216 protein-coding genes, 1 tRNA gene and 1 pseudogene (1 of these 218 running past the window's edge) are annotated in these 224,614 nt (G+C 61.5%); 91 read left to right on the forward strand and 127 right to left on the reverse strand.

All coding sequences use genetic code 11. The annotated features are described in order from the left end of the window. Positions 1–90: 90 nt before the first annotated feature. From AC245Y_RS05425 to AC245Y_RS05470, 10 genes are all read left to right on the forward strand, one after another. Positions 91–513, forward strand: coding sequence for an RT0821/Lpp0805 family surface protein (locus AC245Y_RS05425; protein ID WP_012756713.1), 423 nt, complete (start codon positions 91–93; stop codon positions 511–513). Between the two features lie 182 nt (positions 514–695). After that, the gene (gene ccmI, locus AC245Y_RS05430; RefSeq protein WP_432431642.1) at positions 696–1,874 is read left to right on the forward strand and encodes a c-type cytochrome biogenesis protein CcmI; all 1,179 of its coding nucleotides are present in this window, start codon (positions 696–698) and stop codon (positions 1,872–1,874) included. Then, the gene (gene ccmE / locus AC245Y_RS05435; protein WP_012756715.1) at positions 1,871–2,368 is read left to right on the forward strand and encodes a cytochrome c maturation protein CcmE; all 498 of its coding nucleotides are present in this window, start codon (positions 1,871–1,873) and stop codon (positions 2,366–2,368) included. Before ccmI ends, ccmE begins: the two co-directional genes overlap by 4 nt. After that, positions 2,365–4,362, forward strand: coding sequence for a heme lyase CcmF/NrfE family subunit (locus tag AC245Y_RS05440; RefSeq protein WP_017993452.1), 1,998 nt, complete (start codon positions 2,365–2,367; stop codon positions 4,360–4,362). The genes ccmE and AC245Y_RS05440 overlap by 4 nt, the downstream gene beginning before the upstream one ends. Then, on the forward strand, positions 4,359–4,814 hold the full coding sequence (locus AC245Y_RS05445; RefSeq protein ID WP_012756717.1) for a cytochrome c-type biogenesis protein: 456 nt from the start codon (positions 4,359–4,361) through the stop codon (positions 4,812–4,814). Before AC245Y_RS05440 ends, AC245Y_RS05445 begins: the two co-directional genes overlap by 4 nt. A gap of 215 nt (positions 4,815–5,029) precedes the next feature. Further along, positions 5,030–6,625 carry a Do family serine endopeptidase gene (locus tag AC245Y_RS05450; protein ID WP_017993453.1) on the forward strand — a complete coding sequence of 532 codons (1,596 nt, stop codon included), beginning with the start codon at positions 5,030–5,032 and terminating at the stop codon, positions 6,623–6,625. A 66-nt stretch (positions 6,626–6,691) separates the two neighbouring features. After that, positions 6,692–7,447 (forward strand): response regulator transcription factor, encoded by a 756-nt coding sequence (locus AC245Y_RS05455; RefSeq protein WP_017993454.1) that lies wholly within the window; start codon positions 6,692–6,694, stop codon positions 7,445–7,447. After that, positions 7,444–8,853, forward strand: a complete 1,410-nt coding sequence (locus tag AC245Y_RS05460) for a sensor histidine kinase (RefSeq protein WP_017993455.1) — start codon at positions 7,444–7,446, stop codon at positions 8,851–8,853. Before AC245Y_RS05455 ends, AC245Y_RS05460 begins: the two co-directional genes overlap by 4 nt. A gap of 235 nt (positions 8,854–9,088) precedes the next feature. Then, entirely contained in the window at positions 9,089–12,046 is a 2,958-nt protein-coding gene (locus AC245Y_RS05465) for a bifunctional [glutamine synthetase] adenylyltransferase/[glutamine synthetase]-adenylyl-L-tyrosine phosphorylase (protein WP_017993456.1), read from the forward strand. Positions 12,047–12,146: 100 nt separating this feature from the next. Continuing rightward, positions 12,147–12,797, forward strand: coding sequence for a glutathione S-transferase family protein (locus tag AC245Y_RS05470; RefSeq protein ID WP_017993457.1), 651 nt, complete (start codon positions 12,147–12,149; stop codon positions 12,795–12,797). 12 nt (positions 12,798–12,809) lie between these two features. On the opposite strand, the gene AC245Y_RS05475 is transcribed toward AC245Y_RS05470, so the two are convergent. The 3 genes from AC245Y_RS05475 to AC245Y_RS05485 all read right to left on the reverse strand — a co-directional run bounded on the left by AC245Y_RS05475 (position 12,810) and on the right by AC245Y_RS05485 (position 19,255). After that, entirely contained in the window at positions 12,810–15,119 is a 2,310-nt protein-coding gene (locus AC245Y_RS05475) for a PAS domain-containing sensor histidine kinase (RefSeq protein ID WP_012756722.1), read from the reverse strand. Between the two features lie 192 nt (positions 15,120–15,311). Then, positions 15,312–17,960, reverse strand: a complete 2,649-nt coding sequence (gene pepN / locus AC245Y_RS05480) for an aminopeptidase N (protein WP_017993458.1) — start codon at positions 17,958–17,960, stop codon at positions 15,312–15,314. A gap of 188 nt (positions 17,961–18,148) precedes the next feature. Next, entirely contained in the window at positions 18,149–19,255 is a 1,107-nt protein-coding gene (locus AC245Y_RS05485) for a methyl-accepting chemotaxis protein (RefSeq protein WP_032996269.1), read from the reverse strand. A gap of 347 nt (positions 19,256–19,602) precedes the next feature. Between AC245Y_RS05485 and AC245Y_RS05490 the strand changes: the two genes are divergently transcribed. After that, positions 19,603–20,541, forward strand: coding sequence for a DMT family transporter (locus AC245Y_RS05490; RefSeq protein ID WP_012756725.1), 939 nt, complete (start codon positions 19,603–19,605; stop codon positions 20,539–20,541). 245 nt (positions 20,542–20,786) lie between these two features. Continuing rightward, the gene (locus AC245Y_RS05495; RefSeq protein ID WP_012756726.1) at positions 20,787–21,659 is read left to right on the forward strand and encodes a hypothetical protein; all 873 of its coding nucleotides are present in this window, start codon (positions 20,787–20,789) and stop codon (positions 21,657–21,659) included. Here AC245Y_RS05495 and AC245Y_RS05500 read toward each other — a convergent pair whose 3' ends face one another. From AC245Y_RS05500 to AC245Y_RS05525, 6 genes are all read right to left on the reverse strand, one after another. Further along, entirely contained in the window at positions 21,660–21,815 is a 156-nt protein-coding gene (locus AC245Y_RS05500) for a hypothetical protein (RefSeq protein WP_012756727.1), read from the reverse strand. Between the two features lie 44 nt (positions 21,816–21,859). Beyond that, positions 21,860–22,051, reverse strand: coding sequence for a hypothetical protein (locus AC245Y_RS05505; protein WP_003546802.1), 192 nt, complete (start codon positions 22,049–22,051; stop codon positions 21,860–21,862). A 131-nt stretch (positions 22,052–22,182) separates the two neighbouring features. Then, positions 22,183–23,082, reverse strand: a complete 900-nt coding sequence (locus AC245Y_RS05510; protein WP_017993460.1) for a uracil-DNA glycosylase — start codon at positions 23,080–23,082, stop codon at positions 22,183–22,185. Between the two features lie 70 nt (positions 23,083–23,152). Next, positions 23,153–24,445 (reverse strand): Hsp70 family protein, encoded by a 1,293-nt coding sequence (locus tag AC245Y_RS05515; RefSeq protein ID WP_017993461.1) that lies wholly within the window; start codon positions 24,443–24,445, stop codon positions 23,153–23,155. A gap of 219 nt (positions 24,446–24,664) precedes the next feature. Continuing rightward, entirely contained in the window at positions 24,665–27,781 is a 3,117-nt protein-coding gene (locus tag AC245Y_RS05520) for an efflux RND transporter permease subunit (protein WP_012756730.1), read from the reverse strand. Beyond that, positions 27,778–29,073, reverse strand: coding sequence for an efflux RND transporter periplasmic adaptor subunit (locus tag AC245Y_RS05525; RefSeq protein WP_017993462.1), 1,296 nt, complete (start codon positions 29,071–29,073; stop codon positions 27,778–27,780). The genes AC245Y_RS05520 and AC245Y_RS05525 overlap by 4 nt, the downstream gene beginning before the upstream one ends. A 295-nt stretch (positions 29,074–29,368) precedes the next feature. On the opposite strand from AC245Y_RS05525, the gene AC245Y_RS05530 reads away from it, so the two are divergent. Next, positions 29,369–30,247 (forward strand): phosphotransferase family protein, encoded by an 879-nt coding sequence (locus tag AC245Y_RS05530; RefSeq protein ID WP_017993463.1) that lies wholly within the window; start codon positions 29,369–29,371, stop codon positions 30,245–30,247. A 10-nt stretch (positions 30,248–30,257) separates the two neighbouring features. Here AC245Y_RS05530 and AC245Y_RS05535 read toward each other — a convergent pair whose 3' ends face one another. Continuing rightward, positions 30,258–31,046, reverse strand: a complete 789-nt coding sequence (locus tag AC245Y_RS05535; protein WP_003557979.1) for an SDR family oxidoreductase — start codon at positions 31,044–31,046, stop codon at positions 30,258–30,260. 252 nt (positions 31,047–31,298) lie between these two features. Here AC245Y_RS05535 and AC245Y_RS05540 point away from each other — a divergent pair, with 252 nt between their 5' ends. Further along, positions 31,299–32,963, forward strand: a complete 1,665-nt coding sequence (locus AC245Y_RS05540; protein WP_017993464.1) for an electron transfer flavoprotein-ubiquinone oxidoreductase — start codon at positions 31,299–31,301, stop codon at positions 32,961–32,963. Positions 32,964–33,098: 135 nt separating this feature from the next. After that, on the forward strand, positions 33,099–33,713 hold the full coding sequence (locus AC245Y_RS05545) for a L,D-transpeptidase (RefSeq protein ID WP_012756735.1): 615 nt from the start codon (positions 33,099–33,101) through the stop codon (positions 33,711–33,713). A 98-nt stretch (positions 33,714–33,811) separates the two neighbouring features. Here the strand turns inward: AC245Y_RS05545 and AC245Y_RS05550 are convergent, their stop codons facing one another. Beyond that, the gene (locus tag AC245Y_RS05550; protein ID WP_012756736.1) at positions 33,812–34,717 is read right to left on the reverse strand and encodes a DMT family transporter; all 906 of its coding nucleotides are present in this window, start codon (positions 34,715–34,717) and stop codon (positions 33,812–33,814) included. A 96-nt stretch (positions 34,718–34,813) separates the two neighbouring features. Between AC245Y_RS05550 and AC245Y_RS05555 the strand changes: the two genes are divergently transcribed. Next, positions 34,814–35,335, forward strand: coding sequence for an Lrp/AsnC family transcriptional regulator (locus AC245Y_RS05555; RefSeq protein WP_017993465.1), 522 nt, complete (start codon positions 34,814–34,816; stop codon positions 35,333–35,335). A gap of 23 nt (positions 35,336–35,358) precedes the next feature. Here the strand turns inward: AC245Y_RS05555 and mgtE are convergent, their stop codons facing one another. Next, positions 35,359–36,732: a magnesium transporter gene (gene mgtE / locus AC245Y_RS05560; protein ID WP_012756737.1), complete on the reverse strand. Its 1,374-nt coding sequence runs from the start codon at positions 36,730–36,732 to the stop codon at positions 35,359–35,361. 314 nt (positions 36,733–37,046) lie between these two features. Further along, positions 37,047–38,060, reverse strand: coding sequence for a zinc-binding alcohol dehydrogenase family protein (locus AC245Y_RS05565; RefSeq protein ID WP_017993466.1), 1,014 nt, complete (start codon positions 38,058–38,060; stop codon positions 37,047–37,049). Positions 38,061–38,163: 103 nt separating this feature from the next. Here AC245Y_RS05565 and AC245Y_RS05570 point away from each other — a divergent pair, with 103 nt between their 5' ends. After that, positions 38,164–38,568, forward strand: a complete 405-nt coding sequence (locus AC245Y_RS05570) for a winged helix-turn-helix transcriptional regulator (protein WP_017993467.1) — start codon at positions 38,164–38,166, stop codon at positions 38,566–38,568. Here AC245Y_RS05570 and AC245Y_RS05575 read toward each other — a convergent pair. Then, on the reverse strand, positions 38,527–39,771 hold the full coding sequence (locus AC245Y_RS05575; protein ID WP_017993468.1) for an MFS transporter: 1,245 nt from the start codon (positions 39,769–39,771) through the stop codon (positions 38,527–38,529). The genes AC245Y_RS05570 and AC245Y_RS05575 overlap by 42 nt on opposite strands. 299 nt (positions 39,772–40,070) lie before the next feature. Here AC245Y_RS05575 and AC245Y_RS05580 point away from each other — a divergent pair, with 299 nt between their 5' ends. After that, on the forward strand, positions 40,071–41,015 hold the full coding sequence (locus AC245Y_RS05580) for a diacylglycerol/lipid kinase family protein (RefSeq protein WP_012756741.1): 945 nt from the start codon (positions 40,071–40,073) through the stop codon (positions 41,013–41,015). A gap of 18 nt (positions 41,016–41,033) precedes the next feature. Here AC245Y_RS05580 and AC245Y_RS05585 read toward each other — a convergent pair whose 3' ends face one another. Beyond that, entirely contained in the window at positions 41,034–42,386 is a 1,353-nt protein-coding gene (locus AC245Y_RS05585; protein WP_032996272.1) for a glutamine synthetase family protein, read from the reverse strand. Between the two features lie 81 nt (positions 42,387–42,467). Here AC245Y_RS05585 and AC245Y_RS05590 point away from each other — a divergent pair, with 81 nt between their 5' ends. Next, positions 42,468–43,835, forward strand: coding sequence for an aspartate aminotransferase family protein (locus tag AC245Y_RS05590; RefSeq protein WP_012756743.1), 1,368 nt, complete (start codon positions 42,468–42,470; stop codon positions 43,833–43,835). Between the two features lie 25 nt (positions 43,836–43,860). Here AC245Y_RS05590 and AC245Y_RS05595 read toward each other — a convergent pair whose 3' ends face one another. From AC245Y_RS05595 to AC245Y_RS05620, 6 genes are all read right to left on the reverse strand, one after another. Beyond that, positions 43,861–44,163 carry a type II toxin-antitoxin system RelE/ParE family toxin gene (locus tag AC245Y_RS05595; RefSeq protein WP_080518538.1) on the reverse strand — a complete coding sequence of 101 codons (303 nt, stop codon included), beginning with the start codon at positions 44,161–44,163 and terminating at the stop codon, positions 43,861–43,863. Positions 44,164–44,167: 4 nt separating this feature from the next. Continuing rightward, a complete protein-coding gene (locus tag AC245Y_RS05600; RefSeq protein WP_017993470.1) occupies positions 44,168–44,419 on the reverse strand; it encodes a ribbon-helix-helix domain-containing protein in 252 nt (83 codons plus the stop codon). Positions 44,420–44,597: 178 nt separating this feature from the next. Beyond that, a complete protein-coding gene (locus AC245Y_RS05605; RefSeq protein ID WP_017993471.1) occupies positions 44,598–46,085 on the reverse strand; it encodes an ArnT family glycosyltransferase in 1,488 nt (495 codons plus the stop codon). A 1-nt stretch (position 46,086) separates the two neighbouring features. After that, positions 46,087–47,586, reverse strand: coding sequence for an ArnT family glycosyltransferase (locus tag AC245Y_RS05610; protein ID WP_017993472.1), 1,500 nt, complete (start codon positions 47,584–47,586; stop codon positions 46,087–46,089). Between the two features lie 12 nt (positions 47,587–47,598). After that, positions 47,599–48,615 (reverse strand): glycosyltransferase family 2 protein, encoded by a 1,017-nt coding sequence (locus tag AC245Y_RS05615; RefSeq protein WP_017993473.1) that lies wholly within the window; start codon positions 48,613–48,615, stop codon positions 47,599–47,601. 137 nt (positions 48,616–48,752) lie between these two features. Next, the gene (locus AC245Y_RS05620) at positions 48,753–50,246 is read right to left on the reverse strand and encodes an ArnT family glycosyltransferase (protein ID WP_017993474.1); all 1,494 of its coding nucleotides are present in this window, start codon (positions 50,244–50,246) and stop codon (positions 48,753–48,755) included. A gap of 173 nt (positions 50,247–50,419) precedes the next feature. Here AC245Y_RS05620 and AC245Y_RS05625 point away from each other — a divergent pair, with 173 nt between their 5' ends. Then, a complete protein-coding gene (locus AC245Y_RS05625; RefSeq protein WP_017993475.1) occupies positions 50,420–51,382 on the forward strand; it encodes a lysylphosphatidylglycerol synthase domain-containing protein in 963 nt (320 codons plus the stop codon). Here AC245Y_RS05625 and AC245Y_RS05630 read toward each other — a convergent pair. From AC245Y_RS05630 to AC245Y_RS05645, 4 genes are read right to left on the reverse strand one after another with little or no spacing between them, the layout of a single operon-like run. After that, on the reverse strand, positions 51,350–52,591 hold the full coding sequence (locus AC245Y_RS05630; RefSeq protein WP_017993476.1) for an RNA polymerase sigma factor: 1,242 nt from the start codon (positions 52,589–52,591) through the stop codon (positions 51,350–51,352). The genes AC245Y_RS05625 and AC245Y_RS05630 overlap by 33 nt on opposite strands. A 9-nt stretch (positions 52,592–52,600) precedes the next feature. After that, positions 52,601–52,960, reverse strand: coding sequence for a YciI family protein (locus AC245Y_RS05635; protein ID WP_012756751.1), 360 nt, complete (start codon positions 52,958–52,960; stop codon positions 52,601–52,603). 2 nt (positions 52,961–52,962) lie between these two features. Continuing rightward, positions 52,963–53,322: a YciI family protein gene (locus AC245Y_RS05640; RefSeq protein WP_012756752.1), complete on the reverse strand. Its 360-nt coding sequence runs from the start codon at positions 53,320–53,322 to the stop codon at positions 52,963–52,965. A gap of 10 nt (positions 53,323–53,332) precedes the next feature. Then, a complete protein-coding gene (locus tag AC245Y_RS05645) occupies positions 53,333–53,689 on the reverse strand; it encodes a YciI family protein (RefSeq protein ID WP_012756753.1) in 357 nt (118 codons plus the stop codon). Between the two features lie 154 nt (positions 53,690–53,843). Between AC245Y_RS05645 and AC245Y_RS05650 the strand changes: the two genes are divergently transcribed. Next, entirely contained in the window at positions 53,844–54,059 is a 216-nt protein-coding gene (locus AC245Y_RS05650) for a hypothetical protein (protein WP_012756754.1), read from the forward strand. A gap of 9 nt (positions 54,060–54,068) precedes the next feature. On the opposite strand, the gene AC245Y_RS05655 is transcribed toward AC245Y_RS05650, so the two are convergent. The 5 genes from AC245Y_RS05655 to AC245Y_RS05675 all read right to left on the reverse strand — a co-directional run bounded on the left by AC245Y_RS05655 (position 54,069) and on the right by AC245Y_RS05675 (position 57,119). Continuing rightward, positions 54,069–55,571, reverse strand: coding sequence for an AMP nucleosidase (locus tag AC245Y_RS05655; RefSeq protein ID WP_012756755.1), 1,503 nt, complete (start codon positions 55,569–55,571; stop codon positions 54,069–54,071). A gap of 184 nt (positions 55,572–55,755) precedes the next feature. Next, the gene (locus AC245Y_RS05660; protein WP_012756756.1) at positions 55,756–55,935 is read right to left on the reverse strand and encodes a hypothetical protein; all 180 of its coding nucleotides are present in this window, start codon (positions 55,933–55,935) and stop codon (positions 55,756–55,758) included. Positions 55,936–56,145: 210 nt separating this feature from the next. Then, positions 56,146–56,442 carry a type II toxin-antitoxin system RelE/ParE family toxin gene (locus AC245Y_RS05665; RefSeq protein ID WP_012756757.1) on the reverse strand — a complete coding sequence of 99 codons (297 nt, stop codon included), beginning with the start codon at positions 56,440–56,442 and terminating at the stop codon, positions 56,146–56,148. Then, positions 56,439–56,708, reverse strand: a complete 270-nt coding sequence (locus AC245Y_RS05670) for a CopG family ribbon-helix-helix protein (protein ID WP_012756758.1) — start codon at positions 56,706–56,708, stop codon at positions 56,439–56,441. The genes AC245Y_RS05665 and AC245Y_RS05670 overlap by 4 nt, the downstream gene beginning before the upstream one ends. Before the next feature lie 72 nt (positions 56,709–56,780). Next, a complete protein-coding gene (locus tag AC245Y_RS05675; RefSeq protein WP_020486943.1) occupies positions 56,781–57,119 on the reverse strand; it encodes a DUF2147 domain-containing protein in 339 nt (112 codons plus the stop codon). 443 nt (positions 57,120–57,562) lie between these two features. Here AC245Y_RS05675 and AC245Y_RS05680 point away from each other — a divergent pair, with 443 nt between their 5' ends. Further along, positions 57,563–57,832: a sel1 repeat family protein gene (locus AC245Y_RS05680; protein WP_003546876.1), complete on the forward strand. Its 270-nt coding sequence runs from the start codon at positions 57,563–57,565 to the stop codon at positions 57,830–57,832. Positions 57,833–57,970: 138 nt separating this feature from the next. Here the strand turns inward: AC245Y_RS05680 and AC245Y_RS05685 are convergent, their stop codons facing one another. The 3 genes from AC245Y_RS05685 to AC245Y_RS05695 form a co-directional block, all read right to left on the reverse strand. Then, positions 57,971–59,086, reverse strand: a complete 1,116-nt coding sequence (locus AC245Y_RS05685; RefSeq protein WP_017993479.1) for a pyridoxal phosphate-dependent aminotransferase — start codon at positions 59,084–59,086, stop codon at positions 57,971–57,973. Positions 59,087–59,183: 97 nt separating this feature from the next. Continuing rightward, complete coding sequence (locus AC245Y_RS05690; RefSeq protein ID WP_003558031.1) at positions 59,184–59,585, reverse strand: pilus protein PilZ; 402 nt, start codon at positions 59,583–59,585, stop codon at positions 59,184–59,186. A gap of 176 nt (positions 59,586–59,761) precedes the next feature. Then, positions 59,762–60,163: a DUF2177 family protein gene (locus AC245Y_RS05695; protein ID WP_012756762.1), complete on the reverse strand. Its 402-nt coding sequence runs from the start codon at positions 60,161–60,163 to the stop codon at positions 59,762–59,764. Positions 60,164–60,324: 161 nt separating this feature from the next. Between AC245Y_RS05695 and AC245Y_RS05700 the strand changes: the two genes are divergently transcribed. Further along, positions 60,325–60,771, forward strand: a complete 447-nt coding sequence (locus AC245Y_RS05700) for a baeRF12 domain-containing protein (protein ID WP_012756763.1) — start codon at positions 60,325–60,327, stop codon at positions 60,769–60,771. A gap of 47 nt (positions 60,772–60,818) precedes the next feature. Here AC245Y_RS05700 and AC245Y_RS05705 read toward each other — a convergent pair whose 3' ends face one another. Next, entirely contained in the window at positions 60,819–61,685 is an 867-nt protein-coding gene (locus AC245Y_RS05705; RefSeq protein ID WP_012756764.1) for a LysR family transcriptional regulator, read from the reverse strand. Between the two features lie 90 nt (positions 61,686–61,775). Between AC245Y_RS05705 and AC245Y_RS05710 the strand changes: the two genes are divergently transcribed. Next, on the forward strand, positions 61,776–62,051 hold the full coding sequence (locus tag AC245Y_RS05710) for a hypothetical protein (protein WP_017993480.1): 276 nt from the start codon (positions 61,776–61,778) through the stop codon (positions 62,049–62,051). Here the strand turns inward: AC245Y_RS05710 and AC245Y_RS05715 are convergent. Then, positions 62,002–62,334: a hypothetical protein gene (locus tag AC245Y_RS05715; RefSeq protein ID WP_003558042.1), complete on the reverse strand. Its 333-nt coding sequence runs from the start codon at positions 62,332–62,334 to the stop codon at positions 62,002–62,004. The two genes, AC245Y_RS05710 and AC245Y_RS05715, sit on opposite strands and share 50 nt — an antisense overlap. 355 nt (positions 62,335–62,689) lie before the next feature. On the opposite strand from AC245Y_RS05715, the gene AC245Y_RS05720 reads away from it, so the two are divergent. After that, positions 62,690–63,130: a glyoxalase superfamily protein gene (locus AC245Y_RS05720; protein WP_012756767.1), complete on the forward strand. Its 441-nt coding sequence runs from the start codon at positions 62,690–62,692 to the stop codon at positions 63,128–63,130. A gap of 81 nt (positions 63,131–63,211) precedes the next feature. Beyond that, a complete protein-coding gene (locus AC245Y_RS05725) occupies positions 63,212–64,579 on the forward strand; it encodes an MATE family efflux transporter (RefSeq protein ID WP_017993481.1) in 1,368 nt (455 codons plus the stop codon). A 104-nt stretch (positions 64,580–64,683) separates the two neighbouring features. On the opposite strand, the gene AC245Y_RS05730 is transcribed toward AC245Y_RS05725, so the two are convergent. The 8 genes from AC245Y_RS05730 to AC245Y_RS05765 all read right to left on the reverse strand — a co-directional run bounded on the left by AC245Y_RS05730 (position 64,684) and on the right by AC245Y_RS05765 (position 73,174). Further along, positions 64,684–64,845, reverse strand: a complete 162-nt coding sequence (locus AC245Y_RS05730) for a hypothetical protein (RefSeq protein ID WP_012756769.1) — start codon at positions 64,843–64,845, stop codon at positions 64,684–64,686. 202 nt (positions 64,846–65,047) lie between these two features. Then, positions 65,048–65,881, reverse strand: a complete 834-nt coding sequence (locus AC245Y_RS05735; RefSeq protein ID WP_012756770.1) for a helix-turn-helix transcriptional regulator — start codon at positions 65,879–65,881, stop codon at positions 65,048–65,050. Positions 65,882–65,947: 66 nt separating this feature from the next. Continuing rightward, positions 65,948–66,157, reverse strand: a complete 210-nt coding sequence (locus tag AC245Y_RS05740) for a DUF1127 domain-containing protein (protein WP_012756771.1) — start codon at positions 66,155–66,157, stop codon at positions 65,948–65,950. Between the two features lie 89 nt (positions 66,158–66,246). Next, complete coding sequence (iolB, locus tag AC245Y_RS05745) at positions 66,247–67,044, reverse strand: 5-deoxy-glucuronate isomerase (protein ID WP_012756772.1); 798 nt, start codon at positions 67,042–67,044, stop codon at positions 66,247–66,249. Between the two features lie 197 nt (positions 67,045–67,241). After that, entirely contained in the window at positions 67,242–68,159 is a 918-nt protein-coding gene (iolE, locus tag AC245Y_RS05750) for a myo-inosose-2 dehydratase (RefSeq protein ID WP_026157298.1), read from the reverse strand. A 63-nt stretch (positions 68,160–68,222) separates the two neighbouring features. Beyond that, positions 68,223–70,073 carry a 3D-(3,5/4)-trihydroxycyclohexane-1,2-dione acylhydrolase (decyclizing) gene (gene iolD / locus AC245Y_RS05755; protein WP_026157299.1) on the reverse strand — a complete coding sequence of 617 codons (1,851 nt, stop codon included), beginning with the start codon at positions 70,071–70,073 and terminating at the stop codon, positions 68,223–68,225. Between the two features lie 198 nt (positions 70,074–70,271). Then, on the reverse strand, positions 70,272–72,206 hold the full coding sequence (locus AC245Y_RS05760) for a bifunctional 5-dehydro-2-deoxygluconokinase/5-dehydro-2-deoxyphosphogluconate aldolase (protein WP_017993484.1): 1,935 nt from the start codon (positions 72,204–72,206) through the stop codon (positions 70,272–70,274). A gap of 92 nt (positions 72,207–72,298) precedes the next feature. Further along, complete coding sequence (locus AC245Y_RS05765) at positions 72,299–73,174, reverse strand: MurR/RpiR family transcriptional regulator (protein ID WP_012756776.1); 876 nt, start codon at positions 73,172–73,174, stop codon at positions 72,299–72,301. Between the two features lie 207 nt (positions 73,175–73,381). Here AC245Y_RS05765 and AC245Y_RS05770 point away from each other — a divergent pair, with 207 nt between their 5' ends. From AC245Y_RS05770 to AC245Y_RS05785, 4 genes are all read left to right on the forward strand, one after another. Continuing rightward, a complete protein-coding gene (locus AC245Y_RS05770; protein WP_012756777.1) occupies positions 73,382–74,497 on the forward strand; it encodes a Gfo/Idh/MocA family protein in 1,116 nt (371 codons plus the stop codon). 186 nt (positions 74,498–74,683) lie between these two features. Next, the gene (locus AC245Y_RS05775; RefSeq protein WP_026157300.1) at positions 74,684–75,901 is read left to right on the forward strand and encodes an NAD(P)/FAD-dependent oxidoreductase; all 1,218 of its coding nucleotides are present in this window, start codon (positions 74,684–74,686) and stop codon (positions 75,899–75,901) included. A gap of 169 nt (positions 75,902–76,070) precedes the next feature. Beyond that, positions 76,071–76,161: transfer RNA gene (locus AC245Y_RS05780), tRNA-Ser, on the forward strand. Positions 76,162–76,717: 556 nt separating this feature from the next. Continuing rightward, positions 76,718–77,725, forward strand: a complete 1,008-nt coding sequence (locus AC245Y_RS05785; RefSeq protein WP_012756779.1) for a porin — start codon at positions 76,718–76,720, stop codon at positions 77,723–77,725. A gap of 102 nt (positions 77,726–77,827) precedes the next feature. Here the strand turns inward: AC245Y_RS05785 and AC245Y_RS05790 are convergent, their stop codons facing one another. Together AC245Y_RS05790 and AC245Y_RS05795 are read right to left on the reverse strand one after the other, a co-directional pair. Further along, the gene (locus AC245Y_RS05790) at positions 77,828–78,724 is read right to left on the reverse strand and encodes an alpha/beta fold hydrolase (protein ID WP_012756780.1); all 897 of its coding nucleotides are present in this window, start codon (positions 78,722–78,724) and stop codon (positions 77,828–77,830) included. A gap of 65 nt (positions 78,725–78,789) precedes the next feature. Beyond that, the gene (locus tag AC245Y_RS05795) at positions 78,790–80,865 is read right to left on the reverse strand and encodes a lytic transglycosylase domain-containing protein (RefSeq protein ID WP_017993486.1); all 2,076 of its coding nucleotides are present in this window, start codon (positions 80,863–80,865) and stop codon (positions 78,790–78,792) included. A 214-nt stretch (positions 80,866–81,079) separates the two neighbouring features. Here AC245Y_RS05795 and dapA point away from each other — a divergent pair, with 214 nt between their 5' ends. Then, on the forward strand, positions 81,080–81,964 hold the full coding sequence (gene dapA / locus AC245Y_RS05800) for a 4-hydroxy-tetrahydrodipicolinate synthase (RefSeq protein ID WP_017993487.1): 885 nt from the start codon (positions 81,080–81,082) through the stop codon (positions 81,962–81,964). 102 nt (positions 81,965–82,066) lie between these two features. After that, positions 82,067–82,546: an SsrA-binding protein SmpB gene (smpB, locus tag AC245Y_RS05805; protein WP_003558077.1), complete on the forward strand. Its 480-nt coding sequence runs from the start codon at positions 82,067–82,069 to the stop codon at positions 82,544–82,546. 68 nt (positions 82,547–82,614) lie between these two features. Here smpB and AC245Y_RS05810 read toward each other — a convergent pair whose 3' ends face one another. Beyond that, entirely contained in the window at positions 82,615–83,196 is a 582-nt protein-coding gene (locus AC245Y_RS05810) for a LabA-like NYN domain-containing protein (RefSeq protein WP_012756783.1), read from the reverse strand. Positions 83,197–83,493: 297 nt separating this feature from the next. Here AC245Y_RS05810 and rpoZ point away from each other — a divergent pair, with 297 nt between their 5' ends. From rpoZ to AC245Y_RS05870, 12 genes are all read left to right on the forward strand, one after another. After that, positions 83,494–83,898: a DNA-directed RNA polymerase subunit omega gene (gene rpoZ, locus AC245Y_RS05815; RefSeq protein WP_003558080.1), complete on the forward strand. Its 405-nt coding sequence runs from the start codon at positions 83,494–83,496 to the stop codon at positions 83,896–83,898. Between the two features lie 204 nt (positions 83,899–84,102). Further along, positions 84,103–86,337, forward strand: a complete 2,235-nt coding sequence (locus AC245Y_RS05820; protein WP_012756784.1) for a RelA/SpoT family protein — start codon at positions 84,103–84,105, stop codon at positions 86,335–86,337. A gap of 193 nt (positions 86,338–86,530) precedes the next feature. Beyond that, positions 86,531–86,680, forward strand: coding sequence for a DUF3563 family protein (locus tag AC245Y_RS05825; protein ID WP_012756785.1), 150 nt, complete (start codon positions 86,531–86,533; stop codon positions 86,678–86,680). A gap of 160 nt (positions 86,681–86,840) precedes the next feature. Continuing rightward, positions 86,841–87,431, forward strand: a complete 591-nt coding sequence (locus AC245Y_RS05830) for a DUF2062 domain-containing protein (RefSeq protein WP_017993490.1) — start codon at positions 86,841–86,843, stop codon at positions 87,429–87,431. Positions 87,432–87,469: 38 nt separating this feature from the next. After that, a complete protein-coding gene (gene acpS / locus AC245Y_RS05835) occupies positions 87,470–87,874 on the forward strand; it encodes a holo-ACP synthase (RefSeq protein ID WP_012756787.1) in 405 nt (134 codons plus the stop codon). 157 nt (positions 87,875–88,031) lie between these two features. Further along, positions 88,032–88,775, forward strand: coding sequence for a signal peptidase I (gene lepB, locus AC245Y_RS05840; protein ID WP_012756788.1), 744 nt, complete (start codon positions 88,032–88,034; stop codon positions 88,773–88,775). After that, the gene (gene rnc / locus AC245Y_RS05845) at positions 88,772–89,491 is read left to right on the forward strand and encodes a ribonuclease III (RefSeq protein WP_003546941.1); all 720 of its coding nucleotides are present in this window, start codon (positions 88,772–88,774) and stop codon (positions 89,489–89,491) included. The genes lepB and rnc overlap by 4 nt, the downstream gene beginning before the upstream one ends. A gap of 7 nt (positions 89,492–89,498) precedes the next feature. Next, complete coding sequence (era, locus tag AC245Y_RS05850) at positions 89,499–90,440, forward strand: GTPase Era (RefSeq protein ID WP_012756789.1); 942 nt, start codon at positions 89,499–89,501, stop codon at positions 90,438–90,440. Between the two features lie 150 nt (positions 90,441–90,590). After that, complete coding sequence (locus tag AC245Y_RS05855) at positions 90,591–91,343, forward strand: Crp/Fnr family transcriptional regulator (RefSeq protein WP_012756790.1); 753 nt, start codon at positions 90,591–90,593, stop codon at positions 91,341–91,343. Between the two features lie 208 nt (positions 91,344–91,551). Beyond that, the gene (locus AC245Y_RS05860) at positions 91,552–92,037 is read left to right on the forward strand and encodes a response regulator (protein ID WP_012756791.1); all 486 of its coding nucleotides are present in this window, start codon (positions 91,552–91,554) and stop codon (positions 92,035–92,037) included. Between the two features lie 121 nt (positions 92,038–92,158). Next, complete coding sequence (recO, locus tag AC245Y_RS05865) at positions 92,159–92,929, forward strand: DNA repair protein RecO (RefSeq protein WP_012756792.1); 771 nt, start codon at positions 92,159–92,161, stop codon at positions 92,927–92,929. Between the two features lie 102 nt (positions 92,930–93,031). Next, positions 93,032–94,027: an aldo/keto reductase gene (locus tag AC245Y_RS05870; protein ID WP_012756793.1), complete on the forward strand. Its 996-nt coding sequence runs from the start codon at positions 93,032–93,034 to the stop codon at positions 94,025–94,027. A 67-nt stretch (positions 94,028–94,094) separates the two neighbouring features. Here the strand turns inward: AC245Y_RS05870 and AC245Y_RS05875 are convergent, their stop codons facing one another. The 3 genes from AC245Y_RS05875 to AC245Y_RS05885 form a co-directional block, all read right to left on the reverse strand. Further along, the gene (locus tag AC245Y_RS05875; protein WP_012756794.1) at positions 94,095–94,952 is read right to left on the reverse strand and encodes an MOSC domain-containing protein; all 858 of its coding nucleotides are present in this window, start codon (positions 94,950–94,952) and stop codon (positions 94,095–94,097) included. Positions 94,953–94,961: 9 nt separating this feature from the next. Beyond that, entirely contained in the window at positions 94,962–95,621 is a 660-nt protein-coding gene (locus AC245Y_RS05880; protein ID WP_017993492.1) for an HD domain-containing protein, read from the reverse strand. A 137-nt stretch (positions 95,622–95,758) separates the two neighbouring features. Further along, positions 95,759–97,663 carry a putative bifunctional diguanylate cyclase/phosphodiesterase gene (locus AC245Y_RS05885; protein ID WP_017993493.1) on the reverse strand — a complete coding sequence of 635 codons (1,905 nt, stop codon included), beginning with the start codon at positions 97,661–97,663 and terminating at the stop codon, positions 95,759–95,761. A gap of 425 nt (positions 97,664–98,088) precedes the next feature. Here AC245Y_RS05885 and AC245Y_RS05890 point away from each other — a divergent pair, with 425 nt between their 5' ends. Both AC245Y_RS05890 and AC245Y_RS05895 read left to right on the forward strand, forming a co-directional pair. Continuing rightward, positions 98,089–98,442 carry a hypothetical protein gene (locus tag AC245Y_RS05890; protein WP_020486944.1) on the forward strand — a complete coding sequence of 118 codons (354 nt, stop codon included), beginning with the start codon at positions 98,089–98,091 and terminating at the stop codon, positions 98,440–98,442. A gap of 139 nt (positions 98,443–98,581) precedes the next feature. After that, positions 98,582–99,097 (forward strand): superoxide dismutase family protein, encoded by a 516-nt coding sequence (locus AC245Y_RS05895; RefSeq protein WP_017993496.1) that lies wholly within the window; start codon positions 98,582–98,584, stop codon positions 99,095–99,097. 100 nt (positions 99,098–99,197) lie between these two features. Here AC245Y_RS05895 and AC245Y_RS05900 read toward each other — a convergent pair whose 3' ends face one another. From AC245Y_RS05900 to AC245Y_RS05935, 8 genes are all read right to left on the reverse strand, one after another. Continuing rightward, positions 99,198–100,082, reverse strand: coding sequence for a mechanosensitive ion channel family protein (locus tag AC245Y_RS05900; RefSeq protein WP_017993497.1), 885 nt, complete (start codon positions 100,080–100,082; stop codon positions 99,198–99,200). A 58-nt stretch (positions 100,083–100,140) separates the two neighbouring features. Further along, on the reverse strand, positions 100,141–100,671 hold the full coding sequence (locus AC245Y_RS05905) for a tyrosine phosphatase family protein (protein WP_017993498.1): 531 nt from the start codon (positions 100,669–100,671) through the stop codon (positions 100,141–100,143). Continuing rightward, entirely contained in the window at positions 100,668–101,276 is a 609-nt protein-coding gene (locus AC245Y_RS05910; protein ID WP_017993499.1) for an HD domain-containing protein, read from the reverse strand. Before AC245Y_RS05910 ends, AC245Y_RS05905 begins: the two co-directional genes overlap by 4 nt. After that, complete coding sequence (gene ygfZ / locus AC245Y_RS05915) at positions 101,273–102,127, reverse strand: CAF17-like 4Fe-4S cluster assembly/insertion protein YgfZ (protein WP_026157301.1); 855 nt, start codon at positions 102,125–102,127, stop codon at positions 101,273–101,275. Before ygfZ ends, AC245Y_RS05910 begins: the two co-directional genes overlap by 4 nt. Before the next feature lie 98 nt (positions 102,128–102,225). Beyond that, entirely contained in the window at positions 102,226–102,978 is a 753-nt protein-coding gene (locus AC245Y_RS05920) for a hypothetical protein (protein ID WP_026157302.1), read from the reverse strand. Between the two features lie 18 nt (positions 102,979–102,996). Next, positions 102,997–103,254 (reverse strand): hypothetical protein, encoded by a 258-nt coding sequence (locus tag AC245Y_RS05925; RefSeq protein WP_003546972.1) that lies wholly within the window; start codon positions 103,252–103,254, stop codon positions 102,997–102,999. Positions 103,255–103,357: 103 nt separating this feature from the next. Further along, on the reverse strand, positions 103,358–103,801 hold the full coding sequence (locus AC245Y_RS05930; RefSeq protein ID WP_017993502.1) for a TIGR02301 family protein: 444 nt from the start codon (positions 103,799–103,801) through the stop codon (positions 103,358–103,360). A gap of 34 nt (positions 103,802–103,835) precedes the next feature. Next, a complete protein-coding gene (locus AC245Y_RS05935; protein ID WP_017993503.1) occupies positions 103,836–104,252 on the reverse strand; it encodes an NUDIX hydrolase in 417 nt (138 codons plus the stop codon). 72 nt (positions 104,253–104,324) lie between these two features. Here AC245Y_RS05935 and AC245Y_RS05940 point away from each other — a divergent pair, with 72 nt between their 5' ends. Both AC245Y_RS05940 and AC245Y_RS05945 read left to right on the forward strand, forming a co-directional pair. Beyond that, on the forward strand, positions 104,325–104,645 hold the full coding sequence (locus AC245Y_RS05940; RefSeq protein ID WP_017993504.1) for a YnfA family protein: 321 nt from the start codon (positions 104,325–104,327) through the stop codon (positions 104,643–104,645). A 41-nt stretch (positions 104,646–104,686) separates the two neighbouring features. Then, positions 104,687–105,451, forward strand: coding sequence for an SOS response-associated peptidase (locus AC245Y_RS05945; RefSeq protein ID WP_017993505.1), 765 nt, complete (start codon positions 104,687–104,689; stop codon positions 105,449–105,451). Between the two features lie 217 nt (positions 105,452–105,668). On the opposite strand, the gene AC245Y_RS05950 is transcribed toward AC245Y_RS05945, so the two are convergent. The 5 genes from AC245Y_RS05950 to AC245Y_RS05970 all read right to left on the reverse strand — a co-directional run bounded on the left by AC245Y_RS05950 (position 105,669) and on the right by AC245Y_RS05970 (position 112,002). After that, positions 105,669–105,815: a hypothetical protein gene (locus tag AC245Y_RS05950; RefSeq protein ID WP_003558132.1), complete on the reverse strand. Its 147-nt coding sequence runs from the start codon at positions 105,813–105,815 to the stop codon at positions 105,669–105,671. A 310-nt stretch (positions 105,816–106,125) separates the two neighbouring features. Further along, entirely contained in the window at positions 106,126–106,971 is an 846-nt protein-coding gene (pssA, locus tag AC245Y_RS05955) for a CDP-diacylglycerol--serine O-phosphatidyltransferase (RefSeq protein WP_012756808.1), read from the reverse strand. Positions 106,972–107,050: 79 nt separating this feature from the next. Further along, positions 107,051–107,749, reverse strand: coding sequence for a phosphatidylserine decarboxylase (locus tag AC245Y_RS05960; RefSeq protein WP_017963685.1), 699 nt, complete (start codon positions 107,747–107,749; stop codon positions 107,051–107,053). 133 nt (positions 107,750–107,882) lie between these two features. Beyond that, positions 107,883–109,760 (reverse strand): ABCB family ABC transporter ATP-binding protein/permease, encoded by a 1,878-nt coding sequence (locus AC245Y_RS05965; protein ID WP_017993508.1) that lies wholly within the window; start codon positions 109,758–109,760, stop codon positions 107,883–107,885. Between the two features lie 211 nt (positions 109,761–109,971). Continuing rightward, positions 109,972–112,002: a LysM peptidoglycan-binding domain-containing protein gene (locus AC245Y_RS05970; RefSeq protein ID WP_017993509.1), complete on the reverse strand. Its 2,031-nt coding sequence runs from the start codon at positions 112,000–112,002 to the stop codon at positions 109,972–109,974. 155 nt (positions 112,003–112,157) lie between these two features. Here AC245Y_RS05970 and AC245Y_RS05975 point away from each other — a divergent pair, with 155 nt between their 5' ends. Next, positions 112,158–112,781 (forward strand): LOG family protein, encoded by a 624-nt coding sequence (locus tag AC245Y_RS05975; RefSeq protein WP_003558142.1) that lies wholly within the window; start codon positions 112,158–112,160, stop codon positions 112,779–112,781. Between the two features lie 115 nt (positions 112,782–112,896). Here the strand turns inward: AC245Y_RS05975 and rarD are convergent, their stop codons facing one another. From rarD to cysS, 7 genes are all read right to left on the reverse strand, one after another. Next, positions 112,897–113,811, reverse strand: a complete 915-nt coding sequence (gene rarD / locus AC245Y_RS05980) for an EamA family transporter RarD (protein WP_003558146.1) — start codon at positions 113,809–113,811, stop codon at positions 112,897–112,899. 217 nt (positions 113,812–114,028) lie between these two features. Next, positions 114,029–115,642 carry a citramalate synthase gene (gene cimA, locus AC245Y_RS05985; protein ID WP_017993511.1) on the reverse strand — a complete coding sequence of 538 codons (1,614 nt, stop codon included), beginning with the start codon at positions 115,640–115,642 and terminating at the stop codon, positions 114,029–114,031. 182 nt (positions 115,643–115,824) lie between these two features. Beyond that, a complete protein-coding gene (gene pip, locus AC245Y_RS05990) occupies positions 115,825–116,787 on the reverse strand; it encodes a prolyl aminopeptidase (protein ID WP_017993512.1) in 963 nt (320 codons plus the stop codon). Beyond that, the gene (locus tag AC245Y_RS05995) at positions 116,784–117,260 is read right to left on the reverse strand and encodes a GFA family protein (protein ID WP_017993513.1); all 477 of its coding nucleotides are present in this window, start codon (positions 117,258–117,260) and stop codon (positions 116,784–116,786) included. The genes pip and AC245Y_RS05995 overlap by 4 nt, the downstream gene beginning before the upstream one ends. After that, positions 117,257–117,745: a GFA family protein gene (locus AC245Y_RS06000; protein ID WP_017993514.1), complete on the reverse strand. Its 489-nt coding sequence runs from the start codon at positions 117,743–117,745 to the stop codon at positions 117,257–117,259. The genes AC245Y_RS05995 and AC245Y_RS06000 overlap by 4 nt, the downstream gene beginning before the upstream one ends. After that, positions 117,742–118,218, reverse strand: coding sequence for a GFA family protein (locus AC245Y_RS06005; protein ID WP_017993515.1), 477 nt, complete (start codon positions 118,216–118,218; stop codon positions 117,742–117,744). Before AC245Y_RS06005 ends, AC245Y_RS06000 begins: the two co-directional genes overlap by 4 nt. After that, positions 118,215–119,606 (reverse strand): cysteine--tRNA ligase, encoded by a 1,392-nt coding sequence (gene cysS, locus AC245Y_RS06010; RefSeq protein ID WP_017993516.1) that lies wholly within the window; start codon positions 119,604–119,606, stop codon positions 118,215–118,217. The genes AC245Y_RS06005 and cysS overlap by 4 nt, the downstream gene beginning before the upstream one ends. 354 nt (positions 119,607–119,960) lie before the next feature. On the opposite strand from cysS, the gene AC245Y_RS06015 reads away from it, so the two are divergent. Continuing rightward, positions 119,961–120,710 carry a glycoside hydrolase family 25 protein gene (locus tag AC245Y_RS06015; RefSeq protein WP_017993517.1) on the forward strand — a complete coding sequence of 250 codons (750 nt, stop codon included), beginning with the start codon at positions 119,961–119,963 and terminating at the stop codon, positions 120,708–120,710. Positions 120,711–120,720: 10 nt separating this feature from the next. Here AC245Y_RS06015 and AC245Y_RS06020 read toward each other — a convergent pair whose 3' ends face one another. The 4 genes from AC245Y_RS06020 to radA form a co-directional block, all read right to left on the reverse strand. Beyond that, on the reverse strand, positions 120,721–121,461 hold the full coding sequence (locus AC245Y_RS06020) for an SDR family NAD(P)-dependent oxidoreductase (protein ID WP_017993518.1): 741 nt from the start codon (positions 121,459–121,461) through the stop codon (positions 120,721–120,723). Positions 121,462–121,541: 80 nt separating this feature from the next. Then, positions 121,542–123,032 (reverse strand): amidophosphoribosyltransferase, encoded by a 1,491-nt coding sequence (purF, locus tag AC245Y_RS06025; protein WP_017993519.1) that lies wholly within the window; start codon positions 123,030–123,032, stop codon positions 121,542–121,544. Positions 123,033–123,180: 148 nt separating this feature from the next. Continuing rightward, the gene (locus tag AC245Y_RS06030) at positions 123,181–123,807 is read right to left on the reverse strand and encodes a CvpA family protein (RefSeq protein WP_012756822.1); all 627 of its coding nucleotides are present in this window, start codon (positions 123,805–123,807) and stop codon (positions 123,181–123,183) included. Positions 123,808–123,896: 89 nt separating this feature from the next. Next, the gene (radA, locus tag AC245Y_RS06035; protein ID WP_026157303.1) at positions 123,897–125,297 is read right to left on the reverse strand and encodes a DNA repair protein RadA; all 1,401 of its coding nucleotides are present in this window, start codon (positions 125,295–125,297) and stop codon (positions 123,897–123,899) included. Positions 125,298–125,457: 160 nt separating this feature from the next. Here radA and AC245Y_RS06040 point away from each other — a divergent pair, with 160 nt between their 5' ends. Further along, positions 125,458–126,093, forward strand: a complete 636-nt coding sequence (locus tag AC245Y_RS06040) for a LysE family translocator (protein ID WP_017993521.1) — start codon at positions 125,458–125,460, stop codon at positions 126,091–126,093. A 9-nt stretch (positions 126,094–126,102) separates the two neighbouring features. Here AC245Y_RS06040 and alr read toward each other — a convergent pair whose 3' ends face one another. The 7 genes from alr to AC245Y_RS06075 all read right to left on the reverse strand — a co-directional run bounded on the left by alr (position 126,103) and on the right by AC245Y_RS06075 (position 133,063). Further along, positions 126,103–127,272 carry an alanine racemase gene (gene alr / locus AC245Y_RS06045; RefSeq protein WP_017993522.1) on the reverse strand — a complete coding sequence of 390 codons (1,170 nt, stop codon included), beginning with the start codon at positions 127,270–127,272 and terminating at the stop codon, positions 126,103–126,105. An 89-nt stretch (positions 127,273–127,361) separates the two neighbouring features. After that, a complete protein-coding gene (locus AC245Y_RS06050; RefSeq protein WP_012756827.1) occupies positions 127,362–128,858 on the reverse strand; it encodes a replicative DNA helicase in 1,497 nt (498 codons plus the stop codon). A gap of 372 nt (positions 128,859–129,230) precedes the next feature. Then, on the reverse strand, positions 129,231–129,809 hold the full coding sequence (rplI, locus tag AC245Y_RS06055; protein ID WP_012756828.1) for a 50S ribosomal protein L9: 579 nt from the start codon (positions 129,807–129,809) through the stop codon (positions 129,231–129,233). 22 nt (positions 129,810–129,831) lie between these two features. After that, on the reverse strand, positions 129,832–130,818 hold the full coding sequence (locus AC245Y_RS06060; protein WP_017993524.1) for a hypothetical protein: 987 nt from the start codon (positions 130,816–130,818) through the stop codon (positions 129,832–129,834). A gap of 155 nt (positions 130,819–130,973) precedes the next feature. Beyond that, positions 130,974–131,222: a 30S ribosomal protein S18 gene (rpsR, locus tag AC245Y_RS06065; RefSeq protein ID WP_003547038.1), complete on the reverse strand. Its 249-nt coding sequence runs from the start codon at positions 131,220–131,222 to the stop codon at positions 130,974–130,976. Between the two features lie 14 nt (positions 131,223–131,236). After that, complete coding sequence (gene rpsF, locus AC245Y_RS06070) at positions 131,237–131,704, reverse strand: 30S ribosomal protein S6 (RefSeq protein ID WP_003547040.1); 468 nt, start codon at positions 131,702–131,704, stop codon at positions 131,237–131,239. Between the two features lie 315 nt (positions 131,705–132,019). Then, entirely contained in the window at positions 132,020–133,063 is a 1,044-nt protein-coding gene (locus AC245Y_RS06075; protein ID WP_017993525.1) for an aldo/keto reductase, read from the reverse strand. A gap of 215 nt (positions 133,064–133,278) precedes the next feature. Here AC245Y_RS06075 and fabD point away from each other — a divergent pair, with 215 nt between their 5' ends. The 7 genes from fabD to gmk all read left to right on the forward strand — a co-directional run bounded on the left by fabD (position 133,279) and on the right by gmk (position 139,864). Continuing rightward, a complete protein-coding gene (gene fabD / locus AC245Y_RS06080) occupies positions 133,279–134,223 on the forward strand; it encodes an ACP S-malonyltransferase (protein WP_017993526.1) in 945 nt (314 codons plus the stop codon). A gap of 51 nt (positions 134,224–134,274) precedes the next feature. Beyond that, positions 134,275–135,012, forward strand: coding sequence for a 3-oxoacyl-[acyl-carrier-protein] reductase (gene fabG / locus AC245Y_RS06085; RefSeq protein WP_003547046.1), 738 nt, complete (start codon positions 134,275–134,277; stop codon positions 135,010–135,012). 286 nt (positions 135,013–135,298) lie between these two features. Then, positions 135,299–135,535 carry an acyl carrier protein gene (locus AC245Y_RS06090; RefSeq protein WP_003547058.1) on the forward strand — a complete coding sequence of 79 codons (237 nt, stop codon included), beginning with the start codon at positions 135,299–135,301 and terminating at the stop codon, positions 135,533–135,535. A 93-nt stretch (positions 135,536–135,628) separates the two neighbouring features. Then, positions 135,629–136,891 (forward strand): beta-ketoacyl-ACP synthase II, encoded by a 1,263-nt coding sequence (gene fabF, locus AC245Y_RS06095; protein WP_003558188.1) that lies wholly within the window; start codon positions 135,629–135,631, stop codon positions 136,889–136,891. Between the two features lie 183 nt (positions 136,892–137,074). Continuing rightward, positions 137,075–138,292 carry an endolytic transglycosylase MltG gene (gene mltG, locus AC245Y_RS06100; RefSeq protein WP_020486945.1) on the forward strand — a complete coding sequence of 406 codons (1,218 nt, stop codon included), beginning with the start codon at positions 137,075–137,077 and terminating at the stop codon, positions 138,290–138,292. A gap of 18 nt (positions 138,293–138,310) precedes the next feature. Next, complete coding sequence (locus tag AC245Y_RS06105) at positions 138,311–139,198, forward strand: YicC/YloC family endoribonuclease (RefSeq protein ID WP_017993528.1); 888 nt, start codon at positions 138,311–138,313, stop codon at positions 139,196–139,198. Positions 139,199–139,201: 3 nt separating this feature from the next. Next, positions 139,202–139,864, forward strand: a complete 663-nt coding sequence (gene gmk, locus AC245Y_RS06110) for a guanylate kinase (protein WP_017993529.1) — start codon at positions 139,202–139,204, stop codon at positions 139,862–139,864. A gap of 43 nt (positions 139,865–139,907) precedes the next feature. Here gmk and rsmA read toward each other — a convergent pair whose 3' ends face one another. The 7 genes from rsmA to AC245Y_RS06145 all read right to left on the reverse strand — a co-directional run bounded on the left by rsmA (position 139,908) and on the right by AC245Y_RS06145 (position 148,369). Continuing rightward, positions 139,908–140,735 (reverse strand): 16S rRNA (adenine(1518)-N(6)/adenine(1519)-N(6))-dimethyltransferase RsmA, encoded by an 828-nt coding sequence (gene rsmA, locus AC245Y_RS06115; protein WP_017993530.1) that lies wholly within the window; start codon positions 140,733–140,735, stop codon positions 139,908–139,910. Further along, positions 140,735–141,763, reverse strand: a complete 1,029-nt coding sequence (gene pdxA, locus AC245Y_RS06120; RefSeq protein WP_017993531.1) for a 4-hydroxythreonine-4-phosphate dehydrogenase PdxA — start codon at positions 141,761–141,763, stop codon at positions 140,735–140,737. Before pdxA ends, rsmA begins: the two co-directional genes overlap by 1 nt. Positions 141,764–141,769: 6 nt before the next feature. Then, positions 141,770–142,714: a SurA N-terminal domain-containing protein gene (locus tag AC245Y_RS06125; protein ID WP_017993532.1), complete on the reverse strand. Its 945-nt coding sequence runs from the start codon at positions 142,712–142,714 to the stop codon at positions 141,770–141,772. A 184-nt stretch (positions 142,715–142,898) separates the two neighbouring features. Then, entirely contained in the window at positions 142,899–145,229 is a 2,331-nt protein-coding gene (locus AC245Y_RS06130) for an LPS-assembly protein LptD (RefSeq protein WP_017993533.1), read from the reverse strand. Continuing rightward, positions 145,229–146,317, reverse strand: coding sequence for an LPS export ABC transporter permease LptG (lptG, locus tag AC245Y_RS06135; protein ID WP_012756838.1), 1,089 nt, complete (start codon positions 146,315–146,317; stop codon positions 145,229–145,231). Before lptG ends, AC245Y_RS06130 begins: the two co-directional genes overlap by 1 nt. Then, positions 146,314–147,495 carry an LPS export ABC transporter permease LptF gene (gene lptF, locus AC245Y_RS06140; protein WP_012756839.1) on the reverse strand — a complete coding sequence of 394 codons (1,182 nt, stop codon included), beginning with the start codon at positions 147,493–147,495 and terminating at the stop codon, positions 146,314–146,316. Before lptF ends, lptG begins: the two co-directional genes overlap by 4 nt. A 100-nt stretch (positions 147,496–147,595) precedes the next feature. Then, positions 147,596–148,369, reverse strand: a complete 774-nt coding sequence (locus AC245Y_RS06145; protein WP_017993535.1) for a phosphatase PAP2 family protein — start codon at positions 148,367–148,369, stop codon at positions 147,596–147,598. Positions 148,370–148,513: 144 nt separating this feature from the next. Between AC245Y_RS06145 and AC245Y_RS06150 the strand changes: the two genes are divergently transcribed. Beyond that, positions 148,514–150,004, forward strand: coding sequence for a leucyl aminopeptidase (locus AC245Y_RS06150; RefSeq protein WP_012756841.1), 1,491 nt, complete (start codon positions 148,514–148,516; stop codon positions 150,002–150,004). Then, the gene (locus AC245Y_RS06155) at positions 150,004–150,453 is read left to right on the forward strand and encodes a DNA polymerase III subunit chi (protein WP_012756842.1); all 450 of its coding nucleotides are present in this window, start codon (positions 150,004–150,006) and stop codon (positions 150,451–150,453) included. Before AC245Y_RS06150 ends, AC245Y_RS06155 begins: the two co-directional genes overlap by 1 nt. Before the next feature lie 115 nt (positions 150,454–150,568). Here AC245Y_RS06155 and AC245Y_RS06160 read toward each other — a convergent pair whose 3' ends face one another. From AC245Y_RS06160 to AC245Y_RS06190, 7 genes are all read right to left on the reverse strand, one after another. Next, complete coding sequence (locus AC245Y_RS06160) at positions 150,569–151,072, reverse strand: hypothetical protein (protein WP_017993536.1); 504 nt, start codon at positions 151,070–151,072, stop codon at positions 150,569–150,571. A 72-nt stretch (positions 151,073–151,144) separates the two neighbouring features. Beyond that, complete coding sequence (locus AC245Y_RS06165; RefSeq protein ID WP_017993537.1) at positions 151,145–152,071, reverse strand: Gfo/Idh/MocA family protein; 927 nt, start codon at positions 152,069–152,071, stop codon at positions 151,145–151,147. A gap of 86 nt (positions 152,072–152,157) precedes the next feature. Next, positions 152,158–154,200 (reverse strand): prolyl oligopeptidase family serine peptidase, encoded by a 2,043-nt coding sequence (locus tag AC245Y_RS06170; protein WP_017993538.1) that lies wholly within the window; start codon positions 154,198–154,200, stop codon positions 152,158–152,160. 68 nt (positions 154,201–154,268) lie between these two features. Continuing rightward, positions 154,269–155,114, reverse strand: coding sequence for a polysaccharide deacetylase family protein (locus tag AC245Y_RS06175; protein ID WP_017993539.1), 846 nt, complete (start codon positions 155,112–155,114; stop codon positions 154,269–154,271). 241 nt (positions 155,115–155,355) lie between these two features. Next, positions 155,356–157,239: an ABC-F family ATP-binding cassette domain-containing protein gene (locus AC245Y_RS06180; RefSeq protein WP_012756847.1), complete on the reverse strand. Its 1,884-nt coding sequence runs from the start codon at positions 157,237–157,239 to the stop codon at positions 155,356–155,358. Between the two features lie 102 nt (positions 157,240–157,341). Beyond that, entirely contained in the window at positions 157,342–158,391 is a 1,050-nt protein-coding gene (locus tag AC245Y_RS06185) for a GGDEF domain-containing protein (RefSeq protein ID WP_017993541.1), read from the reverse strand. A gap of 143 nt (positions 158,392–158,534) precedes the next feature. Continuing rightward, positions 158,535–159,044: a DinB family protein gene (locus tag AC245Y_RS06190; RefSeq protein WP_017993542.1), complete on the reverse strand. Its 510-nt coding sequence runs from the start codon at positions 159,042–159,044 to the stop codon at positions 158,535–158,537. Positions 159,045–159,183: 139 nt separating this feature from the next. On the opposite strand from AC245Y_RS06190, the gene AC245Y_RS06195 reads away from it, so the two are divergent. Both AC245Y_RS06195 and ndk read left to right on the forward strand, forming a co-directional pair. Next, a complete protein-coding gene (locus AC245Y_RS06195) occupies positions 159,184–159,873 on the forward strand; it encodes a glutathione S-transferase family protein (protein WP_017993543.1) in 690 nt (229 codons plus the stop codon). An 81-nt stretch (positions 159,874–159,954) separates the two neighbouring features. Next, positions 159,955–160,377 (forward strand): nucleoside-diphosphate kinase, encoded by a 423-nt coding sequence (ndk, locus tag AC245Y_RS06200; protein WP_003547097.1) that lies wholly within the window; start codon positions 159,955–159,957, stop codon positions 160,375–160,377. A gap of 84 nt (positions 160,378–160,461) precedes the next feature. Here ndk and AC245Y_RS06205 read toward each other — a convergent pair whose 3' ends face one another. Both AC245Y_RS06205 and AC245Y_RS06210 read right to left on the reverse strand, forming a co-directional pair. Continuing rightward, the gene (locus tag AC245Y_RS06205) at positions 160,462–160,965 is read right to left on the reverse strand and encodes a hypothetical protein (protein WP_012756851.1); all 504 of its coding nucleotides are present in this window, start codon (positions 160,963–160,965) and stop codon (positions 160,462–160,464) included. Beyond that, on the reverse strand, positions 160,962–161,507 hold the full coding sequence (locus AC245Y_RS06210; RefSeq protein ID WP_017993544.1) for a CGNR zinc finger domain-containing protein: 546 nt from the start codon (positions 161,505–161,507) through the stop codon (positions 160,962–160,964). The genes AC245Y_RS06205 and AC245Y_RS06210 overlap by 4 nt, the downstream gene beginning before the upstream one ends. Before the next feature lie 66 nt (positions 161,508–161,573). Between AC245Y_RS06210 and AC245Y_RS06215 the strand changes: the two genes are divergently transcribed. Then, positions 161,574–162,470: a branched-chain amino acid ABC transporter permease gene (locus tag AC245Y_RS06215; RefSeq protein WP_012756853.1), complete on the forward strand. Its 897-nt coding sequence runs from the start codon at positions 161,574–161,576 to the stop codon at positions 162,468–162,470. Here AC245Y_RS06215 and AC245Y_RS06220 read toward each other — a convergent pair whose 3' ends face one another. The 5 genes from AC245Y_RS06220 to AC245Y_RS06240 form a co-directional block, all read right to left on the reverse strand. Beyond that, positions 162,471–162,932, reverse strand: a complete 462-nt coding sequence (locus AC245Y_RS06220; RefSeq protein WP_026157305.1) for a molybdenum cofactor biosynthesis protein MoaE — start codon at positions 162,930–162,932, stop codon at positions 162,471–162,473. 246 nt (positions 162,933–163,178) lie between these two features. Further along, complete coding sequence (gene moaD / locus AC245Y_RS06225; protein WP_012756855.1) at positions 163,179–163,433, reverse strand: molybdopterin converting factor subunit 1; 255 nt, start codon at positions 163,431–163,433, stop codon at positions 163,179–163,181. After that, complete coding sequence (pgsA, locus tag AC245Y_RS06230) at positions 163,430–164,020, reverse strand: CDP-diacylglycerol--glycerol-3-phosphate 3-phosphatidyltransferase (RefSeq protein ID WP_003547103.1); 591 nt, start codon at positions 164,018–164,020, stop codon at positions 163,430–163,432. The genes moaD and pgsA overlap by 4 nt, the downstream gene beginning before the upstream one ends. A gap of 215 nt (positions 164,021–164,235) precedes the next feature. Continuing rightward, entirely contained in the window at positions 164,236–166,272 is a 2,037-nt protein-coding gene (gene uvrC, locus AC245Y_RS06235; protein WP_017993545.1) for an excinuclease ABC subunit UvrC, read from the reverse strand. Then, entirely contained in the window at positions 166,269–167,036 is a 768-nt protein-coding gene (locus AC245Y_RS06240) for an SDR family oxidoreductase (RefSeq protein ID WP_012756857.1), read from the reverse strand. The genes uvrC and AC245Y_RS06240 overlap by 4 nt, the downstream gene beginning before the upstream one ends. 365 nt (positions 167,037–167,401) lie before the next feature. Between AC245Y_RS06240 and AC245Y_RS06245 the strand changes: the two genes are divergently transcribed. Beyond that, positions 167,402–168,037: an outer membrane protein gene (locus AC245Y_RS06245; protein WP_012756858.1), complete on the forward strand. Its 636-nt coding sequence runs from the start codon at positions 167,402–167,404 to the stop codon at positions 168,035–168,037. An 85-nt stretch (positions 168,038–168,122) separates the two neighbouring features. Here the strand turns inward: AC245Y_RS06245 and AC245Y_RS06250 are convergent, their stop codons facing one another. Further along, positions 168,123–168,719 (reverse strand): glutathione S-transferase family protein, encoded by a 597-nt coding sequence (locus AC245Y_RS06250; protein ID WP_017993546.1) that lies wholly within the window; start codon positions 168,717–168,719, stop codon positions 168,123–168,125. A gap of 163 nt (positions 168,720–168,882) precedes the next feature. Further along, the gene (locus AC245Y_RS06255) at positions 168,883–169,752 is read right to left on the reverse strand and encodes a 23S rRNA (adenine(2030)-N(6))-methyltransferase RlmJ (RefSeq protein WP_017993547.1); all 870 of its coding nucleotides are present in this window, start codon (positions 169,750–169,752) and stop codon (positions 168,883–168,885) included. 16 nt (positions 169,753–169,768) lie between these two features. Between AC245Y_RS06255 and AC245Y_RS06260 the strand changes: the two genes are divergently transcribed. The 3 genes from AC245Y_RS06260 to AC245Y_RS06270 all read left to right on the forward strand — a co-directional run bounded on the left by AC245Y_RS06260 (position 169,769) and on the right by AC245Y_RS06270 (position 173,877). Beyond that, entirely contained in the window at positions 169,769–171,973 is a 2,205-nt protein-coding gene (locus tag AC245Y_RS06260; protein ID WP_017993548.1) for a molybdopterin-containing oxidoreductase family protein, read from the forward strand. After that, positions 171,970–172,563 carry an NUDIX domain-containing protein gene (locus tag AC245Y_RS06265; protein ID WP_017993549.1) on the forward strand — a complete coding sequence of 198 codons (594 nt, stop codon included), beginning with the start codon at positions 171,970–171,972 and terminating at the stop codon, positions 172,561–172,563. Before AC245Y_RS06260 ends, AC245Y_RS06265 begins: the two co-directional genes overlap by 4 nt. Before the next feature lie 144 nt (positions 172,564–172,707). Further along, on the forward strand, positions 172,708–173,877 hold the full coding sequence (locus AC245Y_RS06270; protein WP_017993550.1) for an alpha-D-ribose 1-methylphosphonate 5-triphosphate diphosphatase: 1,170 nt from the start codon (positions 172,708–172,710) through the stop codon (positions 173,875–173,877). Here the strand turns inward: AC245Y_RS06270 and purN are convergent. Both purN and purM read right to left on the reverse strand, forming a co-directional pair. Continuing rightward, the gene (gene purN / locus AC245Y_RS06275; RefSeq protein ID WP_012756862.1) at positions 173,874–174,545 is read right to left on the reverse strand and encodes a phosphoribosylglycinamide formyltransferase; all 672 of its coding nucleotides are present in this window, start codon (positions 174,543–174,545) and stop codon (positions 173,874–173,876) included. The two genes, AC245Y_RS06270 and purN, sit on opposite strands and share 4 nt — an antisense overlap. Continuing rightward, entirely contained in the window at positions 174,542–175,615 is a 1,074-nt protein-coding gene (gene purM, locus AC245Y_RS06280) for a phosphoribosylformylglycinamidine cyclo-ligase (RefSeq protein WP_017993551.1), read from the reverse strand. The genes purN and purM overlap by 4 nt, the downstream gene beginning before the upstream one ends. Positions 175,616–175,861: 246 nt before the next feature. Here purM and AC245Y_RS06285 point away from each other — a divergent pair, with 246 nt between their 5' ends. From AC245Y_RS06285 to AC245Y_RS06305, 5 genes are all read left to right on the forward strand, one after another. Then, positions 175,862–176,986, forward strand: coding sequence for an AI-2E family transporter (locus AC245Y_RS06285; RefSeq protein ID WP_012756864.1), 1,125 nt, complete (start codon positions 175,862–175,864; stop codon positions 176,984–176,986). After that, positions 176,979–177,692, forward strand: a complete 714-nt coding sequence (gene hdaA, locus AC245Y_RS06290; RefSeq protein WP_012756865.1) for a DnaA regulatory inactivator HdaA — start codon at positions 176,979–176,981, stop codon at positions 177,690–177,692. The genes AC245Y_RS06285 and hdaA overlap by 8 nt, the downstream gene beginning before the upstream one ends. Positions 177,693–177,757: 65 nt before the next feature. After that, complete coding sequence (locus tag AC245Y_RS06295) at positions 177,758–179,962, forward strand: RNA degradosome polyphosphate kinase (RefSeq protein ID WP_017993553.1); 2,205 nt, start codon at positions 177,758–177,760, stop codon at positions 179,960–179,962. 12 nt (positions 179,963–179,974) lie between these two features. Further along, positions 179,975–181,495 carry an exopolyphosphatase gene (gene ppx / locus AC245Y_RS06300; protein WP_012756867.1) on the forward strand — a complete coding sequence of 507 codons (1,521 nt, stop codon included), beginning with the start codon at positions 179,975–179,977 and terminating at the stop codon, positions 181,493–181,495. Between the two features lie 270 nt (positions 181,496–181,765). Further along, positions 181,766–182,974, forward strand: a complete 1,209-nt coding sequence (locus AC245Y_RS06305) for a helix-turn-helix domain-containing protein (protein ID WP_012757661.1) — start codon at positions 181,766–181,768, stop codon at positions 182,972–182,974. Between the two features lie 134 nt (positions 182,975–183,108). Here the strand turns inward: AC245Y_RS06305 and AC245Y_RS06310 are convergent, their stop codons facing one another. The 4 genes from AC245Y_RS06310 to AC245Y_RS06325 form a co-directional block, all read right to left on the reverse strand. After that, positions 183,109–184,467, reverse strand: coding sequence for an esterase-like activity of phytase family protein (locus tag AC245Y_RS06310; protein ID WP_017993555.1), 1,359 nt, complete (start codon positions 184,465–184,467; stop codon positions 183,109–183,111). 105 nt (positions 184,468–184,572) lie between these two features. Next, positions 184,573–185,634 (reverse strand): adenylate/guanylate cyclase domain-containing protein, encoded by a 1,062-nt coding sequence (locus AC245Y_RS06315; protein ID WP_012756870.1) that lies wholly within the window; start codon positions 185,632–185,634, stop codon positions 184,573–184,575. A gap of 177 nt (positions 185,635–185,811) precedes the next feature. Then, positions 185,812–186,957, reverse strand: coding sequence for a ribonuclease D (gene rnd / locus AC245Y_RS06320; protein ID WP_017993556.1), 1,146 nt, complete (start codon positions 186,955–186,957; stop codon positions 185,812–185,814). Between the two features lie 164 nt (positions 186,958–187,121). Further along, positions 187,122–188,513: a multicopper oxidase family protein gene (locus AC245Y_RS06325; protein WP_017993557.1), complete on the reverse strand. Its 1,392-nt coding sequence runs from the start codon at positions 188,511–188,513 to the stop codon at positions 187,122–187,124. A gap of 253 nt (positions 188,514–188,766) precedes the next feature. Between AC245Y_RS06325 and aspS the strand changes: the two genes are divergently transcribed. Then, the gene (aspS, locus tag AC245Y_RS06330) at positions 188,767–190,557 is read left to right on the forward strand and encodes an aspartate--tRNA ligase (protein WP_017993558.1); all 1,791 of its coding nucleotides are present in this window, start codon (positions 188,767–188,769) and stop codon (positions 190,555–190,557) included. 63 nt (positions 190,558–190,620) lie between these two features. On the opposite strand, the gene AC245Y_RS06335 is transcribed toward aspS, so the two are convergent. Continuing rightward, positions 190,621–191,787: a serine hydrolase domain-containing protein gene (locus tag AC245Y_RS06335; protein WP_017993559.1), complete on the reverse strand. Its 1,167-nt coding sequence runs from the start codon at positions 191,785–191,787 to the stop codon at positions 190,621–190,623. Between the two features lie 66 nt (positions 191,788–191,853). Between AC245Y_RS06335 and AC245Y_RS06340 the strand changes: the two genes are divergently transcribed. Further along, a complete protein-coding gene (locus tag AC245Y_RS06340; protein WP_017993560.1) occupies positions 191,854–192,495 on the forward strand; it encodes a TetR/AcrR family transcriptional regulator in 642 nt (213 codons plus the stop codon). A gap of 58 nt (positions 192,496–192,553) precedes the next feature. Here AC245Y_RS06340 and AC245Y_RS06345 read toward each other — a convergent pair whose 3' ends face one another. Beyond that, positions 192,554–193,741 carry a YdgA family protein gene (locus AC245Y_RS06345; protein WP_017993561.1) on the reverse strand — a complete coding sequence of 396 codons (1,188 nt, stop codon included), beginning with the start codon at positions 193,739–193,741 and terminating at the stop codon, positions 192,554–192,556. Between the two features lie 235 nt (positions 193,742–193,976). On the opposite strand from AC245Y_RS06345, the gene parC reads away from it, so the two are divergent. Together parC and AC245Y_RS06355 are read left to right on the forward strand one after the other, a co-directional pair. Continuing rightward, positions 193,977–196,232, forward strand: coding sequence for a DNA topoisomerase IV subunit A (gene parC, locus AC245Y_RS06350; protein WP_003558286.1), 2,256 nt, complete (start codon positions 193,977–193,979; stop codon positions 196,230–196,232). Between the two features lie 258 nt (positions 196,233–196,490). Further along, positions 196,491–196,949 carry an SRPBCC family protein gene (locus AC245Y_RS06355; protein WP_012756877.1) on the forward strand — a complete coding sequence of 153 codons (459 nt, stop codon included), beginning with the start codon at positions 196,491–196,493 and terminating at the stop codon, positions 196,947–196,949. Here AC245Y_RS06355 and AC245Y_RS06360 read toward each other — a convergent pair. The 6 genes from AC245Y_RS06360 to hemB all read right to left on the reverse strand — a co-directional run bounded on the left by AC245Y_RS06360 (position 196,939) and on the right by hemB (position 201,052). Then, positions 196,939–197,331 (reverse strand): type II toxin-antitoxin system death-on-curing family toxin, encoded by a 393-nt coding sequence (locus AC245Y_RS06360; protein WP_017993562.1) that lies wholly within the window; start codon positions 197,329–197,331, stop codon positions 196,939–196,941. The two genes, AC245Y_RS06355 and AC245Y_RS06360, sit on opposite strands and share 11 nt — an antisense overlap. Next, positions 197,328–197,549 (reverse strand): AbrB/MazE/SpoVT family DNA-binding domain-containing protein, encoded by a 222-nt coding sequence (locus AC245Y_RS06365; protein WP_012756879.1) that lies wholly within the window; start codon positions 197,547–197,549, stop codon positions 197,328–197,330. Before AC245Y_RS06365 ends, AC245Y_RS06360 begins: the two co-directional genes overlap by 4 nt. A gap of 59 nt (positions 197,550–197,608) precedes the next feature. Further along, positions 197,609–198,496, reverse strand: coding sequence for a DMT family transporter (locus tag AC245Y_RS06370; protein WP_017993563.1), 888 nt, complete (start codon positions 198,494–198,496; stop codon positions 197,609–197,611). Then, a complete protein-coding gene (locus AC245Y_RS06375) occupies positions 198,497–199,273 on the reverse strand; it encodes an arginyltransferase (protein WP_003558295.1) in 777 nt (258 codons plus the stop codon). A gap of 206 nt (positions 199,274–199,479) precedes the next feature. Next, positions 199,480–199,938, reverse strand: a complete 459-nt coding sequence (locus AC245Y_RS06380; protein ID WP_003547150.1) for an RDD family protein — start codon at positions 199,936–199,938, stop codon at positions 199,480–199,482. A gap of 100 nt (positions 199,939–200,038) precedes the next feature. Then, positions 200,039–201,052, reverse strand: a complete 1,014-nt coding sequence (gene hemB, locus AC245Y_RS06385) for a porphobilinogen synthase (RefSeq protein WP_012756882.1) — start codon at positions 201,050–201,052, stop codon at positions 200,039–200,041. 229 nt (positions 201,053–201,281) lie between these two features. On the opposite strand from hemB, the gene AC245Y_RS06390 reads away from it, so the two are divergent. From AC245Y_RS06390 to AC245Y_RS06420, 7 genes are all read left to right on the forward strand, one after another. Further along, positions 201,282–201,719 (forward strand): DUF6163 family protein, encoded by a 438-nt coding sequence (locus AC245Y_RS06390; RefSeq protein ID WP_026157306.1) that lies wholly within the window; start codon positions 201,282–201,284, stop codon positions 201,717–201,719. Positions 201,720–201,847: 128 nt separating this feature from the next. Then, the gene (ldtR, locus tag AC245Y_RS06395) at positions 201,848–202,363 is read left to right on the forward strand and encodes a transcriptional regulator LdtR (protein ID WP_003547156.1); all 516 of its coding nucleotides are present in this window, start codon (positions 201,848–201,850) and stop codon (positions 202,361–202,363) included. 445 nt (positions 202,364–202,808) lie between these two features. Next, positions 202,809–204,110, forward strand: coding sequence for a L,D-transpeptidase family protein (locus tag AC245Y_RS06400; protein WP_012756884.1), 1,302 nt, complete (start codon positions 202,809–202,811; stop codon positions 204,108–204,110). Between the two features lie 215 nt (positions 204,111–204,325). Continuing rightward, a complete protein-coding gene (glyA, locus tag AC245Y_RS06405; protein ID WP_017993564.1) occupies positions 204,326–205,624 on the forward strand; it encodes a serine hydroxymethyltransferase in 1,299 nt (432 codons plus the stop codon). A 9-nt stretch (positions 205,625–205,633) separates the two neighbouring features. Continuing rightward, a complete protein-coding gene (gene nrdR / locus AC245Y_RS06410) occupies positions 205,634–206,110 on the forward strand; it encodes a transcriptional regulator NrdR (protein WP_003547190.1) in 477 nt (158 codons plus the stop codon). 3 nt (positions 206,111–206,113) lie between these two features. After that, positions 206,114–207,430, forward strand: coding sequence for a bifunctional diaminohydroxyphosphoribosylaminopyrimidine deaminase/5-amino-6-(5-phosphoribosylamino)uracil reductase RibD (gene ribD, locus AC245Y_RS06415; protein ID WP_017993565.1), 1,317 nt, complete (start codon positions 206,114–206,116; stop codon positions 207,428–207,430). Then, positions 207,430–208,041, forward strand: a complete 612-nt coding sequence (locus AC245Y_RS06420) for a riboflavin synthase (RefSeq protein WP_026157307.1) — start codon at positions 207,430–207,432, stop codon at positions 208,039–208,041. Before ribD ends, AC245Y_RS06420 begins: the two co-directional genes overlap by 1 nt. A gap of 121 nt (positions 208,042–208,162) precedes the next feature. Here AC245Y_RS06420 and rfbA read toward each other — a convergent pair whose 3' ends face one another. The 9 genes and pseudogenes from rfbA to AC245Y_RS06465 all read right to left on the reverse strand — a co-directional run bounded on the left by rfbA (position 208,163) and on the right by AC245Y_RS06465 (position 216,551). After that, positions 208,163–209,032, reverse strand: a complete 870-nt coding sequence (gene rfbA / locus AC245Y_RS06425) for a glucose-1-phosphate thymidylyltransferase RfbA (protein WP_026157308.1) — start codon at positions 209,030–209,032, stop codon at positions 208,163–208,165. Between the two features lie 10 nt (positions 209,033–209,042). Next, the gene (rfbD, locus tag AC245Y_RS06430) at positions 209,043–209,930 is read right to left on the reverse strand and encodes a dTDP-4-dehydrorhamnose reductase (RefSeq protein WP_017993568.1); all 888 of its coding nucleotides are present in this window, start codon (positions 209,928–209,930) and stop codon (positions 209,043–209,045) included. Between the two features lie 3 nt (positions 209,931–209,933). Next, positions 209,934–210,989, reverse strand: coding sequence for a dTDP-glucose 4,6-dehydratase (gene rfbB / locus AC245Y_RS06435; protein WP_017993569.1), 1,056 nt, complete (start codon positions 210,987–210,989; stop codon positions 209,934–209,936). 6 nt (positions 210,990–210,995) lie between these two features. Beyond that, positions 210,996–211,574 carry a dTDP-4-dehydrorhamnose 3,5-epimerase gene (gene rfbC, locus AC245Y_RS06440; protein WP_012756891.1) on the reverse strand — a complete coding sequence of 193 codons (579 nt, stop codon included), beginning with the start codon at positions 211,572–211,574 and terminating at the stop codon, positions 210,996–210,998. Positions 211,575–211,597: 23 nt separating this feature from the next. After that, positions 211,598–213,574 (reverse strand): hypothetical protein, encoded by a 1,977-nt coding sequence (locus tag AC245Y_RS06445; RefSeq protein ID WP_017993570.1) that lies wholly within the window; start codon positions 213,572–213,574, stop codon positions 211,598–211,600. Between the two features lie 250 nt (positions 213,575–213,824). Then, the gene (locus tag AC245Y_RS06450; protein WP_012756893.1) at positions 213,825–214,631 is read right to left on the reverse strand and encodes a hypothetical protein; all 807 of its coding nucleotides are present in this window, start codon (positions 214,629–214,631) and stop codon (positions 213,825–213,827) included. Positions 214,632–214,947: 316 nt separating this feature from the next. Then, positions 214,948–215,463, reverse strand: a complete 516-nt coding sequence (locus tag AC245Y_RS06455) for a GNAT family N-acetyltransferase (RefSeq protein ID WP_017993571.1) — start codon at positions 215,461–215,463, stop codon at positions 214,948–214,950. 10 nt (positions 215,464–215,473) lie between these two features. Continuing rightward, positions 215,474–215,976: pseudogene (locus AC245Y_RS06460) on the reverse strand (cupin domain-containing protein). A gap of 215 nt (positions 215,977–216,191) precedes the next feature. After that, positions 216,192–216,551, reverse strand: a complete 360-nt coding sequence (locus AC245Y_RS06465) for a hypothetical protein (RefSeq protein WP_012756896.1) — start codon at positions 216,549–216,551, stop codon at positions 216,192–216,194. Between the two features lie 346 nt (positions 216,552–216,897). Between AC245Y_RS06465 and ribH the strand changes: the two genes are divergently transcribed. The 3 genes from ribH (at position 216,898) to AC245Y_RS06480 (ending at position 220,176) form a co-directional block, all read left to right on the forward strand. Next, positions 216,898–217,353, forward strand: coding sequence for a 6,7-dimethyl-8-ribityllumazine synthase (gene ribH / locus AC245Y_RS06470; protein WP_017993572.1), 456 nt, complete (start codon positions 216,898–216,900; stop codon positions 217,351–217,353). Positions 217,354–217,356: 3 nt separating this feature from the next. After that, positions 217,357–217,839: a transcription antitermination factor NusB gene (gene nusB / locus AC245Y_RS06475; RefSeq protein WP_012756897.1), complete on the forward strand. Its 483-nt coding sequence runs from the start codon at positions 217,357–217,359 to the stop codon at positions 217,837–217,839. A 198-nt stretch (positions 217,840–218,037) separates the two neighbouring features. Beyond that, a complete protein-coding gene (locus AC245Y_RS06480) occupies positions 218,038–220,176 on the forward strand; it encodes a sodium-translocating pyrophosphatase (RefSeq protein ID WP_026157309.1) in 2,139 nt (712 codons plus the stop codon). A 96-nt stretch (positions 220,177–220,272) separates the two neighbouring features. On the opposite strand, the gene AC245Y_RS06485 is transcribed toward AC245Y_RS06480, so the two are convergent. Continuing rightward, positions 220,273–220,806, reverse strand: coding sequence for an outer membrane protein assembly factor BamE (locus tag AC245Y_RS06485; RefSeq protein WP_012756899.1), 534 nt, complete (start codon positions 220,804–220,806; stop codon positions 220,273–220,275). 138 nt (positions 220,807–220,944) lie between these two features. Between AC245Y_RS06485 and AC245Y_RS06490 the strand changes: the two genes are divergently transcribed. From AC245Y_RS06490 to AC245Y_RS06510, 5 genes are all read left to right on the forward strand, one after another. Further along, on the forward strand, positions 220,945–221,586 hold the full coding sequence (locus AC245Y_RS06490; protein WP_017993574.1) for a ubiquinol-cytochrome C chaperone family protein: 642 nt from the start codon (positions 220,945–220,947) through the stop codon (positions 221,584–221,586). Between the two features lie 11 nt (positions 221,587–221,597). Then, positions 221,598–222,152 carry a YceD family protein gene (locus AC245Y_RS06495; protein ID WP_012756901.1) on the forward strand — a complete coding sequence of 185 codons (555 nt, stop codon included), beginning with the start codon at positions 221,598–221,600 and terminating at the stop codon, positions 222,150–222,152. Between the two features lie 98 nt (positions 222,153–222,250). Then, a complete protein-coding gene (gene plsX, locus AC245Y_RS06500; RefSeq protein ID WP_012756902.1) occupies positions 222,251–223,297 on the forward strand; it encodes a phosphate acyltransferase PlsX in 1,047 nt (348 codons plus the stop codon). Positions 223,298–223,317: 20 nt separating this feature from the next. Next, positions 223,318–224,289, forward strand: coding sequence for a beta-ketoacyl-ACP synthase III (locus AC245Y_RS06505; RefSeq protein ID WP_026157310.1), 972 nt, complete (start codon positions 223,318–223,320; stop codon positions 224,287–224,289). A gap of 105 nt (positions 224,290–224,394) precedes the next feature. Next, positions 224,395–224,614, forward strand: the 5' portion of a protein-coding gene (locus AC245Y_RS06510) for an integration host factor subunit alpha (protein ID WP_003558352.1). It continues 119 nt past the right edge of the window; 220 of the gene's 339 nt are visible here — the first part of the coding sequence; it begins with the start codon at positions 224,395–224,397; its stop codon lies beyond the right edge, outside the window.

Here is a 224,614-nt window from a genome sequence, read left to right on the forward strand (position 1 = left end):
GCAAATGTATAGCATGCTTTGCCTTAATGCTGACACGGGGACGCTGCACTTCGATCGGCTGAAATTGACCCCTGATCGTGGTTCGACGCAATGATTTTACGCTCGCAAGGCATGATCGCTTCCGCTCTTCTCGTCGCCGTCGCGCTGTCCGGCTGCACGACGACGAAGAGTGCCGCTTCGCGCGGCATTTTTTCGAGCAAGCCCTCGGCATCGGCCGCCTTCATCACCGCGCTGCAGGGCGGCATCGTCGGCCGCAGCGGCGTGACGCTGAACGACAGCGACAAGCAGCGCGCGCTCGAGGCTGAATATCGGGCCCTGGAAGGGGCCGCCGTCGGCCAGCCGGTGCTCTGGACCGGCAAGGACGTGACCGGCAAGGTGGTCGCGGCTGCACCCTATCAGGTCGGTTCGCAGAACTGCCGGCAATATACCCACACGCTGACCGTCGACGGCAAGGACACGGTGACGCGGGGCGCTGCCTGCCGCAATGACGACGGCAGCTGGTCGCCGCTCTGAATTGCGGCCAATAGAGCGCCGCGCGTCCGACAGGACACGCTAAGGACGCTCTATCACTTTAAATGGCGCATAATCCTTTCCGAAAATCGATTCCGATTCTCGGGGTTATGCGCTAGCCTCAAATCTTCGTCATTCCGGCTTTGGCAGTTGGAATGAAGGCGCGCTTCACGTATTTGGGCGACATGCTGTTCTGGATTCTCGTTGCCGCTTTGACGGCAGCCCTCGTCGTTATCCTGCTCTACCCCCTTCTGCGCGGAGCGAAGGCGGCGGATAATATCCGTGCGGGCGAGGCGGCGGTCTATCGCGACCAGTTGCGCGAACTCGACCGGGATCTCGATGGCGGGCTGATCACCCGGGAGGAGGCTGATTATGCGAGGGCGGAAATCGGCCGGCGGCTGATCGCCGTCTCTGCCGACGAGCCGGCGCAAACGCCGAAACCCACCCGGCATCACCGTTTCACCGAAGCCTTCGTTCTCCTGGTCCTGCCGGCTCTCGGGCTCTGTCTTTATTTGACGACGGGCAGGCCGGACCTGCCCTCGCAGCCGCTCGAAGCGCGGCTGGAAAATCCTGGCAACGACGTGGCGGTGCTGATCGCCAAGGCGGAACGGCACCTGGCTGAGAAGCCCGATGACGGCAAGGGCTGGGACGTGCTGGCGCCGATCTATTTCCGCACGATGCGCGTCAACGATGCGCAACTGGCCTATCGCAATGCCATCCGGCTTCTCGGCCCGAGCCCGGTCCGGCTCGATGGCCTTGCCGAGACGCTGATGGCGGTCTCCGACGGCGTGGTGACGGAGGAGGCGCGGCAGGTGCTGGAACAATCGCTGACGCTCGAACCTGACAATCCGCGTGCCCGCTTCTACATCGCCCTCAGCGTGGAGCAGGCGGGACGGCCGAACGAGGCGCGCCAGGCCTTCGAGGCGCTGGCAAAACAATCGCCATCAGATGCGCCCTGGCTGCCGCTGGTCAACCAGCATATCGCCATGAACGGCGGCGCGCCGGCCGGGACCGATCCGGCTGCCCCGGGCGCCGATCCGGCTGCCCCGGGCGCCGGTCCGGCTGCCCCCGGCAATCCCACGCAGCAAGATGTGGCGGCGGCCGAGACTATGAGCGCCGGCAACCAGCAGCAGATGATCCGCGGCATGGTCGAGAGCCTCGACGCCAAGCTCAGCGAGGATCCGAACAATTTCGAGGGATGGATGCGGCTCGTCCGCTCTTACGCCGTATTAAACGACAAAGATCGCGCCGCCGGCGCCTTGAAGCGTGGGCTTGCGGCCTTTCCGCCGCCCGGCGAACAGGGCAGGCAATTGCTGGCGCTTGCTAGGGAACTCGGCATAGCCACGGAGGGAGCGACGCAATGACACGCAAGCAGAAGCGCCTGGCGGTGATTGCGGGCGGCATGGGCTTCATCCTCGCCGCCGTGCTGCTGGTGATGTTCGCCTTCAGCCAGTCGGTCGCCTATTTCTACATGCCGGCCGATCTCGCCAAGACGCCGGTGGCGCCGGAAACCCGCATCCGCCTCGGCGGCCTGGTCGGTGAGGGCAGTGTCGTGCGCGGCACCGGTTCGACGGTGGAGTTTGCCGTCACCGACGGCAGCACCAATGCCGTGAAGGTCAAATATACCGGCATCCTTCCCGATCTCTTCCGCGAGGGCCAGGGCGTCGTCACCGAAGGCATGTTTGCCGCTGGAACGAACGTCTTCGTCGCCGACACCGTGCTTGCCAAGCATGACGAGACCTACATGCCGAAGGATGTGGCCGACAGGCTCAAATCCCAGGGACTGTGGAAGGAAGGCCAAGGCCAGGAAGCTCAAGGGAAAGAAGCTCAGGGCCAGGAAGTGAAGGCGACGCCATGATCATCGAGATCGGCCATTACGCGCTGGTGCTGGCGCTGGCCACGGCGCTCATCCTCTCCATCGTGCCGGTGATCGGAGCCCGCCGTCACGACCGGGCGATGATGGATGTGGCGACGATCGGCTCGCTGGCGATGTTTGCGCTCGTGGCCTTCTCCTTCGGTGTGTTGACTTATGCCCATGTCGTCTCGGATTTCTCGGTCGAGAACGTCTGGGAGAATTCGCATTCGCTGGTGCCGCTGCTCTATAAATATTCCGGCGTCTGGGGCAATCACGAGGGATCGATGATGCTCTGGCTGTTGATCCTGACGCTGTTCAGCGCGCTGGTCGCCATCTTCGGCCGCAATCTGCCGGAGACGCTGAAAGCCAACGTATTGGCCGTGCAAGCCTGGATTTCGGTCGCCTTCACGCTGTTCATCCTGCTGACCTCCAATCCCTTCCTCCGTCTCGATCCGGCGCCGGCCGAGGGCCGCGATCTCAACCCGGTTCTTCAGGATGTCGGCCTCGCGATCCATCCGCCGCTGCTCTATCTCGGTTATGTCGGCTTCTCCGTCTGCTTTTCCTTTGCGGTTGCGGCCCTGCTGGAAGGGCGCATCGACGCCGCCTGGGCACGCTGGGTGCGGCCCTGGACGCTGGCCGCCTGGACCTTTCTGACGCTTGGCATCGCCATGGGCTCCTACTGGGCCTATTACGAGCTCGGCTGGGGCGGCTGGTGGTTCTGGGACCCGGTGGAAAATGCCTCCTTCATGCCGTGGCTAGCGGGCACCGCACTGCTGCATTCGGCGCTTGTCATGGAGAAGCGCGAGGCGCTGAAGATCTGGACGGTGCTGCTCGCCATCCTCACCTTCTCGCTGTCGCTGATGGGCACCTTCCTGGTGCGCTCCGGCGTGCTGACCTCGGTGCATGCCTTTGCCAGCGATCCCTCCCGCGGCGTCTTCATTCTCTGCATCCTGCTGATCTTCATCGGCGGGGCGCTGTCGCTCTTCGCCTTCCGCGCGCCGAAGCTGTCGGCCGGCGGGCTGTTTGCGCCGATTTCGCGCGAGGGCGCGCTCGTCGTCAACAATCTCATCCTGACGGTCGCCTGCGGCACGGTGCTCACAGGTACGCTCTATCCGCTGCTGCTGGAAACGCTGACCCGCGACAAGATTTCCGTCGGGGCGCCCTTCTTCAACCTGACCTTCGGCCTGCTGATGGCGCCGCTGGTCGTCATCGTGCCCTTCGGGCCGATGCTTGCCTGGAAGCGCGGCGATCTGCTTGGCGCCCTGCAGCGGCTCTATGTCGTCGCAGGTCTGGCCTTCCTTGCCGCGGTGGTCTTCTTCTACATTCAACATGGCGGGCCGGTGCTTTCGGTGCTCGGCCTCGCTGCCGGGCTGTTCCTGATCCTCGGTGCTATCGCCGATCTCTGGTACCGCGCCGGCATCGGCAAGGTCGCAGGCCGTCTCGCCTGGCGCCGGCTTTCCGGCCTGCCGCGGTCGGCCTTCGGCACGGCCCTTGCCCATGCCGGGCTCGGCGTCACCGTGCTCGGCATCGTTGCGGTGACGACGTTCGAGAGCGAGTATGTCATCGAGATGAAGCCCGGTGAGGTGACCGAGGCCGGCGGTTACAGTCTGCATTTCGACGGCATGCAGCCGGCGACCGGGCCGAACTATACCGAGGACCGCGGCCACTTCACCGTCCGGCGCGCCGGTGTCGCGGTTGCCGATACCTGGTCGGCCAAGCGCCTCTACACTGCTCGGCAGATGCCGACGACGGAGGCGGGCATCCTGACCTTCGGGCTCAGCCAGCTCTATGTTTCCCTGGGTGACGCAACCAAGGACGGCGGCATTGTCGTGCGCATCTGGTGGAAGCCGTTTATTCTCTGCATCTGGGGCGGAGCGGTGTTTATGGCCTTCGGCGGCCTGGTCTCGCTCAGCGACCGCCGCCTGCGTGTCGGCGCGCCGCGCCGCAAGGCGAAGCCGGCAAGGCCGGCAGCTCCCAAAATGGAGCCGGCGGAATGATGCGGCGTCTGCTCCTGGCTTTTGCTTTGCTGCTGATGGCGGCCCCCGCCTTCGCCGTCAATCCGGACGAGGTGCTGGCCGATCCGGCGCTCGAGGCGCGGGCCCGCACACTTTCGGCGGAACTGCGCTGCATGGTCTGCCAGAACCAGTCGATCGACGATTCCAACGCCGATCTGGCCAAGGACCTGCGCCTGCTGGTGCGCGAGCGCATCACCGATGGCGACAGCGACGAGGCGGTGCTGAACTATATCGTCTCGCGCTACGGCGAGTTCGTGCTCTTGAAGCCGCGTGTCAGCATGAAGACGGTGCTGCTCTGGGGCGCACCGGTACTGCTGGTGCTCGCCGGCGGGCTGTCGCTGCTGGTCTTTGCGCGCAAGAGGGCGGGCAAGCCGACCGGCAGCAAGCTGACGGCAGACGAGCAGGCGCGGCTGAGCGAGCTGCTGAAGAAATAACCGACCGGGCTGAGCCGGTAGACGAGCATTTCCGACCGCGTCCAGGCCGCCCAGAGAAGCCCGCGGCACGTTCGGCCGTTTGCCAAACCTTGCAAACATTACCAACTTTTCATTGGCCGGACAGTTCGCAGTAAGGTGCGGCGTCCTATATCTTTACTCATCGACTGATCCGGCATCGCCGGCTCTGAGAACTAAGAACAAGAGAAGGTGCTCCAATGCTCAAGAATTTCAACGGACGTCCGTCCCTCGCCACTGTGCTCAAGGCTTCTACCGTTGCCGGTATCGCAGCCGCTGTGCTCGCAACCGGCGTTCCGCTCGAAATCACCCGGTCTTATGCCGAAGCTGTCAAGGTTCAGGCGCCCGCCGTTCCGAGCTTCGCCAATGTCGTCGACGCCGTTTCGCCGGCCGTCGTTTCCGTCCGGGTCGAAAATCGCGTCAATCCCGTCTCCGACAACAACAATGACGGCTTCTCCTTCGATTTCAACGGCCGCGGCTTCGACGACCTACCCGACGATCATCCGCTGAAGCGGTTCTTCAAGCAGTTCGGCCAGGATCCGAATGATCAGCAGGGCCATTCCAGGCGCTTCGGCCAGAACGGACCGAATGGTGGCCCGAATGGTCCGGGCGGCAAGGGTCGCCTCCGCCCCGTCGCCCAGGGCTCCGGCTTCTTCATCTCTGAGGACGGCTACATCGTCACCAACAATCACGTCGTTTCCGATGGTCAGGCCTTCGTCGCCGTCATGAAAGACGGCACCGAACTCGATGCCAAGCTGATCGGCAAGGATCCGCGCACGGATCTCGCTGTGCTGAAGGTCGACGGCAAGGGCAAGAAGTTCACCTACGTCAACTGGGCCGACGACAACAATGTCCGCGTCGGTGACTGGGTCGTTGCCGTCGGCAATCCCTTCGGTCTCGGCGGCACGGTTACAGCCGGCATCGTCTCAGCTCGCGGCCGCGATATCGGTTCCGGTCCTTATGACGATTATCTGCAGGTGGATGCCGCCGTGAACCGCGGCAACTCCGGCGGTCCGACCTTCAACCTCAGCGGCGAAGTCGTCGGCATCAATACCGCGATCTTCTCGCCGTCGGGCGGCAGCGTCGGCATCGCCTTCGCCATTCCCGCCTCGACCGCCAAGGACGTCGTCGCCGATCTGATGAAGGACGGCCAGGTTTCGCGCGGCTGGCTGGGTGTCCAGATCCAGCCGGTAACCAAGGACATCGCCGAATCCATCGGCCTTTCCGAGCCGAGCGGCGCCCTGGTCGTTGCCCCGCAGGCCGGGTCGCCGGGTGACAAGGCCGGCATGAAGGCCGGCGACGTCGTCACCGCGCTGAATGGGGAGACGATCAAGGATGCCCGTGATCTCAGCCGCCGTATCGGTGCGATGCAGCCGGGCAGCAAGGTTGAGCTTTCGGTCTGGCGCGCCGGCAAGGCCCAGCCTCTCACCGTCGAACTCGGCACGTTGCCGATCGACCAGAAGGATGCGTCTGCCGATGACAACAGCCAGCCGCAGCAGCCTGAGGCACCGGCTTCCGAGAAGGCGCTTGCCGATCTCGGCCTGACGGTCGGCCCGTCTGACGACGGCAAGGGCCTGGCGATAACAGACATCGACCCGAACTCCGATGCCGCCGACAAGGGCATTAAGGAAGGTGAGAAGATCACCTCGGTCAACAACCAGGAGGTCTCCAGCGCCGACGACATCGTCAAGGTGCTGAACCAAGCCAAGAAGGACGGGCGCACCCGCGCTCTCTTCCAGATCCAGTCCAGTGAGGGGAGCCGCTTCGTAGCGCTTCCGATCAACGGCCAGGGCTGATCTTCAAGAAAACTGGAGCCGTGCGGACGAGAGTCCGCGCGGCTGGATTCTTCTGACCTTTGAAGGATGATCGCGATGAGCGCCGCCCCGCAGGAAGATGCTTTGAGCCTTGCCGAAACGCAGCCGGTGGGTAATGTCGGCCGCATGAAGATTCTCATCATCGAAGATGATCTCGAAGCCGCGGTCTACCTCACGAAAGCCTTTCGCGAGGCGGGCATCGTCGCCGATCACGCCAGCGACGGCGAGAGCGGCCTGTTCATGGGGTCGGAAAATACCTACGACGTCATCGTCATCGACCGCATGCTGCCGCGCCGGGACGGGCTCTCGGTCATCAGCGAATTGCGCCGCAAGGCGATCCATACGCCGGTCCTCATCCTCTCCGCGCTCGGCCAGGTCGATGACCGCGTCACCGGGCTTCGTGCCGGCGGCGACGATTATCTGCCGAAGCCTTATGCCTTCAGCGAATTGCTGGCGCGCGTCGAGGTGCTCGGCCGCCGCAAGGGCACGCCGGATCAGGACGTCGTTTATCGCGTCGGCGATCTCGAACTCGACCGGCTCTCCCATGAGGTGCGCCGCGGCGGCAAGGAGATCCCGCTGCAGCCGCGCGAATTCCGCCTGCTCGAATATCTGATGAAGAATGCCGGCCAGGTGGTGACCCGCACCATGCTGCTCGAAAATGTCTGGGACTATCACTTCGACCCGCAGACCAACGTCATCGACGTCCATGTCTCGCGCCTGCGCTCGAAGATCGAGAAGGACTACAGCCAGCCGCTCCTGAAGACCATTCGCGGCGCGGGGTATATGATCAAGGATGAGGGATGAGCCGTTTCAAGGTTCTCTTCAAGTCCACCGCAGTCCGCCTTTCGGCACTCTACATCCTGCTTTTCGCCATCTGCGCCGCGACGCTCGTCTTCTATGTGACGGCAATGTCGGAACGGCTGCTGACGGGCCAGATCCGCGATGCCGTCAGGCAGGAGGTGGAACAGGTGCAACGCGCCTATGACACCGGCGGCATGAACCTTCTCCTGCGCACGATGGAGCGGCGTGCCCGCCAGCCGGGCGCCAACCTCTACATCATCGCCGGTCCTTCGGGCGATATTCTCGCCGGCAACGTCGCGTCGGTGCAGCCGGGTGTCTTCGAGGAGATCGGCTGGACCTCCGCGCCCTTCGGCTACCAGCGTTATACCGACAGCGGCGTCGAGCGCCGCCACAAGGCGATTGCCAATATCTTCGTGCTCGACAATGGCCTCAGAATCCTGATCGGCCGCGACCTCGGCGACCCCGAGCGTTTCCGTCTGCTGGTGCGCCAGGCGCTGATGGTGGCCTTGGCGATCATGGGGCTCGGCGCCATCATCATCTGGTTCGGCATCGGCCGCAACGCGCTGAAACGCATCGACCGCATGTCGGATGCCAGCAAGAAGATCATGGCCGGCGACCTGTCGCAGCGCCTGCCGGTGGGCGGATCCGGCGATGAATTCGACCGCTTGTCGATGTCTTTGAATACCATGCTGGAGCGCATCGAGAAGCTGAACGAGGGCCTGCGGCAGGTCTCCGACAACATCGCTCACGATCTCAAGACGCCGTTGACGCGGTTGCGCAACAAGGCGGCCGATGCGCTCGATATCGCCGATGGCGAGACGCGGCGCACCGCGCTCGAAGGCATCATTTCCGAATCCGACCAACTGATCCGCACCTTCAACGCGCTGTTGATGATCTCCCGCGTCGAGGCCGGATCGGTCGCCGCCGAGATGTCGCCGGTGGAGCTTTCGGCCATCGTCTCCGATAGCGCCGAGCTTTACGAACCGGCGGCGGAGGAGGCGGGGCTTGGCTTGAGCTCCAGCATCGAACCCGATGTCGAGGTGCAGGGCAATCGCGAGCTGATCGGCCAGGCGATCTTCAACCTGCTCGACAATGCCATCAAATATTCTTCCGATACGGAAGGGGCGGGCAAGGTAACGCTGAAGCTCGCCCGCCGCCCGGATGGCATCTGCCTTTCGGTCGCCGACCACGGGCCGGGCGTTCCGGCCGACAGGCGCGACGACGTGGTGAAGCGCTTCGTCCGCCTCGATGAAAGCCGGTCGAAGCCGGGAACGGGGCTCGGGCTTTCGCTGGTGGAAGCGGTGATGGAGCTGCACAATGGCCGGTTGGAACTCTCCGACACCGATCCCGACAAACCCGAAAAGCGCGGATTGACGGTCAGCATGATCTTCCCCGCCAAGGCTGCCTGATTGCCGAGATCGATGATCGGCTGAATCGCGTATTGGCGGTTTTCCACCAAGACCCTAGTTTAATGCCGATCGAAGGAGGCGTTCCCGAGATTCTGCGTGGTCGTTTCCCTCGAGCATGTCGCGCAAAACTGTGCAGCGGTTTTGCGATAACGGCATGCGTAAAACAAAGGCTGAAAGCGCAAGGAGCGAATCCGAAAGATCGTGATGCGCTTTAGGTGCTAAAGCAGGAGAGCGCATGCTGACGAAATCGACGCATGGTCTGAAGGATGTGGCCGAAGGGCTGCTGCGTCCGCTGAACCAGACGGAGTTGAAGCTGGCGCTGGCCGACCTTCAGGAGGCCGGCGGGAGCGAGCCTTCCGTGGCTGCGATGCTGAAGACGGAAGGGCCGCTTCGCGATTTCATCGCGGCCGTGCTGACGCTGTCGCCTTATCTGCGCGAAATCGTCAATCTCGATCCCGCCATCCTCGCTGGTGCCATCACCCAACCGCTGGAGCCGCAGATCGAGGCGCTGGTCGCCGAGGCGCGGCGCTGCTGGCAACCGGACGGCGAGGGGGCAGCGCCCGCGGAATCCGTGGTAATGAGCAGGCTGCGCATCATCAAGCGCAAGGTGGCCTTCCTGGTCGCGCTCGCCGATCTTGCACGCATCTTCGACGGCCGGGCGACGACGGCCTGGCTGAGCGAGCTTGCCGAAGCTTCGGTTGCCGCCGCGATCGACCATTTGCTGCTTTCGGCGCATGAGGGCGGAAAGCTGCGGCTGCGGGGTGTGGCGGCGCCGAGCGACGGCTCCGGGCTGATCGTGCTCGGCATGGGCAAACTCGGCGCGTCCGAACTCAACTATTCCTCCGATATCGACCTCGTCGTCGTGTTCGACGAACAGGCGGGAATCGTCCCCGACCCGGATGACGCGATCGAGATCTTCCCCAGGATGATGCGGCGGCTGGTGCGCATCCTGCAGGAGCGGACAGCCGACGGCTACGTCTTCCGCACCGATCTCAGATTGCGCCCTGATCCGGGTTCGACGCCGCTGGCGATCCCGGTCGATGCGGCGATGATTTATTACGAGGGCAGGGGTCAGAACTGGGAACGGGCGGCTTTCATCAAGGCGCGCGCCGTTGCCGGCGACTTGACCGCGGGCAGTGATTTCCTGCGCGGGCTCGCCCCTTTCGTCTTCCGCAAATATCTCGATTACGCGGCGATTGCCGATATCCATTCGATCAAGCGGCAGATCCACGCGCATAAGGGCCACGGTGCGATCGCCGTCAAAGGCCACAACGTCAAGCTCGGCCGCGGCGGTATTCGCGAGATCGAATTCTTCGTCCAGACGCAGCAGCTGATCGCCGGCGGCCGCATGCCGGCCTTGCGTGGCCGGGCGACGGAGGAGACGCTCGGTGAACTCACCAAAGCGAAATGGATCGACGCTGAAACCCGCGACGAGCTGATCGAGGCCTACTGGTTCCTGCGCGATGTCGAGCATCGCATCCAGATGGTGCGCGACGAGCAAACTCACCTGCTGCCGGAGACGGATGCCGATTTGAAGCGCATCGCCTTCATGATGGGCTTTTCCGACACGCCGAGCTTCTCCGAACGGCTGGTCGGCGTGCTGAAGACGGTCGAGCGGCGTTATGCCCACCTCTTCGAACAGGAGAGCAGGCTTTCCACAGACACCGGAAATCTCGTCTTCACCGGCCAGGGCGACGACCCGGATACGCTGGAGACGCTGAAGAAACTCGGTTTTACCAGGCCGTCGGATATTTCGCGCATCATCCGCACCTGGCACTATGGCCGCTACCGGGCGACGCAATCGGTCGAGGCGCGTGAAAGGCTGACGGAGCTGGCGCCTCAGCTCCTGCGGGTCTTCGGCGAAAGCAAGCGCGCCGACGAGGCGCTGTTGCGCTTCGACAGCTTCATCTCGGGCCTTCCCTCCGGCATCCAGCTGTTCTCGCTGCTCGGCAGCAACCCGGCGCTGCTGTCGCTGATCGTCAACATCATGTCCTCGGCACCCCGGCTTGCCGAGGTGATCGCCGCCAAGCCGCATGTCTTCGACGGCATGCTCGATCCCGGCCTGATGGCCGAGCTGCCGACGCGCGATTATCTCGGCGAGCGGCTGAAGGGCTCGCTTGCCCAGGCGCGCCACTATGAAGAGGTGCTCGACCGGCTGCGCATCTTCGCCGCCGAGCAGCGCTTCCTGATCGGCATCCGCCTGCTCACCGGCGCGATCAACGGCGTGATGGCTGCACGCGCCTTCACCCATCTCGCCGACCTCATCATTGCGGCGGCACTCGATGCCGTGGTCGGCGAGATGCGGGCAGCACACGGCGACTATCCCGGCGGGCGCATCGCGGTCGCCGGCATGGGCAAGCTCGGCAGTTTCGAGCTGACGGCCGGTTCCGACATCGATCTGATCCTGCTCTATGATTATGACGATTCGGCTTCCGAATCCGACGGGCCGAAGCCGCTCGACGCGACGCGTTACTTCACCCGCATCACCCAGAGACTGATGGCCGCCTTGTCGGCGCCGACCGCCGAAGGTGTGCTCTACGAGGTCGACATGCGGCTGCGCCCATCCGGCAACAAGGGGCCCGTCGCCACCCGCATCAATGCCTTCGGCAAGTATCAGCGCGCTGAGGCATGGACCTGGGAACATATGGCGCTCAGCCGCGCCCGGCTGATCTGCGGCAATGAGAGCCTGATCGCCGAGGCGGAACTGATCGTTCGCGAGGTGCTGTCGGCCGATCGCGATATTGCTAAGGTGGCGCATGATGTCACCGAGATGCGCGGACTGATCGACAAGGAAAAGCCGCCCTCCGGTCCGTGGGACCTGAAGCTCATTCCCGGCGGCGTCATCGATCTCGAATTCATCGCCCAGTATCTTGCACTGATCGCACCGACCAAGGGCGTCGGCATTGCCGTCAATGGGGTGAGCACTGGCGAGGCCCTGAAAGTGCTTGGTGACCGGCTGATGGCAACGTCCGATCTCGACATATGTCTCGAGGCCTTCACGCTTTATACCGGCCTTTCGCAACTGATCCGCCTCTGCATTGATGGCCTGTTCGATCCGAAGGAGGCGCCGGCGGGTCTCGTCGAACTCGTCTGCCGCGCTGGCGACTGCCCTGACATCAGGACGCTGGAAGCGGAGATGAAGCGGCTTTCGAAAGCGGTTCGGAAAATATTCCTGACTGTCGTGAAAGCCTGATCTCACACCAGATGGAACGACCGTGAGGATTATCTCGAGCATCGCCTGTCGGATTCTCGGTTAGCCAGTCGTCTTCAGGGCAAAGCTATGGAGAACACGAATGACGATTACCATTACCGCCTTTGAACGGTCGCCCGATCGCGGCAGGGGCCTGGCCCGTGACATGCGCGTTCGCTGGGCGCTCGAAGAAGTGGGCCAACCTTACGACGTTCGTCTTGTTTCGTTCAAAGAGATGAAGGAGCCCGCGCATCTGGCGCTGCAGCCATTCGGGCAGATCCCGACCTATGAGGAAGGCGATCTCACTTTGTTCGAGTCCGGCGCCATCGTCTTCCATATCGGCGAGCGCCATGCGGGCCTGCTGCCGGACGATGTGAATGCCCGGGCGCGCGCGCTCACATGGATGTTTGCCGCGCTCAACACGGTGGAACCACCGATCTTCGACCGCGCTCTCGTCATGATCCTCGAGCGCGACAAGCCTTGGTACGATCACCGCCTTTCTGCCCTCGAGGACAGCATCCGCAAACGGCTGATCGGCCTCTCCCACCGTCTTGGCGATGCCGACTGGCTCGATGGTGCGTTCAGCGCCGGCGACCTGCTGATGGTGTCGGTGCTGCTCAGGTTGAAAGGATCTGCCATACTGGAGGAATATTCGAACCTCTCCGCCTATGTCGCCCGGGCCGAGGCGCGGCCGGCATATAAGCGTGCTTTCGCCGCTCAGCTGGCGGTTTTCACCGCCGCATCGGCCGGCTAAATGAGGTCGGCTCTAGATATCATCCGGAATGCGCAGCGAGATCACGGTGCCGACCGCTTCGCGTGAGCGGATCTTCATGCGGCCGCCATGCAGCGAGGTCAGGGAGCGCGAGATGGCGAGCCCGAGGCCTGAGCCGCCCTTGCTTTTGGCATACTGGCTCTGCACCTGCTCGAAGGGCTGGCCGATCTTCGACAGCGCCGAGCGTGGAATGCCGATGCCGGTGTCGGCGATGGTGACGACGACGGCGCCGTCGACGCGGCGGGTGCGCACCGCGATGCGGCCGCCATTGTCGGTGAACTTCACCGCATTGGAGAGCAGGTTGAGCAGCACCTGTTTCATCGCCCGGCGGTCGGCCATCAGCGTCAGGCCGGAGCAGATGCGCTGTTCGATGACGATGTTCTTTTCAGCAGCGGGCATGGCGGTGAAGCGCAGGCTTTCCTCGATCAGCGGCACAAGATCGATGCGCTCGCAATGCAGCCTGACATGGCCGGCTTCGATCTTCGACATGTCGAGAATGTCGTTGATGACGTTGAGCAGATGTTTGCCGCTGTCATGGATATCGCGGGCATATTCGTCGTATTTCAGCGAGCCGAGCGGACCGAACATCTGGTTCTGCAGGATTTCCGAGAAGCCGAGGATGGCGTTGAGCGGCGTGCGCAGCTCATGCGACATGTTGGCCAGGAATTCCGATTTCGCCTTGTTGGCGGCCTCGGCGCGTTCTTTCTCCGCCTGGTAGTTGGAGTTGGCCGTCGAAAGCTCGGATTTCTGGATCTCCAGCGTCTGGCGCGAGGCGGACAGATCGCCGATCGTCGCCATCAGCCGGCGCTCGGATTCGCGCAGCCGCTCCTGGTGGCGTTTCATCAGTGTGATGTCGGTTCCGACCGAAACCCTGCCGCCGTCGCGGGTGCGCCGCTCGTTGATCTGCAGCCAGCGCTCGTCGGCAAGCTGCACCTCCGTCGTGCGCGAATAGCCGGAGCCGTCGGCATCGGAAATCCGCCGCTCGATGACAGGCCGGGCGGCGGCGGCATTGACGGTCGAACGCTCGGTGCCGGGCACGAGCACGCTGTCCGGCAGGCCATAGGCCTGCTGGAAATGCGTGTTGCACATGACCAGCCGATCGTTCTTGTCCCAGAGCACGAAGGCTTCCGAGGTGCATTCGATGGCGTCGGCCAGGCGCTGGTCGGCTTCTGCGTAGCGCTGGGCGAGCCGATGCTGTTCGGTCACGTCCATGGCGATGCCGATCAGGTGCATACGGCCGGAATTGCTGCGGATCACCTGGGCACGCGCCCGCATCCAGACATAGTGGCCGCCGGCATGGCGCATGCGGAAGATCTGATCGACCTGGCCGGAAGCGCCCTTGCCGATGGCGCGCGCGATCTCGTAGAGCCCGCCGTCATCGGGATGCATCAGTCGGGCGGCTTCGCCGAAACCCATCGTCTTGTCGGAACCCGGCAGGCCGAGCATGTCGTACATCGAGCGCGACCAGAAGAATTCGCGGTTCTCGAAATCGAAGTCCCAGAGGCCGCAACGGCCGCGCGACAGCGCCGTCTCGACGCGCAGGTTCGATTCCAGGAAGATGTCGTCGGCGTCGCGAGCGCGCTTCACCTGCGTATAATAGGCATAGAGGATGACGAGCAGGATAGAGGAGATGCCGGCAAACAGCGTCACGTTGAGCGCCAGTTCCTCACGCCAGAGCCGGCCGATCTCGTCGAGCGAGGTGGCGGCGACGATATAACCGCCGGCATTGCCCATCAGCGTGATCTCGGCATAGTGCGGCACGCCGCCGATCGTCGTTTCGATGACGCCGGCGCGATCGCCGAAGCGGCGGATCGCCGAGACCTCGGGGAAGAAGTCGCCGACATTGCTGCCAACATGCGAAAGCCCGGCGGTGGTCGCGGCAAAAACCTTGCCGCTTGCCTGCACGAGCAGCACGAAAGCGCCGCTGTCCAGCCGGTCCTGCGGCAGGTATTTGGCGAGGCGGGCCTGCGCCCCGGTGATATCGCCGCTGTCAAAGATGTCGGACGCATCGGCAAACACCGCAGAGGCGGTCGCCGCCGAAAGTGCGGTGGCATGGCGCGCCGAGGCCTCCAGCCGCCCATATTCGCTCATCATGCCGAAGAAATGCGAGGCGGCGACGACGGAGAGGAAGGCGACGATCAGCGCCGGGATGGCCCGCTTCAAGACCAGCTCGGCCTTCGGCAGATAACGCAGAAGTGGTTCCGATGTCGCATGGCCCGAAAGGCTGTCGCGCCAGGCATTGAGCCCGTCAAAATCGACACGCAGCCGTCCTCCGGCCACGGTTGCCCGCCGCACGTCCATCATCTCTTCGCCTTGTCCCTCATGTGATTCGCGCGCCGCTCGCTCGAACCTGACCTAGAGAATCATGGGTGATTCGCCTTGTCCAGAGGCAAAGGTAAAAATCCGTTAACTATTTATAATTTCGGGTTTTTCCAGATGATTCGAGGTGCTGGGCGACCGGCCGCCGAATTTCTCCTGATGGCCGGTCGAATCAAATTACCCCTTAAGCGTGCGCTCGACGATGTCGCGCACGTCGGTCGAAAGATCGGTGGCTCGCTCGATCTCGATCAGCGCCGAGCGGGCGTGATCGGCACGCACGGGTTCGAGCGAGCGCCAGGAGCGCATCGAGGTGAGAATGCGGGCGGCAAGCTGCGGGTTGCGCCCGTCGATATCGAGAATCTGATCCGAGAGGAAGTGATAGCCTTCGCCATCGGCGCGGCCGAATCCGGTGGGGTTGGCAAAGGCGAAGGTGCCGACCAGCGACCGCATCCGGTTCGGATTGGTGTGCTTGAAGAGCGGATCGTCCATCAGCGCGCGGACCCGTCCCAGGGTTTTTGCGCCCGGAATGCCGGCCTGGATCGCGAACCATTTGTCGATGACGAGCGCATTTTCCGCGAAGCGGTCACGGAAGGTGGCGAGCGCCTCGCTCGTCTCCGCGCTGTCGGGAAAACGATGGGCGAGGATGGTCAGCGCATGGCTGAGATCGGTCATATTGTTGGCCGCATCGAAGGCGGCCTTGGCGCGGGTCGGCGTCTCTTCGGCATGCGAGAGGTAGGTGAGGGCGCTATTGCGCAGCGCCCGCAGGCCGGCGCTCTTCGCATCCGGGTTGAAATCGCCTGATGTCGTCATCGCTGCGTAGAGGCCGGCAAAGACATCCTTTCCGGCATCGGCGATCTGTTTCAGGACCGCCTGCCGGCCGGCATGGATGGCATCGGGGTCATTGTTGCCGCCGAGTTCACGGGCGATATCGGATTCGCTCGGCAGAGCCAGCGCCTGGGCGCGGAAGGCGGGCTCGAGGCTCTCGTCGGCAGCGGCGGCAATCAGCGTCTCGACGAAGGTCGTCTCGCAGATCACAGGCTTGCCCTCGCGGGCGTCGCGTGCCGCTTTCAGCAGGTTCGGCAGCGCCAGATCGGTCAATGCCTGCCAGCGGGCAAAATGATCGGTCTCATGGCGGGCGAGATGGGCAAGATCGGCCGGGCTCTGATCGAAATGCAGGTTGATCGGCGCCGAGAAGCTGCGGTTGATCGAAACGACCGGCCGCGAGCCAACGCCATGGAACACGGCCGTCTGCGTGCGGCCGGTGAGATGCAGCACCTCGCCGGCATATTCCGCGCCGTCGACCGAGGTCGGCTCGATCTTGCCGCCGTTTTCGCCAAACAGCGCGAGGCTGAGCGGAATATGCATCGGCTCCTTGCTCGGCTGGCCGGGCGTTGCAGGGATCATCTGTTCGAGCGACAGGGTGAAGCTGCCGGCTGCCGCATCATAGCTGCCCGATGCGGTGACGAGCGGCGTGCCGGCCTGATGGTACCAGAGCGAAAATTGCGCGAGGTCGCGCCCGCTTGCATCCTCGAAGCATTTGACGAAATCCTCGATCGTCACGGCCTCACCGTCATGGCGGTCGAAATAGAGGTCCATGCCCTTCTTGAAGCCGTCCTTGCCGAGCAACGTCGCGATCATGCGCGTGACTTCGCTGCCCTTTTCGTAGACGGTCGTCGTGTAGAAATTGTTGATCTCGCGATATGTCGTCGGCCGCACCGGATGGGCGAGCGGGCCGCTATCTTCCGGGAACTGCTCCGATTTCAGGTGGCGCACTTCGGCGATGCGCTTGACGGCGCGCGAGCGCTGGTCGGAAGAGAATTCGTGGTCTCGATAGACCGTCAGGCCTTCCTTGAGGCACAGCTGGAACCAGTCGCGGCAGGTGATGCGGTTGCCGGTCCAGTTGTGAAAATATTCATGCGCGATGATCGTCTCGATATTGGCATAGTCGGCATCGGTGGCGATCTCGGGATCGGCAAGCACGTATTTGTCGTTGAAGACGTTGAGGCCCTTGTTCTCCATCGCGCCCATGTTGAAATCGGAGACGGCGACGATCATGAAGATGTCGAGATCGTATTCGCGGCCGAACCTCTCTTCGTCCCACTTCATCGAGCGTTTCAGCGCGTCCATGGCATAGGCTGCGCGCGGCTCCTTGCCGTGCTCGACATAGATCTTCAGCACCACCTCGCGACCGGACATGGTCGTGAACGTGTCTTCGACAACGCCGAGATCGCCAGCGACGAGCGCGAAGAGATAGCTCGGCTTCGGATGCGGATCGAACCAGGCGGCGAAATGTTTGCCGGGGCCGTAGCCGGCGCCGCCGAGGAAGTTGCCGTTCGACAAAAGCAGCGGGTTGGCGTCCTTGTCGGCGATGATGTTGACCGTGAACGGCGCAAGCACGTCGGGCCGGTCGGGGAAATAGGTGATGCGGCGGAAACCCTCCGCCTCGCACTGCGTGCAGTAGATGCCGCCGGTGCGGTAAAGGCCCATCAGCTTGGTGTTGGCCTCAGGGTTGATGACGGTGGTGATCGTCAGTTCGAAGGGCGCGCTCTCCGGCAGGTCGCGCACCGTCAGGCTTTCCGGTGCTGCGTCGTAACGCGAAGGGTCCAGCTCCACCTGGTCGAGCAGCAGCCCCGACAGCGTCAGTTCGTCGCCGTCGAGAACGATCGGCGCTGCCGGATCGGCGCCCGGGCGACGATGAAAGATCAGACGCGCCTCGACCTTTGTCTCCGTCGGGTCGAGTTCGAAGGTCAGGTCCACACGTTCCAGCACGAAGTCGGTGGGACGGTAATCTGCCAGATGAATGACCTGGCCGGTATCTGTTCGCATGGTGTTTCCTGAAGACCGTTATTTGATAACCGCGGAATACAGAGGCGGGCGCACTCTGCCATAAATTTTGCCGGGGATGATTACATTAAAGTCTGAACTAAACTTAAAGCAAATTGCCCGCGAACACCAAGTTCGCGGGCAAAATATCTTATTGGAAACGAATGAACGCAGCTGAGGGGAGAAAGTCTCTACTTCAGATTGAGCGCGGCCTTGATCGTCGCGTCGTTTTCCGTCTGCTGCACGACGACGCCGTACCAGCCGAGCCCGTCGTAATCCTCATAGCCGAGGGTGCGTGCGAAGGCGACGATTGAGCCGTTATTGTCGTAGTAGCTGCCTTTCGCCTGGCCGGACGGATTGGCGAGCGCGAAATGGGAAAAGAGCAAGGCGGGATTGGTGGTGGCGATCACCCGGCTCTTGCCGTCGAGCAGCATGACCGTCGTTCTTTCCGCCAGCTGCGGCGGCAGGTTGGCCTCTTTCTCGACGATCGCCTGGCCCTGGTTCTGCCAGTCGAAATAGACGCCGAGTGTGCCGACCAGCCGCCCGTCGAGCTTGCCCTCTTCGCGGATGCCTGTGGCATAGACGAGCGCATGCCTGTTGTCGTGCAGCGGGCTCGCTTTGACGTCGTCGACAATATACGCGTCGCCGGAGGAGCAGACCGACGCCGCGCGGAACCACGGATCGCCGGCAAGGCTCGTGCCTGCGATCTTGCGCTGGAACTTGGGATTGGCGGAGGCGATCACCTTGCCCGAGAGATCGGTCATGACGAGATCGAGATAGACGGTGTAGAAGCGGTTGATGGCGCCGAGACGCTCCGCCGCAAAGGCGACAGTCTCACGGGCCGGGTTCTGCAGCGCCTGCCAGAGCGCCGGATCCGTCGCCCACCAGCGCACATCGGCCGTACGCTCGAAGAGATTGCGGACGATGAGCTGCACCAGCGTCTGCGCCAGATCGGTGAGGCGAACGCCCTCCATCTCCTCGACCAGCGAATCGGCCATGGCGCGGCTGAGGCCGATGCGGCCAAGCACGTTGCTTTCAAACCTGCCGGTAATGTCGGTCGCGATCTGCGCCAGCCGCTGCACCTCGTTGGCAACGACCGCGAAGCCCTTTCCGGTCTCGCCGGCTCTGGCCGCCTCGATCAGCGCATTGATCGCCAGCAGCTTGATCTGCTTGACGATATGGGTGTTGTCGGCGCTGAAGCGCTCGAGGTCGGTGCTGATGCCGTCGGTGACGACGCGCATGGAGCGCGGGGTCGCATTCTGCGACTGGGCGATGGTTTCGGCGCTAAGCGGCTTCATCAAATGGGATCCTGAAAGGAGCGGGCAATTGTTTGTGCGGTGAAGAAAATTTCGAGATCAGCGATAAAAAACGATGCTTGCCTATGGTTTTCAATTGGTTAACGCCGAACGCCGGGAGATGAACATTTTGGGGGTGAATGACTCAAATAGGGAAATTTCAGCGCAGTGACGCGTATGCAGCACGGTTCATCCCGCGGCTGACGGCGATTCTGCGATTCTGCCATGTTGCTTGCGGTTTTTTCGCCAATCGGGTTTTTCTTTCGCTACGATGGATGACGTCACCTGCTGCGTTCCCGAGTCGAACGCGTCTCCCCGTTCCGGTTAAGTCAGTATCAAGAGCCAGGATCATGCACTCGGTTCTCAGAAACCCGATGAGAGGCATTGCGCTGAAAGTCTCGTCGGTCGTGGTCTTCCTGGCCATGCAGACCTTCATCAAGCTGGCGGGCTCAGACATCCCGCCGGGTCAGGTCACCTTCTGCAGGTCGTTCTTCGCGCTCTTCCCGATCATGGCCTATCTGGCCTATAACAGGCAGCTGCGCGCCGCCTTCTACACCGCCAATCCAATCGGTCATCTGAAGCGCGGCACGATCGGCATCTTGTCGATGGCTTTCGGTTTCTACGGCCTCCTGCATCTGCCGCTGCCCGAGGCGATCGCGCTCGGCTATGCGCTGCCGCTCGTCGCCGTCATCTTCGCTGCCGTTTTTCTCGGCGAGACCGTGCGCATCTATCGCTGGAGCGCCGTCCTGGTCGGCATCGTCGGCGTCGCCATCGTTTCCTGGCCGAAACTCACGCTGTTTCGCGACGGCGGCATGGAAGCAGACCAGGCCGTCGGTGCGCTCTGCGTGTTGTTCTCGGCCGTTCTCGGCGGCGTGGCGATGATCCAGGTGCGCCGGCTCGTCGAGGAAGAGAAGACTGCGACGATCGTGCTGTATTTCTCGATCACCGCCTCGGTCTTCTCGCTGGCTTCTCTTCCCTTTGGCTGGCTCATCCTGCCATGGCCGACGGCGCTCTATCTGATCGCCGCCGGCTTTTGCGGCGGCGTCGCGCAGATCCTGCTGACGGAAAGTTACCGCCATGCCGACGTCTCCACCATCGCACCGTTCGAATATACCTCGATCCTGCTCGGCGGCATCGTCGCCTACTTCGTCTTCGGCGACGTGCCGAGCGTGACCATGCTGATCGGCACCGTCATCGTCGTCGCCGCCGGCATCTTCATCATCTATCGCGAGCACCAACTGGGCATCGAGCAAAGAGAGGCGCGCAAGGCCACGACGCCGCAAGCCTGAGACCTGCAAGTGCATGTTATCAAGGTTTTAACGCGCCGATTGCAGTGGGTTGAGGATTGCGCTCAAAGAGTGAAAAGAATGGTGAATTCTTGGGATACCGTCGGCCTGTGGAATATGATTGTTGAACATGAGAGAGTATCATTTATTCCAAGCTGTGCATGTCTGAATGGCCGCTGATGCCGGAGGAGCTCTCGGGTGTCGTTGCTCCGAACGCTGGCCGGCGAGCGGAGGTGGAGAAAAGCATAATGGCATTCACAGCGGAGCAATTGGTGGGGAACTCTTCCTTTCTGATGAGCATTCGCTTTTTGGCTGGGCAGATGCGCGGCATGTTCGATGCCGGTCCGCGGCTGGCGCGATTGCTCGCTTCCCATCAACGCTGGCTTCTGACCCAGACTGCGTATGCCCTCAACCTGGAATATGATCCGCGCGACCCGACGTCGGGTTTCACCGCCGTGCGGCTGACCGGGCGCATTACCGCGCACAAGGTGGCGAGCCGCAACACCGTGCTCGCCTTCATCGAAGAACTCTATACCTACCGCTTCATAACCCACACGCCCGGCGACGAGCGGCGGCGGCCACGTCATTTCGAACCGGCCGACGTCAGCCATCAGGGAATGTTTGCCTGGCTTTTCTCCAATCTCGCCGCGCTCGACCTGCTCGACGGCGGTCAAAGGGCCGCCTTTCTCCAGGCAAATCCATCACTGATGCGGCTCATTCAGCCGCGCATTGCCCGCCATTGCATCGAAGATGCCGCCTGGCGCGAACCGCCGGAGCAGGTGGCGTTGTTCCTCTGGACGGAAGCCGGCGGCCTCGTCGTCGACAACTTCATCGGCCGGATGGATATGGAAAGCAGCGAGCCGGGGCGGCTGTCCGTCGGCCGTGTCGAAACCCGGGCTCTTGCTGCCGATTTCATGATGTCGCGCACGCACCTGCAGCGGCTGCTTGCAAAAGCGGCGCAACGCGGCTGCGTCGGCTGGTATGACGAGCCGCGCAAGACGCACCTTTGGATATCGCGGGATTTCGTCGAGGAATATTGCGCCTGGCAAGCCGTCAAGTTCGCCTATGTCGACGAAGCCTTCGAATGGGCGAAAGCCCAGATCGAGGAAATGGCCGTTTGATCAGAGAACGATCGCCGCTGTGCCTGCGCCATTGCGAGTTCCGGCATCGGCCGGCTTGACCGTGAGCTCGCGCTCATATTCCCGCGCGGCGCAGACCGCGACGCGGATGTGCTCGAAGGTTTCGATGTTGCGCAGAAGTGATATCAGGCTCGACATGTTGGGTACTCTTGACACGAAAGGGCAGGCGCAGGGCCTGCCGCTTAATATTGCTGGAAGTCCGAAAAAATGGCGTTCGGGCGCGCCGTACGGCTGTTGATGCCGGTGCCGCGGGCAATCATCTGTTCGTTCGTGGCAAAGCCGAAACGGCTGTAGCCTTGAGTAGAACGAACCTGGTCGCCGGCGAGGCGAAGGGTTTCAAACCCGCTATGGATAGGACGAAAACGTTTGTTCATGGCCTTGGTTCCTGTGATTCCTCCCAAGACACAGCTGATATTGCAATGCAGCATAGATTCCGCAATGCGTCACGACGGGATGCAGCCATGCGAAAAACGCATGGATTGATTCACAAATTATTCAACTTTGGCTAATTTCTAAGCAAAGAGAGGGACTTAAGCTTCGCTTGAAAGGCGAGCAGGTCGTTCCAGGCCAGCCGCTTGTTTACAGGTGCGGTTAACAGATCCTGCGGATGCAGGCTGGCTATGGCAGGAATGACACAGTCCGCAGCCGCAATCTCCTTCCAACGGCCGCGTAGGCCGTGAATCGTATCGTTTTCGCCGAAGAAGAAACGCGCCGAAAAATTGCCGAGCAGCAGGATCGCTTTCGGTTCGGCAAGCGCGATCTGCCGCTCGATGAAGGGTCGGCAGATGTCCATTTCCGCCGCCGAGGGCGCACGATTGCCAGGCGGCCGCCAGGGGATGACCTGCGTCAACAGAATGGTTGAGCGCGTCAGCCCGATCGCCGCCAGCATCTTGTCGAACAGCTGACCGGATTTTCCGGAGAAGGGCAAACCCTCGCGATCGTCTTCGGCGCTCGGCGCCGAGCCGATTACCATGATCCCGCTTTCGGCATCGCCGCTGGCAAAGATGGTCGAGCGGGCGCTGTGCTTGAGGTTGCAGCCGTTGAAGGTTTCGATCGCGGTCTTGAGCTCGACGAGCGATCGCGCGGTTTCGGCGACGAAGCGCGCCTGCTGCACCGCCTCGCCATCCGGGATTGCCGGTTGCGGACCGGACGCTGCGCGTTCGGCAGATGCCGGGCGGGCTGCGGTGTTCGGGCGCGCCGGTGACTGAACTGGGGCAGGGCGTTCCCCAGCGGCGGGACGTTGCTGCTGCGCCTGTGCCGCCGGGCGGCGGGCGGCCTTCATTGCCTCGAACTCGGCGAAGCGGTCGATCGCCTCTTCCTCCAGCAGCCATTCCACGCCGGCATCGGCATGGAAATGCAGAAGCGCTGCGAGCTCGGCTGGGGAAAGGTCGTTGGCGGAGATCATGTGGGCAAGCTTAGCGGAGTGACACTGGCATTGAAAGGGCGGGCAGCCGATTGCCCGCCCTTGTCTGCCTCTATTGCACAGTCCATTGCGCGATGTCGTCGCGTTCGCCGATCAGCGCCAGGCCATGGGCGATCGACAGCAGTTCACCGCCGCTTTCGATCCGATCGCGCTCGAAGCGTTCGGTGAAGATGCGGCGCACCGCCGGCACGAAAGAGGTGCCGCCGGTCAAGAACACCTTGTCGATCTCCGACGGTTTCGTCTCGGTCTTGTCGAGCACGTCGTCGAGCGCGCCTTCGATGCGGGCAAGATCATCGGCGATCCAGCCTTCGAAGTCGCTGCGCTTGATGCTGCGATGTCCACCGCGGCCGAGCGGTGCGAAATCGAAAGGCGCCTCCTCGGATGCCGAGAGCGCCATCTTCGTCGCCGACACCGCCTGATAAAGCGGGTAGCCCTCGTCGTGGTCGATGAGGTCGATGAAGATTTCGAGCTTTTCCGGTTCCAGGCTGGTGCGCACCAGCTTCTTCAGATCCTCGAATTCGCGCGTCGTCTTGAAGATCGACAGCTGGTTCCAGCGGCCGAAGCTGGAATAGTAGTTGGACGGCACTTCCAGGATCTTGTCGAAGCTTTTGAAATGGCTGCCCTTGCCGATCAGCGGCGCGACGATGTTGTCGATCATCCTGTAGTCGAAATGGTCGCCGGCGACGCCAACGCCGGAATGGCCGATCGGCGTTGCCGTCAGCTTGCCGGCGACGGTCTCGAAACGGATCAGCGAATAGTCGGTCGTGCCGCCGCCGAAATCGGCGACCAGCACGGTGGCATCCCGCTTCAGGTTCTGCGCGAAATAGAAGGCGGCGGCGACCGGCTCGTAGACATAGTGGATTTCGGGAAAGCCGAAGCGCGACAGCGCCTCATTGTAGCGCTCGGTCGCCAGCGCCGGATCGGGGCTGGCGCCGGCAAAATGCACCGGCCGACCGGTGACGATGCGGCTGACATCCGAAGGCCAGTTGTCGCCGGCATAGTTGCGCAGCCGCCGAACGAAGACCTCCATCAGATCCTCGAAATTATGCCGCTTGGCAAAGATCAGCGTGCCCTGGAACAGCGCGCTCGCCGCAAAGGTCTTGATCGACTGCAGGAAGCGACATTCGCCGGGATTGTCGATGAATTGGCGGATCGCCGCATGGCCGGCTTCCACCTTCAGCGCCGATGCGCCGAGCTGGGCATCCTTCATGAAGGAAAGCGCCGTGCGCATGCTGTCGGCCGTACCCTCCGTGCTCGTGAACGCCATCGAGCGCGTCGCCCCGCCATCCGCCGTGGCGAGAACCGTATTCGTCGTGCCGAAGTCGAAACCCAGCGCCTGAGCCATGCCCGCACCTCTTCATGCCGATTGTTATTGGAGACGGAGCATCGCTCCGCGAAAGGGCGTAAGCACGCCCCGAAATCAGGAGGGCGGGTGATGCCACAGGGGCGTGACACATTCAAGAGGATTGAAGGCGCATATGTCGAGCAGGCATCCTTCTCCTCCCGCCAGGGAGAAGAAGGATGCCGCAGGGCAGATCAGCCATGAAGGTTCAACAGTCCGCCGTTATTCGGCGGCCATCGCCCTTGCCTCGTGCAGCTCCGGCTCCTCGACCTTCTTGTGGCCGATCAGGCGGCCGAGGAAATTGCCGAAGCGGTCCATCTCGACGAAGATGACCGGGGTGATGAAGAGCGTCAGCATCTGCGAGACGATCAGGCCGCCGACGACGGCGATGCCGAGCGGTTGACGCAGTTCCGAGCTTGCGCCGGTGCCGAGCGCGATCGGCAGGGCGCCAAGCAGGGCACAGAAGGTCGTCATCATGATCGGCCGGAAGCGTCGCACGCAGGCTTCGTGGATCGCCGCCGTCGCCTTCTCGCCCGTCGTGCGCATGGTCTCCACCGCCACGTCGATCATCATGATCGCGTTCTTCTTGACAATGCCGATCAGCATCAAGAGGCCGATCAGGGCGATGATCGACAGGTCGAAGCCCATGATCTTCAATGCCAGCAGCGCACCGAATGCCGCGGCCGGAAGGCCGGACAGGATGGTGAGCGGGTGGATGAAGCTTTCATAGAGCACGCCGAGCACGACATAAATGGTCAGCACCGCCGCCAGGATCAGATAGGGCGTATTGCCCTGCGATTGCTCGAAGATTTGCGCCGTACCGCCGTAGGATGTGAAGACGTCTGCCGGCACGCTGATGTCCTTCTTGATCTGGTCGATCGCTGCCGTGGCGTCGCTGAGCGAGACGCCTTCCGGCAGGTTGAAGGAAACGGTGGTCGAGACCAGCTGGCCCGTCTGGTTGATGGTGACCGGGCCTGTGGTGCGTTGGACATGCGCGAAGTTCGAAAGCGGCACCAGGCTGCCATTGGCCGAGGCGACACGGATCTCCGAGAGCTTCTGGTCGTCCCAGGGTTTGCTGGTGTCGTATTCGACGATGACGTCGTAGCTGTCGCCGGTCGACTGGATTTCCGCAGCGGAATATCCGCTGAAGGATTCCTGCAGCGTCGTGCGCAGCGTGTCGTTGTCGATCCCGTAGGCGGCTGCCCGCTCGGTATCGATGACGATATTGGCCTGCAGGGCGTTGTTCTGGGCGTCCGAGGTCACGTCGGTGAACAGCCGGTCCTTGCGCATCGCCGCCTGGATCTTGCCGGCCCAGAGGTTGGTCTGGTCGACGTTCAGCGCCTGCACGACCAGCTGATACTGGCTGGCGGTCTGGCGGCCGCCGAAGCGCAGGCTCTGGTTCGGCGTCACGAAGGCCTGCAAGCCGGGGATCTTGTTGATCGCCGTGCGCAGTTCGCGCAGCGTCTGGTCAAGCGGCGCACGCTGCTTCTTGTCCTTGAGTTCGACGAACATCGAGCCATTGTTCTGCGGCTTGTTGGGGTTGCCGCCGATCGTCGACATCACATGGTTGACCGCCGGGTTCGCTTTCACGACGGCGGCCGCCTGCTGCTGCAGCGCCGACATCGCGGAATAGGAAATGTCCTGCCGGGCCTGCGTGCTGATCGTCAGGCGGCCGATATCCTCCTGTGGGAAGAAGCTCGTTGGCAGCGTCATGAAGAAATAGATTGTCAGCGCGACCGAGGCGAGGAAAACGCCGAGGATCGTTGGGCGGTGGCGAAGGCACCAGCCGACAGCCCTGTCGTAGCCGCGCAGCGTCCGTTCGAAGCCGGCATCGAAGATGCGGATGATGAGCGGCGGGCGGCTCTGGTGGTTCGACAGGCGCGAGGCGAGCATCGGCGTCACGGTTAGCGAGACGATTGCCGAGGAGATGATGGCGATGGCGACCACCATGCCGAATTCGTTGAACACGCGGCCGACAACACCGCCCATCAGCAGGATCGGGATGAAGACCGCGATCAGCGAAACCGACATGGAAATGATGGTGTAGCTGACTTCGCCCGCACCCTTGATCGCCGCTTCCCGCACCGGCATGCCTTCCTCGACATGTCGCAGGATGTTCTCGAGCATGACGATGGCGTCATCCACCACGAGCCCCACCGCGAGCGTTAGCCCGAGCAGCGAGATGTTGTCGATACTATAGCCGAGCACATACATCATGCCGAAGGTCGAGATCAGCGACAGAGGAACGGCAAGGCCGGGAATGATCGTTGCGGTCGCATGGCCGGTAAAGAGGTAGATGACGAGAACGACGAGGCCGATCGTCAGGAGCAGCGTGAACTTCACATCGGAGATGGCATCGCGAATCGGCTTTGCGGCGTCGTTCATGACGACCGTGTTGACCGAGGGTGGGATTTCGGCGTGAAGCTGCGGCAGCTTGGCGTTGATCGCATCGACGACATCGACGGTGTTGGCGTCCGGCTGGCGCTGGATGGCGAGGATGATGCCACGCTGGCCGTCATACCAGCTGCCGGTATACTGGTTCTCGACGCTGTCCTGCACGTCGGCAATATCGCCGAGGTGGATCGGCGCACCGTTCGGATTGGCAATGACCAGCGAACGGAACTGCTCGGCGCTGGTGCTCTGCGTGTTCGCCGTGATGGTCATGCTCTGCGAATTGTTCTGCAGTGTTCCCACGGGCTGCTGGCTGTTGGCGGCAGCAAGCGCCTTGTTGACGGTGTCGATGCCGATGCCGCGGGTCAGCAGTTTGTTGGGATCGACCTCGACGCGGACGGCATAGGTCTGTGCACCGTAGACGCTGACCTGGGCGACGCCGGGAAGTGTGGAAAGCGACGGCGAGATGATGTTCTCGGCGATGTCGTCAAGCTTGCTGCGCGGCATGGTGTTGCTCTGCACCGAGAGCAGCATGACGGGCGCATCGGCCGGGTTTGTCTTGCGATAACTCGGCGGCGTCGTCAGATTGTCGGGCAGTTGCCGGGTGGCATGCGAGATCGCCGCCTGCACGTCGGCTGCAGCCGCATCGATATTACGACTGAGGTCGAACTGCAGCACGATGCTGGTGCTGCCGAGCGAGCTGGAGGCGCTGATTTCGGTGATCCCGGGAATGGTCTCGAACTGCTTGATCAGCGGTGTCGAAACCGAGGTTGCCATCGTCTGCGGCGAGGCGCCACTCAACTGCGCCGAAACGTTGATCGTGGGAAAATCGACCTGCGGCAGGGCCGCGACCGGCACGAGCTGATAACCGGCAAGACCGGCCAGAATGACGCCGATGGCAAGCAGCGTCGTCGCGACGGGGCGCTGGATACAAAAATTCGGGATCATTGCTGAGCTCCCACCGCGATCGTCTCGGACGGCTGCTGTTGCCGAGGCTCTTCGGCGGAGGCGACATCAAGCGCCTTTTCGTCGAATTGCTCGTTGATCGCCTGCTGGTCGCTGAGCTGGCCCTGGCCCTCGACGACGACGTGATCGCCTGCCTGAAGGCCCGATTCTATGGCGGTGAAGCCGCCATTTGCACGGGCAACGGTGACGGCCGTCAGATACGATTTGCCGTCCTTGGCGACGAAGGCGAAGAATCCCTCCGGACCGGGGCTGACGGCAACCGTCGGCACCACCACCTGCTGTTCGTCATTGTTGAAATGCACGACGATGTTGACTGACTGGCCGGGCCAGAGCGCACCGGAGGCATTCTCGAATTTCGCCTTGGCGAGGATCGTGCCCGAGGCCGTATCGACCGTGTTGTCGTAGAAGCTGATTTCGCCCTTTCGCACTTGCCCCTTGGTGGAATTGGGGGCGGTGCTGACCTCGACCGGACCGGCTGCCAAGGCACTCTTCAGCTCCCGCAGATAGCGTTCCTGCAGGTGGAATTTCACATAGATCGGATCGTATTTCGCGATGGTGACGATTGCCGCCCCGGCACTGAGGAAAGCCCCCTTGCTGACAACGATATCGCCGAGCCGGCCGTCGAAGGGAGCGCGGATATCGGTGTGCTCGAGCAAGATCTGATCGGAGGCCAGCGACGCCTTGTCGGCGTCAACAGTGGCTGCAGCGGTATCGCGGGCGGCGACTGCCTGGTCGAGGCTCTGCTGGGTGCCGGCCTTCTGGTTGAAGAGATCCTGCGCACGCGTCAATGCGGTCGCGGCTTCCGAAAGGGTTGCCGCGTCGCGCACGATCATCGCATTGTCCTTGTCGACCGTCGCCTTGGCCGTCCGATCGTCCAGCTTGGCGATCAGGTCGCCGGCTTTGACGGTCGCCCCGTCCTGCGCATCGATGCTGACGATCAGGCCCTGTTCCTGTGCGGCAATGGTCGTATTGTCATCGGCATCGGCCCAGCCGGTCGCCGTCACGTCCATCGGCAGTGTCGTTTTCACGGCTGCGACTGTTTTAACGACGGTCGGGCCGCCGCCACCGCGTCTGCGCCCGCCGCCCTGATGTTGCCCACCATCCTGCCCCTGATCGGCCTGTGCCTGCTGCCCGCCGCCATTACCGCCGGCCGGCTGCTTGATGAACTGCGAGAGGTAGGGAATGCGGGAGGCATTAGGGACCAGATTCCCGAATTGCCAGACGCCGACGGCGGCAATTGCGATAACGCTGACGGTGATCCAAAATTTCTTCATGGGCGATACCGGACTTTGGGCAAGGTTGCGGGGGCAAGGTTGCGAATTTTATGCCCCGATTGAGCCACTTATATTGCGGCGCAAAAAAGACATAATTCCCGGCGGGTAATCACTAAGTGGTTATAATGGCTTAAATTTTTGTAATGAATATTCCGTAATATTCAAACTATACTAATATAGAGCCAGTGTAGCCGGTGCCGTCTGACGGCGGCGGCGAGGGTGGTTCGCGGGGCGACGATTTCGGCCCGTAAGCCGACCGTCGCCCGGGAGGAAAAACTAGAGAAGGCAGGTTGTCATGACTGAGTTGGACGCCAGCGAATTTCGCTCTCTCATAACAAGTGTGTTTCCTGAGCTCACGGCCTCCGTCTTCAAGCTGGCGGCAAAAGGCTGGGATTCGCTTGCCGTCGACGTCGATGACACGCTGATCTTCAAGTTTCCCCGCAATCTCGGCGCAGAAAGAGCGCTTCAGAAGGAAGCCGCCTTGCTCGAGATCGTTCGGCCGTCGCTGTCGATGGCGGTTCCCGACATGCGCATTCACGACGGGCCGCCGATCTTCTCCAGCCATGCCAAGCTCGACGGCGAACATCTCATTGTCGAAGATTACGATGCGCTTGGCGAAAGCGATCGTCAGCACCTCGCGGAAGATCTCGCGCGTTTTTACGCCGAGCTGCATGTGCTCGATGCCGATCGCATGCGGTCGGCCGGTGCCGGGGCGATCCAGCCATGGCAATCGCCCGAGACGGTGCGAACAAAGGCTTTGGCGCTGCTGCCGCCTGACATCCGGAGCTTTGCGCAGGTGATCATTTTCGATTTCGAAGCCTTGCCGCCCGATCCCTATGGCAACATCTACGGCTTCTTCGACGGTCATGGTTGGAACATGGCCTTCGACCACGCGCAAAGGCGGCTGAACGGCATTTATGATTTCGCCGATTCAGGTTTTGGCCCGTTGCACCAGGAATTCATCTACTCGAATTTCATCTCGCCCGATCTGACCGCCCGCATCGTATCGGCCTATGAAATGCTGACCGGACGCAGGCTCGACCGGCGGCGCATTGCGATCCTGACCGGCTTCCATCGTCTGTCCGAGCTCGCCGAACTTGCGGACGATCCGGCGAACGTCGAACAGATGATCCGAAGTGTGGCGACATGGGCGGCGTCGGCCCGCGTCGGCTGAGAGGGAATGCTCAGACGGACCGCGCCGCGCCGCCGTCGCAGCGGATGAGCGAGCCGGTGATATAGCTTGCCGGCTGGCTGCACAGGAAGGCCGCGGTTGCGGCGAATTCCTCGACCCTGCCGTAGCGGCCGACCGGAATGCGCGCCTCCTTGTCGGTGCGGATCTCCTCGAGGCTCTTGCCGGTCCGCTTTGCCGCAGCCCCGTCGAGATCGTCGAGCCGCGCCGTCAGGATGCTGCCCGGCAGGAGCAGGTTGGTGGTGACGCCGAAGCCCGCCACTTCGGAGGCAAGCGTCTTGCTCCAGCCGGCAAGGGCAGGGCGCAGCGTATTCGACAACGCCAGATTGGCGATCGGTTCGATCACGCCGGATGAGGCAACCGTCAGGATGCGGCCCCAGCCCTGCGCCTTCATGCCGGGCAGCAGCGCATTGGTGAGCGTGATCACGCGCGCGACCATGGAGAGGAAATAGATTTCGAGCTTTTCGCCCGTCATGTCCTCCGTCGTGCCGGGTGTCGGCCCGCCGGTATTGTTGACCAGGATATCGAGCCCGCCGAACTTTTCCTTTACCGCCGTCGTCACCATCTCGACGAAGCGTTCGTCCCCGAGATCGGCCCAGATCCAGTCGGCCCGGCCTTTACCTTCGCCATTGATCGCTTTGCAATTGGCCTCCAGCTGGTCGCCGCTGCGCCCGCAGAGCAGCACGTTTGCGCCCTCACGCGCCAGCGCCACGGCGATGCCGAGGCCGAGGCCGCGCGAGGAGGCGAGGACGAGTGCCCGTTTGCCCTTGATGCCGAGATCCATAATTGTTCTCCGATAGCTTTGAGCGATGTATAAGGCGCAAGCGGCGGAAAAGGAAAGGGCATGTCAGCGGTTTGATGGCACTTGAAAATTGACGTTGACGTAAACGATATGTAATTCTGCCGCGCGAGGCGTTATCATTGTGCGAATTGGAAGATTGGCTGTCGTATCCCGGCTCGACAATGCTTTCTCGTTTTGACAAGAAAGTGCCTTGACGGGGATGACGGCCGCGTGCCGCCAAGCGGAGACGAGTGAATGACCGAGACGACTGAGCTGCCCGAACGCGAGAGCATGGAATTCGACGTTGTGATCGTCGGCGCCGGTCCTGCCGGTCTTGCGGCGGCGATCCGGCTGAAGCAGGTCAATCCGGAACTCTCGGTCGTCGTGCTGGAGAAGGGCGCTGAAGTCGGCGCGCATATCCTCTCGGGCGCCGTGGTCGATCCGATCGGCATCGACCGGCTGCTGCCCGGCTGGCGCGATGAGGCCGATCATCCGTTCAAGACCAAGGTCACCGCCGACCACTTCCTGCTGCTCGGCCCGGCCGGCTCCGTTCGCCTGCCGAATGTGCTGATGCCGCCGCTGATGAACAATCACGGCAACTACATCGTCTCGCTTGGGCTCGTCTGTCGCTGGCTGGCGACCAAGGCCGAAGAACTCGGCGTCGAGATCTATCCCGGTTTTGCTGCAACCGAAGTACTCTACAATGACGAGGGTGCCGTCATCGGTGTTGCGACGGGCGATATGGGCATCGAGAAGAACGGCGAGCCCGGGCCGAACTATACCCGCGGCATGGAACTGCTCGGCAAATATGTGCTGATCGGCGAGGGCGTGCGCGGCTCGCTCGCCAAGCAGCTGATTGCCAAGTTCGATCTGCAGAAAGACCGTGAACCGCAAAAGTTCGGCATCGGCATCAAGGAGCTCTGGCAGGTCAAGCCGGAGAACCACAGGCCGGGCCTGGTGCAGCACTCCTTCGGCTGGCCGCTCGGCATGAAGACCGGCGGCGGCTCCTTCCTCTATCACCTGGAAGACAATCTGGTGGCCGTCGGCTTCGTCGTCCACCTCAATTACAAGAACCCCTATCTCTATCCCTTCGAGGAATTCCAGCGCTTCAAGACCCATCCGGCGATCCGCACCACCTTCGAGGGCGGCAAGCGCCTGTCCTATGGGGCGCGTGCCATCACCGAGGGCGGCTACCAGTCGGTGCCGAAGCTTTCCTTCCCCGGCGGGGCGCTGATCGGCTGTTCGGCCGGTCTCGTCAACGTGCCGCGCATCAAGGGCAGCCACAATGCGGTGCTGTCGGGCATGCTGGCGGCCGAAAAGATCGCCGCCGCGATTGTATCAGGCCGCAGCCATGACGACGTGATCGAGATCGAGAATGAATGGCGCAAGGGCGATATCGGCCGCGACCTCAAGCGGGTGCGCAACGTCAAGCCGCTGTGGTCGAAGTTCGGTACCGCGCTCGGCGTGGCGCTCGGCGGCTTCGACATGTGGACGAACCAGCTCCTCGGCTTTTCCGTCTTCGGCACGCTGAAGCACGGCAAGACCGATGCCCAATCGCTGGAGCCGGCCTCGCAGCACAAGCCGATCGCCTATCCGAAACCCGATGGCGTCTTGACCTTCGATCGCCTGTCCTCGGTGTTCCTGTCGAACACCAATCACGAGGAAGACCAGCCGGTGCATCTGCAGGTCAAGGACATGGCGCTGCAGATCTCGTCCGAGCATGACATCTATGCCGGCCCGTCGACGCGCTACTGTCCGGCCGGCGTCTACGAATGGGTGGAAAAGGATGGCAAGGACGTCTTCGTCATCAACGCCCAGAACTGCGTCCACTGCAAGACCTGCGACATCAAGGATCCCAACCAGAACATCAACTGGGTACCGCCGCAGGGCGGCGAGGGGCCCGTCTATCCGAATATGTGAGGCGGATTATCCCCACCGCGACAATTCTTGCGTGCTGACGCCTTCGTGATCGCCTTCTGCCGGAGGCTGTTAGCCGTTCGTTAACCATAATTTCCTTAGCTTGCGACATCAAGTTGACGCACTAAGGACACATTCATGACGATCTCCCGCCGGGGCTTTCTGATCGCTCTGCCGCTTTTCGTGGCCGGCTGCTCTTCGACCGGTCTAAACAGCCAGACGAATTATGCCGCACTTCCGGACGAAAAATTCCCGTTGAAGCAGGTGCCGATCGACAAGATCAAGCCGGAGCTCCGCCGCCAGGAAGTGGCCTACGAAACCACGCATGCTGCCGGCACCGTGATCGTCGATACACCTGCGCGCCGCGCCTATTACGTCCTCGGCGGCGGCAGGGCAGTACGTTATGGCGTTGGTGTCGGCCGCGAGGGGCTGGCCTTTGCCGGCAACGCCTATATCGGCCGCAAGGCCGAATGGCCGAGCTGGACACCCACCGAAAACATGCAGCGCCGCGAAGAGCGCTATCGCAAGCTCGCCGGCGGCATGCCGGGCGGCCCGAACAACCCGCTCGGCGCGCGGGCGATGTATCTTTACCGCGGCGGCGGCGACACGCATTTCCGCATTCATGGCACCAACCAGCCGCAATCGATTGGTCTCGCCATGTCGAGCGGCTGTGTCCGTATGATGAACCACGATGTGATCGACCTCTATAGCCGCGTCGAAGTCGGCGCCAGGGTCGTCGTTATCCAGGCCTGAAGTGCCCGTTCGACACTCGGTAAGGACGCCGTCTCCATTGAAAAAGCCGCCGCAGCGAAGGCTGCAGGCGGCTTTCCATTTGCTGTTGGGGCTGGATTTCAGCGGCGTGGCGTGGCGATACCTGTTGACAGCGCCACGCCGATGCCGGTGATCACGGCGGCGCTGATTTCCGTCATGCCGATTGCTTCGCCAAGCAGCAAGCCGCCGCCAAGCGTCGCGAGAACCGGCGTCAGCGCCGTGAAGGCGGCAGCCTGTGTTCCGCCGAGTGTTCTGACGGCGGTGCCGTAGGCGACCATGGCGACGAGGCCGGAAAGAACGCCCTGGCTTAGCACCTGCAGGCCGATCTCCGGGAGAGTAGCCTCTGGCAGCGAGATGCCGAAGACGAGGGCAAGCGCGCCCATGATCAGGAAGGACCAGACGGCGATCAGGGCGCTTGCCTGTACGGCGGTCAGACCGGAGCGGCGGAAGGCATGCGTATAGCTTGCCCAGAGAATGGCGCCGGCCGGCAGCAGCACGAAGCTCGTCCATGGCAGCGAGGCGTCTGCAAGGCTGCGCGTGAGCAGGATCAGCACGCCGGCAACGATTGCGATAAGCCCGGCGATGCGTGTGCCGTCAGGTCTTTCGCGAAACAGCGCAATCCCGATCAGCGCCGCGGCGAGCGGCATCGAGCCGCCGAGCAGAATCCCCGAAGAGGCCGCCGGCGTGGAATGGATTGCCAGCGTGGTCAGCAGGAAGAAGACAGCGCCCGAACCGGACACCATGATCGCCAGCAGGTGAAGCGGCAGGCCCTTCGGCAGCAGTCCCGTCTTCAGCCAGACAGGCGAAAGCACCAGCGCCGGAATTCCGAAGCGGATCAGCCCGATATCGATCGAGCCGAGGGGCGTTGCGGCGCTGTGGCGGGTGACAAGAAACCATGTCGCCCAGATCAGCACGGTAATGGTGCCGCCGGCATAACCCAGTACCTGCGATGGCGACTTGTCGTTCGTGAAAGCAATGGTGGTCATCGTCCTGTCCTTTCTTTCATCCGGAGCCTGTCCGGTTGAAGAGAAGACTAGCGCCAGAGGTCAGGGCATGTCCTTGCTATCTATGGCTAGAAAATCATGCTATGCGCAATCTTCTGCCAATTGATGTCGGCGGGGGTCGCGAAAATGCCAAATCTCGATAAATTCGATATTGCCATCCTGAAGTGCCTGCAGGAGGATGCACGGGCCACAAATGTCGAGATCGCCGAGAAGGTGAACCTTTCGCCGTCGCCCTGCCTGCGCCGCATCCGCAATCTCGAACGGTCCGGGATCATCCGCGGTTACACGGCAGATATCGATCGCAAGGAGGTCGGTCTCGGCCTCACCGTCTTCGTCGAATTCAAGGTCGTCCAGCACAGCCGCGAAAATTCCGAGGCGCAGCAGAAGGCGCTGCTCGCCATCCCCGAGATCGTCTCCTGTTTCCTGATCTCAGGCACGGCCGATTTCCTCGCCGAAGTGGTGGTGGAGGATCTCGCCGCCTACGAACGGCTTCTGACGGAAACGCTGTTGACCCTGCCGAATGTCAGCGACATCCGCTCGAACTTCGCCATCCGCAGCATGAAGACGCATGGGCCGTTGAAGTTGCCCGAGGGAAAATAATTTCCCTCGGGCATTATTGCGGGTTAGAGCAGCGTCCCGCTGAGGATGAGCAGCGCCACCGAGAAGTAGATGACGAGCCCGGTGACATCGACCAGCGTGGCGACGAAGGGGGCCGAGGCGCTGGCCGGATCGAGCCGGAGCTTCTGCAGCACGAAGGGCAGCATCGAACCGCAGATCGAACCGAAGGTGACGATCCCGATCAGGGCGGCAAACACCGTAACGGCGACCATCTGCCAGTGCGGGCCGTAATCGTAAAGCCCGGCCGACTGCCAGAAGACGATGCGGATGAAGCCGACGAGGCCGAGGATCGCGCCGAGCACGACGCCGGTCGGCAGTTCGCGCAAAAGCACCTTCCACCAGTCCGAGAGCTTCAGCTCGCCGAGCGCCAGCGCCCGGATGATCAGCGAGGTCGCCTGCGAACCGGAATTGCCGCCCGAGCTCATGATCAGCGGGATGAACAGCGTCAGCACCACGGCCTTTTCCAGCTCGCCTTCGAAATGCTGCATGGCGCTTGCCGTCAGCATCTCGCCGAGGAAGAGCGCAGCGAGCCAGCCGGCGCGCTTGCGGATCATGCCGGCGAAGCTGATCTTCATGTAGGGCTGGCCGAGCGCCTCCATGCCGCCGAACCTCTGGGCCGCTTCCGTCGTGTCTGATATCATCGTGTCGATCACGTCGTCGACAGTGACGATGCCGAGTATTTGCCCCTGTTCGTCGATGACGGGCAGGGCAAGCAGGTCGTGCTTGCGGATCAGCCGGGCGACATCCTCCTGCTTCATCAGCGGATCGGCCGAAACCGGCGCGCCCTTCTGTGCCACGGAAAGGATCGAAGCGTCCGGCTCGCCGGTGATGAGGCGACGCAGCGTCACCACATGCAGCAGCGCATGGCTGACCCCATCCAGCACATAGATGGCGTAGACGGTCTCGCGCGAGCGTTCGACCTGGCGCACATGGTCGAGTGTGCGGGCGACGGTCCAGCTGTCAGGCACACTGACGAACTCCGTCGTCATGATGCCGCCGGCCGTGCGCGGCGGATAGCCCATCAGGTGCTGGATCGCGATGCGCACCGGTTCGTCGAGGCTGGAGAACAGCCGGGCGCGGGTCTCGCCGTCGAGTTCGAGCAGCACGTCGGCGACGCGGTCGTTCGACATGCCGTGCAGCAGCCGGGCGGCATCCTCGGCGCTGATCAGCGCAAGGATCTGTGCGGCGTTGCGAAGCTCCGGCCGGTCGAGGATGTTGACCGCATAGTCCAGCGGCATGCCGCATAGAACACGCCCGGCGTCCTGGACGCTCAGCGCGTTCAACGCTTCGACGCGTTCGGCGATCGTTGCGCCGCGGCTGTTGTTGATGAAGGCACGGGCGGCATGGCCTGCCCGAAGAGGGAAGCGATTGATATTCATTTGAGGCTCGCCTTTCCGTCGATCCGCCGTAGCGTCCGATCAGGCGAGCCGACAGGCGTCGGTCAGCGCACGAGGGTCGCGTACGGCAAAGGCAATCGACTGCTACTGTCGCTTGGCATCGTTATGATGGCTCCGTTGAAATCCGTGGTCGACGAGTGTCATCCACGTGAATGCTAGGTGGTCCCGAACGCGGAAAAAGTCAAGCGGGGTAAATGCTTAACGCCAGAATGTCGCACCCCACGATGCGGCATTCCAGGCGGGTTTGGTTTGTATGATCTTGGGGGTCCCCGAATACCGGCCTGCCGGCTGCGATCTCAGAATCCTGCAAGCACCGCCTTGCCCTTCATCCTGCCGCTTTCGACCATGGCATGCGCCGTCTTTAGGTTTGCCGCATTGATCGGCCCGACGATCTCCGAAAGCGTGGTGCGGATCTTTCCGCCGTCGATGAGCTCGGAAATCTTGTTCAGCAGCTTGTGCTGCTCGATCATGTCGGGCGTGCCGTAGAGCGGGCGGGTGAACATCAGCTCCCAATGGACAGAGACGGCCTTGCGCTTGAAGGGCACGATGTCGAGCGTCTTCGGATCGTCGATCAATGCGAAGCGGCCCTGCGGCGCAATCGCTTCGACGATGTCGCCGATATGACTGTCGGTATTGGTGGTCGAGAATATGAATCCCGGCGCGCCGATGCCAAGCGCCGCCACCTGCGGCGCGATCGGCCTGGAATGGTCGACGACATGATGCGCGCCGAGTTCCTTCACCCAGTCCTGCGTTTCCGGCCGCGAGGCCGTGGCAATCACCGTCAGGTCGGTCAATACCCGGGCGATCTGAATGGCGATCGAGCCGACGCCGCCGGCTCCGCCGATGATCAGGATGGAGCGTCCCGCTCCCGAAACCGCGTCCTGCACCTTCAGCCGGTCGAACAGCGCTTCGTAGGCCGTGATCGAGGTCAGCGGCAGGGCGGCCGCGGCTGCGAAATCGAGGCTCTTCGGTTTGGCGCCGACGATGCGCTCGTCGACGAGATGGAATTCGGCATTGCTGCCCGGGCGGCTGATAACCCCGGAGTAGAACACCTCGTCGCCGGGCTTGAACAGGGTGACATCGGCGCCGACGGCTTTGACGATGCCGGCGGCATCCCAGCCGAGCACCTTGAGCTCGTCTGCGGGCGGTGCGGAATGGGCGCGCACCTTCACGTCGACGGGATTGACCGAAACGGCTTTGATTTCGACGAGCAGATCGTGGCCTCCAGCCTCCGGCATCGGCAGCTCGACATCGATCAGCGAGGTTTCGGCGGAGATCGGCTGGGGCGTTTTATAGGCGACGGCGCGCATGGGAAACTCCTGTGTTCGTTGCACGGAAGCTAGATGCGCATTATGTTCTAACAACGCAAGAATGCACAAATTCTGTACGTAGTACCCAAAAGGATACTGTAAAATGTCATTGCCGCGCGCCAAACTCGTCAAGAATTTCCCTGGCTGCCCGGTCGAAGCGACGCTGACCTACCTCGACGGGAAGTGGAAAGGCGTGATCCTCTTTCATCTGATGCAGGGAACCCTGCGCTTCAACGAATTGCGGCGTAAGCTCCCGGCCGTGACCCAGCGCATGCTGACCAAGCAGCTGCGTGAACTGGAAGAGTCCGGCCTTGTATCACGCACCGTCTATCCGGTCGTGCCGCCGAGGGTCGAATATGCAATGACGCCGCTCGGCATGACGCTGAAGCCTGTCATCCAGGCGTTGGCCGCTTGGGGTGACGATTATGTCTTCTGCAGCCCGGAAGGCCGCGAGCTGCGCTTGGCCTCAGACGGCCTGCGTGCTCCGGTCGCGGCGCTCAAGGCGTAGCGAGGCTGCAAAGACGAACAGGCCGAGGAAGGATAGTGCTGCACCGACATAGCCGGTCGCCGCAAAACCATAACCCCCGGCGATGACGAGGCCGCCGAGCCAGGCGCCGATCGCATTGGCGATGTTGAAGGCGGAATGGTTGGAAGCGGCCGCAAGCGTCTGCGCGTCGGCGGCGACATCCATCAGCCGCGTCTGCAGCGCCGGTCCAGCAGCAAAACCGCAGCCGACGAGGAAGACGCAAAGGCCGAGCATATAGGGATTGGCGGCGGTCAGCGAGAAAGTGGTCAGCACGACGACATTATAGATCAGCGACCCGCCGATCGTGCCGAGCAGCGATTTGTCGGCGAGCCACGAGCCGATGAAATTGCCCGCATTCATGCCGACACCGAAGAGGACCAGCATGATCGGAACGGCCGTCTCCGGCAGCATCGCCACCTCAGTCGTTGTCGAGGCGATATAGCTGAACATCGCGAACATGCCGCCGTAACCGACGGCGGCGATGCCGAGCGTCAGCCACACCTGCGGCCGGCGGAAAGCGCCGAGTTCGCGCAGGAAGCCCGCCTCCTCGGAAACCCTGTCCTTTGGAACGTAGAACCAGATCAGCGCCACCGTTAGCAGGCCGAGCACGCCGACCGAGAAAAACGCCACCTGCCAGTCGAGCGACTGACCGAAGAAGGTCGTCAACGGCGTGCCGAGAAGTGTCGCAACGGTCAGGCCGAGCATGACGCGGCCGACGGCACGGGCGCGGCGATGCGCCGGCACCATCGAGGCGGCGACAAGGGCCGCGACGCCGAAATAGGCGCCATGCGGCAGGCCGCTGACGAAGCGCAGCAGCGTGAAGCTTTCGAAGGTCGGCGCCATGGCACTTGATATATTGCCCGCGGCAAAGATCAGCATCAGCATTAAAAGCAGCGTGCGGCGCGCCATCTTCGCAGCGAGCACGGCAATAACAGGTGCGCCGACGACGACTCCGAGCGCATAGGCGCTGATGACGTAGCCGGCTTGCGGCGTGGTGACCGAGAAGGTTTCGGCGACATTGGGCAGCAATCCCATGATTGCGAATTCGCCGGTGCCGATGCCGAAGCCGCCGCAGGCGAGCGCCAACTGGACCAGCGCCACGGTCATTGCCGACGGCAGCGCTTCATCCTGGCGATCAATGGAGTTCCGGCTATCGATGGAAATATTGGCGGCAATCTCACTCACGAGAGCTCCTCGAGGCGGTTTCTGCTTGGCAATGGCCCCTGGCGCAGGCGCGGCCGCAAGCCGATCGGTGGAAATGGCGGGAGGTGGAGACGATGTCTCCGATAGACCATCTATCCGTGAGCTCTCGGCTGCCGTCGAGTGCATTTTTTGCAGTGCAGCGTCCTGCTATGTGCATACGTCTATTGCAATTTTTGCACTTCTGTCCTTTGTGAGGAAAGAAGGCTGCGCTTGAAATCGGCGATACCGCAACCATCTCAGGGCAAGGCAGGAGCATTTCCGCGCCAGAGACGGGAGCTCTTATGAAGCTTGTAGGCTTTTTCAATCGCGACGGCGGGACCTTCAAGACCACCGACATGCTGGCCTATGAAAAAAGGGCGGAGGCGGCTTTCCGCGAAGCGGGGCACGATTTTGACGCCATCGTCTTCTCAGGAAAGGAAATCGTTCCCGCCATGGAGCGGGCTGCCAAGCGCGACGATATCGACGGTATCGTTGCCGGCGGTGGTGACGGCACGATTTCGGCGGCGGCATCGATTGCCTGGAAAAACGGCATTGCGCTCGGCGTCGTGCCGGCCGGCACGATGAACCTCTTTGCCCGCTCGCTGCGTGTGCCGCTCGATATCTGGCAGGCGCTCGATGTGCTTGCCTCTGGCGAGGTCGACAATGTCGATATCGCCAGCGCCAACGGCCGGCCCTTCATCCACCAGTTTTCCGCCGGCCTGCATGCCCGCATGGTGCGTTACCGCAACGCCTACAGCTATCGTTCCCGGCTGGGCAAGATCCGGGCGAGTACGAAGGCTGCCTTGGGCGTCATCTTCAACCCGCCGGAATTCGAGGTCGAGTTCGAGGCGATCGGCATGCGCGAGCGCCGCAGGGTGTCGGCGATATCAGTCTCTAACAATCCCTTCGGAGAGAACGCGCTGCTTTACGCCGATAATTTGAGAAGCGGCGAACTCGGCTTTTACACGGCAAATCCGCTGAAGCCGCTTGGTGTCGCCCGCCTCGCCATCGACATGCTGCGCGGCAAGGTCCGCGAGAATGCCGATGTCATGGTGATGCACCCGGCCGAAGTGCACCTGCATTTCCCGAAACTGCGCTCCAAGGCCAATTGCGTCATGGACGGCGAGTTGCTGCCGCTCGAACGCGACGTCTCGATCCGGCTGCATCCGGGCGAATTGAAGGTTCTCGTCAAGCAGGGTCTCGCCGCCCAGGTGAATGCGGACGAACGCCGCGAGCCCGCTGCGTAAGTCGGCCGCCGCGTAATTTCAGAGCCGCGGCAGATAGGTGCGGTAGTCGAAATCCGAAACGGTGCGCAGATGCGCAAGCGCTTCCTTGCGCTTGGTGTCGCCATAGAGCGCCTGATAGCGCGCGCCGAAGATATCGGCGATGAACGGCGAGGTGCGGAAGGTCTCGACGGCGCTGAGGAAATCATGCGTCAGTCGCGCCGTATTCGCAGGTGTGTGCGATGGCGTCGTCTCCTCACCGGGGTCGAGGTCGCCGTCGAGACCGGTGAGCATGCCGCCGAGGATCGCTGCCAGCAGCAGATAGGGATTGGCGTCGGCGCCGGCGACGCGGTGCTCGATGCGTGCGGCCGGCCCATCCTTGTCGGGGATGCGGATCGCCGTGCCGCGATGGCCGCTTCCCCAGGTCAGATCGACAGGCGCAAACGAGCCCGGCTGGAAGCGGCGGTAGGAATTGGCGAAGGGGGCGAAGATCAGCTGCGCCGCGCGCATGGAGTCGAGCAGGCCTGCTATCGCCGATTTGAGCATCTTCGGCTCGCCGCCCTTGGCATCGAGGATGTTGCGGCCTTGTCCGTCGATGATACTCGCATGCACATGCAGGCCGGAGCCGGCATGTTCGGAATAGGGTTTGGCCATGCAGGTCGATTTCAGCCCGTGCCGGCGCGCCGCCTGTTCGGCGATGCGCTTGAGATAGAGGCAATCGTCGGCGGCTGCCAGCGCGTCCGCGCGGTGCAGCAGGTTGACCTCGAACTGGCCCGGACCGAATTCCGCTGTCGTCGCATCCGCCGGCAGGTCCTGCGCTCTCGCATAGGCCCTCAGCGTCTGCAAATAGCCGTCGAGCGCGTCGACGACGCTCATGTCGTAGAGCTGAAAACCGTTCGGTTCGCCGCGAAAGGTGAGGCTTTCGGGCGGGCAGGGGCGTCCGGTTTCGCGCCAGTCTCCCGACATCACGTAAAATTCCAGCTCGGTGGCGACGACGGGCGTCAGCCCGCGCGCCGCATAGCGCTCCAGCACCGAAGCGAGGATGGCGCGCGGATCCATGAAGCTCGGGCTGCCGTCGAATTCGTGCATGGTGGCGAGCACCTGCATCGAGCCCTCGGGCGCCCAAGGCATCGGCGCCAAGCTGCGCCGGTCGGGGACGACCTTGCCGTCAGGATCGCCGATCGTCAGTGACAGGCCGGTGATATCGTCATTGTCGTCACCCCAGATGTCGAGCGATTGCGTCGAGGTCGGCAGGCGGATGTCCCCGGCCCAGACCTTGGCTTCGGCGCCGGGTGGAAGCTGTTTGCCGCGCAGGTCGCCGTTCATGCCGACGATCAGGATCTCGAAGCGCGGATCGCCGCCGTCGGCCTTGCCGTCCATCCTGTCGCTTGCCATGACCTTGAAAATCCTCCGGGACAAGGCCAAGCTCCTATCTCATCGACATCAGCCTTTCAATCCGCGAGGGTCTTTACCACCATGCCCGATACTTACCCACCTTCGAACCTCGCCGCGATCGACGCTGCGCACCACCTGCATCCGTTCGCCGACATGAAGAAGCTGAATGCCGAGGGCGCGCGTATCATCCAGCGCGGCGAGGGCGTCTACATCTTCGACAATCACGGCAGGAAATATCTCGATGGTTTCGCCGGCCTCTGGTGCGTCAATATTGGCTATGGCCGCCGCGAGATTGCCGATGCCGCCACCAGGCAGATGAACGAGCTGCCCTACTACAACACCTTCTTCGGCACGACCTCGACGTCTGCGACGCTGCTGGCGCAGAAGGTCACCTCCCATGCCGGGGAACGGTTCAACCATATCTTCTTCACCGGCTCCGGCTCGGAGGCGAACGACACCTGGTTCCGCATGGCCCGCGTCTACTGGAGCGCCATCGGCAAACCGTCGAAGAAGATCGTCATATCGAGAAGGAACGGCTATCACGGTTCGACCGTCGCCGGCGCCAGCCTCGGCGGCATGAAATACATGCATGAGCAGGGCGATCTGCCGATCCCTGGAATCGTCCATATCGGCCAGCCCTATTGGTACGGCGAGGGCGGCGATCTCTCACCCGCCGAATTCGGTCTCAAGGTTGCCCGCGAGCTCGAAGCGAAGATCGACGAACTCGGCGAGGAGAATGTCGCCGCCTTCGTCGCCGAACCCGTGCAGGGGGCTGCCGGCGTCATCATCCCGCCCGAGACCTACTGGCCGGAGATCGACCGCATCTGCAAGGCGCGCAATATCCTGCTGGTGACCGACGAGGTAATCTGCGGTTTCGGCCGTCTGGGCGCCTGGTTCGGCCACCAGTATTTCGGCGTCGAGCCCGATCTGGCGCCGATCGCCAAGGGGCTTTCCTCCGGCTACCTGCCGATCGGCGGCGTACTCGTCAGCGACCGCATCGCCGATGTGCTGATCAACGATGTCGGCGACTTCAACCACGGTTTCACCTATTCCGGCCACCCGGTCTGCGCTGCCGCAGCCCTCGAAAACCTGCGCATCATCGAAGAGGAAAGACTGGTCGAGCGCGTGCGCGACGATATCGGCCCCTATTTCGGCAGGGCCTGGGCAGAGCTCGCAGACCATGATCTGGTCGGCGAAGCCGCCAGCATCGGCCTGATGGGCGGACTGCAGCTTGCCGCCGAGAAGAGCACGCGCGCTCGTTATGCCAAGCCCGATCAGGTCGGTGCGCTGGTGCGCAACCACGCGCTGGCGAACGGTCTCGTGCTGCGCGCCACCGGCGACCGCATGCTCGCCTCGCCGCCGCTCGTCATCAGCCACGCCGAGGTGGACGAGATGGCGAGGATCACCAGGCTGGCGCTCGATTTGGCCTGGAAGGAACTGAAATCCTGATTGCGCTCAGCCCAGCTAGCTGGGCCTAAAGCTCGAAATCCTGCGACTTGATATCCTCGGCGCCATGCTTGACACGTAGGACCACGATGCGGTCGTGATAGGAGCGGTAGTAGATGCAGCGGTTCCGGTAGGGCAGGCCGCGCAGGCCTTCCGCAATGTGGTCGCGTGGAGATCCGGTGAAGTCCACTTCGGCGATCCAGGCGATCTTCGCGGTCAGGTCGGCCAGAAACTCATGCGCGTAGTGGGGGCTGCTCTCGGCGATATAGCGTCGAATATTCCGCAGATCCTCAATGGCGGATGGAGCGATAATCAGGCGTTTCGGTTTGATGGCCTTAGCTTTCGTTCATGACGTCTTTGAGGAGCTCCGCGCCGGTAGCGTATTCCTTGCCGAGGCCGGCTTCGATCTCGGCATCGGCCGCCTGAATATCCTTACGCAGCACCTGCATTTTCAGCTCGTGGTCGGCGAGCATACGGATGCCTGCCCGCACGGCCTCGGTTTCGGTGCCGAACCGGCCATTGCGGACAAGATCCGATAGAATCCCGTCATAGGTATCGCCAAGGGAAAAGGTTTTTGCCCGTGCCATGTAGATTTACTCCCTGCTCTTAGTGTATGACAAATACAATACTTTTACAATATTCGAGCATGCTGGATATGGCCAACGAGCTAATGGCTCAGCGCCTCCGAGCACAGTGAATGAGATAGCGAGGATCACGAAACTGGCGCTGGATTTGGCCTGGAAGGAGCTGAAATCCTGATTGTGCTCAGCCCGGCTGGTTGACCCAAGCATAGCCGAAACGGTAGCGGTCGTCGCCGCGCCCATAGAGATAGGGCACGTCGATCACCGACGCCTGCGGTGCGGACACGCCGAGATGGGTCTGCAGCCATTCAGCCATATCAGGCGGAAATGCTTCGCTTCCTCCCCTCTGCGGGAGGAGCCACACCAGGAGAAGCGGTCGCCGGCCGGTAAGATCCGGGTGGAAGCCAGGATAATCCACCGAGAGGATCGGCACGCCGGGAATATCCTGCCTGAGATTGCCGGCGAGCAGGCTGTCCCCGGCAAGGATCGCCGCCGGTTCGGCCTGTTTGCGCAAGGTTTCCAGCATTCCGGCATAAGGCCTGTTCAGCCGCTCGTAATGACCGGAAAAGCGCGCAGTCGCAACGCTCCCGTAAAGGGCCGCCGGCACGCCGATCATGATGACGGCGACGATGGGCATGAAACGCCGGAACGCCCTGTCTGTCGCGACGCCCACTGCCTCGATCTTCAGGCAGAAATAGAGCGGCAGGATGAAGAGCATCGGCACCAGCCAGCGATCCTTGATGCCGGCCGCGCCGCCGAAGACGATCAGAAGCAGAATGCCGGCGAGGAAGACGAGCATCATCCGCTCGAACAGCCGCGTCCATTCCGAACCGGCGGTCAGCGCCGGACGAAGGCTCTTGCCGAAGACGATCGCGAACACCGCCACAGTCAATCCGGCAAAGCTGATGATGGCGAGAGCCAGAGAACTGATGCCCATGGACACCTGCTTAAGATAGCTCGCATCGCCGCTCGCGGTCATCTTCTCCAGGGTGCGTGCGGTGGCGAAATCGAGATTGTCCTTCAGCCAGAAGAGATGCGGCAGGGTGATGACGAGCGCCACCGCCGCCGTCAGCACCAGCCGCCAGTCGAAGATCCGTGGCCGCAGGCGCGCATCCGAGAGCGCGGCAATCAGGGCTGCCGCCGGCAGGATCGCGAAATTATATTTGGCAAGCAGGCCGAAACCGATGCCGATGCCTGATATCAGATAGGAGGCAAGGCTCGGCTGCTTCAGGCTGCGGATGAAGCCGTAGAAGAAGATGCTGGCCGAGAAGAACACCGCGACCGTGTGCGTCAGGTCGCGCTGCATCTCGAAAGCCATCTGCGGGATCGTCAGCAGCCCAAGCGTGGCGATCGCCACCAGCGCCTTGTCGCGCAGGATAAGCCGCGCGGTCAGGCTGTAGAGCACGTAGGAGCTGAACAGCAGTAGGTTCTTCACCACCGAAAGGGCGGTTAGCGAGACGCCGGCGAACTGGAAGACGGTGTATTGCAGCCAGTTGTAGAAGGGCGGCTGCGGGCCGTAGCCGGCGGCAAGCCATTGCGAGCGGAAGGCCTGTTCGGCTTCGTCGAGATCGAGAGAATGCGAGGTTGCGAGCCGCACACCGACCTGAAGCACGAAATAGGCCGCCAGCAGGACAAAGATCCAACTCAGGCCGCGACGGTTGCTCTCGGTCATTCTATTTGCTCTCCGGCCGAACCCAGGCGTAGCCGAGCGCGAAATTGTCGCCCTGGCGGCCGAAATAATAAGGAAGCGACAGCGAGCCGATCTCCTGCAGCGCGATATCAGCCGCCGTCAGCGCCGAAGAGAACCGCTCCGGCATGACCGCATCGGCAGCCGTCGCCGTCTTTTTGCCCCGCCAGACGATCAGCACCGGCCCCTTGGCATGGTCATAGGCCGGAATGCCCGGCGCCGGAAAATCCGGGATCACCACCGGTACATCGGGAAATTGCAGCCGCATGTTCCCGCCGATATAGGGGTCGGAAGCGATCACCAGCGCCGGTTCCACCTGTCGTGTCATCTCGCGCGAAAAACCTGCCATCGGCACATTCGGCCGGCTGTAGGTGCCGATCAGCCCGGCGCCGACGACGCGGAAACCGAGGGCGATCAGCACGCAGGCCATCAGCACCGGCAGTACCGGCCGGAGGCGGCGCAGCCCGGCGGAAAGGTCGAGCCCGGCCGCCTGCATTTTCGCCAGGAAATAGATCGGCAGCACCAGCAGGAACGGGTCGAGCCAGCGCTCGCGAACCGTGGTGGAGCCGGTGAACAGCACGATGAGAGCAATGCCGGCGAGACTTGCGAGCATCATCCGCTCCATCATCCCAGTCCAGCGGTTGCCCGCCGAAAGCGCCCGGACAAAATCCCGGCGGAAGGTGGCGGCGAAGATCACGACCGGCAGCGCCGCAAAGGCGATGATGGCAACGAGAAAGGCGAGAAGGCCTTTGCCGATCCGCACGGCGCCGGCCGGTTCGCTGCCGGCGGCCATCTTGACCAGAGTGTCGGAGGAGGCGAATGCGAGATTTCCCTGCAGCCAGATCGCGTGCGGCAGGACGATGACGAGCGCAACGGCGGCTGCGGCCAGCATGCGCCAGTCGAGCGCCCGGCGCCGCCATTCGGCATCGGGCAGGATGGCGATCAAGGCGACGACAGGCATCAGCGCGAAATTATATTTCGAGATCAGCCCGATGCCGGTCGCAAGCCCGAGCAGCAGATAGCTCGCCATATCCGGCCGGTCGAGCGTGCGGAAGAACCCATAGAGAAACAGCGAGCTGGCAAAGAGCAGCGCCGTCGTGTGGGTCAAATCCTGCTGGGCCATGTAGGAGACCTGGGGCAGGGTGATCAGTGCCAGCATGCCGACGGCGGCAAGCGCCTCGTCCTTCAGCGCCCGCCGCCCGGCAAGGCCATAGAAGAGATAAGACAGGAACAGCAGAATGTTCTTCGGAACGATCAGCGCGCCGATCGACATGCCCGTCACCGAAACGACGGCATATTGCATCCAGTTGTAGAAGGGCGGCTGCGGGCCGTAGCCCGCCAGCAGATATTGCGAGAAGAAGGATTGCTCGGCCTCGTCGAGCTCCAGCGAATGCGGAAGCCCGATGCGCAGAGCGATGTTGAGCACGAAATAGGCTGCAAGCAGCAGGCCCGCGGTTTTGATCGTCCTCGTCGCGCGCTCCAGCATCGTGCTGCCGGCTTAGGCTTGGCTTTGATCGTCGAAGATCTGCCGCACGATATAATTCGGAGAGGCATCGTCGCGGTAATAGGTGCGCGCGATCATTTCCGCCAGGATGCCGGTGGTGATCATCTGCACCGACGACAGCAGCAGCACGACACCGACCATCAGCATCGGTCGCGTGCCGATGTCGTTGCCCAGGATGAACTTGTCGAAGCCGAGATAGAGCAGGATCAGCATGGCGAGCGCGCCGAGGCCGAGACCGAGCGAACCGAAGAAATGCCCCGGCCGCGCCTTGTAGCGCATGAAGAACATCACCGACAGCAGATCGAGGATGACGCGGAAAGTGCGCGAAATGCCGTATTTCGAAACGCCGTGCTCGCGGGCATGGTGGGTGACGGCCATCTCGCCGATGCGCGAACTCGGGACGACACCGGCGACCCAGGCGGGGATGAAGCGGTGCATCTCGCCCATCAGCTTCACCTGCTTGATGATCGAGGCACGGTAGATCTTCAGGCTGCAGCCGTAATCATGCAGTTTGACGCCGGTGATGCGGCCGATCAGGGAGTTGGCGCACCAGGAGGGGATCTTGCGCAGGAACAGACCGTCCTTGCGGTTCTTGCGCCAGCCGACCAGAAGGTCGAGTTCACGCCGTTCCAGCTCGGAGACCATCGAAGGAATATCCTTCGGGTCGTTCTGCAGGTCGCCGTCCATCGTCGCGATCAGACGCCCGCGGGCGGTATCGATGCCGGCCTGCATGGCGGCAGTCTGGCCAAAGTTGCGCTGCAGCTCGACGATCCTGAGCGCCAGCCCCTCGCCTCCGACGTATTTGCGGGCGTTGACGAGCGTCGCATCCGTGCTGCCGTCATCGACGAGGATTAGCTCCCAGCGATGGGGGTAGCTAACCATCGCAGCCACGACACGCTCGATAAGCGGGCCGACGCTTTCCTCTTCGTTGAAAATGGGCACGACCAGCGACAGTTCGAGCGATTGTACCGGATCATTCGTACCGCGAATGGGCTCTACGGTTGTCTGCAACTTTCATCTCCAAAAGGCCGGACGGCCGAGCAAGCCTTACTGCTGCCGCCGCACTTGCGGAAGGCTACTACATGAAGTGTCCGCCGGTTGCCAGCCGGCAATGGCGGTTTCCCATAATCGGCTGATCTGCCGCGGCGCTATTTGGCGCCGCCTTCCACCCAGGAGTAACCTATGGAGAAGCTGCGTTTGCCGTCACCGAAGAGATAGGGCAGCGTCAGCGTCTTCAACTCCTGCAGATGAATGCCCGATCTCACGAGGTCATTGGCGAAACCGGGGGAAATTGTTGGATCATCTGCGGTCTCGCCGCGCCAGATAACCAGCACCGGTCCCTTCGCGTTCGCATATTCGGGAACCCCGGCACCCGGAAAGAACGGGATCACGACGGGAATGTCGGGAAACTCCAGCCGCATGTTGCCGGCAACGAACTTGGTTCCCGCCACGATCAGAACCGGCTTGCGGGTCGCGGTCAATTCAGTCACGTAGCCGGAAAAGGGTACGTTCGTTCTCGTATAAGTGCCGATATATTGAATGCCGACGATCCGGAAAAGAAGGATCGACAGGATGACGACCATGAAGACCGGCACCACTGGCCGGAAGCGCGCAAGACCGGCGGAAAGATCGAGGTCTGCGGTTTCCAGTTTCAGGAACAGATAGATCGACAGGACGAGCAGGCATGGGTCGAGCCAGCGCTCGTGGATATCGCTCGCGCCGGCGAACAGGATCACGCCGACGAAGGCGAGCAGGCTGATGACCATCATCCGCTCGATCACCCGGATCATCGGGCTGGAAGAGGAGAGCGCGCGAAAGAAGTTGCGCCGGAAGGCGGCCGCGATCAGAACGATCGGCAATGCGACGAAGCCGAGGACGGCGATGACGAGAGACAGCAGTCCTTGCCCGATGCGGGGGAGGCCGGCCGGGGCCAGGTGTTCGGCAGTCATCCGCTCCAGCGTCGGCGCAGAGGCGCTGGCAAGATTGTCAGGCAGCCAGAGCGCATGCGGCAGCACGATCAGAATGGCAAGGACGGCGGCCGGCAGCAAACGCCAGTCGATGAGCCGGCTGCGCCATTCCCGCTCTGGCAGCACGGCGACGAGAGCAGCAAATGGCAGGATGGCGAAATTATACTTCGAGATGAGCCCGATGCCCGTGGCGATGCCGATGAGGAGATAGCTCCCGATCGTCGGCTGGCGCAGCGTGCGGAAAAAACCGAAGAGGAAGAGCGAGGTCGCAAACAGCAGGGCAACCGTATGGGTCAGTTCGCGCTGCGCCATCAGGCCGACCTGCGGCAGAGTAATCAGGCTCAACATGGCGACGGCTGCGAGCGAACGGCTCTTCAGTACCTCGCGGGCAGCAAGCCCGTAGAAGAGATAACAGCCGAAGAGGATGATGTTCTTGGGCACCGAGAGCACCCACATCGATATGCCGGTCACCGAAACGATGGCATATTGGATCCAGTTGTAGAAGGGCGGCTGCGGGCCGTAGCCGGCAAGCAGGTATTGCGAGTAGAAGGATTGCTCCGCCTCGTCGAGATCGAGCGTATGCGGCAAGGCGATGCGAAGCGCGATGTTCAGCAGGAAATAGCCTGCCAGAAAAATACTTGCGCTCGTAATGCTTTTGGTAATCCGCTCCAACATCGTCTCCACGTCAAGCCGGCAAGGCGCCGTCACGGCGCTCGGATCGTCGGCGTGGAAGCCTGTTCGCCACCGCCGCCATCAACTCCGCCGTTGTGCGCAACCTTCATTTCTCCTAAAAGGCCTGGCGACGGAACCGCTGCCTATGCCGAAGCCAAGCGAGGAATGCCTACTACATGAAGAGTTCGATCGTTGAAAGCCGGCAATCCTGGTTTATGCGCAATCGCATGACCGTTCTGACGGTCGTCATCGTCGCAGCCTATGGCCTCTTCATCCAATGGTTCTGGGGTTGGCCTGTTATCATCAGGCAGTGGGCCGATGTCGGCGCGGGTCCGGTGATCGGTGCGCTGGTGCTGCTGACGAGCACCTATTTCCTGCGCACCTGGCGCATCTATGATTATTTTCCGAAGGAAACGGCTGGCCGGTTCGCGGTCCTCTTCCGCGTCACGCAGATCCACAACCTGTTGAACATCATGCTGCCCTTCCGCACCGGCGAGACCAGCTTTCCGCTCTTGATGCGCACCGAATTCGGCATTCCTCTGACGCGCGGAACCTCGGCGCTGTTCGTCATGCGGCTGCTTGATCTGCACGCCCTTCTGGCCGCCGCCGGCATCGGTTTTGCCGTCGCTTCAGCCGATGCGGCTGTTGCCTGGTCGCTCTGGACGGTCTTCCTGTTGCTGCCGGTCGCGGCTTTCGCCGCCCGCAAGCCGCTGCTGCGCCTGGCCGCCAGACTGCTGCCGAAGAAGGCGCAGAAATTCGTCGCCGAGATCGAAAACGGCTTGCCGCTCGATGCCATCGCCTTTGCGCGCGCCTGGGCGATGACCATCGTCAATTGGCTGGTGAAGGTGATGGTGCTGGCCTGGGCGCTCGGCCTGATGGGTGTGCTGCCGATGGCCGCAAGTTTCGGCGGCGCGCTCGGCGGCGAGCTCTCCTCCGTGCTGCCGATGCATGCGCCAGGCGGCGTCGGCACTTATCCGGCCGGCATCACGGCCGGCGCCATCGCCTTGGGCGCCTCAAGCGAGCGGCTGGCCCTGGCCGCGCTGGCGCAGGCAAGCGTCAATGCCCACCTGCTGATCATCGTCTCGGCACTGACAGGCACGGCGATTTCACTGCCGCTCGGGCGTCGCGGCAAGCTCTGAAATCCGTTTTCTCAAAAACGCCTGCTCCGGCTCCTGCCGGCAGAGAGACAGCGCCGTTTCATAGGCCGCGATAGCCTCATCGGTCCGGCCGAGACGGCGCAGGAAATCCGCACGCGCCGAATGGGCGAGGTGATAGGCCTGCAACTCCCGGCGTGCCAGAATGGCATCGACCAGTTCCAGCCCCTTTGCAGGCCCTTCCGCCATCGCAATCGCCACGGCACGGTTGAGCTCGACAATCGGGGAGGGCTGCGCCGCCAGAAGCAGATCGTAATAGAAAGCGATCCGCCGCCAGTCGGTCTCTTCGGCAGCCGGCGCTCGGGCATGCTCGGCAGCGATCGCCGCTTGCAGCGTATAGGTGCCGATCTCTCCCGCCCGCATCGCTTCCGTGAGCAGCGTGAGGCCTTCGGTAATCTTTGCATGATCCCAGAGCGAGCGGTCCTGATCGGCAAGCAGCACCAGCGATCCCTGCTCGCCGCGGCGGGCGGTGCGGCGGGAATCCTGCAACAGCATCAGCGCCAGCAGGCCGCAGACGTCGGGATTCGGCAGCAGCGTCAGTAGCAGCCGCGCCAGCCGAATCGCCTCCGCCGTCAGGTCGGCGCGGACCACCTCCTCGCCGGAGGAGGCCGAATAACCTTCATTGAAGACGAGATAGATGACGTGCAGCACCCGGTCGAGCCGCGGCGGCAGTGCCTCGCGGCCGGGCACCTCGTAGGGGATCTTTGCCGCCCGGATCCTGCCTTTGGCGCGCACGATCCGCTGGGCGACCGTCGGCGCTGGAATGAGGAAGGCATGGGCGATCTCTTCGGTGGTCAGCCCGCAGATTTCCCGGAGCGCCATCGCCATCTGCGCATCGGCGGGAATAACAGGATGGCAGCAGGTGAAGATCAGCCGCAGCATGTCGTCCTCGATCGGTTCCATGTCGCCGATCTCCGTTGCATCGGGCGTGTAGAGGCTGTCCTCGATATGATGCTGCGAAGCATCGAAACGCGCCCGCCGCCGGATCGTGTCGATCGCCTTGAAGCGCCCGGTGGAAACAAGCCAGGAAACTGGATTGCCGGGAATACCGTCCGTCGGCCATGTCCGCGCGGCCGCGGCAAAGGCGTCGTGAAGCGCTTCCTCCGCCCGGTCGAAATCGCCGAGCAGGCGGATCAGCGTCGCCAGCACCCGGCGCGACTGCGTCCGATAGATTTCCTCGATCACGCTTTCCAACGGCGCACCTCAGTCCGGCAAGGTTAGCATCCGCACGGGCCTCAGTTCGACCGCGCCGAAACGCGCCGACGGGATCCGTCCGGCAATTTCCCTGGCTTTCACCACATCCGGCGCTTCGATCACGTAGAAGCCGGCCAGATGCTCCTTCGTCTCGACATAGGGGCCGTCGGTGGCAGACAGTCTATTGTTTCGAACCTGCAGCACGATCGCCTTGTCCGGCATCTCAAGCGCATCGGCATGGATCATGATGCGGTCGCGGCGCAGCTCCTCGTCGAAGGCGAAATGCGCTTTGACGAGTTCATCGGTTTCATCAGGCGTCAGCGTCCCGTCCGTGTCGGCGCTGTTATAAATCAGGCAGATGTAGCGCATGGCTATTTCCCATCCTGGATGGCGTAAGTCGGGCGCACTTCGATTGAGCAATATTTGAGGATCGGAAAACTCGACGCGATCGTCTTCGCCTCCTCGATATTCTCGGCTTCGATCAGCACAAAACCACCGAGGTGCTCTTTGATTTCGGCAAATGGGCCATCGGTCGCAAAGGCTTCGCCATTGCGCAGGCGGACCGTGACCGCCGTTGACGGTTCATGCAAGGCGAGCGCCACCAGCAGATGACCGCTCTCGCGCCAGCGATTGTCGCTGGTGATGCACTCCTGTGTGAGCGCATCCCATTCGGTCTGAGGGACCAGCTTGCTTTTTTCCGTGTCGAACCAGATCTGGCATAGAAATTTCATTGGTCTCTCCTCATTTAGCTCCGAATTCGTGGATTGGCCGCACCTCGATCGCGCCGAGCCTGGCGAGCGGGATGCCTGACGCAATCCGGATCGCTTCGTTGAGATCCTTTGCCTCGATCAGGATGAAGCCGCCGAGCGCCTCCTTCGTCTCGGCGAAGGGACCGTCGGTCACTGACATCTCGCCGTTGCGCACCCGCACGGTCACCGCCGATTTCGGCGGCTGCAGCGCCTGGGCGACGATCATATGCCCGCTTTCGACGAGGTCCTTGTCATAGTTCAAGGAATTGGTGTCGAGTTCTATCTTTTCCTCTTTCGTCATGGCGTCGAGTACCCCGCCATCGAACCAGACCTGACAGAGATATTTCATCGCGGCAGCCTCCTTGTGAGCGTCTCAATAACCCTGGACGACCGAGTTCCCTGCATTTCGACAGCGGCGGAAAAAATCTTTGTGCCGGCCGGCTGTCGAAATCGCAAGGCAGCACTCGACAAGGCTTCATCGAAACCTGTCGAGGAGAACGGAAATGAGCATTCTTGAAATCGCCCTGGCAAGCCAGATCTGGGCACGCCGTCGTGAGAAGCATCAGCTCGTACTCGACGATGCCGATGCGCTGAAGGTTCTTCTGCGCATCGCTTTCGTCGTCGTCGCCTTCACCCTACTGATATCAGGGCTGAACCTTGCCGCCGGCCGGCCGCAGATGCTGGCCGACGGTTCGGCGCCTGTCGTCACGGGCAGATGAGGAAACGGCCTATTGGAAGGCCGTTTCGAAGAAGCTGCGCAGCTTGCGTGAATGCAGCGCTTCCTTCGGCATGGCGGCAAGCTTCTGGACGGCGCGGATGCCGATCTGCAGATGCTGGTTGACCTGCGTGCGGTAGAAGGCCGTTGCCATGCCCGGCAGCTTCAATTCGCCGTGCAGCGGCTTGTCGGAGACGCAGAGCAGAGTGCCATAGGGCACGCGGAAGCGGAAGCCGTTAGCGGCGATCGTTGCCGATTCCATATCGAGCGCGATCGCGCGCGCCTGGGAGAGCCGCTTCACCGGCCCGCGCTGGTCGCGCAGTTCCCAGTTGCGGTTGTCGATTGTGCCGACGGTGCCGGTGCGCATGATGCGCTTCAGCTCGAAACCCTCATAACCGGTGATTTCGGCAACGGCGGCTTCCAGCGCCACCTGCACTTCGGCCAGCGCCGGGATCGGCACCCAGACCGGCAGGTCGTCGTCGAGGACATGGTCCTCGCGCATATAGGCATGGGCGAGTACATAGTCGCCGAGCCGCTGGCTGTTGCGAAGACCGGCGCAATGGCCGAGCATCAGCCAGGCATGCGGGCGCAGCACGGCGACGTGGTCGGTGATCGTCTTGGCGTTGGAGGGGCCGACGCCGATATTGATCATGGTGATCCCGGCATGGCCCTTCTTCTTCAGATGGTAGGCTGGCATCTGTGGCAGGCGGGTGAGGGCGGAATCCGTTTCCGGCGCGTTCGAGCCGGGCAGGGTGACGACATTGCCGGGCTCGACGAAGGCAGTATAGCCGTCGCCGCCCTCGGCCATCAGCTTGCGCGCCCAGCTGCAGAATTCGTCGATATAGAACTGGTAGTTCGTAAACAGCACGAAATTCTGGAAATGCTCGGCATGCGTCGCCGTATAATGCGACAGTCGGGCGAGCGAGTAGTCGATGCGTTGTGCGGTAAATGGCGCAAGCGGCGAGGGCTCTCCAGGCGGCGGGATATACTCGCCGTTGGCGATCTCGTCGTCGGTGGTGTTGAGATCGGGTGTGTCGAAGATATCGCGCATCGGAACGTCGATGAAGGCGTTGGTCGATGCTTCCACATGCGCACCCTCGCCGAAGGCGAAGTGCAAGGGGATCGGCGTCGTCGATTCCGAGACGATGACAGGCACATTGTGGCTCTTCACCAGCAGCGCCAGCTGCTCTTTCAGGTAATGCTTGAAGAGCTTCGGCCGGGTGACGGTCGTCGTATAGATGCCGGGTGCCGTGACATGACCATAGGAAAGCCGCGAATCGACATGGCCGAAGCTTGTCGTCTCGATGCTGACCTGCGGATAAAAAGCGCGGTAGCGCGAGGAGATCGGCGCGCCCTGTGCGAGTTCGGCGAAGCTCTGGATGAGAAACGCCGTATTGCGCTCGTAAAGCGCCGTCAGCGCCTCGACCGCCTTGGCGGGATCATCGAAACTCTCAGGCTGGAAAGGCGGTGGAGAGGAAATGTCGAGGGGCGACAAAGGGGGGATTCGTTTGTTCATGACACATTATAGAGAGTTGTTCTTGACAAGCAAACGACGCGCGCTGGCGGATTCCGATTTTTTATCCTGCTGCCTGTCCGATGCGATGTCGCCCAAAAGTGTCCAGCGGTTTTTTATAAGGATCTGCATACATAAAAGACTTAAAGCGCATTGCATGAATTCGGTTCGATGCGATGCGCTTTAGTCACCGCACCGCAGGCGCGCAGAAGGTGCCGTTTCTCTCCAGGCAGGTATAGCTCGCCCCGAAATGCGACTGCGCCCCGCCGCCGCCTTCGTGCACCACGACTGCCGAAAACGTGATCGCGAAGATCGCCGCAAACAGCGTGATGATGCTAAAGCGTCTTGCCAGAATATAGATGTTCATCCCCTTATCCCCGATACGCAACTCTATCGTGACAAGAGTTTTGGCATGCGATGGCTGAACGGGTGCTGAGATGCCGGTTCATCAGCCGTTCAGCTTGCCGGACAGGCTCGGCCGACCGCCAGAGGCTTGGAGGCATGCCGCGTCGACATGCTTGGCGTTTTGGATGATGGCTGCGCAGGTGCGCTACGATACGCTTATAAGTTGGTTCGGCTATTCTTCGGCCGGCCAATCCCGCGCGGTATGGATCACACGCAAGATAACGACGCTTTCACGTCCCGCGATCGACCGCAGCTCATAAGAAATTATGTAGGGGAGCCGGGTGAGGGATTTTTCATAAGTGCCAGCTACTCGCCCTGGCCGACCGGTTGCAAATTCCCCAAGTTTCTTGCCGGCTTCCTCGATGGCGTCCACGACCCTTTCGGCCGCATCGGGGCTGTCCTTCGCGATGTAACGCAGAATTTCCAGATTATCTTGGTGTGCTTCCTTCGACCAAAGAACCGGCCTCATCCGCGCGGGGTCTTCCTGCGCTTGGCATCTTCGATGACCTCACGCATTTCGGCGACAGCCTGCTCGTGCGGTATAACGCGCCCAGCTTCCGCATCGGCCATGCCCCTCTTGATACCCTCGATGATTTCAAGCTCGCGCTCCACATAGGCCGCTACGGCCTCGCCAGCGAGGAACGATTTGCTGCGGTGCGTATCGGCGGCAATCCTGTCGAGCTTTTCTTTTACGTCGGGGCGGACCCGAATCGTCATGGTCGTGCTGCCGGCCATTTCGAAAACTCCTGTGTTGAACTGTGTACAATCTAACACATGTCGGCCTTGCCAGCTATCCCCCGCGTTCTCTCAGAGCCGCGTCCAGGTCTGAGACTTGCAAAGGATCTTCATCACGCAGCCCTGCATCCTTAGCGAATTGCCGGAAACCTTGCCCGCGCCGCTATAGGTCTTTTCGGCGGCCGGGTCGGTGATCTCGCCGGCATAGCTGCCGCCGGTTCCAGCAAGCGTGCCGATCTTCCGGCCGGCATATTTACCGTTCTTCAGCGTCACGCAATAACTGCCGCCGCAGGATGCGATCACCGCCGTATCACCGGCGGCCGTCTTCCAGTTGCCGACGATCGGCTCCTCGGCATGCGCGATACCCGCGATCACTGTTATGGCGCCGGCGAGAATGAAGCTGCGGATCATCTTTTCCTCCATGATGTCCCTGTTCGGCCGTGAAAATAACTGACGCGAACGTAAAGGTAAATAAGGTCAATCACTATCATGCTGACTGCTGAAAAACGGGAGAAAAAGCTATGCGGCGAGCGTTCAAAGAGATCGCCTGCTGATTTCATGATGAACGATCCGTTTATTTTCAAATCTGAATCTTTCGTAAAACCCGCTCGAAAATCCTTAATTCGCAGGGAGTCCGATGTTTAACGAAAATCCAATTTTACCAAGTGTTTGCACTTTGTTTGTCTCAAATTAATCATGCATTTTAGGCGTTTTTTGAAAGCCGTTTGGCATAGTGAACCCATCAAACGAGCGGGGCAAACCCGCCGGACCGAAAGGGCCGCAAGCCGCGATAGACGGCAAGGCCTAGAGGTAAAACAGGGTCAGTCATAAACAGGCTAACAGGGATAAAACCGATGGCACGCTTTGAAATGCACAATGCTGAAACGGCCACCATGGGTGGCGACAACAACAGCGCCGATGTCTTCTGCGAAATGGGTCTGATGTATGCGACCGGCCGCGGCTGCGAAGTCGATCTCGTCGCAGCCCACAAATGGCTGAACATCGCCGCAATCAAGGGCAACGACCGCGCCGCCGAGCTTCGCGCCGACGTGGCCGCCGCCATGGACAAGATGCAGCTCGCAGCAGCGCTGCGCGCCGCCCGCGAGTGGATGACGGTTCACTAGAACCGTCTCCGATCAATTCGACAAGAGCAGCAATAACAACCTCAAAAAGAGGGGGCTGGCGGGGCGCCTTGGACGGGGCCGACGCCGGGAGAAGAGAACCGCGACCGGATTTCCTCCACCGGCCGCGGTTCTTCTGTTTTATCGGCCGATCTTTTTCAGAACCTGCGGCAGAGCCTGTTCGAGCAGCGCCATATCCGTCTCCGGCCCGACGCTGATGCGGATGCAGCGGTTGAGGGGCGCCACACCAGGCATGCGGATGAAGACGCCGTGCTCTATCAGGCCGTCGACGATCGACCGTGCATAAGAGCCGTCGCGCCCTGTGTCGATCGCCACGAAATTTGTTGCCGAGGGCAGGGGGACGAGGCCGTTCGCCCGGGCGATGCCGCCGATCCGCTCCCGCGCCGCATGGATTTTCCCGACCACCTCGACGAGATAGGCCTGGTCCTTCAGCGCCGCGAGCGCTGCAGCCGTTGCCAGCCGGTTCATGCCGAAATGATTGCGGATCTTGTCGAAGGCCTGCGCCGTGCCTGCCGTCGAGATGGCATAGCCGGTGCGTGAGCCGGCAAGTCCGTAGGCCTTGGAGAAGGTGCGGGTGCGAACAACGTTCGGCATTTCGATGAGCGAGGAGACCGACGGCAGCGAACCTGATGGTCCCGTCTCGCTATAGGCCTCGTCGAGCACCATCAGCGTCGTCTCGGGCAGCGCCCGGGCGAACGCGACGATGCTGTCGGCATCCCACCAGCTTCCCATCGGATTGTCGGGATTGGCGAAATAGACGAGCGGCGCGTTCTCGCGCTTCACCGCATCGAGCAGCCCGTAGAGATCCTCGCGGTCGTTTGCGTAGGGAACGGTCACCAGCCGGCCGCCGAAACCGGCGACGTGGAAATTGAAGGTCGGATAGGCGCCGAGCGAGGTAACGACGGGCGCGCCCGGCTCGATCACCAGCCGGACGATCTGGCCAAGCAATTCGTCGATGCCGCTGCCGATGGCGATATTGGCGGCCGAGACGCCGAGATGGGCGGCCAGCGCTTCCCTGAGCGCGAAATTCTCCGGGTCATTGTATTTCCAGATATTGCCGGCCTCTTCGCGCATCGCTGCAAACACGGAAGCGGCTGGGCCGAAGCCGTTCTCATTGGCGCCGATGCGCGCCGAAACGGCAAGTCCGCGCTGGCGCTCGATCGCCTCGGGGCCGACGAAGGGGACTGTGGAGGGCAGGGCGCTGGCAAGAGGTGTAAAGCGCGAAAAGGCGGACATGCGACGGCAGTTTCCCGGACATAATGACAATTGGCGAAACAATAGGCCCGGGCACGGCCAACGCAAGCAAGATTATTTCCGCAACGACTCGGCCTGTTCAGGCGCGGAAGATCGGCGCGCGTCGGGCAGCGATTGCTTCCATGTTGCCGACAAGGAAATCGGTGCGGACGACGCGGCGCAGAACCTCGGGGTCCATGATGTTGATGAACCGCACCCCGATGCGTTCCTTATGGCGATAGACCTCGGCGCAGCCGATCCGGTAGGCGAGGCCGAGAATGTTGAGATAATAATGCTTCGGCAGGCCGGCCGTGGTCGAGACGATGAAGGTGGCGCCGCCCTGGGAGATATCGATGATCTCGGCGCTTCGCATGGAGACGCCTGTGAGGCACGGCCGGACGGCGACAATGCGGGCTGGCCGTTTGACACTGAATTCTTCCCAGCGCAGGTCGTAGACAGCGGACTTGACCGTGGCAAGGTGTGTGGCGCGGAGCATAGTCATTCACATTCTCCGTCAGACGGGGCACATTTGGGGTCTTGCTCGAACCAAGGTCACATGAATGTTTTGCACATTCGTCAAATATAAAATGACAATTTTAACGAGTTTAAACTTTGTGCCCAAGCGGGACGCCCGATGTTCATAGTCGGGACGCGGGCTTTCATCTCCAGGCTCCCGTTTCAGCCAAAAAATCTGACGGCGAGATATCCGCCGGCGGCAGTCAGCGCCGTCAGGGCCGTGCCCCAGACCATGTCGACCAGGCTCATGGCGAGCGGCCAGTTGCGAAGCGTAGCGAGATTGGTGATGTCATAAGTGCCATAGGCCGCCAGTCCCAGAATGGCACCGTGGAGAAACGCGGTGGCGATCGAGCCCGCCGACAGCGCCGGCAGCACGGCAAGCACAACCACCGCGGCGGCGAAGAACAGGTAGAACAGTGCGCCGACCGCGAGATTAGGCGAGGGCAGCATCAGCGCTCCCAGCTGATCGCGATAGAAGTTGCGGGCGATGAGGCCGAGCCATATCCCGTCGCAGATGAGAAGGGTGAGAAAGGTGCCGGCATAGGCGAGCAGTGATGTCTTCATCGTCAATCTCCCGAACTTGGCCTTTCTACGCAGCCAGGGCCGGCCGGATCGCCGCCCGTTCGATTTCGGTGCAATTTTCCCGAACTCTTTCAATGGCCAGGCGTTCTGCCTTGATCGATGAAGCACGGCGCGCTTCGAATGACGACAGCTAGGAGTTGAAGATGACCGACGTTAAAATCCCTTGGAAATCATGGGTCGTGGTCTGCAACGGAGCCAAGGCTCTGATCATGCAGAATGCCGGCGATGCCCAACTGATGAACCTGAAGGTGCTGGAAACTCTGACGCAGCCGAGTGAGCCGGATCGCGAAATCGGCGCCGACAAGCCCGGCCGCAGCCATGCCGCCGATGGCTTCAGCCGCAGTGCTGTCGAGGAGACCAACTGGCAGGATCAGGCCGAAGCCCAATTCCTGAAACAGGTCGCGGAAAGGCTGGATGAGCTGGCGCAGGAAAAGGATGTTCGCCGCATCGTCCTCGTTGCGCCGCCGAGAGCACTCGGCGCGCTGCGGCCGGCCCTCAGCGCCGACACGCAGGCAGCGATCTCCGTAGAATTGGCGAAGGACTATACCAATATGCCGGTCGACGAGATCGAGCGGCATCTCGCCGCCTGAGCCGGTTAGCAACCTCAGAGAACGCGGGTCGAACGGCCCGCGTTTTCTTATGTCGCCGCCTTATGCCCGGCAAACAGGTCTTCATGATCGGCAAAGAGCGCCGCCAGGCGGTCGATGACGATCCTGACCTCTGGCCGTTGCCGTTCGTCGTCATGCGCGACGATCCACATCTCGTAAGTCAGCTCGTCGATCACAGGGCCGGCGCGGACGAGCCTGCGCTCCTGGTCACCGATGAAACAGGGCAGCACGCCGCGTCCCGCACCGCCGCGGATGAGGTGAAACAGCATATGTGGCGTGTTCGTCCAGCTGGTGATCCAATAATCCGGCTGCTCGAAAGTCCATTTGTCCGCCGGCGTGATGGCGGTATCGGTGCCGAGCGAAATCCAGTTGCAGTTTGTCTCGTCATAGCCGGCGGCCTGATAGGCCGCATGCGCCACCTTGACCGAACGGCGGATCGCGACGTTGCCGCTCTCCGGCCGGCTGTGGCGAATGGCGATATGCGCCTCGCGATAGGTGAAATCGACGCTCGCATCGCAGGTCTTGTAGCACATGCGGAAGCTGTCTTTCGGCGTCCAGACGCTGGCCAGATGGTCGGCGACGAAGCGTGAAGTCCAGCTGTCGGCCGCGGTCGAGACGATCGGCAGTGTCAGCACCTCGCCGCGCCAGTCGGAGATCGCACGCGCCGCATCCTGCATCAGCCGGACGCGATCGAGCAGCTCCTGCCCGTCCTTGGCCAGAAGATAACCGGTGGGGCCGCGGCTGAACAGCGAGCGGCCGGTCACCCGTTCGAGCGCCAGCATGCGCCGGCCGATCGTCGGTGCGCTGAGCCCGGTGCGCAGAGCCGCTGCCGAAAGACCGCCGCCGGTCGCAACATGGAAGAAAAGTTGCAGGTCGTCCCAGCTCGCATCTTTCATGGATGAAAACCCCCTTTCCCCAGCGCCTCTACATCGGAAGGGCGCGAAGGCTTAGCTCAAGTGCTCCAGCAATAGATGGAGGATGAAGCAATGGATCTCAACTGGGTTGTTCTCTTCAGGGAAATCGAAATCGGCAATCGCCGAATCCGCCGCGATCGCTTTGCCGATCCGCTCGCCGATCCGCTCGCCGATCCGCTTGATCGTCCGGAATGGCGCGGATTTCTCTGGACCGTTTCGATCATCGCGCGTCTTGTCGCAAGACGGGCTGCAGAAACAAAGGTGCCGTGCCGCGATGATTCGCGGATCGGAAAAAGCCTCAGGTTTCGAAGTTCAATCGCAACACGTGGTGCAGGAATTCCGGATTGATCAGCATGTTGAAGCTGATCGTCACCAATTCACCTTCGCGCTTGACCACGGTCGCACCGATCTCGTCATGGATGCCGAGGATTTCGAGGAAGAAATGGCTCGGCATTTCCAGGTTCGGGCTGACTTCGAGCAATGCGCCGGCAAGCGTGATCGTGCGGATCAGGCAGCGCACCTGCGTTCCGGTGCTGAGGTGATGGCCGACGAAGATGATGTTGCCGGGCCTGTCGAGATTGAATTCCCTGTAGGCACGTTCCGGCTTGGGGTGTTCTGTGTCGAGGTGCATCTGAAAGGCCCTTTTAGCCTCCGCTTGTAATACGACAGGATATTACGTGAAGAATGCTGACATTTGCTGAAGAACATCGTTAAAAATTGAATGCTTATGTGAAAGCTGCGGGAAAATCGCACCGATTTCGTGCAGATTTGCCCCAAAGTTGCGCATTCCCAAGGCAGATGCGCCATTCTTGACATGTCGGCGGCGTTCGCGCATACAAAGGCCGGTTCGAGGCACCGGCCGCTCGCGGATGAAAATCCATGGTGAAGTCCTCGCGATCATGGTCACGGCCCTTTGTGCATGCTGACTGGCGGCAATGCGAGCTCCCATCCACAGTCGAAGAGCATGCCTTGCGAAGGCTCACGCCATGACGACGACCTATCCTGCCATTGAAGAATTGAAGGCTCAGGCCAAGCGCCTGCGCCAGGCGATGAACGATCGCGGCACCCCGCTGACCCACAGTGCGGCTCTGGAAATGATTGCCCGCCAGCACGGTGTACGCGATTGGAACACGCTCGCGGCCCTTGCGGCAAAGCCCAATGCCAGCCCGAAGACACCGCTCTTCGTCGGCGCGCATATTCGCGGCCGTTATCTCAATCAGCCGTTCACCGGCGAAGTCCTGGCGCTTTCGGCCCTGCCGGGCGGCGACCTTCACAGGATCACCATCCATTTCGACGAGCCGGTGGATGTCGTCACCTTCGAGAGCTTTTCAGCCTTTCGCCGGCGTGTGAACGCGCAGATCGATGCCGACGGCGTGTCGCCGAGGAAGACCTCGAACGGCGTGCCGCATTTGGTGCTCGATCTCTAGATTGTTTTGTCCTTTTGAGGCCGTCCGGATCCAAATGATTTAGCCGGATCGGGCCCTGCCTCCTATCGCACGGATTTCTCCATGACCGATCTTTCCGAAGGCAATGCCTTTCTCACCGGCTGGCTGCCGGGCGTCTTCATCAAAACGGCGGCACCGATCGTCGCGATCACCACCGTCAACGGCCTGTTCACCGTCGTCGACGCCTATTTCCTTGGCGTCTATGTCGGCCCGGATGCGCTCTCTGCCGTCAGCCTGATTTTTCCCGGGTTGATGCTGCTGGTCGCCCTGCAATCGCTGGTCTCGAACGGCATGGCGAGTATCCTCGCCCGCCGGCTCGGCGCCGGCGATCGTCAAGGCGTGCGTCGGGTGTTTGCCGGCGCGCATGCGCTGGCGCTCGCCGTCACCCTCATCCTCAATCTGGTCTACTGGACCGTTGGCCGGCAGATCATCGATGCCGGTGCTGCCGGCAATGCCACTGTTGCCCATGGCGCCATGCTGTTCGTGGGCGCGATGATCGCCTGTGCGCCCATCAGCTTCTTCCTGTCGCTGCATCTCGACGGGCTCCGCTGCGAAGGCAAGATCGGTTTCATGACCTTGGTGACGCTGTCGGCCTCGCTGCTCAACATCTTCGCCAACTGGCTGTTCATGGCGGTGATGCATTGGGGCGTGCTCGGTTCGGCAGCCGGTTCCATCGCATCGCAATGCGTCTGTCTCGCAGCCGTGCTCGCCTATCGCTGGCGCCGGCCGGCGGCACTGAGGCCGTCCCCGGGGTTGGCTCTTGCCGAATGGCGCGGCATCGTCGCCTTCGGCGCGCCGATGAGCCTCGGTTTCATCGGCATATCGCTGGCCTCGGCCGCCATTCTGATCAACATCTCTCTCTGGAGCGAACATGACTATGTCGCGACGGTGGCCGCCTACGGCATCATCACCCGGATCATGACCTTCACCTATCTGCCGCTGCTTGGTCTCAGCATCGCGCTGCAGACGGTCGCCGGCAACAATCACGGCGCCGGCCTCCGGCTCCGCGTCGGCCGCAGCCTGCAGATCGCCATGCTCGCCGCACTCGTCTATTGCACCCTGGTGGAGATCATCGTCGAGCTGCTGGCCGGCCGCCTCGGCGCCGTCTTCGTCGCCGATCCCGCGATCATTGCCGAGGTCAGGCGAATTCTGCCCTGGACGATCGGCGCCTATTTTCTCTTCGGGCAGATGATGATCCTGTCATCCTATTTCCAGTCGATCGGCGATGCGCCGCGTGCGGCGATCTTTGGCCTGTCGCGGCCCTATCTGCTCACCCTGCCGCTTACCTTCCTGCTACCCTTCGTCTTCGGCGAACAGGGGATCTGGATGGTGCCGGTCTTTGCCGAGGCAGGCATGTTCATCCTTGCCTTCCTGGTGCTGTCGCAGAACGCCAAACGCCGGGGCTGGCGGTACGGGCTTCTGCCCGTCTAAAGCAATTCCAGCAAAACGGTGCAACGGTTTGCGTCCGGAATTGTGCAGAATAAAGATATAGACGCAAAAGCCGCGCCGGGAGCGCGGCTTTTGCCTGATATCGTCTATTCCTTGCCGCTCGAAGCGGCCGTTGTCGCGGCTTCCGCCTCATTCAGCGCCTCGGCGCATTCCTGGCAGCAGACCTCGACAGTCTTGCCGCCGAGCTTGACAGTGATGGTCTCCGCACCGAGTTCGCAGTCGCAGGCGGCGCATGTGGTCTTCTTCATCTGATGATCCTCCGTTGATCGTCCCGCGATCGGGACAGGCTGATAAGATCATTGAAGTCCGCATTGCCGCTGTCGAAATCTTTAGCGATCGACCCCCCGCATAATTCCTTAATTGGGATCGATTTAAGGAATTATGCGGGGATTCAAAGTGCTACAGCGTCCTTGCGGCCCTCGAAAAGACCCGCGGCGCTGTAGGCTTTCACTAGCGCCGCAGCTGCGCCGCGCGTTGGAATTCGGCCGGAGTCTGCCCGAAAGTCTGCTTGAAGGAAGCGCTGAAATGGCTGTGGCTGGAAAAGCCGAGGTCGAGACCGAGCGCGGTCAGATCCTCATATTGGCCAAGCAGATCGAGCGCGCGGGCAAGCCGCAGCCGCAGCTGGTAGCGGTAAAGTGGCGTCGCCTCGACCTGTTGGAAGACCTGGGTGAGATAAACGGGCGAGACGCCCACTTCGGTGGCGATTTCCGAAAGTGTCCAGCGCCGCGCGAGATCGGAGGAGAGCACCAGCTTTGCCCGGTCGACGAGCTTCTGTCGGCCGGCGCTGGCGCCCGCCGCATGCGATGTGCGCTCGCCGAGCGAGCGGCGCACCAGCGTCAGCGCCAATATTTCCGCTTCCAGCGTTTCGGCGACGTTGCGGCTGAGACCATGACGCAGGAGAGCGACCAGCGCCTGCGCGCGCGGATCGATCCGCCGGCGCTGGCGGCGAAAGGCAAAGGGCGGGCCGGGCTGCGCCTGCTCCTTCGGCGTGAGCTCTTCGAGCATGGATTCGTCGATCGCCAGATCGATGCAGGCATCGCCACCCTCGATTGGGTGGCTGATCCGGTATCCCTGGCCGGCATTGAAGAACAGAACCTGATTGGCTTCGGCCACCGTATCATTGCGGCCGACATGCCGCATGAATACGCCGCGATAGGGATAGACGAGGCTCGTCTTGTGAGCGCATTCCTCGTCGCTCTTGTGGCGGCATTCGCCATTGCAGACGATGTCACGAATGGTGACCGTCTTCGTTTTCAGGAGCGGCGCTGTTGAAAACTGCGACATTGCATCTTCCGGGTCAGACAGGCCGCCCGATGAGGCGACCTAGCGGCACAATATCACGCTTAAGTTTCAGCAGCGACTGTAGACATGGACGTCGCTTTCGGTCTGCCCCCTGGAAAGGCCGATATCCTTCAACTGCTCGTCGGACAGCTCCATCAGAGCATTGCAGTTGCGCCGTTCGTTCATTTTGCGCGCCAGCCACTGTGCTGCGGTGACTATAGCAAGGAACAGGCCGGGCCGCATATTGCGGGCCGAGATTGTGGAATTCGAGCTATGCATTGTGATCCTCCATCCGTGATTGGATGGAGGCAGTGAACCATCAGCGGCGGTTCCGCGCTGTCAGATTATTTAGCGATCGAACGCGACGCTTACGCTTTCAGCAGCCACTCGTGCTCGGCGGCATTGTGGAATTTCCAGATCCGCTGCGGTCCGGCCATGACGTTGAGGTAATAGAGGTCGTAACCATGGCAGGCGGCGCAGGGGTGATAGCCTTTCGGCACCAGCGTCACGTCGCCGTCCTCGAGCGCCATCGCTTCGTCAAGGGAGCGATCGTCGGTGTAGACGCGCTGGAAAGCGAAACCCTGCGGCGGGTTGAGCCGATGATAATAGGTCTCTTCCAGGAAGCTCTCGTTCGGCAGGTCGTCCTGGTCGTGTTTGTGCGGCGGATAGGAGGAGGTGTGGCCTCCGGGCGTAATCACCTCGACGACCAGCAGCGAATGCGCCGAGCTGTCGTCTTCCGGCATGATATTGTTGACATAGCGCACATTCGTGCCCTTGCCGCGCGTCACCTGCGGGTGCGTGCCGGGCGGGATGGCCTTTGCCTGATAGGTGCCGCCGCCGGGTGCGGAGCAGACGGCGAGCTCCAGATCGGTCTCCGCCGTCACCGACCACGTCGATTCCATCGGGATGTAGAGCGCATGCGGCGCACCTTCGAACGGGTTCATGCGGCCGCCGAGCGTGCCGAAATCCTTGGTGCCGGCAGACGCTTTGCCCTTGCCGGTCACCCAGACGAGGCAGACTTCGCGATCACCCGTCTCTCCCGAAACGGTCTCGCCCGGCTTCATCCGATGCAGATCGAAGCCGACATAGGTCCAGCCGGCGTTTTCCGGGGTGACATGCGTGACGCGGCCATACGTGCCTGATGGTTTCACCTTGAGATTTGGCATTGGTGTTTTTCCTCGTAAGTTGGAAAATTCCCCTCCCCAACCCCTCCCCACAAGGGGGAGGGGCTAACCTGCCGTGCTGTCTCGCCCATATTACGGCCTTCCTTTTTTCAAGGTGGCCGCCATCTGGTGCGGGGCGGTGCCTCAAGTTAAGTCCCTCCCCTTGTGGGGAGGGGTTGGGGAGGGGTCTTTTGCTCCCGCTATCCCTTAGGAAAGCCTTCCGTTTCCACGGTATAGCCCGCAGCCGTCATGACGCGCATCAACTCGGCGTGACCGATCTCGGCCATTTTCTGCGGCGGAGCCTTGCGCGGATCCTGTTCGGCCTCGACAACGAACCAGCCTTCATAGCCGTGATCGGCCAGCCGCTGGACGATGGCGCCGAAATCGAGCGAGCCGTCGCCCGGCACCGTGAAGGCGCCAAGTGCCACCGCATCGAGGAAGGACTGCCGGCTGCGATCCAGTCCATCCACCACAGGTTTGCGGATATCCTTGACGTGAACATGGTTGATGCGGGCGTGGTGGTTCCCAATGGCGCGCAGCACGTCGCCGCCGGCAAAGGCGAGATGCCCGGCATCGAGCAGCAGCGGGATGCCTTCGCCCGAATGGCGCATGAAGGCGTTGAGTTCCGGCTCGGTTTCGACGACGGCCGCCATGTGATGGTGATAGGAAAGCGGCATGCCCTGCTCGGCGCACCATTCTCCGAACCGGGTGACGCGGTGCGCATAGGCCTTCATCTCGTCATCGGAAAGGCGAGGCTTGGTCGCGAGCGGCTTGGAGCGGTCGCCCTGGATGGAACGGCCGACTTCGCCATAAACGATGCAGGGCGCGGCGACGGCCTTGAACAGTTCGATCATCGGCGCGATGCGGTCCTTGTTGGCGGCAAGCTCCTCGTCAACAAGCGTGCCCGAGAACCAGCCGCCGCACAGCGTGACGTCGGCTGCACGGAGAATCGGCAGCATCACCTTTGGATCGTCGGGGAAGCGGCGGCCCTTTTCCATGCCGGTAAAGCCGGCACCGCGCGATTGCCGCAGGCATTCCTCCAGGGACACATCGTCGCTGAGCTCAGGAAGATCGTCGTTCCACCAGGCGATGGGCGACATGCCGAGTTTGGCCTTCATCAACATTCTCCTTAAAAGCATTGCGGAAGAGCTCTGCTCTTCCGAAAAAATGATAGCGATAGATCAGCCGATACGCTGGGCGGCGCGTGCTTCGACATAGCCCTTGCGCGCTTCGTTGACCTCTTCGCGCGGGCTGACCTCCGGCACCGCGACATCCCACCAGTGGCCGCCGGCCTCCGTGGTAATAAGCGGATCGGTGTCGATAACGAAGACCGAGGTGCGATCGTTCTTCCTCGAGTCGGCGATCGCCTGCTCCAGCTCGGCGATCGAGGCGACCTTGACGGCGATGGCGCCCATGCTTTCGGCATGCGCGCGGAAATCGATCTCCGGCATCACCTCGTGGTAGGAGTCCTTCAGCAGATTGTTGAAGTTGGCGCCGCCGGTTCCCATCTGCAGCCGATTGATGCAGCCATAGCCGCGATTGTCGAGCAAGACGATGTTGAGCTTGAGGCCGAGCATGACCGAGGTGGCGATCTCGGAATTCATCATCATGTAGGAACCGTCGCCGACCATGACGACCACATCCCGTTCGGGACGCGCCATCTTGGCGCCAAGCCCGCCGGCGATCTCGTAGCCCATGCAGGAAAAGCCGTATTCCATGTGATAGCTGCCCGGCGCCGTCGCCGGCCAGAGCTTGTGCAATTCACCGGGAAGGCCGCCGGCAGCGCAAAGCACCGTCGTATTCTCACCGCCGATCGTGCGCGCCACCGCGCCGATCACCTGCGCATCGGAGGGCAGGGCGGCATTGGTCGTGGCCATTGCCCTGGCCGCAGCCTCCATCCAGACCTTCTTTTCCGCAGCCGCCTTCTCGGTGAGGGCGGCCGGCGCCTTCCAGCCCGAAAGTCCGGCCGAAAGCGCCTTCAGCCCTTCGCGGGCGTCTGTCACCAGCGGATAGCTGTCGTGCTTCACCGCGTCATAGGCGGCGATATTGAGGCCGATCATCTTCAGGCTGTCATTCTTGAACAGCGCCCAGGAGCCGGTAGTGAAATCCTGGCAGCGCGTGCCGACGGCGATAACGAGATCCGTCTCTTCGGCGATCGCATTCGCCGCCGACGTGCCGGTGACGCCGACCGAGCCGAGTGCCAGCGGGTGGGTCTCGTTGATCGCCGACTTGCCGGCCTGGCTGACGACGACGGGAAGGCCGTGGGCCTCGGCAAAGGCGGTAAGCTCCTTCGTCGCCTGCGAATAAAGCACGCCGCCGCCGGCAACGATCACCGGCTTCTGCGACGCCTTGATCAGCGCGATGGCATTCGCCAGCTCGTCTGCATCCGGCTGCGGCCGGCGGGCCGTCCAGACTTTTTCATCGAACAGGCTTTCCGGATAATCGAAGGCTTCTGCCTGAACGTCCTGGCAGAGCGACAATGTCACCGGGCCGCAATCCAAGGGGTCGGTCAGGACCTGCATGGCGCGCTTCAGCGCCGCGATGATCTGCTCGGGCCGGGTGATGCGGTCGAAATAGCGCGAAACCGAACGGAAGGCATCATTGGCTGAAACCGTGCCGTCGCCGAAATCCTCGATCTGCTGCAGCACCGGATCCGGCGCGCGGTTGGCGAAGACGTCGCCCGGCAGGAAGAGAACGGGAATACGATTGACATGCGCCACGCCGGCGGCCGTCACCATGTTCAGCGCGCCGGGGCCGATCGAACTCGTGCAGGCCATGAAGCGCGTGCGGAAATTCGCCTTGGCATAGGCGATCGCGGCATGCGCCATGCCCTGTTCGTTGTGAGCGCGATAGGTCGTCAATTCATCGCGCACCTGATAGAGCGCCTCGCCGATGCCGGCGACGTTGCCGTGACCGAAGATCGCCCAGACGCCGCCGAAGATCGGCACTTTCTTGCCGTCGACGATCGTCATCTGTACCTTGAGGAAATGCGTGACGGCTTGCGCCATCGTCAACCGTATCGTCTTGCCCATCGGGTCCTCCCGCAATCTTTCTTTTCGCGCTTTTCCCTCCCCAACCCTCCCCTCAAGCGGAGGGGTTAACTTGCCGGGCTCCCTTCATTCTCGCCGCAACGTCTCCTCCAATGGGAAGCTTGCTGATGGCGTGAGGCGGTGCCCGGGTTAAGTCCCTCCCCTTGTGGGGAGGGGTGGGGAGGGGTCTTAATTCTAAGTCTACTGATGTCCGCGGGTCTTCAGCCACGCCTCTGTCAGTTGCCGGAAGCGGCCGGCCATATCGGCGATCGCTTCCTCGTCGTTCATTTCGCCCGAAAGCCAGGCGCGCGCCGGATCGGCAAAGATCGTCCGGCCGACGGCGAAGCCCTTCACGGAGGGGGCAGCCAGCGTCGCCTCGAAGCAGGAGATCAGCTCGTCGGCGGGCGCCTCGAGCCCCAGCAGCACGATACCGCGGCACCATGGATCATTTTTGGCTATCACCGCATCGATCTTTTTCCAGGCCTCACGGGATGCTTGCGGCTCCAGCTTCCACCAGTCCGGCTTGATGCCGAGCGCATAGAGCTCCTCCAGCGCGGTCGCGATGGTATCGTCGGTCAGCGGGCCGTTCTTGCCGGCGATGATCTCCACCAGCAGCTCGCGGCCAACCTTGCGGGAGGCCTCGAACAGAGTGCGCAGCTTCTCCTGCTGCTCCGTCTTCAATTCAGCCGGATCATCAGGATGATAGAAACACAGGCACTTGATGCAATGATTGAGCGGCCATTCGACGAGCTGCGAGCCGATATCCTGGCTGAATTCGAAGCGCAGCGGCTTCGAGCCCGGTAATTCCACCGGCCGGCCGATCCAGGAGAAATTCTTCGTCGCCGCATCGAAGAAAGCGTCGCGGCCGAAGCGTTCGTCGATCAGCATGCCGTAGCCGTCGCGGCCATTCGAAACCCGCGCCGCCGCCGCGACCGCCAGCCGCTTGAAGGCGACGATCTTCTCGTGGCCGACGCCGAGTTCATCGGCGACGCTGACGAGCTGCGAGCGGTGGTCGATCGCCAGCGCCATCAAAAGCGGGATTTCGCCGCGCCGGGTCGATGCCCAGTGGATATGGTTGATCGCCTCGTCCTTGCGCAGCGCCCGGTGTTTGCTTCCGGTCGTCAGGAAGAAGTCGAGTTCGGCCCAGGTCGGATATTCCGGCGAGCAGAGCAGGCGGGAGACAGCGAAGGCGCCGCAGGCATTGGCCCAGGTCGCACAGGTCTTCAGCGGCTCGTCGCGCAGGAAGCCGCGCAGGAAGCCCGACATGAAGGCATCGCCGGCGCCGAGCACGTTGAAGACTTCGATCGGGAAGCCCTGGCCGATGATGCCGGCTTCCAGATCGTCGGCAATCGGCCCGTCATAGACGATGCAGCCCATGGCGCCGCGCTTGAGCACGATCGTCGCCGGCGACAGGCGGCGAATCTCCTTCAGCGCGCCAAGCAAGTCGTCGGCGCCGGACGCGATCAGGACTTCTTCTTCGGTGCCGACGATGAGATCGCAGTCGGGCAGCGTCTCCTTCATCTTCGAGGAGACTCGGTCGGATTTCACATAGCGCTCGAAGCCTTCCGCATGCCCGGCAAGGCCCCAGAGGTTCGGTCGGTAATCGATGTCGAAGATCACCTTGCGGCCGTTCGCCTTGGCGATGCGGATAGCCTTGCGTTGCGCGGCTTCGGTATTCGGCCGTGAGAAATGTGTGCCGGAAACGAGAACGGCGCGCGACGATCTGATGAAATTTTCGTCGATATCGCCTTCATCGAGCGCCATGTCGGCGCAGTCCGAGCGATAGAAGATCATTGGCGACACGCCCTCGGCCTCGACCGCAAGCAGCACCAGCGCCGTCAGCCGCTCCTTGTCGGTGATGATGCCGTCTGTGGCCACACCTTCGCGCGCCGACTGCTCGCGGATGAAGCGTCCCATCTGCTCGCCGCCGACGCGGGTGATGAGGCCGGATTTGAGGCCGAGCCGCGCCGTGCCGATGGCGATATTGGCGGGGCAGCCGCCGACGGACTTGGCGAAGGAGCCGATATCCTCCAGCCGCGAACCGATCTGCTGGCCGTAAAGATCGACCGAAGAGCGGCCGATGGTGATCACATCAAGCGCCGGCTCCGGCTGTGAATCCGGATTCGATTGTACCATGATGTCCTCCCGCTAGATTTTGCGCGGCTTCCAGTGCCTGCGAATTTTCAATAATGAAACATCGGTTCCGATATTTTGTCAATTCGGAATGTTTATTCCATTTTGCCTTTTACAGGTTTTGACGGCTGACCCTTGCGCCGCCGTTCAGCGATTGCAACCGGTAATGCCATGGTGAGCGCCATCGAGGCCGAAAGCGAGCGGAAGCCGGCGAAATCGGCCTCCGCCACCTCGAACCAGTGCGTGGCGCAGGCGGCAAGCGGCGAGAAGGCCGAATCGGTGATCGCAATGACGGGGACGCCGCGATCGGCAAGCTCCTGGCTCTGGCTGAGGCTGTCGGCCGCATAGGGCGAGAAGCTCGCCGCGATCGCTGCATCCTTCGGTGTTGCGAACTGCACCATTTCAGGGTCGACGCCGTTCGGCGAGGCGACGATCTGGTGGCGGATGTTGAGCTTAGAAAAAGCGTAGGTCATGTGCGCCGTCAGCGGGTAGGAGCGCCGTTTGGCGATCAGGTAGATCGTCTCGGCGTTGGCAAGGATATTCACCGCTTTGGTGAAAGTATCGCTCTGCACCGTTGCGGCCAGCCGGTTGACCGACTGATTTGCCGCGGCAATGAAGCCAGAGAGCAGATTGGCGTCCTCATCGTCGCCGCTCGATTGCTCCAGCGTGACGAGGCGCTCTTCGTAGCTCAGCGTCCGGTCCCGCAATCTTTCGCGAAAGATGCTCTGCAGGTCGGAAAAGCCTCCATAGCCCAGATGATGCGCCAAGCGCACCAGCGTCGAGGGTTGGACGTCGGAGGCCGCCGCGATGCTCGCCGTCGTGCCGAAGGCGATCTCATCGGGATTGCCGAGCGCGAAGGCGGCGACCTGTGCCAGCCGCTTCGGCATGCTTGCCTTGCGCTCGATGATGGTGCTGCGCAGGCTTTCGAAATCGCGCGGTACACGCGCGTGCCTCTGGGGATCGTTATCCATGCTTGCGGCTCATGAGATGAAACAAATATTCCATATTATCGAACATAAACGATTTCAAACGACACGGCTAATTGTTTTTAATCCCCTGTAATTGAAGGCTTTTGGACAATCTCTTCGCGAAGAACGCAGAAATGCCTGTGAGTAGGTCCCTTGTCAAAATGATCCAAATATTCCAAAAATCCGCGCGCAGCTCTCGAGGAGACGGAAATGAAGCCACTCGGCATCGGTTTGATCGGCACTGGTTATATGGGCAAGTGCCATGCATTGGCGTGGAATGCAGTAAAGACGGTGTTCGGCGATGTCGAGCGTCCGCGTCTCGTGCATCTGGCCGAAGCCAATGCTGGGCTTGCTGAGACTCGGGCCGGTGAATTCGGCTTCGAGAAGGCAACGGCCGACTGGCGGGCGTTGATCGCCGATCCCGAGGTCGACGTCGTCTCCGTCACCACGCCCAATCAGTTCCACGCCGAGATGGCGATTGCTGCCCTTGAGGCCGGCAAACATGTCTGGTGCGAAAAGCCGATGGCGCCGGCCTATGCCGATGCCGAGCGCATGCTGGAAACGGCGAAGAAATCCAGCAGGGTTGCCGCCCTTGGCTATAATTACATCCAGAATCCCGTCATGCGGCACATCAAAACGCTGATTGGCGAAGGCGCCATTGGCACAGTCAATCATATCCGCGTCGAGATGGACGAGGATTTCATGGCCGATCCCGATGTCTTCTTTTATTGGAAGAGCGAGCTTTCCGCCGGCTACGGCGCGCTCGACGATTTCGCCGTGCACCCGCTGTCCCTGCTCTGGTATCTCTTCGGCCATGTCGAGGCCGTTATAACGGATATGGTGAGGCCCTATGCCGATCGCCCGTTGAGCGAGGGTGGCCGCCGTGCCGTCGAAAACCACGATGGCGCCAACGTGCTGATGCGGCTTGGCGGTGGCATCTCCGCCGTGTTGATGGCGAATCGCGCCGCCTGGGGTCGCAAGGGCCGGATCGCCCTGCAGATTTACGGCTCGAAAGGCTCGATCGTCTATGATCAGGAGCGGATGAACGAATTCGAACTCTATCAGGCCGACGGCCGCGGCTCCGAACAGGGTTTCCGCAAGATACTGGCGGCACCCGCCCATCAGCCTTATGATCGCTTCATCCCGGCGCCAGGCCACGGCCTCGGCTTCAACGATCTGAAGATCATCGAATGCCGCGAGTTGATCCGGGCAATATCAGGCGAACCGTCGTCGATTGTGACATTCGAAGACGGTCTCAGGATAGAAAAGTCGGTGCATGCCATGGCACAGTCCTTCCACGAGCGTCGCTGGATCGAGATCGGCTGAATGTAAGAGGCCGCTTTCCGTTGACGGGGCGTGGGCTACTGCATAATCCCTGAAATCGGGATCGATTTCAGGGATTATGCAGAAACTCAAAAATGCGACTGCGTCCTTTGCGCGTCTGAAAGACACGCGGCGCTGTCGGGAATAGGCCTTGGCGTGGTTGTCGGGCGCAGCTTCAGGAGCGAGATCGTGACGGATAGACTGGTGATCATCGGCGCGGGACAGGCCGGTTTCGCATTGGCAGCCAAGCTGCGTGCGTTGAAGGATACGCGCCCGATCACCCTCATCGGAGCAGAGGACGTCGCCCCTTATCAGCGCCCGCCGTTGTCGAAGAAATACCTGCTTGGCGAAATGGCCTTCGACCGCCTGCTGTTCCGCGCCGAGCACTGGTATGCCGACAATGACGTCGACCTTCGCCTTTCGACTTGGGCCGAGCAGATCAAGCCGGACAGCAAGCAGGTCCTGCTGCAGGACGGCTCCGTTCTCGATTACGGCACGCTGGCGCTCGCCACCGGCTCGACGCCGCGCCGGCTGCCGGCCGCGATCGGCGGCGATCTCGAAGGCGTCTATGTCGCCCGCGACAAGCGCGATGCCGATCTGCTGGCCGAGGAGATGCGCCCCGGCCGCCGTGTTCTGATCATCGGTGGCGGTTATATCGGCCTCGAGGCGGCAGCCGTTGCCCGCCATCGCGGTCTGGAAGTCACTGTCATCGAGATGGCCGACCGCATCCTGCAGCGCGTCGCGGCGAAGGAGACCGCCGACATCATGCGCGCGATCCATGAGGCCCATGACGTGGTGATCCGCGAAAAGACAGGGCTCAAGCATCTGATCGGCAAGGATGGCCGCGTCACCGGCGCCGCACTTTCCGACGGATCAGTCATCGACATCGATTTCGCCGTCGTCGGCATCGGCGTCGCGCCGAACGATCAGCTTGCCAAGGAAGCCGGCCTCGAAGTCGCCAACGGCATTGTCGTCGACGAATTCGCCCGCACCTCCGATCCGGCGATCTTTGCCGCCGGCGATTGCGCCGCTCTTCCCTGGCAGGGTGGTCGCATCAGGCTCGAATCGGTGCAGAACGCCGTCGACCAGGCCGAGGCAGCCGCAGCCGTCATCGCCGGCGGCAGCGAGCCTTATGTACCGAAGCCGTGGTTCTGGTCCGACCAGTATGACGTCAAGCTGCAGATCGCCGGCTTCAATCTCGGTTATGACGAGACGCTGCTGCGCCCCGGCACCCGCGAAGGCGCCCATTCAGTCTGGTACTTCAGGGAAGGCCAACTGATCGCCGTCGATGCGATCAACGACGCGAAAGCCTATGTGACCGGCAAAAAACTGCTGGAATCCGGTACCAACCCCGATAAATCGATTCTCGCCGACCCTTCTGCGGACCTCAAGAGCCTGCTCGGCTGAGCTCGGCTTGTTCATCAACGAGAACGAAGCGCGATCAAATTCCGCGGATTGCGGCAGGAAACGCTGTCGGTTTGCGTAACCAGCCGAATTGCAGCTCGCTGCATTTCTTCTGGTGAAAACTCAAAAAACCCTTGCATTCACAGACCGGTCGCCATAGTTAGGCCGCACCGGAGAGGTGGCCGAGTGGTCGAAGGCGCTCCCCTGCTAAGGGAGTATACGTCAAAAGCGTATCGTGGGTTCGAATCCCATCTTCTCCGCCATTCCGATTTCCTGAGCACGCGTCGATCGTTTTTCTGGCAGGGAATCATTTTCGCTTAGTCGGCTAGGCCGGGCGACAAAAAAATCTCTCTGCCTCGAGCGAGAGAATCGCCTGCGGGAATCACCTCCCGCGCTCAAGCCACCGGCAGGGGCGAAAGCGGATCGGTGCATGTCCGGTTACGCTTCCGGCAATCATGAATCCCCCGCAAGTGCCGCATTTTGTCAAAAAAGTGTCTCGAAAGTGTCGTTAGGCGCATGTCCAATTCTTTGTTGGGCCGACCTAAGCCTCCGCAAAATCAGGGTTTTCTTAACAAAGCATAAAGGAAACCGGGGCCGGCTGCCCGACTTGTGTCCTTTCAGCAACAGAATGTCGGGAAGGCTTCCTCAAATGCCCTATCTACACAAGTTGGTGATTGCGTGACGGCTTCCGTCTTGTATTTTCAACCTCGGAAGCAAGGGCGACTGATCGTCCACTTCTTGAAACACGGGGATGGGGCAGGGAACGCTGCTCAGCGAAAGATCCCAAACCCGATCGAAACTTTGAATTGGAGGTCATTTATGAACATCAAGAGCCTTCTTCTCGGCTCCGCTGCTGCTCTCGCAGTAGTTTCCGGTGCTCAGGCTGCTGACGCTATCGTTGCTGCCGAGCCGGAACCGGTTGAATATGTTCGCGTCTGCGACGCTTACGGCACCGGCTACTTCTACATCCCGGGCACCGAAACCTGCCTGAAGATCAACGGCTACATCCGTTTCCAGGTCAACGTTGGTGAAGACATCGGCGGCGATTCTGACTGGGATGCAACGACCCGCGGCCAGGTTCAGTTCACGGCCAAGAGCGATACCGAGTATGGTCCGCTGACCGGCGTCATCGTCATGCAGTTCAATGCTGACAACGCCACCGATCAGGCTGCCAAGCTCGACTCCGCTTACCTCGACATCGCGGGCTTCCGCGCTGGTCTCTTCTACAGCTGGTGGGACGATGGCCTCTCCGGCGAAACCGACGACATCGGCTCGCCGGTCACGCTGCACAACTCCATCCGTTATCAGTACGAAACCGACTCCTTCTACGCTGGCATCAGCGTCGACGAACTCGAAGACGGCTTCTACAAGACGGACGAAGAAGCCAACAACGTTGGTGTTGCAGTCGGTCTCGGCGGCAAGGCTGGTGCATTCAGCTACCAGATCACTGCAGGCTACGACGTCGACAATGAAGACGGTGCTGTCCGTGCAATGGGTACGGTTGACATCGGTCCTGGTACGCTCGGCCTCGCTGCCGTATACGCTACCGGCCCGAGCTCCTACTACACCAAGGCTGAATGGGCTATCGCTGCCGAATACGCTATCAAGGCAACCGACAAGCTTAAGATCACCCCTGGTGTCCAGTACTACAGCAACTACTACGTTGCTGGCGACGACTTCAGCGACAACGAAGCTTGGAAGGTCGGTCTGACGGTTGATTACCAGATCGTCGACAACTTCTACGCCAAGGCTTCGGTTCAGTACCTCGATCCGGAAGATGCTGACGACTCCACGACGGGCTACTTCCGCCTGCAGCGTTCGTTCTAATCTGATCTGACTTCGGTCAATCAGGAAAGCCCGGCTCTCGAGCCGGGCTTTTTGTATTTGGACGAATGGCCCATTGTGCCAGTTGACCAGTGTCGATCAGGTTTATCGGCAGGTGGCGAGAAAAGCTCGAAGTGCTGTCGGGATATTGCCGAGATGCGGGAGCGGGGCATGTCCTTGCCCTTCGGCAGCATGTCGGATCAAGCCCGGATGCCGCCGTGCCATTTCACCGGCGGTTTCCTGTGAAAGCAGCGACGTATTGTCACCGCGGATCAGCATCAGCGGCAACCGGCTCAGGCTTTCGAATTGCTCCCAAAGATCAGGCAGCGGCTGGCTGAAATCGATCGATTTGAGCGCCTCCGCGATCGCCGGGTCGAAATCGGCGACAGGCCTTCCATCGATATCGCGATAAAGGGCAAGCGCCATCTCGCCCCAGTCTTGCTCTGTAAGCGCGGTAAACGACGCGCCATGATTTTCCTTCAATATAACGGCCGCCTCGTTCCAATCCGCCGGCTTTCGACCGCTGTTGAGGTAATCGCGGATCCGCGCCAGCCCCACAGCCTCAAGCACAGGCCCGATGTCGTTGAGGATGACAGCCTCGAGAAGATCCGGCCGTGTCGCCGCGATCAGATGCAGGATCAGCCCGCCCCGCGACGTGCCGATGAAGATCGCCCGCTCGATGCCGAGTGCTGCGCAGGCGGCAATGACGTCGCCGGCTTCGATGGCGAGATTGTAGTTCGCCTTGTTCTCATCCCATGCCGAGTTTCCCCGCCCGCGCGAATCGAGTGCAACCACCCTGCGCGGCACTTTTGTGTCTCGGGAAAGAAGCAGTGCAAGCGGATGAAAATCCCGCGTATTGCGGGTCAGGCCGGGCAGACAGATCACCGGCATCCGTCCAGCGGTCGCCGCCCGGTCGGACAGGTAATCGCGGGCATGAAGCCTCAACCCATCAGAAGAAGTGAAAAATCGTTCCTGAAAACCGCCTTCATCCGTATCCGGCATCGCATCCCTCGAGACCTGTTTGATCCCGAAGATGTAGCTTGCTTTTCGAGCCGCGCCAAACGGCTTCAGGAGGCGCTGCGTCCGCCGATCAGGTCGCGCTCGATATCGGTGGACTGGCCGAGACGGGCTTTATAAACTTCGTAATTCTCCATCACCCGCTGCACGTAGTTGCGCGTTTCGGGGAAGGGGATGCGTTCGATCCAGTCGACGATCTCGTCGATCGGCCTGCCGCGCGGATCGCCGTAACGGCCGATCCACTCCGGCACCCGCTTCGGCCCGGCATTATAGGCGATGAAGGTGAGGATATAGGAGCCGCCGAAGGCATCGATCTGCTCACCGAGATAATGCGCGCCGAGTGTCGCGTTATAGCCGGCATCGGCCGTCAGCTTGTCCTTGGAAAAGGCGATGTTGTGGCGCTTGGCCACCGCCTGGGCTGTCCCCGGCAGAAGCTGCAGCAGGCCGCGCGCGTTCGCCGCCGAAACGGCGGCCGGGTTGAAGGCGCTTTCCTGCCGGGCGATGGCATAGGCGAGTGCCTTGCCGGAACCTGTTATATTGGCGTTCGCCGGGATCACGCCGACCGGAAAGGCAAGCGCTGCGACATCGATGCCGCGCCCATAGGCGATCTTGCCGATCTGCAGCGAGAGATGATGATCGCCGGATTGCTCGGCCCGTGCTGCAAGGACGGCCAATTCGCCGGGGCTTTGCAGTTGGTCGGCGAGCGCGAGATAGAGAATGGCGGCTCGCCATCCATGGCCGGCGGCCTCCAGTCGGGCGATCGCCTGCACGGCTTCGCGTGCCTGGAAGCGCTGCCGGTCGGCCGTGCTCGGTGCGGGATAGGTGACATCAAGCGTCTTTCGCCCCAGCCTTTCGGCCGCGAGCTGGCCATAGAAGGTGCCGGGAAAATTCGCCGCCTTCGCATAGAATTCGCTGGATTTGCCGGGGCCTCCGGCCTCCGCTGCTCGTCCCAGCCAATACCAGGCGCGTGAAACCGAGATCGGCCCGTTTGATGTCTGGAGGATCTTGCGGAAGTGTCTTTCCGCCGTTTCCGGGTCCTGCAGGCCGCGAAGTGCGTACCATCCGGCATGGAATTCAGCCTCGACGATATCCGTCGGGCTCGTTGCCGCGTAGTTTGCGACGATGCGATAGGCAGGCTTGAATTGTCCCTGGTCGACGAGGCCACGGCTGACGATGCGCTGCTCGTTCCACCATTCGCCGGAATTGACGAGTTCGCTGCGCTCGGGCGGCATCTGCTCCAGAAGCGCTGCCGCCTCGGCATATTTGTCCTGCCTGCGCAGATACTCGATCCGCGCAAACAGCAGGCCGGCATCGCCCCGCCATTTTGCATCGACGGCGTTGAGCAGCGCGCCGGCATTGCCGGCTTTGGCGTCAACGGCAGCCCAGGCCGTATAGAGCGACTGGGCCTGGCCCATGTCGCCGAAGCGCTTGGCCTGCGCCACCCGGCCGCGATACATCAGATAGTCCATCCGCGCCTTGTGGTCGGCAGGCGTCAACAGCGCGGAAAACTCGATGAGGATCTTGTCCTCGGTCGCCTTGTCGAGAGCCTCCTCGCGCCAGACCTTGCGGATATATTTTGCCGCCTGCGCCTGCTTACCTGACGCAACCAGCGCCCGGCCGAGAATGACGGCGCCCTGCATCGTCTCAGGCGCGGTATCGCCGAAGGCGGCGAGCACGGCGGGAGGGGCGGGATTTTCGTCATAGATCGCGCGTTCGGAATAGGAACGCAGCCGCGAAAGACCCGGCCAGCCCTTGAGTTCCTGTGCGGCGCTGGCGATTTCATAGGAGGGAACGCCCTTCAATCCGGAAACGGCGATCGCCCAGGTGAGGATATGGCGGTCGAGCGTCTCGTCGCGCATGCGGTCGCGGATCGAAAGCGCCAGCTGCGGGTCTTTGTCGGAAAGCGCATCGAGGCCGGCTTTCAGGTCGCCATTGACAGGCGCGATGGCCGGATTGCGCGGGATGGCGCCCGTTGTAATCGATTCCGGTATGGCTGTCTCGGGAATGAAGCCAAGCGGCTTGACGGCAGGCATGGAAGCGCTCTCGCCGGGAAGCGGCGACGCAACACTGCTCCACGCGGCGGCAATGAAGCCGAAGGCGGACAGAATCAGGACAGCTTTCTTCATCCGGGATCTCGCAACGAAAACACGCCCTGCCATTTGGCTAGAGGCATCTTAACGAAACCTTACCGTACCAGGTAAAATTCATTCACATCTGCTATCGGAATTTGCCCTAAACCGAACTCTGCGCGCTTGTCGCGATGATTTCGGCGCTCTATGGTGCGCAACTCTTATTCATGGAATGCGGCCGAAGCAAGGATTTGGTCGTGAGGAGCTTTGCATGTTCAATGGGTCCATTCCCGCCCTCGTCACCCCCTTCACGGATGCCGGACTGATCGACGAAGACAGCTTCGCCGCTCATGTCGACTGGCAGATCAAGGAAGGCAGCGGTGGTCTCGTTCCGGTCGGCACGACAGGCGAATCCCCGACGCTGTCGCATGCCGAGCACAAACGGGTGGTCGAACTGTGCATCGAAGTTGCCGCAAAACGCGTTCCCGTCATGGCCGGCGCCGGCTCGAACAATACACGTGAGGCGATCGAGCTTGCCCAGCATGCCGAAAAGGTCGGTGCGAACGCCGTTCTGGTCGTCACGCCCTATTACAACAAGCCGACGCAGAAGGGTTTGATCGCCCATTTTTCGGCGATCGCCGAGGCCGTCGATCTGCCGATCTATATCTACAATATCCCCGGCCGCTCGGTGGTCGACATGACGCCGGAAACGATGGGTGCGCTCGCCAAGGCGCACAAAAATATCGTCGGCGTCAAGGATGCGACGGGCAAGATCGAGCGCGTCTCCGAGCAGCGCATCACCTGCGGCGCGGATTTCAGACAATTATCCGGCGAGGATGCGACGGCGCTCGGCTTCAACGCCCATGGCGGTGTCGGCTGTATTTCGGTAGCGGCCAATGTCGCCCCGCGCCTTTGCGCCGACTTCCAGGCGGCAACGCTGGCAGGCGACTATGCCCGCGCCCTGGAATATCAGGATCGGCTGATGCCGCTCCACAAGGCGATCTTCCTTGAGCCGGGTCTTTGCGGCGCCAAATACGGGCTCTCCAAACTTGGCCGGATGAGCCGCAACGTTCGTTCGCCCCTGCTTTCGACGCTGGAGCCGGCAACGGAATCGGCGATTGACGCCGCGATGCGCCATGCAGGCCTGTTGAACTGACGAGACCGGCCGTCTTCACAAGACGGGGTCTCTCCCTTACATAGAGGGCAAGGAATGAGGGCGCGGCTTTTCGCGCTCTAAAAAAGCAATTGGAATATCGTCATGGCCCCCAAAGGCAGCCAGCGCGTGGTGAACAAGATCGTGGCCGAAAACCGCAAGGCCCGCTTCAACTACGAGATCATCGATACTTACGAGGCGGGCATCGTGCTGATGGGCACGGAGGTCAAGTCGCTGCGCGAAGGCAAGGCCAATATCGCCGAATCCTACGCCTCGGATGAGGGCGGTGAGATCTGGCTGATCAATTCCTATCTGCCGGAATATCTGCAGGCCAACCGCTTCAATCACGAGCCGCGCCGGCGCCGCAAGCTGCTGCTGTCGGGCCGTGAAATCCATCGTCTGCGCTCTGCCATCAACCGCGAAGGCATGACGCTGATCCCGCTGAAGATCTATTTCAACGATCGCGGTCGGGCGAAGATGGAACTGGCGCTCGCCAAGGGTAAGAAATTGCACGACAAGCGCGAATCCGAGAAGGAGCGCGATTGGAACCGGCAGAAGAGCCGCCTGCTGAAGGCTCATGGCTGACCGCGCTGCCGTGGTTTATGATCACGTCCTGATCGTCGCGGCCAATCCGGTTCGGGATGATGGCGAGATCAATCCTCGAGATCGCTGACCGGGGCGACTTCGACCGGGCGTGGCGCCCGCTCGGAGGGGTCGCGACCGATTTCAGCCTTCAGAGATAAGAGATCGATGAAATGATCGGCCTGACGGCGCAGGTCGTCGGCAATCATCGGCGGCTGGGTCGCCATGGTCGAGATCACCGAGACCTTGCGGCCTCTGCGCTGCAACGCCTCGACCAGGTTCGTGAAATCACCGTCGCCCGAGAAGATGACGAGATGATCGACCGTTTCGGACTGTTCCATGGCGTCGATCGCAAGCTCGATGTCCATGTTGCCCTTGATCTTTCGGCGGCCCATGGAATCCGTGAATTCCTTGGCGGGCTTGGTGACGACTTTGTAGCCGTTGTAGTCGAGCCAGTCGATCAGCGGCCGGATCGATGAATATTCCTGATCTTCGATCAGAGCGGTATAATAATACGCGCGCAGCAAATATCCGCGTTTCTGGAACGCTTTCAAGAGCTTGCGGTAATCGATGTCAAAGCCGAGGCTCTTGGATGCAGCGTAGAGATTGGCGCCGTCAATGAAGAGTGCAATTTTTTCGCGTGGGTCAAACATCGCTTACCAATCCAATGAGAGCAATCGAAATCCGCATGGGACAAACTTAAATAAAAACAATAGCTTGTGTTTCGATTTCGATCCGGTCCTTACTTTATGAATTATTCATATATGAAAGATTTAGGGCACGATTCGACATATTCCAAGCAACCTTCGGTGGAATTATGACATTCTCCATGGGAATCTAGCTCAGCCGCGGATAAAGACGAGGGGAGCCGGAATGAAAAACTTGTATTTGCCCGGTTTTAATTGTATCGGGCGTGTTAATCCCGAAATGACGACCGTAAAGGACAGGCAATGGCCCGTGTCACAGTTGAAGATTGCATCGACAAGGTGGAGAACCGCTTCGAGCTGGTTCTGCTCGCCAGCCACCGCGCCCGGCTGATTTCCCAGGGTGCCTCGATCACCATCGATCGCGACAACGACAAGAACCCTGTGGTGGCCCTGCGCGAAATTGCCGATGAGACGCTTTCGCCGGATGACCTCAAGGAAGATCTGATCCATTCGCTGCAGAAGCATGTCGAAGTCGACGAGCCCGAACCCGATCCGGCAAGCATGATCGCCGCCGGCGGTGTCGCCGCAGCCGACAGCGAAGAGCAGGACGACGTGCCGGAGACGATCACTTTCGACCAGATGTCGGAAGAAGAGCTGCTCGCCGGCATCGAAGGCCTGGTGCCGCCGGAAAAGAGCGACGACTACTAAGCGCGTCTGCCGGATCCTCTGTCGCATTGCATCAATGCGATCGCCCGGTCGCGCTGATGCGATCCGGAAAAAGCTGCATGCGATGCAAAAGAGCGACGATTACCAATCGTCAATCTTGCACCTTTATTGCTTAGGCATATTATTGCCCATGTGTGCGCCAATCGTTGATTGGCGCGCTTTTATTTTTATCGGAGTGGCTTTGGAATGATGCGGCAGTACGAGCTCGTGGAGCGGGTTCAGCAATACAAGCCCGATGCCAATGAAGCACTGCTGAACAAGGCCTATGTTTATGCCATGCAGAAACATGGCCAGCAAAAGCGCGCGAGCGGCGATCCCTATATTTCCCATCCGCTCGAGGTCGCCGCCATCCTCACCGACATGCACCTCGATGAATCGACGATCGCGGTCGCTCTGCTGCACGATACCATCGAGGATACGACGGCGACGCGCGCCGAAATCGATGAACTCTTCGGCGAGGATATCGGCCGCCTGGTCGAGGGTCTGACCAAGATCAAGAAGCTCGATCTCGTCACCAAAAAGGCCAAGCAGGCGGAAAACCTGCGCAAGCTGCTGCTCGCCATTTCCGACGATGTGCGCGTGCTGCTCGTCAAGCTTGCCGACCGCCTGCACAATATGCGCACCCTCGATCACATGTCGGCCGACAAGCGTGCCCGCATCTCCGAGGAGACGATGGAAATCTATGCGCCGCTCGCTGGCCGCATGGGCATGCAGGACATGCGCGAGGAACTCGAAGAGCTCTCCTTCCGGCATATGAACCCGGAAGCCTACGAGACCGTCACCAAAAGGCTGGAAGAGCTTTCGAAGCGCAACGAGGGCATCGTCAAGAAGATCGAGGCTGAGCTACGCGACCTTTTGGTCGCAAGCGGCCTGACGAGCGCCTACGTCAAGGGCCGGCAGAAGAAGCCCTATTCGGTCTTCCGCAAGATGCAGTCGAAGTCGCTTTCCTTCGAGCAGCTTTCCGATGTCTACGGCTTCCGCCTGATCGTCGAGGACATACCCTCCTGTTACCGGGCGCTCGGCATCGTCCACACGCGCTGGCGCGTCGTGCCCGGCCGCTTCAAGGACTATATCTCGACGCCGAAGCAGAACGACTACCGTTCGCTGCACACCACCATCGTCGGTCCTTCCAGCCAGCGCATCGAACTGCAGATCCGCACCAAGCGCATGCACGAAATCGCCGAATTCGGCATCGCCGCCCACACGCTATATAAGGACGGCGCCACCAATGCCGATGGCGACATCCTTTCTCGCGAATCCAATGCCTATTCCTGGCTGCGCCATACGATCGAGGCGCTGGCCGAGGGCGACAGCCCGGAAGAATTCCTCGAGCACACCAAGCTCGAGCTGTTCCAGGACCAGGTCTTCTGCTTCACGCCGAAGGGCAAGCTGATTGCCTTGCCGCGTGGCGCCACCCCGATCGATTTCGCCTATGCGGTGCACACCAATATCGGCGATACCACGGTGGGCGCCAAGATCAACGGCCGCATCATGCCGCTGGTGACGCGGCTTGCGAATGGCGACGAGGTCGAGATCATCCGCTCCGGCGTGCAGGTTCCGCCGGCCGCCTGGGAGGAGATCGTCGTGACCGGCAAGGCGCGCGCCGCCATCCGTCGCGCCACCCGCATGGCGATCCGCAAGCAATATGCCGGCCTCGGCCACCGCATTCTCGAGCGCACCTTCAACAGGGCCGGCAAGATTTTCTCGCGCGAGGCGATGAAGCCGGCGCTGCACCGTCTCGGCCAGAAGGATGTCGAGGATGCGATCGCCGCTGTCGGCCGCGGCGAAATGTCTTCGCTCGACGTGCTGCGCGCCGTCTATCCTGATCATCAGGACGAGCGCGTCACCGTGAAGCCCTCCGGCGATGACGGCTGGTTCAACGTCCGCAGCGCCGCCGGCATGATCTTCAAGATCCCCGGCAAGACCAAGGCAGGGCACGACGGCGGCCATTCGGAAATCGACGCCGATGCCGATATCGGGCCGATCCGCGGCCTGTCCGGCAATGTCGACGTCAAGTTCGCGCCGACCGGTGCCGTGCCCGGCGATCGCATCGTCGGCATCATGGACCAGGGCAAGGGCATCACCATCTATCCGATCCAGTCGCCGAGCCTGCAGCGCTTCGACGATCAGCCCGACCGCTGGATCGACGTCCGCTGGGATCTCGACGAAGCCAATAAGTCGCGTTTCATGGCGCGCATCATGGTGAATGGGCTGAATGAACCCGGCACGCTTGCCAAGGTCGCCCAGACGGTGGCAGGCATCGACGTCAATATCCGCTTGCTGAACACGGTGCGGGTGGCGGCCGATTTCACCGAAATGATGCTCGAGGTCGAGGTCTGGGACCTGCGTCAGCTCAACCAGCTGCTCGCCCAGATGAAGGAACTGGATTGCATCGCCACGGTCCGGCGGCTCTACGAGTAAGTTTTTATTAAGCCCTCAGGGATTTGAGCGAAAAATTGCACATTTTATGGTCGTTTTAGGATCGGAATGGCGCATCAAAAAGGCGAGTAATGCAGTGAGTGCATGGCTGTCTCCATGTTGCGGTGGTGGTAATTAACCTCTGCTGGGCCTATCTTCTGGTCATCGAAACGTAAACAGAAGATGAGACAACGTAATGTTTGACCCTATTAAGAAATTCGCTCGTGCCTTTCGCGCTCCGACCACGCAGGAACGTGAAATGGCATATTTGGATGGCTCGTTCGACCGTATCGACCTCGAGTTTCGTCAGCGCCAGGTCGATCGCGGTCTGTTCCGTAATCGCTGATACCAAACTTATACTTGAGACGAGTGAGGGACGTTATGCATAACGGACGCCCCTCGGCATGAAGAAGCTCCTCTTCACAGAGAGAAATGAGGGGCGGATTTTCGAGCGGTATCATTTGCCGCTCTTGTCATGGTGGTGTGCACTGCACTAAATACCGGCCATGTTGTTTCGCCGTCGCAAACCTGCGGGATTCAAGGAAAAGATGCGGGAGCTTTTGTGGCCCCGCAAGGGTTTCCTTCGCCCGATCCGTTACCTGACAATGCGCGTCCTGCGCCTGAGCGCTTCGCCGCATGCGGTTGCCGCCGGCGTCGCTGCGGGTGTCTTCGTCTCGTGGACGCCTTTCATCGGCGTGCATTTCGTCATGGCTTTCGTCATCACCTATTTCCTCTCCGGTAGCATGGTGGCCGCCGCCCTCGGCTGCGCCGCCTTCGGCAATCCGCTGACCTATCCCTTTATCTGGGGGATCACCTGGGAGATCGGACATTTGCTGTTGAGCCGTAAGGATCAACTGGCCGGTCAGACGCTGGATCTCGCCGCCCTTTTCCACAAGCTGAACTTCACTGAGCTATGGAGGCCGGTGCTGGAGCCGATGCTGGTCGGCGCCATCCCGCCGGCGATCGTCACTTCCGTTGCGCTCTATGCGCTGACGTTCTACACCGCCAGGGGTTTTCAGACGCGCCGGCATATACGGTTGATGGAGCGGGCGCGCCTGCGCCTTGCCGTTCCAGCCGGCAACATGCCGAGCGTATGAACCCGATCAAGAATTCTTAAGCGACGGAAGGCTCCGGCATGATCATCGGCATTGGCAGCGATCTGATCGACATTCGCCGTGTCGAGAAATCCATCGAGCGCTTCGGTGAGCGTTTCACCCATCGTTGCTTCACCGAGATCGAGCGCGCCCGTTCCGACAAGCGGGCAAACCGTGCCGCATCCTATGCCAAGCGTTTTGCCGCCAAGGAGGCCTGTTCCAAGGCGCTCGGCACCGGCATAGCGCAGGGCGTCTTCTGGAAGGACATGGGCGTCGTCAACCTGCCGAGCGGCAAGCCGACCATGCTTTTATCGGGCGGCGCCGCGCTGATCCTCGAATCACTGCTGCCCGTGGGCCACAGGCCCGCCATTCATTTGACAATAACGGATGATTATCCCTTGGCGCAGGCCTTCGTCATTATCGAGGCGTTGCCCGAGAGCCTCTGATCGTGACCTCGGGAGCGTTGATCGCGACCTCGGGCGCTGTTGATCGCGACCTCTCGTCGCTTTTGATGTTGTCGCCATTGCCGCAACCGGTCGAAGCCGCTAGAGAGAACGACAGAAAGAATTGCGCCGCCGCGGCGTCTTGAAGGAATAAGACTGCGTGTCCGAAAAAGTCGAAGCCAAGCCGAACGCCCTCTGGGAAAATATCAAAGTCATCATCCAGGCGCTGATTCTGGCGATGGTGATCCGAACGGTGCTGTTCCAGCCCTTTACCATTCCGTCCGGTTCGATGATGCCGACGCTGCTGGTCGGCGACTACATCTTCGTCAACAAGTTCGCTTACGGCTATTCGAAATATTCGCTGCCCTTCTCGCCAGATGTTTTCAGCGGCCGCCTGTTCGGCGCCGATCCGAAGCGTGGCGACATCGTCGTCTTCCGTTTCCCGCCGAACCCCGAAATCGACTATATCAAGCGCTGCATCGGCCTGCCCGGCGACCGTATCCAGGTTACCGACGGCGTGCTCTACGTCAACGGCAAGCCGGTTCCGAAGGTGGCGGACGGTGCGTTCACTTCGGATTACAAGCTCGACCCGGGCGAGGACGTGCCGGTGTTCCGCGAAACGCTCGACGACGGCAAGTCCTACGACACGCTCGATCAGTCGCCGGTGTCGCGTGGCGATAACACCCGCGAATTCATCGTGCCGGAAGGCCATTATTTCATGATGGGCGACAACCGCGACAACTCGCTCGACAGCCGCTTCGACGTCGGCTTCGTGCCTGCCGAAAATCTTGTCGGCCGTGCCAGCGTCATCTTCTTCTCGCTCGGCAACGACACCTCCTTCCGCGAAATCTGGAAGTGGCCGACGAACATGCGTTGGGACCGCCTCTTCAAGGTTGTTGAATGAGTAAGGCGCAGACGCTTTCTGCGGCGGACCGCGCAAAGCTTGAAGCCCTGATCGGTCATGACTTCGCTGAAAAGGAACGCCTGGATCGCGCGCTGACCCATGCCAGCGCCCGCACCGAAAAGGGCGGCAATTACGAACGGCTGGAATTCCTCGGCGACAGGGTCCTTGGGCTCTGCATCGCCGAGCTTCTGTTCCGCACCTTCGGCACAGCAGGAGAAGGCGAGCTCTCGGTTCGCCTCAACCAGCTCGTCAGCGCCGAAACCTGTGCCGCGGTCGCCGATGAACTCAATCTTCATCTCTATATCCGCACCGGCGCCGATGTGAAGAAACTGACCGGCAAGCGGATGATGAACGTGCGCGCCGACGTCGTCGAAAGCCTGATCGCCGCGATCTATCTCGACGGCGGCCTCGAAGTCGCCCGCCGGTTCATTCTGCGTTACTGGCAGGGCAGGGCGGTGCGGGCCGATGGCGCCAAGCGCGACGCCAAGACCGAGCTGCAGGAGTGGTCGCATGCGAAATTCGGCGTCACGCCGATCTACCGGGTTGATGAACGCAGCGGACCGGATCATGATCCACGCTTCAAGGTGACGGTGGAAGTTGCTGGCATTAAGCCCGAAACCGGCGTAGAGCGGTCGAAGCGTGCCGCTGAACAGGTCGCGGCAACGAAGATGCTTGAGCGCGAAGGCATTTGGCAGCAATCTCCTGCCGGAAACTGACGGGACAATGACACAAGAAGAAGAGATCGCGGCCGAAGCTGCCGCAGAAACCAATGGTCCGACGCATTCGGGCTTTGTCGCGCTTATCGGGCCGACCAATGCCGGCAAGTCGACGCTGGTGAACCGCCTCGTCGGCGCCAAGGTCTCGATCGTCAGCCATAAGGTGCAGACGACGCGGGCCATCGTCCGCGGCATCGCGATCCATGACAATGCCCAGATCGTCTTCATGGATACGCCTGGTATCTTCAAGCCGCGCCGCCGGCTTGACCGCGCGATGGTGACCTCGGCCTGGGGCGGTGCGAGGGATGCCGATCTGATCGTGCTGCTGATCGACAGCGAGCGCGGCCTGCGCGGCGATGCGGAAGCCATCCTCGAAGGCCTCAAGGAAGTCCGGCAGCCGAAGATCCTGCTGCTCAACAAGATCGACCGCGTCAACCGCGAGGATCTGCTGGCACTGGCCGCTGCCGCCAACGAGAAGATCGCTTTCGAGCGCACCTTCATGATCTCCGCCGAAAACGGCTCCGGCTGCGACGACCTCATGGACTATCTGGCGAAAACGCTGCCGGAGGGGCCGTGGTACTATCCGGAAGACCAGATCTCCGATCTGCCGATGCGCCAGCTCGCCGCCGAGATTACCCGCGAGAAGCTGTTTCTGCGCCTGCACCAGGAGCTTCCCTATGCCTCGCATGTCGAAACGGAGACGTGGGAAGAGCGCAAGGACGGCTCGGTGCGGATCGAGCAGGTGATCTATCTCGAGCGTGACAGCCAGAAGAAGATCGCGCTCGGCAAGGGTGGTGAAACCATCAAGGCGATCTCGACTGCATCGCGCAAGGAATTGTCGCAGATCCTCGAACAGCCGGTCCATCTCTTCCTGTTCGTCAAAGTTCGCGAAAATTGGGGTGATGATCCCGAGCGGTTCCGCGAAATGGGTCTCGATTTCCCGAAATAAGCATGGCAAGGATTTCGCCGGGTTGGCGCCAGCCCTTTGTTTCCGCATAAAAAATCCGCCTCGCTCATGGAACAAATCCATGCTTTGCGCATTCCTTGATGAACGGCGCGCCAATGTTGGCGCGCCGATTTTGCGACGGCGGGGGCAAGTATGGCGACGTCGAGACCCATCAATTCTTTCAAGACCCCTTGCGAGCAATGTCCTTTGCGGCCCCTGCCGCATTTCAGGGAATTCAGCCGTGACGAGCTGGAATTCGTTTCGAGCTTCAAGAGGGGTGAGCTTGCCGTCGATGCCGGCTCCACCATCCTCGTCGAGGGCGCACATAGTGCTCACCTCTTCACGGTGCTTGCCGGCTGGGGCTTCCGCTACAAGATGCTGGAGGACGGGCGCCGCCAAATTCTGAACTATATCATGCCGGGCGACCTGGTCGGTCTGCAGGGAACGATTGCCGGTGAAATGCAGCATTCCGTCGAAGCGCTTTCGCCCGTGTCCCTTTGTGTCTTCGAGCGTGACAGGCTGATGACGCTCTACAACAAGCACGCCTCGCTCGCCTTCGACATCACCTGGATCGCCGCGCGCGAGGAGCGCATCCTGGATGAGCATCTCCTGAGTATCGGCCGCCGCACGGCGCTGGAAAGAGCAGCCTACCTGATCGCTTTCCTGTTCGAGCGCGGCCGGAAGCTCAATATCTTCAACGGCCGCAAATTCATCCCCATCACCCAGCAGCACATTGCCGACACGCTCGGCCTTTCCATCGTTCATACCAACAAGACCTTGAAAAAGCTCAGCGAACGTGGGTTGATCCGCTGGCAGGAGCGCGGCTGCGAGGTGCTGAACGGCGAGGAGTTGATGGCGATCGCCGGCTGGGAAGGGCTCGGAGAGGGCAAGCGCCCCTTCATCTAAAGCGCGTTGCGATCTTTCAGATTCGCGCCTCGCGCTTTAGGTCTTTGTTTTGCGCATGCCGCTGTCGCAAAACCGCTGCACACTTTTGCGCGACATGCCTGGCCAAGCAGCTTGGTTATGTCTTTTTTAAATGCAGATTAGCAGCAGGCAAAATAAGCTCGGCCGTCGTCTTTCCTCCGATTTTGATTCTTATCGACCGGGCAGAAAAATGGTTTATTCAGAAAAGGTGGCGGAATTCACTGATAGCGTGCCATGCGGGGCACCGGAGGGCAATGATGTTGGCGAAACGGCCGGGGCGCTGCGACAGGCGCCCGACGAGGGGCATCGAATCATGAGCGCAATCCGTGTTCTGGTTCTTGAAGACAGTTTGATCATCGCGATGGAGGCGGAGGATATTCTGCGCCTGGCCGGCGTCGAGAGCATCGATATCGTCGGCAGTTTGGAACAGGCGAGGGCTGCCATCGCTGCGGAGAAATATGATTTCGCCCTTCTTGACGTCAATCTCGGCGAGGGCATGAGTTTCGGATTTGCCCGCCATCTTCTCGATATCGGCATCCCTTTCGGCTTCGTCAGCGGCTATTCCGATACCGGCGATTTCCCGCCTGACCTGCAGCACATACCGCTTCTGGTGAAGCCGTTCGACGAAACGGCGATGCGGGAATTCCTGCAGAGGCTTTTCCCGGCTGTCGCCTGAAGGGGTCCATGACGGAAGCCAGGCCTTGCATTGCAGCGCGTCTTTTCAGACGCGCAAAGGACGCTGTAACGCGTTGAATTATGCAGTAGGATGGATTCGTCAGCCGTAAGGACTTCTTTCGATGCAGTGGCAGGACCATGCGATCATTCTGGGCGTCAAACGCCACGGGGAGACGAGCGTCATCGTCGAGGTGATGACGCGTGATCGTGGCCGCCATCTCGGCCTGGTGCGCTCCGGACGCTCGCGCGCCATGCAGCCGGTGCTGCAGGCGGGCAATGCCGTGGAAGTCATCTGGCGTGCCCGGCTTGACGAGCATCTGGGCGAATTTCGCGTTGAGCCGGTGACGCTGCGCGCTGCCCGGCTGATGGAAACGGCGACCGCCGTCTACGGTGTCCAGGCGATGGGTGCGCTGCTGCGGCTGCTGCCGGAGCGTGATCCGCATCCGCACCTCTTCGATGCGCTTGAGGTCATCCTCGATCACCTGCATAACCCGGCCGATGCTGGCGAACTCTTCGTGCGTTTCGAGCTTGCGGTGCTGAATGATCTCGGCTTCGGCCTCGATCTTGCCGAATGCGCCGCGACGGGCGCCCGTTCCGATCTCGTCTATGTCTCGCCGAAATCCGGCCGCGCCGTCAGCCGCGCTGCTGGTGCGCCCTGGGCGGACAAGATGCTGCTCCTGCCGCCGTTCCTCCGCATCGAAGGCAATCATGCGGCCGACTTCGAAAGTCTCTCAGCCGCATTCCGTCTGACAGGGTTCTTTCTGCATCGCCATGTCTACGAGCCGCGCGGGATCGAAGCCGTAGCAGCCCGCGACGGCTTCGTTCAGGCGGCACTCAAGGCGCTTAATCCAACCCCACGGACGCTTTCTGGTCCGAACGGTGTTTCCGCCTGACCTCCGTTTTTTACCGGTGCAAAACATCCTCCGGATTTGGCGGTTTACCCGCTCATGAGCGCCTCCTATGTCTTCACAGGACTGCCAATCAAGGAGGATCTCATGCTGACCAAGCCCGCATCATCGACAACGATCACGCTCTGGAATGGCCGCGAAATACCGCGTCTCGGCATGGGATGCTGGGCGATCGGCGGTCCCTTCTTCGCCGGCGACACGCCGCTAGGCTGGGGTGATGTCGACGACGATGAATCCGTGGAAGCGATCCACCGCGCCATCGAACTCGGCATCCGCTTCTTCGACACGGCCTCGAACTACGGCGCTGGCCACTCGGAGGAAGTGCTCGGTCGGGCGATCGGCAATCGCGACGATATCGTCATCGCCACCAAGTTCGGCTTCGCCACCGATCCGGAAACCAAGCAGGCAACCGGCGCCTTCGCCGATGAGGCCTTCATCCGCCGTTCGGTCGAGACCTCGCTGCGCCGCCTCGAGCGCGATCGTCTCGATCTCCTGCAGTTCCACCTCAATGATTTTCCGCTGGAACAGTCGGATGCCGTCTTCGATACGCTGGAGGCGCTGCGCGCCGAAGGCAAGATCGATGCGTTCGGCTGGAGCACCGATTTTCCCGATCGTGCCGCCCGTCATACCAGCCGCCAGGGGTACGTCTCGATCCAGCATACGATGAATGTTTTCGAACCGGTGCCGGAGATGATCTCGGTGATCGAGGGGAAAGGCCTGATGTCAATCAATCGCGGTCCGCTGGCGATGGGGCTGCTGACCGGCAAGTTCACCGCCGACAAGGCAGTGGGCGCCAAGGATGTCCGTGGGGCGGCCCTCGACTGGATGGTCTATTTCAAGGACGGGCGTATTGCCCCGGAATTCGCCGCACGGCTCGATGCCGTCCGCGATCTCCTGACATCAGGCGGCCGCACGCTGACGCAGGGCGCGCTTGCCTGGCTCTGGGCACGCTCGCCGCGCACCCTTCCCATTCCGGGCTTCCGCACTGTTGCCCAGGTGGAGGAAAATGCCGGCGCGTTGGAAAAAGGACCGTTGCCGGCCGATATCATGGCGGGCATCGATGCCGCGCTCGATCGCGTGTGATGCTCTAACTCTTTGTTTTCACGCAATTCCGGACGGAAAACCGCTTCGCACTCTTCCCGGAATTGCTCTATGCTGCGGCGCGGCGCTTAAGCGCCCAGCCTTCCGGCCTCTCTTCAACGATGCGGACGGTGTCACCGATTGTGATCCTGCCGCTGCCGCGCGGCGTGACGTTCCAGCCGAAGAGCGGGCCCGGCACGCGCCGGTCGGCCGACATGCGGATGCGGCCCATGGCCGGCATCGGGTTTGGTCCCTCGCGGGACCCGGTCAACTGGTCCTGAGTCGTCATGATGCAGCGGGAGCAGGGCTTGACGAGATCGAAGCGGATGCCGGCGATCTCGATCGCCGCCCAGCGGTCCTCCGGCCAGGCCTCGTCGGTATCGACGACGATGTTCGGACGAAAGCGTTCCATGCCGACACTGCCTTCGCCATGGGCGGCGAGATCGGCATTTAACGCTTTCAGCGAGCCGGTCGTCGTTACCAGGATCTGATAGCCGTCGGTAAAGGTGACGGGCGTGGCTTCACCGGCCCATTCGGCATTCGCCGTCCGCCGTGCCTGCCCGTCGAAGAAGACGAGGCGCACCTCGCGGCCAAGCCATTCGGAAAGCTGCCGGTTGCTCTCCGGATCGGCGACGGCGGCGCTGACGACAGATTTCCATACAGTCACATCCATGCGGGTTTCAGGCCGAGGCGGCGCTACCGATATGTCCGTTTTCCCCTGCATCAGCAGCCGAAAGGCGCTCGCTTCCGGTCGCACTTCGATGCGCGCGAGGTCGGGCAACTCGCGCTGGGTGATGAAGTGCCCTTGCGCATCGGTGATCATCGCCCGCCGGTCGCCGGGAAGCCCATAGGCGTCGATGTCGGCGGCCGGCAGCGCAATGCCGCGGGCGCTCTTGAGCGGGTAGATGAAGAGGTCGCTGACACGCATGTTGTGCTCCTAGATTTCATCCATGAAGGCCGAGAGGAATTCGCGCAGGCTTTTATCGCGCGCGGCCGCCAGCCTGCGGCCGGTCTCGGTCTGGAATCCTTCCGCCAGTTTGAACAGCTTCGTCTGGAAATGGTCAATGGCATAACGCTTGTCATCGAACGGGCGGTCCGCTGCCGCCGGGTCGAACGGATCGTAGAGCCTGGATCCCAGTCGCCCGGCGATATAGAAGCAGCGTGCGACGCCGACCATGCCGATCGCGTCCAGCCGGTCGGCATCCTGCAGGATCTTCGCCTCCAGCGTCTGCGGCGTCACCCCGGCCGAGAAACTGTGCGCGGTGATTGCGTGGGCCGCGGCATCGATATCCTCGACGCTCCAGCCGAGCTCCGCCAGGATCGCCGATGCCTTCTGCGCCGCCAAAGCCGATGCTTTTGCCCGCAGCGGCGAATTCTTCTCGACGGCGACGCAGTCGTGCAGCAGCACAGAAGCGGCAAGCACCCGCCCGTCGCCGCCTTCTCCCGCATGGATGCGCATGGCATTCCTGAAGACGCGCAGGATATGGGCAAGGTCGTGCGAGCCGTCGTCACCGTCGGCCGCATGCGCAATCAGCGCCGCCGCGAGCGTTTCGTGTGGGGAGAAGGCTTCAGCCGCGAACATAGCGCCACCTGTCATGAGGAAGATCGTTTTCCGCCGATAGGGCATCGGCGCGGAATTGAATGCTGGCGGTAAAAGGATGCGACAACGAAGATCTCAGGAATCGCAGCCGATTTTGTAGCGGCTTGCCGTGCGAGTCGCAATCAAGGGGGATCTCAGTGCTTGATTTCAGGAAGACCCGTCACGCCGCTGTTCTTCGGCGGCAGGGAGAGAATATGGGGCACGTCACGCGCCGGTCGCGGCGGACTGATGTGATAACCCTGGATCTCGTCGCATTCCTCGCATTCGAGCAGCGCCAGCTGCGCGGCCGTCTCGACGCCCTCGACGGTGACGCGCATGCCGAGCGCATCGCCGAGCAGGATGATCGCGTGCATGATCGCATGCGCTTCCTTGTTGTCGACGATGTCGTTGACGAAGGACTTGTCGATCTTGATCTTGTCGAAGGGGAAGCTCGAGAGATAGCTCAATGAGGAATAGCCGGTTCCGAAATCGTCCATCGAGATGCGGATGCCGCGCTCCTTCAGGGCATGCAGGATCGGCAGCACTTCGCTGAGATTTTCCATCAGCACGCTCTCAGTGATTTCGAGTTCAAGCCGCGAAGGCGATAGCGCGGCGGCGGCAAGCGCCTCGCTGACATCTTGCGTCAGGTCGCTGCTGCTGAATTGGATTGCCGAAACGTTGACGGCGATCTTGATGCCCTCCGGCCATTGCGCTGCATCGTTGCAGGCCCGGTGCAAAACCCAACGGCCGATATCAACGACAAGGCCGACCTCTTCGGCAAGCGGAATGAAATCCATCGGCGGAACGCGGCCTCGAGCTGGGTGGTTCCAACGGATCAACGCTTCGAAACCACAGATGCGCCGCTGCACGAGGTCATAAAGCGGCTGGTAGTGCAGCTCGAATTCTTCATTCTCAACGGCTGCTCTGAGGTCCGCCTCCAGCGCGTGGCGCAGCTGGATCTGCGCTTCCATCTCGCTGGCGAAGAAACGTTCGCGTTTGCGCCCGTCCGCCTTGGCATGTGACAGCGCCACGCCGGCATTTTTCAACAGGATATCGGTTTCCTCGCCATCCTCAGGGGCGATTGCGATGCCCATGGAGACGCTGAGTTCCACCTGTTTTTCGCCGTGGAGGAATGGTTTGGAAAGCTCCCGGCGGATCCGCTCGGCAAGCGCCGTCACGTTCCGGGGCTGCTGCTTGCCCGTCTGCAGGATGGCGAATTCGTCCGAGCCGAGGCGCGCCAGGGTGTTTTCCGAACCGGCCGAGGCTCGGATGCGCTCGGCGACCTGCAGCAGGATCTTGTCGCCGGCCGAAACGCCCATCGTGTTGTTGATCGATTTGAACCGGTCGAGATTGAGGTGAACGAGGGCAATCTGCTGATCTGGCCTGCGCTCTGTGAGCGTCGCATCCACCTGCTCGCGGAAATGGATACGGTTCGGAAGGCCGGTCAGCGGGTCGTGGTGGGCGAGATAGGTGATGCGCTCGGCCGCCCTTCGATCCTCGGTAATATCGGCATGAATGGAAATGTTGCTGCCGTCGGAAAGGATAGTCACCATGCTCTGGATGATGCGGCCATCGTCCATCAACCATTCGCGCCGACGGAGACTACTGCTCCTTGCGGTTGCGGAGGAATGTCGCCCGGTCCGCCGGCCGGGCTTGGCGCTGGCGCTCTCCGTGCCGCGCATTTTGGCCGTGAGATCGGCGATTGTCGCGCCGGCAATGACATCTTCGTCCGTCAGGTCGAAGAGCTGACGGAAGCGGGTGTTGGAAAGGGTCAGCCGCTGGTCGGAGTCGAAGACGCTGAGACCGAGCGGCAGGTTGTTGAGGATGATTTCGAAGAGTTTTTTCTGTCCGTCGAACGCTTGGCTGAGGGCTGATATATTGCCTTTCAGCGCATGGTTTTCTCTCAGCAGCGTTTCCGCGCTTCTCTCGATTTCGTCATAGTCGCTCTCATGGACGCGATAGGTCGCGATCACAAGATCCATCAGGCGCTGCGCATCGATCGATCCATCGGCGGTGACGGCCTCGGTGCATTGCCGCCAGAAGAGCGCTTTAGCTTTCATGTGCATGCGTCTCGCGGGACGACAGCGGAGGGAAGCGTCCTCGTTTGATGAACGTGCCTCATTTCGCCGGACATAGAAGACCTTTCTAAAATGAATACAGAGATTGATTTTGATAAGCTGGACGCCTGCTGGTGATGCGTGAGCCCATTTTGTATGGGCCGGATTAATATTCGGTTGCAGTGCAGCAGAGACCTCGCTGCGTTAGGCGTCTGTTTTATATGTGAAAAATACCTGAAATACGGAGAAAAGCGGCCCCCTGATGCTGGCAGAGGCCTGCGCTCGGGCATTCCGTTAACTTTTGTCAATCATCGTTAATGAGAAGTTAACAACTTATTGACGCACTGCGCAAATCAGTTTAACCACCGAGTCAACAGTGATTTTCCAAGTTCGTATTGCGTACAAACACCACCGGCAAAATGCGGTGAATGGAGGTTTGTATGACCAGCACCACATCCGTTTCAGACACGTCATATGCATATCTGGCGACTCTTTCGCGTCTCGATGCTAATGGCGATGGCGTCCTCAGCCGCGGCGAACGTGCCGCCGATGAGAAGCCCGGCATCATCAAAGAGCTCCTCAACGAGGACAAGAACAGCGACACGCAGCCGAAATTTTCCGGCAGCCTGATCGCGCTGATGATGGACACGCGTGACAGTGCCACGGCAAGCAGCATCGCCGTTTCTTATCCATTGCAGCAGACCGCGCCAGCGACAGGCGATCAGCCCGAGGATCTCTACCGCAAGACCTACGGCCAGTTCGATTTCGACGCGGTCGCCTGAACGGCGTCCCGATTCGGATGATCAAGCCGGCCGTTTGGCCGGCTTTTCTCGTTACGTCTTCTTCGGTCGATCTTCCTCGGTCAGGAACACCTTCCGGTTTGACACGTTCAGAAGGACAACCGGACGGAAGGAGATCTCCATGAAAGCCATGCGCATTATCGCCGCCCTAAGCCTGCTTGCGGTTGCATTGCCGGCGGGCGCTCAGGACAAGCAGACGGCGGTCGCCAATTTCGTCGGCAAGGACGGCAAGGAGGACGGCCGCGCGCAACTGACGGCTGCCGCCAACGGCGGCGTCCTGATCGAAGTCGAGATATCGGGACTGCCGGCGAATAAATGGGTGGCGTTTCATGTTCATGAGACCGGCCGCTGCGACGCCGCGACCCATCACGAATCGGCGGGCGGTCACTTCAATCCTGAGAAGGCCGAGCACGGCATTCTTGCCGCCAAGGGGCCGCACGCGGGCGATATGCCCAATCAATATGTCGGGCAGGACGGCATGCTGCGGGCGCAGGTCTTCGACAGCATGGTTACGCTCGACGGCAAGACTGACGGCATTCGCGGCCGCGCATTGATGGTGCACGCCAATTCGGATGATTATCGCAGCCAGCCTTCGGGTGATGCCGGGGAAAGACTTTCTTGCGGCGTCATCAAATAGGCTACGGCGCAATTCTTAGATCGGCATCGATTGGGCAAAATTAGGAATTCAAAGTGCACAGCGCCGCGGGTCTTAAAAAGACTCGCGGCGCTGCAATGTCTCACTGCCGCGTCGGCGTCGGTTTTTCGGCCGTCGCCTTGCCGTTGGACTTCTTTGCCGGCGCGGCATCTGAAGCATCCGGCACGGCGTCAGGATTGTCGTCGAAGGCGAGTTTCACGCGCTTCACCATGTCACGGCTGACCAGCCACCAGTCACCGGTCTTTGCCCAGTAGCGCAGCGCTACGGAGATCGTGCCATCACCGAGGCTGTCGATGAAGACGCTGGGTGCCGGTGACGTCAGCACCCTGGAATCGGCTTTGGCAAGGTTCATCAGCCTCTCCATCGCCAGATCGATGTCATCCTCATAGGCGACGCTGATTTTCAGCTCGTTCCGCCGCGTGGGCTCGCGGGTGAAATTGGTAATGGGCGTGTTCCACAGCGTCGAATTCGGCGCCAACCGGTAGAGCCCGTCGCCGGTTTTGAGCTCGGTTGCAAACAATCCGATTTCGCGCACCGTGCCGGCCACGCTGCTGGTCTCGATATATTCGCCGACGCGGAAAGGCCTGAGGATCAGCAGCATGATGCCGGCGGCGATATTCTGCAGCGTCCCTTGCAGCGCCAGTCCGATCGCCAGGCCCGCTGCGCCGAGGGTTGCGATGATCGAGGCGGTCTGGACGCCGAATTGACCGAGGACGGTGATGAACACCAGGATGAGCAGCGCATAGCGCAGCACATTGGTGAAGAATCGCGCCAGCGTCTCGTCGATGCCATGAACGCGCGACAAGCCTTCATAGGCCCAGCGGCTGGTAAAACCGGCCAGCGCCCAGCCAAGAACGAGCAGGATCACCGCCCCGAGGACAGAGAAGGAATATTGCACCGCAAGCGCGCTTGCCTGGCTGAGTGCCGTTTGCGTGGCGAGGAGGACATCGGCTGCCTGTTGTTCCATGATCTGGCCCTGTCGATTGTACGTGGTCGGGGCCTAGATGGAGCGGCTGGCGGCAGCGTCAACCGCCAACGGTGTCCCGGATCGCAAGCACAAAGGGCGCATTGCCGTCGGCATCCGCACCGCGTCCGATTGCCCGCACCGCCGCGACCAGCCGGCCGCTGCGGCCGAGCAGCGCGTCACCGATCTCGATCAGCCGGGCGTTCGGCGTCGCGAAAGGTGAGGCAGTCCGGAGCCGGCGGGCAAGCGTTTCATCGCTCTGATCGGGTGCCAGCGACAGTGCGGCGATGAGGGCTGCGGCCGGTGATCGCGACACACCCATCCAGCAATGGATGAGCAGAGGCGTCTCCTGCCGCCACGATGCGGCAAAGTCGATAATCCCGCGGACATGCGTCTCGTCCGGCGCCACGAGATCGCCGGTGCCCTTGAAGACGATATCGTTCATACCAAGTGTCAGATGACGCTCGGCCGCAATCACGCCGGGCCGGTGAAAGGCCTGCTCCTTGGCGATCAGGCTGATCATGTCGCGCGCCTTGTGGCGCACGGCCATTTCTGCAATGCGCGACAGCGGCGAGACGACGATGAAGCTCACGATACCATCCCCCGCTCGGCCTCGATCGCCGCGAAGCGCTCGCAGAACAGCCGCTGCGCTTCGATCGCCGGCAGGGGTTCGATCATCAGCATGTCCTTGCTGATGCCGCGCGGCTGGCCGAAGAATTTCTGTGCCTCGGCGGGTGTGAAACCGGCAAGCACGGTCGCTTCGAAATAAGCGGCGATCGTGTCGGCCTTCTTGATTCGGTCCTTGAGGTCGCGCGAGGGATGCGGCGGCAGACCGAAGCGCAGGTGCACGGCGGCTTCCAGCCGCTTTTCCACCGTCTTGTAACCCCCGCCGACCACCGATTTGAACGGCGAGATCATGTCGCCGATCACATATTCGGGTGCGTCGTGCAGCAGCGCCATCAGGCATTCCTGCGGCCGCGCATCGTTGAAGCGACGGAAGATATCCTCGACGACGAGACTGTGCTGGGCCACCGAAAAAGCATGATCGCCGGAGGTCTGGCCGTTCCATCGGGCAACCCGCGCAAGCCCATGGGCGATGTCGATAAGTTCGACATCGAGCGGCGAGGGGTCGAGCAGGTCGAGCCTGCGCCCGGACAGCATGCGTTGCCAGGCACGCGGAGCTTTCGTCGTTGTCACGCGCTGGCCTCGTCGCCGCTTGTGGGAAAGACAAGGCCGGACCATGCTGGCAGGACGAGGGAAACGGGCGTTTCACCGGCGAGCAGCGGCGTGCCTGCCGCCATCGCGGCGCCGGCGCGGTCGATGCGCACGATCGCAAGGCCGTTGCCGCCTTCGACAGAGCCGAGCGTTCCCACAGGCTTGCCGCTAGCGGTGATCTCAGTCCCGGTCTCCGGCAGGGCTGTCGCGGCGGACACCGTCACGACGCGCCGGCGCGCGGTGCCGCGGTGCTGCATGCGCGAGACGACCTCCTGGCCGACATAGCAGCCTTTCCTGAAGGAGAGGCCGCCGTTGAAATCCATCAGCACGTCATGCGGGAAGGCGTCCTGCAGGGCGAAGTCCGATCCTGATGTGACGATGCCGTGGCTGATGCGCAGCGCGTCGTAGAGCGCTTCTTTGCCATCGCCGTGTCTTCCTGCCCGACGGGTCAGCGTGACGCCCGCCTTGGCGAAGCGGCTGTCTCGGACGCCTTGGCTGTCCCGGACGCCCTCGGCATCCTCGCCCCAGGAAACGGTGACGCCGTCTTCGGTGCCTGGCGCAAGTGTGACGGCGGCGCGCAGCTTGTACATTGTCAGCCGCTTCAGCAGGCCGTCGCGCTGGCCGGCCTCGGTTTCGATCATGTAGCCGTCGCCGTCCTGCCAGATCATGAAGTCGAACAGGATCTTGCCCTGCGGCGTCAAGAGTGCCCCGGGCCGCGCCTCGTCGGCGCCGAGTGAGGTGATATCGGTAGTGATCAGGTTCTGCAGGAAGGATTGGGCTTCCGCGCCGCTGACAAGGAGCAATGAGCGGTCATTCAGGAATACGGCTGGCATGGCGGAACCTGTCGCGTTGGTCATCGCTCAGAGGTATGTCTTCATGAGGTGGATCGCAAGCGCCATGCGAAACGTGAAAAGCGCAGGCGAGACGGGCATCAATCGCCCGCTGTGAAGAATTTCCATTTGCCCTGAGGCGTAATGCCGAGGCGGTAGAAATTATATCCACCGAACTCCTGCATGTCGGAGAGATCGCCGGCCGTGACGATGCGCAGCAGCTCGACGCGCTCCGGCGGCGTCAGCGACTTCAGGTCCTTCTCGGCAAAATAGGGCCAGACATACATGTCGTCTGCTGTGCCCTGGCCGACATGCACGAAGCCGGTCGAGACGATATCGAGCATAATGGCAAGGATCTCGTCGCCATCAGGATCGCCCGACAGATCCTTCAGCGTGCCGATCGGATCGTCGGTCGGTTCGCCCACAGTCACCTGTGTCTGGTCGGCGCCGGCGCCCATCAGTGGCCGCAGCCGTTCGAGATCGCCGGAGGCGGCCGCTTCGACGATCTGCTCGCGCATCTTGCGAACCGGCTCTGGAACCTTGCTGATGTCGTAGATCACCTCGACGGGCTTGGAATTATCCTGGGCGCCGGGCGTCTTGTCGACACCCTGATTGTTCTGGCTGTTGACCAGCGGATCGGCCATGGGAACGCCGGGAGTGGTCTGCGGCTGGCTCTGTCCCTGAGCGCTTCCCTGTGCGGGCGGCGTCTCGTTGGCCGCCTGGCCGGGGATGTTGTGCAGTTCGGAAAGCGCGTAGGCTGCCGGCGCAAGGAAAACATTGCCGGCCGCGAGGCTGAACGCAAGCAGCACCGGCGCGAGCGAAATTCGCGAAACTTTCTCTTTACCGGTGTGCATCAAACTCTCTGATAATAATTATTGCAGGGTGCGGTTCGCTGAGAATTCGCCGGCAAGCATGCGCTCACGCAGCGAATCCAGCAGGGCTTCGGCGCTCTTTTCCCCATGCAATCTGATCGTCTCGCGCAGCGCATGTGCAATGGCGGCATCAGCGATGATTTCAGGCTCAATCCCGTCGGCCATGCCGTCGGCCCAAGCCTCGTTCTGGTACTCCAGAGCTGCCTGCATCTTTTCGTGGACGATCATGTCGTCGATGTCGTTGAGGCTTGCTTCCATTGTCTTTTCCTCAGAACTTCTCATGTCTTACTGCACCGTTAACAACACTAACAGCCTTTTCCCAAAACGACACGTCCGCATGCGAAAACAGGTTAATTAAACGTCAATTTCCAAAGCGCGAGGTAATTTCTGTGGCAAGTGTTGCACCTTCGTTACGGTAGCGCTCTTCTGCCACGATGGCCGCCGGGGTGCAATCCGTATAGACCGAGGCGAAGGCGCGATAGCCGCGATTGAAGGCCGCTGTGAGCTTTTCCTTGCGCAACTGCTCGTTGCCAGTCTCCGAATCGAGCAGCTGCTGCATGCTGTTTCGCCACTCGTCGCCGCCAGGCGCCTTGCAGAGCGTTCTGAGATAATGCACGGAACCCAGCACCTCGGCGAACCGCGCCAGCTTGTCGTCATAGGGCACGTTCACGATCGGCGGCGCAATCTGCTCCTCCTGTGGAGCCGGCGTATTCTTGCCCTGCGCCATCGTGGGGCCGGCGAGCACGAGCAGGGACAGAAAAACGCGTCGAACGGGAATCATGCTCGTAGTTGATACGCTCAGCATGACGGCAACAAGGCTTACTTGAAAGTTTCCACGTCTATTCGCCGCCCGCCAGCCGCTCAGCGCATTCAAGTACGCTCTGCGGCACGGGCAGCCGCCGGATTTCCTCCACCGTGTACCAACCGAGGGCGGCCGCATCGTCGGCGGCTTCCGCCACCGCGTCCCGATCCGCATCGACGCGGAAGACCGACAGCAGGAAATGGCTGTTGACGCTGCCGTCGGCCGCATGCGTCTTCAGGTCGTAGGTCGAAAACAGCCGCGGATTCCGTGCCGAAATGCCGGTCTCTTCATGGAATTCACGCAATGCCGTTTGCTCCGGCGTTTCTCCAGGCTCGGCGCGCCCGCCGGGAAAGGCGTACATGTCGGCGGAAGGCGGGTTGCGGCGCAACACCAGAAGGAATCGTCCGTCGCGTTCGAGAATGGCGGAGGAGGCGGCTTTGGCGGTGGAGATCATCGGAGGCTGCTCTTGCTGTGATGGCCCATCTTATCGGAGGAATAGTGCGACGGGGATTCGAAAGGTGCTTCCGTGACCTACATCATTTTTGCGTTTGCTGCCCTCTTCGAGATCGCCGGCTGCTTTGCCTTCTGGGCATGGCTGAAGCTCGAAAAGCCCGTCTGGTGGCTGGCGCCGGGCATGGTCTCCCTGGCGCTTTTCGCCTGGCTTCTGACGCTGGTGCCGAGCGAGGTCGCCGGCCGTACCTTCGCAGCCTATGGCGGCATTTATATCCTCGCTTCGCTGCTCTGGCTGTGGCTGGTCGAAGCCCGCGTGCCTGATCGTTACGATATCGGCGGTGCGCTGATCTGCCTTGCTGGCGCCAGCCTCATCCTCTTCGCGCCGAGAGGCTGAGGCGTCTTGACCGGGCGCAAATGGGGTGCAAAGACAGGCCGATGTGTGGACGTTTCGCCCTGACAAGCTCCAGCGCCGACCTGAGCGACTTTTTCTCCGGTCTCGATCTCGACGATTTTCCGGCGCGCTACAACATCGCGCCGACGCAACCGATCCTCGTTGTCATATCAGGCGAGGGCAGGGAGCAGGGCAGCAACTTGGCTGACCGGCGTGCCGTGCTCGTGCGCTGGGGCCTCACGCCGGGTTGGGTCAAGGACCCGAAGGATTTCCCGCTGCTGATCAACGCACGCTCCGAAACCGCGATCGGCAAAGCCTCTTTCCGCGCAGCCATGCGTCATCGCCGCGTGCTCATTCCGGCCTCCGGTTTTTATGAATGGCATCGCCCGTCCAAGGAAAGCGGCGAGAAGCCGCAGCCCTACTGGATCAGGCCGCGCCAGGGTGGGGTCATCGCCTTTGCCGGGCTGATGGAGACATGGTCCTCGGCCGACGGCTCCGAGGTCGATACCGGCGCGATCCTGACGACATCAGCCAATTCAGCCATATCAGCGATCCACGATCGCATGCCCGTCGTCATCAGACCTGAGGATTTCACGCGCTGGCTGGATTGCAAGACTCAGGAGCCGCGCGAAGTGGTCGACTTGATGCAGCCGGTTCAGGATGATTTCTTCGAGGCCGTACCGGTCTCCGACAGAGTCAACAAGGTTGCCAACATGGGCCCCGACCTGCAGGCGCCGGTCGTCGTCGAAAAGCCGCTGAAGGCGCCCGACAAGCAAAAGCCTGACGGCGGCCAACTCAGCTTCTTCTGAACCGCCATCCCTGCAGGCCGTCGGCGACCTATCGGCGCCGACGTCTCACATAAGCGACGGCGATGCATCGCTTCCTCCATCAGGTTTTTCGCGTTGTGCTTGGTCGCCACAGCGTTGTCGGGAGATTTCCGACGATCGCCTCGTCATTCGCTTCGTCAGCGGTGCCTAACGCATGTAACCCGAAAGCACGCGTGATTCCAATTTGAAGCCTTCCGCTTCAAGCGGATTTTTTGACGCTGGTCGGCTTATGCTTCGCCATCAGCGATGCTGCGGCAACAGCCTTCAGGCCGACGGGGCGATAATTGGCGGCGAGGTCTGGCTTGGCCGCCTGCTGTTCGCCGGTACTGCTCTTCTTCGAAGTCACGATACTCTCCTTGCGTGGTTCTTCCCTGGGTATTTTATAGTTTGATGTTTCGTCACGAATAGCGACAAAACGGGGGCGTCGCTTATCAGGATTTGTAAACGCGCACCATAATTCGCGAGGCTTAACTGAAGCCTACGTTGGTTAATACTTACTGAAGAGAGCAGTTCCAATAAAAGTCTGAAAGCGGTTTTCTGGGGAAAAGCGCAGAACAGCTTCATCCGGATAAAACGCATGCTTTTCCCGGGGATACGTCAGAACGAAGGGAGAGAAGCATTTCCGTCATTCCAAGAAATCCGGAAATGCTAGGAGATCAGATGTGCCGGCCGATATCGTCGTCGCCGATGCCCGGCTCCTCGATCGTCAGAGTCCCGTATTTCCGCCGCCATTTACGGGCGCCGAAGGGAAGCGATACGAGGTAGGCGGCCACGGTGAAGACCATCACCTCCCAGGTGTAGCTCATCAGCAGAGCCACATAGAGCACGACACCGAGCATCATCGGCAACACGAGGTCGCGCCGCAAGCGGTTGCCTTCCGATTTGCCCGACCAGACCGGCAGCCGGCTGATCAGCAGGAAGGCGATGAGCACGGTGTAAATCGACGAGATATAGGCGAAGGTGCGATCCGTCGCCAGCCCGAGGAAGCCGAGATAGACCGGCAGCAGCACAAGCATGGCGCCGGCCGGCGCCGGCACGCCGACGAAATATTCCGATTGCCAGCTCGCCTTGTTCTCGCGTTCGGCCATGACATTGAAGCGGGCAAGGCGAAGTCCGGCGGCGATGGCATAGATCAGCGCGGCGATCCAGCCGAGCGAGCGCGCCTGGTCTAGCGCGAAGACATAGACGACGAGGGCGGGTGCGACGCCGAAATTGACGATGTCGGCAAGCGAATCCATCTGCGCGCCGAACTTAGAAGTCGCCTTCATCAGCCGCGCTACGCGCCCGTCGATGCCGTCGAGGAAGGCGGCGAGCAGCACCATGGAGACGGCGAGCTCGTAACGATTCTCGAAAGCCAGCCGGATGCCGGTCAACCCGGCGCAAATCGCCAGAATGGTGATGAGGTTCGGAAAGACGAGCCGGAGCGGGATTTCGCGCAGACGCGGGCCGCGGGCGGAATCATCCGGCCCATTGGGCTCGAAAGGCGGAAAAGGCGTTTCCATATCGCGTTCCAATCGTTCCTAAGGCAATTCCAGCAACAGTGCGTAGCGCTTCTGCACTTCTATGAAAAGCTCACCCGCTCTAACTGCGGCGGCTGATGACAGGACCCTTGGCGGAGGCGAATTCGGCGATGACGGTTTCTCCAGCAACCGCCGTCTGGCCGAGCGAGACGCGCGGCGCAGCACCGGCGGGCAGGAATACGTCGAGCCGCGAGCCGAAACGGATCAGCCCGAAGCGCTCGCCGGCATCCACCGGCTCGTTGGGGTTTGCCCAGCAGAGGATGCGCCGCGCCACGAGGCCGGCGATCTGCACGACGCCGATCTGGCCGTGGCGGGTTTCGATCACCAGCCCGTTGCGCTCATTGTCCTCGCTCGCCTTGTCGAGTTCGGCGTTGACGAAGCTGCCGGAGCGGTAGTTGATGCTGACGATGCGGCCACGCATCGGCGCCCGGTTCACATGGCAATTGAAGACGTTCATGAAGACCGAGATGCGCAGCATCGGCTCGGATCCGAGGTTGAGCTCGGCCGGCGGGGTCACCATCTGGATCGCCGAGACCTTGCCGTCGGCGGGAGAGATCACCAGGTCGTCGTCCTGCGGGGTCACGCGCTCCGGATCGCGGAAGAAATAGGCGCACCAGAGCGTGAAGATCATGCCGATCCAGAAGAGCGGCTTGAAGATCCATCCCAAGACCAGCGATGCGACGAAGAAGGCGGCAACGAAGGGATAACCCTCCTTGTGCACGGGGACGATCGTGTTGCGAACCGTGTTGAACAGGCTCATGGCTGCCGGTCTCCTTGCGTTTTCATTTTTGCTGGTTAGCGAAAAACCGTCTCCGGGGCAATGCTGCGGCATCGGCCCCGGTTCCCACGCCGGGTTTCTGAACAACAAAAGCCGGCCGGCGTCGGTTCCCTTGTCAGCTTGCCGGAGCAAGTCGTGTTATCACGCCGAGGTCGTCGCTTTCGCGCACCTGCTTCAGATGTTCCTCCGCCTGTGTCGCCTCGCGCTGGCGGTTCCACATCGAGGCATAAAGGCCGTTCCTTTCGAGCAGGGCGGCATGTGTTCCGCGCTCGGCGATCTCGCCGCTTTTGAGCACGATGATTTCATCGGCGCTGATGACAGTCGAAAGCCGGTGGGCGATAACAAGCGTCGTGCGGTTCTTCGAAACCAGGTCGAGTGCTTCCTGGATTTCTCGTTCCGTCGTCGTGTCGAGCGCCGACGTCGCCTCGTCGAGGATCAGGATCGGTGGCGCCTTGAGGATGGTGCGGGCGATCGCCACCCGCTGCTTCTCGCCGCCCGAAAGCTTCAGCCCGCGCTCGCCGACCTTGGTTTCGAAACCCTCGGGCAGCGTTTCGATGAAATGTGCGATCTGCGCCACCTCGGCGGCGGCAAAGACCTCGCCGTCGCTGGCTGATGTGCGGCCGTAGCGAATGTTGTAGGCGACCGTGTCGTTGAAGAGCACGGTATCCTGCGGCACCATGCCGATCGCCGTACGCAGGCTCTTCTGCGTCACCGTGCGGATATCCTGGCCGTCGACGGTGATTGCGCCGCTCTGGATATCGTAGAAACGATAGAGCAGGCGCGACAGCGTCGATTTGCCAGCACCCGACGGGCCGACGACGGCGACCGTCTTGCCGGCCGGCACCTCGAAGGAAATGCCCTTCAGGATCGGACGGGCCGCGTCGTAGGCGAAATGCACGTCCTTGAAGGAGATCGCGCCCTGGCCGATCCGAAGTTCGGTCGCATCGGGCGCGTCTTTGACTTCGGTCTGCACCTCAAGCAAATCGAACATCTGCTCGATATCGGTCAGCCCCTGGCGAATTTCCCGGTAGACGAAGCCGATGAAGTTGAGCGGTACGGAAAGCTGCAGCAGCATCGAATTGACGAAAACGAAATCGCCGACCGTCTGCTCGCCGCTCTGCACGGCCAGCGCCGACAGCACCAGCATGATGGTCGTGCCGATGCCGAAGATGACGCCCTGGCCGAAGTTCAGCCAGCCGAGCGAGGTCCAGACATCGGTTGCCGCCTTCTCGTAGCGTTCCATCGATTTGTCGAAGCGCTTGGCCTCCATCTCTTCATTGCCGAAATATTTGACGGTCTCGAAATTGAGGAGGGAGTCGATCGCCTTGGTATTGGCGTCGGTATCGCTGTCGTTCATCGACCGGCGGATGGCGATGCGCCAGTCGGATGCGCGGATCGTGAACCAGATATAGGCCCAGACGGTAAAGGCGGTAACGGCGAGATAGGAGAAGCCGTAGCCCCACCAGAAGATCACTGCCGTCAGCAGGAATTCGATGACGGTCGGGACCGAATTGAGGATCGTGAAGCGCACGATCGTCTCAATGCCCTTGGTGCCGCGCTCGATGATGCGCGAAAGTCCGCCGGTCTTGCGCTCGAGATGGAAGCGCAGCGACAGCTCGTGCATGTGCACGAAGGTCCGGTAGGCGAGCTGGCGCACCGCATGTTGTCCGACGCTGGCAAAAAGCGCGTCGCGCAACTGGTTGAGGCCAAGCTGGATCAGCCGAGTGATGTTATAGGCGATGACAAGCGCGATGGCGCCGGCCAGCAACGGTGGCACCGAGCCGGCAAGATCGATCCTGCCGTTCAGCGCATCGGTCGACCATTTGAAGAAATAGGGAACGAGCAGCAATACGAATTTGGAGATCAGCAGAAAGACCGACGCCCAGACGACGCGCATCTTGAGGTCGGGCCGGCCGGCCGGCCACATATAGGGCCAGAGGTTGAGAAGCGTCTGCGGCAGGTTGGATTCCGAGACTGTCTTGCCGTTTGCCATGATTGTCTCCAGCCCGGATGGGCTTGCCGCGATTACGGCGATTCGATGCCGGCAAGAGCGCGGAACCGGGACGTGCCTGAAAGCGCTTCCCACAACCCGCAGCCGCCACCGCCAGATAGGGTGCCGGGCGGACGAATACAACAATTGCTGGGGTAAGGAAACGACGAGGCCGGGCGCTTATCCCGCCCGGCCTTGCCGTAGGTTTTACAGCTTAGAGATGCTGGCCGGACATGCGCTTGCGGTGCAGCTCTTCTGCATTCGGCAGTACATCCTTCGGCAGGCCAAAGATCTGGCCAGGGCGGATGCGATCGGGATTGATGATCTTGTCCTCGTTGGCGATGTAGATCGTCGTGTAACGAACGCCGAGACCATAGGTGCGGCGCGAGATCTGCCACAGCGTGTCGCCGCGGCGAATGATGACCGCCGCGTTGTTCGCCGTCAGCGGCGCCTGTTCGATCGTCTTCGGCTGGTTGCTTCCGACCTCGTTTGCAGACGGCGTTGCCGGCGCGGGTGCGGCGGTGAGCTCGGCAATCATCCCGCCCAGCTTGTCGAGTGCGGCGCCGACCGACTTCGCATCCCCAGGCAGGCCCTGCAGCAGCTTCAGCGCATTGCCGGCGACCTGTGAGGAGGAACCTGACGCTTGCTTGAAGACATCAGGCGCATCGGCCGCTGGACGGAAATCGGCGACGGAGCGCAGCGCAAACTCCGTTGCCGAGCGTGCTGCCGCAAGCTGTTCGGCGCCGGGCAACTTGCCATCGGCAAAAAGACCCTTCAGCAGGCCGAAGGCCTTGCCGACTTCGGCTTTGAGTTTGCGGAGCTCGCCTTCGTCAAGCGGAACCATCGAGGAAGCACCGTTCGCATCTGCGGGGGCCGATTGCGCGGCGACCCTCACCTGATCGCCGGCGGGGCGATTGAAATTCACCGACGCACGCACGATCACCTTGCCTGTGGGATCGACGACATCGACGCGGATCTTGTGGTCGCCGACCGAAAGCGCCACCACACCGTCGATGACGAAATGGCCGTCGGAGCCGGCGGTATCCTGGCCGACGAGGTTGTCGTCGGCATAACCGATGACCTTAGCATTGGAGCGCGTCGTGCCGGCAATGAAGATCTTGTTGCCTTCGATCTCGACGGCATTGACCATCACGTCCGGTGCGTTCGTCTTATCCGGTGCGGCAGTGCCGGGAATGGCAGGTGCCGTATCAGCGCCGCCGGAGGGTGTGTCGGTGAGGTTCGGCGTCTGCAGCGCCAGCTCACCGGTCGGTGCAGCCGAGCTTTCACCGGTTGCCGGCTTGTCCGCAGGCGGCGCCATCGGATTGGAGGCGTCGGCAACTTCGGTTCCGGCCTTCGGCGCGGTGATGATGCGGCTCGCCGCGCCGGGTTTGGAAACCATGGCGAGCAGATTGGCGCCATTGCCATCCTTCGGCACGGAAATGGTCGCGACTTCTTCGGAAAGCGCGCTCTTGCCGTCCTTGCCCGTGAACTTGAGCACCAGTTGGTGGTCGCCGGCCGGAAGCGGATCGTCGAGAACGGCAGCAAAATCGCCGCTCGCATCGACATTGGCCGTCGTCACCACCTTCTCGCCGTCGAGCACCTCGAGCTTGCCGTTCGGTTCGGCGGAACCGGCAATCACCGTCGATCCGTCGGGCTCGACGCGCAATACGTCGAAGGCCGGAAGCTTCGGGCCGTTATTTTCCGCTGCCGTATTCGCCCCAGGGGCGGTCTCCGGCGCACCGGTCAGCGCAACCTCGGCCTTGGCGATCGCGGCAAGCGCATCGGCGATGCTCTCGGGCAGCGACTGGACGATGGCGAGCGCCTTCGCGCCGCCGTCCTTGGCCTTGGCGGCAAGGGTCTGGGTCGCGGGATCGAGGCCCTCGGGAATAGTGAAGCCGGCAAGTGCGGTCAGCGCGTTGACGGCCTTGGTCTTGGCGGCAGTGAAGACATCGATGGCAGGGCCTTTGCCGTCGGCAAACAGCGCCTTGAGCTCGCTGAGCGACACGCCGGCATCGGCCGAAAGGCGGCCGACCTGATCGGCGACCGCAGCCGCATCGCCCACAGCGGAGCGCGATGTCTTTGACGCCTCGTTAACCGTGTTCTTGAGCTCCGTGCTCGCCTGGTTGATGGCGTCGCCGACCTTGGTTGCATCGCCGCCGATACGCGGCATGACGACAAACACCATCAGTAGGATTGCGATTGCGAGGACTGCAAGAGCCAGCAAGCCGGCACGGTTCTTCATCATTATGTCTCCCAGAGCGGCAATTTGCCGTAATACCCAAAATTGCTAGCGATTCCCGTTGCTTTCCACAAGCATTCAAAGCAATTAGGCAAGCTAGGCACGCTGCTTTTCAGTCAATTTTCTTGACTGCATTGAAATGGAATAGTTGTTTTGCCCTCATGACCGAACAATCTGTATCGATTCGATCCATCTGCGTTTACTGCGGCTCCAGGCCGGGACGCGATCCTTCCCACATGGCGGCCGGGCGTGCTCTCGGAAGAGAGATCGCCGAATACGGCCTGCGCCTCGTCTATGGCGGGGGTACCAAAGGCATCATGGGCGCGGTTGCCAGCGGCGTGCTTTCAGGCGGCGGTCAGGTCACGGGCATCATTCCCGAATTCCTGATCGATATGGAAGCGACTCGCCACTCGCTCGGTCAGCTGAACGAACTCATTGTAACCCCTGACATGCATGCGCGCAAACACACCATGTTCGAGCGCTCCGATGCCTTCGTCGCGCTGCCCGGCGGCATCGGCACGCTGGAGGAGATCGTCGAGATCATGACCTGGGCGCAGCTCGGCCGCCACGAGAAGCCGATGGTCTTCGCCAACGTCAACGGTTTTTGGGATCCGATGATGGAACTGATGCGCCATATGACCGAAGAAGGCTTCCTGCACACCGCCCACCGGGTGCAGCCACTCGTCGTCGACGAGATCTCCGGCATCATTCCGGCGATCATGGCCCAGGCAGCCCAGCTCGCCGCCGATCGTGACGGCGAGGACGAGGTGATTTCGAAGATGTAGGGATTCAATGCATGTCGCCCAAAAGTGTCCAGCGGTTTTGGGACAAAGACATGCATAAAACAAAGACCTGAAGCGCGTCGCATGAATCCGATTCGACGTGACGCGCTTTCGCGCCTCAGCGCCCGCGGCTTCCCTTCAGCATCGACCAGCTATAGAGGAACAGCCCCGCCCAGATCAGCGGGAAGGCGATCATGCGCGCCGTGCCGAATGGCTCGTGGAAGACGAAGACCGCGATCAGGAAGATCATCGTCGGCGCGATATACTGCATGATGCCGATCGTTGAGAGTTTCAGCAGCTTGGCGCCGTTTGCATAGATCATCAGCGGCACGGCGGTGATGACGCCGCAGCCGAGCAGCAGGGTCGTGTCGGCAAGACCGGTGCGGTACAAATGGCCCTGGCCGCTGCCGAATTCCAGATAGAGAATGTAGAGGAGGGCCGGCCCGCTGAGGATCAGCACTTCCAGGAAGAAGCCCTGGTTCGGCCCGAGCGGCAGCGTCTTGCGCAACAGGGCGTAGAACCCCCAGCTGATCGCCAGCGTCAGCGCCACCCACGGGATGCCGCCGCTGTCCAGCGCGAGAATGGCGACGGCAAGCGCCGCAAGCGCGATCGCCGCGATCTGCAGCGGTTGCAGCTTTTCCTTGAGGAACACCGCGCCGAGGAAGATGCTGAACAGCGGATTGATGAAATAGCCAAGTGCTGCGTCGAGCGAATGGCCGGCGCCGATCGCCCAGACATAGGTGCCCCAGTTGACGGTGATCAGCGACGCCGTCAGCGCCGCCATCGCCAGCATGCGCGGCGAACTGAGTGCTGCGCGGATATCCTGCGTGCGCCCGAGCACGATCAGCACGATGCCCGCCAACGGCAGCGACCAGACGATACGATGGGCGATCACCTCGGCCGGCGAGATATGCGCCACCGCCTTCATGTAAATCGGCAGAAAGCCCCAGAGCAGATAGGCCGTCAGCGCGAAGGCGAACCCGCGCGGACTGTCTTCGTTCTTGGCCAACGGAACGGATGCATCGGTCGACATCGGTGTTTCCATCTTTGTTCTTCTTCTGATCCGGCCTAGCTTAAGCGCCGTGAATAGGCCAATTCATTTCGTTGAATGAAGGGTGAGAGGATTTGATCCGGAAACGAAGCGATAGACGATAATATATCCGACGTCCGTCGCTGGAAGACGAAGTCCGAAGGAAGCGAACGGTATTCGGGCGAGGGCTGGGACCCCTCCGCCGAGCCGCGGAAAAGGTTTATTCCGCCGCGATCTTGCCCGCCAGCTGCCGGTTCTTCATCAGCTTGTAGATGACCGAATCCACCAGCGCCTGGAACGAAGCGTCGATGATGTTCTCCGAGACGCCGACCGTCCACCAGCGCACCCCGTCGCTGTCGGTGGATTCGATCAGCACGCGGGTGATCGCCTCCGTGCCGCCATTGAGGATACGCACCTTGAAATCGGCGAGCACCAGATCGTCGATCTCGTGCTGGTACTTGCCGAAATCCTTGCGCAGCGCGAGGTCGAGCGCGTTGACCGGGCCTTCGGCATCGGCAACTGACATCAGCGTCTGGCCGTCGATGGTGATCTTGACCACCGCCTCCGAGACGATCTTCACACGGCCGAGACTGTCGAAGCGGCGCTCGATCATCACGCGGAAGCCTTCGATGGTGAAGAATTCTGGGATCGTGCCGAGCGTGCGGCGGGCCAGCAGCTCGAAGCTCGCATCCGCGCCCTCATATGCATAGCCGATCGATTCACGTTCCTTGACGATCGAGATCAGCAGGTCGAGCTTCGGATCGTCCTTGGCGACCTCGATGCCGCGCCGCTTCAGCGCATTGATGAAGTTCGCCTTGCCGCCCTGGTCGGAGACCATGACCTTGCGGAAGTTACCGACGGTTTCAGGCGGCACGTGTTCATAGGTCCGCGGATCCTTGAGCAGCGCCGATGCGTGGATGCCGGCCTTGGTGGCGAAGGCTGAGGCGCCGACATAGGGCATCTGGTGATCCGGCGAGCGATTGAGCAACTCGTCGAAAGCATGCGAGAGCCGGGTGAGGTTGAGCAGCCGCTCCTCGTCGATCGCCGTTTCGAAACGGCTGTTGTAGGCGCTCTTCAGCGCCAGCGTCGGGATCAGCGTCACCAGATTGGCATTGCCGCAGCGCTCGCCGATGCCGTTCAGCGTACCCTGGATCTGCCGGACGCCGGCGTCGACGGCGGCAAGCGAATTGGCAACCGCCTGACCGGTATCGTTATGCGCATGGATGCCAAGACAGTGGCCGGGAACGCCTGAGGCGATCACCGCCTCGACGATGGCGCGCACCTCCGGCGGCTGCGTGCCGCCATTGGTGTCGCAGAGCACGACCCAGCGGGCGCCACTCTCATAGGCCGTCTTGGCGCAGGCGAGCGCATAGGCCGGATTGGCCTTGAAGCCGTCGAAGAAATGCTCGCAATCGACGATCGCCTCCTTGCCCGCGCCAACCGCCGCCTTGACGCTTTCGGCGATGCATTCGAGGTTTTCCTCGTTGGTGCAGCCGAGCGCCACCGCGACATGATAATCCCAGCTCTTGGCGACGAAACAGATGGCGTCGGATTTTGCCTGCAGCAGCCCGGCAATGCCGGGATCGTTGGAGACCGAAACGCCCGCCCGCTTCGTCATGCCGAAGGCGACGAAACTGGCCTGGCTGGTGCGCTTCTCGCTGAAGAAGGCGGTATCCGTCGGATTGGCGCCGGGATATCCGCCCTCGACGTAGTCGAGGCCGAACTCGTCCAGCATGGCGGCAATCGCAATCTTGTCCTCGACGGAAAAATCGATGCCGGGCGTCTGCTGCCCGTCCCGAAGCGTCGTGTCGAAGAGGTAGATGCGTTCTTTCATGTCGTTTCCTCCCGCCAAGCGGGTTGTAATGAAGTGCGGATGCTGCCCCTCATCCGGCTGCCACCACCTTCTCCCCGTTATGACGGGGAGAAGGGATATGCCGCACCGTATCGCGGGGCACGTCCCCTCTCCCCGCGGGCGGAGAGAGGGTTAGGGTGAGGGGCTGCCCCCAATGCTAACGATCAGTCTTGCTTCCCGGCAAACTTATCCGTCGCCCGGATCAGCCGATCGAGAATCCCCGGCTCCGAATAGGCATGGCCCGCACCCTCGATCAGGTGGAACTCCGCCTTCGGCCAGGCCTTGTGCAGCAGCCAGGCATATTTGGCCGGGCAGGGCATGTCGTAGCGGCCATGCACGATGACGCCGGGAATATCCTCGAGCCTGCCGGCATCGCGGATCAGTTGTCCCTCGTCCATCCAGCCGGCATTGACAAAGAAATGGTTCTCGATGCGCGCAAATGCATAGGCGAATTCCGGCTCCTCGAACTTGAAGCTCGTCGAAGGTTCCGGCAGCAGCGTGATCGTTTCGCCTTCCCAGATGCTCCAGGCCTGCGCCGCCGCGAGGCGCACATTCCTGTCCTCATGCGTCAGGCGGCGATGATAGGCATGCATCATCTCATGCCGCTCTTCCGGCGGAATCGGCGCGATGAACCGCTCCCACTTGTCAGGGAACATCTCCGAGACGCCGAATTGATAATACCAGTCGAGCTCGGCCTTGGTCAGCGTATAGATGCCGCGCAGGATGAGCTCGGAGACATGCTCCGGATGCGTCTCGGCATAGGCGAGCGCCAGCGTCGAGCCCCAGGAGCCGCCGAACACCTGCCAGCTGTCGACGCCGGCCATCTCGCGCAGCCGCTCGATATCGGCGACGAGGTGCCAGGTCGTGTTGGCATGCAGTTCCGCATGCGGCGTCGACCTGCCGCAACCGCGCTGGTCGAACAGCATGACGTCGTAGAGGGCGGGATCGAAGAGCCGGCGATGGGCGGGCGAGATGCCGCCGCCCGGCCCGCCATGCAGGAAGACGGCGGGCTTGGCGCCAGGTGTTCCCGAGCGCTCCCAATAGATCACATGGCCGTCGCCGACATCGAGATGGCCGGAAGCATAGGGCTCGATTTCGGGATAGAGCGTGCGCAGTATTTCGGTCATATCTTCACGCCTTTCGCCGGCCAGACTTCGGTGTCGTGATCGGGATGCTGGAAGGAGATGATCGCCTCCTGCCGGGAGTAGAAATCCTGATCCTTCAGCACCGGAGCCTCGAAGATCTCCTCCACCCAGGGCAGGCGGGCCTCGTAGTTGACCTGGATCAGCGGAGCGAGATCGCTGCGGTCGTCGAAAGTGCCGATCGCAAGCTCCAGCCCGCCCGGATGACGATAGGTCATCGGCGTGCCGCAATTGTTGCAGAAGCCGCGTTCGATATTGACCGAGGACTGGAAGTAGCTCGGCTCGCCGCGTGTCCACTCCATCCCTTCCTCAGGCGCGGTGACGAGCGCCGAGAAGAAGCCGCCGAACTGCTTCTGGCACATGCGGCAATGGCAGATTGAGGGTCGCCCCAGCCTGCCTGAGATGCGGAAGCGCACGGCACCGCACTGGCATCCGCCTGTCTTGATTGTGTCCGTCATGAGATTTCTCCGAGGGGCCAATTTTGCGTGTCGTGGTCGGGGTGTTGATGGTTGCTTGCCGCGATCGCATTCTCGCGGTCGGGCGTTTCAGGCTGTGGTTCCACCGGCAGGCCGTCCAGCGCGTGAAACCAGGACATCTTGCGGCCGGTGTTCGATTGCATCACCGGCTTGACCGTATCGGGATCATCAAGCGAGCCGAGCGTGATGTTGATGAATTCCGCGTCCGGAATGTCGTAGAACAGCGGCGTGCCGCAATCTCCGCAGAAGCCGCGCCGCACCAGATCCGAGGACTGAAACCATTTTGGCGCGCCGCGCGTCAGGGTGAAATCGCTGCGCATCGCGGCGGCAAGCGGCATGAAATAGTTGCCGGCTGCCTTCTGGCACATGCGGCAATGGCATAGATGGGGATAGCCGAGTTCGCCTTTGGCGCGGTAACGCACCGCCCCGCACTGGCACCCGCCGCTTCTGTCCACTTCCGCTGTCATCTGAGCTCCTTGGGTGGCCATGCTTGCGTCTCTTGATCGGGATGCTGGTTCGAGACGAGCTCGAGCAGGAAGGGAGCGGCTTGCGCATCCTCCTCCGTCCGGTGCCCCGGCAATTCATGCAGATGATCGACGAAGCCGATCTTGCCCTCGATGCCGAATTGGACCACCGGCGGAAACGCCGAAGGATCGTCGAAAGCGCCTGCGGCAATCGCCATTCCATCCGGCGCCTCATAGGTGAGCGGCGTGCCGCAATCGCCGCAGAAGCCGCGCTCGACGAAATTGGAAGAGCGGAATTTTTTCCGCTCGCCGCGTGTCCATTCGAAATCGGCGCCACGTACCGAGACCAGCGGCGCATAATAAGCACCGAACGCCTTCTGGCACATGCGGCAATGACAGATCGACGAATCCCTGACGTCGCCGCTGACGCGGAAGCGGATCGCTCCGCATTGGCAGCCGCCGGTATAGATCGTCATCTCTTGACCTCCCACGTCGTCACGCGCTCGCCGGTCACCGCATCCTTGCCGTCCTTCAACTGGATGCCCTTCGCCGTCAGTTCGTCACGGATCTTGTCAGCCTCGGCGAAGTTCTTCGCTTTCAGCATTTCGAGACGCATCGCGACCAACGCATCGACCGCCGATGCGACGGCTTCGTCGATCTCCATCTTTTTCGGCAGCAGGCCCAGAAGGTCGGCCGTTGCGGCAAAAGTGGCGCTTGCGGCAGGATCCGTATGGGCACCTTGCGCCAACGCATGCAATGCCTGCACCGCGGCCACCGTATTGAGGTCGTCGGAAAGCGCGTTCAGCACGGTTTCATCGGGCGCCGCATCGCCGGCTTCGGCCGCCGGCCATTTGGCGAGCAGACGTTCGGCTTCTTCCAGTCGCTTGATCGAAAAATCGATCGGCTCGCGGTAATGCGTCATCAGCATGGCAAGGCGCAGCACCTGGCCCGGCCATTTGCGGCCGCCGAAGGTTTCCGTCTGCAGCAACTCGTTGATGGTGACGAAATTGCCTTCGGATTTCGACATCTTGCGGCCTTCGACCTGCAAGAAGCCGTTATGCATCCAGACATTCGCCATCACCTCGGTGCCGTGGGCGCAGCGCGACTGGGCGATTTCGTTTTCATGATGCGGAAAGATCAGGTCCAGCCCGCCGCCGTGAATGTCGAAGACATCGCCGAGATAACGCTTGCTCATCGCCGAGCATTCGATGTGCCAACCGGGCCGGCCGCGGCCCCATGGGCTCTCCCAGCCGGGCTCGTTATGGCTCGACAGCTTCCAGAGAACGAAATCGCCCGGGTTCTTCTTGTGCGCGTCGACGGCGATGCGGGCGCCGGCCTGCTGCTCGTCGAGGGCGCGCTTCGAAAGCTGACCGTAATCCGCCATGGATTTGGTGTCGAACAGCACTTCGCCTGATGCGACATAGGCATGGCCGTTGCCGATCAGCTTCTCGATGATCTCGGTCATCTCGACGATATTGTCGGTGGCGCGCGGCTCGAAGTCCGGCTCCAGGCAGCCGAGTTCGGCGACATCGGCGTGAAATTGCGTCTCGGTCTTTTCGGTGACCGCGCGGATCGCTTCATTGAGCGGCAGGCCCGGATGGTCGCGAAGCGCGCGCGCATTGATCTTGTCGTCGACATCGGTGATGTTGCGGGCATAAGTGACGTGATCTTCGCCATAGACATGACGCAGCAGCCGGAACAGCACGTCGAAGACGATGACCGGCCGGGCATTGCCGATATGAGCGAAGTCATAGACGGTCGGGCCGCAGACATACATGCGGACATTGTCGGGATCGATCGGCGAAAACACCGATTTTTCCCGTGTCAGCGTGTTGTACAGCTTCAGTTCCGGCGTCGCGTCCATTTCACTCTCCCAAATGCACGATCAGAAAAATATCGCGACCGGCGGACCGGGGCGTTTCGCATCTTGACTATTTGGGAGACGAAAACGGCCGGGCCAGCGCTCGCGCTAGCGAATAATCTTCCGGCAGATAATGCAGATAACCGTTTTCATGGCGGGTTTTATGGCCCGGTTCGCGCCTTCGGTCAAGGGGGCGAAGCGCGATCCAGTGGCAACGGGATCCATCCATCCGATGAATCGATCGTAGCAACCAACGTCTTTGAAACCAGTTGGCACGCTCTTGAAATTCGTCCGCCATTTTCGGCGCACAAATCTCGCATAGCCAGTTGAGAAGCTGTTGAAAATAGGGAGGAAGGGATGCGGAGACTGGCCCGATCGATGATCGGAGCGACTGCAGTTCTGGCGGTCGCATTCGCTGCATATTTCGCATACGATTTCGGGATGCTCCGCTTCAACAATCCCTCTCTCAGCAACTATCCAATCCAAGGCATCGATGTCAGCCACCACCAGGGCGATATCGACTGGAAGGTCGTTGCCGCGCAGCCGAATGTCCGTTTCGCCTTCATGAAGGCGACCGAAGGCGGAGACCATCGAGATTCGAAGTTCGCCGACAACTGGCAGCGCGCCGGAGATGCTGGAGTGGTCAGGGACGCTTATCATTTCTTCACCTTCTGCCGCCCGGGCAAGGATCAGGGGCAGAATGTCCTGGCGACCGTCCCGAAGGAGCAGGGAACTTTGCCGATCGCCGTCGATCTGGAGTTTGTCGGCAATTGCAACAGGATCCCGACGCTCGAGGAAATGGTTGCCGAGGTGAGCGCCTTTTTCACCGAGCTGAAGGGCACTTTTCCGGAAAAACCTATTTTTTACGTCACCCAGGAGTTCTTCGATCAATATCTGAAAGGCAATGAATCGCGCTTTCCCGACCACTACCTGTGGCTGCGCAGCGTGTTCAGAGAGCCGAGGCAGGAAGAGTGCAGTCGTTGGTCGATCTGGCAATTTGCCGATAACGGCACACTGGACGGCATCCAGGGACCAGTTGACCTCAATGCGCTATGCCCGTCGGAAGCGGGCCTGGCGCATCTGTTCCCAGCTGTTGCAACGAACTGAAAGGTCCGGCTTATTCAGGCAGCCGGTAATCGACGAGCTTGTTCTCCCGGACGATAAACAGCTTGCCCGTCTCGGTCACACCAGGCCCGAGCAACGGCAGGATCGCCTTTGCGACCTCGGAGGGATGCGGCAGCGACTGCGGATCTTCTCCGGGCACCGCTTGCGCCCGCATCGCCGTGCGGGTCGCCCCCGGATCGACGCTGGTGACCCGCAGCGGGGTGCTTTGACTTTCGCCGGCCCATGTGCGCGCCAGCGCCTCGACGGCGGCCTTGGAAGCAGAGTAGGCGCCCCAGAAGGGGCGGCACTTGTGGGCAGCACCCGATGACAGGATCACGGCGCGGCCGGCATCCGAGCGGGCCAGCAGCGGGTCGACCGAGCGGATCAGCCGCCATGTCGCGGTGACGTTGATGGTCATCACCTTCTCGAACACTTTCGCTTCGATATGGCCGATCGGCGAAATGACCCCAAGCACGCCGGCATTGGCGACGAGGATGTCGAGTTTGCCCCAGCGCTCGAAGATCGAGCCGCCGAGCGCATCAATCGCATTCATGTCGGCAAGGTCGAAAGGCACGAGCGTCGCCGTGCCGCCGACAGCCTTGATCGCATCGTCGAGGTCCTCGAGCCCGCCAACCGTGCGTGCGCAGGCAATCACATGAGCGCCGGCTTTGGCAAGTTCCAGCGCTGTGAAATAGCCTATGCCACGCGACGCACCGGTAACGAGTGCGATCTTGCCCTCAAGATTGATATTCATGATGTCGAGTTCCCTCACGAAGGGAGAGAGGTTCGATTGAACCCCTCGGGATGGGACAATGGAAAAGCCGGCGCGCCGTGTCAGCCGTTGCTGGCAAGCATCGAAATCTTGTTGCCCATGGACTCGCCGTTCTTGTCGAGCAGGCGGGTCGGATAGTCGCCGGTAAAATAGTGGTCGGTGAACTGCGGCCGAGCCGGGTTGCGATCCTCACCGCCGACAGCGCGATAGAGGCCGTTGATCGACAGGAAGGCGAGCGAATCGGCGCCGATGTATTTGGCCATGGCTTCGACGTCGGCATACTGGTTTGCCAGCAGCTTTTCGGCATCGGGCGTGTCGATGCCGTAGAAATCCGGGAAGAAGATCATCGGGCTTGCGACGCGGACATGGACTTCGCGCGCGCCGGCTTCGCGGATCATCTGCACGATCTTGAGAGACGTCGTACCACGCACGATGGAATCATCAACCAGCACCACGCGCTTGCCTTCGATCATCGCCCGGTTGGCCGAATGCTTCAGCTTTACGCCGAAGGCGCGGATCTGCTGCGTTGGCTCGATGAAGGTGCGCCCGACATAATGATTGCGGATAATGCCGTATTCGAAGGGAATCCCGCTCTGCTGTGCATAGCCGAGTGCTGCCGGCGTGCCGCCATCCGGCACCGGCACGATCACGTCGCCATCGACGGGCGATTCCTTGGCGAGGTTCATGCCCATGCTCTTGCGCGTCGTATAGACGTTGCGGCCGCCGACGACCGAGTCCGGGCGGGCGAAATAGACATATTCGAACAGGCAGAGGCGCTCCGGCTGTGGCTTGCTAGGCTTGCGCGCATCGATGCTGATCGAGCCGTCGGGCTGGATTTCACAGATGATGACCTCGCCGTTCTCAACGTCGCGGATGAACTTGGCGCCGATAATGTCGAGCGCGCAGGTCTCCGAGCAGAAGATCGGCTTGCCGTCGAATTCTCCCATGACCAGTGGGCGGATGCCGGTCGGGTCGCGCGCGGCAATCAGCTTGGTGCGCGTCATGGCGAGCATCGAATAGCCGCCTTCCATCTGGCGAATGGCATCGATGAAGCGGTCGGATGTGGAGGCGTGGCGGGAGCGGGCGATGAGATGGAGGACGACCTCGGTATCGGAGGTCGACTGACAGATGGCGCCGGTCGCGATGATTTGGCGGCGCAGCGTCAGGCCGTTGGTGAAATTGCCGTTATGGGCAATGGCGATGCCGCCTTCTTCCAGTTCGGCAAAGAGCGGCTGCACGTTGCGCATCGCCACTTCGCCGGTTGTCGAGTAGCGGGTATGACCGATCGTAATGCTGCCGGGCAGGCGGGCAAGCGTCATCGGATTGGTATAGTGGTCACCGACGAGGCCCATGTGGCGCTCTTGGTAGAAGCGCTTGCCGTCGAAGGAGACGATGCCGGCCGCTTCCTGTCCGCGGTGCTGCAGGGCATGCAGGCCGAGCGCCGTGAGCGCGGCGGCATCGGGATGTCCCAGAATTCCGAAAACCCCGCATTCTTCATGCAGCGTATCTCCGTCGAGCGGATCGTCGGTCGGGAAGGAATGGGACTGGTTCATTTCTGCGGGCCTCTGCTCTCACAAGAATGGATCGGCATTTCCAGAAATAGCTGAGCCCGGCGGAGCTGGAATGCCCGGCCGGACCCTCATTTCACGTCCCGCTCAAATGGCGATTGCCGGAAGGCGGGTCAAGCTCTTGAACACTGTGTCAATTCGCCGGCTGCTGCGCGCCGCCTGCAGGCGCGGTCGGTGCGTCTTCCGCCGGAGCCTGGTCGCCCGTCGGCGGAGTGGTACCTTCGGCGCCCTGTGCCGGCGGCTGCAGCTTATCACGGATGCTTTCCGGTATCATCTGGGCAAATTGCTCCGGCAGAACCGATTTCAGCTTCACGACCATCGAATCCAGGAAGGGCTTCGACTTCGCTTCGTTGACCCAAGCCGGACGGTGGTCGGCATCGACGAGCCAGTTCCAGAAGGCGACGGCGACGACCAGGAGCAGCACGCCGCGCGCTGCCCCGAACAGGAAGCCGAGCGTGCGGTCGAGCGCGCCGACACGGCTGTCGATGATGAAATCGGCGATCTTCATCGTGATGAAGGAGATGACGATGAGCGCGATCAGGAAGACGACCGCTGCCGAACCGACGATCGCGATACGGTCGTCATCGGTATATTTCTTCGCATAGGGCAGCAGGTACGGATAGAGATAATAGGCAGCGGCGGCCGAACCGCCCCAGCTCGCGATCGAGAGGATCTCGCGCGAAAAGCCGCGGACCATCGCCAGCACCGCGGAGAAGAGCACGACGCCGATGACAATACCGTCGAAAATCGTAATGGGCATGTAGATTCAACTCCAGGACTGCCGCTTGGCGGCCGTGTCGTGCCTTATCGTGTGCTCCTATATCATCACCACTCTTGGCAATGAAAGGATCAAACGTCGTCTTCCACACGCAGCGCTCCCTTCGATCCGGCAATGCGCGCGACCAGATCCGGCAGGCTTGCGACTTCGCTCCAGCGCCCGCCGGGGCCCTTCGGCAATTCGGCGGAGGCGGACGGAAGCAGCGCTGCGGAAAATCCCAGCTTCTCGGCTTCCTTGAGACGCTGGGCGGTGTGCGCAACCGGCCGGATGGCACCCGACAGGCTGACTTCGCCGAAATAGACGCAATCGGCAGGAAGGGCAATACCGGCAAGCGAGGAAACGAGCGCCGAGGCGACGGCAAGATCGGCCGCCGGTTCGGAGATGCGGTAACCGCCGGCGACGTTGAGATAGACGTCGTGCTGGCCGAGCCTGACGCCGCAATGGGCTTCCAGCACCGCAAGGATCATCGACAGCCGTGCCGAATCCCAGCCGACCACGGCGCGCCGCGGTGTACCGAGCGAGGTCGGCGCCACCAGCGCCTGCACCTCGACGAGAATGGGGCGGGTGCCTTCCATGCCGGCAAAGACGGCAGCACCCGGCGATTTTTCGTTGCGCTCACCAAGGAAGAGCTCGGAAGGATTGGCGACTTCGCGCAAGCCTTTGTCGGACATTTCGAAGACGCCGATCTCGTCGGTCGGGCCGAAGCGGTTCTTGACTGTGCGCAGGATGCGGTAGTGATGGCCGCGATCGCCTTCGAAATAGAGCACGGCGTCGACCATGTGCTCGACGACGCGCGGCCCGGCAATCTGCCCGTCCTTGGTTACGTGGCCGACGAGCACCATGGCGGCCCCCGTCTGCTTGGCGAAACGGATCATTGCTTGGACGCCGGTGCGCACCTGCGTCACCGTTCCCGGCGCCGATTCGGCAAGCTCGCTCCACAGCGTCTGGATGGAATCGATGATGACGAGGTCCGGCCGCTTGCCCTCGGCGAGCGTCGCCAGAATATCCTCGACATTGGTTTCGGCCGCCAGCATCACGTCGGTATCGGCCGCCGCAAGGCGTTGTGCCCGCAGCCGCACCTGCGCCACGGCTTCTTCGCCGGAGACGTAGATGATCTTGTGGCCGCGCCGCGCAAGGGCGGCGGCGGCCTGCATCAGCAGCGTCGATTTGCCGATGCCGGGATCGCCGCCGATCAGCACCGCCGAACCGCGCACGAAACCGCCGCCGAGCGCCCGGTCGAGCTCCGACATGGCGGTATGGATACGCGGTGCCTCTTCGATCTCGCCGGAGAGTGCCGTCAGCGCCACTGGTCGGCCCTTCTTCGGCGTCTTACCAGGACCGGAGCCGATCCCGCCCATCGGGTCTTCCTCGACGATGGTGTTCCACTCGCCGCAGTTCTCGCATTTGCCGGCCCAGCGGTTATGAACCGTGCCGCAACTCTGGCAGATGAATTGTGTCCTGGCCTTCGCCATCAATTACTCTTTCAGTCCGGGTTCGCGAGCGACGCGACGCGCCGCTTCATCGAATCATTGTCGTGCTTGAGATAATGGCTATCGCAACGGATCAAAACTAATGATTTCCCCATCAGCGCACCCATGCCTATCCTTTGCTCCTCATTCGGAACGGTGGAAAATGTTCGATTATTCGTTTGCGCACTGGCTTGCATTTCTGTCGGCGGCGGTTCTGCTCAATCTCTCGCCCGGTCCCGACATCGCTTTCATCCTCGGTCACACGATGAAAAGCGGAAAACGTGCCGGTTTTTCCGCGCTGTTCGGCGTCTGGTCCGGCGCCTGCCTGCATGTGCTGATGGCCGCACTCGGCCTCTCGGCCATACTTGCCGCTTCCGCCGTCGCCTTCTCCACGGTCAAATGGATCGGCGCCGCCTATCTCATCTGGCTCGGCATTCAGGCTTTGCGCTCCGGTGGCGGCGATGGCCTGATAAAGGCTGCTGGTGAAAGTTTGCCGCTTGCAAGAATCTATCGGCAGGGAATTCTCGTGTCGCTGCTCAATCCCAAAGTGGCGATATTCTTCCTGGCCTTCCTGCCGCAATTCGTCGTCGAAGGGGCAGGGCCGGCATGGGCGCAACTCATGCTGCATGGCGCGCTCATCGTCGTCGTCGCTGCCTTCATCGAACCGCCGCTCGTCCTTCTCGGCGGGCGCCTTGCGGATGCAATCAGGCATAATCAAAAAGTCGGACTCTGGCTCGACCGCGGCCTCGGTGCGCTTTTCGTGGCGCTCGGTGTCCGTCTCGCCCTCAGCAGCCGCTGAGTAGGAAGGCTATTCCTCGGCGACGTAGCGCCGCTCGTGGCGGAGCCCCATGCTGGTCAGGATCTCGTATCCGATCGTGCCGGATGTCCTGGCCACGTCGTCCACAGGCACGTTCTTTCCGAACAGCTCGACATAATCCCCGGCGCGCACGGCGTTGTCAGGCAGGTCGGTGATATCGAAGATCGTCAGGTCCATGGTGATCCGGCCGGCAACCGGGACCTTGTGTCCGGCGATGAAACCTTGCCCGCCTTGCGGCACCACCTGCCTCAACGGCACGCCGCCGCTCGACTGGCTGCGCATGTAGCCGTCGGCATAACCGGCCGAGGCGATCGCCAGCCGGCTTTCACGGCGAAGCTGCAGCGCCCGCCCATAGCTGACGGTCTCGCCGGCTTCGACGCTGCGCACCTGGATGATGCGCGCTTCCGCCGTTGCGACGGGCCGCATCGGGTTCGCCATGCCGCTGACGGCCTCACCGCCATAGAGCGCAATGCCGGGGCGGGTCAGGTCGAAGTGATAATCCTCACCGAGAAAGATGCCGGCCGAGGCGGCAAGGCTTGAATCGATACCTTCATAAGCGGCGCTAACTCTGTGGAATGATTCGAGCTGCTGCCGGTTCATCGCATGGGTGGGATCATCGGCGCAGGCGAGGTGGCTCATGACAAGCACAGGCGCGAAGCTCGCAGGCCGTGAGACGTCGTCGGCGAGTGCGATCGCATCGTCGATATGCAGTCCGAGCCGATTGAAGCCGGTATCGACATGCAGCGCGCAGGGATAGTCGCCGTAATCGGCAAGCACCGCCATCCAGAAGGCGAGCTGCTCGTCGGAGGAAATCACCGGCACCAGATCATTGTCGAAGAAGCGCCGCTCGGTGCCCGGCCATATGCCTGAGAGCACGAAGATGCGCGCCTCGGGCGCATAGAGGCGAAGCGTCACGCCCTCGTCGACGGTCGCGACGAAGAAGTCGCGCGCGCCTGCCATATAGAGCGCTTCGCCGGTATCCTCGATGCCCATGCCATAGGCATCCGCCTTGACGACCGCCGAGGCGCGCGCCGCACCGGAGCGGCGCGCCATGTCGCGCCAGTTCTCCGTCAGGGCGGTCAGGTCGACGGTCAGCCGCAGGCCTGCCGAGGCAAAATTGTCATCTTCGGGGGCGTCGAAAAATTCGCTCATGATCCGCATCGAAAAGAGGCCGGAGAAGGATTCTCCGGCCAGTTTAAAGGTCAACTATGTCAAGGGAAAGCCCGGCGTTGCACCCAGCATCCGCGCGATCAGTGCTCTTCATATTGGGTGAAGGAGGGATCGGCGAGATCGGCAAAACGCGTGAATTCCGCCTGGAAGGCGAGCTTCACCGTGCCTGTCGGCCCGTGGCGCTGCTTGGCGATGATCACGTCGGCCGTGCCCTTGACCTTGTCGAACAGCGCCTCCCATTCCGGATATTTCGGATCGTGGATGTCGCGCGGCTCCGAATTCTTGACGTAATATTCCTCGCGGAACACGAAGAGCACGACGTCGGCGTCCTGCTCGATCGAGCCGGATTCGCGAAGGTCGGACAGCTGCGGCCGCTTGTCATCGCGGCTTTCGACCTGACGCGAGAGCTGCGACAGCGCGATGATCGGAACGTTGAGCTCCTTGCCGAGCGCCTTGAGGCCGGTGGTGATTTGGGTGATTTCCTGCACGCGGTTGTCGCTGGATTTGCCCGAGCCGGTCATCAGCTGAATGTAGTCGACCACAAGCACGTCGAGGCCGCGCTGGCGCTTCAGACGGCGCGCGCGGGCCGAAAGCTGGGCGATCGAGATGCCGCCGGTCTGGTCGATGAAGAGCGGCACCTTCTGCATCATCATCGAGCAGGCGACGAGCTTTTCGAAATCGGCATCGTTGATGTCGCCGCGGCGGATCTTCGAGGAGGAGACTTCCGTCTGCTCGGAGATGATACGGGTGGCGAGCTGTTCCGACGACATTTCGAGCGAGTAGAAACCGACGACGCCGCCGTTCTTTGCCTTCATGCTGCCGTCCGACTGGACTTCGCCTTCGTAGGCGGCGGCGATATTGTAGGCGATGTTTGTAGCAAGTGAGGTCTTGCCCATGCCGGGGCGTCCGGCAAGCACGATCAAGTCCGACCGCTGCAAACCGCCCATCTTGGAATCCAGCGAATGGATGCCGGTGGAAATGCCGGAAAGCCCGCCGTCACGTTCCTTGGCGACGGCCGCCATGTCGATCGCCAGCGCGACCGCATCGTTGAAGGCCTGGAAGCCGCCGTCGTAGCGGCCGTTTTCCGCCAGTTCGAAGAGGCGGCGTTCGGTATCCTCGATCTGCGACTGCGGCGGCATGTCGAGCGGCGCGTCATAGGCGATGTTGACGACGTCCTCGCCGATGGTAATCAGCGCCCGGCGCAGCGCCAGGTCGTAGATCGCCCGGCCGTAATCCTCGGCATTGATGACGGTGACGGCATTGCTGACCAGGCTCGCCAGATATTGCGAAACCGTCATGTCGCCGACCTTCTCGTCGGCTTTCAGGAAGGTCTTGATCGTCACCGGATTGGCGATCTTGCCCATGCGGATGATATCGCCGGCAACCTCGAAGATCTTCCGATGCAGCGGTTCATAGAGATGGATCGGCTTCAGGAAGTCCGACACCCGGTAATAGGCGTCGTTGTTCATCAGGATCGCACCCAGAAGCGCTTGCTCGGCTTCGATATTGTTGGGTGCTTCGCGATAATGCTGCTCCGACGGGGCAACAGCTGCAATCTTTCGAGCGGCGTCGTTCATCATCATCCGTTCTGTCTTTTTCCCAGCTCCGGATTTGCAATTCCGGACGCGAAAATCAAGAGGCTACGAAAGGAGCGGGGGCTCGCTTCGCCTAAATCCTGAACGCTGTGCACGTTGTTCGACTTCTCCACAGTCTTGGGCGACACAAAGGAGAAATACTGGCAGTGTCACCCGCACGACACGGTATGGCGCCGACTCAGCCCATCCGCTTCGGAGAATGTTATTTTAGCGCGATGCGATAAGGCACGCAGCAAAAACATCCGGAAGATCCCCTTAAAAAGCGAACCGCTCGGCAGCTCACATCGAAGGGGTGGAAACGAAAAAGCCCGGCGCGGTGGCCGGGCTTCTCTCTCGCGGATCGCTCCGACGAAATTATGCTTCGTCTTCGTCGACGCCGTCAGCTTCCGGATCGAAGAAGTCTTCCGGACGCAGCGCGTCTTCGTCGACGCCGTAGATCGCGTCGACCGAGGTGAGTTCTTCGCCCTTGGACTGGCGCTCTGCCTCGTCGGCAGAACGGGCAACGTTCAGCTCGACGTGGATTTCGACTTCGGCATGCAGCTGCAGCTCGACCTTGTGCAGGCCGATCGACTTGATCGGCGTGTTGAGGTGAACCTGGTTGCGGCCGATGTTGAAGCCTTCGGCGCCGAGAATATCGACGACGTCACGGGCAGCAACCGAACCGTAGAGCTGGCCGGTTTCGCCGGCGGAGCGCACGACGATGAAGGACTTGCCGTCGAGAACGTCGGCGACCGTCTGGGCTTCCGACTTGCGCTCGAGGTTGCGGGCTTCGAGCGTCGCGCGCTCGGCTTCGAAGCGGGTCTTGTTGGCGGCGTTGGCGCGCAGCGCCTTGCCGAGCGGCAGCAGGTAGTTGCGGGCAAAGCCGTCGCGAACCTTTACGGTTTCGCCCATCTGGCCGAGCTTGGAAATGCGTTCGAGAAGGATGACTTGCATTTTCTTTTTCCTTTCTTGTGTCTCAGATTTTCGTATCGGATTGTTTGGGGGCATCAGCATCTTTCGTCGGGGTCAGTGCGATCGCCTTGCGCGTATCGCTGAGACCGAGAACGAGGATGAGGAGAGCTGGCAGCAGCATGAGCATCGAGGCCAGATAGCAGAGGATGAGGGCCGGTATGCGCCAGTCCTTGCCGCGGGTGCGGAAATGCAGCGAGGCGAAACCGGAAAGCATGAAGCCGGCGCCGAAGGCGCCGATCACGGTCGCACCGACCAGCGCCGGAACGCCGCCGAAAAAGCAGGCGGCAAGCCCGGCCAGGAAGATGAAGATCGAGTTGCGGTTCATCCGCAGCGACGAGGGAATATCCTCGCGCGGACGAAGGCCGCGGCCGGAGGCTGCAACGATGCGTACGGCGAAATAATAGGCAGCAAACAGCATGCTGACCCACATGCCGCCCTGCAAAGCCGGCAGCATCAGCAGGATCAGCGACTTGGTCTGCGCGGTCGCTGCCGGATCGGGCATGAATTCCGGCTGCTGCTGCTTGAGCGAGGTGATCAGCAGATCGACGATCGGATCGGTGATCTCCGGGCCGTAGCCGATGATCACACCGATGACGATGACGGCGAGCGTCACCAGACCGCAGAGATGCAGCAGGATATCGGAGAGCGGATACCAGGCAAGCAGATGGTCGGGCCCACCGAGTTCGGCGGCCGGACGCGCCAGATTGGCGAGATGGCTCAGCCAACCGGCCGGCAGCAGCGTCACCATCGTCATGATCAGCGCGAAGGAAGGCGAGATCAAGATCGCGCCCAGCGCCGCGGCGGTGACGACGGCCGAGACCGCGGCGGCATTGCCCCAGCCGAGCCCGACGATCAGGATCGGCAGCGCCGAGGCCGTATAGAGAAGCGCGCTGAAAAACGACGGCTGCATGCTCGCGCCCAGCACCAGCAGGGCGGCGGTCAATCCGGCGAGTGCGCCGATCAGCAGCGTTTTATTGTTCGGTCGTTTCAAGGTCGCTGTCCTGCTTCATCAAGCAGTTAGAGGATGTTGCTGAATCAAATTCAGAAACGTCTCAACATGGGTTTTAAGAGTTCCGATCCGCGCCCATCGCGGAAGGGAAAGGGAAGGCACGAATGCCTTCCCTCAAAGGTGTCGGCGTCGACCGATTAGGCGACGACGTAGGGCAGCAGGCCGAGGAAACGGGCGCGCTTGATCGCCTGAGCGAGTTCGCGCTGCTTCTTCTGGGAAACGGCCGTGATGCGGGACGGAACGATCTTGCCGCGCTCAGAAATGTAGCGCTGCAGCAGGCGTACGTCCTTGTAGTCGATCCGCGGTGCGTTGGCGCCGGAGAACGGGCAGGTCTTGCGGCGGCGATGGAACGGGCGGCGGACCGGAGCGGAGGAAGTTTCAGACATATCTCAGATCTCCCTTATACACGGTCTTCGCGCGGACGGCGCGGACGGTCGTCACGGTCGCCGAAGCCACCTTCACGCGGCGGACGCGGGCCGCGGTCACGATCACCGAAGCCGCCTTCACGCGGGCCACGGCCGCCTTCGCGCGGACGGTCGTCACGGTCGCGCTTCTGCATCATGGCAGACGGACCTTCTTCATGCTTCTCGACGGCGATCGTCATGTAGCGAAGAACGTCTTCGCTGATGCGCATCTGACGTTCCATTTCCTGGACGGCAGCAGCCGGTGCATCGATGTCCATCAGGGCGTAGTGCGCCTTGCGGTTCTTCTTGATGCGGTAGGTGAGGGACTTGAGGCCCCAGTTCTCGATACGCCCGACCTTACCGCCATTCGCTTCGATCACACCCTTGTACTGTTCTACGAGGGCATCGACCTGCTGAGCGGAAATATCCTGCCGGGCAAGGAATACATGTTCATAAAGAGCCATGACAGCTTTGCCTTTCTTGCGTTTGGTTCAACCCGATATTCGGCGGCTAAGCCTCAACGACTGCTCCTGATTGGGCGGACCCAGGCAAGAAAGCGTTTCCGAGACGGTCGAGAGCGGAGACACGGGAGGCTGGAACGCTTCCGTTCCGAACGATTTCCGTGAAGAAACCGGCCCTCCGTTCAGCCACCAGCCAGAAGACCGGGTTAACGAACAGGGCGGCTTATACGGATTTTTTGGGCAAAGGCAAGCGCAATCGGACACCCGAACCCGATGCCGGCCAATGGTCGGCATCGGGCAGGCGCCAAACAAATAGGATCAAAGCGTCAGCGGATACTGCCGGTGCACCTTGGCGATTTCCGCCAGGATCTCGTTCGAAAGCGTAATGTCGGCCGCGCCGATATCGATTTTCAACTGCTCCATCGAGGTCGCGCCGATGATGGCCGAGGCCATGAAGGGCCTGGAAAGGCAGAAGGCGAGCGCCATTGCTGCCGGGTCGAGGCGGTATGTTGCAGCGATCTCCAGATAGGCTTTGGTCGCCGGCTCCTGTAGCGGCTGCAGGCGACCGCCGATATCGTGGTTGATCGAGCCGCGCGAACCCTTCGGCCTGCCGCCATCGACATATTTTCCGGAGAGGATGCCGCCGGCGAGCGGAGAATAGGCGAGCAGCCCGACATCCTCATGATGCGAGAGTTCGGCGAGATCGAGGTCGAAATGGCGGTAGAGCAAGTTGTATTCGTTCTGGACGCAGGCGACCCGCGGCAGGCTCTTCTGTTCGGCGAGCGTCAGATATTTCTGTATGCCCCAGGTGGTTTCGTTGGAAAGGCCGATCGCGCGGATCTTGCCTTCCTTCACCAGCACGCCAAGCGTTTCCAGGATGTCGAGCATATTGGCGACGGCCTCGTCGCGGTTCTGGTTGAAGGGATTGTAGCTCCAGTTCTGACGGAAATGGAAATGGCCGCGGTTCGGCCAGTGGATCTGGTAGAGGTCGACGTAATCCGTCTTCAGCCGCGCCAGGCTGGCTTCGAGCGCCAGGCGGATATTCTTTGCATCGGCACCTTCGCCACCACGTATATAGTCGCGGCCGCGGCCGGCGACCTTGGTGGCGAGCACGATATCGCCGCGCTTGCCGGTCTTCTTGAACCAGGTGCCGATATAGTCTTCCGTCCAGCCCTGCGTAGCGGCCGAAATCGGGGTGGTCGGATAAAGTTCGGCCGTATCGAAGAAATTGACGCCCTTTTCGACGGCGTAGTCCATCTGCGCATGAGCATCGGCTTCGCTGTTCTGCGAACCCCAGGTCATGGTGCCAAGGCAAATCTCTGAAACGGAAATCTCGGTGCGGCCTAGCGAATTGTACTTCATGGAAAAACCTTGGGAGAGAGGTGACAGCCTTGGGAGGGTTCGCGCAAATCTAGGCTGGATTTGGCGGAGCGCAAGAGCAAAAACCGGGCATTTGCGCCAGTGCAAAAGGCTTTGCGCAGAATGAGCCGCCACTTGACTCTGCCGGAAAGAATGTCAATTGGAGGCAAAACAGCCTCAAGGGGCGTATTCAGGGGCATGAGCCAGGGAATATGAGAATGACCATTGCTTTCACTTTTCCCGGTCAGGGCAGTCAGGCCGTCGGCATGGGCAAGGATCTCGCCGAGAATTTCGCCGAAGCCCGCGCCGTCTTCGATGAGGTCGATGAGGCGCTCGGTGAAAAGCTTTCGGACGTCATGTTCAACGGTCCCGAGGATACGTTGACCTTGACGGCGAACGCCCAGCCGGCGCTGATGGCCGTCTCCATCGCCGTCGTCCGCGTTCTCGAAGCCAAAGGGCTGGATCTGAAGTCCAAGGTCGCCTACGTCGCCGGCCACTCGCTCGGCGAATATTCGGCACTGTGTGCCGCCGGCACCTTTTCGCTCGCCGACACCGCGCGGCTGTTGCGTATCCGCGGCAATGCCATGCAGGCAGCCGTCCCCGTCGGCGTCGGCGCCATGGCTGCAATCATCGGCCTCGAACATGCCGACGTCGTTGCCGTCTGCGAGGCAGCCACCGCTGTCGGCGCCTGCCAGATCGCCAACGACAATGGCGGCGGCCAGATCGTCATCTCGGGCGAGAAGGCAGCCGTCGAAAAAGCGGCCGGCCTTGCGACCGACAAGGGCGCCAAGCGTGCCATTCTGCTGCCGGTCTCCGCTCCCTTCCATTCGGCGCTGATGGCGCCTGCCGCCGACGCCATGCGCGAGGCGCTGGCAAAAGTCGCCAAGTCCGATCCCGTCGTGCCTGTCATCGCCAATGTCCGTGCCGCCCCGGTGACGAGCGCCGACGAAATCGCGAACCTCCTCGTCGAGCAGGTGACCGGCCAGGTCCGCTGGCGCGAGACGGTGGAATGGTTCGCTGGAAATGGCATCACGACGCTTTACGAACTCGGCTCCGGCAAGGTGCTGACCGGCCTTGCCCGCCGCATCGACAAGACGATCAACGGCATCTCCGTCAACGGTCCGGCGGATATCGACGCGGCCGTCGCCGCCCTCATGGCCTGATTGGTATCTCCGGACACCGGATTTGGTGTCCCTTATATAAGGAACGTTTCCATGCTCGATCTTTCCGGCCGCAAGGCTCTCGTCACCGGCGCATCGGGCGGTATCGGCGAGGAAATCGCCCGCCTTCTTCATAAGCAGGGCGCCGTCGTCGGCCTGCATGGCACCCGCGTCGAGAAGCTGGAAGCGCTGGCCGCCGATCTCGGCGAGCGCGTCAAGATCTTCCCGGCGAACCTGTCCGACCGCGATGAGGTCAAGGCGCTCGGCCAGAAAGCCGAGGCCGATCTCGAAGGCGTCGACATCCTCGTCAACAACGCCGGCATCACCCGCGACGGCCTCTTCGTGCGCATGAGCGACGAGGACTGGGACAGCGTCATCGAAGTGAACCTGACAGCGACCTTCCGCCTGACGCGCGAATTGACGCATCCGATGATGCGCCGCCGCTATGGCCGCATCATCAACATCACTTCCGTCGTCGGCGTCACCGGCAATCCGGGCCAGGCCAATTACTGCGCCTCCAAGGCCGGCATGATCGGCTTCACCAAGTCTTTGGCGCAGGAAATTGCCACCCGCAACGTGACGGTCAACTGCGTGGCACCCGGTTTCATCGAGAGCGCCATGACCGGCAAGCTGAACGATAAGCAGAAGGAAGCGATCATGGGGGCGATCCCGATGAAGCGCATGGGCACGGGTGGCGAAGTCGCTTCGGCGGTTGCTTACCTTGCGTCCTCCGAGGCTGCCTATATGACGGGCCAGACGCTGCACGTAAACGGCGGCATGGCGATGATCTGAAACGACAAACCGCTGGCATGGGAATATTTCCGCCAATAGGATGTTGAGCAATCACGAACCGTTGATTTTCTGGCTTTGCGGCAGACATAAAGCATGTTAAGCGGGCCATGACTGTGAACAGTCGTCCCGAGAAAGCAGACGGACCGGCGGGCTTTTTGCAAGCCTGGGACATCTCTGAAGCCGGGTAAACGAGTTTGCCGAGGATGTCTGAAAACATCGCAGGCTGAAACAGGGTAGGGGTGCCGCGATGGCATTCCGATCAGGACATAAGGTCGAGGAAACCGACATGAGCGATATCGCAGAACGCGTAAAGAAAATTGTTATTGATCATCTTGGCGTTGATGCCGACAAGGTCGTCGAGAGCGCCAGCTTTATCGACGATCTGGGCGCTGACTCGCTCGACACGGTCGAACTTGTCATGGCTTTCGAAGAAGAATTCGGCGTTGAAATTCCTGACGACGCTGCCGACTCGATCCTGACGGTCGGCGATGCAGTGAAGTTCATTGAGAAGGCCCAGGCCTGATCCTGTGAATTTGAGAAAGGGCGGGCCTGGAGTCCGCCCTTTTCTTTTCGGCATATTTCTCCATAGAACATAAGAGACGGGGGAAAGCACGCGATGAGACGTGTCGTCATCACCGGTACCGGCATGGTATCACCCTTGGGATGCGGAACCGAGGTGACGTGGTCCCGGCTGCTTGCCGGTCAGAACGGCGCCCGCCTCGTCACCGAATTCGAGGTCGATGACCTTCCCGCCAAGATCGCCTGCCGTATTCCTATCGGTGACGGCACCGACGGCACCTTCAATGTCGATCAGTGGATGGAGCCGAAGGAGCAGCGCAAGGTCGATCCCTTCATCATCTACGGCATGGCCGCCGCCGACATGGCGCTTGCCGATGCCGGCTGGCATCCTGAAACCGATGAGGACCAGATCGCCACCGGCGTGCTGATCGGCTCCGGCATCGGCGGCATCGAAGGCATCGTCGAGGCGGGTTACACCCTGCGCGACAAGGGCCCGCGCCGTATCTCCCCTTTCTTCATTCCCGGCCGCCTGATCAACCTCGTCTCCGGCCAGGTCTCGATCCGCCACAAGCTGCGCGGACCCAATCATTCGGTCGTCACCGCCTGCTCGACGGGTGCGCATGCGATCGGCGATGCAGCGCGGCTGATTGCGCTGGGTGATGCCGACGTCATGGTCGCCGGCGGCACGGAATCCCCTGTCAGCCGCATTTCGCTTGCAGGTTTTGCCGCCTGCAAGGCGCTGTCGACCCAACACAATGACGACCCGAAGAAAGCGTCGCGCCCCTATGATCGCGACCGCGACGGCTTCGTCATGGGCGAGGGTGCCGGCATTGTCGTGCTTGAGGAACTGGAACATGCCAAGGCGCGCGGCGCCAGGATCTACGCCGAAATCGTCGGCTACGGCCTGTCGGGCGATGCCTATCACATCACCGCGCCGTCCGAAGACGGCGAGGGCGCCGGTCGCTGCATGGCGATGGCGCTGAAGCGCGCCGGGCTGACGCCGGCTGATATCGACTACATCAATGCCCACGGTACCTCGACCATGGCCGACACGATCGAACTCGGCGCCGTCGAGCGGCTGGTCGGCAATGCGGCGTCGAAGATCTCCATGTCCTCGACTAAGTCGGCGACAGGACACCTTCTCGGTGCAGCCGGCGCCATCGAGGCGATCTTCACCACGCTCGCCATTCGCGACAATATCGCGCCGCCGACGCTCAATCTCGACAATCCCGAACGTGAGACGGCGATCGACCTTGTCCCGCACAAGGCGCGTGAGCGGGAAATCAATGTGGCGCTGTCCAACTCGTTCGGATTCGGCGGCACGAACGCGTCGCTCGTACTGCGCCGCTACGCGCAATAAGAGTCCTGCAAGCGGTGTAATGGGTCTCCCTTGCACCGCAGGCCGGCCGTCCTCTACGTTGCGTGGCAGGGCGTGCGAAAGCATAACGACCGGCAGCGGCGTCGTTGAACGGCGGCAGAACCTGCTTTTGCCGCATTGCTTCGCGAAATAGCGAAGTGAGGGTCAAGTTTTAGAGGATTGCCGGTGAGCGATACGACGAACCAGAGCAACGATACCCAGGCGCAGAAGGGACCGATCATCCCGAAGTCGCCGAGCGAAGCCCTGCGTCCGGAACGCGTTCCGGAGCCGCCGAAGCGGTCCAAGAAAGCCCGCGGCCAGGTCGTTCTTTTCCTGAACTTCATCATGACGTTGGCGGTTCTGGTCTGTGTCGTCGCCATCATCGGCTTCTACTACGCCACATCGACCTATCGGAATCCCGGTCCGCTGCAGACCAACACCAATTTTATCGTCCGCAACGGCGCTGGTCTGACCGAAATCGCCTCGAACCTCGAGCGCAACGCGATCATCAGCGATGCCCGCATCTTCCGCTATCTCACGGCAACGCATCTTTCTGCCGGTGAGAGCCTCAAGGCGGGTGAATACGAGATCAAGGCGAGGGCATCCATGAGAGATATCATGGAGCTGCTGAAATCGGGCAAGTCCATTCTCTATTCCGTTTCCTTCCCTGAGGGACTGACGGTCCGACAGATGTTCGACCGCATGCTGCAGGATACCGTGCTGGAAGGCGACTTGCCGGCGGCATTGCCGACCGAGGGTAGCCTGCGTCCGGATACCTACAAATTCTCGCGCGGCACCAAGCGCTCGGAAATCATCGAACAGATGACGGCTGCGCAGCAGAAGCTCGTCGATCAGATCTGGGACAAGCGCGACTCGTCGCTGCCGCTGCGGTCCAAGGAAGAATTCGTGACACTCGCCTCGATCGTCGAAAAGGAAACCGGCGTTCCCGACGAGCGAGCCCACGTCGCCTCCGTTTTCCTGAACCGGATCGGCAAGGGCATGCGCCTGCAGTCCGACCCGACGATCATCTACGGCCTCTTCGGCGGCGAGGGCAAACCGGCCGACCGGCCGATCTACCAGTCGGACCTGAAGCGGGATACACCTTACAACACCTATGTCATCAAGGGTCTGCCGCCGACGCCGATCGCCAATCCCGGCAAGGATGCGCTGGAAGCCGTCGCCAATCCCTGGAAGACGCAGGACCTCTATTTCGTCGCCGACGGCTCCGGTGGCCATGTTTTCGCTGCGACGCTCGAGGAGCACAATGCCAACGTCAAGCGCTGGCGCAAGCTCGAAGCCGACAAGGGTTCGGACCCGAACATCGCAGTCGACGGCCAGCCGGAAGAGCAGCCGGCGGATAGTGGCGCGACCGTCGCGCCGCCGAAGAAAAAGAAGATCAACTGAGACTTTCGGGAGGCACGCATGGCTTTGCAGTCCATGACCGGTTTTGCGCGGCGCGAGGGAACGAGCGGCCGCTGGCGCTGGGCATGGGAATTGCGCTCGGTCAACGGCAAGGGCCTCGACCTGCGCTTGCGCCTGCCGCCCGGCCTCGAACGCATGGAGGCAGACGTCCGCCGCCTCGCCGGCGAAAGCTTCAGCCGCGGCAACCTGCAGGCATCGCTATCCGTCACCGCCGACGAGAACCGTTTCGAGGCGGTGCTGAACAGGCAAGCGCTCGCTGCCGTGCTGGCCATGCGCGAGCAGTTGGACGGTGTCATCGATCCGGCGCCGCTGAAGCTCGATACGCTGCTTCTGGTGCGCGGCATCGTCGAATTCCGCGAAAGCGAGGATGGCGAGGAGGCGCTTGCCGCCCGTGACGCCGATATCGCTGCCGGCCTGCTGGCCGCGCTTGCCGATCTGAGAGCAATGCGCGAACAGGAAGGGTCGGCGCTGGCCCGCATTCTTCACGACCACGTCACGACGATCGAAGGCCTGACACGGACGATCGAGGCCGACCCCTCGCGCTCGCCGCGGGAGATCGCTGCGCGGCTTGCTGCGCAGGTTGCCTTGTTGATGGACGGCATGGCCGCGCTCGACCGCGACAGGCTGCATGCCGAAGCCGCGCTACTGGCGACCAAGGCGGATCTGCGCGAGGAAATCGATCGTCTGAAGGCTCATGTCGCCGCAGCGCGCGATCTCCTGGTGAAAGGTGGCCCCGCCGGGCGCCGGCTGGACTTCCTTGCACAGGAATTTAACCGCGAATCGAATACCATCTGCTCGAAGTCGAATGCTTCGGCGGTCACCGCTGCCGGCATCGAGCTGAAAGTCGTGATCGACCAGTTCCGCGAGCAGGTCCAGAATTTGGAGTAAGACATGAAACCGGCGAAATCCTCGCCCGTGCAGATCGCCCGCCGCGGTCTGATGCTTGTCATCTCGTCGCCGTCGGGCGCCGGCAAGTCCACCATCGCGCGCACGCTGCTGGAGACCGACAGGCAAATCGGCCTTTCCGTCAGCGTCACCACGCGCCAGCGCCGCCCGAGCGAAGTCGAGGATGTGCATTACCACTTCAAGAGTGTGCGCGAGTTCGAGCGGCTGCGCGATAGCGACGCGCTGCTCGAATGGGCCGAGGTGCATGGCAATTTCTACGGCACGCCGCGCGAGCCGGTCGAGCAGGCCATGGGCGAAGGCCGCGACATGCTCTTCGACATCGATTGGCAGGGCGCCCAGCAATTGCAGGAGAAGATGTCGGCCGACGTCGTCTCGATCTTCGTGCTGCCGCCGACCATGACCGAGCTTCAGTCGCGGCTGCATCGCCGTGCCGAGGATTCCGAGGCGGTCATCCAGACGCGCCTCGCCAACAGCCGCGCCGAGATCGCCCACTGGCGCGAATACGACTATGTCATCGTCAATGACGATCTCAACGCCGCCCTCGACGCCGTCCAGTCGATCGTCAAGGCCGAACGCCTGCGTCGCGACCGCCGCCACGGCATGTTCGACTTCGTCCGCGAGTTGCTGGAAGAGACGCCGTCGCTTTAGAGTAAACTCCTGGGAAAACCGCTCGCACCTCGCTGGAGTTGCCCTACAGGCTGTTCGCGAGAAGGCAGAATTCCTCGACGGACAAGGTTTCAGCCCGCCGCGCCGGATCGATCCCGGCCTTGACGAGCAGGCTCTCGCCGCCGAGCGGTTTCAGGCTTTGACGGAGCATCTTGCGGCGCTGGCCGAAGGCGGCCTGCGTCACCTTTTCCAGGTTGGCGACGGCGCAGGGGATGGGGGTGTCGCGGGGTATGAGATGCACGACCGTCGACGTCACTTTCGGCGGCGGCGTGAAGGCTTGCGGCGGCACGTCGAAGGCCATGCGTGCCTCCGTCCGCCAGCCGCAGAGCACACCCAGGCGGCCGTAATGGTCATCGTCTTCGTTGGCGACGATACGCTCGCCGACTTCCTTCTGAAACATCAGCGTCAGCGACTGCCAGAACGGCGGCCAGGCTTTCGGCAGCAGCCAATTGACCAGCAACTGCGTGCCGACATTGTAGGGCAGGTTGGCGATGATCTTGACCGGGCCTTCCGGGACCAAGGTCTCGAAATCAATCTTCAGCGCATCGCCTTCGATCACCTCCAGCCGGCCGGGATAATGATCGGCGATCTCGGCGAGTGCCGGCAGGCAGCGGGGATCCCGCTCGATGGCGATGACCTTTCTGGCGCCGAGCGCCAGGATCGCCCGCGTCAATCCGCCAGGGCCGGGGCCGACCTCAACGATGGTCGCCTCTTCGAGTGTACCCGCCGTGCGGGCGATCTTCTGCGTGAGGTTGAGGTCGAGCAGGAAATTTTGCCCGAGCGCCTTGCGCGCATCGAGGCCGTGACGCTGGATGACGTCGCGAAGCGGCGGCAGGCCATCGAGTGCTGCCATCAGCGACGGCTTTCCACACTGCGGCCGAGTTGCGCGGCGAGCTTCAGCGCTGCGACGAGGCTGTGCTCGCGCGCCAGTCCCTTGCCGGCAATGCCGAAAGCTGTGCCGTGATCCGGCGAGGTGCGCACGAAGGGCAGCCCGAGCGTCACGTTGACGCTGTCGTCGAAACCAAGTGCCTTGGCCGGGATCAGCGCCTGATCGTGATACATGCAGATGGCGACGTCGTATCGCGACCGCGCCTCGTCATGAAACATCGTATCGGCGGGCAGGGGGCCGATCGCATCGATGCCCTCGTCGCGCAGGCGCTCGATCGCCGGGCGGATGACGTCTTCGTCCTCCGTGCCGATCGCTCCGCCTTCGCCCGCATGCGGGTTGAGGCCGGCAACGGCGAGCCGCGGTGCCTCGATGCCGAAGCGCTGCTTCAGGTCTTCATGGGCGATCCGGCAGGTTTCCATGATCAGTTCGCCCGTCAGCGCCGCCGGCACGTCCCGGATCGGAATGTGGATGGTGACGGGAATGGCCCGGAGCTTCGGTCCGGACAGCATCATGACAGGTGTCACCGGCCGGCCGGTCGCCCTGGCGGCGAGATCGGCGAGAAATTCGGTATGGCCGGGAAACCGGAAACCTGCCTCGTAAAGCACGGCCTTGGCGATCGGATTGGTGACGACCGCGAGCACTTCGCCGCTGATGACAAGCGACACGGCTTTCTCGATCGACGCGATCGTGCCTTTCGCCGTCGCCTCATGCGGTTCGCCGGCGACGACCTCGATACCAGCAGGTATGGTCATGACGGGCAGCGCGTCGGCAAAAATCCCGGCGGCTTCGCTGGCTTTATCGGTCTCGCGAATCGAAACCGCCAGATTGAGCTGGCGGGCTCTCAGCGCCAGAACATCGGGGTCGCCGATCAGGAAGAAGGGTGGCAGCCCGAGTTCACGCCGCCTCAGCCAGGCCGTCAAAGTAATATCCGGCCCGATGCCGGCGGGGTCGCCCTGGCTCAGCGCAAGCGGTCGCGAAAACGGTATCGCCATTGTCGGTCAGCGATAGGCGATCTGCGCCTTTTTGCGCAGTTCATCCAGGTATTTCTTGCTGTTTTCGTTTTCCGGGCTGGCGTCCTTGCCACCCTTGGACTTGTCGAGATCTTCCTGGCGGAAAACCATCTCGGCGGCCTGGTCGTCGGAGACCTGCCGCTGGCTGCAGATTGCCAGATATTCGACGCCCTTGTCGGTGACGCGGGTCCCTGTCGTGTTGCCCTTGGCCTGCTCGACCAGCGGCTTCCAGTCCGGCGGGATCTCGGGGGCGAGCATGCGGCCGAGATCGCGCACGGAAACGTCGCGCATCGTCGCGGCAAACACCTTTGCCTGATCGCAGCCCGGAAATTTGGAGCGCGACGCCTCGGCCTCGCCCTTGCGCTTGCCGGTGATGGCGCCGCGCTTGGCTTGCGGAATGACGAAGATGACCTGCTGCAGCATATATTCCGTCGTCACCGGCTTCTGCTTGTTGTTCTGCATCATGCGCGAGACGAGATCATAGTTCGACAGCCGTGAGGTCGAGCCGTAGCGGGCGTTGACGACACGCGGCCAGCTCATCTGCACGGCGATGAAACCCTTGAAATGATCGACGCCGACGCCGGCGCGATCGAGGATCTGCGACATCTGCTCAGGGGAAAGCTTGTTGCCGCTGGAAAAGCGCGCGAAAGACGCATCGACGTCCTGCTGCGAAACCGACATATGGACGCGGGTGACTTCCTGCCGCTTGAGCGCCTCGTCGATCAATTGCTCCTCGGCGGCCTTGGCATCGGCCTTCGTATGCTGCAGGCGCAGGAAAGCCTGGCGCTTGGCGACATCGCCGCTGGTGATGGCCGTGCCGTTCACCACCGCCTTGACTTCACTGGCCGCAAGCGCTGGACCGGCAAGGCCCGTCAGCAATGCAAGCGCTGCCCCGGCGAGGAACTTGGTTATGGCATTTTTCGCGTGAATCATCTGTTGACCTCCCGATAGCGTCGCGAGACGTTGTTCGCGGCGTTCTTACCACAGTGCGAGACACGCGGAAATCGCTTCCGTCACGGCGCGAAACCCCTATGCCTCAGATATCGACTGGCGGCAATGTCCTGCACAGGCTTACGGCGAAAGAATGGCTTCAGCCCATCTTTGCGCCGTCCGTCAGTCATTCCAGGGTGTCGGTGCCGATCTTGATGTCGCCGAGCGTGCGGAAGGTCAGCCGAGCGCCGATCGTCCAGTCGCTTGCCGTCTCGTCGTCGGAATCCCTGCTGTCCGTATAGGCGATCGTGAAGATCGTGCATTCGTCTTCATAAGAGAGGCCGAGCGTCCGGCGGCTGATCACATCATTGTTCAGATCCCAGGCAATGCCGCCGAAGATGGACCAGTAATCCTTGAACTTGACCCTGCTGTTGGTCTGGATCTCGTCATTGTCCTCGGCGAAGCCATATGCCGGCTGAGCGCTAAGATGAGTGTAGGTCAGCTGCGTCGAGAAGGTGTCGTTCTGGTAGGCCGTCGTCAGGTCGCCGCGGCGGAATTCGAAGTCCTTCTCGTCGAGGCGGTAGGAGGCTGCGACGGAAACGCCGTACGGTGTTTCGACGCCGCCAAGGCCGACATAATCGGAGCGGTCGGTTTCAAGGCCCGAATCCGCACCGACATTGACGAGGTCATCGGTCGCAAACGAATTCTGGCCGGCGATCTGATAGGATTGGCCGAAGATGCCGTGCAGCTTGTAACCGCTGTCGAATGTACCGGTGTACTGAACGCCGACATTGGCGCGGGTACCGCCTTCGATCCGGTCGTAGCCCGAGAACTTGTCGCGGTCGAACAGCGAGGTGGCGTCGAAGACGAAGCTCTGCGCATCTTCGTTCGGCAGGCGCCCTGCGAGCTGCTCGTCGGGGCGGGCATAGATCTGTGCGATCGGCTCGAGGATATGGGTGCTATTGTCCGTCGTCATCAGGATCGGATAACGCATCTCCAGCCCGGCCGTGAACATCGAGCGGGTGGCGGAATTGCCGTCGACATAGTTGCCTGTGTAGCCTGTAGGATCATCCATATTCAGCGCGAAGGCATCGCCGCGCGCGGCCAGCAGCGGCGTGATCACCAGGCCGGTCGGCGTGACATAGGTGCGCTTCCATTGCAGCTCGGCAGTCAGCCGCGAGGTCTGGCCCTTCAGGCCGCGGAAGCGGTCGAAGCCGTCGACGGTATAGAAGTCGTCATGGGTGCGCGAAATATTCGTCAGGTTGACGTCCGCCGACAGTTCGCCGCCTGCAAGCGGCTGCGGCGCCACATAGTGGTAATCGAGCGACGGATAGACGATCGCCTGCTGCTTTTCAGCGGTATTCGTCCGATCGGCATCCTGGACGTCGAAATAGAACGCCCGCATGTCGAAATAATTGCGTTTCCCGAGCCCTGTCAGGTAGATCTGGTTGGTACGATCCGTACCGGTCAGGCCCCGCAGCTTGTACGTTTTCGAGAAATTGTTGTCGCTCTGCATCATGACGTCCCAGCCGAACGTCCAGCGCGGATTGATGCGGAATTCGGCCTTCGATGCCACCATGCCACGCTGGTTAGCTTCGGCATCGGTGGTGCCGGAGCTGAAATTGCCCGGCTTTGCCTGGTCGATGCCGGCAACGCGCAGGATATGTGTGCCATTTTCAAAGCGCTGGCGGAATTCGCCTTCGATGAGGAAGCCCTGGGCCGTGTAGCCCGTCGCGGTGACCGTCGCGTCCATGCTCGGCGAGATCACATAATAATAAGGAACGGAAAGACCGAAGCCGAGATTTTGCGACAGGCTCATCGTCGGGAAGAGAAAGCCCGACTTGCGCTTCACCGTATTGTCGGGAACTTCGATGAACGGCAGGAAGGCGATCGGATGGCCGAGCAACTCGAAGCGCGCTCTCTCCAGACGGATCGTATGCGTCTCGCCGTTCTGGATCACCCGCTGGGCCTTGACCTGCCAGAAGGGCGCGCGCTTCGGATCTTCGGCGCAGGGAAGGCAGGCCGTGTAGACGCCCTTGTTGAGAATCATCTTCGTGCCGCCGACGCGCTCGCCGCTTTCGGCGACGATGCGGGTATTGTCGGCGGTCTCGATGCGCAACGAGTTCAGGAACCCGTCGGCAAAATTGTCGGTCACATCAAGGTTGTCGGCATAGATACGGTTGCCGTCCGGGCTGACCAGCTCGACATTGCCAAGCGCCATCATCCGGCCGGTCTTCTGATTGTACTCGACCTTCTGCGCGACCATTTTATAGCCGCCATAGTTGATCTGCACGCCGCCGACCGCCGACACCAGATCGGCGTCACGGTTATAGACCAGTTCATTGGCCGAAAGCAGAAGCTTGGCCCCTTCGGGGATCTTCGTCTCGATATTTTGTTCAGGCGCGCTGGCCTGGCCGTAAGAGGCCGGGACGCTGCCGAAATAGGAACATAGAGTCGCGCCGACAAGCAGGGCAACCAGCTGTTTACTAATAAAATACTTGCGGTCGCCTGCCGCCACTAGCCGTCCTCCTGATGAAGCAGAATAGTCGCACCCAAGGCCAGCGCGACGACCACCGGTATCCACGTCGCCACGAAGGGGGGCACAACTCCACTGCTTCCGAATGCCTTTACAAGCACGGTGATGACATAAAGCATGAAGCCCGAAAGGATGCCACCCAGAATCACGGAGCGGGATTGGTTGAACCGGCTAAATTTTAGGGACACTGTTGCGGCTATGAAAGTCATGGCCACCAGCAGCAATGGCTGGGACAACAGGGAGTTGAATTGCGTCTCCAGCGCCTTGGTCGAGATGCCGAAGGATTTGGCCGCCGCAATCCGGTTGGAAAGGTCAAAGAAACCAATTGTTTCCGGCGCTGTCAGCCGCTCCTGGACGAAGTCCTGTTTCAGATTGGTGCGAAGTTGAACCGAAGCTTTACGCACGGGGATTTCGCCAGGCTTGCGCTCGACAACGTTGTTAAGTTGCCAGTAACCATCTTCCAACTTTGCCGTGGCGGCGTCCTGTCTCAGAATGACCTGACCGCTTGAATCGAAATGGATCAGCACCGCGTCGATCAGCTTGGTTCCGCTCTCTTGGACCGTTTGGGCGCCGATGATGACATCGTCCCGGCCGCTGATCTGGCGCAGCCACGGAATCTGCGGTGCCTTGCGCAGAACCGCGTTCTCGCCGCGCCAGTCGGATTCGACCAGCAGCGCCTGGCGCTGTCCCCACGCGGCAAGTGGGTTCAGCGCCGCCATCGTCAACAGGCCGAGCACCAGCGAGCCGGCGATGAAGGGGAACATGAACTGCCAGACCGAAATGCCGGCTGCGCGCGTGACGACGAGTTCATATTTGCGGTTGAGGCCGATCAGCACCGTCATGCCGACGAAGAGAGCTATGAACGGCACCGTCTGCTGCAGGATGAGCGGCAGGCGCACGGCGGTCATCAGGACGCCGCCGCCGATCGTGTAGCCGGGGAGGCCGGACATGCGGCCCGCCGTCTCGCTGAAATCGAGGAGGAAGGAGATCGCCGAGACGCCGATCAGGAACCAGCCCGTCGTCACCAGATAGCGGCGAAAGAAATAACGCGACAATGTCCCGAACATCATTGGGCAGCGCCCCCGCCGGTCCTGCCGGTCACGGCAAGCAGCCTTTCCTGCATCCCTCTCCAGAAGGACGAAATCCGGTCCCGGATGAACGACGGCATGACCAGTCGTTTGTGCAGGCCGAGGAAGACGATCGAGACGATGCTGCTGACGATCGGGATGGCGTAGAGGACGGCGATATATTCAGGGTCGGTATCGATCTGATTGGCCGCGTAGAAGGCCGCCCATCGCATCGCGAAGGCATAGGCGAGAGCGCTCACCATCGGATGCAGCCGCGCTTCGCGGTGCGAGCGCGCATCGCCGGCGATCGCCAGCGAAAACAGCGCAAAGACGACGGGCAGGATCCAGTCGGTCAGCCGCCGATGCAGTTCGGCGCGGTAGCTCTGCGGCCGGATCGTATAGTCCTTGTCGGCCGGATCCGGATTGATCAGGAACCACAGGTCACGGTCGCTGGCGCGCAGCGTCGCCTGACCGCGATTCTCCGTCATGTCCGAGAGGTCGAAGGAATAGGAATCGAAATTGATGACTGAGACGTTGCCATCGGGCGTTTTGCGGTGCACTTCGCCCTCATGCATGATCAGCGTCGTGCCCGTATCGTCGACGGCGCCTTCCTTCGCATAATAGATCAGTTCGTAGGCCGGGTCGCGCTCGTCGGCGACGAAAAGGCCCTTCAGCATGCGGCCGGCCATCCGCTTCGAGATCTGCACATACAGGCCTTCATCGAGCTTGCGGAAGGTCTTTTCCTCAATCACCGAAGAGAGGAGGTCAGCATAGGTCTCGGCGATCATCTGGCGCACGACGGTCTTTGCGCGCGGCTCGACGACGTTGTCGACGAAGAATGAAAAGACGCTGATGGCGGCGGCAAGCAGCAGGATCGGACGGATCAGCACGCTGCGCCGCGCCCCGGCCGCATCGATGACGGTCAGCTCGGAATCATTGTTCATCGTCGTCAGCGTCTGGGTGATCGCGATAACGAGAGCGAAGGGCAGCACGACGGGAATGATCGACGGCAGGATCATCGTCGCCAGCTTGGCGAACGAGCCGATCGACTGGCCGCTGTCGGTAACCAGATTGATGCGCTGCAGAACCTGAGTCGTCCAAATGATCGCCAGAACGGGCAGGAGCGCCACGAGAAACATCTGGCCGACGCGCCGCAATATGTATGTCTCGAGTAGTTTCATGCCTGCCCTTGAAAGCACCTGCACGCCCAAACGGCTTTGCAGGAGAATCCCTCTACGCTCTTTGTCGCGCTTTTGCGACAAGCTGGTGTCAAAAATTCATTCAAATTTCAGAATTTTTTTGATGCTGTTGCGACTCAGTTAACGCCAGCAATGCGGCGAAGACGACAAGCGAGGAAAGCCATCCGAGAACGACGTCGGAAAGGTAGTGCGCGCCGAAGGATAGCCGCATCGCCGGGGTGAGGATCGAGATCGCCGCCACGGGCGGCGCCAGCGCAAAACGCAGGGATTTCGGAACGAAGAGCAGAAGGCAGAAGAGCCAGCCGGCGCTTGCAGCCTCGCCTGAGATGAATGAGCAGTTCGAAACGCATTTACCGGCAAGCGAACCTGCCTCGGCGAAATGCAGCGCACCGCCGAAAATATCCGTCTGTATCGGCCGCGGCCGGCCCCAATGTTCCTTCAGGACGACATTGACGAGCAGCACCGGCCCGATCAGCAGCGTTCCGAGCGCGACTTTGAGCTTTTGCGCCCGCGCAGCGTTGAAGGTCGCGCCATGCTGCCGGTAGCACTCGACGAGTTTCCACACCATCACGATCGCCACCACATAGGGCAGGCGGAAGAAGACGGTGCGCAGCAGGTCGAAGGCCGCGACGTCGCGATAGGGAAAGCCGCCGCAGATGCTCCCGGCAGCAGCAGCCGCGTCGCAATCTGCGCCCACGAAAAAAAGCTGGGAAAAATAGATGTCTATTGCGGGGAAGGCCCGGAAGACGGCAAGCAGCGCCCACCACGTCCAAAACAGCAGCATGAATGCACCGAAAGTCGTTTTCGGCAGGCGGATTGCCAGGTCCCGCCATCGATTTTTCGAAAAAACTGTCAACGCTAATATCTACGAAACTGACGAAAACATGAGAGCCCTGATGGCTGCGGGCGACCATAACAATTGTCGCAAGCCATTGACAGACCCGCCAAAGGCGAAATTATCCGCGACGGACGGATTTCAAAGAATCCCAGCGGAGAAGACATGTCAGCAAAGTTGGAAGTTTCATTCTCGAAGTCGGCAAAGCCCAATGGCGGCCTGGCGATCTTGTTGAAGACTGCGGAGGCCGACAGCGCTGCCGGCGCCGATACGGTCGACCCGGCAGGCGTGATCGTCAAGGCTGCTAGGATCGCCCGATTCTCCGCGAAATCCATGAGCGGGCTCGATATTGTCGCCCCCGAGGGCGCGCCCGTCGAGCGCATCGTCGTCATCGGGCTCGGCAAGGCCGCCGAACTCACCGCCCATGACTGGCTGAAGGCCGGCGGTGCTGCGGCATCGAGAATCAAGAACACCGACAAGGCCGCCGTCTTCATCGACGTGCCTGGCCTCGCGACCAGCGCGCGGGCAGCCGCCGATTTCGCGCTCGGCATGCTGCTGCGCACCTATAGCTTCGATACCTACAAGACGAAGAAGGGCGATGAGGAGGAAAAACCGGCGAAGTCCGTCAAGGTGACGATCGTCACCGCCGATCCGGCTGGTGCCAAGAAGGCGTTTTCCGATTCCGAAGCGATCGCCGGCGGCGTCAATCTGGCCCGTGACCTCGTCAATGAACCGCCGAACGTGCTCGGTCCCGTGGAGTTCGCCGCCAAGGCGAAGGAACTGGAAAAGCTCGGCGTCGAAGTCGAAATCCTGACGGAGCGCGAAATGCGCCGCCTCGGCATGGGCGCTCTTCTCGGCGTCGCCCAGGGCTCCGTGCGCCCGCCGCGCCTGGCGGTCATGCAGTGGAAGGGCGGCAAGGGCAAGGATCGTCCCGTCGCCTTCATCGGCAAGGGCGTCGTCTTCGATACCGGCGGCATTTCGATCAAGCCGGCGGCCGGCATGGAAGATATGAAAGGCGATATGGGCGGTGCGGCAGCCGTCACCGGCCTGATGCATGTGCTCGCCTCCCGCAAGGCCGCCGTCAACGCCATCGGCATCATCGGCCTGGTCGAGAACATGCCTGACGGCAACGCCCAGCGTCCTGGTGATATCGTCACCTCGATGTCCGGCCAGACGATCGAGGTGATCAACACCGATGCCGAGGGCCGCCTCGTGCTCTGCGATGCGCTCTGGTATTGCAACGACCGCTTCAAGCCGCAGTTCATGATCAATCTCGCCACGCTGACCGGTGCGATCGTCGTGGCTCTCGGCAACGTGCATGCCGGCTTGTTCTCCAATGACGACCAGCTATCCGCCCAACTGACGGCAGCCGGCCTGTCGAGCAACGAAAAACTCTGGCGCATGCCGCTCGGCAGGGATTACGACAAGCTGATCGACAGCAAGTTCGCCGATATGAAGAACACCGGCGGCCGACAGGCGGGCTCGATCACCGCCGCACATTTCCTCAAGCGGTTCGTGCAGGACACGCCTTGGGCGCATCTCGATATTGCCGGCACGGCGATGGGCTCGCCGCAGGACGAGATCAACCAGTCCTGGGGTTCCGGCTTCGGCGTGCGCCTGCTCGACGAACTCGTTCGCGCCCATTATGAATCCTGATGACGGACGTTCTCTTCTATCATCTGACTGAAACCAGGCTGGAGGACGCGCTTCCGCCGCTCATCGACAAAAGCGTCGAGCGCGGCTGGCGCGTTGCCGTCCAGACGCGCGAGCCGGCGCGGCGTGATGCTCTCGATCAGCATCTGTGGACTTTCCGCGAGGAGAGCTTCCTGCCGCACGGCACCGACGAGGCGGATTTCGCCGAAAGCCAGCCGGTGCTTTTGACGGTGACGCCGGACAATGCCAATGCGGCGACCGTGCGTTTCATCGTCGACGGCGCCGAGCCGCCGCCGGCCGATGCCTATGAGCGCATCGTCTTCATGTTCGACGGTCATGACCAGGAGCAACTGGAGGCCGCCCGTGCGCAGTGGAAGAAGCTGAAAGGCGAGGGGCACAACCTCACCTATTGGCAGCAGACGTCAGAGGGGCGTTGGGAGAAGAAGGCCTGAGCGTTTTACCGACACCAGAGCATGGCGCGTCTTTTCAGACGCGCCAGGACACTGTAACACTTTGAATTGCTGCATGAAGCCGTCCAGCTTCGCTCTCACCGGCTGGCGGTAGCCGTTATCCTTTCGACCCTTTGTCCTCGTCGAGGTTCGTCAGGATGTTGAGGGGGACGATCCCGCCAGCACTTTCCGACGCGTCGAGCGCCTCGACTGCCAAAACATGCTTTCCATTCGGACTGACAAAAGCGAATGCCCACGCCTTGTCGGCAAAGGTGCTGACCGGCATTTCCGCCCAGCCGGCTTGATGGACAAGGCGTTCGGCATAATAGGCTTTGATGGTCTGCGGTTCGGTGGTGCTGGCGAGATTGCGCGCCAGGATGCGCATGGACTTCTCTCCGAACCGCCCTTCCAGTTGGCCCAACACCCTGCGAGTGGCCTGCCAATCCTCTGCCTGGGTCGCCGATCCGAAGGAATATTCCTCGGATCGGGAAAGGCCCGGTGCATCAGGCGGCATGGCGACCTGTTCGCTCCAACATGCCGCAAGGCCGAGAAGCGGTACCACAAGGATGCCAATTTTCAACACGCGGGAAAATCGGCCCTTGCGGCCAATTTTATTGCTCATGAGCGGCTGCCCCCGAACACGATTGCCATAGGCCGGCAAATCTTGCCGGTCTCTATGACGTTATTGCGACGCTCAGTCGTGGAATGCGTCGACGAATTTCCGCTTGCCGAGCATGAAGGCATCGGCGACGTGGCGCAGCGGCGCGAGATCGACATCCGATTTGCCGGCCTTGATGATTTCGGCGAAGCGACGGTAGAGCGAGGGATATTCCTGCTCCGGCTCGGCGAACCTCAGCGCGCCGTCGATCAAAAGCTTGGCGCCGCCCTCGGCGAGCACCATCTGGCCGGCTGCCGTCTCCGCGACGATGTCCCAGCTCTGCTTGCCGGTCTGGCGCCAGTCGAATTCGGCGTGAACCGGCAGGCCGTCAGCATTGCGGAAGTGAATGTCGGCAGCGATCGGCGCATCGCGATTCTCGGGAAATTCGAGCACGGCCTCGGTGATGAAGATCGGCCGCGGCAGGATATGGGTGACGATCGATAGCGCGTTGATGCCGGGATCGAAAACGCCGAGGCCGCCGGCCTGCCAGATCCATTCCTGGTTCGGATGCCAATGGCGGACATCCTCCTTCCAGATCACATGCACGCTTTTGATCGTCGTCGCGGCAAGAAACGCCTTGGCCGCCTCGACGCCCGGCGCGTAGCGCGAATGCCAGCTGGCAAAGAGCGACGCACCCTGCTTGTTCGCCAGCGCTTCGAGATCGGCCACTTCGCTGAGCGTCGCGCCGGGCGGCTTTTCCAGGAAGACGTGCTTGCCGGCGACGAGCGCCTTATAGGCCGCCTCGTAGCGATATTGCGGCGGCATGCAGAGCGAAACGGCATCGATCGACGGCTCGGCGTCGAGCATCGCTTCGATCGTCGTATAACTCTTGACGCCTTCGACCGTGCCGTGCCGGCTTGCCGTGGCGACGAGTTCGAAATCCGGGTTCTTGGCGACGGAGGGAAGGTGCTGGTCGCGGACGATCTTGCCGACGCCGACGATGGCGAGATTGATAGGAGACATTGTGTTTTCCGAGCCTGTATAAAAGTATGATTTATTGACCTGTTTGTATCAGAAAGAGGCGCGCCGACAAGCTCTCCTCCTCCATTCTACCGCATGGTAGTTTGGCGAAGGAAGCTGTAACCCATCGCCGCGCGGGCGGCGCGCTCTTCGGAATTGCCGTCGCCGCCATGCCCGCCGGAGCCGAATTCATGGAAGAGCGGCCGGTGTCCGTCTTCCTCCAGCCGTGCGGCAAAGCGGCGCGCATGCGAGGGGTGCACGCGGTCGTCATTGGCGGAGCTTTCGATGTAGATCGGCGGATAGCTGACCTTGGTCGCCGGCCCGACATTGTGAAGCGGCGAATAGCCGAGCATGAAGTCCCGGTCCGCCGGCGTCTCCGGGTCGCCATATTCGTCCATCCAGGCTTGCCCTGCGCTGAACAGGTGGAAACGTGTCATGTCGAGGACCGGCACCTGGCACCAGACGGCGCCGAAATCGTCGGGATAGCGCGTCAGCATCACGCCGGTCAGCAGTCCGCCATTGCTGCCGCCCTGGCAGGCGATCCGCGACGGCACTGTATAGCCGCGGGCGACGAGATCGCGGGCGATGGCGACGAAGTCGGCAAACGCCCGGTCTCGCCCCTGCCGCTTGGCGCTGCGATACCAGTCGGGCCCGAATTCGCCACCGCCGCGGATATAGGCCTGCACATAGGCGCCGCCTTGTTCCAGCCAGCGTCCCGTCACGCCGGAATAGTTCGGCGATAGCGAAACATCGAAGCCGCCATAGCCGTAAAGCAGCACCGGCAGCGCGCCCTTGGTCCACTGCTTCGGCAGGACCAGCCGGTAAGCAACCTTCGTTCCATCCTCGGAAACAGCCTCCAGCAGTTCGGATGACATATCGGTCGCATCGAAATAGCTCGGCGCCGTGGCGACGAAAATCGGCTCGGCTTGCTTGCTGCGATCCGACAGCTCGAGGCGGTAACAGACGGGAGGCTGCAGGAAGCCCTGGCCGACGATGTAGAGCGTATCGTCGCCAAGATGCAGATCCGCATGGAGCGGCCTGAAATGAGCCGTCTGCATATCCGCCGGCAGTGCGATCTCGCGCTGTTCGGCATCGGGCCTTGTCAGGTCCAGCACCATGAGACGCGGACGCAGCCGATCGGAGATGATGAAGACGCACCACTCCTGCATCAGCATCATCTGCGCGATCGACTGGCCCTCGCCAGGCTCAAACAGGATCCGCTCCGGCCCGAGCATGGCCGTCTCCGAGGCGGGGTCGAAGCGTTGCAGCACGAGGCTGCCGGTCGCAACGCGCTCATCGGTCTTTGCCCGCCAAAGGCAATGATCATGATTGAACTGGAAATCGGCTTCCTTAGGCAGATCGATGCGCCGCTGTGTGCCGTTATCGGCGATCAGGAAAGCGCTCGCGACGCCGATCTCGTGGGCGGCGACGAAAATATCGATCAATCCGCGATCCGCCGAAGCGCCTGATAGGGCAGGGTCGATGACGAGATTGAAGCCGTAGACGTCCTCGTCTGCTGCTTCGAACATGACGGCGGCATCTTCCGGCCGCTGCCCGCGCTTCAATCGCCGTCCGACGCGCGGCCATCCCGAGCGGGTCGCCGAAAATCGGTCGATGGAACCGAAATAGCAGATTTCGTCGCGGCTCAGCCAGGTGGCATGCGATCGTGCGGCCGGTGTATCGAAGCCGCCCTCGACGACCTGTTTCCGCTCGGCGTCGAATTCGAGCAGCCGGAGAAGGTCGGAGCCGCCGTCCGAAAGCGTGAGCAGCACCCGCGTCGGCTCCCATGGGCAGGTGACGGCGCCGCGCCAGTTCCAGCGCTTGCCTTCCCTGACGCAGAAGGCGTCGAGGTCGAAGACCGGCTCCCAGGCGGCGTCCGGCAGCGGCTCCTGGTCCGCCGGCAGGCGGAGCCAGATGCCGAGGGGATTGTCCTTGCTCTGCCGGAAATCGAACAGCCACTCGGCTCGGCGCATCGGGACGATCAGCCTGTCCTGCCGCTCGATCAGCGCCTTGATCGCGTCGCGATCCCTCTCGAATTCAGGTGTTCTCAGTGCCGCGTCGGAAACCCGGTTGTGCTCGTCAATGAACTGGCGGGTGCGCGGATCGTCGTCCGTTTCGAGATGAAGGTTCATATCTGACCTGCCGGCTTCCGTTGACGTCGCACTGATCTAGGCAGCCAACCCGGGCTTGGCAACCCGCCTTAGCGGATCGTCACGAAATCGGCTGAGGCAACGACGGTGTTCGGCACCTCAGTCTTCTTGAATTTCAGCGTCACCACCTTGTAGCCTTCGGCTTCGAGCCTCGAGAGCAGGCTCGGCAGCATCGCCACCGTGCGTTTGTGGATGTCGTGCATCAGGATGATGCCGCGGCCGCGCTTGTGTAAGAGGTTCATCGTCCGCTGCGTCGCGGAGACCCGCGTCGTGGTGAAATAGTCTTTGCTGTCGATGTCGACATCCATGACCACCATGTCGCGCATGGCGATCGCAGCACGCAGCCTGTGGCTCTCGGCAAGATAGGGGAAGCGGAAGAAGGAGACATCGGTTCCGGTCGCCTTGGTCACCGTCAATTCGCCCTTGATCACCTCGGCCATCGCCGCGTCGAAACTCAGCGAAGCGAGGTTGGCGTGGTCATAGGTGTGACTGCCGATCGTGTTGCCGTCCTGGGCGACCTTGCGGGCGAGCGCCGGATGCATCTCGGCCATTTCGCCGACCATCATGAAGGCGCCCTTGACGCCGAACTGGTCGAGGATTGCCAGCACCTTGTCGGTCCGGCCGGGGATCGGGCCATCGTCGAAGCTCAGGATCACTTCCTTGTCCTGCAGCTTGAGCTCGGCGAGCGAGGAGACCTCCAGCGTCCGTCCGGCGAGATGGTGCGGGCCGGCAAGGCGCGGCGCCGCATCGTCGCCGGTATAGGCAAGCGCCCGTCCCTCGGGCGCGATCACCGAGGAGGTCTTGATCGAGGTATCGGGAGCGGCTTGTCTGGTGGTGCTGCAGGCGGAGAGGGCGGCCGTGAGGGCCATGCAGGACAGAATGAAAAAACGATACATGGAAAGGGCTCAACAAATCGGTAACGAATGTTGAGACAACCTTTCGGATTATGGTTAATGATCGGTTGATAATGGCCGGAATTGCGTTGATGTGCGGCACTTCGCCACGCTTTCGATAGAGCATGATGCCGAAAAGTGTCAGCGGTTTTCGGACGACATCATGCTCCAACTGTTTAATTTAGAACAGGATTCAGATTTTAGGCCGATCCGGCCTAAAATCATCCTGTTCTAAGGCCTGTGGCTATCCCGCCATCGCTTCTTCGTATTCGGCAGACAGCATCAGCCAGTCTTCCTCGGCAGCAGCGAGTCTTGCCGCAGCCTCGCCGCGTTGCTTCACCTTTTCGGCGGCCTTGGCGGGCGTCTTTTCGTAAAGGGCCGGATCCGCAAGTTCCGCATCAAACGCCTGAATCTGTTTCTCCAGCTTCGCCGTCAAGGATTCGATTTCGTTGATCTTTTTCCTGAGCGGCGTTAGCGAGGCGCGGCGTTCGGCATTGAGCTTGCGCTGGTCGGCCTTCGACGTCGCATCTTCAGTCAGCTGCGGCTTTTCTTCTTTTTTTTTACCGGAACTGACGATGAGGTCGCGATACTCGTCCATATCGCCTTCGAAGGTCGTCACCGTACCGCCGTTGACCAGCCACAGCCGATCGACGGTCGCTTCGATCAGATGGCGATCGTGCGAGATCAGGATGACGGCGCCTTCGTAGTCGTTCAGCGCCTCGATCAGCGCGCGGCGGCTGTCGATGTCGAGGTGGTTGGTCGGCTCGTCGAGGATCAGCAGATTGGGCGCATTGAAGGCGGCAAGCCCCATTAGCAAGCGAGCTTTTTCGCCGCCGGAAAGATCCTTGGCGGCCGTCGCCATCTTCTCGGTCGCAAGCCCCATCTGGGCGACGCGGGCGCGCACCTTGGCTTCCGGCGCACCGGGCATCAGGCGGCGCACATGCTCCACCGGCGATTGCTCGGGAATGAGGTCGTCGAGCTGGTGCTGCGCGAAGAAGCCGATCTTCAGGCTCGGCGCGATCTTCACTTCACCGCTTTCCGGCGCCAGCCGGCCGGAGATGAATTTGGCGAAGGTCGATTTGCCGTTGCCGTTCGAGCCGAGCAGGGCGATGCGGTCGTCATTGTCGATGCGCAGATTGAGGTTCTTCAGGATCGGATTGCCGGGCTCGTAGCCAACGGCGCCGCTCTGGATCGCGACGATCGGCGAAGCCGGCTGCTTTTCCGGCTCGGGAAAAGTGATCGGCTGTACGTGGGCCTCGATCACCGCGGCAACCGTTCCCATGCGTTCCAGCGCCTTGACGCGCGATTGTGCCTGCCGGGCCTTGGAAGCCTTGGCCTTGAACCGGTCGATGAAGCCCTGCAGATGTTTGCGCGCCGCGTCGTTCTTGGCCTTGGCCTTGGTCTGCAGCTCGTCGGCTTCCGCCTTCTGTCGCTCGAACTGGTCGTAACCGCCGCGATAGAAGGTGAGCTTCTTCTGGTCGAGATGGACGATCGCATTGACGGCATTGTTCAACAGGTCGCGATCGTGGCTGATGATGATGACAGTGTGCGGATAGCGCCTGACATAATCTTCCAGCCACAGCGTGCCTTCGAGGTCGAGATAGTTGGTCGGCTCGTCGAGCAGAAGCAGATCCGGCTCGGAAAACAGCACGGCGGCAAGTGCGACGCGCATGCGCCAACCGCCGGAGAAGGAGGAGGCGGGGCGGGCCTGCGCGTCCTTGTCGAAGCCGAGGCCGGCAAGAATGCTCGCCGCGCGCGCTTCGGCCGAATGCGCGTCGATATCGACAAGGCGCATCTGGATTTCTGCGATGCGGTGCGGATCGGTTGCCGTTTCCGCCTCGGCAACGAGGGCCGTGCGTTCCTTGTCCGCGGCAAGCACGATCTCGATCAGCGCGTCTTCGGTCGCCGGCGCTTCCTGCGCCACCTGGCCGATGCGTGCAGCCTTCGGGATCGACACCGTTCCGCTCTCCGAGCCGAGATCGCCGGTGATGACGCGAAAAAGCGTGGACTTGCCGGCGCCGTTGCGCCCGACGAGTCCCGCCTTCGTGCCTGAAGGCAGCGAAACGCTGGCATTGTCGAGGAGCAGGCGCCCGGCGATGCGGGCGGAAATATCGGTGAGCGTGATCATGGCCGGCGTTTTGGCCGAAAGCGCCCGCCAAGGCAAGAGCGCTTGTCAGTCCTGGAGCATGATGCCCAAAAGCGGGAGTGGTTTTCGGACCTCCGGCCGGATCTAGCGGCCGAAAGCCTGCACCGGCAGTCGGGGGTTCGACTGCGCGGCGAGAAGCGCCACGCGGGCATTGGCCTGCAATTGTCCCGGTGTTGCCGCATCGGTGCTGAGCGCCACGCCAATCGAGATGGTGAGCCTGCCGGGATCGGCCTTGTCGGATGTCGCGAAGACCAGATTGTCCTCGACGGAGGCGCGCAGCCGTTCGGCAATAGCAATCGCATCCTGCATGCCGACATTGGAAAACAACAGGGCGAATTCGTCGGCCTCGGTGCGGGCGACGAAATCGTTTTTCTTGACCGACTTGCTGAAAAGGCCGGCAAGCTTCTTCAGGAGCTTGTTGCCTGCCTGGGTGCCGTATTTGTCGTTGAGATCGGTGAAATTGTCGATATCGACCATGATCAGTGCGCTGCCGGCGGCACCTTCTTCACGCTTGTAGAGATCGGCGATCGTCCGGTTCAGCGCGATGCGGTTTGGAAGCCCGGTGATCCTGTCGGCGATCGCGGCCGATTGCATCGCCGAAATGCCGCGCTCCAGCGTTTCCAGCGTCTTGATATCGTCCTGCAGCTTCGCGCCGATTTCCATCTCGGCTGCAAGAACTGTCGAAAGCGAGGCAGTGAGATAATCGACCTCGCTGAGGAAGGCGGCAAGGCTCTGGTCGTCTTGGCCGGAGACGGATTTCAGGATGGCGCCGCAGGCGCGCGCAAAGGCGTTCTTGTGCTTCAGCCCTTCGGCAAGCCGCTCCGCCACGTCGCGCAGCATCCGGCTCGCCTCGTTCCGCGACGTCTCGCCCGCCAGCCCGCAATGGCCGACGAGCCGGTATTTCAGGCCGAGTTCGTCGAGCATCGGCTGCTGCGGCTGAGGGCCGAGTGCTGCAATATCCTGCGCAAGGCCTGCATTGAGCCCGATGATCGCCTCATGAAAGAGTTCGTAATTGCGCGGGAGCGCCGCAACGTTCAGGCGCGCCATGTGCTGGGCGATCTTCTGAATATCCGCCATCGGCGCCGGGCGCGCAGCCTCGCGCGGCACCAGTGCGTTTGCGCTTCCATTCTGCATGACGATCCCTCGCGACCCGGCCTCATTTCTCAGATCAGGCTATGCCCGCAAGCGTTTAAGAGAGGCTGAATTTTCGACGGGAAGCCTGGGATTCACGGGTGGAACCGGCGAAGGCGGTTAATTCAGTCTTGATGGTGAAGGTCTTACATCCACTCGCGGCCCTCGCTACGGAGGAAGTAGATGAGATCCAACGTGAGGCTCGGCTTGCCCAGCGCCGTCAGCGTCATGTGGCACTGGCCGCGATGATGGGTCTGGTGGTTGAAGAGATGCGCGAGCGCTGGCGCCAGCGGCTGGGTGAATTCGCCCGGTTGCGTCACCGGCACATAGGTGAAGTCGGCGGCAAGGGCTGCCTCGTCCAGCGTGTCCATCCAGGCAATGATACGCTCGTCCTCGGCTTTGCGCGCGGCAGCAAGCGCATCCAGTTCTTCGAAGAGCAGGGCATCGAGTGTCGTCGGTGCCTCGCCGGCACCGCTGAAGCGCTTCATCCATATCCGGTCGGCGACGATCAGATGATTGAGCGTGCGATGCAGCGAGCCGAAAAAAGCGCCGTGGTCGCTGCGGAATTCCGCGTCGCTGAGTTCGGCCGCAGCCGCATAAACTTGCGTGTTGGCCCAACGATTATAGGCGGCGAACATCCTGTAATGTTTTAGCATTCAGTCCCTCCCGGATTGGTCGCGGCAGTCTAGCCCTTTTCCCCGGAAATCGCAGTGATGCGCCCATGAAATTTCCTGATTTGATCGCAGCCGCTTTCTGTCGTGGAATGGATGGAGCTACGATCTCGAAAGGACTGTCATGACCAGAGCCCTCTATTCCCTCTGCGGCGCTGACGAGCAGCGCTTCTTTTCGCCCCATTGCTGGAAGGCGGTGATGGCGCTTGCGCATAAGGGGCTCGATTTCGAGGAGATTCCGACGACCTACGCCCGCATCCGCGCGATCGGCGGCGGCGTCTCGTCGATCGTGCCCGTTCTCGACGACAATGGCCGGCTGATCCCCGACAGTTTCGACATCGCCCTCTATCTGGAGGAGGCCTATCCCGAGCGGCCGTCACTGTTCAACGGCGAAGGCGGCAAGTCTCTGTCGAGGATGGTGGAAGGCTATTCGCAAATGATCATCCATCCGGCGATCATGCGCATCGCCCTTCTCGATATCCATGCGAACCTCGACGAGGAAGACAAGGCCTATTTCCGTCAAAGCCGGGAGGCTCGGCTTGGCAAGCCGTTGGAAGTGGTTGCCGCCGACAGCGAGGCGGAGAAGGCCGCCTTCGGCGCCAAGCTGGAGCCGCTACGGCACATGCTGAAGTTTCAGCCCTTCATCGGCGGGCAAACGCCGCTCTTTGCCGACTATATCGTCTTCGGCGCGCTGCAATGGCTGCGTGTCTCCGCCGGTCTCGCCATGCTAGCCACCGACGATCCCGTCATGGCCTGGTTCGAACGCTGCCTCGATCTTCACCAAAGCCGCGGCAGGACTGTGACAGCGGCGTGAAATTGCCGCCCACCTCTTGTTTTCGGGCGTTGGGGCGGGTAAAGACCGCCCACTTTTCCCGAGAAAACAGAGGATTTGACTATGGCGATTGAACGCACCTTCTCGATGATCAAGCCGGACGCAACGAAGCGCAACCTGACGGGCGCCATCACCAAGATGCTCGAAGATGCCGGCCTGCGTGTCGTCGCTTCCAAGCGCGTCTGGATGAGCCGTCGCGAAGCCGAAGGCTTCTACGCCGTTCACAAGGACCGTCCCTTCTTCGGCGAACTGGTCGAAGGCATGACCTCCGGCCCGACCATCGTCCAGGTGCTGGAAGGCGAAGGCGCGATCCTCAAGAACCGCGAGATCATGGGTGCCACCAACCCGGCAAACGCTGACGAAGGCACGATCCGCAAGGTTCATGCTCTGTCGATCGGCGAAAATTCCGTTCACGGCTCGGATGCTCCGGAGACGGCTGCCCAGGAAATCAAGTACTGGTTCTCCGATACGGAAATCGTCGGCTGAGGCCACGCTTCGGCATTCGCCGGCAATGCTTTGAATTGACTCTCGAAAGCCGGGGCCTTGCTCCGGCTTTTTCCATGCATTTTTCTATGCCGGGCATTTGTCGGTGTTCGAGAAATCGACGCTGCCATCAGGCTTGAAGACCTCCGGGTTCTTGTCATAAAGCGCGCCGAGCACGAGCGGCTTGCTCGGCAGGACGGTCTGGTCGAGGTCGGACCGGAACTGCGTCTTCAATTCCTGCAACACCTTGCCGTCCTTGTCGACCAGCCGGACACTCACGGAATAGGGGCGGTCCTTGCGCACGCAGTGCAGTTTTTCGCTCTGCAGCGCGATCTTGTCGTCGATCGGGTAGATTTTCTGGTTCAGCACCAGCGGATCGCCTCCTTCAGGATTTTCAAATTCGGCGATGATGACCGAACCGTCGGGGATGGGCCCTGTCTTCTTCAGCGTCAGCAGATAGGTGGCGCTCGCCACCCGATAGTTGAAGACAAAGAGATGGCCGGTGACCTCGACCAGGTTTTCAGCCTGGCGCTGGCAGGCTGACAGCATCAGCCCGGCCACCGCCGCCATCACGATCCAATGCTTTCTCATGGCGTCTCCTCCTTCTTGCGGCGATAGTGACGGTTCGCCTTGGCGCGGTTGCCGCAGACCGCCATGTCGCACCAGGCCCGGCTTCTGTTCTTGCTGCGGTCGATGAACAGCCAGCCGCAATTGCCGCAGATCTTCATGCGCTGGGGATCGGGCATAGCGATCAGCCGTAGTGCCGAATGGGCGGTTGCCGCGGCCAGGCTGTCGGAGCCCGCGTCGCGCAATGTCCTCGCCAGCGCTTCCAGCAGGCTGGCGAGCAATTGGTCGTCGTCGCCATTCAGTATACGCTCGCGAAAATAGAGATCGATTGTTTCCCGCAGCGTGATGAAATCCGCTTCGTTTTCCGCCGCCACCGGTGCGATGTTGCCGAAAAGGGCGCGTTCGGCGCAGAATTCGGCCGCAGCGTTTGGAAAGCTCTGCATCTGCTCCCTGACCGCGAAGCGGTCGATCCGCCGCACTGCATCGTGGCGCAAAACGACGCTGTTGACGACATCAAGCGCCAGTGCGCCGCCGGCAAAGCGGTGAGGGGTCCAGGAAAAGCTCATGATGAAATTATAACTGGTGAAATAACTTTTACCAGTTATAATTTTGGTGACGCGGAGTGTCTGTGAATGGCCTATCTTCTGCAGCAGCTGGCGAATGCGGTTCCGCTCGCTGCTCTCTATGCCGCGCTTGCCTTCGGTTATGCCGTCGCCTTCGGCGTGACGAAGCGGGCCGACATCACCTATGGGGCGATCTTTGCCTTCGCGGGCCAGATCCTGCTGCTCTTCACCGAACTCGCCTATGTCAGGTTTTGGCTGGTGCTGCCAGCCGCCCTTGCCGTCGGCGCCTGCGCTTCCATCGTCTATTCGCTGGCGGCGGGGCTATGGATCGGCCGCTCGATCATGCTGCCGCTGGTCAACAAATCGCCGAATACGGTCATCGTCGCTGCCCTCGGCATCATGATCGTGCTGATGGAGACCGCCCGGCTTGCGGCCAATACCCGCTCTATCTGGCTGCCGCCGTTCCTGAACGACACGGTCGTCTTCTGGAGCGATGGCCTGTTCAAGGTGACACTCACTTATATCCAGTTGATCAACACGGTACTGATGTGCGCCATCGTCGCGGTGGGTACGCTGATCCTCAGGCGCACGGCGTGGGGCCGCGTCTGGCGCGCCGTCACCGATGATCCGCTGGCCGCCGAACTCTGCGGCACCAGCGCCGACCGCGTCTTCCTCATCGCCTATACGGCCGCGGCGCTTGTCGCCACCATCTGCGGCATCCTCGCCACCTTCTATTACGGCTCGATGGATTTCGGTGCCGGCCTGATGTTCGGGCTGAAGGTGCTGCTGATCGCAGCCGTCGGCGGCTATTCCGATCCGCTGCGCTCGGCAGGCGGCGCTGCCGGGCTTGCCGTCGTCGAAACCATGTGGGGCGCCTACGGCCCCTTCGTCTGGCGGGATCTGGTCGTCTTCTCGCTGCTCGTCCTGCTCTTGGTCATGAGCCGCAGAGAACGAGTAGTGCTCTAATTATTTCCACTTGTCGCGCGCCGCATCGTCGGCGTCTTTCGCCGCGACCCAGTCGCCGGTGGCGCCATCCCGCACATGCTCCTTCTTCCAGAAGGGCGCTGCGGTCTTCAGGAAATCCATGACGAAATTCGCGCCGTCGAACGCCGCCTGCCGGTGTGGCGCCGCTGCGACGACGAGCACGATATTCTCGCTAGTTGCGATCTTTCCGTAACGGTGGATAGCGGTGAGGCCGAGAAGTCCGAAGCGCTGGATGGCGAGATCGCCGATGCGCCGGATCTCCGCTTCGGCCATGCCGGGATAATGCTCGAGCTCGAGGGCAGCAAGCGTGCCGCCTTCATCGCGGCAGAGGCCGGAAAAGGTAACGACGGCGCCGATGCCGGGTTTGCCTTTGGAGAGCAGATCGACCTCGGCCTGCAGGTCGAAGTCTTCATGCTGGACGCGGATGGTGGGGGTGATGATCACGACAAACGCCCCTGTTGCTGTGAGGCGCATTCACATCCCAACCCGCCCTCATTCCTGTGCTTGTCACAGGAATCCAGTGCGCCCAAGTCCTTGGGCGCGGGAGGAGCAATTGCCAAAAAGAAAGAGTCATTCATCGCGCGGACGCGCGATGGCTGGATTCCTGTGACAAGCACAGGAATGCGGGAGAGAAAGGAAGTCTCAGTCCTACCCATTGTCAGCTTCCAAAGCCCGACCGAATGATCGTAATCACCCACCCGTCATCGGCGGAAATATACCGATCTCTTTCGCCCCTGATATCGGCTCGTCATGTTCGACATGCTCCATGTCGAGCGCCACGCGGATCACGTCGGGATATTGAAGTGCGGTCTCATATTCTTCGCCCAGCGTCTTCAAATGATTCAACAGATCGGCGACGGTGACGACGGAGGAGGGGAGGTCGATCTCCTCCTCGCCCTTGCCGATGCGCTCGCGCACCCAGGCGAAATAGACAAGCCGCGTCATTCCTCGTCATCCACGATATGTTTCACCCCGGCGCGGAAATAGTCGTAACCGGTATAGATGGTCAGCAGTGCGGCGATCCACAGCAACGCGATGCCGGTCTGCGTCGTATAGGGGAAAATCTCGTCTCCGGCCGGGCCGGCGAGCAGGAAGGCGATGGCGACGAGCTGCAGCGTCGTCTTCCACTTGGCAATCCGCGTCACCGGTACGCTGACTTTCAGCGCCGCCAGATATTCGCGCAGTCCCGACACCAGGATCTCGCGGCAGAGAATGGTGATCGCCGCCCAGATCGACCAGCCGGCGATTGTCTGGTCGGCCGCGACCAGGAGAAGGATCGAGGCGACCAGCAGCTTGTCGGCGATCGGGTCGAGCATGCGGCCGATATTCGACGTCTGGTTCCAGATGCGCGCGAGATAGCCATCGAGGAAATCGGTGAGCGAGGCGATGACGAAGATCCACAGCGCCACCCAGCGCGCCGTATTGCTGATCGACAGCCTGCCCTCGATGAAGAAGCAGAGAACGATCAGCGGTACGGCGAGGATGCGGCCGTAGGTCAGAAGATTGGGAATGCTATACGCACGCGATGCCATGGGATCGTTTCTCTGAATTGATGCGCCGCTGCAGCGCCGCGCGTCTTTTCAGGCGCGCAAAGGACGCTGTAACACTTTAGAATATCCGCATCGAGCTTTCCGAAAGTCGATTCCGATTTTCGGGCCGATGCGGTAGATGACGGCTTTGGCCGCGGACCGTCAACATTCTTTCTGTCTTTTCACCGCCTTTGCGTGGAATTTGCGACGGACGCCGGTTATTTCGCGGCGTCGTCATGGAAATGGTTATAGACCTGCTTGGCGACGGCTTCCGATATGCCTTCCACCGCCATCAGGTCGGACAGGGCGGCGCGCGAAACCGCCTTTGCCGTGCCGAAATGCTGAAGCAGCGCGCGTTTGCGCGACGGGCCGATGCCTCCGATCTCGTCGAGCGGGTTCTTGATCATTTCCTTCTTGCGCCGTGCCCGGTGCGAGCCGATCGCGAAACGGTGCGCCTCGTCGCGCATGCGCTGGATGAAGTAGAGCACCGGATCGCGCGGCGGCAGCGTGAAGCTCTCGCGTCCCGGCGGGAAGAAGCGTTCACGCCCGGCGTCGCGGTCGACACCCTTGGCGATGCCGATCGCCGTCACGCTGTCGGTGATGCCGAGTTCGGCAAGGATGGCGCGCACCGCCGTCATCTGCCCCTGGCCGCCGTCGATGAGGATCACATCGGGCCACGTGGGGAAGGGCATGTCGGCAGCGTCGGGTGTGGCCACCTGCGCCGTCCGGTCAGGAATGCCGTCCTCCTTGATCAGCCGCGAGAAACGCCGCGACATCACCTCCTTCATCATGCCGAAGTCGTCGCCGGGCGTGATGTCGGTCGATTTGATGTTGAACTTGCGGTACTGGTTCTTGACGAAACCTTCCGGCCCCGCGACCACCATGCCGCCGACGGCATTGGTGCCCATGATATGCGAGTTGTCGTAGATCTCGATGCGCTGCGGTGCGTAGGCAAGCCCGAACGTTTCCTTGAAACCTTCGAGCAGCCGCGACTGTGACGCCGTCTCGGCGAGCTTTCGTCCATGCGCCTCGCGCGCATTGCCGACGACATGGTCGACCAGATCCCGCTTCTCGCCGCGCTGCGGCACCAGGATGGAAACCTTGTGGCCGGCCTTTTCGCTGAGTGCTGCGGCGAGCAGCTCCAGTTCCTCGACCGTCTGCGACAGCATGATCTGCTTCGGCACCGGCTTGTCGTCGTAGAACTGCGCCAGGAAGGAATTCAGCACTTCCGCGCTCGAAAGCTGCGGATCGGCCTTCGGGAAATAGGCGCGGTTACCCCAGTTCTGGCCGGTGCGGAAGAAGAACACCTGGATGCAGGAGATGCCGCCCTCATGATGGATGGCGAAAACGTCAGCCTCCTCGACGCCGGCCGGATTGATGCCCTGATGGCTCTGCACATGCGACAGTGCGGCGAGGCGATCGCGATAGATCGCCGCCCGCTCGAAGTCGAGGTCTTCGGCCGCCTGGTTCATCGCCTCGGCCATATGCGACTTCACCTTCTGGCTCTTGCCGGACAGGAAGTCCTTCGCCTCCTGCACCAGTTCGCCGTACCCCCCATCGCTGACCTCGTGGGTACACGGCCCGGAACAGCGCTTGATCTGGTAGAGCAGGCAGGGGCGTGTGCGCGTTTCGAAGACGCTGTCGGTGCAGGTGCGGATCAGAAAGGCGCGCTGCAGCGAGTTGATCGTCCGCCCGACCGCGCCGGCCGAAGCGAAGGGCCCGAAATAGTCGCCCTTTCGCGCTCTCGCACCGCGATGCTTGAAGATCGCCGGCGCCCGGTGGTCGCCGGTGATGAGGATATAGGGAAAGGACTTGTCGTCGCGCAAAAGCACATTAAAGCGCGGCCGCAAGCGCTTGATCAGATTCGCTTCCAAGAGCAGCGCTTCGGTTTCCGTGCGCGTTGTCACGAATTCCATGTTCGCCGTTTGGCGCACCATCTGGGCGATGCGGTTGGAATGCACGCGGCCGACGGCGTAATTGTTGACGCGCTTCTTCAGGCTGCGTGCCTTGCCGACATAGAGCACGTCGCCCTCGGCATTGAACATCCGGTAGACGCCGGGGCTGTTCGGCAGCCGCTTGACGAATTCGCCGATCAGTTCCGCGCCGAGAAGCCCGGTTTCATTGAGGCTGCCCGCATTCCAGTCGACAGCAGCCGCAAGCGGCACGGCGACGGAAGCGTCCACTTCGATATCGTCTTCGCTCTCATCCGTCTCGTCGTAGAGAACGCCGCCATCCGGCAGCTTTCGTCCGTTCATTCCGTAATCTCCGCCACATCGGGCGTCTGCCAGGCAAGGTGCTGGCCGCCGTCTAGGGCAATCATCTGGCCGGTGACCGAGGGCGTGTCGTAAAGGAAGCGAATCGTTTGTCCGAATTCCTCCAGCGCCGGCCCTCGCTGCAAGATAAGGGCTGAGACCTGCGCTTGGAAGTCCTCCATCGCCTGCCGCTCGCTCGGCATCGACGGGCCGGGGCCGATGGCATTGACGCGGATGCGTGGCGCCAATGCCTGTGCAAGTGTCTGCGTCGCCGTCCACAGCGCGGATTTGGAGAGGGTATAGGAATAGAAGCTGGGCCTCAGCGCCCAGACCCGCTGGTCGATGATATTGACGATCAGCCCCGCTGCCTCAGCCGGCATCTGCTGCGCGAAGGCTGCAGCAAGGATAGAGGGCGCACGAACATGCAGGTCGAAGTGCAATGCCCATGTGGCGGCATTGAAACTACGCGCGGAATCATGCTGAAAAACCGACGCATTATTGATGAGCAGATCGACCGGCCCGAGCGCTTCCGACGCCTTCGCGACCAACGCGCCCGTTTCGCCGATATCGGTGAGATCGGCTTGCAGCGCGATCGCTCGATATCCCTTCCGCCGCAATTCCGCCACCAGCTCTTCGGCCTCACCGATCGAGCCGTTCGCGTGGATGGCAACGGAAAAGCCATTTGCAGCAAGGTCTTCGGCGATTGCTCGGCCTATTCTCTTAGCAGCCCCTGTTATAAGGGCCGAGCGAAGTCTTTTGTGGTTCAAAATCGTGCCTTCTGATCCCGCGAGTCTGTCTGCAGACTATATAGGCGCCGACGGTGATTATATAAATAGGCCGTTGCGGTTGCCTCGGGGAGAGGGATATTCTATGTATTATTTAAGAATGCGATTTCTTAAAATAAGTATTTTCAGTTTAACACTTCAGTATGGTTAATGAAGTGTATGTTGCGCCAAAGCAACATCGAATTTCAGCCATGCGGAAGCCACAATGATATCACAATTTGGCTCTTTCAAATCCGCATTTGAGTTCCAATTTCAGCCTCGATCCGGAAGGGACATCTGGCAATATCCCGCCAATGCTTCACTGATAGACAGATGACAAGCGGCGCGGGACTGAAAGGAGACTAAGTATGCGTGTACTCATTGCTGGCCTCATGGCCTCCGTTTTTGCGATTGCCGGCCTCTCGGCAGCTCAGGCGGCCGATGCCGTCGACCAGATTCCGGAAGCACCGGTCGCCCAGGACGCTCCAGTCAAGCCGGCAGGCAACTGGGAAGGCTTTTACCTCGGCGGCGCCGGCACGTACAACATGGGTGACTTCGGTTCCGACCGCCACACCTACGGTTTCGGCGGCCAGGTCTTCACCGGTTACAACTGGCAGCAGGGCCAGATCGTTTACGGTGTTGAATCCGATCTCGGCTACAGCGGCGACGACGTCTCCTCGGGCGGCGTCAAGAACAAGTATGGTTGGAACGGCTCCGTCCGTGGCCGCGTCGGCTACGACATGAACCCCTTCCTGCTCTACGGCACGGCCGGTCTTGCCATCGGCGACGTCAAGGTTTCCGACGACACCTCGGACGAAAGCAAGACGAACTTCGGCTACACGGTCGGCGCCGGCGTCGAAGCCTTCGTGACCAACAACATCACGACGCGCCTCGAATATCGCTACACCGACTACCAGAGCAAGGATTACGACCTCGACTCCGGCAGCTTCTCGCGCGGTTACGACGAGAACAGCGTCAAGCTCGGTATCGGCGTCAAGTTCTAAGCTCGTCGAATATCCGAACATCGAAAAGCCGGGCACGTCGCCCGGCTTTTTGATGTCTGCTCGTTGCTCCAGACGCTGAGCCCGCTCAGCCCTCGGACTTGAGCTCGCTGTGGGCCGGGAATTTCTTGTCGAACTGCAGCTGCCAGTCGATCAGCGGCGCATGATCGGCTTCCCACTGGTCCTTGAAGCGCAGTTCGAGATAATCGAGCGTCGCCGCCAGCGCGAAATGTCCGCCATGGAGCTTCTTGCCTGTTTTCGGCGGATTGGCGCTGAGATGAGCGAGCCCGCTCGTCGCCTTCTTCCACTGCCGGTCTATCCACGGCTGATGGACCTTTTCCTCGTCGCGGAAGCGCCGCTCGTAGACGATCGCCAGCAGGCAATCGCAGATGCCGTCGCAGAGCGCCTCGAGGATTTCCACATCCGTGCGCTTGCCCTTCTTGGAAGGGTAGAGCCCGCCCTTCGTCAGCCGGTCGAAATAATGCATGATCGCCACGCTATCGTATATCGAGACCTCGTCATCGGTCAGCAGCGTCGGGATCTTGCCGAGCGGATTGTTGTCCACCAGGATCGCAGGTCCGGTATTGGTGTCGACCCGGATGGCGTTCAACTCCAGGCCTAGAAAATGCGCGGCCATCCGCACCTTGTTGGAATAGGGTGAGGCGGGCGAACAAAGGAGCTTCATGGGACACCTGATGAGATTGTGGAGCTGCGGCGCGGACTATTCCCGAAGCTAGCGCATAACCCCGAAAATCGGAATCGATTTTCGGAAAGGATTATGCGCAAATTCAAAGTGCTACAGCGTCCTTTGCGCGTCTGAAAAGACGCGCGGCGCTGTAGTTGCCCGGTCAATCGTCCTTGACCGTCTTGTTCTCGCCACGCAGCCAGAAGGCGCGGTGAGAGGCGAAACGGTCTTGCGCCAGATGATCCTTCAATGCGGGCAGCAATTGGTGCAACTCATCCTTCAGCGTGAAGGGCGGGTTGACGATGACGAGGCCTGAGCCCGTCAGTCCCGTAATGCCGCGGTCGCTGCGAACGGCGAGTTCGGCGCAGAGCATTTTCGGGATGTCGAGCGCCTGCAGCGTCTCGTGGAATTCCTTGATCGGCGCGCCCTTTTTCAGCGGATACCACAGGCAATAGGTGCCGCCGGGAAAGCGGCGGTAGGCTTTTTCCAGTCCCTCGGCCAGCCGCTGATATTCGTCCTCTTCCTCGAAGGGCGGATCGACGAGGACGATGCCGCGCTTCTCCTTCGGCGGCAGATGCGCGCCGAGCGCCAGCCAGCCGTCAAGCTCGGTGATGCGGGCATGGTGATCGCCCTCGAACAGCCGGTGCAGCCTGACATAGTCCTCGGGGTGCAGTTCCATCGCCGACAGCCGATCTTGCGGCCGGAACAGCATGCGCGCAAGTTTCGGCGATCCGGGATAGAAACGGATGCCGCCCTGCGGATTGAGTTCGCGGATTGCGGAGAGGTAGGGTTCCAGCAGTTCGGAAACCTGAGGGCCGAGGTCTGCCTCCATCAGCTTGCCGATGCCATCGAGCCATTCGCCGGTTTTCTGCGCTTCTTCCAAGGAGAGGTCGTAGAGCCCGATGCCGGCATGCGTGTCGAGCACGCGGAACCCGCCATCCTTCTTCTGCATGTAGCGGATCAGCCGCGTCAGCACGACATGTTTCAGCACATCGGCAAAGTTGCCCGCGTGATAAATGTGGCGGTAGTTCATTTTTGCTGATGTCCGTATGAATTCGCGTCATGGGGAATTTTTGTGGCTTTTGGCCGTGCAAGCCTTGGAATATACAAATGCCATGAACATTGCGACCCCCATCCACGCCAAATCAGAAAAGCCGGACAACAGGGTGGGCCACACGGCCTGTCCGCATGACTGTCCCTCCACCTGCGCACTGGAGGTCGAGATATCGGAGGATGGCCGCATCGGCCGCGTGCGCGGCGCCAATGACCATTCCTACACGTCAGGCGTCATCTGCGCCAAGGTCGCCCGTTATGCTGAGCGGCTCTACCATCCCGACCGCCTGATGCATCCGTTGCGCCGCGCCGGCGCCAAGGGGGCAGGGCAGTGGCAGCAGATTTCTTGGGACGATGCGCTGGATGAGATCGCCGAAGCCTTTGTGAAAGCCGAGGCAAGGGACGGCAGCGAGGCGGTCTGGCCCTATTTCTACGCCGGTACGATGGGCTGGGTGCAGCGCGATTCCATCGATCGCCTCCGTCATGCCAAGCGTTACTCCGGTTTCTTCTCTTCGATCTGCACCAACCCGGCCTGGACCGGCTTCACCATGGCGACCGGCACGCTGCGCGGTCCCGATCCACGCGAGATGGGCCGCACCGATTGCGTCGTCATCTGGGGCACCAACGCGGTGTCGACGCAGGTCAATGTGATGACCCACGCCATCAAGTCGCGCAAGGAGCGCGGCGCGAAGATCGTCGTCATCGACATCTACGACAATCCGACGATGAAGCAGGCCGACATGGCGCTGATCGTCAGGCCGGGTACCGACGCCGCGCTCGCCTGCGCCGTCATGCACATCGCCTTCCGCGACGGTTACGCCGACCGCGATTACATGGCGAGATACGCCGATGATCCCGCCGGTCTCGAAGCGCATCTGAAAACCAAGACGCCGCAATGGGCCGCTGCTATCACCGGCCTTTCGGTCGAGGAGATCGAAGCCTTCGCCAGCCTCGTCGGCACGACGAAGAAGACCTTCTTCCGCCTGGGTTACGGCTTCACCCGCCAGCGCAACGGCGCGGTCGCCATGCATGCGGCCGCCTCGGTCGCCACCGTTCTCGGCTCCTGGCAATATGAGGGCGGCGGCGCCTTCCATTCGAACAGCGATATCTTCCGCATGAACAGCGCCGAACTGACCGGCCGGTCGATGAAGGATGCCGATATCCGCATGCTCGACCAGTCGCAGATCGGCCGCGTGCTGACCGGCGATGCCGTGGCGCTGCGCCATCGCGGCCCGGTGACGGCTATGCTGATCCAGAACACCAATCCCGCCAACATCGCCCCCGAGCAGCGCCTCGTCAGACGTGGCTTTGCCCGTGAGGACCTCTTCGTTGCCGTCCACGAGCAGTTCCTGACCGAAACGGCCGAGATCGCCAATATCGTCATTCCGGCAACGATGTTCGTCGAACATGACGACATCTACCGGGCCGGCGGCCAGAACCATATCCTGCTGGGGCCGAAGCTGGTCGAGCCACCGCCCACCGTGCGCACCAATCTCTTCGTCATCGAGGAACTGGCCAAACGCCTCGGCGTCGCCGATCGCCCAGGCTTCGGCTTTACCGCCCGCGAGATGGTCGACCGCATCCTCGAATCGAGCGGCCTGCCGGATTACGATCATTTCCTCGAACACAAATGGTTCGATCGCCAGCCCGCTTTCGAGGAAGCGCATTATCTGAACGGCTTTGCCCATCCGGACGGCAAGTTCCACTTTCGCCCGGACTGGATCAATCAGCCGGCGCCGAACAAACCGCCGGCGGCAATCGGCGCGCTCGGTCCGCACGCAGCGCTTCCAGACTTCCCCGATCAGGTCGATGTCATCGAAGTCGCCGATCCCGAGCATCCCTTCCGCCTCGCCACGTCGCCGGCGCGCAACTTCCTGAATTCGAGCTTTTCGGAAACCAAGACCTCCCGGCAGAAAGAAGGCCGCCCTGAAGTGATGATCAATCCGGCCGACGCCGAAGCCAACGGCATCACCCATGGCGATCTCGTCCGCATCGGTAACAGCCGCGGCGATCTGCGCATCCACGCCCGCATCACCACTGAAGTGAAATCAGGCGTGCTGATTGCCGAGGGCCTTTGGCCGAACAAGGCGCATGTCGACGGCGAGGGCATCAACGTCTTGACCGGCGCCGACCCCGTCGCGCCTTATGGCGGTGCGGCCGTGCACGACAACAAGGTCTGGCTTCGCAGGGACGCAGCATGATGCAGCCGAAATCCCGGGTGAAAATCGCCGGCGAGGAAACCCTGTCGAATGGGTGGACGCGGCTGAGCAGCTATCTGCTCGACTATATCGACCGCAAGGGCGCAACCCATCGGTTGAAGCGGGAAGTCTACCACCGCACGCCCGCCGCCTGCATTCTGCTTTATGATCCCAGGCGCGACCTCGTCGTTCTCGTCCGCCAATTCCGCCTCGCCGTTCATCTCAACGGCGATCCCAGCTGGATAATCGAGGTGCCGGCCGGCCTTCTCGACGATGACCATCCCGAAACGGCGATCCGTCGCGAGGCGATGGAGGAGACCGGCTATCGCCTGCGCGAGGCGCGCTTCCTGTTCAAATCCTACACCTCACCGGGTGCCGTCACCGAAGTGGTCCACTTCTTCGCAGCCCTCGTCGACATCGCCGACCGCGTGGCCGAAGGCGGCGGCATGGACGAGGAGCACGAGGATATCGAAGTCCTCGAGATTCCGCTCGACGAGGCGGCGACGATGATCGAAACCGGCGAGATCTTCGACGTCAAGACGATCGTGCTTCTGCAATGGGCCCTGTTGAACAGGGCAAAGCTGACAGCGTGAATCTGCGGAGCGAGCGCATCGGGTCATTTCCAAAGCGCAAGTTTCCGCTTTAAGATGATACGGCGCGAAATTTCATACGACTGTCACGTAGCAGTTCTATGCGCTGCGGTTTGTCAATCATCGGATGCGGTCAGGAGAAAGCCCATGTGGCTCAGCAATTTCACCCTCGTTCTCCCAAACGAGGTGGTGAGTGAAGGTTCCGTGCGTGTTGAGGGTGGCGTCATCGCCGAGATCCGGCCGGAGCCGGTCGCCGGTGCTGCCATCGATGGCGGCAGGCGGCTGCTGATGCCGGGATTCGTCGATCTCCACGGCGACATGATCGAGCGCGAGATCGCCCCGCGGCCGAACGCGACGATGCCGATCGATTTCGGCATCCACGAACTCGACAAGAAGCTTGCCGCCGCCGGTGTCACCACGGCGTTTGCCGCCGTCTCTTTTGCGACCGAAAGCGTCTACGGCCACGTCCGCTCGCTGCAGACGACATCGGCGGTGATCGAAGGCATCAACCGCCTGCGTGATGATCTGCTGATCGACCACCGCGTCCACGCCCGTTACGAGATCACCAATGTCGGTGCAGCGCCTGCACTCGAACGCCTGCTGAATGCCGATCAGATCGACATGGTCTCGCTTACCGACCATACGCCGGGTCAGGGCCAGTACAACAACCTGCAAAGCTACATCCTTAGCATCTCCGAGCGCCGCGCCATCTCCGAGGAAATGGCGGCGGAGATCGTCGCCAAGCGCATTGCCATGCGCAACAATGCTGACATCGAGGCCAAGCTGAAGGAGATCGTCGCGCTGTCGCTGAAGCACAAGCTGTCGCTTGCCTCGCATGACGATGACAGCGTCGAAAAAGTCGCCGAGATGCACGATCTTGGCGTCACAATCAGCGAGTTTCCGGTCACCGCGCCTGCGGCCGAAGAGGCGCGCCGCCGCGGCCTCTGGACGCTGATGGGCGCGCCGAACGCGCTGCGCGGCCAGTCGATGTCGGGCAATCTCAGCGCGCTCGATGCCGCAAGGGCCGGCCTGCTGAGCGTCATCGCCGCCGATTATCATCCAGCTGCCTTCGTGCCTGGCATTTTCAAGCTTGCCGACATGGTGGACGGCGGCATGCCGGCAGCCGTTGCCATGGCGACCGGCAATGCGGCCCGTTCCGCCGGCCTGTCGGATCGCGGCGAGATCGCCATCGGCCAGCGCGCCGATCTGGTCGTGGTCGAGCCGGGTGATATCAATCGCATCCGCGCCACCTTCCGCGCCGGCCGCTTCGTCTACAGCGACGGCACGCTGCATCCGTTAAGGGCGCTGGCGGCTTAAGCGCGGTCGCCGATCAGCGAAATAAGCTGGGTCTTGGGTGCGGCGGTCGAAGCCTCCGCGCCGACGGCCTTGCCGCCTTCCATCGTCACACGGCCTTCGGCAAAGAGCCGCAGCGCTTGCGGGTAAATCTGGTGTTCGATGGTGAGCACACGCGCGGCAAGGCTTTCGGCCGTGTCACCGGAAAAAACAGGTACGGCCGCCTGGCCGATCACCGGCCCCTCATCCATGCCTTCGGTGACGAAATGAACCGTGCAGCCGGCGATCCGCATGCCGGCGTCGATCGCCCGCTGATGCGTATGCAGGCCCGGAAATAAGGGCAGCAGGGAAGGGTGGATGTTGAGCATCCGGCCTTCATAACGCTGGATGAACGTCGCCGTCAGCAGCCGCATATAGCCTGCCAGGCAAAGAATATCGGGTTTAAGCTCGTCGAGCGCCGAAAAGATCGCCGCCTCATGCGCGTCCTTGCTGGCGTAGTCCTTGCGGGGAAAAGCGAATGTGGCAATGCCTTCGGCGGCGGCCTTGGCAAGCCCGCCGGCATCCGCCTTGTCGGAAATCACCCCGACGATCTCGGCCGGATAGTCGGCTGCCTTTGCCGCCGCAACCAGCGCCATCATGTTGGAGCCGCTGCCTGATATGAAGACGACGGCGCGTTTGCGCGGCGAACTCATATGGCAAGCGTGCCCTTGTAGACCGTGCCGGCAGCGCCTTCTTCGCGGGCGATCATGCGGCCGAGCGTGATAACTGTCTCGCCCTCGGCTTCGAGAGCCGCGGAAACCGTCGCGACATTCTCGCCGGCAACAACGGCGATCATGCCGACACCGCAGTTGAAGGTGCGCAGCATTTCCTTGGATTCGACGCCGCCCGTCTTGGCGAGCCATGAAAACACCGGCGGCACCTTGACGGCGGCAAGATCGATCTCGGCCGTCAGATGCTTCGGCAGCACGCGCGGAATATTTTCCGGGAAGCCGCCGCCGGTGATGTGCGCCAGCGCCTTGATGGCGCCGGTCTCGCGGATCGCCTTCAGAAGCGGCTTCACATAGATGCGTGTCGGCTCGAGCAGGGCTTCGCCGAGCTTCTTGCCCTCGGCGAACGGCGCCGGTGCATCCCAATCGAGGCCGGACAATTCGACGATCTTGCGCACCAGCGAGAAGCCGTTGGAATGAACGCCGGAGGAGGCAAGGCCGAGGATCACGTCACCCTCGGCAATATCGCCGGATGGCAGGAGCTTGCCGCGTTCGGCCGCACCGACAGCAAAGCCGGCGAGATCGTAGTCGCCGGAGGAATACATGCCGGGCATTTCGGCCGTCTCGCCGCCGATCAGCGCGCAGCCGGCCTCGCGGCAGCCGGCGGCAATGCCGCCGACGATGGCCGCACCCTGATCGGGGTCGAGCTTGCCGGTCGCGAAATAATCCAGGAAGAACAGCGGCTCGGCGCCCTGTACCACGAGATCGTTGACGCACATGGCGACGAGGTCGATCCCGACGGTGTCGTGATAGTCGGCATCGATCGCGATCTTCAGCTTGGTGCCGACGCCGTCATTGGCGGCGACGAGAACCGGATCGGTAAAACCTGCCGCCTTGAGATCGAAAAGCCCGCCGAAGCCGCCGATCTCGCCGTCGGCGCCGGGACGGCGGGTCGAGCGCACCGCCGGCTTGATCTTCTCGACGAGGAGGTTGCCGGCATCGATGTCGACGCCCGCATCGCTATATGTCAGGCCGTTTTTCCCAGACTGGCTCATGCTGGTCTCCGATGGCTATTTCAGGCGGCAAACGTGCCGCGTCATCTGCCGGTCGCAATTGCATGACAGGGGCTTTTATGCAAGCGCTGCATGGCAAAAGCCCCCAATTTCCCGCGTCTTCTTCCGGCCTTTCCGGGATTTGGCGCGACAGGGTTGACCATCTTTGCGCCTGCATCCTATGTGCTGAATGGCCGCTTCGGATCGCATGCGGCGTTCGGCGGCGGCGAGCGATCAGCGGGGAAGGCAATGCCACAGCAAGTCAGTGGGAACATTCTCAAGCGTCAGATCTTCTTCTGGCTGGCGGCGCTCGTCTTTTTCATCGCCTTCCTTTATGTCTTCAGCTCGATCCTGTTGCCCTTCATCGCCGGCATGGCGATCGCCTATTTCCTCGATCCGGTGGCCGACCGGCTGGAGCGGCTGGGTCTGAGCCGCATGATGGCGACCATCGGCATTCTCGTTGCCTTCGTCATCGTCTTCGCGCTGGCGCTGATGATCCTCATTCCGGTGCTGATCAGCCAGTTCAACGATTTCGCTCAACGTCTGCCGGGTTATATCAGCCAATTGCAGCAGTTCATCACGCAGGCGCAGAATTCGCTGCTGCCGGACTGGGTCGAGAACCAGATGGGCGCGATCAAGGACAATCTCTCCGGCATCCTGTCGGAGGGCATGGGCTTCCTCACCGGGCTCTTTGCGCAGATCTGGAATTCCGGCAAGGCGATCGTCGACGTCATATCGCTGCTTGTGGTCACCCCCGTCGTCGCCTTCTACATCCTGCTCGATTGGGACCGTATGGTCGCCAAGGTCGATCAGTGGATCCCGCGCGATTATGTCAGCGATGTTCGCCAGATCGCCAAGGAGATTGACCAGGCAATCGCCGGTTTCATTCGCGGCCAGGGCTCGCTCTGCCTCATCCTCGGCATCTATTATGCCGTCGGCCTTTCTCTCGTCGGGCTGAATTTCGGCCTGCTGATCGGCCTCTTCGCCGGCATGATCAGTTTCATTCCCTATGTCGGCTCGATGGTTGGCCTCGTGCTCGCCATCGGCGTGGCGCTTGTGCAGTTCTGGCCCGATTATCCGTGGATCGGGCTGGTGCTCGTCGTCTTCTTCAGCGGTCAGTTCCTCGAGGGCAACATTCTGCAGCCGAAGCTCGTCGGCTCCAGCGTCGGCCTGCATCCGGTCTGGCTGATGTTTGCGCTGTTTGCCTTCGGCGCGCTCTTCGGTTTCGTCGGGCTTCTGGTTGCGGTGCCGGCGGCTGCGGCCGTCGGCGTCCTTGTTCGTTTCGCGCTTTCGCGCTACCTTCAGAGCGATCTTTATTTTGGCGGGTCGCCCAGTGGCCGCGCCCGGAAGACGAAATCAGTTCCCAATGAATGACGTGAAGAACGCTGATCCGAAGCGCAAGGCCGGAGAGCAGCTGCCGCTGGTCTTTTCGCACGATGCCGCAAGCGGGCGCGACGACCTGCTGATTTCGGAGCGTCTTGCCGCCGCCGTTTCGATCGTCGATGCCTGGCCGGCATGGCCGTCGCCGGTCGTCGTGCTCGCCGGCCCCGTCGGCTCCGGAAAATCGCATCTCGCCCGCATCTGGCGGGAATTGAGCGGCGCCGTCGACATCCATCCCGAGCTTGGCTCCGACGCCGCAATTGCTGCCGCCGCCGGCCCGGTGCTGTTCGAGGATGCCGACCGCCTCGGCTTCGACGACAACGCGCTCTTCCACGTCATCAACAGCGTCCGCGAAAACGGCACCAGCCTGTTGATGACCAGCCGCCTCTGGCCGATGTCGTGGCCGGTTTTGCTGCCCGATCTGCGCTCGCGCCTGAAAGCGGCAACCGTCGTCGAGATCGGCGAACCCGATGAGGCGCTGTTGTCGCAGGTGATCGTCAAGCTCTTTGCCGACCGGCAGCTTTATATAGATGACAAACTCGTGCTCTATATCGTTGTCAGGATGGAGCGGTCGCTGAACGCGGCCCAGACGATCGTCGAAAGGCTTGACCGGCTGGCCCTGTCGCGGGGCACGAAAATCACCCGGTCTCTTGCTGCCGAAGTATTGAATGAATTGGGAAATTCGGAACCGGCCGATTGACTGTCACAGTTCCGTCGTCAAACTGATATAATTGCCTTTGCGGTTGATAACGGGGTAAGCGGACCATGGATAGTGCAGTCGCAGAACAGCAGGAACTTACTCCTGAGATCAACGACAACGTCCCGCCGCTGGAAGAGCTGCTCAAGAGCCCCGAACGCTTCATCAACCGGGAGTTCTCCTGGCTGCAGTTCAACCGCCGTGTTCTGGAAGAGACTTTGAATACCGAGCATCCGCTGCTCGAGCGCGTCCGCTTCCTGTCGATCTCCGCCGCCAACCTCGATGAATTCTTCATGGTGCGTGTCGCTGGCCTCGAGGGTCAGGTGCGCCAGAACATCGTCATCCGCAGCCCCGACGGCAAGACGCCGGCCGAGCAGCTCGACTCGATCCTGCAGGAGATCGACCATCTGCAGATGGAGCAGCAGGCCTCGCTCGCCGTCCTGCAGCAATATCTCGCCAAAGAAGACATCCTGATCGTGCGTCCCGGCGCCTTGAGCGATGCCGACCGCCAATGGCTGGCCGCCGAATTCGAACAGGCGATCTTCCCTGTTTTAACGCCGCTATCGATCGATCCCGCCCATCCATTCCCGTTCATTCCGAACCTCGGCTTCTCGATCGGTCTGCAGCTGGTCAGCAAGAATGGCCGCGAGCCGATGACGGCGCTGCTGCGCCTGCCGGTGGCACTCGACCGCTTCGTCCGCCTGCCGGATGATGGAAACACCATCCGCTACATCACGCTCGAAGATGTCGCCAACATCTTCATCCACCGGCTCTACCCGGGTTACGAGGTGCAGGGCTCCGGTACGTTCCGCGTCATCCGCGACAGCGATATCGAAGTCGAGGAAGAGGCCGAGGATCTCGTCCGCTTCTTCGAAACGGCGCTGAAGCGGCGCCGTCGCGGCAAGGTCATCCGCATCGAGACCGACTCGGAAATGCCGGCGTCGCTGCGTCAGTTCGTCGTTCAGGCGCTCAATATCCCTGATAATCGCGTCGCCGTTTTGCCGGGCCTTCTGGCATTGAACACCCTGTCCGAGATCACCAAGGCGCCGCGCGAGGATCTCAGGTATGCGCCCTACAATGCGCGATTTCCCGAGCGTGTTCGCGAGCATGCCGGCGACTGCTTCGCCGCCATTCGCGAAAAGGACATGGTCGTCCACCACCCCTACGAATCTTTCGACGTGGTGGTCCAGTTTCTGCTCCAGGCTGCGCGCGATCCTGATGTCCTGGCGATAAAGCAGACGCTTTATCGCACCTCCAACGACAGCCCGATTGTCCGCGCACTAATCGACGCCGCCGAAGCCGGCAAGTCGGTGACGGCGCTGGTCGAGCTCAAGGCCCGCTTCGACGAAGAGGCGAACATCCGCTGGGCGCGCGATCTAGAGCGCGCCGGCGTGCAGGTCGTCTTCGGCTTCATCGAACTCAAGACCCACGCCAAGATGTCGATGGTCGTCCGGCGCGAGGAAGGCAAGCTGCGGACCTATTGCCACCTCGGAACGGGCAACTACCACCCGATCACCGCGAAGATCTATACGGACCTGTCTTACTTCACCTGCAATCCCGTCATCGCCCACGACATGGCTAATATCTTCAATTTCATCACCGGCTATGGTGAGCCCGAACAGGGCATGCAGCTCGCCATCTCACCCTATACGATGCGCCCGCGCATCCTGCGCCACATCGAGGAGGAGATCCAGCACGCCAGGAACGGTGCGCCGGCGGCGATCTGGATGAAGATGAACGCGCTTGTCGACCCCGACATCATCGATGCGCTCTATCGCGCCAGTCATGCCGGCGTCGAGATCGATCTCGTCGTGCGCGGCATCTGCTGCCTGCGTCCGCAGGTGCACGGCCTTTCGGAAAAGATCCGCGTCAAGTCGATCGTCGGCCGCTTCCTCGAACACAGCCGCATCTTCTGCTTCGGCAACGGTCACGGCCTGCCATCCGACAAGGCGCTGGTTTACATCGGTTCGGCCGACATGATGCCGAGAAACCTCGATCGCCGCGTCGAAACCATGGTTCCGCTGACGAATCCGACCGTTCACGAGCAGGTCTTGTCACAGATTATGCTCGGCAACGTGATTGACAATCAACAAAGCTACGAGATATTGCCCGACGGTACGTCGCGACGCATGGAAGTGCGCAGGGGCGAAGAACCGTTCAATGCGCAGCAGTATTTCATGACCAATCCGAGCCTGTCGGGCCGTGGTGAAGCTCTGAAGTCCAGTGCGCCGAAGCTGATCGCCGGCCTGCTCGAAGGCCGCAACAACAAGTAAAACTGGACCTAAATGGTTGAATCTGAAGCCCAGGGGCGCCTTCCGGGGATCGCCCCGGTCTCCGTCGTCGATATTGGATCGAATTCTATTCGTCTTGTCGTCTACGAAGGCATGTCCCGTTCGCCAACCGTCCTCTTCAACGAAAAGGTCCTCTGCGGCCTCGGCAAGGGCGTCGCCCTTACCGGCAAGATGGATGAAGACAGCGTCGCGCGGGCTTTGGCGGCGCTGCACCGTTTCAAGGCTTTGTCCGATCAGGCGCGCGCTGCCACCATGTATGTGCTGGCAACGGCGGCCGCGCGCGAGGCGAGCAACGGTCCTGATTTCATCCACCAGGCGGAAACCATCCTTAACCGCAAGGTTCGCGTGCTCTCCGGCGAGGAGGAGGCGAAATTCGCTTCGCTCGGCATCATCAGCGGTTTTTACAATCCTGACGGCATTGCCGGCGATCTCGGCGGCGGCTCGCTGGAGCTGATCGATATCAAGGGCAAGGAGTTCGGCAAGGGCATCACGCTGCCGCTCGGCGGCCTGCGCCTATCGGAATATGCCGGCGGTTCGCTCTCCAAAGCCCAGAGCTTTGCCCGAAAGCAGTTGAAGACGGCAAAGCTGCTGTCGAAAGGCGAGGGCCGAACCTTCTACGCTGTCGGCGGTACCTGGCGAAACATCGCCAAGCTGCACATGGAAATCACTCATTATCCGCTGCACATGATGCAGGGGTATGAGGTGTCGTTCGAAGGAATGATGCAGTTCCTCGACCAGGTGGTGACTGCGCGCGACTCCAGGGAGCCGGCGCTGCAGGCCGTTTCCAAGCACCGCCGTTCGCTGCTGCCTTTCGGCGCCGTCGCCATGAAGGAAGTGCTGAGCGCGATGAAGCCGTCGTTGATTTCCTTCTCGGCGCAGGGTGTGCGCGAGGGATATCTTTATTCGCTGCTGTCGGAGGCCGAGCGCCGCGCCGATCCGCTGCTTGCCGCCGCCGGAGAACTGGCGATCCTGCGTGCCCGTTCGCCGGAGCATGCCCGCGAGCTGGCGGAATGGACCGGCCGCATGATGCCCCTCTTCGGCATCCAGGAAACCGAAGAGGAAAGCCGCTACCGCCAGGCCGCCTGTCTGCTTGCCGACATCAGCTGGCGCGCCCATCCTGACTATCGCGGCCTGCAGGCGCTGAACGTCATCGCCCACTCTTCCTTCGTCGGCATCAGTCATCCCGGCCGCGCCTTCATCGCGCTTTCCAACTATTACCGTTTCGAAGGCCTGCATGACGACGGCGCCACCGGTCAGCTGGCGCAGATCGCCACGCCGCAGCTCATCGAGCGCGCCAAGCTGCTCGGCGGCATGCTGCGCGTCGTCTACCTCTTCTCGGCCTCGATGCCCGGCATCGTCAAGAACCTGACCTTCCGCAAATCCTCGAGCCCGGACCTCGACCTCGAATTCGTCGTGCCTCCCGAATATCGCGACTTTGCAGGCGAACGCCTGGACGGCCGCCTGCAGCAGCTGTCGAAGCTGACGAACAAGCGGTTGGCGTTTCGGTTCGAGTAGGTCTGATTTGCGGCCGTTGTGCCGTGTGTGCCCCCCTCTGGCCTGCCGGCCATCTCCCCCACAGGTGGGGAGATTACAAGTGGCATGACCTTCTCGCATCTTGAACGTCTAGCCGAGTTGAATCGCTGATTGTTTGGGGAAGCCCCTGCGCCCAGCCAATCTCCCCACCTGTGGGGGAGATGCCCGGCAGGTGTCCGACCCGGATAGATAGGTAACAGAACGGACCGTTTACATAGGTGACAGTTCTCTAGCAGCCGGGAGGGCCCGGCGATGGTTTGGAGAGAGACTGGCATCATGGACGAGCGGCTGCGCTTTGTTGGGGAATGTCTTGCGGGCGAGGAGACGATGACGGCGCTGTGTGCGGCCTACGGGATATCGCGCAAGACGGGCTACAAATGGTTGGAGCGGTATCGGGCGCTCGGCCCTGCGGGGCTTATCGACCTGCCGCGGGCGCCGCTTGAGCACGGGCGAGCAACGGCGGCGGAGCTGGTGGCGCGGATCGTGGCGGAGAAGGAGGCGAATCCGCAGTGGGGGCCGAAGAAGGTGCTAGCGCGGCTGAAGCGGTCGGCGCCGCAGCTTTGCTGGCCGGCGGCCTCGACGATAGGCGAGATCCTGAAGCGACACGGGCTGGTCGGGCGCCGGCGGCATCGCTGGCGGGCGGCTGGTTGCGGCCCGTTCGCGCCGGCCAACGGGCCCAATGCGGTGTGGAGCGCCGATTACAAGGGCTGGTTCAGGACCCGCGATGGGCGGCGCTGCGAGCCACTGACGGTGATGGATACGGCGAGCCGCTTTCTGCTGGCGCTGGAAGCCTGCGCGACGCCGGCCGAGGTAGAGGCCTGGCCGGTGTTCGAGCGGCTGTTTGCCGAGCACGGACTGCCGGAGCGCTTTCGCAGCGACAACGGTTCGCCCTTCGCGGCGATCGGCGTCACCGGGCTGACGACGCTTGCTGTACGGTTCATCAAGCTCGGCATCGGCCTCGAGCGCATCCAGCCGGGCAAACCGCAGCAGAACGGCCGCCACGAACGCTTCCATCTGACGATGCTGCCGCTGGCCATGGCGCCGGAGGTCGACCATGCCGCGCAGCAGGCGGTCTTTGACGCATTTCGCCAGAATTACAACGCCGAGCGTCCACACGAGGCGCTCGCTATGGACGTGCCTGCTGATCATTACCGACCATCACTGCGGCGCCTGCCCGACCGCCTGCCTGAACCGGACTATCCGGCCGAGGCGGCGGTGCGCCGGGTGCGCTCCAATGGCGAGATCAAATGGAACGGTGACCTCGTCTATGTCGCAGCAGCGCTGGCCGGCGAGGTCGTGGCGATCGAGGAGAGTGAAGCGGGCATCTGGACGCTACGCTTCCATGCCCATCCGCTCGGCATCATCGACAAGAAGACCAAGCGGCTTGTCCGCCCCAGCGCCCTGCAACCCCGACCAGCCGGCGCAGGGGCGGACACTGGTTTACAAGGGGGAGAACTGTAACCCATCTATCCGGTTCAATCTGTTACCCATCTATCGGCCGGACACAGGGCAGAGGGGGGCACACACGGCACAGCGTCAACGAAAAAGGCGCCGCCTTCGCGCCGCCTTCCGTATTCCGTAGCAGAACCCCGAACCTACTTCGCGTTCAAAAACTCGCCAACCTCAAGCAGGCTGAACTCGTTATTGTCGGCCTTGTCGACGGCGCGGCCGGCAGAGAAGGGCAGGTTGTTGTCGTTGCCGATGATGATGTGCGTGGCGTCGACGCGGTCGACGTTTTCGATCGTCACGAACGGCATGTCGTAGACGCCGTCCTTACTGCCGGCCTTCTTCTTGTTGTCGGGATCCTGAATGTTCAGGAGGTCGATATAGCCGATCTTGCGGACCGCCTTGCCGACATTGGCGTCGTTGAACTCGATCTTGTAGACGCGCTTCAGCACGGCCGGAGCTTCGAAGCAATCCGGCTTCGGCTGCTTCGGGTCGGCGCAGGCCTTGTCCGTCGTACCGGCGCCGTTGTCGCGCTCGATGACGAGAGCGGTGGTGTCGTCGAGCATGTTGAAGTCGCCGATCGACACGCCCTTGTCCTCGAACGGATAGAGCCAGCTGCGGCCGGTCCACTTCTTGGACGCGACATCGAACTCGATGACGCGGATGGCGGTGTGGCCGTCGATGGTTTCTACCGTGCCGTCATCCTTGTAGATGGCGCCTTCGAGCAGGCCGTAGAGCTTGGCGCCGTCCTTGGACATGGCGAGGCCCTCGAAGCCGCCGGAGCGCTTCAGATTGAAGACCGGCATCTTGGCGGCCGGGTTGGCCGGAACCGAGAGAAGTGGATTGTCGGGCGAAAGCACCGGCTTGCCGTCGAGCGTCGTCGGGATGACGTCGGTGAGGCGGCCTGACGTGTCGAATTTCAGGATGTAGGGACCGAATTCGTCGCCGAGCCAGAAGCCGTCGGCAACCGGCTGGATCGACTCGATGTCGAAGTCGGCGCCGGTGAGATAACGCGTGTCGGTGCCTTCAAGCACGATCGGGAACGGAGCAATCTTGTTGGGGTCGGAAAGGAAGAGGTTCTTGACGACTTCAGCCTTGTTGCCGGCCCAGTCGAACTTCATCTGGTGCAGGAAGAGCATGGAGTCAGACGAGTTGGACTTCGAGCCGAAGCCGTTGTCGGAGAGCGTCCAGAAGGTGCCGTCGGCCATCGTCTTGACCCCTGAGAAACCCTGGATCGGCTGACCGTCGAAGGGAAGCTTCAGATCGGTGATCCGGGCTCCGTCCTTGCCGGGAACGGTGCCGAGCGCTTCGGTGCGCTTACGGTCCGGCGTTGTAAACTTGCCGGAATGCTTGAGGAATTCGGGGGCATCGGCCGGTGCCGGAACCATGGTGTTGGCAGGCAGGATCGCCTGGCCGGCGAGCTTGGCCGGGAACTGCTGCTGGTCGGCCGAAGCGGCGCCCGCGACCAGGATGAAAAGCGATACGGAAGCAAAAAGGACGTTCTTCATAATATCCCCGTGGAGCGGATTGCAAAGGCCTTCCGCTTAGCAGGGCTTTAATGTCAGCGAATTGACGGTTGGGTGAAGCTTTGGTGACGTGAGGTCAGACGGTGCTCAGCCGTGCAGAATGACGGCCGGCGCGTTCAGCACGGTGACCGCGCGCGAGGAAAGCGCCATGACGCCGAGTGCCTGACCGCGTCCCTTCACGGCATGGGTGCCGAGATCCTCGCAGGATATCTCGTCAGGAAATTCCATGCGCCGGGCAAGCTCGCTGGATATCAGAACCGATCGGTTCAGACTGCGGCAGAGCGTCTCCAGCCGGGCAGTGGTGTTCACCGTATCGCCGAAATAGCTGATCTTATGATGATCGACACCGATTTCGGCGGTGATGATCTCGCCGCCGTGAAGGGCGGCGCGGAGCTTCGGTACCTGCCCGTAATTTTTCCGCCAGCCGGCGGCATTGGCTTCGATATCGGCAAGGATATCGAACATGCAGCGCACGCAGCGCGCATTCTTGACGCCGCGGGTAAGCGGCCAGGTGATGATCGCTGCATCGCCGACATAGTCATTGATCATGCCCTTGTGGCGCCTGACGGGCTCGGCGAAGGTTGCAAACAGCGAGCTCAGCAGCTGTTGCGCCCTGAGGTCGCCGTGCTTTTCGGCAAAAGCCGTCGAATCGACGAGGTCGATGAACAGAAAGACGCGCTCTTCCTTGACCGGATTGCGGTAGCGGCTGATGAGCATGCTGAGGAAAACTTCACGACCGAGCAGTTCTCGCACGCGCAAGACGAAGATCAGCATGGTGCAGACCGCCAACGCATAGACGAAGACTTCGAACGGCATGATGACGAGGTCGAGGAGCGACGCCGGCTTCACCATGCCGAGCGACCAGAGCAGCAGGCCGGCGCAGGCAAAGCCGATGCTCATCAGGATTTCGTAGATCAGCAGCTCGGTGATGATGAAGGCGAAGGTCGGCAGCTTCTGGATGCGCCTGTAGAGTGCTCGAAACAGCACCTTACGCTCGAAGGCGAGGATCGGCATGCCGATGAAGAGCGCGAAGATCGCCCCGACAATCGGTGTCTGATTGGAGTAGAACATCAGATCATAGATGACGCCGCTGGCCGCAAGGACGATCGTGATCAGGATCCAATTCTGTGTCGGAGATATTTCCCGCATGCCGCCTCTGCGCCGTGATGTTGGTTAAGGCCATTGTTTCAGGCCGGAAAAAACCGTCAAGCGAATTCGAATCTACAGCGCCGCGCGTCCTTTTCAGACGCGCGGCGCTGTAGCATTTGAATGACTGCGTGATTTTGTCCTAAAATCGATGCCGATTTAAGGCGTGATGCACTCGCCTCAGAGGCTGACGGTTTCGACCTTCCGGTCGACGAAGCGCAGAGCGATCGCGCCCTGGATCAGTTGCAGTGCCGGCTCGCCGAAAAGATCGCGCCGCCAGCCGTGCAGGGCGGCGACTTCGGCCTTCTCGCCCTCGGCGGCGATCTTGTCGAGATCCTCGCTGTTGGCGATCACCTTCGGCGCCACGCCGTGTTTTTCCGATATCAGCTTCAGCAGCACCTTGAGCAATTCGACGGCAGCAGCGGCCCCCTCGGGCGCCTGCGCCTGGCGCGGTACATGCGGCATATCGGCCTTCGGAAGAGCAAGAGCGGTGTTGACGGCCTCGATGACCGCGGCGCCGGAAGTCGAGCGCTCCCAACCCTTCGGAATGGTGCGCAGACGGCCGAGCGCCTCGGTATCCTTGGGCTGCTGCTGGGCGATCTCGTAGATCGCATCATCCTTCAGCACCCGCGAACGCGGCACGTTGCGGGCGCGCGCCTCGCGTTCGCGCCAGGCGGCGACATATTTCAGGATCGCCAGCTCCTGCGGCTTGCGCAGGCGCATCTTCAGCCGCTGCCAGGCATCGTCGGGATGCATGTCGTAGGTTTCGCGCGACTCGAGAATGTCCATTTCCTCGGAGAGCCAGGAGCTGCGGCCTTCGCGATCGAGTTCCGCCTTCAGTGACAGGTAGACGTCGCGCAGGTGGGTGACGTCAGCCAGCGCATAATCGAGCTGTTTGTCCGAGAGCGGCCGGCGGCTCCAGTCGGTGAAGCGCGACGACTTGTCGATATGGACGTTCTTGATGCGGCTGACCAACTGGTCATAGGAGACGCTGTCGCCGAAGCCGCAGACCATGGCGGCGACTTGCGTGTCGAAGATCGGATGCGGAATGAGATTGCCGCGATTGAAGATGATTTCGATGTCCTGGCGCGCCGCGTGAAAGACCTTCAGCACCTTCGTATCGGCCATCAGCTCGAAGAAGGGGGCGAGATCGATGCCCTTGGCCAGCGGATCGACGAGAACTTCCATCGTCGGGCTTGCCATCTGGATCAGGCAGAGCTCCGGCCAGAAGGTCGTTTCGCGCAGGAATTCGGTGTCGATGGTGATGAAGTCGGACTTGGCCAGCTCTTTGCAGGCGGCCGCCAAATCGGCGGTGGTTTCGATCATATCATTTCATTCGCAAGGAAAAGGTCGGTTGAACCTTCCTTCTCCTTTCGGTTCGATATGTCAATACAACAGCATACGCTTCGAGCATTGCTGGCGAAGAATCACGTCCAAACTGAGGCAAGGTGCGATGCACGGCTGCAATCGCGGTGAAAGTGCAGGCGGCCTCAGCTTACCCTGAGATAGCTCGTCATCCCCGTCTTCTGATGCTCGATGATATGGCAATGCAGCAGCCAGTCGCCGGGATTGTCGGCGACGAAGGCAAGCTGCACCTTCTCGTCCGGCTGGATGAGATAGGTATCGGAGACCAGCGGCATCACCTCCCGCGTCGAGGAGGAGATCACCGTGAAGCTCATCCCGTGCAGATGGATCGGATGGGCATGCGGCGTGGTATTTTCCAGATTGAAGACATAGCTCTTGCCGAGCTTCAATTCCGCCAGCGGCGCCGTCGGATCGGGTGTATCGCCTGGCCATGGCACCTTGTTGATGGCCCAGAAACTGTAGCCCAGCGTGCCGCAGATGCTTTCGACGGCGGCATTCTCGGCAGTGGCGCTCAGTATCAGCGGGATCTGCTCGGCAGCGGTTAGATCGGCCTTCGGGACGGGGTTGTCGACAAGCGGCCCGAGATCTTCGATGGCGCGCTTCAACGATGATCCGACCGCGCGCAGGCTGGCGATCGTCTTCGGCGCCGTGCCGCGGATATCCTCCAGCGTCGCGACCGCGCCTTCATCATCCGGCATGCGCATGGCAAGATCGAGCCGTTGACCCGGTCCGATCTGCAGCAGGTCGAGGGGAAAACGCTTCGGCACCGGATTGCCGTCGATCGCAATCACGGTGGCATCGGCGCCTTCCATCTTCAACGAGAAGATCCGCGTCACGTCGGTCACGGCAATACGCAGCCGCACCAGCCCGCCGGCCGGCGCGTCATATCGTGGTTCCCGATGCCAGTTGGCGGTGCGCACCGTGCCGTAGGTGCCGGTCTTGGCAGCATCCCGCGGCCGGAAGGGAGCGATGAATTGTCCATCGCCGCCGAGCCGCCAGTCGCGCAGGTTCAGCACCACCTCGGCATCGAATTCCGGATCGGCCGGATCTTCGACGACGATGACACCGGTCATGCCGTGCCCCATCTGCGTCAGCGTGTTGCAATGCGGATGATACCAGAAGGTGCCGGCATCGGGCGGCGTGAAGGCATAGTCGAAGCTGTCGCCGGTATAGACGTAAGGCTGCGTCATGAACGGCACACCGTCCATGCGGTTGTCGATGCGCAGCCCGTGCCAGTGGATCGTCGTCGGCTCGTCGAGTCCATTTTTCAGCCGCGCGGCATAGGGCCGCCCCTTCCTCATCCGCAGGACCGGCGGCATGCCGTCATGGCCCCAGCTCATGATATCCCTGGTCGGTCCCGCCTCGGTCAGCATGGCTTCGGTCTTCACTGCCGTCAGCAGCTGCGGCTCGGGAGCTGCCTCGGCAAAGCCGTATTTACCGGCAATGCCGATGCCGACACCATAGGCACCCGCAACAGCGGATGCCTTCAAGAGGTTGCGGCGGCTAAGGAGAGGCATGCGGACGCTCCACGGTGAGAATGCCGATCCTTGTAAAGTTGACCGGCAGCTTCAGCAATACAGGAAGCGCGGCCAAACTGCCGCAGCATACGGGTCGCAGCCTCGCCATAAACGCGTGCCAAACGCCCGGCCGCGTGCGCCAAGCCTTGACAAATCGGAGCGTCCATGCGCTTTTCCGCCCGATTTTCTTGTCGGCGCTTGAGGGTCTTGGAACCCTTGCTGCCGTCTTAAGCCACATCCAGGATTTGAGATCATGCATCGCTATCGCAGCCACACATGTGCCGCCCTCCGCAAGTCGGATGTCGGCTCGACCGTCCGTATTTCCGGCTGGGTTCACCGCGTTCGCGACCATGGCGGCGTTCTCTTCATCGACCTTCGCGACCATTACGGCATCACCCAGGTGGTCGCCGATCCTGATAGCCCGGCCTTCAAGATGGCGGAAACCGTGCGCGGCGAATGGGTCATCCGCATCGATGGCCTCGTCAAGGCGCGCACCGAAGACACCGTCAACAAGACCATGGCGACTGGCGAGATCGAGCTCTACGCGCAGGAGATCGAAGTCCTCTCCGCCGCCAAGGAATTGCCGCTGCCGATCTTCGGCGAGCCGGATTATCCCGAAGACGTCCGCCTGAAGTATCGCTTCCTCGATCTTCGCCGCGAAACGCTGCACAAGAACATCGTCAAGCGCACCCAGGTGATCTCCGCCATGCGCCGCGAAATGGGCAATGTCGGCTTTACCGAATATACGACGCCGATCCTGACGGCCTCCTCGCCGGAAGGCGCGCGCGACTTCCTCGTGCCGTCCCGCATCCATCCCGGCACCTTCTACGCGCTGCCGCAGGCGCCGCAGCAGTACAAGCAACTGCTGATGGTGGCGGGCTTCGACCGTTATTTCCAGATCGCGCCCTGCTTCCGCGACGAAGACCCGCGCGCCGACCGCCTACCGGGTGAATTCTACCAGCTCGACCTCGAAATGAGCTTCGTCACCCAGGAAGACGTCTGGGACACGATGGGTCCGCTGATGACAGGCATTTTCGAAGAGTTCGCCGAAGGCAAGCCGGTCACCAAGGAATGGCCGCGCATCCCCTATGACGTGGCGATCCGTAAATATGGTTCGGACAAGCCGGACCTGCGCAACCCCATCGTCATGGAAGCGGTCACCGAACATTTCGCCGGCTCCGGCTTCAAGGTCTTCGCCGGCATGATCGCCTCTAACCCGAAGGTCGAGATCTGGGCGATCCCGGCAAAGACCGGCGGTTCCAGAGCGTTCTGCGATCGCATGAATGCCTGGGCGCAGTCGACCGGTCAGCCTGGCCTCGGCTACATCTTCTGGCGCAAGGAAGGTGACAAGCTCGAGGGCGCCGGCCCGCTTGCAAAGAACATCGGCGAGGAGCGCACCGACGCGATCCGTACCCAGCTCGGTCTCGATGACGGGGACGCCTGCTTCTTCGTTGCCGGCGATCCGGCGAAGTTCTACAAGTTTGCCGGTGAAGCCCGCACCAAGGCCGGCGAAGAGCTGAACCTTGTCGATCGCGACCGTTTCGAACTCTGCTGGATCGTCGACTTCCCGTTCTTCGAATGGAGCGAGGAAGAAAAGAAAGTCGATTTCGCGCACAACCCGTTCTCGATGCCGCAGGGCGGCCTCGAAGCGCTGCAGAGCCAGGATCCGTTGACCATCAAGGCGTTCCAGTATGATGCCGTCTGCAACGGCTTCGAAATCGCCTCAGGCTCGATCCGTAACCAGTCGCCGGAAACCATGGTGGCCGCCTTCGAGAAGGTCGGCCTCAGCCAGCAGGATGTCGAAGACCGTTTCGGCGGCCTCTATCGCGCCTTCCAGTACGGCGCCCCCCCCCATGGCGGTGCTGCCTTCGGTATCGACCGTATCATCATGCTGCTCGTCGGCGCGAAGAACCTGCGCGAAATCTCGCTGTTCCCGATGAACCAGCAGGCCCAGGACCTGCTGATGGGCGCGCCGAGCCCGGCAAGCCCGACACAGCTGCGCGAGCTCTCGATCCGGCCGATCCCGCCGGTCAAGAAAGACTGAGATCATCTGATCTCGAATGCAAAAGCCCGGCAATCGCCGGGCTTTTCTGCTTGTATCGTTCGTTCACAATGCCGCGTAGATCGCCTCGCGAAGATCGACTGTGAACTTGCCCCACATGCCCTCCAGCGTCGTGTTGGTCAGTGCAACGACGGTCAGCCCATTAACCGGGTCGATGAACCAGCTATGGCCATAGACGCCGCCCCATTTCAGCGTGCCGGTGGGGAAGGGGACGCCTGCCTCGGCCGGATCGGTGATGACTGACCAGCCAAAGCCAAAGCCGGAGCCGGGTTCGTGCTGCTGGCGGTGGCCGTTGGCCTGGTCCGTCGCCATCATCCCTACGGTTTCGATCGAGAGCAGCGGTGCACCACCTCTACGGATGGTTTCGAGTATGGCCAGGACGTCACCCGCCGTTCCCGCCATGCCGGCGCCGCCGGAATGATAGGAGGCGGGGTCGAAGATGCGGTTCGGCGCGAAGCGGATGGGGCCCATCAGCGACATCACCAGCGCAGTCTCGCCCATCAGCGCCGGTTCCGGTGAAGCGTCCATATAGGCCGCTGCCAGCCGGCTGCGGTCGCGAACCGAAAACGCGGTATCGGCAAGGCCAAGCGGTTTCGTCACCAGTTCAGCGACGGCCTCGCCTAGCGGCACTCCGGTTTCCGCCTCGATGACGCCGCCGAGAACATCCATGGCAATGGAATATTGCCAGTCGCTGCCCGGCGCGAAGCGCAATGGCGCGCTGGCGATCCGCCGCAGGTTCTCGGCGAGCGACAGTCCGGGCTCGGCGAGGCCGTCGGAAACACCGGCGTGGGCATAGGCATCGTCCTCTTCGAAGAAGCTGTAGCTGAGGCCGGACGTATGGGTCAGCAGGTGGCGGATGCGAATGGTTGCTTCGCCACCGTCAGGCAGCCTCGGCCGGAAGTCCGGCAGCCATCTCGTCACTGGGTCGTCGAGCCCGATTCTCGCCTGTTCGACGAGCCGCATCGCGGCGATGGTGACGATCGGCTTGGTGATGGAAGCAAGCCTGAAGATGGTGTCCTCACGCATCGCCAGACCGCTTTCGCGGTCGGCAAGGCCGGCGGCGCGGCGATGCACGATCTCTCCGTCGCGGGCGACGAACACCACCGTTCCCACAAGCCGCTTGTCGTCGAGCGCGCTTGTGATGGCTGCATCGACCGCTGCGGCAAGGGATGAATTCCTGTCGGCGTCTGCCATTTCGAGGGGAAGACTCATCAGATTAAACCTTCTATAATCACAATGACCGTTCCTGAATATAGAAAGCCGTTTCGAATTTCTAGAGTGATCATTGTGAAAAATAGCCGAGACGTGGAAAATTCTACCGCCCGACGCCGCGGCCGTCCGCCGGCCTTCGACCGCGAGACAGTGCTGTCGGCTGCCCGCGAGACCTTCTGGGCGCATGGATATGAGGGCGCCTCGATCGCCGATCTCACTGCCGCCATGGGCATCACGCCGCAAAGTCTCTATGCCGCCTTCAACTCGAAGGCAGATCTCTATCGAGCGGCGCTGGAGCAGTACCGAGCGCTAGGTTCCGACACGTTTTCCGCGCTTGGCGAGCCGATCGACACCGTCTCCGCCTTCGAGCGCATATTGCGGGGCTCGGCTGCGATTTTCTCGGCTCCGGAGCATCCGAAAGGCTGCATGATCTCGACGGCTGTGCTGAACTGCGCCAGCGAGAATGCCATGATCGCCGACCATGTCGCAGCGATGCGTCGTCGGTCGCTGGACGCTTTCACGGCGAGGATCGAGCGTGGCATCCGCGAGGGCGACATGAAGTCCGACACGAACCCCCGCGCGCTGGCGCGCTTCCTCGCTGCCATCATCCAGGGCATGTCGGTGCAGGCGAGGGACGGCGCATCGCTAGAGGAATTGTTTGATATCGCAGTCCTCGCCATCGCCGAGGTTGCCCGTCACCGCGCCTAAAAACGAAAAGGCCCGGCAGGTCACTACTGCCGGGCCTTTCGTCGCGAGATCGAAGCGATCAGTCGTTGGCGGTAACCTTGACGCCAAGCACCTGCGGCAGCGTGTTCGGAGCGCCCATGGCAGCGCCCACGATCGTCGGGAACGGCACCGGCTTTTCAGGGGCGGCCTTGACGGTCAGGCTCTTCGGATCGTCGAGGAAGGTGTTGACGGCAGCCGAAACGGCGTTCTGCAGTTCCGGGATATTGAGCTGCGCGATCATGATCGGCGTCATCGCCTTCAGCGAATCCGCCATCTGCTTGCCGGACATGTTCTGCTGCGAACCGGCATAATCGAGCGCGCGCTTGGTGATCGAGGCATCTTCGAAGCGCACCTGCGCGGCCTCGAAGGACAGCTGCTGCATCAGGCCGAGCATGGCAAGACCGAGTGCCTGCTGCGATTCTTCCTTGTTCGCACTGGCTTCAGATTGCTTCATCGCATCCTGTAGCGACTTTACGAAGGCCATCGTGTAGCCCGAGATCTTGAAGCCAAGGTTCAGCTTGCCGATGTTGGTGAAGTCGAAGGCGAATTCCGAAATGTCGATCGTGCCGGGGGCAAGTTCCCAGGCACCCTTCATGGTGATGTCGCCCTGGATGTGCTGCAGGGCCAGCTTCTCGATCGCGTCCTTGCTCTGCGGATCCTCGGCTTTGCTGAGGTCGGCCTTCATGCTTTTGAAGGCGCCGTCGAAATCGAAGCCGGATTCGTCTTCGCGCAGTGTCAGATTGACGTCGGTTTCGAGCAGCGAGAACACTTCCGCCCCATCCTTGACCACCTTCAACGGGCCGGTATGAGCGGTTTCGTAGAGCATCATCGTATCGAGCGTGTCGCCGCCCGCCGTTGCCGGGATCGAGATGCCGCCGAGCGTCAGCTCCTGCGCCGTGACCGTGACGCCGTCTTTGGTGGTGTTGATATCGGGGAAGGCGGCCTCTTCGATGTAATAGCCGCCATCCTCGTCTTCTTCGACACCGGAAAGGGTGACTTCGCCGACGGCCAAGCTTTCACCGCCGGCCGATTTGACGCTGACATTCTTCAGCGTCGCGGTCGTGCCGTCGATATCGACGGCGTCAGCCGAAATCGTTCCGCCCTGTACGGCATAGGCGGCATTGAGCTTCTTCAGCAGATCGGCGCCGTCGAGGGCGAAGGCCGAACCGGCGAGCGAGAAAAAGGCGGCGCCCGACAGCATCAGCCGCGTTGTCCGGGAAAAGTTCATGGGGTGATTCCTCTGGTGGCGTGGTGGCGGTTGGAAATCTGCAGTTACGCTACTACGGATTAGGCCCGCTTTATATTTGCGGATCTCTAAATTTCTGTTGAGAGGAACGGCAAACGAAGTCCAAATTGCGGCGGAACGTTTGTCTCATCCTTTGATGTCAGTCCCAAGACTTCATCCACAGCTGCAATGGCCCCGATTCCTTGCCCGCCGGCCTCTTCTGAGCTAGTCAGAACCTATGGGACAAGAGATTTTGCCGCCTTCAGGCGGAGACGACGATCACATCCAGCCGGTCGACCTCAAGGCGGCGCTCGAGCAGCGTTACCTTGCCTATGCGTTGTCGACCATCATGCACCGCGCCCTGCCTGACGTGCGCGACGGGCTGAAGCCTGTCCATCGCCGCATCGTCTATGCGATGAACGAGATGGGGCTGAGGCCGAACTCGGCCTTCAGAAAATGCGCCAAGATCGTCGGCGAAGTGATGGGTAACTACCATCCGCACGGCGACCAGTCGATCTACGACGCGCTTGCCCGTCTCGCCCAGGATTTCTCGCAGCGCTACACGCTGGTCAACGGCCAGGGCAATTTCGGCAATATCGACGGCGACAGCCCCGCCGCCATGCGTTACACCGAATCGAAGATGACGGCGGTCTCCGAACTGCTGCTTGAAGGCATCGATCAGGATGCCGTCGATTTCCGCGACACTTATGACGAATCGAATTCCGAGCCGGTCGTCCTTCCCGGCGCCTTCCCGAACCTGCTCGCCAACGGCTCATCCGGCATCGCCGTCGGCATGGCGACTTCGATCCCGTCGCACAATGCCCACGAGCTTTGCGACGCTGCCTTGCATCTGATCAAGCATCCCGATGCGACCGTCGAAAAGCTCGTCGAATTCATTCCCGGCCCGGATTTCCCCACCGGCGGCATCATCATCGATAGCCGCGACAGCATCATCGAGAGCTACCGCACCGGCCGCGGCGGTTTCCGCGTGCGGGCGAAATGGCAGACGGAAGATCTCGGCCGCGGCGGTTACCAGATCGTCATCACCGAAATTCCCTTCCAGGTGCAGAAATCGCGGCTGATCGAGAAGATCGCCGAGCTGCTGATCGCCCGCAAGCTGCCGCTGCTGGAAGATATCCGCGACGAATCGGCCGAAGACATTCGTGTCGTGCTGGTGCCGAAGACCCGCAGCGTCGATCCGACGATCCTGATGGAATCGATGTTCAAGCTGACGGAACTCGAAAGCCGCTTCCCGCTCAACATGAACGTGCTCTCCATGGGCCGCATCCCGCGGGTCATGGCGCTGAACGAGGTGTTGAAGGAGTGGCTGGACCACCGCCGCGAAGTTCTGCAGCGCCGCTCGCGCTTCCGCCTGGCGGCGATCGACAGGCGCCTCGAAATCCTCAGCGGCTTGCTGGTCGCCTACCTCAACATCGATGAGGTCATCCGCATCATCCGCGAGGAGGACGAGCCGAAGCCGGTCATGATGGCGCGCTGGGATCTCACCGACAATCAGGTCGAGGCGATCCTCAATATGCGGCTGCGCGCCTTGCGCAAGCTGGAAGAGTTCGAGATCCGCAAGGAATTCGACGAACTCACCAAGGAAAAGGGCGAGATCGAGACGCTGCTTTCCTCCGACGACAAGCAGTGGCAGACGGTCGCCTGGGAAATCGGCGAAGTGAAGAAGAAATTCGCCAAGGCGACCGAGATCGGCCGCCGTCGGACCCAGTTTGCCGACGCGCCCGAGACCGACGAGGAAGCGATCCAGCAAGCGATGATCGAGAAGGAACCGATCACTGTCGTCATTTCCGAAAAGGGTTGGATCCGCGCGTTGAAGGGCCATATCGCCGATACGGCGACGCTGACCTTCAAGGAAGGCGACGGCTTGAAGATCGCCTTCCCAGCGCAGACCACGGACAAGATCCTGATCCTCACCACAGGCGGCAAGGCCTTCACCCTCGGCGGCGACAAGCTGCCGGGCGGTCGCGGTCATGGCGAGCCGCTGCGCATCATCGTCGATATGGATAACGACCAGGCGGTGCTGACCGCTTTCGTCCATGATCCCTCGCGCAAGCAGCTGATCGTCTCGACCGCCGGCAACGGCTTCGTCGTTCCCGAAGCCGAGCTGGTCGCCAATACCCGCAAGGGCAAGCAGATCATGAATGTCGGGCTGCCCGAGGAAACCCAGCTGCTCGTGCCCGTCAGCGGCGACCATGTCGCCGTCGTCGGCGAAAACCGCAAGCTGCTGGTCTTCCCGCTGGCCCAGGTGCCGGAAATGTCGCGCGGCAAGGGCGTACGTCTGCAGCGTTACAAGGATGGCGGCATTTCCGACGTTCGCTGCTTCGCGATATCGGACGGCCTCGTCTGGGAAGACAGCGCCGGTCGAACCTTCACGAAGAACAAAGACGAGCTTGCCGAATGGCTGGCCGATCGCGCCACCGCCGGCCGCACCGTGCCGAAGGGTTTCCCGCGTAGCGGCAAATTCGCCGGCTAAAGCATAACAGCGTCCCGCGTCCTTTCAGACGCGCAAAGGACGCCGTAACAATTTGAATTGCTGGATAATTTATCCTTCAATCGATTCTGATTGAAGGAATTATCCAGTAAATTCCGCCCCCGACTCTTGGCGGGCGCAACAACTCCTCTATCTCATTGATGTTACCAAAAATACGAACAGGCCGGCTCAGAAGGCGGACGAGATGGCCGCGGCCCGTGCGCTTGGGGAAGTGCGCGTGCCCTTAACGGAGGAAAATCGATGCCCGCCAGCACCATCAAACTGCATGTCAGCCACACCTACAAAGCGCCGCCCGCCGTCGTTTACGACGCGTGGCTCAACCCCGAAATCGCCCGCCGCTTCCTGTTTGCGACCGATGACGGTCATGTCATTCGCGCCGAAATCGATCCGCACGTCGGCGGCCGTTTCTTCGTCGTCGACCGCCGCCCGACCGGCGACGCCTTTCATCAGGGCGTCTTCCTGGAACTGAAGCGCCCGCAGCGCATGGTCTTCAGCTTCTCCGTCGAGGAGCACGATCACAATTGCGACCGCGTCGAGATCAACATCGAGCCTCTCGGCGGCGGCAGCCGTCTGACGCTGACCCATGAAATGTGCGCCGAATGGGCCGAACACGAGGAAAAGACCCGGCAAGGCTGGGCGCATGTGGTCGAAGGTCTTGGCAGGGAACTGGAGCAGCAGCAGTTCAAGGCTACGGGCTGAGGGGTACGCTGAAATCCCGCAGGAAGCGGGTAGCGCCTTCCTCGTCGATCTCGCCGGCGGCTACCTCTAGTACAAATGCAATGATCTGCGCGTTGTCGGCATTGATGACATAGCGGTTGATGTAGAGAAACGTAAACGCCGCAAGATAGCCTGTGCGCTTGTTTCCATCCACGAATGGGTGGTTTCTGACAATGGCATAGAGATAGGCTGCGGCGAGTACGAAGATGTCTGTCTCGCCGGATGCAGCCTTGTTAAGCGGGCGTGCCAAGCTGGTTTCCAATGCATTGGTATCCCGCAGGCCAGCCAGACCGCCATGCTCGGCAATTTGCTCATCGTGCATATTTTCAATTGCTTGGCGGCTCAGCCACTTAAGCCGTATCATTTTGCGAGTTCGCGGAGCGCCACCCGATATTTTTCCATGCCGATGCGGGCTGCCCGCATTTGCTCGGCAAGGTCGGCGGATTCCGGTACAAGCTGAATATTACCCTCGACCTCTCGCAGTTCGAGGCTGTCGCCGCTGCTCAAGCCCAGCCGCTGCAGTACCTCTTTAGGGATAATAACGCCCTCGGAATTGCCGATCTTTCGAATTGTGACGTTCATCGCCTCATCCTCTGTGTGGTAACGGCGTTATAACACGGCAGCGAAACGGCGACAACGTCCTAACCTGCCATTTGAACGATGCTTTTCCTCCACACTATCCAGACGGAATGGGCTGCGATCGCCGCCACCAGGATGCCGCCGCCGACCAGCGTCATCGGCGCCGGCGTTTCCGCAAAGATCAGCCAGACCCAGATCGGTGCGAGCACGGTTTCGAGCAGGTAGAACATGCCCACCTCCGGCGCGGAGAGGTAACGCGGCCCGGTCGCCAGACACCAGAAGGCGAGTGGCATCATCACCGCGCCGTTAAAGAGGATCCAGGCGGGATGCTCGATCGAAAAACCGCCTGCCGGCATGACCGAGATCAGGCCGATCGCCGCTGGCAGTACCGTCGAAAGCAGCGAGACGAAACCCATCTCCCGGCGTGAGGCGCGGCTGATGGTGATGGCGGCGGCAATGATGAAGGCGGTAAGCAGCGCCATGCTATCGCCGAAAAGATGGCCGCCCGAAAGCCCGTCCCGGACGATCAGGCCGACTCCGAAGATCATCGCCGCCATGGCGAGCAGTGTTGCCAGCGCCGGCCGCTCCTTGAGGAAAATCCAGGAAAGCAGGGCGGCGAACATCGGATTGAAGGCGACGATGAAAACGACATTGGCCGTCGAGGTGTTGAAAACGGCGAGAAGGAAGACCACCGTCGTCAGGCCGTAGAGCAGACCGGTGACGAGGCCCGGCCAGCCCGGCACGAGCACTGGCCATCGCCCCTTGGCGATCCTGAGCGCCGTTGCCACCAGCAGCGTCACGCCAAGGGTCGCGATGCTTCTCGCCGCAAGAATCGACCACAGCTCGCCGTTGGCGAGCCTCATCAGCGGGATATCCACGGAAAGCGCCAGCCCGCCGATCGCCGTCAGCAGCAGGCCCTTCCGATGGTCGGAAAGAGCGGTGGGGAACATTCAGTCGTGGGTGCTCTCGGGCATGGACGAGGGATCGAAGCGTTCCCAGCCGCGCGGGGTCAGATGCTCCTGCGGCTGGAAGCGCGTCTTGTAGTCCATTTTCCGCGACCCTTGAACCCAGTAGCCGAGGTAGACATGCGGCAGCCCCAGCGCTTTCGTGCGTCTGACATGGTCGAGAATCATGAAGGTGCCGAGCGAACGCCGCTCAAGCGCCGGATTGAAATAGGAATAGACCATCGATAACCCGTCGCTCATCGTGTCGGTGAGGGCGGCGGCAAGCAGCTCGCCCTTTGGCCGCTGCTCCAGTCCGGAGCCTTCTTCGCGCCGGCGGTATTCGATGATTCTCGTATTCACATGCGTGTCTTCGACCATGATTGCATAGTCGAGCACGGTCATGTCGGACATACCGCCCTGCTGGTGGCGAAAATCGAGATAGCGTCGGAAGAGCGAATATTGCTCGCTGGAAGGCTGGGCCGCGAATTCGGTGGCGATGACGTCGGAATTCTCGGCAAGCACCCGCTTCATCGATTTCGTCGGCTCGAATTCCTGGGCGAGAATTCGCACGGAAACGCAGGCGCGACAGGATTCGCAGGCCGGGCGATAAGCGATGTTCTGCGAGCGGCGGAAACCGCCCTGCGTCAGGATGTCGTTCATCTCGGCGGCGCGCGGCCCGACCAGATGGGTGAACACCTTGCGCTCCATCTCATGCGGCAGGTACGGACACGCAGCCGGAGCCGTCAGATAAAACTGCGGTGATGGCGTCGTCTGCGTATTCATTTGTCGCGGAAATTTCCTTGTCGAGACCGTGCCGTTTCCTGACAGCATGACCTAAGAATAAAAAACGTCAACAGCGGGGCGCTTTTCGCCCTTCATATCAGTCTTCTAATTTTAGATATGGAGCGCCGGCACCCGCCGGCAAAGAGAAGGCGGAGACTTTATTTCGTCTCCGCCCCGGGATCGCAGTTAGGGTTTCAGCCAAAGTCTCAAGCTGTGCGCACCGTCGCCGTGCCCACCAGCAGGTCGTGGACGAGACGGCTGCGTTCGATGAACAGGCCGGCAAGCAGGATGAGCGGCGTCAGCACCGAGTTGAGGATCCAGAACAGTGCCAGATGCACGATCGCCGTCATGAAATCCATCGGCCGTCCGTCGACGCGCACGATCGCGATTCCCATGGCGCGCATGCCGAGCGAGGCCTGGCTCGGCCCGCCCACAGTCAGGCCGAAGTAAATGCCGGCGACGATGACGAAGAGGGCAGGGTAGAGAAAGAAGCCAAGGCCGAGCGTGACGATCGACAGGAAGAACAGCACGATCGCCGCGGGAATGCAGAGCAGGGCCACGATGACGTAATCGAGAATGAAGGCGAAGACCCGGCGGCTCAACACGCCGCTATAGGCGCGCCAGTCCTCCGGTGCGGCATAAAGCGGATTGGGGTTGTAGCTCATCTCAATCTCCTCAGGAAAAGCGATGCCGCTGATATGGTATCGGCAGGGCAAAATGCAATATTTGCTCTAGATTCGGATGATTTGGGCCGGTTCGGCCCAATCACCGCTTGGCGAGAATTTTCGCCACTTCGACCGCGAAATAGGTGAGGACACCGTCGCATCCGGCCCGCTTGAACGACAGCAGCGTTTCGAGCATCGCCCGCTCGCCGTCGATCCAGCCATTCATCGCCGCCGCCTTGATCTGCGTATATTCGCCGGACACCTGGTAAGCGAAGGTCGGCAGGCCGAAGGCCTCCTTCATCCGCCAGCAGATATCGAGATAGGGCAGGCCGGGCTTGACCATCAGCATGTCGGCGCCTTCCTCGACGTCGAGGGCCGCATCGCGGATCGCCTCGGTGCCGTTGGCGGGGTCGATATAATAGGTCTTCTTATCACCTTTCAGCAGCCCGCCAGTCGAGATCGCCTCGCGATAGGGACCGTAGAAGGCAGAGGCGAATTTCGTCGCATAGCTCATGATGCCGACGCTCTGGTGGCCGGCGGCGTCGAGCGCCATGCGGATTGCGCCGATGCGCCCGTCCATCATCTCCGACGGCGCAATGATGTCGGCGCCGGCATCCGCCTGCATCACGGCGGCGCGCGCCACCTGGTCGACCGTCTCGTCGTTGACGATCTCGCTGCCTCTGAGGATGCCGTCATGGCCGTGGCTGGTGAAGGGATCGAGCGCGACATCGGTAATGATGCCGATATTGGGCACCGCCTTCTTGATCGCCGCCGTCGCCTGATTGATCAGGTTGTTGGCTTCGAGGCTGTTCGAACCGGTCTCGTCGCGCAGCTCCATCTCGATATTCGGAAAGGTGGCAAGGGCCGGAATGCCGAGGCCGGCCGCTTCCCGCGCCGCTTCGACCGCCTTGTCGATGCTCATCCGGTTGACGCCCGGCATGGCCGGGATCGGATCGATGATGCCGGAACCCGGCACGATGAAGATCGGCCAGATCAGGTCGTCGACCGTCAGCCGGTTTTCCTGCACCAGCCGGCGTGTCCAGTCCGCCTTGCGGTTGCGCCGCATGCGGCGATGACCGGTGATGTCGTCGACGAGATGCGTCCTGTCCTGCATGATATCTGTCCTTGGCCCATTCCATTTATCGGAGCGCTCATTATCATGGCGCCTGGAAAATCCAAACCGGACGATTGGCCGCGGCGGAAAAACCTCTGGCGCATAACCCGAAAATCGGGCTCGATTTTCGGGTTATGCGCCAACTCAATGTTATAGAGCGTCCCTGGCGCGTCTTGTCAGACGCTCGGACGCCCTTGTGAAGATGCAACCCCAAACCGATGTCTGCGCTATGGAAACCGAATCCCCAACGATACCGAAACGCACACTGGCGGATATCCTCTTCATTCTCTTCCTGAGACTGGTTGCCGTCTCCTGCTTCTGGTTCGGCCTGCAATATTGGGCGATGCTCGTCGGCTATTCGCTGGTCGGCGCCGGCCGCTTCGATCTTTTGAGCCTGCCGTGGAAGGTGGCGAGCACCAGCCTCGCCGTGCTCTTCCCCGTCGCCTCCCTCGGCCTCTGGCTCACCGTCTCCTGGGGACCGGTCATCTGGGTGCTGGCCGCCGGCGGACAAATCCTCATGTATGGCCTACTGCCGGATATTTTCGGCCCCAATCAACTGATCATTTTGCTGCACGTCATCGTCGCCGTGGTCTACTTGATTTTCCGCCTGCTGCTCTGGCTGGAAAAGCGCCGGCATCGCCGCCAGGTAAGTGTTGATTTACCCTGAGACAACGTGGAGTTACCGGTAAGGCTCCGTTAAGCCTGCGGTTTAAGTCGAATTTTATATGTATTCGATAGGGTCTCACTCAAGGCGGGAAGAAAACACACCGCCAAACAAACAGTGAGGCAGTCAATATGAACACGAAAATCAAGCCGCAGGCGGTATCGACCTTCCGTGACCAACAGGACCACGACATCCGTGATCTTTACATGGAATCCCTTCATCTCGTTGAACGTCTGCACCGTCGTCTTCTCGACGTTATCAAGGACGAATTCGACCGTCAGGGTCGCAGCGACGTCAACGCCATCCAGGCGCTGCTCCTTTTCAACATCGGCAATTCCGAGCTGACCGCCGGCGAGCTGCGCTCGCGTGGCTACTATCTCGGCTCCAACGTTTCCTACAACGTCAAGAAGCTGGTCGATCTCGGCTTCATCAACCACCAGCGCTCGCGCATCGACCGCCGCTCGGTCCGCATCAGCCTGACCGAAACCGGCCAGGACATCGCCGAAACCGTGGCCAAGCTCTACGAACGCCACATCGCCTCGATCGACAAGGTCGGCGGCATCGGCACCGACGAGTTCACGCAGATGAACAAACTGCTCCAGCGTCTGGACCGCTTCTGGAACGACCAGATCCTGTATCGCCTCTGAGATCCCTGACCTCCTTTCAGGGTTAATCAAAACCGGATGCGTCCCTGCGCGTCCGGTTTTTGCCGTTTGCTCTCGCGTGGCATCTTTGCAACGCATGGCAGGCAAGCGCAAAGGCCTGTATTCAAGCCGTTTTTTAGCCGTTATTAACCGGCACGCTTTACCCCGTCATATGGTTCGTTGCGCCCTGTTTCCGGCATTCGGCAAGTCCGTCTTCCCACTGGCAACACGAATTGGCCATATTGGTGTGGCAGCGGAAGGCTTAACAACCGGCGCTTTCAATAGACCGATCAGGAATGTTCAGGCTGCCGCATCGCAATCTTGTGATGGGGCAAGCGGAATCTTTCGGTGTGCCGGGACAACGAATGGATTGGGATCTGCGTTAAAGCGCAGTGATATCGCAAAAGGCCGCAGGTTTTCTTTATAGCGGCATTCAGTGGTTGGGACTATGTCAAAGAAAAACGGAATTGAAGCTCTTTCGCGCCGCGCCTTCCTTGCGTCCGCGGCAACGGTTGGCGCCAGCGCGCTTGCCGCGCCGGCATTCGCGCAATCGGCGCTCGATACGCTGATCAATGCGCCGCGCCGCGGCAACTGGGACGACCAGTTCGACGCCAAGGCGGCGTCGCGCACGGCGACCGCCATGGTTTCCAACACGCCGATCCTTGGGCCCCAATCGGTCGCGAGCGCCCAGCAGGCGATCATGCAGTATCAGCAGATCGCCGCAGCCGGTGGCTGGCCTGAGGTCAACCCCGGTGACCAGCGCCTGCAGCTCGGGGTCAGCTCTCCAGCCGTCCAGGCGCTGCGCCAGCGCCTTGCGATCACCGGCGACCTGCCGCGCGAGGCCGGCCTGTCCAACGCCTTCGATTCCTATGTCGACGGCGCCGTCAAGCGCTTTCAGGCGCGTCACGGCCTGCCGGCGGATGGCGTTCTCGGCGAATTCACGCTGAAGGCGATGAACATCCCCGCCGATGTCCGCCTGCAGCAGCTGAACACCAATGTCGTCCGTCTGCAGACCTTCCCTGAAGACTTGGGCCGCCGTCACCTGATGGTCAACATCCCGGCAGCCTATGTGGAGGCTGTTGAAGACGGCAGTGTCGCGACGCGCCACACAGCGGTTGTCGGCCGCTTGAGCCGCCCGACGCATCTCGTCAATTCGAAGATCTACGAGGTCATCCTCAATCCTTACTGGACGGCACCACGCTCGATTGTCGAGAAGGACATCATGCCGCTGATGCGCAAGGATCCGACCTATCTCGAAAAGAATGCCATTCGTCTGCTCGACGGCAAGGGCAATGAAGTCGCCCCCGAGACTATCGACTGGAACGGCGAGGCGCCGAACCTGATGTTCCGTCAGGACCCCGGCAAGACCAACGCCATGGCGTCGACGAAGATCAACTTCTACAACAAGAACGGCGAGTACATGCACGACACGCCGCAGCAGGGCCTGTTCAACAAGCTGATGCGCTTCGAATCGTCGGGCTGCGTCCGCGTCCAGAACGTGCGCGACTTGTCGAACTGGCTCTTGCGCGAGACCCCCGGCTGGAACCGCCAGCAGATGGAGCAGGTGATCGCAACCGGCGTCAACACGCCGGTCAAGCTCGCCACGGAAGTTCCGGTCTATTTCGTCTATATCTCTGCCTGGGGCATGCCCGACGGCATCGTCCAGTTCCGCGACGACATCTATCAGATGGACGGCAATGCCGAGCTGGCGCTCGACACCACGGCTGGCATGGAACAGCCAGTCCAGTAAGCGGCGACCTCTGCATCGCAATTTGAAAACCGCGCTTTCCGGCGCGGTTTTTTTATGTGCGGATGGGCGCTGCCTGGTACGGCGTCAGGCTTCGGTGTCGTACGATCGCAAAAGAGCGCAAGCGCGCGCTTTGCTCAGCAAATGTCGTTCTTCGTATTGCCCTCGCCACGGCGGAAGGCTAATACCTCAGCGCATTCCAGTTGAGGAGCCCGCCCATGACCAATGCTTCCACCGAATCCTTCTTCAATCGCTCGCTTGCGGACGTCGATCCGGATATTTTCGGCGCGATCGGAAAGGAACTCGGTCGCCAACGGCACGAGATCGAACTGATCGCTTCTGAGAACATCGTCTCCCGCGCCGTGCTGGAAGCCCAGGGCTCCATCATGACCAACAAATATGCCGAGGGCTATCCCGGCAAGCGTTATTACGGCGGCTGCCAGTTCGTCGATATTGCCGAGGAACTGGCGATCGAGCGCGCCAAGAAGCTGTTCGGCGTCAATTTCGCCAACGTCCAGCCGAATTCCGGTTCACAGATGAACCAGGCCGTGTTCCTGGCGCTGCTGCAGCCGGGTGACACCTTCATGGGGCTCGACCTGAATTCGGGCGGCCACCTCACGCATGGTTCGCCGGTCAACATGTCCGGCAAGTGGTTCAACGTCGTCTCCTACGGCGTGCGCGAAGGCGACAACCTGCTCGACATGGATGAAGTCGCCCGCAAGGCCGAGGAAACCAAGCCGAAGCTCATCATCGCCGGCGGCACAGCCTATTCCCGCATCTGGGACTGGAAGCGCTTCCGCGAGATCGCTGACTCGGTCGGCGCCTATCTGATGGTCGACATGGCCCACATCGCCGGTCTTGTCGCCGGTGGCGTTCATCCGTCGCCGTTCCCGCATTGCCATGTCGCGACGACGACGACCCACAAGTCGTTGCGCGGCCCGCGCGGCGGCGTCATCCTCACCAATGACGAGGATCTGGCGAAGAAGTTCAATTCGGCTGTCTTCCCCGGCCTGCAGGGTGGCCCGCTGATGCACATCATCGCCGCCAAGGCGGTCGCCTTCAAAGAGGCGTTGCAGCCGGAGTTCAAGGATTACGCCGCCCAGGTCGTCAAGAACGCCAAGACGCTGGCCGAAACGCTGATATCGGGTGGCCTTGACGTCGTCTCCGGCGGCACCGACAACCACCTGATGCTGGTCGACCTGCGCAAGAAGAATGCCACTGGCAAGCGCGCCGAGGCAGCCCTTGGCCGCGCCTACGTCACCTGCAACAAGAACGGCATTCCCTTCGATCCGGAAAAGCCCTTCGTCACCTCGGGTGTGCGCCTCGGCGCGCCTGCTGGAACGACCCGCGGCTTCAAGGAAGCCGAATTCCGCGAGATCGGCAATCTGATCGTCGAGGTTCTCGACGGCCTGAAGGTCGCCAATTCGGATGAAGGCAACGCCGCCGTCGAAGCCGCGGTGCGCGGCAAGGTGGTCAGCCTCACCGACCGCTTCCCCATGTATGATTACTTGGGATAAGGAGCAGGGATGCGCTGCCCCTATTGCGGTTCGGAAGATACCCAGGTCAAGGATTCGCGCCCGGCGGAGGACAACACGTCCATCCGCCGGCGGCGTATCTGTCCCGATTGCGGCGGCCGCTTCACCACGTTCGAGCGCGTGCAACTGCGCGAGTTGATGGTCATCAAGAAGACCGGCCGCAAAGTGCCCTTCGACCGCGACAAGCTGGTGCGCTCCTTCGAGGTGGCGCTGCGCAAACGCCCGGTCGAGCGGGACCGCATCGAGCGCGCCGTGTCCGGCATCGTGCGGCGGCTTGAAAGCTCCGGCGAGACCGAGATCTCCTCCGAGCAGATCGGCCTGCAGGTGCTGGAAGCCATGAAGAGCCTCGATGATGTCGGCTTCGTGCGCTACGCCTCTGTCTATCGGGATTTCTCGCTTGCCGAGGATTTCGAGAAGGTTATTTCCGAAATCAACGCCAAGATCGCCCGCGACCCGCTGGACAGGTGAGCCATGAGCATCACGCCGCATGACGAACGTTTCATGGCGGCGGCGATTCGCCTGTCGCGCTGGCATCTCGGCCGCACCGCCACCAATCCTTCCGTCGGCTGTCTGATCGTCAAGGACGGCGTCATCGTCGGCCGTGCGGTGACGGCGCTCAGTGGCCGCCCGCATGCCGAGACGCAGGCGCTCGCTGAGGCCGGCGCGCTCGCCCGCGGCGCCACCGCTTATGTGACGCTCGAACCCTGCTCGCATCACGGCAAGACGCCGCCCTGCGCCGAGGCGCTGATCGCTTATGGCGTTGCCCGCGTCGTCATCAGCGTCACCGATCCCGATCCGCGGGTCTCCGGTCGCGGCATCGCCATGCTGCGCGAAGCCGGCATAGAGGTGGATGCCGGCGCGCTGGAGGCGGAGGGCCGGCAGTCGCTTGCCGCCTATCTCACCCGCCAGACGAAGAACCGGCCCTATGTGACTCTCAAACTTGCCGTTTCCGCCGATGGCATGATCGGCCGCGAGGGGGCAGGGCAGGTGGCGATAACAGGCCCGGAAGCCCGTGCCCAGGTGCAGGCGCTGCGCGCCGAAACCGATGCGATCCTCGTCGGCATCGGCACCGCGATTGCTGATGATCCGCTGCTGACGGTGCGTTCGCCAGGTCTTGAATCGCAATCGCCGATCCGCATCGTCCTCGATCCTTCCCTGGCATTGCCGCTGACCAGCAAGCTCGTCGCGACGGCGCGGGAAGTGCCGGTCATCGTGGTGGCGAGCGAGGAAGTGTGGCCGTTGTCGGCGGATGCGGAGGGGCTACCCCCCTCTGTCCTGCCGGACATCTCCCCCACAAGGAGGGAGATCGGCAAGGAGCCTGCTCCGCGTTCTCCAGCTTCCGATGATGATGGTTTCGCCTCCAGGCAAGATGTGGGGCAAGAGGCTAGCCCCCAGCCAATCTCCCCACCTGTGGGGGAGATGCCCGGCAGGGCAGAGGGGGGTAACCCACCCACAGATCCCACAGACATGGACTCCCGCCGCGCAGCCCTCGAAGCCGCAGGCGTCGAAGTCGTCCATTGCAATCCCTATCATCCGGAAGTCCTGTTGCCGGCACTCGCGACGCGCGGTATTTCCTCGCTTCTGGTCGAGGGCGGTGCAAAGACGGCGCGGCTTTTCCTCGAGGCTGGCCTTGTGGACCGCATCCAGCATTATCAAGCGCCTGTTGTGATCGGCGAGCGCGGTATTGAATCCCCGCTTGATGCTACCGACATACCATCGGGTTTTGCCCATACGGGCACGCTGATGTTCGGCGGCGATCGCCTGGACGAATACGAAAGAGGGCTTTGATGTTCACCGGAATAGTCACCGATATCGGTACGATCGAGTCCGTTTCACCGCTGAAGGAGGGCATCAAGCTCCGCGTTGCGACGAGTTACGACCCGGCGACCATCGATATGGGCGCATCCATCTCGCACTCCGGCATCTGCCTCACCGTCACCGGCCTGCCGCAGGAAGGTAGCAACGGCCGCTGGTTCGAGGTCGAGGCCTGGGAAGAGGCGCTGCGGCTGACGACCATCGCCACCTGGCAGGAAGGCAGCCGTATCAATCTCGAGCGGTCGCTGAAGATCGGCGATGAACTCGGCGGTCACATCGTTTCCGGCCACGTCGACGGCAGGGCGGAAATCCTCTCGGTGACATCAGAGGGCGACGCCACCCGCTACCGTCTGCGCGCGCCCGAACATCTGGCGAAATTCATCGCCCCCAAGGGTTCGATTGCACTCGACGGTACTTCGTTGACGGTCAATGCCGTCGACGGCACGGATTTCGATGTGCTGCTCATCCGCCACACGCTCGAGGTCACCACCTGGGGTGATCGCAAGGCTGGCGATTTCGTCAATTTCGAAGTCGACACCATGGCGCGTTATGCCGCCAGGCTGGCCGAATTCCCGAGCACCTGAATCAAAAACCTGTGACGGTTTTCAGGGGCACACCACGACTGGCATGCTGGGCGCGAAACATCATCAGGCGCTCGTCGACGCATCCAACTGCGCGTCTGCGACGCGGCGTCGGCCCGATAGCTCACCAATCCGGGGACAGCTTCGTCAGATACTGGCCGTAGGCGCTCTTGCCGAGCTTCTCTGCGAGCTTGGCGAGGTCGTTCTGCGAGATGTAACCCATGCGCCAGGCGACTTCTTCAGGGCAGGCGATCTTGAAGCCCTGGCGTTTCTCCAGCGTGCTGACGAAACCTGCGGCATCAAGCAGGCTGTCCGGCGTGCCGGTGTCGAGCCAGGCATAGCCCCGGCCCATCAGCTCCACGAAAAGCTGGCCGCGCTCGAGATAGGTGCGGTTGACATCGGTGATTTCCAGTTCGCCGCGCGGTGATGGCTTCAGGTTGGCGGCGATATCGACCACCTGCTGGTCGTAGAAATAGAGGCCGGTCACCGCCCAGTTCGATTTTGGCTTCTTCGGCTTCTCCTCGATCGACAGGGCATTCATCTTTTTGTCAAAGCCGACAACGCCATAGCGTTCCGGATCGGTGACGTGATAGGCGAATACCGTCGCGCCTTCCCGCCGACTCGTGCCGGATTTCATGATTTCCGGCAGTCCGTGCCCGTAGAAGATGTTGTCGCCGAGAACGAGTGCCGAGCTGTCGCCGTGCACGAAGTCGGCGCCGATGATGAAGGCCTGGGCGAGGCCGTCCGGGCTCGGCTGTACGGCATAGTTCAGTGAAATTCCCCATTGCGAGCCGTCGCCAAGAAGGCGCTTGAAGGCTTCGACGTCGTGAGGCGTGGTGATGATCAGCAAATCCCTGATGCCGGCGAGCATGAGCGTCGTCAGCGGATAGTAGATCATCGGCTTGTCGTAGACCGGCATCAACTGTTTCGAAACGGCCTGCGTGATCGGATGCAGACGCGTGCCTGTGCCGCCGGCGAGAATAATTCCCTTCATGCCCATCTCCTTAAAGACCCTTAGTCAAAAGGTCTTGCATGACAATCGTCATGGACTGCTTCCACTCCGGGAGCCGGATTCCATATGTTCTGGCGAGCTTGTCACCGTTGAGACGTGAATTGGCGGGACGCTTCGCCGGTGTCGGATAGTCCGCCGTCGGGATGCGCTCGACGCCGACGTTTCTGCCGCCGGATTTAGAAAGCTCCGTGAATATCTCTTCGGCGAAGTCCGCCCAGCTTGCTTCGCCGCTGCCGGTCAGGTGAAAAGTGCCACGGAGCGTTGGCTCAGGGTCCGCTACGATACGGGATGCGATCGCAAGAATCGCGTCGGCGATGTCGAGTGCCGAGGTTGGGCATCCTGTCTGATCGGCGACAACGCGAAGATGATCGCGCGTCTCGGAAAGCCGCATCATCGTTTTCAGGAAATTGGTGCCAAAGGGCGAATAGACCCAGGCAGTGCGTAAGATGACATGGTTCGGGTTCGCCGCCGCAACGGCCTTCTCGCCCGCGAGCTTCGAACGCCCATAGACGGAGATCGGCGCCGTCGCATCCTCTTCGGAATAGGCGGAGGCCTTGTCGCCGCTGAAGACGTAGTCGGTCGAAATGTGGATGACCGAGGCCCCGATCCGCGCAGCAGCCTCGGCAACCGCCCCGGCGCCTGCTGCGTTGACGGAAAAAGCAAGCTCGGGGTCGCTCTCGGCCTTGTCGACCGCCGTATAGGCAGCCGCCGAGACGATCACATCCGGCCGCAGAGCCGAGAAGGCGGCTGCGATGCTTGGAGGATCCGCGAGGTCCATTTCCGGGCGCCCGACCGCGCTGATTTTGACGCCCATTTCGGCGCCACGTCTGAGCAGCGACTGAACGACCTGGCCCTGTTTGCCGGTGACGGCAATGCGCATCGCTTATCGTCCCTTGAAAACGCCGAGGCGTTCGCCGGAGTAGACGTTTTCGCGCAACGGCCTCCACCACCATTCGTTTTCCAAGTACCAGTGCACTGTCTTCTCGATGCCGGTTTCGAAGGTCTCTTGCGCCTTCCAGCCGAGTTCGCTTTCGAGTTTGGAGGCATCGATCGCATAGCGTGCGTCGTGTCCGGGGCGGTCCGTGACGTTGGTGATCAGGCGTGCATGCGGTCCCTTGTCACTGCAGACGCCGTCGAGAATAGCGCAGATGCGATGAACGACATCGATGTTCCTGCGCTCATTGCGGCCGCCCACATTGTATTTTTCGCCGGGGCGCCCACTGGATGCGATCGTGAAGAGCGCGCGGGCGTGGTCTTCGACATAGAGCCAGTCGCGGACATTCGCGCCATTGCCGTAAACCGGAAGAGGCTTGCCCTCCAGTGCGTTCAGGATCATTAGCGGAATGAGCTTTTCGGGGAAATGGAACGGGCCGTAGTTGTTGGAGCAATTCGAGACAACGACGGGCAGGCCGTAGGTGCGGTGCCAGGCGATCGCCAGATGGTCGCTGGCGGCCTTGGAGGCGGAGTAGGGCGAGGACGGGTCGTAAGGCGTCGTCTCCTCGAAGAGGCCCTCGTCGCCGAGCGAGCCGTAGACCTCGTCCGTCGAGACATGCAGAAAGCGGAAGGCACTCTTGCGGCGAGCGTCGAGCCCATCCCAATAGTGCCGTGCGGCATCCAGCAGGCTGAATGTGCCGACGATGTTGGTCTGAATGAAATCGTCCGCGCCCGAGATCGAGCGGTCGACATGGCTCTCTGCCGCGAGATGCATGACGATATCAGGGCGGAAGGACGCGAATGCTTCCTGCATCCTGGCGCGGTCGCAGATGTCGGCCTGCAGGAATTGATAGTTCGGCGCCGATTCGACGGATTTCAGCGATGCCAGATTGCCGGCATAGGTCAGCGTGTCGACATTCAGCACCTCGGCGCCGATCTCGCTGACGAGATGGCGCACCAATGCCGATCCGATGAAGCCCGCTCCGCCCGTGACCAGTATGCGCATCGTCGATCAATCCCTGGGTTGCTGTGCTGAACAGGAAAAATGGCCTGGCAGGTCGGCGAGCCGCGGCAGCGTCTTGTCCTTGTCGGACAATACCATGTCTCTCTCATAGAAGGGCCAGCGGATACCGATCGCCGGATCGTTCCACGCGATGCCCCGATCATGCTGCGGGCTGTAGGGTGCGGTTACCTTGTAGCTGATGACGCTGTTCGGCTCGAGCGTTGCGAATCCGTGTGCGAAACCGGCCGGTACCCAGAGCTGCATACCATTTTCCGGCGAGAGCTCCTGAGAGAGCCATTTACCGAAGCTCGGCGATCCCTCGCGGATATCGACGACGATATCCATGATCCGCCCGGCAAGACAGCGCACCAGCTTGCCCTGTGCGAAAGGCGGTATCTGGAAATGCAGCCCCCGGACGGTGCCGGTCTGCGCCGAAAGCGATTCATTGTCCTGGATGAACGTGACGTCGGCCACATTTTCCCGGAACCAGGCATCCTTGAATACTTCGGAGAAGTAGCCGCGGTGATCGCCGAAGCGCGGCGGCGTGATCGCAATGATGCCCTCGATGGCCGTGGTCTCAATACGCATGACTTACCTTTTTGCGGCCTTTATCAAGCGCCCGCCCTCATGACGCTCATCAGCATGTCCGCCTGCGAGCGGCTTCGCATGGCCGCAAGGCCTGCCGCGGCAATGGCATCGCGCTCGTCGGCATCTGCGATCAGCTTGTAGCAGCGCTCGATCATGTCGTCATAGGGCTCAATTGCCAAGCCGCCGATGAAGGGCAGAAGGTCCGGATCGCGGATGTCGCCTTCCGTCAGCACGCAAACGCGATTGGCGAGCAGATAGGAAATGCGCACGATCTCGAAGACGCCGCTCGCATAATGATGGATGTTGATCACGATCTTGGCGCGGGCAATCGCCGCATCGCGTTCCGCGCCGTAGATGTTGAAGAGGTGCGCGACCTCGAGCCCGCCGTCCTTCAGCGTCTTCAGGATATGGTGGCGGCGTTCGTTCATCGAGCCGTAGAAGAGCACGTCGATATCTTTGACGGCGGCGTGCTGTATCTGGCTGAGGCAGCCGCTATAGCCGATCTCGAGCACGCCGGCGTGATCAATGCCCTTGGCGGCGAGATTCTCCCGGTTGCGCGGGCTGTAGTCGAGAACCGGAAGCGACTTCAGGATCGAGGTGTAGCGCGAATTGATCCAGATGCTTTCTTCGGACACCTGCTCGAGATTGATGACGACGCTGTCCTTCGGCAGATGGCTGACGATTTCAGCGGGGAGAAGATTCCCGCCATAGATGATCGGCGCACGGCCGGCGAATGCGTTCATGTCCCGGGTGATCGGTGCTGAGCCGCCGAGTTCCTCGAAGGCGCCCTGTAGGCCAAGCGCGACTTCGTCGAAGGCGTGGCTGTGATTGTAGTTGTCGGGCGTCACGATCCAGATGCAATGACGATCCTTGTGTGCCTGCCATCCGCCGGCAAAGGGCTGCAACAGGTTGCGGAGCGGCTGCTCGATCTTCGGCGCGGCTGATATAGCGGGCCTTTCCGTCTGCACCGGCTGCGGCTGTACCGGGGAAGCGCCTGACGCCTGAGGGGCATAGGCGCGCATCAATTCGCGGCCGCCGATAAATTGGCCCCGCGGCATCCAGCCGGGCGGATCATCAGCGCCCCAGATAAGGTGCGGCTGCTTGATCAATGGTTGACGGCCCTCCTGCCAAGAGGTCAAGTGGGCCTGGTCGCGGCTCTGAAGAAAAGCCTCCTTGGCGGCGAAGAGACCATGCAGCATCCGGCCGAGGCGGACGCCGAACTTCCACTCGAAATGGGCAGGCGCCGGCACGAAGGCGGCGATCTTCAATCCTTTGGCAGCAGTCTGCTGGACATAGAGCCCGAGCAGCCGCTCGATCACGAAGGGGCGCATCGTTGCGTTGGCGTCGCGTGAATACTGCGCCGAACCGGCATAGGCAGTGCCCGCCGGCGTGCCGAGGCGCGCTTCATTTTCCAGCGATCCCAGAATACGTTCGCAGAAGGCGAAATATCCGGACCAGAACTTCCTGTTGCCGCAGAAATAGTTGCAGAACGCGAAGGTGGTTTTGTCTTGCGGCGGTGCGATCGGATAGCCGAGCTCCTGGATATGCAGGAAGATCGGGTCCATGCCTGGATGGCCGCCAAGCAGCGAATGTTCCCAGACGTTGCTGTAGATCGCGGCGTGGCCGATCAGTGGATTGTAGAGATAGGCATCCGCACCTTCCGCCCTGGCCTTTTCCGCCTCGGTGACGAAAGCCGGAAAGCTCGTCACCGACTTCATCTCGAATTTGCTGGAGAGCAGCCCCCAAAACACGTCGTCGCCGAGGCCGATCGCCTCGTGATGCTGATGCAGCGTGAGGAAGAGTTCATATTCGCGGGTCGTAGCCTGCGTATTGAACGAGATGTCGAGCGGCATGGCAGCCGCATCGAGCTGGCTGCGCTGCGAGGGATCGAGATAAGGCTGATAGACAATGACGGATCCCGTGCCCGCAGCCTTCTCCGTGAGAAGCGCCAGATCAGGAAGACCGGCCGGCAAAGAAGAAATGGGCTGATTGATCGTCAAGGTATTGTCCTTCGCGAAGGGCTGCCGTCTGTATGGAAAATCCGCAGAACGGCAACTCGAGCCTGTTTGGTGCCTACTATTTGAGGTGAAGCTTGCGCCACACTGTTCGCAGAACTTTCACTGGTGAGCCTGGCGGGAGTGTGGGAGCTCGACTATCTGGGGTCGGCTTTTTCTAGCCAGCTTCATTGGCTCAGCCGCTTCTGCTGCCAGTATCGCAAAGAGTTGCGATTTTACGTTGGGCCGCCTCGGTTTATACGCCGCTTTTGTAGACCCCATCATTCGATACTGTCGCTATTTCTCCGAACAAGGACCCAGGTAAGCTATTGCCATAGAGTTCGGCTATCCGTTTGATTAGAAGATAGCTTCCCAGACGCTCCTGGCAAAATGAGATCGCACGTTTCTGCACGGGGTCTTCGGATTGAAACGGTTGATATCGTTTCGCAAATTCAAAAGACGGCGCCACAAGGCGCACAAAAGTATCCAGCCACCAGTCCGTCGGATACGTGCCGAGTTCAATGCCTCCAGGAACGAAAGTGCTGGAATTAAAAAATTGCAAAGCTTCGGCTTGCGTTAAAGTGTTTGCTTCGATTGCAAACGCTGTATATCGCAGGAAGTCAACAATATTGTGGAAGCGTGCATAGTGTTGAGATATGTTATGGAGATTTAATGGCCGAGGTAAGAAGAAGCTTTCTGTAAAAATCGCCGGATTCTCCGGTTTTATGATTCCTACTTCTTCTGAGGTTGCTGTATTCATCCCGGGATATTCGGGATTTGGTGTTCCTATTTTTAGTCGTGTTAAAAATTTACGATACTGCCAGATAGTAATGTTGCGAGGCTTTGCTGCTTCTTCGGAAACGACTTTCGCGATTACGATCGTTCCCAGCGATCCTGACAATTTCGCGTGAATCTCCTCCGGCTCGCTGAAAAAATCATAGCCGGCAATGACATCCATTCCCTTGTTGTCCAAAGGAGGTTTAGAATTGAGCCATATGATTTTCGAGCCCTCGGGAGGAGGGTAGCTCGGCAAATCCTTGTGGCAAACAATGAAAATGGTCATATTTGTGATCAGCCTCTTATGGATGGGGAGTTTCTGCCGGCTGCAATTACCACGCGGCTCGCCCGTCAATGCTTAGTTGTGTCAAGGTGGCGGACGGCAGTATTCCAAGCGTTTCTGCCTCTTGTCAGCGACTCTAAAGTGCGTTCCTTGCGCGTAGCAGGTGCGAAGTCCGGACCCATCCGGGGATGAAGTCGGGTGTCGCAAGTTGAGGGTGTCGATATCCATTTTCTTAAACTTGCCGTTGCTGTTGGCGATGTCGGCAAATGTCAGCAAGCCCGCAATGGCGCGCGCTATGTTGCCCGCTTGGTGGAATTCCCTACCGCGAAAACTGAATGATCTCGCCATTGTACTGTGTGCGCGCCGTCTCGCTGAAGCCGAGCTTGGCTGCGACCCGCAGCGAGGCCTGGTTCTCGGGGCTGATGATGCAGCTCATCGGTTTTCCTGGGAAATGCGTTTCCGCCCAGCCGATCAGGACGGTCAGCGCCTCGGTGGCATAACCGCAGCCGTGCGCCGAAGGCATCAGCGCCCAGCCTACCTCCATCGTCCCCTCGATCGAGGGTTCCATCTCGCGCCGGGCTTCGAGGAAGCCCGCTTCGCCGATGAACCGGCCGCTCTCCTTTTCGACGATCGCCAGAAAGCCGAAGCCCATATGGTGCCACATGCCGGCAATGCGCAGCATGCGGCTCCAGCTCTGCTCACGTGTCGACGGCACGCCGGTGATGAAGCGCACGACATGCTCGTCCGCCCACAGCGCCGCGTGCGCGTCGAAATCGTCGAGGCGGTGAGGGCGAAGCGTCAGCCGCGCCGTTTCGAGAGTCGGAATGTCGGTCACATCGGATCCTTCATGCGCCGGGCTCGCCGTCCCAATAGTCGAGATCGCCTTCCGACCGTCCGATGTGGCGGAAGCGCTTGTTTCTGCACCGTCCCTGTTCGTCTTGGCAAGGAACTTTCCGGAATCGGGATATTCGACGATCTCGGTCTTCGCCATGGTCGAGATGCCGAGATAGACGAGTGTGGCGGTGCCGGTGTTGATGATCTGGTGCGCCGTTTCCGGTCCGCCTGCCGGCGCGCCGAGCACATCGCCGGCCTTGATCGCATGGCGCGCGTCGCCGAAGCGGTATTCGCCGGCGCCCGCGATCACATAGAAGAGCTCGTCTTCGACGTGATGGTTGTGGAAGGGGCAGCCCGATTTGCCGGGCGGTACCTCGTTGTAGCTGACGCCGAGGCCGGCCAGGCCAAGTAGCGCGCCAAAAGAGGTGTCGGTGCTTTCATAGAGCTCGCCCTGTTTCCAGTGGTCGAGCTTGAGATCGGCGGTATTGATCACCGCCTTCTGTTCCGTTGCCATGACGTCCTCCTGTTTCAACAAGAGAAGCCGTCATCCCGGGAAAATTCAATGATTATCTGGGCCTATCTCTGATATCCCTAGCATGGGCGGAGAGGAGACCGCCGCCCATGCCATGAGCGCCACGCATCGAACAAGGTGCGCCAGACGCTCGATCCCTTTTAACCCACGCATACCCCCGAAGATCGTTCCGATTTTCGGGGGTATGCGCTGGAGCGTCAGCGGACGTAGAAGGTCAAGCTTCCATCAGCTGCCTGCTCGGCGTTGACGATGTTGCGGACGTCGACGCCTTCGTTGTTGAGCCGGTGGGCAAGCGACCTGTTGGCGTCGATCGAGGCCTGGATGCCGTGAACGGCCTGACCAGAACGTTCCGGTGCCGAGCGCGGACCGGTCGTCTCGTCGTCGAGGTTACGCCAGTTGTGGACCTGCTCGACATTGAAGTCATTGCCGTGGAAGGTCCTGAGTGTCTGCTCGATGCCCTGGGCCGTGTTCATCCCAAGGCTTTCGGCCCGGCTGACGCCGGCAAAGGCGAGGGAAGAGAGGGCGGCAGCGAGGGTGATAGTGAGAACGCGGTGCATGATTGGTATCCTTTCATCTGCTTAGACGGTCGGCTGTCGTTGCAGGGGATCGTCTGCGTCACGACATGGAATTGGCGTTCTCGCATTCGCGATTCAATGGGTTAAGCCACTGAAAATCCATTAAGAATTGTTCATAAAAATTGCCTTCGAATTGCCGCTTTCCGGGCGACCGGGAAAGCTGATTTGAGAGGCTTGCCCAGCTGTGCATCTATAGTGCTGCTATCCCCTTGCAGAATTTCGTCTTTCGTATTGCGGCATCAGGCGAAATTGCTTGCCATTCGGCCGAAGGCATGTTTTGACCGCGGGCTGCCGAGTGGGTAAATGTCCCGCCAACCGAAGGTGAACCATGCCGAGAGAGACCGCTCCCCATATTTTGATCGTTGAGGCCCGCTTCTACGACGACATGGCCGACGCCCTGCTCGAAGGCGCGACCTTCGCATTGACAGAGGCCGGCGCCACCTTCGAGGTCGTCACCGTCCCCGGCGCACTGGAAATTCCGGCAGCGATTGCCATGTCGCTCGATGGAGACGACAATGGCGGAACGCATTATGACGGCTATGTCGCCCTCGGCATGGTCATTCGCGGCGAGACCTATCACTTCGATATCGTGTCGAACGAATCCTCTCGCGCCTTGATGGATCTTGCGGTCAGCGAGTCCCTTGCCATCGGCAACGGCATCCTGACCGTCGAAAACGACGAACAGGCATGGGCGCGCGCGCGCCGCACGGATAAGGACAAGGGCGGATTTGCCGCTCGTGCAGCTCTGACCATGATCGAGCTGAAGCAGAAACTGGGTGCATAACGAATGAACGACGACAAGACGGAACGGCCGGTCAAGACTGCAAACCAGCGGGGCGCTGCCCGTCTTGCTGCCGTTCAGGCACTGTATCAGATGGATGTCGGCGGCACCGGCGTTTTGGAGATCGTCGCCGAATACGAGGCGCACCGTCTTGGCCAGGAACTCGACGGCGCGACCTATCTGAAGGCCGATGTCGCCTGGTTCCGTTCCATCGTTTCCGGCGTCGTGCGCGATCAGGTCCGCCTCGATCCGCTGATTGCCGCAGCCCTGCAGGATGATTGGGCCTTGTCGCGCCTCGACAGCACCGTGCGCGCCATCCTGCGCGCCGGCGTCTTCGAGATCACCGATCGCAAGGACGTTCCAGTGGCGGTGATCGTCACCGAATATGTCGAGATCGCCCAGGCCTTCTTCGATGACGACGAGCCGAAGCTCGTTAACGCTGTGCTCGACCGCATCGCGAAGCAGGTCCGCGGCGAGGCGAAGAAATAAGTCTTTAGCCGTCAAATAATCCCCCTACGTCTTTCTTCGTACCGCAATGGTTTTCGCCCCTTGCGGTCTTGACGCCACGTGATCGACCACGCAATCTCCGCACCGCTTAGCTGTGGCATTTCTGTGGAGAGGAAGGCGATTCGGCGGCGTATCTGCCGGAGAAGGAGTGATCTCCGGCCTATGGGAGGAAAGAGCGAAATGACGATTCTTTTATGCGTAATCGTATGCGGTCTGCTCTCGGTGGTTTATGCCGCCTGGGCAACCCGGTCGGTGCTTGCCGCCGATCAGGGCAATAGCCGCATGCAGGAGATCGCGGGCTATATCCGCGAAGGCGCTCAAGCCTATCTGACGCGCCAGTACAGAACCATTGCCATTGTCGGCGTTGTTGTTTTCATTTTAGCTTGGCTGCTTCTTTCCGGCGAGGCCGCGATCGGCTTCCTGATTGGCGCCGTGCTTTCCGGTGCTGCTGGTTTCATCGGCATGCACGTCTCCGTCCGCGCCAATGTGCGCACCGCCCAGGCGGCTTCCGTCAGCCTTTCCGCCGGCCTCGACATCGCCTTCAAGTCGGGTGCGATCACCGGCATGCTGGTGGCTGGCCTGGCCCTGCTCGGCGTCTCCATCTACTATACGGTATTGACCATCGGGCTCGGCCATGAGAGCGGCTCGCGCGAAGTCATCGATGCGCTGGTGGCGCTCGGCTTCGGCGCGTCGCTGATCTCGATCTTCGCCCGTCTCGGCGGCGGCATCTTCACCAAGGGCGCCGATGTCGGCGGCGATCTGGTCGGCAAGGTCGAAGCCGGCATTCCCGAAGACGATCCGCGCAACCCGGCAACGATTGCCGATAACGTCGGCGACAATGTCGGCGACTGCGCCGGCATGGCCGCCGACCTTTTCGAGACCTATGCAGTCTCTGTCGTCGCCACCATGGTTCTCGCCGCGATCTTCTTTGCCGGCGCGCCGATCCTCCAGTCGGCGATGGTCTATCCGCTGGCGATCTGCGGTGCCTGCATCATCACCTCGATCATCGGCACTTTTTTCGTCAAACTCGGCTCGAACGGCTCGATCATGGGCGCTCTCTACAAGGGCTTGATCGTAACCGGGCTGCTGTCGATCGTCGGCCTTGGTGCTGCCACCTCGCTCACCATTGGCTGGGGATCGATCGGTTCCGTCGGAGGCGCCGATATATCCGGCACGCACCTCTTCCTCTGCGGCATCGTCGGCCTTGTCGTCACTGCGCTGATCGTGGTGATCACCGAATACTACACCGGCACCGGCAAGCGTCCGGTCAATTCGATCGCCCAGGCCTCGGTCACCGGTCACGGCACCAACGTCATCCAGGGCCTGGCCGTTTCGCTGGAATCGACGGCCTTGCCTGCCATCGTCATCGTTGGTGGCATTCTTGCCACCTATCAGCTCGGCGGCCTGTTCGGCACCGGCATTGCGGTCACGGCCATGCTCGGCATCGCCGGAATGATCGTCGCGCTCGACGCGTTCGGACCGGTAACGGACAATGCCGGCGGTATCGCCGAAATGGCGCATCTGCCGCCGGAGGTGCGCAAATCCACCGATGCGCTTGATGCCGTCGGCAATACGACCAAAGCCGTCACCAAGGGCTACGCCATCGGTTCTGCCGGTCTCGGCGCTCTGGTTCTCTTCGCGGCCTACTCTTACGACCTCAAATATTTTGCGGCGAATGGCGACAAGTTCCCATATTTTGCCGGCATCGGCGAAATTTCCTTCGATCTTTCCAACCCTTACGTGGTGGCGGGATTGATCTTTGGAGGTCTCATTCCCTACCTCTTCGGTGGCATCGCCATGACCGCCGTCGGCCGTGCAGCCGGCGCGATCGTCGAGGAAGTCCGCCGTCAGTTCAAGGAAAAGCCCGGCATCATGCAGGGCACGGAAAAGCCGGATTACGGCAGGGCGGTCGACATTCTGACTAAGGCCGCCATCCGTGAGATGATCGTGCCGTCGCTGCTGCCGGTGCTGGCGCCGATCGTCGTCTATTTCGGCGTGCTTCTCATCTCCGGCTCCAAGGCCTCCGCCTTTGCCGCCCTCGGCGCATCGCTGCTAGGCGTCATTATCAACGGCCTCTTCGTCGCCATCTCGATGACATCAGGCGGCGGCGCCTGGGACAACGCCAAGAAGAGCTTCGAAGACGGTTTCGTCGACAAGGACGGCGTGCGTCACATGAAGGGTTCGGATGCGCACAAGGCCTCCGTCACCGGCGATACCGTCGGCGATCCCTACAAGGATACCGCCGGCCCCGCCGTCAACCCGGCGATCAAGATCACCAACATCGTCGCGCTGCTGCTGCTCGCCGTTCTCGCCGGATAAACAACGCCGCCGGCTTGGCACAATTCAAGCCGACACAGCGACCATAAAAAAACCCGCCGGAGCGATCCGGCGGGTTTTCGTATGAGGCGTGTCCGATCAGCGCAGGCTGCTTGGGTTCTGCGGCGTGCCGCCGGCGCCGCCGCCGAACAGGCTGCGGGCAGCACTCGCGGCGCTGCCGCCGGAAAGCATCTGTTGCAGGAAGGTGAGTTCCTTGCCGCCGGTCGGCGTGACGCGTCCGATCGTGTCGAACACCTTGCCGTCCTGCAGCGCATAGTTGGCGCGGCGGCTGACGACGCCGTCCTTGTCGAAATAGATCGCCAGAACGCTCTGATCGACGACCTTCAGTTTCTGGAAGGCGACCGCACGCGTGCGCCGCTGCGAGATGTAGTAGAAGACTTCGCCGTCGAAGGTCGCCGTCGTCGACGGGGTGCCGAGCGAAAGCAGCACCTGCTCGCGGCTGGAGCCTTCCGGAACGAGGTTCAGCGACTGCTGGTCGGCGACGTAGCCGCCGTTGAGAACGGTGCTGGTCTGGCAACCGGAGAGAGCGGTAGTGGAGGCAATTATGAGGGCAATGGCCGCATTGCTGAAGAATTTCATGTCAGACTTGAAATACCGTTTCTTCAACGACATCTACTCCCTGTGAGTGTCGATAGCAGCCATTCTGGGCCTTGCACGCTTTACCTCCTGCAAAACCATTGTGGCCATTCCGGGTCGAATGTCCCGAATTCGCTTCGCTGACGCGTCGAAGGCGTCGTCCCGAAACTGGCCATGAACGGCATTGCAATTCGCGCCTGCTTCGGTAAACCAGCTTTCGAAATCATGCAACAAGGCCAAACGCCAGCCGGCATGAAGAATGAGGCATTTCCGGAAAAAACAATGATCCTCGGGCTCTTCCGCAAGAAAAACAACAATCAAGCGATCGTCGACAGGCAATATGCGGCGTTGGCGGCGGCCGCGCGCATGCCGGAACTCTACGAGCGCCTCAATGTGCCGGATACGGTCATGGGCCGTTTCGAGATGCTGTCGATTGCCATGATTCTGTTTTTTCGCCGCACCCGTGCTTCCGCCACCAGCGGCCAGGAGATCGCCCAGGAGATCGTCGACGCTTTCTTCCAGGATATCGACTATTCGATCCGGGAACTCGGCATCGGCGACAACAGCGTGCCGAAGCGCATGAAGAAGCTCGCCGGCATGTTTTACGGCCGGCTCGAAGCCTATTCGAAGGCGATGGACACAGGCGATGCCGAAGCCCTCGCTCTTGCCCTTCAGCGCAATATCTACCCCGAAACCTCGGCGCCGGCCGATATGTCCGGTCTCGCCGGATGGATGATGGTTGCAGAATCGCATCTGTCCGCCGCGGCCGAAGAGGTAATCGCCACCGGTTCGGCAACGCTCCCGCCGGTCAGCTGAAGGAGGAAACGATGCAGAATGATCGGGACGGTGTTCCCTTCTCCTATCACGTCAAGGTCGGCCATATCTCGGCCAACCCCGTCGAGGTCCATGTCGAAGCCGACGCCAGCGAACTGAAGGCGTTGGCCCGGACCTGGAATGTCGTCTCCGTCGACGATCTCAGCGCCGATCTGCAGATTGCCCGCTGGAAGCGCGACGGCGTGCGCATCAAGGGCCGGGTGAAGGCGAAGATCGTCCAGTCCTGCGTCGTGACGCTGGAACCGGTCGAATCCGCCATCGACGAGAGCTTCGAGCAGATCTTCGTGCCGGAGGGCTCCAAGCTTGCCCGTCAGGCCGGCAACGACGCCGGCGAGATGCTGCTCGATCCAGACGGTCCCGATCTGCCCGAAAACTTTGTCGGCGATACGATCGACGCCGGCGAGGTGGTTGCCGAATTCGCCGCGCTCGCGATCGATCCCTATCCGCGCAAGCAGGGTATCGAATTCTCCGGCCACGTCGAAGACAGCGGCGAGGACGACAAAAAGCCTTCCGCTTTCGCAGCTCTCAAGGACTGGAAAAAGGACTGAAGCCCCTCTGGCATTTGACACAATTCAGTTGTAAGCGACGCCAAAACCGGTATTTTGGCCGAAATTTCGCCCTCGGCGAAAAGAAGGATCAGGGACGCGTGATCAGAATATCTCTCGACCTCATGGGTGGCGACTTTGGTCCCCAGGTTGTCATCCCCGGCGCCGCCAAGGCGTTGGATCGGCATCCGGATATTTCCTTCGTTCTCTACGGTCTCAAGGAACAGTGCGATCCGGTTCTCGCCAAATTTCCGAAACTCAAGGAAAAATCGATCTTTCACGACTGCGAGCTTGCCGTCGCCATGGATGAGAAGCCGAGCCAGGCGCTGCGCCGAGGCCGCTACATCTCCACCATGTGGCGCTCGATCGAGGCGGTGAAGACGGGGGAGGCCGATGTCGCGGTCTCGGCCGGCAATACCGGCGCACTGATGGCGATGGCGAAATTCTGTCTGCGCACGATGGCCAATATCGAGCGTCCGGCGATTGCCGCGATCTGGCCGACGCTGAAGGGTGAGAGCATCGTGCTCGATGTCGGCGCGACGATCGGCGCCGATGCGCAGCAGCTGATGGATTTTGCCCTGATGGGCGGCGCCATGGCGCGCGCGCTTTTCGAAGTCGAACGTCCGACGGTTGGCCTTCTCAACGTCGGCGTCGAGGAGATGAAAGGCCAGGAGGAGGTCAAGGAGGCAGGCCGGCTGTTGCGCGAGGCAAACATCGACTCGCTCGAATATTCCGGCTTCGTCGAGGGCAACGACCTTGGCAAGGGTACGGTCGACGTCGTCGTCACCGAAGGATTCTCCGGCAACATCGCGCTCAAGACCGCCGAAGGCACCGCCAAGCAGATCGGCGAATATCTGCGGGCCGCCATGTCGCGCACGCTGCTCGCCCGTATCGGCTACCTCTTCGCCAAAAGCGCCTTCGACATGCTTCGCGAGAAGCTCGATCCGAGCAAGGTCAATGGCGGCGTGTTTCTCGGCCTGAACGGCATCGTCATCAAGAGCCATGGCGGGGCGAATGCCGAAGGCATCGCAGCCGCCATCGAAGTCGGCTACGACATGGCCAAGAACGGCCTCAATCAGAAAATAGAAAACGATCTTAAGAAATATCATGCCAAGCGGCTGCCCCCGATGGGCCCGGAAGCGGCATGAGCGATGGGGTTCAATCAAAGATGATCCGTTCAGTGGTTCGCGGGTTCGGAGCCGCACTTCCGAAGCGCGTGATGACCAATCGTGACATGGAGGCCATCGTCGACACATCCGACGAATGGATCGTCCAGCGCACCGGCATCCGCCAGCGTTATGTCGCCGGCGATGACGAAACGACGGCGTCGCTCGGCGAGGCCGCCGCACGCGCAGCGCTTGCCAATGGCGGCCTGACACCTGCCGATATCGATCTTGTCATCTGTGCCACCTCGACGCCGGACAACACGTTTCCGGCCACGTCGGTCAACATCCAGAACCGGCTCGGCATGAGTCACGGCTTCGCCTTCGACGTCCAGGCCGTCTGCACCGGTTTCGTCTATGCGGTGACGACCGCGGATGCCTATATCCGCGGCGGGCTGGCAAAGCGCGTTCTCGTCATCGGCGCCGAAACTTTTTCGCGCATTCTCGACTGGAACGACCGTACCACCTGCGTGCTTTTCGGCGACGGCGCCGGCGCGATCATACTCGAAGCGACCGAAGGCAAGGGAACCGTTAGCGATCGCGGCGTGCTGACCGCGCATTTGCGTTCCGACGGCTCGCACAAGGAAAAGCTCTATGTCGATGGCGGACCGTCGACCACCGGCACTGTCGGCAAGCTGCGCATGGAAGGTCGCGAGGTCTTCAAATACGCCGTCGGCATGATCACCGATGTCATTCAGGCGGCTTTCGATTCGACCGGCACCACTGCCGATGACCTCGACTGGCTGGTGCCGCACCAGGCCAATCGCCGCATTATCGACGGTTCGGCGAAAAAGCTGAACATCGATGCCGCGAAGGTGGTCATCACCGTCGACCTGCACGGCAATACGTCGGCCGCCTCGATCCCGTTGGCACTTGCGACCGCTGCCGGCGACGGCCGCATCAAGAAGGGCGACCTGGTGATGCTCGAAGCGATGGGTGGCGGCTTTACCTGGGGTGCGGTTCTGCTGCGCTGGTAGGCACGAATCCTAAAAAACTGGCGGCGAACAAGAGCTTGACCGTAAGGCGCAAGACAAATACTCTTCGTGCGATTTCACAAAATATTTTGTATGGGCGGGGAAACCATGACCGGAAAAACAGTGACGCGAGCAGACCTGGCGGAATCCGTTTTCCGAAAGGTTGGGCTTTCCCGGACCGAATCTGCGGAACTGGTCGAAACCGTCATCGACGAGATCTGCAACGCCATCGTGCGTGGTGAAACCGTCAAGCTTTCCTCCTTCGCCACCTTCCAGGTGCGCGACAAGAACGAACGAATCGGCCGCAACCCGAAGACCGGCGAGGAGG

The sequence above is a fragment of the Rhizobium sp. SRDI943 genome, assembly GCF_057653695.1.

Bases quoted from the DNA above. Each gene is read 5' to 3' on its own strand.
- nusB (WP_012756897.1), top strand. From the start codon at position 217,357: ATGAACGACGACAAGACGGAACGGCCGGTCAAGACTGCAAACCAGCGG.
- AC245Y_RS05785 (WP_012756779.1), top strand. From the start codon at position 76,718: ATGAACATCAAGAGCCTTCTTCTCGGCTCCGCTGCTGCTCTCGCAGTA.
- AC245Y_RS05880 (WP_017993492.1), bottom strand. From the start codon at position 95,621: ATGACAGGTGGCGCTATGTTCGCGGCTGAAGCCTTCTCCCCACACGAA.
- AC245Y_RS06205 (WP_012756851.1), bottom strand. From the start codon at position 160,965: ATGAGAAAGCATTGGATCGTGATGGCGGCGGTGGCCGGGCTGATGCTG.
- AC245Y_RS06270 (WP_017993550.1), top strand. From the start codon at position 172,708: ATGTGGCTCAGCAATTTCACCCTCGTTCTCCCAAACGAGGTGGTGAGT.
- rpoZ (WP_003558080.1), top strand. From the start codon at position 83,494: ATGGCCCGTGTCACAGTTGAAGATTGCATCGACAAGGTGGAGAACCGC.
- uvrC (WP_017993545.1), bottom strand. From the start codon at position 166,272: ATGAACGGACGAAAGCTGCCGGATGGCGGCGTTCTCTACGACGAGACG.
- AC245Y_RS05995 (WP_017993513.1), bottom strand. From the start codon at position 117,260: ATGACGGACACAATCAAGACAGGCGGATGCCAGTGCGGTGCCGTGCGC.
- AC245Y_RS05705 (WP_012756764.1), bottom strand. From the start codon at position 61,685: ATGAAAGATGCGAGCTGGGACGACCTGCAACTTTTCTTCCATGTTGCG.
- ygfZ (WP_026157301.1), bottom strand. From the start codon at position 102,127: ATGCCAGCCGTATTCCTGAATGACCGCTCATTGCTCCTTGTCAGCGGC.
- AC245Y_RS05545 (WP_012756735.1), top strand. From the start codon at position 33,099: ATGACGATCTCCCGCCGGGGCTTTCTGATCGCTCTGCCGCTTTTCGTG.
- AC245Y_RS05465 (WP_017993456.1), top strand. From the start codon at position 9,089: ATGCTGACGAAATCGACGCATGGTCTGAAGGATGTGGCCGAAGGGCTG.
- AC245Y_RS05655 (WP_012756755.1), bottom strand. From the start codon at position 55,571: ATGAACAAACGAATCCCCCCTTTGTCGCCCCTCGACATTTCCTCTCCA.
- AC245Y_RS05555 (WP_017993465.1), top strand. From the start codon at position 34,814: ATGCTATGCGCAATCTTCTGCCAATTGATGTCGGCGGGGGTCGCGAAA.
- rarD (WP_003558146.1), bottom strand. From the start codon at position 113,811: ATGTCGACCGATGCATCCGTTCCGTTGGCCAAGAACGAAGACAGTCCG.
- AC245Y_RS06250 (WP_017993546.1), bottom strand. From the start codon at position 168,719: ATGAAGCTCCTTTGTTCGCCCGCCTCACCCTATTCCAACAAGGTGCGG.
- ribH (WP_017993572.1), top strand. From the start codon at position 216,898: ATGCCGAGAGAGACCGCTCCCCATATTTTGATCGTTGAGGCCCGCTTC.
- AC245Y_RS06325 (WP_017993557.1), bottom strand. From the start codon at position 188,513: ATGCCTCTCCTTAGCCGCCGCAACCTCTTGAAGGCATCCGCTGTTGCG.
- AC245Y_RS06505 (WP_026157310.1), top strand. From the start codon at position 223,318: ATGATCCGTTCAGTGGTTCGCGGGTTCGGAGCCGCACTTCCGAAGCGC.
- AC245Y_RS06490 (WP_017993574.1), top strand. From the start codon at position 220,945: ATGAACGGCATTGCAATTCGCGCCTGCTTCGGTAAACCAGCTTTCGAA.
- AC245Y_RS06380 (WP_003547150.1), bottom strand. From the start codon at position 199,938: ATGAGCTACAACCCCAATCCGCTTTATGCCGCACCGGAGGACTGGCGC.
- gmk (WP_017993529.1), top strand. From the start codon at position 139,202: ATGAAACCGGCGAAATCCTCGCCCGTGCAGATCGCCCGCCGCGGTCTG.
- ldtR (WP_003547156.1), top strand. From the start codon at position 201,848: ATGAACACGAAAATCAAGCCGCAGGCGGTATCGACCTTCCGTGACCAA.
- AC245Y_RS05525 (WP_017993462.1), bottom strand. From the start codon at position 29,073: ATGAAGAAATTTTGGATCACCGTCAGCGTTATCGCAATTGCCGCCGTC.
- AC245Y_RS06190 (WP_017993542.1), bottom strand. From the start codon at position 159,044: ATGCTAAAACATTACAGGATGTTCGCCGCCTATAATCGTTGGGCCAAC.
- fabG (WP_003547046.1), top strand. From the start codon at position 134,275: ATGCTCGATCTTTCCGGCCGCAAGGCTCTCGTCACCGGCGCATCGGGC.
- parC (WP_003558286.1), top strand. From the start codon at position 193,977: ATGGGACAAGAGATTTTGCCGCCTTCAGGCGGAGACGACGATCACATC.
- AC245Y_RS06305 (WP_012757661.1), top strand. From the start codon at position 181,766: ATGGTTTGGAGAGAGACTGGCATCATGGACGAGCGGCTGCGCTTTGTT.
- AC245Y_RS05440 (WP_017993452.1), top strand. From the start codon at position 2,365: ATGATCATCGAGATCGGCCATTACGCGCTGGTGCTGGCGCTGGCCACG.
- AC245Y_RS05875 (WP_012756794.1), bottom strand. From the start codon at position 94,952: ATGCGTGTCAGCGACCTCTTCATCTACCCGCTCAAGAGCGCCCGCGGC.
- iolE (WP_026157298.1), bottom strand. From the start codon at position 68,159: ATGAAGGCCAAACTCGGCATGTCGCCCATCGCCTGGTGGAACGACGAT.
- AC245Y_RS06185 (WP_017993541.1), bottom strand. From the start codon at position 158,391: ATGCAGAATGGAAGCGCAAACGCACTGGTGCCGCGCGAGGCTGCGCGC.
- AC245Y_RS05485 (WP_032996269.1), bottom strand. From the start codon at position 19,255: ATGAAGCCGCTTAGCGCCGAAACCATCGCCCAGTCGCAGAATGCGACC.
- pdxA (WP_017993531.1), bottom strand. From the start codon at position 141,763: ATGGCGATACCGTTTTCGCGACCGCTTGCGCTGAGCCAGGGCGACCCC.
- AC245Y_RS05495 (WP_012756726.1), top strand. From the start codon at position 20,787: ATGGCATTCACAGCGGAGCAATTGGTGGGGAACTCTTCCTTTCTGATG.
- AC245Y_RS05860 (WP_012756791.1), top strand. From the start codon at position 91,552: ATGGTTTATTCAGAAAAGGTGGCGGAATTCACTGATAGCGTGCCATGC.
- mgtE (WP_012756737.1), bottom strand. From the start codon at position 36,732: ATGAATATCAATCGCTTCCCTCTTCGGGCAGGCCATGCCGCCCGTGCC.
- AC245Y_RS06400 (WP_012756884.1), top strand. From the start codon at position 202,809: ATGTCAAAGAAAAACGGAATTGAAGCTCTTTCGCGCCGCGCCTTCCTT.
- AC245Y_RS05590 (WP_012756743.1), top strand. From the start codon at position 42,468: ATGCCCGATACTTACCCACCTTCGAACCTCGCCGCGATCGACGCTGCG.
- purN (WP_012756862.1), bottom strand. From the start codon at position 174,545: ATGAGTTCGCCGCGCAAACGCGCCGTCGTCTTCATATCAGGCAGCGGC.
- AC245Y_RS06165 (WP_017993537.1), bottom strand. From the start codon at position 152,071: ATGTCTCCTATCAATCTCGCCATCGTCGGCGTCGGCAAGATCGTCCGC.
- AC245Y_RS05870 (WP_012756793.1), top strand. From the start codon at position 93,032: ATGCTGACCAAGCCCGCATCATCGACAACGATCACGCTCTGGAATGGC.
- AC245Y_RS05605 (WP_017993471.1), bottom strand. From the start codon at position 46,085: ATGACCGAGAGCAACCGTCGCGGCCTGAGTTGGATCTTTGTCCTGCTG.
- AC245Y_RS05960 (WP_017963685.1), bottom strand. From the start codon at position 107,749: ATGAGCCTGTTCAACACGGTTCGCAACACGATCGTCCCCGTGCACAAG.
- AC245Y_RS06345 (WP_017993561.1), bottom strand. From the start codon at position 193,741: ATGAACTTTTCCCGGACAACGCGGCTGATGCTGTCGGGCGCCGCCTTT.
- AC245Y_RS05695 (WP_012756762.1), bottom strand. From the start codon at position 60,163: ATGAAGACATCACTGCTCGCCTATGCCGGCACCTTTCTCACCCTTCTC.
- AC245Y_RS05570 (WP_017993467.1), top strand. From the start codon at position 38,164: ATGTCATTGCCGCGCGCCAAACTCGTCAAGAATTTCCCTGGCTGCCCG.
- AC245Y_RS06255 (WP_017993547.1), bottom strand. From the start codon at position 169,752: ATGAACTACCGCCACATTTATCACGCGGGCAACTTTGCCGATGTGCTG.
- AC245Y_RS06285 (WP_012756864.1), top strand. From the start codon at position 175,862: ATGCCACAGCAAGTCAGTGGGAACATTCTCAAGCGTCAGATCTTCTTC.
- AC245Y_RS05645 (WP_012756753.1), bottom strand. From the start codon at position 53,689: ATGAAATATCTCTGTCAGGTCTGGTTCGATGGCGGGGTACTCGACGCC.
- AC245Y_RS05760 (WP_017993484.1), bottom strand. From the start codon at position 72,206: ATGGTACAATCGAATCCGGATTCACAGCCGGAGCCGGCGCTTGATGTG.
- pip (WP_017993512.1), bottom strand. From the start codon at position 116,787: ATGACCGAAATACTGCGCACGCTCTATCCCGAAATCGAGCCCTATGCT.
- cimA (WP_017993511.1), bottom strand. From the start codon at position 115,642: ATGAAAGAACGCATCTACCTCTTCGACACGACGCTTCGGGACGGGCAG.
- AC245Y_RS06480 (WP_026157309.1), top strand. From the start codon at position 218,038: ATGACGATTCTTTTATGCGTAATCGTATGCGGTCTGCTCTCGGTGGTT.
- AC245Y_RS06370 (WP_017993563.1), bottom strand. From the start codon at position 198,496: ATGTTCCCCACCGCTCTTTCCGACCATCGGAAGGGCCTGCTGCTGACG.
- AC245Y_RS05600 (WP_017993470.1), bottom strand. From the start codon at position 44,419: ATGGCACGGGCAAAAACCTTTTCCCTTGGCGATACCTATGACGGGATT.
- rpsF (WP_003547040.1), bottom strand. From the start codon at position 131,704: ATGGCTCTTTATGAACATGTATTCCTTGCCCGGCAGGATATTTCCGCT.
- AC245Y_RS05975 (WP_003558142.1), top strand. From the start codon at position 112,158: ATGACCGAACAATCTGTATCGATTCGATCCATCTGCGTTTACTGCGGC.
- rfbD (WP_017993568.1), bottom strand. From the start codon at position 209,930: ATGCGCATTGCCGTCACCGGCAAACAGGGCCAGGTCGTTCAGTCGCTG.
- radA (WP_026157303.1), bottom strand. From the start codon at position 125,297: ATGGCGAAGGCCAGGACACAATTCATCTGCCAGAGTTGCGGCACGGTT.
- AC245Y_RS05885 (WP_017993493.1), bottom strand. From the start codon at position 97,663: ATGAAAGCTAAAGCGCTCTTCTGGCGGCAATGCACCGAGGCCGTCACC.
- rfbA (WP_026157308.1), bottom strand. From the start codon at position 209,032: ATGAAGGGAATTATTCTCGCCGGCGGCACAGGCACGCGTCTGCATCCG.
- AC245Y_RS05935 (WP_017993503.1), bottom strand. From the start codon at position 104,252: ATGATCTCCACCGCCAAAGCCGCCTCCTCCGCCATTCTCGAACGCGAC.
- acpS (WP_012756787.1), top strand. From the start codon at position 87,470: ATGATCATCGGCATTGGCAGCGATCTGATCGACATTCGCCGTGTCGAG.
- AC245Y_RS05725 (WP_017993481.1), top strand. From the start codon at position 63,212: ATGACCGATCTTTCCGAAGGCAATGCCTTTCTCACCGGCTGGCTGCCG.
- AC245Y_RS05620 (WP_017993474.1), bottom strand. From the start codon at position 50,246: ATGTTGGAGCGGATTACCAAAAGCATTACGAGCGCAAGTATTTTTCTG.
- rfbB (WP_017993569.1), bottom strand. From the start codon at position 210,989: ATGCGCATACTGGTCACGGGCGGAGCGGGCTTCATCGGATCGGCATTG.
- ccmI (WP_432431642.1), top strand. From the start codon at position 696: ATGCTGTTCTGGATTCTCGTTGCCGCTTTGACGGCAGCCCTCGTCGTT.
- glyA (WP_017993564.1), top strand. From the start codon at position 204,326: ATGACCAATGCTTCCACCGAATCCTTCTTCAATCGCTCGCTTGCGGAC.
- AC245Y_RS05670 (WP_012756758.1), bottom strand. From the start codon at position 56,708: ATGGCCGGCAGCACGACCATGACGATTCGGGTCCGCCCCGACGTAAAA.
- AC245Y_RS06245 (WP_012756858.1), top strand. From the start codon at position 167,402: ATGCGTGTACTCATTGCTGGCCTCATGGCCTCCGTTTTTGCGATTGCC.
- AC245Y_RS06260 (WP_017993548.1), top strand. From the start codon at position 169,769: ATGAATTCGCGTCATGGGGAATTTTTGTGGCTTTTGGCCGTGCAAGCC.
- AC245Y_RS05820 (WP_012756784.1), top strand. From the start codon at position 84,103: ATGATGCGGCAGTACGAGCTCGTGGAGCGGGTTCAGCAATACAAGCCC.
- AC245Y_RS05700 (WP_012756763.1), top strand. From the start codon at position 60,325: ATGACCGACGTTAAAATCCCTTGGAAATCATGGGTCGTGGTCTGCAAC.
- AC245Y_RS05540 (WP_017993464.1), top strand. From the start codon at position 31,299: ATGACCGAGACGACTGAGCTGCCCGAACGCGAGAGCATGGAATTCGAC.
- AC245Y_RS06365 (WP_012756879.1), bottom strand. From the start codon at position 197,549: ATGAACGTCACAATTCGAAAGATCGGCAATTCCGAGGGCGTTATTATC.
- AC245Y_RS06015 (WP_017993517.1), top strand. From the start codon at position 119,961: ATGCGGAGACTGGCCCGATCGATGATCGGAGCGACTGCAGTTCTGGCG.
- AC245Y_RS05795 (WP_017993486.1), bottom strand. From the start codon at position 80,865: ATGAAGAAAGCTGTCCTGATTCTGTCCGCCTTCGGCTTCATTGCCGCC.
- AC245Y_RS05470 (WP_017993457.1), top strand. From the start codon at position 12,147: ATGACGATTACCATTACCGCCTTTGAACGGTCGCCCGATCGCGGCAGG.
- AC245Y_RS06155 (WP_012756842.1), top strand. From the start codon at position 150,004: ATGACGGACGTTCTCTTCTATCATCTGACTGAAACCAGGCTGGAGGAC.
- AC245Y_RS06105 (WP_017993528.1), top strand. From the start codon at position 138,311: ATGGCTTTGCAGTCCATGACCGGTTTTGCGCGGCGCGAGGGAACGAGC.
- AC245Y_RS05945 (WP_017993505.1), top strand. From the start codon at position 104,687: ATGTGTGGACGTTTCGCCCTGACAAGCTCCAGCGCCGACCTGAGCGAC.
- AC245Y_RS05810 (WP_012756783.1), bottom strand. From the start codon at position 83,196: ATGTTTGACCCACGCGAAAAAATTGCACTCTTCATTGACGGCGCCAAT.
- ndk (WP_003547097.1), top strand. From the start codon at position 159,955: ATGGCGATTGAACGCACCTTCTCGATGATCAAGCCGGACGCAACGAAG.
- AC245Y_RS05505 (WP_003546802.1), bottom strand. From the start codon at position 22,051: ATGAACAAACGTTTTCGTCCTATCCATAGCGGGTTTGAAACCCTTCGC.
- alr (WP_017993522.1), bottom strand. From the start codon at position 127,272: ATGCGGATCATGAGCGAATTTTTCGACGCCCCCGAAGATGACAATTTT.
- AC245Y_RS05965 (WP_017993508.1), bottom strand. From the start codon at position 109,760: ATGGCAAACGGCAAGACAGTCTCGGAATCCAACCTGCCGCAGACGCTT.
- AC245Y_RS05640 (WP_012756752.1), bottom strand. From the start codon at position 53,322: ATGAAATTTCTATGCCAGATCTGGTTCGACACGGAAAAAAGCAAGCTG.
- aspS (WP_017993558.1), top strand. From the start codon at position 188,767: ATGCATCGCTATCGCAGCCACACATGTGCCGCCCTCCGCAAGTCGGAT.
- purM (WP_017993551.1), bottom strand. From the start codon at position 175,615: ATGAGCCAGTCTGGGAAAAACGGCCTGACATATAGCGATGCGGGCGTC.
- rplI (WP_012756828.1), bottom strand. From the start codon at position 129,809: ATGCAAGTCATCCTTCTCGAACGCATTTCCAAGCTCGGCCAGATGGGC.
- rsmA (WP_017993530.1), bottom strand. From the start codon at position 140,735: ATGGCAGCACTCGATGGCCTGCCGCCGCTTCGCGACGTCATCCAGCGT.
- AC245Y_RS06125 (WP_017993532.1), bottom strand. From the start codon at position 142,714: ATGATTCACGCGAAAAATGCCATAACCAAGTTCCTCGCCGGGGCAGCG.
- AC245Y_RS05715 (WP_003558042.1), bottom strand. From the start codon at position 62,334: ATGCACCTCGACACAGAACACCCCAAGCCGGAACGTGCCTACAGGGAA.
- AC245Y_RS06160 (WP_017993536.1), bottom strand. From the start codon at position 151,072: ATGAGCAATAAAATTGGCCGCAAGGGCCGATTTTCCCGCGTGTTGAAA.
- rfbC (WP_012756891.1), bottom strand. From the start codon at position 211,574: ATGCGTATTGAGACCACGGCCATCGAGGGCATCATTGCGATCACGCCG.
- AC245Y_RS06315 (WP_012756870.1), bottom strand. From the start codon at position 185,634: ATGCGGGAAATATCTCCGACACAGAATTGGATCCTGATCACGATCGTC.
- AC245Y_RS06000 (WP_017993514.1), bottom strand. From the start codon at position 117,745: ATGACAGCGGAAGTGGACAGAAGCGGCGGGTGCCAGTGCGGGGCGGTG.
- AC245Y_RS06030 (WP_012756822.1), bottom strand. From the start codon at position 123,807: ATGCCCATTACGATTTTCGACGGTATTGTCATCGGCGTCGTGCTCTTC.
- AC245Y_RS06020 (WP_017993518.1), bottom strand. From the start codon at position 121,461: ATGAATATCAATCTTGAGGGCAAGATCGCACTCGTTACCGGTGCGTCG.
- AC245Y_RS05900 (WP_017993497.1), bottom strand. From the start codon at position 100,082: ATGGAACAACAGGCAGCCGATGTCCTCCTCGCCACGCAAACGGCACTC.
- AC245Y_RS05635 (WP_012756751.1), bottom strand. From the start codon at position 52,960: ATGCGCTACATCTGCCTGATTTATAACAGCGCCGACACGGACGGGACG.
- AC245Y_RS06465 (WP_012756896.1), bottom strand. From the start codon at position 216,551: ATGCACCGCGTTCTCACTATCACCCTCGCTGCCGCCCTCTCTTCCCTC.
- lptG (WP_012756838.1), bottom strand. From the start codon at position 146,317: ATGATGTTCGGGACATTGTCGCGTTATTTCTTTCGCCGCTATCTGGTG.
- AC245Y_RS05895 (WP_017993496.1), top strand. From the start codon at position 98,582: ATGAAAGCCATGCGCATTATCGCCGCCCTAAGCCTGCTTGCGGTTGCA.
- ppx (WP_012756867.1), top strand. From the start codon at position 179,975: ATGGTTGAATCTGAAGCCCAGGGGCGCCTTCCGGGGATCGCCCCGGTC.
- iolB (WP_012756772.1), bottom strand. From the start codon at position 67,044: ATGCCAAATCTCAAGGTGAAACCATCAGGCACGTATGGCCGCGTCACG.
- AC245Y_RS05675 (WP_020486943.1), bottom strand. From the start codon at position 57,119: ATGATCCGCAGCTTCATTCTCGCCGGCGCCATAACAGTGATCGCGGGT.
- recO (WP_012756792.1), top strand. From the start codon at position 92,159: ATGCAGTGGCAGGACCATGCGATCATTCTGGGCGTCAAACGCCACGGG.
- moaD (WP_012756855.1), bottom strand. From the start codon at position 163,433: ATGACGCGGCTTGTCTATTTCGCCTGGGTGCGCGAGCGCATCGGCAAG.
- AC245Y_RS05500 (WP_012756727.1), bottom strand. From the start codon at position 21,815: ATGTCGAGCCTGATATCACTTCTGCGCAACATCGAAACCTTCGAGCAC.
- AC245Y_RS06170 (WP_017993538.1), bottom strand. From the start codon at position 154,200: ATGAACCTTCATCTCGAAACGGACGACGATCCGCGCACCCGCCAGTTC.
- AC245Y_RS05450 (WP_017993453.1), top strand. From the start codon at position 5,030: ATGCTCAAGAATTTCAACGGACGTCCGTCCCTCGCCACTGTGCTCAAG.
- AC245Y_RS06215 (WP_012756853.1), top strand. From the start codon at position 161,574: ATGGCCTATCTTCTGCAGCAGCTGGCGAATGCGGTTCCGCTCGCTGCT.
- nrdR (WP_003547190.1), top strand. From the start codon at position 205,634: ATGCGCTGCCCCTATTGCGGTTCGGAAGATACCCAGGTCAAGGATTCG.
- AC245Y_RS05680 (WP_003546876.1), top strand. From the start codon at position 57,563: ATGGCACGCTTTGAAATGCACAATGCTGAAACGGCCACCATGGGTGGC.
- AC245Y_RS05930 (WP_017993502.1), bottom strand. From the start codon at position 103,801: ATGCTGAGCGTATCAACTACGAGCATGATTCCCGTTCGACGCGTTTTT.
- AC245Y_RS05585 (WP_032996272.1), bottom strand. From the start codon at position 42,386: ATGGCAAGCGACAGGATGGACGGCAAGGCCGACGGCGGCGATCCGCGC.
- AC245Y_RS05610 (WP_017993472.1), bottom strand. From the start codon at position 47,586: ATGCTGGAGCGCGCGACGAGGACGATCAAAACCGCGGGCCTGCTGCTT.
- AC245Y_RS05660 (WP_012756756.1), bottom strand. From the start codon at position 55,935: ATGAACATCTATATTCTGGCAAGACGCTTTAGCATCATCACGCTGTTT.
- AC245Y_RS05765 (WP_012756776.1), bottom strand. From the start codon at position 73,174: ATGGATAACGATCCCCAGAGGCACGCGCGTGTACCGCGCGATTTCGAA.
- AC245Y_RS06075 (WP_017993525.1), bottom strand. From the start codon at position 133,063: ATGAAGTACAATTCGCTAGGCCGCACCGAGATTTCCGTTTCAGAGATT.
- AC245Y_RS06360 (WP_017993562.1), bottom strand. From the start codon at position 197,331: ATGATACGGCTTAAGTGGCTGAGCCGCCAAGCAATTGAAAATATGCAC.
- AC245Y_RS06450 (WP_012756893.1), bottom strand. From the start codon at position 214,631: ATGACCATTTTCATTGTTTGCCACAAGGATTTGCCGAGCTACCCTCCT.
- AC245Y_RS05690 (WP_003558031.1), bottom strand. From the start codon at position 59,585: ATGACTATGCTCCGCGCCACACACCTTGCCACGGTCAAGTCCGCTGTC.
- AC245Y_RS05925 (WP_003546972.1), bottom strand. From the start codon at position 103,254: ATGGAAGCAAGCCTCAACGACATCGACGACATGATCGTCCACGAAAAG.
- AC245Y_RS05790 (WP_012756780.1), bottom strand. From the start codon at position 78,724: ATGCCGGATACGGATGAAGGCGGTTTTCAGGAACGATTTTTCACTTCT.
- AC245Y_RS05825 (WP_012756785.1), top strand. From the start codon at position 86,531: ATGTTTGACCCTATTAAGAAATTCGCTCGTGCCTTTCGCGCTCCGACC.
- AC245Y_RS05970 (WP_017993509.1), bottom strand. From the start codon at position 112,002: ATGATGAAGAACCGTGCCGGCTTGCTGGCTCTTGCAGTCCTCGCAATC.
- AC245Y_RS06150 (WP_012756841.1), top strand. From the start codon at position 148,514: ATGTCAGCAAAGTTGGAAGTTTCATTCTCGAAGTCGGCAAAGCCCAAT.
- AC245Y_RS05920 (WP_026157302.1), bottom strand. From the start codon at position 102,978: ATGCACACCGGTAAAGAGAAAGTTTCGCGAATTTCGCTCGCGCCGGTG.
- AC245Y_RS06335 (WP_017993559.1), bottom strand. From the start codon at position 191,787: ATGAGTCTTCCCCTCGAAATGGCAGACGCCGACAGGAATTCATCCCTT.
- pssA (WP_012756808.1), bottom strand. From the start codon at position 106,971: ATGGAAACGCCTTTTCCGCCTTTCGAGCCCAATGGGCCGGATGATTCC.
- AC245Y_RS05770 (WP_012756777.1), top strand. From the start codon at position 73,382: ATGAAGCCACTCGGCATCGGTTTGATCGGCACTGGTTATATGGGCAAG.
- AC245Y_RS06040 (WP_017993521.1), top strand. From the start codon at position 125,458: ATGTTCGATTATTCGTTTGCGCACTGGCTTGCATTTCTGTCGGCGGCG.
- lptF (WP_012756839.1), bottom strand. From the start codon at position 147,495: ATGAAACTACTCGAGACATACATATTGCGGCGCGTCGGCCAGATGTTT.
- AC245Y_RS05425 (WP_012756713.1), top strand. From the start codon at position 91: ATGATTTTACGCTCGCAAGGCATGATCGCTTCCGCTCTTCTCGTCGCC.
- AC245Y_RS05730 (WP_012756769.1), bottom strand. From the start codon at position 64,845: ATGAAGAAGACCACATGCGCCGCCTGCGACTGCGAACTCGGTGCGGAG.
- AC245Y_RS06180 (WP_012756847.1), bottom strand. From the start codon at position 157,239: ATGATCACGCTCACCGATATTTCCGCCCGCATCGCCGGGCGCCTGCTC.
- pepN (WP_017993458.1), bottom strand. From the start codon at position 17,960: ATGCGAACAGATACCGGCCAGGTCATTCATCTGGCAGATTACCGTCCC.
- rnd (WP_017993556.1), bottom strand. From the start codon at position 186,957: ATGATCGAAACCACCGCCGATTTGGCGGCCGCCTGCAAAGAGCTGGCC.
- AC245Y_RS05460 (WP_017993455.1), top strand. From the start codon at position 7,444: ATGAGCCGTTTCAAGGTTCTCTTCAAGTCCACCGCAGTCCGCCTTTCG.
- AC245Y_RS06090 (WP_003547058.1), top strand. From the start codon at position 135,299: ATGAGCGATATCGCAGAACGCGTAAAGAAAATTGTTATTGATCATCTT.
- pgsA (WP_003547103.1), bottom strand. From the start codon at position 164,020: ATGGCATCGCGTGCGTATAGCATTCCCAATCTTCTGACCTACGGCCGC.
- AC245Y_RS06390 (WP_026157306.1), top strand. From the start codon at position 201,282: ATGGAAACCGAATCCCCAACGATACCGAAACGCACACTGGCGGATATC.
- ccmE (WP_012756715.1), top strand. From the start codon at position 1,871: ATGACACGCAAGCAGAAGCGCCTGGCGGTGATTGCGGGCGGCATGGGC.
- AC245Y_RS05530 (WP_017993463.1), top strand. From the start codon at position 29,369: ATGACTGAGTTGGACGCCAGCGAATTTCGCTCTCTCATAACAAGTGTG.
- AC245Y_RS05855 (WP_012756790.1), top strand. From the start codon at position 90,591: ATGGCGACGTCGAGACCCATCAATTCTTTCAAGACCCCTTGCGAGCAA.
- era (WP_012756789.1), top strand. From the start codon at position 89,499: ATGACACAAGAAGAAGAGATCGCGGCCGAAGCTGCCGCAGAAACCAAT.
- AC245Y_RS06295 (WP_017993553.1), top strand. From the start codon at position 177,758: ATGGATAGTGCAGTCGCAGAACAGCAGGAACTTACTCCTGAGATCAAC.
- AC245Y_RS05580 (WP_012756741.1), top strand. From the start codon at position 40,071: ATGAAGCTTGTAGGCTTTTTCAATCGCGACGGCGGGACCTTCAAGACC.
- AC245Y_RS05720 (WP_012756767.1), top strand. From the start codon at position 62,690: ATGACGACGACCTATCCTGCCATTGAAGAATTGAAGGCTCAGGCCAAG.
- rpsR (WP_003547038.1), bottom strand. From the start codon at position 131,222: ATGTCTGAAACTTCCTCCGCTCCGGTCCGCCGCCCGTTCCATCGCCGC.
- AC245Y_RS05565 (WP_017993466.1), bottom strand. From the start codon at position 38,060: ATGCGCGCCGTCGCCTATAAAACGCCCCAGCCGATCTCCGCCGAAACC.
- AC245Y_RS05665 (WP_012756757.1), bottom strand. From the start codon at position 56,442: ATGAGGCCGGTTCTTTGGTCGAAGGAAGCACACCAAGATAATCTGGAA.
- AC245Y_RS05455 (WP_017993454.1), top strand. From the start codon at position 6,692: ATGATCGCGATGAGCGCCGCCCCGCAGGAAGATGCTTTGAGCCTTGCC.
- AC245Y_RS05650 (WP_012756754.1), top strand. From the start codon at position 53,844: ATGAGCATTCTTGAAATCGCCCTGGCAAGCCAGATCTGGGCACGCCGT.
- AC245Y_RS05740 (WP_012756771.1), bottom strand. From the start codon at position 66,157: ATGCATAGCTCGAATTCCACAATCTCGGCCCGCAATATGCGGCCCGGC.
- AC245Y_RS05735 (WP_012756770.1), bottom strand. From the start codon at position 65,881: ATGTCGCAGTTTTCAACAGCGCCGCTCCTGAAAACGAAGACGGTCACC.
- rnc (WP_003546941.1), top strand. From the start codon at position 88,772: ATGAGTAAGGCGCAGACGCTTTCTGCGGCGGACCGCGCAAAGCTTGAA.
- AC245Y_RS06005 (WP_017993515.1), bottom strand. From the start codon at position 118,218: ATGACGATCTATACCGGCGGCTGCCAATGCGGAGCGATCCGCTTCCGC.
- AC245Y_RS05445 (WP_012756717.1), top strand. From the start codon at position 4,359: ATGATGCGGCGTCTGCTCCTGGCTTTTGCTTTGCTGCTGATGGCGGCC.
- AC245Y_RS06175 (WP_017993539.1), bottom strand. From the start codon at position 155,114: ATGTATCGTTTTTTCATTCTGTCCTGCATGGCCCTCACGGCCGCCCTC.
- AC245Y_RS05625 (WP_017993475.1), top strand. From the start codon at position 50,420: ATGAAGAGTTCGATCGTTGAAAGCCGGCAATCCTGGTTTATGCGCAAT.
- ribD (WP_017993565.1), top strand. From the start codon at position 206,114: ATGAGCATCACGCCGCATGACGAACGTTTCATGGCGGCGGCGATTCGC.
- dapA (WP_017993487.1), top strand. From the start codon at position 81,080: ATGTTCAATGGGTCCATTCCCGCCCTCGTCACCCCCTTCACGGATGCC.
- hdaA (WP_012756865.1), top strand. From the start codon at position 176,979: ATGAATGACGTGAAGAACGCTGATCCGAAGCGCAAGGCCGGAGAGCAG.
- AC245Y_RS06195 (WP_017993543.1), top strand. From the start codon at position 159,184: ATGACCAGAGCCCTCTATTCCCTCTGCGGCGCTGACGAGCAGCGCTTC.
- AC245Y_RS06375 (WP_003558295.1), bottom strand. From the start codon at position 199,273: ATGAATACGCAGACGACGCCATCACCGCAGTTTTATCTGACGGCTCCG.
- AC245Y_RS06485 (WP_012756899.1), bottom strand. From the start codon at position 220,806: ATGTCGTTGAAGAAACGGTATTTCAAGTCTGACATGAAATTCTTCAGC.
- fabD (WP_017993526.1), top strand. From the start codon at position 133,279: ATGACCATTGCTTTCACTTTTCCCGGTCAGGGCAGTCAGGCCGTCGGC.
- AC245Y_RS05520 (WP_012756730.1), bottom strand. From the start codon at position 27,781: ATGATCCCGAATTTTTGTATCCAGCGCCCCGTCGCGACGACGCTGCTT.
- AC245Y_RS06265 (WP_017993549.1), top strand. From the start codon at position 171,970: ATGATGCAGCCGAAATCCCGGGTGAAAATCGCCGGCGAGGAAACCCTG.
- iolD (WP_026157299.1), bottom strand. From the start codon at position 70,073: ATGGGCAAGACGATACGGTTGACGATGGCGCAAGCCGTCACGCATTTC.
- cysS (WP_017993516.1), bottom strand. From the start codon at position 119,606: ATGGACGCGACGCCGGAACTGAAGCTGTACAACACGCTGACACGGGAA.
- AC245Y_RS05515 (WP_017993461.1), bottom strand. From the start codon at position 24,445: ATGGCTCAGGCGCTGGGTTTCGACTTCGGCACGACGAATACGGTTCTC.
- AC245Y_RS05490 (WP_012756725.1), top strand. From the start codon at position 19,603: ATGCACTCGGTTCTCAGAAACCCGATGAGAGGCATTGCGCTGAAAGTC.
- AC245Y_RS05550 (WP_012756736.1), bottom strand. From the start codon at position 34,717: ATGACCACCATTGCTTTCACGAACGACAAGTCGCCATCGCAGGTACTG.
- AC245Y_RS05685 (WP_017993479.1), bottom strand. From the start codon at position 59,086: ATGTCCGCCTTTTCGCGCTTTACACCTCTTGCCAGCGCCCTGCCCTCC.
- AC245Y_RS06210 (WP_017993544.1), bottom strand. From the start codon at position 161,507: ATGAGCTTTTCCTGGACCCCTCACCGCTTTGCCGGCGGCGCACTGGCG.
- AC245Y_RS05475 (WP_012756722.1), bottom strand. From the start codon at position 15,119: ATGATGGACGTGCGGCGGGCAACCGTGGCCGGAGGACGGCTGCGTGTC.
- fabF (WP_003558188.1), top strand. From the start codon at position 135,629: ATGAGACGTGTCGTCATCACCGGTACCGGCATGGTATCACCCTTGGGA.
- AC245Y_RS05710 (WP_017993480.1), top strand. From the start codon at position 61,776: ATGGATCTCAACTGGGTTGTTCTCTTCAGGGAAATCGAAATCGGCAAT.
- hemB (WP_012756882.1), bottom strand. From the start codon at position 201,052: ATGCAGGACAGGACGCATCTCGTCGACGACATCACCGGTCATCGCCGC.
- AC245Y_RS05510 (WP_017993460.1), bottom strand. From the start codon at position 23,082: ATGATCTCCGCCAACGACCTTTCCCCAGCCGAGCTCGCAGCGCTTCTG.
- smpB (WP_003558077.1), top strand. From the start codon at position 82,067: ATGGCCCCCAAAGGCAGCCAGCGCGTGGTGAACAAGATCGTGGCCGAA.
- AC245Y_RS06420 (WP_026157307.1), top strand. From the start codon at position 207,430: ATGTTCACCGGAATAGTCACCGATATCGGTACGATCGAGTCCGTTTCA.
- AC245Y_RS05890 (WP_020486944.1), top strand. From the start codon at position 98,089: ATGGAGGTTTGTATGACCAGCACCACATCCGTTTCAGACACGTCATAT.
- AC245Y_RS06355 (WP_012756877.1), top strand. From the start codon at position 196,491: ATGCCCGCCAGCACCATCAAACTGCATGTCAGCCACACCTACAAAGCG.
- purF (WP_017993519.1), bottom strand. From the start codon at position 123,032: ATGAACCAGTCCCATTCCTTCCCGACCGACGATCCGCTCGACGGAGAT.
- AC245Y_RS06495 (WP_012756901.1), top strand. From the start codon at position 221,598: ATGCAGAATGATCGGGACGGTGTTCCCTTCTCCTATCACGTCAAGGTC.
- AC245Y_RS05830 (WP_017993490.1), top strand. From the start codon at position 86,841: ATGTTGTTTCGCCGTCGCAAACCTGCGGGATTCAAGGAAAAGATGCGG.
- AC245Y_RS06310 (WP_017993555.1), bottom strand. From the start codon at position 184,467: ATGAAGAACGTCCTTTTTGCTTCCGTATCGCTTTTCATCCTGGTCGCG.
- AC245Y_RS06050 (WP_012756827.1), bottom strand. From the start codon at position 128,858: ATGAACGACGCCGCTCGAAAGATTGCAGCTGTTGCCCCGTCGGAGCAG.
- AC245Y_RS05535 (WP_003557979.1), bottom strand. From the start codon at position 31,046: ATGGATCTCGGCATCAAGGGCAAACGGGCACTCGTCCTCGCCTCCTCG.